The 180,921-nt window shown below is 72.1% G+C and carries 162 protein-coding genes, 8 pseudogenes and 2 riboswitches; of the genes and pseudogenes, 84 read left to right on the top strand and 86 right to left on the bottom strand.

Annotated features, from left to right (window positions below; all coding sequences use genetic code 11):
* Window positions 1–253: 253 nt before the first annotated feature.
* Together ACIQMU_RS23210 and ACIQMU_RS23215 are read right to left on the bottom strand one after the other, a co-directional pair.
* Window positions 254–1,654: a family 43 glycosylhydrolase gene (locus ACIQMU_RS23210; RefSeq protein WP_402689593.1), complete on the bottom strand. Its 1,401-nt coding sequence runs from the start codon at window positions 1,652–1,654 to the stop codon at window positions 254–256.
* A gap of 212 nt (window positions 1,655–1,866) precedes the next feature.
* Entirely contained in the window at window positions 1,867–3,270 is a 1,404-nt protein-coding gene (locus ACIQMU_RS23215; RefSeq protein WP_402689594.1) for an AbfB domain-containing protein, read from the bottom strand.
* Between the two features lie 1,147 nt (window positions 3,271–4,417).
* Here ACIQMU_RS23215 and ACIQMU_RS23220 point away from each other — a divergent pair.
* Together ACIQMU_RS23220 and ACIQMU_RS23225 are read left to right on the top strand one after the other, a co-directional pair.
* Window positions 4,418–5,806 (top strand): family 43 glycosylhydrolase, encoded by a 1,389-nt coding sequence (locus ACIQMU_RS23220; RefSeq protein ID WP_402689644.1) that lies wholly within the window; start codon window positions 4,418–4,420, stop codon window positions 5,804–5,806.
* 163 nt (window positions 5,807–5,969) lie between these two features.
* The gene (locus ACIQMU_RS23225) at window positions 5,970–6,176 is read left to right on the top strand and encodes an orotidine 5'-phosphate decarboxylase / HUMPS family protein (RefSeq protein WP_402689595.1); all 207 of its coding nucleotides are present in this window, start codon (window positions 5,970–5,972) and stop codon (window positions 6,174–6,176) included.
* A 1,037-nt stretch (window positions 6,177–7,213) separates the two neighbouring features.
* Here the strand turns inward: ACIQMU_RS23225 and araA are convergent.
* The 4 genes from araA to ACIQMU_RS23245 all read right to left on the bottom strand — a co-directional run bounded on the left by araA (window position 7,214) and on the right by ACIQMU_RS23245 (window position 12,235).
* A complete protein-coding gene (araA, locus tag ACIQMU_RS23230) occupies window positions 7,214–8,704 on the bottom strand; it encodes an L-arabinose isomerase (RefSeq protein ID WP_402689596.1) in 1,491 nt (496 codons plus the stop codon).
* Between the two features lie 19 nt (window positions 8,705–8,723).
* Window positions 8,724–9,386: an L-ribulose-5-phosphate 4-epimerase gene (locus ACIQMU_RS23235; protein WP_352242312.1), complete on the bottom strand. Its 663-nt coding sequence runs from the start codon at window positions 9,384–9,386 to the stop codon at window positions 8,724–8,726.
* On the bottom strand, window positions 9,386–11,062 hold the full coding sequence (araB, locus tag ACIQMU_RS23240; RefSeq protein ID WP_352242311.1) for a ribulokinase: 1,677 nt from the start codon (window positions 11,060–11,062) through the stop codon (window positions 9,386–9,388). Before araB ends, ACIQMU_RS23235 begins: the two co-directional genes overlap by 1 nt.
* A gap of 141 nt (window positions 11,063–11,203) precedes the next feature.
* Window positions 11,204–12,235, bottom strand: a complete 1,032-nt coding sequence (locus tag ACIQMU_RS23245) for a LacI family DNA-binding transcriptional regulator (protein WP_352242310.1) — start codon at window positions 12,233–12,235, stop codon at window positions 11,204–11,206.
* Window positions 12,236–12,577: 342 nt separating this feature from the next.
* Here ACIQMU_RS23245 and ACIQMU_RS23250 point away from each other — a divergent pair, with 342 nt between their 5' ends.
* From ACIQMU_RS23250 to yjfF, 4 genes are all read left to right on the top strand, one after another.
* Window positions 12,578–13,543: an ABC transporter substrate-binding protein gene (locus tag ACIQMU_RS23250; protein ID WP_402689597.1), complete on the top strand. Its 966-nt coding sequence runs from the start codon at window positions 12,578–12,580 to the stop codon at window positions 13,541–13,543.
* A 76-nt stretch (window positions 13,544–13,619) separates the two neighbouring features.
* The gene (locus ACIQMU_RS23255) at window positions 13,620–15,170 is read left to right on the top strand and encodes a sugar ABC transporter ATP-binding protein (RefSeq protein ID WP_352242309.1); all 1,551 of its coding nucleotides are present in this window, start codon (window positions 13,620–13,622) and stop codon (window positions 15,168–15,170) included.
* A complete protein-coding gene (locus ACIQMU_RS23260) occupies window positions 15,167–16,174 on the top strand; it encodes an ABC transporter permease (protein ID WP_352242308.1) in 1,008 nt (335 codons plus the stop codon). The genes ACIQMU_RS23255 and ACIQMU_RS23260 overlap by 4 nt, the downstream gene beginning before the upstream one ends.
* A complete protein-coding gene (yjfF, locus tag ACIQMU_RS23265) occupies window positions 16,171–17,148 on the top strand; it encodes a galactofuranose ABC transporter, permease protein YjfF (RefSeq protein WP_402689598.1) in 978 nt (325 codons plus the stop codon). Before ACIQMU_RS23260 ends, yjfF begins: the two co-directional genes overlap by 4 nt.
* A 236-nt stretch (window positions 17,149–17,384) precedes the next feature.
* Here the strand turns inward: yjfF and ACIQMU_RS23270 are convergent, their stop codons facing one another.
* The 3 genes from ACIQMU_RS23270 to ACIQMU_RS23280 are packed head-to-tail and all read right to left on the bottom strand — an operon-like array spanning window position 17,385 to window position 21,757.
* The gene (locus ACIQMU_RS23270) at window positions 17,385–18,998 is read right to left on the bottom strand and encodes a nickel transporter (RefSeq protein ID WP_352242306.1); all 1,614 of its coding nucleotides are present in this window, start codon (window positions 18,996–18,998) and stop codon (window positions 17,385–17,387) included.
* 3 nt (window positions 18,999–19,001) lie between these two features.
* Window positions 19,002–20,273 (bottom strand): tetratricopeptide repeat protein, encoded by a 1,272-nt coding sequence (locus ACIQMU_RS23275; protein WP_402689599.1) that lies wholly within the window; start codon window positions 20,271–20,273, stop codon window positions 19,002–19,004.
* A complete protein-coding gene (locus ACIQMU_RS23280; RefSeq protein WP_352242304.1) occupies window positions 20,270–21,757 on the bottom strand; it encodes a DUF4331 domain-containing protein in 1,488 nt (495 codons plus the stop codon). Before ACIQMU_RS23280 ends, ACIQMU_RS23275 begins: the two co-directional genes overlap by 4 nt.
* 299 nt (window positions 21,758–22,056) lie before the next feature.
* On the opposite strand from ACIQMU_RS23280, the gene ACIQMU_RS23285 reads away from it, so the two are divergent.
* Window positions 22,057–22,740 (top strand): hypothetical protein, encoded by a 684-nt coding sequence (locus tag ACIQMU_RS23285; protein ID WP_352242303.1) that lies wholly within the window; start codon window positions 22,057–22,059, stop codon window positions 22,738–22,740.
* Window positions 22,741–23,169: 429 nt separating this feature from the next.
* Here ACIQMU_RS23285 and ACIQMU_RS23290 read toward each other — a convergent pair whose 3' ends face one another.
* Window positions 23,170–24,363 carry a YncE family protein gene (locus ACIQMU_RS23290; protein ID WP_402689645.1) on the bottom strand — a complete coding sequence of 398 codons (1,194 nt, stop codon included), beginning with the start codon at window positions 24,361–24,363 and terminating at the stop codon, window positions 23,170–23,172.
* A 536-nt stretch (window positions 24,364–24,899) separates the two neighbouring features.
* Between ACIQMU_RS23290 and ACIQMU_RS23295 the strand changes: the two are divergent.
* Window positions 24,900–24,980 (top strand): annotated as a pseudogene (locus ACIQMU_RS23295) (IS630 family transposase); the annotation flags it as partial.
* A gap of 81 nt (window positions 24,981–25,061) precedes the next feature.
* Here ACIQMU_RS23295 and ACIQMU_RS23300 read toward each other — a convergent pair.
* Entirely contained in the window at window positions 25,062–25,496 is a 435-nt protein-coding gene (locus ACIQMU_RS23300; protein ID WP_402689600.1) for a MarR family winged helix-turn-helix transcriptional regulator, read from the bottom strand.
* A 105-nt stretch (window positions 25,497–25,601) separates the two neighbouring features.
* On the opposite strand from ACIQMU_RS23300, the gene ACIQMU_RS23305 reads away from it, so the two are divergent.
* The gene (locus ACIQMU_RS23305; RefSeq protein ID WP_402689601.1) at window positions 25,602–26,516 is read left to right on the top strand and encodes an alpha/beta hydrolase; all 915 of its coding nucleotides are present in this window, start codon (window positions 25,602–25,604) and stop codon (window positions 26,514–26,516) included.
* Between the two features lie 35 nt (window positions 26,517–26,551).
* Here the strand turns inward: ACIQMU_RS23305 and ACIQMU_RS23310 are convergent, their stop codons facing one another.
* From ACIQMU_RS23310 to ACIQMU_RS23345, 8 genes are all read right to left on the bottom strand, one after another.
* Complete coding sequence (locus tag ACIQMU_RS23310) at window positions 26,552–27,289, bottom strand: GAF and ANTAR domain-containing protein (protein WP_352242300.1); 738 nt, start codon at window positions 27,287–27,289, stop codon at window positions 26,552–26,554.
* Between the two features lie 16 nt (window positions 27,290–27,305).
* The gene (locus ACIQMU_RS23315) at window positions 27,306–27,914 is read right to left on the bottom strand and encodes an ANTAR domain-containing protein (protein ID WP_402689602.1); all 609 of its coding nucleotides are present in this window, start codon (window positions 27,912–27,914) and stop codon (window positions 27,306–27,308) included.
* Window positions 27,915–28,029: 115 nt separating this feature from the next.
* Window positions 28,030–28,422 carry an STAS domain-containing protein gene (locus ACIQMU_RS23320; RefSeq protein ID WP_402689603.1) on the bottom strand — a complete coding sequence of 131 codons (393 nt, stop codon included), beginning with the start codon at window positions 28,420–28,422 and terminating at the stop codon, window positions 28,030–28,032.
* A gap of 273 nt (window positions 28,423–28,695) precedes the next feature.
* A complete protein-coding gene (locus ACIQMU_RS23325) occupies window positions 28,696–29,118 on the bottom strand; it encodes a hypothetical protein (RefSeq protein WP_402689604.1) in 423 nt (140 codons plus the stop codon).
* A 210-nt stretch (window positions 29,119–29,328) separates the two neighbouring features.
* Window positions 29,329–30,369: an acyl-CoA desaturase gene (locus ACIQMU_RS23330; protein WP_352242296.1), complete on the bottom strand. Its 1,041-nt coding sequence runs from the start codon at window positions 30,367–30,369 to the stop codon at window positions 29,329–29,331.
* Entirely contained in the window at window positions 30,366–30,749 is a 384-nt protein-coding gene (locus ACIQMU_RS23335; protein ID WP_402689605.1) for an ANTAR domain-containing protein, read from the bottom strand. Before ACIQMU_RS23335 ends, ACIQMU_RS23330 begins: the two co-directional genes overlap by 4 nt.
* A gap of 233 nt (window positions 30,750–30,982) precedes the next feature.
* A complete protein-coding gene (locus ACIQMU_RS23340; protein ID WP_352242295.1) occupies window positions 30,983–31,807 on the bottom strand; it encodes a hypothetical protein in 825 nt (274 codons plus the stop codon).
* 183 nt (window positions 31,808–31,990) lie between these two features.
* Window positions 31,991–32,413: a YjbQ family protein gene (locus tag ACIQMU_RS23345; protein WP_352242294.1), complete on the bottom strand. Its 423-nt coding sequence runs from the start codon at window positions 32,411–32,413 to the stop codon at window positions 31,991–31,993.
* 102 nt (window positions 32,414–32,515) lie between these two features.
* Between ACIQMU_RS23345 and ACIQMU_RS23350 the strand changes: the two genes are divergently transcribed.
* Window positions 32,516–33,634 (top strand): NAD(P)-binding domain-containing protein, encoded by a 1,119-nt coding sequence (locus ACIQMU_RS23350; RefSeq protein ID WP_402689606.1) that lies wholly within the window; start codon window positions 32,516–32,518, stop codon window positions 33,632–33,634.
* A 23-nt stretch (window positions 33,635–33,657) separates the two neighbouring features.
* Here the strand turns inward: ACIQMU_RS23350 and mltG are convergent, their stop codons facing one another.
* Together mltG and ACIQMU_RS23360 are read right to left on the bottom strand one after the other, a co-directional pair.
* Window positions 33,658–34,512, bottom strand: a complete 855-nt coding sequence (gene mltG / locus ACIQMU_RS23355) for an endolytic transglycosylase MltG (RefSeq protein ID WP_356727286.1) — start codon at window positions 34,510–34,512, stop codon at window positions 33,658–33,660.
* Between the two features lie 640 nt (window positions 34,513–35,152).
* Complete coding sequence (locus ACIQMU_RS23360) at window positions 35,153–36,970, bottom strand: ABC transporter ATP-binding protein (RefSeq protein WP_402689607.1); 1,818 nt, start codon at window positions 36,968–36,970, stop codon at window positions 35,153–35,155.
* 115 nt (window positions 36,971–37,085) lie between these two features.
* On the opposite strand from ACIQMU_RS23360, the gene ACIQMU_RS23365 reads away from it, so the two are divergent.
* The 4 genes from ACIQMU_RS23365 to ACIQMU_RS23380 all read left to right on the top strand — a co-directional run bounded on the left by ACIQMU_RS23365 (window position 37,086) and on the right by ACIQMU_RS23380 (window position 43,252).
* The gene (locus ACIQMU_RS23365) at window positions 37,086–37,637 is read left to right on the top strand and encodes a MarR family transcriptional regulator (protein ID WP_402689608.1); all 552 of its coding nucleotides are present in this window, start codon (window positions 37,086–37,088) and stop codon (window positions 37,635–37,637) included.
* Between the two features lie 337 nt (window positions 37,638–37,974).
* Window positions 37,975–39,450 carry a Gfo/Idh/MocA family protein gene (locus ACIQMU_RS23370; protein WP_402689609.1) on the top strand — a complete coding sequence of 492 codons (1,476 nt, stop codon included), beginning with the start codon at window positions 37,975–37,977 and terminating at the stop codon, window positions 39,448–39,450.
* A 161-nt stretch (window positions 39,451–39,611) separates the two neighbouring features.
* Window positions 39,612–41,474 (top strand): ABC transporter ATP-binding protein, encoded by a 1,863-nt coding sequence (locus tag ACIQMU_RS23375; RefSeq protein WP_352242288.1) that lies wholly within the window; start codon window positions 39,612–39,614, stop codon window positions 41,472–41,474.
* Complete coding sequence (locus ACIQMU_RS23380) at window positions 41,471–43,252, top strand: ABC transporter ATP-binding protein (RefSeq protein WP_402689610.1); 1,782 nt, start codon at window positions 41,471–41,473, stop codon at window positions 43,250–43,252. The genes ACIQMU_RS23375 and ACIQMU_RS23380 overlap by 4 nt, the downstream gene beginning before the upstream one ends.
* A gap of 24 nt (window positions 43,253–43,276) precedes the next feature.
* Here the strand turns inward: ACIQMU_RS23380 and ACIQMU_RS23385 are convergent, their stop codons facing one another.
* Window positions 43,277–44,833, bottom strand: coding sequence for a fused MFS/spermidine synthase (locus tag ACIQMU_RS23385; RefSeq protein ID WP_402689611.1), 1,557 nt, complete (start codon window positions 44,831–44,833; stop codon window positions 43,277–43,279).
* Window positions 44,834–45,088: 255 nt separating this feature from the next.
* Between ACIQMU_RS23385 and ACIQMU_RS23390 the strand changes: the two genes are divergently transcribed.
* Window positions 45,089–46,450, top strand: coding sequence for an NAD(P)/FAD-dependent oxidoreductase (locus ACIQMU_RS23390; RefSeq protein ID WP_356727300.1), 1,362 nt, complete (start codon window positions 45,089–45,091; stop codon window positions 46,448–46,450).
* 43 nt (window positions 46,451–46,493) lie between these two features.
* Here ACIQMU_RS23390 and ACIQMU_RS23395 read toward each other — a convergent pair whose 3' ends face one another.
* Both ACIQMU_RS23395 and ACIQMU_RS23400 read right to left on the bottom strand, forming a co-directional pair.
* Window positions 46,494–48,029 carry an ATP-dependent DNA ligase gene (locus tag ACIQMU_RS23395; RefSeq protein ID WP_352242284.1) on the bottom strand — a complete coding sequence of 512 codons (1,536 nt, stop codon included), beginning with the start codon at window positions 48,027–48,029 and terminating at the stop codon, window positions 46,494–46,496.
* Window positions 48,030–48,085: 56 nt separating this feature from the next.
* Complete coding sequence (locus ACIQMU_RS23400; RefSeq protein ID WP_352242283.1) at window positions 48,086–48,877, bottom strand: metal-dependent hydrolase; 792 nt, start codon at window positions 48,875–48,877, stop codon at window positions 48,086–48,088.
* Window positions 48,878–49,015: 138 nt separating this feature from the next.
* On the opposite strand from ACIQMU_RS23400, the gene ACIQMU_RS23405 reads away from it, so the two are divergent.
* On the top strand, window positions 49,016–51,529 hold the full coding sequence (locus tag ACIQMU_RS23405; protein WP_352242282.1) for a DUF3516 domain-containing protein: 2,514 nt from the start codon (window positions 49,016–49,018) through the stop codon (window positions 51,527–51,529).
* A gap of 41 nt (window positions 51,530–51,570) precedes the next feature.
* Window positions 51,571–52,443, top strand: a complete 873-nt coding sequence (locus ACIQMU_RS23410) for an acyl-CoA thioesterase II (protein WP_352242281.1) — start codon at window positions 51,571–51,573, stop codon at window positions 52,441–52,443.
* Window positions 52,444–52,455: 12 nt separating this feature from the next.
* On the opposite strand, the gene ACIQMU_RS23415 is transcribed toward ACIQMU_RS23410, so the two are convergent.
* On the bottom strand, window positions 52,456–52,722 hold the full coding sequence (locus tag ACIQMU_RS23415; protein ID WP_352242280.1) for a DUF6011 domain-containing protein: 267 nt from the start codon (window positions 52,720–52,722) through the stop codon (window positions 52,456–52,458).
* Window positions 52,723–52,966: 244 nt separating this feature from the next.
* Here ACIQMU_RS23415 and ACIQMU_RS23420 point away from each other — a divergent pair, with 244 nt between their 5' ends.
* The 3 genes from ACIQMU_RS23420 to ACIQMU_RS23430 all read left to right on the top strand — a co-directional run bounded on the left by ACIQMU_RS23420 (window position 52,967) and on the right by ACIQMU_RS23430 (window position 55,209).
* Window positions 52,967–53,932 carry a DUF389 domain-containing protein gene (locus tag ACIQMU_RS23420; protein ID WP_352242279.1) on the top strand — a complete coding sequence of 322 codons (966 nt, stop codon included), beginning with the start codon at window positions 52,967–52,969 and terminating at the stop codon, window positions 53,930–53,932.
* A gap of 213 nt (window positions 53,933–54,145) precedes the next feature.
* A complete protein-coding gene (locus ACIQMU_RS23425) occupies window positions 54,146–54,670 on the top strand; it encodes a GNAT family N-acetyltransferase (RefSeq protein ID WP_402689612.1) in 525 nt (174 codons plus the stop codon).
* A 50-nt stretch (window positions 54,671–54,720) separates the two neighbouring features.
* Entirely contained in the window at window positions 54,721–55,209 is a 489-nt protein-coding gene (locus ACIQMU_RS23430; RefSeq protein ID WP_352242277.1) for a glutathione peroxidase, read from the top strand.
* Between the two features lie 56 nt (window positions 55,210–55,265).
* Here the strand turns inward: ACIQMU_RS23430 and ACIQMU_RS23435 are convergent, their stop codons facing one another.
* A complete protein-coding gene (locus ACIQMU_RS23435; protein WP_352242276.1) occupies window positions 55,266–56,492 on the bottom strand; it encodes an acyl-CoA dehydrogenase family protein in 1,227 nt (408 codons plus the stop codon).
* A 185-nt stretch (window positions 56,493–56,677) separates the two neighbouring features.
* Here ACIQMU_RS23435 and ACIQMU_RS23440 point away from each other — a divergent pair, with 185 nt between their 5' ends.
* Window positions 56,678–57,334 (top strand): TetR family transcriptional regulator, encoded by a 657-nt coding sequence (locus tag ACIQMU_RS23440; RefSeq protein ID WP_352242275.1) that lies wholly within the window; start codon window positions 56,678–56,680, stop codon window positions 57,332–57,334.
* Window positions 57,335–57,478: 144 nt separating this feature from the next.
* On the opposite strand, the gene def is transcribed toward ACIQMU_RS23440, so the two are convergent.
* Window positions 57,479–58,024: a peptide deformylase gene (gene def, locus ACIQMU_RS23445; protein ID WP_352242274.1), complete on the bottom strand. Its 546-nt coding sequence runs from the start codon at window positions 58,022–58,024 to the stop codon at window positions 57,479–57,481.
* Between the two features lie 113 nt (window positions 58,025–58,137).
* Between def and ACIQMU_RS23450 the strand changes: the two genes are divergently transcribed.
* The 7 genes from ACIQMU_RS23450 (at window position 58,138) to ACIQMU_RS23480 (ending at window position 64,593) form a co-directional block, all read left to right on the top strand.
* The gene (locus tag ACIQMU_RS23450; RefSeq protein WP_352242273.1) at window positions 58,138–59,376 is read left to right on the top strand and encodes a MurT ligase domain-containing protein; all 1,239 of its coding nucleotides are present in this window, start codon (window positions 58,138–58,140) and stop codon (window positions 59,374–59,376) included.
* Between the two features lie 34 nt (window positions 59,377–59,410).
* On the top strand, window positions 59,411–60,139 hold the full coding sequence (locus tag ACIQMU_RS23455) for a glutamine amidotransferase (protein WP_352242272.1): 729 nt from the start codon (window positions 59,411–59,413) through the stop codon (window positions 60,137–60,139).
* A gap of 142 nt (window positions 60,140–60,281) precedes the next feature.
* Complete coding sequence (locus ACIQMU_RS23460; RefSeq protein WP_352242271.1) at window positions 60,282–61,307, top strand: 6-phosphofructokinase; 1,026 nt, start codon at window positions 60,282–60,284, stop codon at window positions 61,305–61,307.
* Window positions 61,308–61,427: 120 nt separating this feature from the next.
* The gene (locus tag ACIQMU_RS23465; protein WP_352242270.1) at window positions 61,428–62,378 is read left to right on the top strand and encodes a cytochrome c oxidase assembly protein; all 951 of its coding nucleotides are present in this window, start codon (window positions 61,428–61,430) and stop codon (window positions 62,376–62,378) included.
* A gap of 66 nt (window positions 62,379–62,444) precedes the next feature.
* On the top strand, window positions 62,445–62,603 hold the full coding sequence (locus ACIQMU_RS23470) for a hypothetical protein (protein WP_033894103.1): 159 nt from the start codon (window positions 62,445–62,447) through the stop codon (window positions 62,601–62,603).
* A gap of 168 nt (window positions 62,604–62,771) precedes the next feature.
* On the top strand, window positions 62,772–63,485 hold the full coding sequence (locus ACIQMU_RS23475; RefSeq protein WP_352242269.1) for a lysophospholipid acyltransferase family protein: 714 nt from the start codon (window positions 62,772–62,774) through the stop codon (window positions 63,483–63,485).
* Window positions 63,486–63,549: 64 nt separating this feature from the next.
* Entirely contained in the window at window positions 63,550–64,593 is a 1,044-nt protein-coding gene (locus ACIQMU_RS23480) for an NAD-dependent epimerase/dehydratase family protein (protein ID WP_402689613.1), read from the top strand.
* Between the two features lie 165 nt (window positions 64,594–64,758).
* Here ACIQMU_RS23480 and ACIQMU_RS23485 read toward each other — a convergent pair whose 3' ends face one another.
* A complete protein-coding gene (locus tag ACIQMU_RS23485) occupies window positions 64,759–65,379 on the bottom strand; it encodes a TetR/AcrR family transcriptional regulator (RefSeq protein WP_352242267.1) in 621 nt (206 codons plus the stop codon).
* A gap of 123 nt (window positions 65,380–65,502) precedes the next feature.
* Between ACIQMU_RS23485 and ACIQMU_RS23490 the strand changes: the two genes are divergently transcribed.
* Window positions 65,503–66,486, top strand: coding sequence for an ABC transporter permease (locus tag ACIQMU_RS23490; protein WP_352242266.1), 984 nt, complete (start codon window positions 65,503–65,505; stop codon window positions 66,484–66,486).
* 87 nt (window positions 66,487–66,573) lie between these two features.
* On the opposite strand, the gene ACIQMU_RS23495 is transcribed toward ACIQMU_RS23490, so the two are convergent.
* Window positions 66,574–66,858 (bottom strand): type II toxin-antitoxin system Phd/YefM family antitoxin, encoded by a 285-nt coding sequence (locus ACIQMU_RS23495; RefSeq protein WP_352242265.1) that lies wholly within the window; start codon window positions 66,856–66,858, stop codon window positions 66,574–66,576.
* 124 nt (window positions 66,859–66,982) lie between these two features.
* Here ACIQMU_RS23495 and ACIQMU_RS23500 point away from each other — a divergent pair, with 124 nt between their 5' ends.
* The 3 genes from ACIQMU_RS23500 to ACIQMU_RS23510 all read left to right on the top strand — a co-directional run bounded on the left by ACIQMU_RS23500 (window position 66,983) and on the right by ACIQMU_RS23510 (window position 68,943).
* The gene (locus ACIQMU_RS23500) at window positions 66,983–67,588 is read left to right on the top strand and encodes an ATP-dependent Clp protease proteolytic subunit (protein WP_352242264.1); all 606 of its coding nucleotides are present in this window, start codon (window positions 66,983–66,985) and stop codon (window positions 67,586–67,588) included.
* Window positions 67,589–67,625: 37 nt separating this feature from the next.
* Entirely contained in the window at window positions 67,626–67,931 is a 306-nt protein-coding gene (locus ACIQMU_RS23505; RefSeq protein WP_402689614.1) for a hypothetical protein, read from the top strand.
* Between the two features lie 375 nt (window positions 67,932–68,306).
* Window positions 68,307–68,469: riboswitch (cyclic di-AMP (ydaO/yuaA leader) on the top strand.
* A 3-nt stretch (window positions 68,470–68,472) separates the two neighbouring features.
* Window positions 68,473–68,943: a C40 family peptidase gene (locus tag ACIQMU_RS23510; protein WP_352242262.1), complete on the top strand. Its 471-nt coding sequence runs from the start codon at window positions 68,473–68,475 to the stop codon at window positions 68,941–68,943.
* A gap of 110 nt (window positions 68,944–69,053) precedes the next feature.
* On the opposite strand, the gene ACIQMU_RS23515 is transcribed toward ACIQMU_RS23510, so the two are convergent.
* Window positions 69,054–69,713 carry a LysE family translocator gene (locus ACIQMU_RS23515; protein WP_352242261.1) on the bottom strand — a complete coding sequence of 220 codons (660 nt, stop codon included), beginning with the start codon at window positions 69,711–69,713 and terminating at the stop codon, window positions 69,054–69,056.
* A 73-nt stretch (window positions 69,714–69,786) separates the two neighbouring features.
* On the opposite strand from ACIQMU_RS23515, the gene ACIQMU_RS23520 reads away from it, so the two are divergent.
* A complete protein-coding gene (locus ACIQMU_RS23520) occupies window positions 69,787–70,728 on the top strand; it encodes a LysR family transcriptional regulator (RefSeq protein ID WP_352242260.1) in 942 nt (313 codons plus the stop codon).
* Between the two features lie 269 nt (window positions 70,729–70,997).
* Here ACIQMU_RS23520 and ACIQMU_RS23525 read toward each other — a convergent pair whose 3' ends face one another.
* Window positions 70,998–71,429: an ATP-binding protein gene (locus ACIQMU_RS23525; RefSeq protein WP_352242259.1), complete on the bottom strand. Its 432-nt coding sequence runs from the start codon at window positions 71,427–71,429 to the stop codon at window positions 70,998–71,000.
* A 234-nt stretch (window positions 71,430–71,663) separates the two neighbouring features.
* On the opposite strand from ACIQMU_RS23525, the pseudogene ACIQMU_RS23530 reads away from it, so the two are divergent.
* Window positions 71,664–72,512 (top strand): annotated as a pseudogene (locus ACIQMU_RS23530) (helix-turn-helix domain-containing protein); the annotation flags it as partial.
* 138 nt (window positions 72,513–72,650) lie between these two features.
* A pseudogene (locus ACIQMU_RS23535) lies at window positions 72,651–72,830 on the top strand (DUF397 domain-containing protein); the annotation flags it as partial.
* Here the strand turns inward: ACIQMU_RS23535 and ACIQMU_RS23540 are convergent.
* Complete coding sequence (locus ACIQMU_RS23540; RefSeq protein ID WP_402689615.1) at window positions 72,823–73,983, bottom strand: 8-amino-7-oxononanoate synthase; 1,161 nt, start codon at window positions 73,981–73,983, stop codon at window positions 72,823–72,825. The pseudogene ACIQMU_RS23535 and the gene ACIQMU_RS23540 sit on opposite strands and share 8 nt — an antisense overlap.
* A gap of 189 nt (window positions 73,984–74,172) precedes the next feature.
* Here ACIQMU_RS23540 and bioB point away from each other — a divergent pair, with 189 nt between their 5' ends.
* The 4 genes from bioB (at window position 74,173) to ACIQMU_RS23560 (ending at window position 78,453) form a co-directional block, all read left to right on the top strand.
* Window positions 74,173–75,453 (top strand): biotin synthase BioB, encoded by a 1,281-nt coding sequence (gene bioB, locus ACIQMU_RS23545; RefSeq protein WP_352242257.1) that lies wholly within the window; start codon window positions 74,173–74,175, stop codon window positions 75,451–75,453.
* Window positions 75,446–76,801: an adenosylmethionine--8-amino-7-oxononanoate transaminase gene (locus ACIQMU_RS23550; RefSeq protein ID WP_352242256.1), complete on the top strand. Its 1,356-nt coding sequence runs from the start codon at window positions 75,446–75,448 to the stop codon at window positions 76,799–76,801. The genes bioB and ACIQMU_RS23550 overlap by 8 nt, the downstream gene beginning before the upstream one ends.
* 6 nt (window positions 76,802–76,807) lie before the next feature.
* The gene (gene bioD / locus ACIQMU_RS23555; RefSeq protein WP_352242255.1) at window positions 76,808–77,500 is read left to right on the top strand and encodes a dethiobiotin synthase; all 693 of its coding nucleotides are present in this window, start codon (window positions 76,808–76,810) and stop codon (window positions 77,498–77,500) included.
* A 266-nt stretch (window positions 77,501–77,766) separates the two neighbouring features.
* On the top strand, window positions 77,767–78,453 hold the full coding sequence (locus ACIQMU_RS23560; protein WP_402689616.1) for a class I SAM-dependent methyltransferase: 687 nt from the start codon (window positions 77,767–77,769) through the stop codon (window positions 78,451–78,453).
* Window positions 78,454–78,531: 78 nt separating this feature from the next.
* On the opposite strand, the gene ACIQMU_RS23565 is transcribed toward ACIQMU_RS23560, so the two are convergent.
* Complete coding sequence (locus ACIQMU_RS23565; protein ID WP_402689617.1) at window positions 78,532–78,903, bottom strand: fic family toxin-antitoxin system, toxin component; 372 nt, start codon at window positions 78,901–78,903, stop codon at window positions 78,532–78,534.
* Window positions 78,900–79,127, bottom strand: a complete 228-nt coding sequence (locus ACIQMU_RS23570; RefSeq protein ID WP_010062312.1) for a hypothetical protein — start codon at window positions 79,125–79,127, stop codon at window positions 78,900–78,902. Before ACIQMU_RS23570 ends, ACIQMU_RS23565 begins: the two co-directional genes overlap by 4 nt.
* Before the next feature lie 289 nt (window positions 79,128–79,416).
* Between ACIQMU_RS23570 and ACIQMU_RS23575 the strand changes: the two genes are divergently transcribed.
* The 6 genes from ACIQMU_RS23575 to mug all read left to right on the top strand — a co-directional run bounded on the left by ACIQMU_RS23575 (window position 79,417) and on the right by mug (window position 85,710).
* Window positions 79,417–79,851 carry a GNAT family N-acetyltransferase gene (locus ACIQMU_RS23575; protein ID WP_352242253.1) on the top strand — a complete coding sequence of 145 codons (435 nt, stop codon included), beginning with the start codon at window positions 79,417–79,419 and terminating at the stop codon, window positions 79,849–79,851.
* Between the two features lie 235 nt (window positions 79,852–80,086).
* Window positions 80,087–81,424 (top strand): hemolysin family protein, encoded by a 1,338-nt coding sequence (locus ACIQMU_RS23580; protein WP_352242252.1) that lies wholly within the window; start codon window positions 80,087–80,089, stop codon window positions 81,422–81,424.
* Window positions 81,421–82,440 carry a hemolysin family protein gene (locus ACIQMU_RS23585; RefSeq protein ID WP_352242251.1) on the top strand — a complete coding sequence of 340 codons (1,020 nt, stop codon included), beginning with the start codon at window positions 81,421–81,423 and terminating at the stop codon, window positions 82,438–82,440. Before ACIQMU_RS23580 ends, ACIQMU_RS23585 begins: the two co-directional genes overlap by 4 nt.
* Before the next feature lie 153 nt (window positions 82,441–82,593).
* A complete protein-coding gene (locus tag ACIQMU_RS23590) occupies window positions 82,594–83,463 on the top strand; it encodes an SGNH/GDSL hydrolase family protein (RefSeq protein ID WP_352242250.1) in 870 nt (289 codons plus the stop codon).
* A 224-nt stretch (window positions 83,464–83,687) separates the two neighbouring features.
* On the top strand, window positions 83,688–85,130 hold the full coding sequence (gene purB, locus ACIQMU_RS23595) for an adenylosuccinate lyase (RefSeq protein ID WP_352242249.1): 1,443 nt from the start codon (window positions 83,688–83,690) through the stop codon (window positions 85,128–85,130).
* Window positions 85,131–85,149: 19 nt separating this feature from the next.
* Complete coding sequence (gene mug / locus ACIQMU_RS23600; protein WP_352242248.1) at window positions 85,150–85,710, top strand: G/U mismatch-specific DNA glycosylase; 561 nt, start codon at window positions 85,150–85,152, stop codon at window positions 85,708–85,710.
* Window positions 85,711–85,882: 172 nt separating this feature from the next.
* On the opposite strand, the gene ACIQMU_RS23605 is transcribed toward mug, so the two are convergent.
* Both ACIQMU_RS23605 and ACIQMU_RS23610 read right to left on the bottom strand, forming a co-directional pair.
* Window positions 85,883–86,620, bottom strand: coding sequence for an ABC transporter permease (locus ACIQMU_RS23605; RefSeq protein ID WP_352242247.1), 738 nt, complete (start codon window positions 86,618–86,620; stop codon window positions 85,883–85,885).
* Window positions 86,621–86,623: 3 nt separating this feature from the next.
* Window positions 86,624–87,556, bottom strand: a complete 933-nt coding sequence (locus ACIQMU_RS23610; protein WP_352242246.1) for an ATP-binding cassette domain-containing protein — start codon at window positions 87,554–87,556, stop codon at window positions 86,624–86,626.
* Window positions 87,557–87,663: 107 nt separating this feature from the next.
* Between ACIQMU_RS23610 and ACIQMU_RS23615 the strand changes: the two genes are divergently transcribed.
* The 3 genes from ACIQMU_RS23615 to ACIQMU_RS23625 all read left to right on the top strand — a co-directional run bounded on the left by ACIQMU_RS23615 (window position 87,664) and on the right by ACIQMU_RS23625 (window position 90,738).
* Entirely contained in the window at window positions 87,664–88,857 is a 1,194-nt protein-coding gene (locus ACIQMU_RS23615; protein ID WP_352242245.1) for a histidine kinase, read from the top strand.
* The gene (locus ACIQMU_RS23620; RefSeq protein ID WP_352242244.1) at window positions 88,829–89,479 is read left to right on the top strand and encodes a response regulator transcription factor; all 651 of its coding nucleotides are present in this window, start codon (window positions 88,829–88,831) and stop codon (window positions 89,477–89,479) included. The genes ACIQMU_RS23615 and ACIQMU_RS23620 overlap by 29 nt, the downstream gene beginning before the upstream one ends.
* A gap of 101 nt (window positions 89,480–89,580) precedes the next feature.
* Window positions 89,581–90,738 (top strand): ROK family protein, encoded by a 1,158-nt coding sequence (locus ACIQMU_RS23625; protein WP_402689618.1) that lies wholly within the window; start codon window positions 89,581–89,583, stop codon window positions 90,736–90,738.
* Between the two features lie 178 nt (window positions 90,739–90,916).
* Here the strand turns inward: ACIQMU_RS23625 and ACIQMU_RS23630 are convergent, their stop codons facing one another.
* On the bottom strand, window positions 90,917–91,687 hold the full coding sequence (locus ACIQMU_RS23630) for a GntR family transcriptional regulator (protein WP_352242242.1): 771 nt from the start codon (window positions 91,685–91,687) through the stop codon (window positions 90,917–90,919).
* Between the two features lie 286 nt (window positions 91,688–91,973).
* The gene (locus tag ACIQMU_RS23635) at window positions 91,974–92,858 is read right to left on the bottom strand and encodes an RNA polymerase sigma-70 factor (protein ID WP_402689619.1); all 885 of its coding nucleotides are present in this window, start codon (window positions 92,856–92,858) and stop codon (window positions 91,974–91,976) included.
* 119 nt (window positions 92,859–92,977) lie between these two features.
* Here ACIQMU_RS23635 and ACIQMU_RS23640 point away from each other — a divergent pair, with 119 nt between their 5' ends.
* Complete coding sequence (locus ACIQMU_RS23640) at window positions 92,978–93,808, top strand: alpha/beta fold hydrolase (RefSeq protein ID WP_402689620.1); 831 nt, start codon at window positions 92,978–92,980, stop codon at window positions 93,806–93,808.
* 144 nt (window positions 93,809–93,952) lie between these two features.
* Here ACIQMU_RS23640 and ACIQMU_RS23645 read toward each other — a convergent pair.
* Window positions 93,953–94,810 (bottom strand): annotated as a pseudogene (locus ACIQMU_RS23645) (DMT family transporter); the annotation flags it as partial.
* 185 nt (window positions 94,811–94,995) lie between these two features.
* Between ACIQMU_RS23645 and ACIQMU_RS23650 the strand changes: the two are divergent.
* The 3 genes from ACIQMU_RS23650 to ACIQMU_RS23660 all read left to right on the top strand — a co-directional run bounded on the left by ACIQMU_RS23650 (window position 94,996) and on the right by ACIQMU_RS23660 (window position 99,658).
* On the top strand, window positions 94,996–96,396 hold the full coding sequence (locus ACIQMU_RS23650; protein WP_402689621.1) for a PLP-dependent aminotransferase family protein: 1,401 nt from the start codon (window positions 94,996–94,998) through the stop codon (window positions 96,394–96,396).
* Between the two features lie 128 nt (window positions 96,397–96,524).
* Window positions 96,525–98,108 carry an alkaline phosphatase D family protein gene (locus ACIQMU_RS23655; protein WP_402689622.1) on the top strand — a complete coding sequence of 528 codons (1,584 nt, stop codon included), beginning with the start codon at window positions 96,525–96,527 and terminating at the stop codon, window positions 98,106–98,108.
* 125 nt (window positions 98,109–98,233) lie between these two features.
* Window positions 98,234–99,658 (top strand): GNAT family N-acetyltransferase, encoded by a 1,425-nt coding sequence (locus tag ACIQMU_RS23660; RefSeq protein WP_402689646.1) that lies wholly within the window; start codon window positions 98,234–98,236, stop codon window positions 99,656–99,658.
* Here the strand turns inward: ACIQMU_RS23660 and ACIQMU_RS23665 are convergent.
* Window positions 99,591–100,805: a trans-sulfuration enzyme family protein gene (locus tag ACIQMU_RS23665; RefSeq protein ID WP_402689623.1), complete on the bottom strand. Its 1,215-nt coding sequence runs from the start codon at window positions 100,803–100,805 to the stop codon at window positions 99,591–99,593. The two genes, ACIQMU_RS23660 and ACIQMU_RS23665, sit on opposite strands and share 68 nt — an antisense overlap.
* A gap of 59 nt (window positions 100,806–100,864) precedes the next feature.
* Here ACIQMU_RS23665 and ACIQMU_RS23670 point away from each other — a divergent pair, with 59 nt between their 5' ends.
* The gene (locus ACIQMU_RS23670) at window positions 100,865–101,344 is read left to right on the top strand and encodes an Lrp/AsnC family transcriptional regulator (protein ID WP_352242236.1); all 480 of its coding nucleotides are present in this window, start codon (window positions 100,865–100,867) and stop codon (window positions 101,342–101,344) included.
* Window positions 101,345–101,434: 90 nt separating this feature from the next.
* Window positions 101,435–103,123, top strand: coding sequence for a DUF885 domain-containing protein (locus ACIQMU_RS23675; protein ID WP_352242235.1), 1,689 nt, complete (start codon window positions 101,435–101,437; stop codon window positions 103,121–103,123).
* 573 nt (window positions 103,124–103,696) lie between these two features.
* Here the strand turns inward: ACIQMU_RS23675 and ACIQMU_RS23680 are convergent.
* Window positions 103,697–104,191, bottom strand: coding sequence for a rhodanese-like domain-containing protein (locus tag ACIQMU_RS23680; protein WP_352242234.1), 495 nt, complete (start codon window positions 104,189–104,191; stop codon window positions 103,697–103,699).
* Between the two features lie 87 nt (window positions 104,192–104,278).
* On the opposite strand from ACIQMU_RS23680, the gene ACIQMU_RS23685 reads away from it, so the two are divergent.
* A complete protein-coding gene (locus ACIQMU_RS23685; protein WP_352242233.1) occupies window positions 104,279–104,725 on the top strand; it encodes an Lrp/AsnC family transcriptional regulator in 447 nt (148 codons plus the stop codon).
* Window positions 104,726–104,756: 31 nt separating this feature from the next.
* On the opposite strand, the gene ACIQMU_RS23690 is transcribed toward ACIQMU_RS23685, so the two are convergent.
* From ACIQMU_RS23690 to ACIQMU_RS23700, 3 genes are all read right to left on the bottom strand, one after another.
* Window positions 104,757–107,855, bottom strand: coding sequence for an AAA family ATPase (locus tag ACIQMU_RS23690; protein WP_402689624.1), 3,099 nt, complete (start codon window positions 107,853–107,855; stop codon window positions 104,757–104,759).
* Entirely contained in the window at window positions 107,852–109,021 is a 1,170-nt protein-coding gene (locus tag ACIQMU_RS23695; protein WP_402689625.1) for an exonuclease SbcCD subunit D, read from the bottom strand. The genes ACIQMU_RS23690 and ACIQMU_RS23695 overlap by 4 nt, the downstream gene beginning before the upstream one ends.
* Window positions 109,022–109,306: 285 nt before the next feature.
* On the bottom strand, window positions 109,307–109,933 hold the full coding sequence (locus tag ACIQMU_RS23700) for a YigZ family protein (protein ID WP_352242230.1): 627 nt from the start codon (window positions 109,931–109,933) through the stop codon (window positions 109,307–109,309).
* A 75-nt stretch (window positions 109,934–110,008) separates the two neighbouring features.
* On the opposite strand from ACIQMU_RS23700, the gene ACIQMU_RS23705 reads away from it, so the two are divergent.
* Window positions 110,009–110,455 (top strand): CoA-binding protein, encoded by a 447-nt coding sequence (locus ACIQMU_RS23705; RefSeq protein WP_352242229.1) that lies wholly within the window; start codon window positions 110,009–110,011, stop codon window positions 110,453–110,455.
* A 46-nt stretch (window positions 110,456–110,501) separates the two neighbouring features.
* A complete protein-coding gene (locus ACIQMU_RS23710) occupies window positions 110,502–111,323 on the top strand; it encodes an aminoglycoside N(3)-acetyltransferase (protein ID WP_402689626.1) in 822 nt (273 codons plus the stop codon).
* Between the two features lie 145 nt (window positions 111,324–111,468).
* Here ACIQMU_RS23710 and ACIQMU_RS23715 read toward each other — a convergent pair whose 3' ends face one another.
* Together ACIQMU_RS23715 and ACIQMU_RS23720 are read right to left on the bottom strand one after the other, a co-directional pair.
* Window positions 111,469–112,041 carry an XRE family transcriptional regulator gene (locus ACIQMU_RS23715; RefSeq protein WP_352242227.1) on the bottom strand — a complete coding sequence of 191 codons (573 nt, stop codon included), beginning with the start codon at window positions 112,039–112,041 and terminating at the stop codon, window positions 111,469–111,471.
* A gap of 167 nt (window positions 112,042–112,208) precedes the next feature.
* Window positions 112,209–112,958: an acyltransferase gene (locus tag ACIQMU_RS23720; RefSeq protein WP_352242226.1), complete on the bottom strand. Its 750-nt coding sequence runs from the start codon at window positions 112,956–112,958 to the stop codon at window positions 112,209–112,211.
* 196 nt (window positions 112,959–113,154) lie between these two features.
* Here ACIQMU_RS23720 and ACIQMU_RS23725 point away from each other — a divergent pair, with 196 nt between their 5' ends.
* Window positions 113,155–113,685 carry a gamma carbonic anhydrase family protein gene (locus ACIQMU_RS23725; RefSeq protein ID WP_352242319.1) on the top strand — a complete coding sequence of 177 codons (531 nt, stop codon included), beginning with the start codon at window positions 113,155–113,157 and terminating at the stop codon, window positions 113,683–113,685.
* 78 nt (window positions 113,686–113,763) lie between these two features.
* On the opposite strand, the gene ACIQMU_RS23730 is transcribed toward ACIQMU_RS23725, so the two are convergent.
* Window positions 113,764–114,216 (bottom strand): DUF4442 domain-containing protein, encoded by a 453-nt coding sequence (locus tag ACIQMU_RS23730; RefSeq protein ID WP_402689627.1) that lies wholly within the window; start codon window positions 114,214–114,216, stop codon window positions 113,764–113,766.
* 106 nt (window positions 114,217–114,322) lie between these two features.
* Here ACIQMU_RS23730 and ACIQMU_RS23735 point away from each other — a divergent pair, with 106 nt between their 5' ends.
* Window positions 114,323–115,414, top strand: coding sequence for a hypothetical protein (locus ACIQMU_RS23735; RefSeq protein ID WP_352242224.1), 1,092 nt, complete (start codon window positions 114,323–114,325; stop codon window positions 115,412–115,414).
* A gap of 42 nt (window positions 115,415–115,456) precedes the next feature.
* Here ACIQMU_RS23735 and ACIQMU_RS23740 read toward each other — a convergent pair whose 3' ends face one another.
* The 4 genes from ACIQMU_RS23740 to ACIQMU_RS23755 form a co-directional block, all read right to left on the bottom strand.
* The gene (locus ACIQMU_RS23740; protein WP_352242223.1) at window positions 115,457–116,302 is read right to left on the bottom strand and encodes a fused MFS/spermidine synthase; all 846 of its coding nucleotides are present in this window, start codon (window positions 116,300–116,302) and stop codon (window positions 115,457–115,459) included.
* Window positions 116,303–116,385: 83 nt separating this feature from the next.
* Window positions 116,386–117,558: an elongation factor Tu gene (gene tuf, locus ACIQMU_RS23745; RefSeq protein WP_352242222.1), complete on the bottom strand. Its 1,173-nt coding sequence runs from the start codon at window positions 117,556–117,558 to the stop codon at window positions 116,386–116,388.
* A gap of 95 nt (window positions 117,559–117,653) precedes the next feature.
* Window positions 117,654–117,815 carry a hypothetical protein gene (locus ACIQMU_RS23750; protein WP_352242221.1) on the bottom strand — a complete coding sequence of 54 codons (162 nt, stop codon included), beginning with the start codon at window positions 117,813–117,815 and terminating at the stop codon, window positions 117,654–117,656.
* A gap of 71 nt (window positions 117,816–117,886) precedes the next feature.
* Complete coding sequence (locus ACIQMU_RS23755; protein WP_402689628.1) at window positions 117,887–118,609, bottom strand: DNA alkylation repair protein; 723 nt, start codon at window positions 118,607–118,609, stop codon at window positions 117,887–117,889.
* Between the two features lie 40 nt (window positions 118,610–118,649).
* On the opposite strand from ACIQMU_RS23755, the gene ACIQMU_RS23760 reads away from it, so the two are divergent.
* Window positions 118,650–119,381 (top strand): VTT domain-containing protein, encoded by a 732-nt coding sequence (locus tag ACIQMU_RS23760; protein WP_352242219.1) that lies wholly within the window; start codon window positions 118,650–118,652, stop codon window positions 119,379–119,381.
* 169 nt (window positions 119,382–119,550) lie between these two features.
* The gene (locus ACIQMU_RS23765) at window positions 119,551–120,432 is read left to right on the top strand and encodes an undecaprenyl-diphosphate phosphatase (RefSeq protein ID WP_352242218.1); all 882 of its coding nucleotides are present in this window, start codon (window positions 119,551–119,553) and stop codon (window positions 120,430–120,432) included.
* A gap of 128 nt (window positions 120,433–120,560) precedes the next feature.
* Here the strand turns inward: ACIQMU_RS23765 and ACIQMU_RS23770 are convergent, their stop codons facing one another.
* Window positions 120,561–121,124, bottom strand: coding sequence for an AAA family ATPase (locus ACIQMU_RS23770; RefSeq protein ID WP_402689629.1), 564 nt, complete (start codon window positions 121,122–121,124; stop codon window positions 120,561–120,563).
* 15 nt (window positions 121,125–121,139) lie between these two features.
* Entirely contained in the window at window positions 121,140–125,390 is a 4,251-nt protein-coding gene (locus tag ACIQMU_RS23775; RefSeq protein ID WP_402689630.1) for a molybdopterin-dependent oxidoreductase, read from the bottom strand.
* 335 nt (window positions 125,391–125,725) lie between these two features.
* Between ACIQMU_RS23775 and ACIQMU_RS23780 the strand changes: the two genes are divergently transcribed.
* The 4 genes from ACIQMU_RS23780 (at window position 125,726) to ACIQMU_RS23795 (ending at window position 130,164) form a co-directional block, all read left to right on the top strand.
* Window positions 125,726–126,466 carry a class I SAM-dependent methyltransferase gene (locus ACIQMU_RS23780; RefSeq protein ID WP_402689631.1) on the top strand — a complete coding sequence of 247 codons (741 nt, stop codon included), beginning with the start codon at window positions 125,726–125,728 and terminating at the stop codon, window positions 126,464–126,466.
* Window positions 126,463–127,623: a pyridoxal-phosphate dependent enzyme gene (locus ACIQMU_RS23785; protein ID WP_402689632.1), complete on the top strand. Its 1,161-nt coding sequence runs from the start codon at window positions 126,463–126,465 to the stop codon at window positions 127,621–127,623. Before ACIQMU_RS23780 ends, ACIQMU_RS23785 begins: the two co-directional genes overlap by 4 nt.
* Window positions 127,620–128,843: an ATP-grasp domain-containing protein gene (locus ACIQMU_RS23790; RefSeq protein ID WP_352242213.1), complete on the top strand. Its 1,224-nt coding sequence runs from the start codon at window positions 127,620–127,622 to the stop codon at window positions 128,841–128,843. Before ACIQMU_RS23785 ends, ACIQMU_RS23790 begins: the two co-directional genes overlap by 4 nt.
* Before the next feature lie 64 nt (window positions 128,844–128,907).
* Window positions 128,908–130,164 carry an MFS transporter gene (locus ACIQMU_RS23795; protein ID WP_352242212.1) on the top strand — a complete coding sequence of 419 codons (1,257 nt, stop codon included), beginning with the start codon at window positions 128,908–128,910 and terminating at the stop codon, window positions 130,162–130,164.
* A 101-nt stretch (window positions 130,165–130,265) separates the two neighbouring features.
* On the opposite strand, the gene ACIQMU_RS23800 is transcribed toward ACIQMU_RS23795, so the two are convergent.
* Together ACIQMU_RS23800 and ACIQMU_RS23805 are read right to left on the bottom strand one after the other, a co-directional pair.
* Window positions 130,266–130,901 (bottom strand): sigma-70 family RNA polymerase sigma factor, encoded by a 636-nt coding sequence (locus tag ACIQMU_RS23800; protein ID WP_352242211.1) that lies wholly within the window; start codon window positions 130,899–130,901, stop codon window positions 130,266–130,268.
* Between the two features lie 317 nt (window positions 130,902–131,218).
* Window positions 131,219–131,893, bottom strand: coding sequence for a hypothetical protein (locus tag ACIQMU_RS23805; protein ID WP_352242210.1), 675 nt, complete (start codon window positions 131,891–131,893; stop codon window positions 131,219–131,221).
* Window positions 131,894–132,128: 235 nt separating this feature from the next.
* On the opposite strand from ACIQMU_RS23805, the gene ACIQMU_RS23810 reads away from it, so the two are divergent.
* The 4 genes from ACIQMU_RS23810 (at window position 132,129) to lnt (ending at window position 136,691) form a co-directional block, all read left to right on the top strand.
* Entirely contained in the window at window positions 132,129–133,205 is a 1,077-nt protein-coding gene (locus tag ACIQMU_RS23810) for a ferric reductase-like transmembrane domain-containing protein (RefSeq protein WP_352242209.1), read from the top strand.
* Between the two features lie 56 nt (window positions 133,206–133,261).
* Window positions 133,262–134,128 (top strand): universal stress protein, encoded by an 867-nt coding sequence (locus tag ACIQMU_RS23815; protein ID WP_352242208.1) that lies wholly within the window; start codon window positions 133,262–133,264, stop codon window positions 134,126–134,128.
* A gap of 160 nt (window positions 134,129–134,288) precedes the next feature.
* Window positions 134,289–134,795: a nuclear transport factor 2 family protein gene (locus tag ACIQMU_RS23820; protein WP_352242207.1), complete on the top strand. Its 507-nt coding sequence runs from the start codon at window positions 134,289–134,291 to the stop codon at window positions 134,793–134,795.
* A gap of 165 nt (window positions 134,796–134,960) precedes the next feature.
* Window positions 134,961–136,691, top strand: coding sequence for an apolipoprotein N-acyltransferase (gene lnt, locus ACIQMU_RS23825; RefSeq protein WP_402689633.1), 1,731 nt, complete (start codon window positions 134,961–134,963; stop codon window positions 136,689–136,691).
* Here lnt and ACIQMU_RS23830 read toward each other — a convergent pair.
* Window positions 136,615–137,520, bottom strand: coding sequence for a Gfo/Idh/MocA family oxidoreductase (locus ACIQMU_RS23830; protein ID WP_352242205.1), 906 nt, complete (start codon window positions 137,518–137,520; stop codon window positions 136,615–136,617). The two genes, lnt and ACIQMU_RS23830, sit on opposite strands and share 77 nt — an antisense overlap.
* Before the next feature lie 140 nt (window positions 137,521–137,660).
* On the opposite strand from ACIQMU_RS23830, the gene ACIQMU_RS23835 reads away from it, so the two are divergent.
* Together ACIQMU_RS23835 and ACIQMU_RS23840 are read left to right on the top strand one after the other, a co-directional pair.
* The gene (locus ACIQMU_RS23835) at window positions 137,661–138,173 is read left to right on the top strand and encodes a DinB family protein (RefSeq protein ID WP_352242204.1); all 513 of its coding nucleotides are present in this window, start codon (window positions 137,661–137,663) and stop codon (window positions 138,171–138,173) included.
* A gap of 118 nt (window positions 138,174–138,291) precedes the next feature.
* Window positions 138,292–138,753, top strand: coding sequence for a hypothetical protein (locus tag ACIQMU_RS23840; RefSeq protein WP_352242203.1), 462 nt, complete (start codon window positions 138,292–138,294; stop codon window positions 138,751–138,753).
* A 63-nt stretch (window positions 138,754–138,816) separates the two neighbouring features.
* Here the strand turns inward: ACIQMU_RS23840 and ACIQMU_RS23845 are convergent, their stop codons facing one another.
* The 8 genes and pseudogenes from ACIQMU_RS23845 to ACIQMU_RS23880 all read right to left on the bottom strand — a co-directional run.
* Window positions 138,817–139,359 (bottom strand): hypothetical protein, encoded by a 543-nt coding sequence (locus ACIQMU_RS23845; protein ID WP_352242202.1) that lies wholly within the window; start codon window positions 139,357–139,359, stop codon window positions 138,817–138,819.
* 95 nt (window positions 139,360–139,454) lie between these two features.
* On the bottom strand, window positions 139,455–140,138 hold the full coding sequence (locus ACIQMU_RS23850) for a uracil-DNA glycosylase (protein ID WP_352242201.1): 684 nt from the start codon (window positions 140,136–140,138) through the stop codon (window positions 139,455–139,457).
* 92 nt (window positions 140,139–140,230) lie between these two features.
* Entirely contained in the window at window positions 140,231–141,811 is a 1,581-nt protein-coding gene (locus ACIQMU_RS23855; RefSeq protein WP_352242200.1) for an ABC transporter substrate-binding protein, read from the bottom strand.
* Window positions 141,812–141,927: 116 nt separating this feature from the next.
* The gene (locus tag ACIQMU_RS23860) at window positions 141,928–142,683 is read right to left on the bottom strand and encodes an SDR family oxidoreductase (protein WP_402689634.1); all 756 of its coding nucleotides are present in this window, start codon (window positions 142,681–142,683) and stop codon (window positions 141,928–141,930) included.
* A gap of 19 nt (window positions 142,684–142,702) precedes the next feature.
* Window positions 142,703–143,464, bottom strand: a complete 762-nt coding sequence (gene fabG, locus ACIQMU_RS23865) for a 3-oxoacyl-ACP reductase FabG (protein ID WP_030582031.1) — start codon at window positions 143,462–143,464, stop codon at window positions 142,703–142,705.
* A 217-nt stretch (window positions 143,465–143,681) separates the two neighbouring features.
* Window positions 143,682–144,065, bottom strand: a complete 384-nt coding sequence (locus tag ACIQMU_RS23870; protein ID WP_352242197.1) for a DUF3037 domain-containing protein — start codon at window positions 144,063–144,065, stop codon at window positions 143,682–143,684.
* Complete coding sequence (locus ACIQMU_RS23875; RefSeq protein WP_356727450.1) at window positions 144,062–144,940, bottom strand: HipA family kinase; 879 nt, start codon at window positions 144,938–144,940, stop codon at window positions 144,062–144,064. Before ACIQMU_RS23875 ends, ACIQMU_RS23870 begins: the two co-directional genes overlap by 4 nt.
* Before the next feature lie 304 nt (window positions 144,941–145,244).
* Window positions 145,245–145,452: pseudogene (locus ACIQMU_RS23880) on the bottom strand (IS5/IS1182 family transposase); the annotation flags it as partial.
* 370 nt (window positions 145,453–145,822) lie between these two features.
* Between ACIQMU_RS23880 and ACIQMU_RS23885 the strand changes: the two are divergent.
* On the top strand, window positions 145,823–147,019 hold the full coding sequence (locus tag ACIQMU_RS23885; RefSeq protein ID WP_402689635.1) for a PP2C family protein-serine/threonine phosphatase: 1,197 nt from the start codon (window positions 145,823–145,825) through the stop codon (window positions 147,017–147,019).
* A 393-nt stretch (window positions 147,020–147,412) separates the two neighbouring features.
* On the opposite strand, the gene ACIQMU_RS23890 is transcribed toward ACIQMU_RS23885, so the two are convergent.
* Both ACIQMU_RS23890 and ACIQMU_RS23895 read right to left on the bottom strand, forming a co-directional pair.
* On the bottom strand, window positions 147,413–147,841 hold the full coding sequence (locus tag ACIQMU_RS23890; protein WP_352242194.1) for a DUF5959 family protein: 429 nt from the start codon (window positions 147,839–147,841) through the stop codon (window positions 147,413–147,415).
* A 398-nt stretch (window positions 147,842–148,239) separates the two neighbouring features.
* The gene (locus ACIQMU_RS23895; protein ID WP_402689636.1) at window positions 148,240–148,542 is read right to left on the bottom strand and encodes a hypothetical protein; all 303 of its coding nucleotides are present in this window, start codon (window positions 148,540–148,542) and stop codon (window positions 148,240–148,242) included.
* A gap of 844 nt (window positions 148,543–149,386) precedes the next feature.
* On the opposite strand from ACIQMU_RS23895, the gene ACIQMU_RS23900 reads away from it, so the two are divergent.
* On the top strand, window positions 149,387–149,848 hold the full coding sequence (locus tag ACIQMU_RS23900) for a Rieske (2Fe-2S) protein (RefSeq protein ID WP_352242191.1): 462 nt from the start codon (window positions 149,387–149,389) through the stop codon (window positions 149,846–149,848).
* Here ACIQMU_RS23900 and ACIQMU_RS23905 read toward each other — a convergent pair.
* On the bottom strand, window positions 149,835–150,479 hold the full coding sequence (locus tag ACIQMU_RS23905) for an isochorismatase family protein (RefSeq protein WP_352242318.1): 645 nt from the start codon (window positions 150,477–150,479) through the stop codon (window positions 149,835–149,837). The genes ACIQMU_RS23900 and ACIQMU_RS23905 overlap by 14 nt on opposite strands.
* Window positions 150,480–150,660: 181 nt before the next feature.
* Here ACIQMU_RS23905 and ACIQMU_RS23910 point away from each other — a divergent pair, with 181 nt between their 5' ends.
* Entirely contained in the window at window positions 150,661–151,131 is a 471-nt protein-coding gene (locus ACIQMU_RS23910) for a pyridoxamine 5'-phosphate oxidase family protein (protein ID WP_352242190.1), read from the top strand.
* Between the two features lie 72 nt (window positions 151,132–151,203).
* On the opposite strand, the gene ACIQMU_RS23915 is transcribed toward ACIQMU_RS23910, so the two are convergent.
* Window positions 151,204–152,118 (bottom strand): LysR family transcriptional regulator, encoded by a 915-nt coding sequence (locus ACIQMU_RS23915; protein ID WP_352242189.1) that lies wholly within the window; start codon window positions 152,116–152,118, stop codon window positions 151,204–151,206.
* A 74-nt stretch (window positions 152,119–152,192) separates the two neighbouring features.
* Here ACIQMU_RS23915 and ACIQMU_RS23920 point away from each other — a divergent pair, with 74 nt between their 5' ends.
* Complete coding sequence (locus tag ACIQMU_RS23920) at window positions 152,193–153,236, top strand: DMT family transporter (RefSeq protein ID WP_402689637.1); 1,044 nt, start codon at window positions 152,193–152,195, stop codon at window positions 153,234–153,236.
* On the opposite strand, the gene ACIQMU_RS23925 is transcribed toward ACIQMU_RS23920, so the two are convergent.
* Window positions 153,223–154,554 carry an aminotransferase class I/II-fold pyridoxal phosphate-dependent enzyme gene (locus ACIQMU_RS23925; RefSeq protein WP_352242187.1) on the bottom strand — a complete coding sequence of 444 codons (1,332 nt, stop codon included), beginning with the start codon at window positions 154,552–154,554 and terminating at the stop codon, window positions 153,223–153,225. The two genes, ACIQMU_RS23920 and ACIQMU_RS23925, sit on opposite strands and share 14 nt — an antisense overlap.
* 35 nt (window positions 154,555–154,589) lie before the next feature.
* On the opposite strand from ACIQMU_RS23925, the gene ACIQMU_RS23930 reads away from it, so the two are divergent.
* The gene (locus tag ACIQMU_RS23930; protein ID WP_352242186.1) at window positions 154,590–155,285 is read left to right on the top strand and encodes a pyridoxamine 5'-phosphate oxidase family protein; all 696 of its coding nucleotides are present in this window, start codon (window positions 154,590–154,592) and stop codon (window positions 155,283–155,285) included.
* Window positions 155,286–155,466: 181 nt separating this feature from the next.
* On the opposite strand, the gene ACIQMU_RS23935 is transcribed toward ACIQMU_RS23930, so the two are convergent.
* From ACIQMU_RS23935 to ACIQMU_RS23945, 3 genes are all read right to left on the bottom strand, one after another.
* Entirely contained in the window at window positions 155,467–156,426 is a 960-nt protein-coding gene (locus ACIQMU_RS23935) for a DMT family transporter (RefSeq protein ID WP_402689638.1), read from the bottom strand.
* A 159-nt stretch (window positions 156,427–156,585) separates the two neighbouring features.
* Window positions 156,586–157,608 (bottom strand): EamA family transporter, encoded by a 1,023-nt coding sequence (locus ACIQMU_RS23940; protein WP_352242184.1) that lies wholly within the window; start codon window positions 157,606–157,608, stop codon window positions 156,586–156,588.
* A gap of 213 nt (window positions 157,609–157,821) precedes the next feature.
* Window positions 157,822–158,364: a Clp protease N-terminal domain-containing protein gene (locus ACIQMU_RS23945; protein WP_352242183.1), complete on the bottom strand. Its 543-nt coding sequence runs from the start codon at window positions 158,362–158,364 to the stop codon at window positions 157,822–157,824.
* A 246-nt stretch (window positions 158,365–158,610) separates the two neighbouring features.
* Between ACIQMU_RS23945 and ACIQMU_RS23950 the strand changes: the two genes are divergently transcribed.
* Together ACIQMU_RS23950 and ACIQMU_RS23955 are read left to right on the top strand one after the other, a co-directional pair.
* Complete coding sequence (locus tag ACIQMU_RS23950; protein ID WP_352242182.1) at window positions 158,611–158,805, top strand: hypothetical protein; 195 nt, start codon at window positions 158,611–158,613, stop codon at window positions 158,803–158,805.
* A gap of 79 nt (window positions 158,806–158,884) precedes the next feature.
* Window positions 158,885–159,315 (top strand): annotated as a pseudogene (locus ACIQMU_RS23955) (SRPBCC family protein).
* A 121-nt stretch (window positions 159,316–159,436) separates the two neighbouring features.
* Here ACIQMU_RS23955 and ACIQMU_RS23960 read toward each other — a convergent pair.
* A pseudogene (locus tag ACIQMU_RS23960) lies at window positions 159,437–159,745 on the bottom strand (DNA-binding transcriptional regulator); the annotation flags it as partial.
* Here ACIQMU_RS23960 and ACIQMU_RS23965 point away from each other — a divergent pair.
* The 3 genes and pseudogenes from ACIQMU_RS23965 to ACIQMU_RS23975 all read left to right on the top strand — a co-directional run.
* Window positions 159,740–159,820: pseudogene (locus tag ACIQMU_RS23965) on the top strand (RidA family protein); the annotation flags it as partial. The pseudogenes ACIQMU_RS23960 and ACIQMU_RS23965 overlap by 6 nt on opposite strands.
* Before the next feature lie 475 nt (window positions 159,821–160,295).
* Window positions 160,296–161,567, top strand: coding sequence for an MFS transporter (locus tag ACIQMU_RS23970; protein ID WP_402689647.1), 1,272 nt, complete (start codon window positions 160,296–160,298; stop codon window positions 161,565–161,567).
* 193 nt (window positions 161,568–161,760) lie between these two features.
* The gene (locus ACIQMU_RS23975; RefSeq protein WP_352242179.1) at window positions 161,761–162,582 is read left to right on the top strand and encodes a PhzF family phenazine biosynthesis protein; all 822 of its coding nucleotides are present in this window, start codon (window positions 161,761–161,763) and stop codon (window positions 162,580–162,582) included.
* A gap of 61 nt (window positions 162,583–162,643) precedes the next feature.
* Here the strand turns inward: ACIQMU_RS23975 and ACIQMU_RS23980 are convergent, their stop codons facing one another.
* Together ACIQMU_RS23980 and ACIQMU_RS23985 are read right to left on the bottom strand one after the other, a co-directional pair.
* Window positions 162,644–163,438, bottom strand: a complete 795-nt coding sequence (locus ACIQMU_RS23980; protein WP_402689639.1) for a CPBP family intramembrane glutamic endopeptidase — start codon at window positions 163,436–163,438, stop codon at window positions 162,644–162,646.
* A gap of 423 nt (window positions 163,439–163,861) precedes the next feature.
* Window positions 163,862–165,367 (bottom strand): glutamate--cysteine ligase, encoded by a 1,506-nt coding sequence (locus ACIQMU_RS23985; RefSeq protein WP_402689640.1) that lies wholly within the window; start codon window positions 165,365–165,367, stop codon window positions 163,862–163,864.
* 485 nt (window positions 165,368–165,852) lie between these two features.
* Here ACIQMU_RS23985 and ACIQMU_RS23990 point away from each other — a divergent pair, with 485 nt between their 5' ends.
* Both ACIQMU_RS23990 and ACIQMU_RS23995 read left to right on the top strand, forming a co-directional pair.
* Entirely contained in the window at window positions 165,853–166,437 is a 585-nt protein-coding gene (locus ACIQMU_RS23990; protein ID WP_352242176.1) for a hypothetical protein, read from the top strand.
* A gap of 321 nt (window positions 166,438–166,758) precedes the next feature.
* A complete protein-coding gene (locus ACIQMU_RS23995; RefSeq protein ID WP_352242175.1) occupies window positions 166,759–166,965 on the top strand; it encodes a DUF5999 family protein in 207 nt (68 codons plus the stop codon).
* A 100-nt stretch (window positions 166,966–167,065) separates the two neighbouring features.
* Here the strand turns inward: ACIQMU_RS23995 and gcvP are convergent, their stop codons facing one another.
* Window positions 167,066–169,951, bottom strand: a complete 2,886-nt coding sequence (gcvP, locus tag ACIQMU_RS24000) for an aminomethyl-transferring glycine dehydrogenase (RefSeq protein WP_352242174.1) — start codon at window positions 169,949–169,951, stop codon at window positions 167,066–167,068.
* Window positions 169,952–170,144: 193 nt separating this feature from the next.
* A riboswitch (glycine riboswitch) is annotated at window positions 170,145–170,242 on the bottom strand.
* A 132-nt stretch (window positions 170,243–170,374) separates the two neighbouring features.
* Between gcvP and ACIQMU_RS24005 the strand changes: the two genes are divergently transcribed.
* Complete coding sequence (locus ACIQMU_RS24005; RefSeq protein ID WP_352242173.1) at window positions 170,375–170,746, top strand: PRC-barrel domain-containing protein; 372 nt, start codon at window positions 170,375–170,377, stop codon at window positions 170,744–170,746.
* Here ACIQMU_RS24005 and ACIQMU_RS24010 read toward each other — a convergent pair.
* The 10 genes from ACIQMU_RS24010 to ACIQMU_RS24055 form a co-directional block, all read right to left on the bottom strand.
* Window positions 170,668–172,122 carry a DNA polymerase IV gene (locus ACIQMU_RS24010; RefSeq protein ID WP_352242172.1) on the bottom strand — a complete coding sequence of 485 codons (1,455 nt, stop codon included), beginning with the start codon at window positions 172,120–172,122 and terminating at the stop codon, window positions 170,668–170,670. The two genes, ACIQMU_RS24005 and ACIQMU_RS24010, sit on opposite strands and share 79 nt — an antisense overlap.
* 127 nt (window positions 172,123–172,249) lie before the next feature.
* The gene (locus tag ACIQMU_RS24015) at window positions 172,250–172,885 is read right to left on the bottom strand and encodes a MerR family transcriptional regulator (RefSeq protein ID WP_402689641.1); all 636 of its coding nucleotides are present in this window, start codon (window positions 172,883–172,885) and stop codon (window positions 172,250–172,252) included.
* A 168-nt stretch (window positions 172,886–173,053) separates the two neighbouring features.
* Entirely contained in the window at window positions 173,054–173,527 is a 474-nt protein-coding gene (locus ACIQMU_RS24020; RefSeq protein ID WP_006123076.1) for a bifunctional nuclease family protein, read from the bottom strand.
* Between the two features lie 53 nt (window positions 173,528–173,580).
* Window positions 173,581–174,324, bottom strand: coding sequence for a MerR family transcriptional regulator (locus tag ACIQMU_RS24025; protein ID WP_352242170.1), 744 nt, complete (start codon window positions 174,322–174,324; stop codon window positions 173,581–173,583).
* Window positions 174,325–174,365: 41 nt separating this feature from the next.
* Window positions 174,366–175,145 (bottom strand): FHA domain-containing protein, encoded by a 780-nt coding sequence (locus tag ACIQMU_RS24030; RefSeq protein ID WP_402689642.1) that lies wholly within the window; start codon window positions 175,143–175,145, stop codon window positions 174,366–174,368.
* 190 nt (window positions 175,146–175,335) lie between these two features.
* Window positions 175,336–176,145: a DUF881 domain-containing protein gene (locus tag ACIQMU_RS24035; RefSeq protein WP_402689643.1), complete on the bottom strand. Its 810-nt coding sequence runs from the start codon at window positions 176,143–176,145 to the stop codon at window positions 175,336–175,338.
* 5 nt (window positions 176,146–176,150) lie between these two features.
* Entirely contained in the window at window positions 176,151–176,483 is a 333-nt protein-coding gene (locus tag ACIQMU_RS24040) for a small basic family protein (protein ID WP_003970459.1), read from the bottom strand.
* Window positions 176,480–177,391: a DUF881 domain-containing protein gene (locus tag ACIQMU_RS24045; RefSeq protein ID WP_352242167.1), complete on the bottom strand. Its 912-nt coding sequence runs from the start codon at window positions 177,389–177,391 to the stop codon at window positions 176,480–176,482. The genes ACIQMU_RS24040 and ACIQMU_RS24045 overlap by 4 nt, the downstream gene beginning before the upstream one ends.
* Before the next feature lie 98 nt (window positions 177,392–177,489).
* A complete protein-coding gene (locus ACIQMU_RS24050; RefSeq protein WP_352242166.1) occupies window positions 177,490–179,985 on the bottom strand; it encodes a mannose-1-phosphate guanyltransferase in 2,496 nt (831 codons plus the stop codon).
* A 113-nt stretch (window positions 179,986–180,098) separates the two neighbouring features.
* Window positions 180,099–180,710, bottom strand: coding sequence for a CDP-alcohol phosphatidyltransferase family protein (locus tag ACIQMU_RS24055; protein WP_352242165.1), 612 nt, complete (start codon window positions 180,708–180,710; stop codon window positions 180,099–180,101).
* Window positions 180,711–180,921: the final 211 nt, after the last annotated feature.

A 180,921-nucleotide genomic window follows, 5' to 3' on the forward strand; every position in this document is an offset into this window, starting at 1 on the left:
CGAAGGCGTCGAGAAATTCGAGGCGTCCTGGAACGACCTGCTCAAGTCGACCGAGGCCGAACTCAAGCGCCTCGCCCCCTCGGAGGACTGACCACGTCAGGGCAGGAGGCGGGGCCCGTCGGCCTTGCTGCGCACCCCGTCCACGACAACCCCCGGTGGCTGCCGGCCGATCGGCAGCCACCGGGGGTTCATGTCGCCGAGGGCAGACGGTCCCGCCGACGGGGTACGGGCGCTGAGCCGGGGAAGCCGGCGATCAGCCGATGCTCCACTGCTGGGCGTTGTTCCCGTTGCAGGTCCACTGCCGGACCTCGGCGCCCGGCGCGGTCCCCCAGTTGTAGTTGTCCAGGCACAGACCACTGTGCCGGTTGCTGAGCGTGGAGAAGCCCTCCCCCACCGCGCTGACGCGCCACTGCTGGGCGTTGTTCCCGTTGCAGGTCCACTGCCGGACCTCGGCCCCCGGCGCGGTGCCCCAGTCGTAGTTGTCCAGGCACAGACCACTGTGCCGGTTGCGGACCTGGTAGTAGCCGCCGCTCACCGGCGTCATGGCCCAGTCCTGTACCGCAGCCCCGTTGCAGGTCCACTGCTGTACGGCCGACCCGGGCGCGGTCGCCCAGTCACGGTCGTCCAGGCACAGGCGGCTGTGCCTGTTGCGGAGTGCGACCGGTGCCGCGGCGGCGCCCGCCTCGCCGGACGGCCCCTGGACGACGGTCGAGGTGGACACCGGAGTACCGAGATCGGGTGTGCCGTCCGCCTTCCAGGAGATCTTCTGCACGCGGGTCGTGCGCGACGTCCCGCAGCCCTGCGCGGCCGAGGAGTTCGCGTGGTAGGCGATCCAGGTCTCGCTGCCGTCGGGAGAGGAGAAGAACGAGTGGTGTCCCGGCCCGAAGACGCCGGCGGAGTCGTCGCGCTGGAATATGGGGTCGGCGTGCTTGGTCCACGACGCGGCGGCGAGAGGGCTGCCGCCCCGGTACTCCAGCATGCCCAGCTTGTAGTTGGGGCCGTTGCAGTGGCTGGCCGAGTACGTGAGGAAGGTACGCCCGTCACGTTGCAGGGCGAACGACCCCTCGTTGACCGCTCCGTCCTGCCGCTCCCAGGCCAGGGTCGGGGCAGAGATCCGCGTCCCGGTCGCCGCGGCGGTCCACGGGTTCGCCATGGGCGCGATGTAGAGCGACTGCAGGTTGTCCTGCGGGGCGAACGCGGAGAACGTCATGTAGAGGCTGCCGTTGAGCTTCAGCAGGCTCGCGTCGATGGCCCAGCCGTTGTCGGGCATGAGGTCGATGATGCCGCGGTCGGTGTACGGCCCCAGCGGGTCACGCCCGGAGCTCTCCAGGACGTGTGTCCTGCGGGGCCCGCCGCTCTGCTCGATCGAGTAGTACAGGTACCAGCGGTCACCGACCATCTCCAGGTGCGGCGCCCACATGGCGGTCCCGCCGGTGCGGAAGACCAGGCGCTCCGGGGCGTCGCGCAGACCGGCCAGCGTCGGCGACCGGCGCATGACGATGTCGGACGACCACGTGGTGGCGACGTAGTAGTAGAAGCCCTCGTGGTACACCAGGGTCGGGTCGGCGCTGTTCGGCGCGCCGACCGCGGGGTTGGTGAAGGAGGGGCCGGGCGCCGCCTCGGCCCGGGGGGATCCGATGAGGTTGATGCTCATGATGGTGACGAGAGCCACCGCGAACAGGAGAAGTCGTCCTGCCGATGTTCGTTGTCGAGCGAATGGCACCGTGCCTCCTGGGGGCGTCGGTCGTGCTGGGTGAGGGGCGGAAGGAGCGGGAGAGCGGTCAGGGGCGGGCATCGGGGCGTTCCTCGCGCACACCGCACGCGAGTTGCGGCCCCGGTGGTGGCTCCTGGCGGATCGGCGACAGGTCAGTACCCGACGCGGAAGGTCGCGTCGGCACGGTCGCCGGCGCTCACCGCCTCATCGATGCGCAGGGCGAAGCCCGCGTGCCGGAGATGGCGTGCGGGGTGGTTGAGGGAACGGAAGGACGACCAGTTCGGGTCCGCCAGACCCGGCCCACGAAGGAATGTGGCGTCCTGCGCGAACTGTGCCGTTCCGTCGTCGCGGAGGAGCTTGACCTCGAACCCCTGGTGCCGCAGGTAGTGGCCGGGGAAACTCACGGACTCGAACGAGACGCCGTCGGCGTCGGCCAGACCCGGCGTCAGGCGCCACACGGAGTCCAGGTGGGGCTCTGACGGCTGTTCGGCGATCCCGGCGTCGAAGTCGACATGCCGGATGAAGTGGCCCGGGAAGTTGTACGATTTCAGCCGCTTTCCCTCCGTGCCGCCGTACGTCCGCAGCAGCCGGTCGTACTCCGCGGCGGTCACGGTCTGGATGGTGTTGTGCTTCGCGTTCAACGGCGCGGTGTACCGCCTGCGGTCGAGCTTCGTCCAGGAAGCGGACGTCAGGTCCCCCTCCCAGACATCGAACCTCGCGTTCGGGCAGAAGGTGTCGCCCCAGACCTGCCACGTGCCGGACGTCAGGGACTTGACGACGGTCGGGGCCTCGGTGCACGGGTTCTCGGCGAGAGTGCCGCCGTAGCGCCTGAAGCTGCCCGGGTCCGACGACGCCGACCGGGCGCCGACGAGGCCGCCGGTCGCGTGGTCCTTGTAGTACAGGTAGTTCATGCCGTTGACGTCGGTCACGACGTGCGAGTCGATGACGCCCGCCGGGCCGCCGTCGAAGAACGTCGTGGGCGCGGTGGTGGTGCGGAAGTCGGTGGTGTACGCGACCGCGATGACCGAGTACCCGTTGCCCTCGGGGACCGTCGAGTAGGTGATTCCGTACGCCTGCCGGTTCCGGTCCCAGTGGACGGCGGGCGCCCAGCTGTAGGAGTTCGGATTGGTCCGGTTGACGTTGAGCAGCCGGTCGGCGGACCAGTTCACCAGGTCCGGGGAGGTCCAGACGTGGATGTTCGGATTGGGCGCGGCGAAATCGCCACCTCTGGGGATGTCCGTCGCCACGGCCACCCAGGTACCGTCGTTGAGCCGGTACAGGAAGGGATCGCGGAGCCCCTTGGTGCCGGCCGTGGGTGTGAGCACCGCCTTGTTGTCGTTGAGCGGCGTCCACTCCAGGCCATCGGTGCTCAGGGCCAGGTGGAGGGCGTTCACGTCGCCCGATCCGTTGAGGGACTCCTTGAAGTAGCCCATGACGTAGCCCGCATCGCCGGCGGCCACCGTGGCGTCACGTGCCGCGTCGGCGGCCGCAGTCGCGTTGCTTGCCGCCTCGATGGGCCGGGATGTGTCGGTGGGCTGGGCAGCGTGTGCGGGCACGGCGACGACGGCGGTGGCGAGCGAAGCCGCGACGAGCCAGCGGGCGAACCGTCTCCGATGAGGTCTTCTCGTGAGGAATCCATTCGCGTGTGGGGGCGGGCGGGGCGGGGAAGCGGGGATACCCGGCCTGCTTTCCGAAGGGAGATCAGGAGCGGTCGGTCGGTTCCTTCTGCGATGCGGTGCATGGGATGAGGCAGGCAGGACAGCCGGGGAGGCAGGGCGAAGAGAGCACCCGCGTGTACGCGGTATGACGCCGTGGAGCAGCGATACCTCCGGGCTCCGCCGACTCGGGCCCTTCGTTCTCGCGACCGCCGGGAAGGCGCTCGGTGTCCGTCGCCCGGCAGCGGCGGTTTCGCTGACCGGCCCGACGCGGTCGACCGCGAACGCTCCTCGTGAGCAGCCGGCCCGCGATGGGTTCGAACGCCGGACCGGCGGCGGTGAGCAGCACGTAACGTAGCTCACACACCCGCCACCGACAACCCCTGCTGTTATCGATAACACTCAAGCGGCGGCTACGAGTTCACTTCCGCCGACGACCGGACAGGCGGACCGCGGAACCGCCCTCCTCCATTTCGCCGCTTCGCCTCGGCGCGGCCGATGCCAGTGTTTCGCGACGCTTGGCGAGTGCGACGACCCACCGGGGGCAGCCCCGGCCAACGGGAGCCGCCCGCCAGGGGGTACGGACGACGCGAGGAGTTGTTTCCGAGGGATTGAGCCGATGAACAAGCACTGTTAACGTTCACACTGATCGGATCCTCCTTCCACCGCTCGTCGGTGATGGGCGGGCCGATCCACCACGCACCCGCCCTACTCGTTTTCGGGAGGAGCCGTGTCGTCAGGAGAGGTCCTTCGTGACCGCACCGTCCTCAAGGAGCCGCTGCCGGGCTGACCGCCGGGCGGGCGGTTGCACGGCTCGCAGACACCACCTTCCCCGGCGCCCTCCACTTTCCCGCGCGCAGACACCACCTTCCCGGCGCCCTCCGCTTTCCCGCGCGCAGACATGGCCGCCCCGTCCGCGCTTCTCCCGCCCGGAGCGAACGCCGGACACCGGTCCGCTGACGTCCGCGCGTCATCGACGAAGGAGATCCACGTGAGGCTCAGAAGTCGCGGCCTGCTCACCGCGTCGGCCGTCCTGGCCGTGCTGTCGATCGGCATACCCACTCCCGCCGCGGCGGCTCCGCCCACCCCGGCGGCGGCGTTCGTGAATCCGATCGCCCAGCAACGCGCCGATCCGCACATCCACAAGCACACGGACGGCTTCTACTACTACACCGCGACCGTTCCCGCCTACGACCGCATCGTCCTGCGCCGCGCCACCACGCTGCAAGGACTCTCGACCGCCCCCGAGACCACGATCTGGACCAAGCACGCCGACGGAGACATGGGCGCGCACATCTGGGCTCCGGAAATCCACTTCATCGACGGCAAGTGGTACGTCTACTTCGCCGCGGCTCCCACCGACGACCCGTGGGCGATCCGCCCGTACGTCCTGGAGTCGAGCGCCGCCAATCCGCTCACCGGCGCCTGGAGCGAGAAGGGGCGGATCAGTCTGCCGCTGAACACGTTCTCCCTGGACGCCACCACCTTCGTGCACAACGGCACCCGCTACCTGAGCTGGGCACAGGCCGATCCCGCCGTCGGCGACGGCACGGGCATCTACATCGCCCGGATGTCCAACCCCTGGACCATCAGCGGCAGCCCCGCCCGCATCGCCTCCCCCACCCACGCCTGGGAGACCAGAGGCCACCGGGTCAATGAAGGGCCGGCCTTCATCAGCAAGGGCGACAAGGTCTTCATGACCTTCTCCGCCAGTGCCACCGACAGCAACTACTGCCTGGGGCTCCTCACGGCCGACCGGACGGCCGATCTGCTGAACCCCGCCTCCTGGGTGAAGAAGCCCACGCCCGTCTTCACCAGCAACACGGCGACGAGCCAGTACGGTCCGGGCCACAACTCCTTCACCGTCTCCGAGGACGGTGCGTCGGACATCATGGTCTACCACTCCCGCACCTACCGGGACATCAACGGCGACCCGTTGAACGACCCCAACCGGCAGACCCGGATGCAGAAGCTGTACTGGAACAGCGACGGCACTCCCAACTTCGGCATACCCGTGGCCGAAGGCCCCACGCCCGTCCGCTTCTCCTCGTTCAACTTCCCCGACCGGTACATCCGCCACTCAGGTCTCCGCGCCCGTGTGGAGGCGAACGTCACCGACCTCGCCGACTCGCAGTTCCGTATCGTCAGCGGACTGGCCGGAAACGGCACGGTCTCCCTGGAGTCGGCGAACTTCCCCGGCCATTACCTGCGCCACAAGGGCTTCGAGGTCTGGCTGGAGAGGAACGACGGATCGTCTCTGTTCTCCGGTGACGCCTCCTTCCACCGCAGGCCGGGTCTGGCCGACGCCTCGGCCGGTCTCTCCTTCGAGTCGTTCAACTACCCGGGCCGCTACCTGCGGCACTACGACAGCCTTCTGCAGTTGCAGCCGGTGAACTCGGCGCTGGACCGGGCCGACGCCACCTACTCCGCCACCTGAGGGCTGTCCCGGGTCGCATCGGGAAGCGGGGTCCGGTGCGTGCGGCTGCGAGGCGGAGGAGTCGGTCACCGCGGAGCGTGGGCGACCGACGACAACGCGGCAGGTGTGCGTGCCGGGCCCCGCGAGCCCGACATGATCCGGACGAAAGACCCTGGGCTTATCCATGCGCGCCCTCCGCAGTGCTCTGACAAAGGAGGTCTTCCTGGACCTGAAGCTCTTCGAGATTCCGAACTCCGTGGCCGGCGCGGTCCGCGCCGCTGGTGCTCTGGGGGTCTCCATGGCGACCGTCCACAGCATGGGCGGCACCGGCATCATGTCCGCCGCTGTCGAGGCGGCCCGCGACTTCCCACGCTTCGCGTGCCGGCCTTGACCGTCGTCACCGGCATGACGAGATCGGATCTCGCCGACATCGGAGTCACCGGCTCGGCCTCGACCGAGGAACAGGTGTCGCGGCCGGCACGCCTGGCGGAAGCCGCCGGTTGCCATGGCGTGACCGCATCGCCGCGGGAGGCCGGGCCACTGCGTGGTGTGTTGGGAGTCCGCACCCTGATCGTCACCCCGGGAGTCGCGCTCCTGCTGAGTCCCCGAGTGAGCACGCCCGGACCGGGACACCGCGTGCTGCCGTTGCCTCAGGTGCGTCACATGTCGTCGTGGGCCGGACCGTCACCCGTGCCGCGGACCCTGCGGCCGCATTCCGACTCGTCCGCGCCAACCTGGAGCCGTGAGCGGCGCTCCAGCGGGCCGGCCGCCGGTCTTCCCGCCGGGGCCGTGGAGAGTCGTCCGGGTAGAGCCAGCCCGGAGCGTACGCGTACGCGTTCCGGTGCGCGGGGTCGACCGTCTCCCCGTGCCTCCTGTCGTCCGACCGGCCCCGGAGCCTCTTGTCCAGCTCCAGGAGGTCGGGGCGCCCGGTCGCCCGCTCCGGCGAGAACGGGCGGTGATCCGGGGGGCGGTGGCCGTCTGGACGATCGGCGGCTCGGACGGTGCGTCGAGGCCATCGGTGACGGTGGCGGGCGAGCGCCTGAAGGCCGCCGTCCTGAGGTGTGCCACCGAGTGGTCGAAGGGGCACCGCGGAATGTGCGGGAGGTCCGCGCCGGACGGGCACGGGAAAGGGCTGCCGCGGGCGTACCGCCGGGTCACGGGCAGGAGGGATGCGGGCCGCCGAACCAGGGACGGCCCGCCCTTTTGGCCCGCTCCCGGGTCCCTAGATCTTCCTTTCGATCCGCTCCCGGGTCCCCAGGTCTTCCAGGGACGCGTTCGGCCGCCTCGGGTCCTGAGAGCCGGATGCCGCCGGGCGGCTGCGGCTCAGACCCCGGACGCCCCCGGGGAGTTGATCCTCAGCGGCGCGCGGCGGCCATGCGGAAGGCGACCCCGACCGCGGATGCGGCCGGGATCACGCCTCGGCCACCGTCACATCCGCTGGGCAAGCCGGTGGTATGCCTGGTTCCAGCGGAGACGGTCCTCGAAGTCATGGGCCGTCGTGGTGTCGTCGATCATCACCAGCTCGGTGCCGGCCATCTGCGCGAAGTCACGCAGCACGTCCGACCCCGCCGTGGTGAGGACCGTGTGGTGCGGGCCTCCGGCCATCAGCCAGCATTCGGCCGAGGTGGACAGCGAGGGCCGCGGCTCCCACACCGCCCGCGCCACCGGCAGGCACGGCAGCGGCTCGTCCGGCAGGACGACATCGATGTCGTTGGCGACGAGCCGGAAACGGTCGCCCATATCGGCCAGGCCGATCACCGTGGCGGGACCGGCGGCGGCGTCGAACACCAGGCGCACCGGGTCCTCACGCCCTCCGATCGACAGGGGGTGGATCTCGCAGGACGGCCGGGCGTCAGCGATCGAGGGGCAGACTTCGAGCATGTGGGCACCGAGAGTCCTGGGTGTGCCGGGCCCGAAGTGGTAGGTGTAGTCCTCCATGAACGAGGCCCTCGGCCCCATGGCCTTCGCGGCGGCGAGCAGTGCGGAGGTCTTCCAGTCGCCCTCGCCGCCGAAGCCGTATCCGTCGGCCATGAGGCGCTGGACGGCCAGGCCGGGAAGCTGGCGCAGTCCACCGAGGTCCTCGAAGTTGGTGGTGAAGGCGCCGAAGCCGCCCTGTTCCAGGAACCGACGCAGACCGGCCTCGATGGCGGCCGCATCGCGCAGCGACGAGTGGCGATCGCCGCCTCGCATCAACTCCGGTGCCAGTCGGTAGAGTTCGGCGTACTCGCCGACGAGCTTGTCGATCTCGTCGGCGGGCACGGCGTCGACGAGCTCGACGAGGTCGTTGACGCCGTAGGTGTTGACGCTGACGCCGAACCGCAGCTCCGCCTCGACCTTGTCGCCCTCGGTCACGGCCACGTCGCGCATGTTGTCACCGAAGCGCACCAGACGGAGGTTGCGCATGCGGTGGAAGCCGATGGCCGCCCGGACCCAGTCGTCGACCCGCCGGACGACCTCCGGATCCGACACATGGCCCACCACGGTCTTGCGGGCCACCCCGATGCGGGTCTGTATGAAGCCGAACTCCCGGTCGCCGTGGGCGGCCTGATTGAGGTTCATGAAGTCCATGTCGATGGACGACCACGGCAGTTCCCGGTTGAGCTGCGTGTGCAGGTGCAGCAGCGGCTTGCGCAACGCGTCGAGCCCGGAGATCCACATCTTCGCGGGAGAGAAGGTGTGCATCCACGCGACCACTCCGACACAGTCCGGGTCGGTGTTGGCGGCCTCCAGGGTCCGCCTGATGGCCGACGCCTCGGTCAGGACCGGCTTTCCCACGATGTCGGCGCCGATCCGTCCGGAGCCGGCCAGCATCTCCTGGATCCTGGACGACTGCTCCGCGACCTGGTTCAGGGTCTCGGCGCCGTAGAGGTGCTGGCTTCCCGTCAGGAACCAGATCTGCGGCTTGGTTGTGGTGTTCATCGGTCTTCCCCTCGTGGGCTCACTGGCCGTAGACGTTCTGGTAGCGCTCGTAGAGCCGGTCCACGGCGGCCGCGTCGATGGCGTCCGGGGTACCGAGCTGGTGGGCGTAATGGACGGTGCGGGCCACGTCCTCGACCATGACGGCCGCCTTCACCGCCGCGCGCGCGTCGCGGCCGACGGTGAAGGGGCCGTGGCTGCGCATGAGGACGGCGGGCGAGCGGCTGTCGCGGAGGGTGTCCACGATGCCGCGCCCGATGGAGTCGTCGCCGATCAGCGCGAAGGGGCCGACCGGGACCTCGCCGCCGAACTCGTCGGCGATCATGGTCAGGACGCAGGGGATGGGTTCGCCGCGCGCGGCCCAGGCGGTGGCGTACGGCGAGTGGGTGTGAACCACGCCGCCGACCTCCGGCATGTGCCGGTAGACGTACGCGTGGGCGGCGGTGTCCGAGGACGGCGCCAGGTCGCCCTCGACCAGGTTGCCGTGGAGATCGGTCACGACCATGGTGTCCGCGCTGAGGTCGTCGTAGGACACGCCGGAGGGCTTGATGACCATGAGATCCTCCCCCGGGACGCGGGCCGAGACGTTTCCGGCGGTCCAGATCACCAGCCCGTATCGCGTCAGTTCGCGGTGCAGGTCGGCGACGGTCTGCCGGAGGTTCTTCACGCTGTCGGCGGCGCTCATCACTTCTCCTTCGATTCGACGGCGGAACGGCGCATGGCGCGCAGTCTGCGCATGACGTCGTTGCCGCCCCGGCCGAAGTGGTCGTGCAGGGTGGTGTACTCGGCGAAGAGCCGGTCGTAGGCGGCGGCTTCCGCGGGGCGCGGCCGGTAGACGGCCCGGTCGACCGAGCCCATGGCGGTGGCGGCGGCCCGGACGTCGCGGTGCGCGCCCGCGGCCACGGCCGCGTGGAGTGCCGACCCGAGGGCCGGCCCCTGGGTGGAGCGGATGATCGACAGCGGCATGCCGAGGACGTCGGAGTAGAGCTGCATCAGGAACGGGTTGCGCACCAGGCCGCCGGCGATGATGACTTCGTCGACGGGTACGCCCGCGGCGGTGAAGGTCTCCACGATCGTGCGCGTGCCGAACGCGGTGGCTTCGAGCAGTGCGCGGTAGACGTCCTCGGGCCGGGTGGAGAGGGTCTGTCCCAGAACCATCCCGGACAGTTCGTGGTCGACGAGGACCGAGCGGTTGCCGCTGTGCCAGTCGAGGGCGATCAGCCCGTGCTCGCCCACCTGCTGGTTCGCGGCCAGTTCGGTGAGCAGTTCATGGACGGACAGGCCGCGCTCCCGGGCCCGCACGTGGTAGCTCTCGGGGACCTGGTGCTCGATGTACCAGGCGAAGATGTCTCCCACGCCGCTCTGTCCGGCCTCGTAACCCCACAGCCCGTCGACGATGCCGCCGTCGACCACGCCGCACATGCCGGGGACCTCGCGCAGGGTGTCGCCGTTGAGGACGTGGCAGGTGGAGGTGCCCATGATCGCGACCAGCTGACCGGGCTCCACGGCGCCGGCCGCCGGTGCGGTGACGTGCGCGTCGACGTTTCCGACGGCGACCGCGATGCCCTGCGGCAGTCCGGTCCAGGCCGCGGCCTCGGCGCTCAGACCGCCGGCCCGGTCGCCGAGCCGGCCGATGGGCTGGTCCAGCTTCTCGGTCACGAAGTCGGCGAAGGCCGGGTTCAGTTCGGCGAGGAAGTCCGGGGCGGGGTACTCGCCGTCCTGGTGGATCCCCTTGTAACCGGCGCTGCACGCGTTGCGTACGTACACCCCGGTGAGTCGCCAGACGATCCAGTCGGCGGCCTCCACCCAGCGCTCCATGGCCGAGTACACCTCGGGCGCCTCTTCCAGCAGTTGCAGCGCCTTGGCGAACTCCCATTCCGAGGAGATCAGCCCTCCGTACCTCGGCAGCCACTTCTCCCCGCGCGCCCGCGCCAGGGCGTTGATCCGGTCGGCCTGCGGCTGGGCGGCGTGGTGGCGCCAGAGCTTGACGTACGCGTGCGGATCCCCGGCGAGCTCGGGCAGGTCGCACAGCGGGGTCCCGTCCCCGGTGGTCGGCACCATCGTGCAGGCGGTGAAGTCGGTCCCGATCCCGATGACACGGGCCGGATCGACCCCGGCGTCCGCGATCGCGGCCGGCACGGCGATCCGCAGGACGTCGAGATAGTCCTCGGGGACCTGTAGCGCCCAGTCCGGCGGGAGGGTCCGCCCCGTCGCGGGCAGGGTCCGGTCGATGACACCGTGGCGGTAGGCATGGACGCCCGTGCCCAGCTCGGCGCCGTCCCGGACCCGCACCACTACGGCGCGTCCGGACAGCGTGCCGTAGTCGACACCGACTACGAGGGAGTCAGGTTCGTCGGCCATGAAGCCACCTTTGATCGTTCGTAGAAGGACACCCGAAGTGTTATCGCTAACAATCTGCGCGTCAAGACATCCGCCGACAGGAATGTCTTGGCATGTGAGCGTGCTCAGGCAGGAATCATGAAGATCGACTGAGGGCTTGGCTCAGTCGCGCGGAGCCGCGACGCTCTCCCGCGGGATGAGCGTGGGGTTGAGTGTGCGCAGCGAGGGCCCCGACTCACCCTCGATCCGGGCCAGCAGAAGGCTGAGGGTCTCGGTGGCCACCCCGTCGAAGTCGGGGCGCACCGTGGTCAGCGGGGGCGAGAAGAACTCGGCCTCGGGTACGTCGTCGAATCCGACGATGCTCACATCGCGAGGGACGCGACGGCCCCGCTCGGCCATGGCGCGGATGGCTCCGAGGGCGAGGTGGTCGTTGGCCGCGAACACAGCGGTCACATCCGGCATACGGGCCAGCATCTGGCCCGCGCGATAGCCGGAGGACGCGCTCCAGTCCGCGGAACTGACGGGCGGGATCTCGGCGCCGGCCTCCTGCAGGGCGCGCCGCCACCCGCGCGCCCGGCCCGCGGCGTCGAACCAGTCGGACGGGCCCGAGATGTGCCACACGGTCTGGTGCCCCGCCTCCAGCAGGTGCCGGGTGGCGGCGAAGGCGCCCGCCTCCTGATCGACCGTGACCAGGGCCCCGCCCCGGCCGGGGTCCCCGTCGACGGCGACCAGGGGAACGTCGGCGGGAATCTCCGCCAGCGCCTCGTCGGCGGAGGCGGTGGGGGCGATGACCACGATGCCGGCGACCCGCTGGTCGCGGTGGTGCTCCACCGCCGCGGCGATGGAGGAGCGGTCGAGGACGCGCACCCGCCGCACGCTCACCGCGAAGCCCTGGGCCGCGGCGGCCAGTTCGAAGGCGGCCAGCATGGAGGTGGGCCCGTACAGGGTCGAGTTCTGCGCCACCACGCCGATCTGCTGGGACCGGCCGGTCACCAGGGTGCGTGCGGCACGGTTGGGCCGGTACCCCAGCTCGGTGATGGCGGCACGCACTCTCAGCCGCGTCTGCTCCCGGACATTGGGATGCCCGTTGAGGACACGGGAGACCGTCTGGTGGGAGACCCCGGCGAGCCGTGCCACATCCGTCATCGCCGGCTCGCGTACCCGGGCAGCCGCCGCGGTGTCCTCCACCTGCATCTCCTGACTCCGCCGTTTCTGCCTGCCCGACACCTGTGAGGGACCACGCAGGGACGCGGCACCTCGAACCTTAACCAGGCTAGGGGGCCGACAGCCAGCGCACCGCCCCCTCCCCGCGTCCGTCGTGATCCGGGCGCGAGGCGCCCCGAGCCTCGTGAACATCCGGGGCCTCTCCATGATGAGCGCTAACATATCCCATCCCCTCCCCCGCCCTCAGACGCGCAAAATCGCCGTAACGAAGGGGTTGACTGGACAGATGTGAGCGTTCACTCTGATGCACCAGTGACTCCGGTCACGCGAAGCTCGCCACCCGAGTGGGCACAGTTGAGCACGGAGGAAGCAGTGTTGAAGAAGATCGCCACGGGTGTCAGCGTTCTGCTGCTCGCCACACTGACGGCGTGTGGTTCGGGCGGCACCTCGGCCAAGGACGGCGACAGCGGCGAGATCACCATGGGCTTCGCCCAGGTCGGCGCCGAGAGCGGTTGGCGTACGGCCAACACCAAGTCCATCCAGCAGTCCGCGAAGACGGCGGGCATCGAGCTGAAGTTCTCCGACGCCCAGCAGAAGCAGGAGAACCAGATCAAGGCCATCCGCTCCTACATCCAGCAGAAGGTCGACGTCATCGCCTTCAGCCCGGTGGTGGAGACCGGCTGGGACGCGGTGCTGCTGGAGGCCAAGCGGGCCCGCATCCCCGTGATCCTGACCGACCGCGCGGTCGACTCCGAGGACGACAGCCTGTACGAGACGTTCCTCGGCTCCGACTTCGTCAAGGAGGGCGAGAAGGCCGGCGCGTGGCTGGTGGAGAACACCGAGGGCCCCGTCAACGTGGTGGAACTGCAGGGCACCACCGGCGCCGCTCCCGCCATCGACCGCAAGAAGGGCTTCGAGGCGAAGATCGCCACGCGCCCCGACATCAAGATCAAGGCTTCCCAGAGCGGCGACTTCACCCGCTCCGGCGGCAAGCAGGTCATGGAGGCGTTCCTGCGCTCCAACCCCGACGTCGACGTGGTCTACGCCCACAACGACGACATGGGACTGGGCGCCATCGAAGCCATCAAGGCCGCCGGCAAGAAGCCCGGCGAGGACATCAAGATCATCACCGTGGACGCCGTCAAGGACGGGATGCAGGCACTGGCCGCCGGGGAGATCAACTACATCGTCGAGTGCAACCCGCTCCTCGGTGACCAGCTCATGGACCTCGCGAAGAAGGTCGTGGACGGCGAGAAGGTCCCCAAGCGGGTGGTCACCGAGGAGACCACCTTCACGCCCGAGCAGGCGAAGAAGGCGCTGCCCGGCCGGCAGTACTGACCCAAGAGCTCCAGTCCCTGCCACCACGCCCGACCTGACGGCGGCAGGGACTGTTCCCACGACGAAAGCACTGGTCATGACCGATTCCTCAGCGCTCACGAGCACCCCGGTGGTCGAGATGCGCGACATCAGCGTCGAGTTTCCCGGCGTCAAGGCTCTCTCAGGCGTCGACTTCCGCCTGCTCCCCGGGGAAGTGCACGCTCTGATGGGCGAGAACGGGGCGGGCAAGTCCACCCTCATCAAGGCACTCACCGGCGTGCACCCTCCGACGACGGGCGCCGTACACCTGCATGGCGAACCGGTCGCCTTCGACGCGCCCGGTCAGGCTCAGGAAGCCGGAATCAGCACCGTCTACCAGGAGGTCAACCTCCTGCCCAACCTCTCGGTGGCGGAGAACATCCTGCTGGGCCGCGAGCCGCGCCGGCTGGGACACATCGACGGGCGGGCCATGCGTGCGCGGGCCAAGGAGCTCCTCGCCCGCGTCGGCCTGTCCATCGACCCCGCCTCACCGCTGAACTCGCACCCGATCGCCGTGCAGCAACTCGTGGCGATCGCGAGGGCACTGGTCGTGGACGCGCGTGTCCTGGTGCTGGACGAGCCCACCTCCAGCCTCGACGCCGACGAGGTCGCCGAACTCTTCCGGATCGTGCGGGTGCTGCGCGACGACGGGGTCGCCATCCTGTTCGTCTCCCACTTCCTCGACCAGGTCTACGAGATCGCCGACCGCATGACCGTCCTGCGCAACGGTTCCCTCGTCGGCGAGTACCTGCCCTCCGAGATGAACCGCATCGAGCTGGTCTCGGCGATGCTCGGGCGTGAACTGGGAGAGCTGGAGGAGGTACAGCGGCGCTCGGAGGCCCGGGCGCCCGGCACCGCGCCGCTGCTCACCGCGGTCGCCCTGGGACGTACGGGCGCCATCGCACCCGTCGACCTGGAGATCCACGCCGGGGAGGTCGTCGGTCTGGCCGGCCTGCTGGGCTCGGGCCGCACCGAACTGGCCCGGATGCTCTTCGGCGCGGACCGCGCGCATACCGGAACGCTCACCGTCAACGGCACCGAACTCCGGCCCCGCGGCCCCCGGACGATGATCGCCCAGGGTGTGGCCTTCTGCTCCGAGGACCGCAAGGCCGAGGGCCTGGTCGCCGATCTCAGCGTCCGCGACAACCTCGTGCTCGCCCTGCAGGCCGCCCGCGGCTGGGCGCGCCCCATCCCGCGGCGCACCTCCGAGGCGCTGGTGCGGGAGTACATCGAAAAACTGGACATCCGTCCCGCCGACCCCGACGCCATCATGAGCACCCTCTCCGGCGGAAACCAGCAGAAGGTGCTGCTCGCACGCTGGCTGGTCACCCGCCCCCGGCTGCTCATCCTCGACGAACCCACCCGGGGCATCGACGTCGGCGCCAAGGCGCACATCCAGAAAGTGGTGGCCGACCTCGCCGCCGAGGGAATGGCCGTGCTGTTCATCTCAGCCGAACTGGAAGAAGTGGTACGCGTGTCCGACCGGGTCGTCGTCCTGCGTGACCGGCACAAGGTGGCCGAACTGACCGGGCAGGACGTCTCGGTGGACACCATCATGTCGGTCATCGCCGCTCCGAGCGGAAACCACACCGCGGCGGTGGCCTCATGACGCGCGGGCGGCTGCTGTGGCCGCTCGTCGCCCTCATCGCGCTGCTCGTCCTCAACATCGCCGTCGAGCCCTCCTTCGTGGAACTCCGGATCCAGGACGGGCACCTCTTCGGCAGCCTCGTCGACATCCTCCGCAACGGAGCGCCGACACTCCTGATCGCCGTCGGCATGACCCTGGTCATCGCCACGCGCGGCATCGACCTGTCCGTGGGGGCCGTCGCCGCCATCGCCGGCGCGATCGCCTGCACCTACATATCCGGCGGCGGGCACGCGGCGACCGCGATCCTGCTGGCGCTGAGCGTCTGCGTCCTGCTCGGACTGTGGAACGGCTTCCTGGTCTCCGTACTCGGAATCCAGCCGATCATCGCCACCCTGGTACTGATGACGGCGGGCCGAGGCGGCGCCATGCTGCTCACCGAGGGCCAGATCATCACCGTCAAGGACCCGCTCTACCGGCAGATCGGCTCGGGGTTCCTCGTCCTGCCGATCGCCATCCTGATCAGCCTCGCCGTCCTGACGGCCGTCGCCCTCATCACCCGCCGAACCGCACTGGGCATGCTCATCGAAGCCGTGGGGATCAACCCCCGAGCGGGTGAGCTGGCGGGCGTACGCTCCCGCACGATCATCTGGACCGTCTACGTCTTCGCCGGTCTGTGCGCGGGTGTCGCGGGCCTGATGATCAGTTCCAACGTGAACGCCGCCGACGCCAACAACGCCGGTCTGTGGATCGAGATGGACGCCATCCTCGCCGTCGTCATCGGCGGCACGTCGCTCGCCGGAGGCCGGTACTCCCTCGCCGGCACCATGCTGGGCGCCCTGGTGATCCAGACGCTGACCACCACCGTCTACACCATCGGCGTCCCGACCAACGTCACCCTGGTCTTCAAGGCCGTCGTGGTGATCGTCGTCTGCCTGCTCCAGTCGCCCCGGACGGCGAAGATGCTCCGCGCACGCCGCAAGACCGCTGCTCCCACGCCCCGCTCCCAGGAGGTGGCCGCCGGATGAGCACCTTGGCTCTTTCCTCCGCGCGCTTTCCCCAGCGTTTCCTGCCCGTGGTCGCCACCTTCGCGGTGTTCGTGGTCACCTTCGGGGCCGGGTCCGTCCGCTACGAGAACTTCGCGTCGGGGCAGGTGGTCGCGAACCTGTTCGTCGACAACTCCTTCCTCATCGTCCTCGCGGTGGGCATGACCTTCGTCATCCTGACCGGCGGCATCGACCTCTCGGTCGGCGCGGTCGCCGCCCTCTCGACCATGATCGCCGCGGCCACCCTGGAAGCGGGCTGGCCTCCGCTGCTCTCGATCGTCGCGGTCCTGGGGTCCGGCGCCACCCTGGGCCTGCTCATGGGCCTGGTCATCCACCACTTCGAAGTCCAGCCGTTCATCGTCACGTTGGCGGGCATGTTCCTGGCACGGGGGCTGTGCTTCCTCATCAGCGTCGAATCGGTCTCCATCACCGACCCCGCCTTCCGTAAATTCGCCGCCGGGGCCATCACACTGCCGGGCGACATCACACTGACCTACAGCGTCGTGATCGCGCTGGCCGTGGTCCTGGCCGCCATGTACGTCCTGCACCTGACGCGCTTCGGCCGGACCGTCTACGCGGTGGGCGGCAGCGAGTCCTCGGCCCGCCTGATGGGCCTGGCCACCAGCCGGACCAAGGTCGGCGTCTACGTGGTGAGCGGCTTCTGCTCCGCGCTGGGCGGCCTGCTGTTCAGCCTCTACATGCTCTCGGGCTACGGTCTGCACGCCGTCGGCATGGAGCTCGACGTCATCGCCGCCGTCGTCATCGGCGGCACGCTGCTCGCCGGCGGGACCGGCTATGTGGCGGGTTCGGTGGTGGGTGTGCTGGTCCTCGGCACCGTACAGTCGCTGATCTCCTTCGAGGGCACGCTCAGTTCCTGGTGGACGAAGATCGTCATCGGCGTGCTCCTGCTCGCCTTCATCGTGCTCCAGCGTCTGATCGTGCGCCGGAAGACCTGAGCGTCACCGACGACGGCCGTCCGCAGGGAGGACGGGCCGACGACAGCACCCGGGCCGGCCGGCGGAACTCCGGCGGACGGACCGGCCGACGACTCGCCGCGGGCCCCTGCCGCGGCGAGTCGCGGACTCGGGATGGCGGTGTGCGGCCGGTGGCCGACCGTCCGTCCGTGCCGCAGCGGCTGTCGTGGACCGGCTTCGGCCTTCGGGGCGCGCTGGACCGTGGCGTGCCCGGAGGATCAGAGGGTGATGAGGCTTCGCAGCGTGAGGCTGATGCCCACGGTGAGAACGGCGAGCGCGGTGAGCACCGTCGCGTAGCGGGTGTAGCGGCGCAGGGAGGGACGGCGGCGTTCGCCCAGAGCGGCAAGCCGGCTTCCGCCGCTGGAGAGCAGCAGGCCGGCGGCGGTGAGGGTGAGAGCCATGCCGAGTCCGTAACTGACGACGAGCAGGACACCGAAGAGCGTCCTGCTCAGCGCGATGGCGCCGAGCAGCACGACGAGCGCCGAGGGGCTGGGCACCAGCCCGGCCGCGAGCCCTGTGCCGAGAAGCGCGGTCAGGCCGGTGCGGCGGGGCCGCTTCCCGTCCGGGTGCACTTCTCGGCTGTGCGAGCGGCCGGCCGGATGCCGGTGCGCGTGAGCGTGGCCGTCCCGGTGCGCGTGAGCGTCGGAGTGGCCGTCCTGGTGCGCGTGGGCGTGTTCCGGTGTCCTGTCGTGCGTATGGCTGTGTCCGTGGCTGTGGCTGTGTCCGTGGTGCCAGTGCGCCGGTGGGCGCCCCGCTCGCAGGGCCCTCACCGCCGTCACCGTGAGCACCGTTCCCAGCACGGCGATCACCGCACCGCTGACCGCCCCCAGCCATCCGAGCAGGCGTTCCCCGACGAATCCGCCGCCCGCCGTCAGGACCAGTCCCACGGCCAGGACTCCGGCCGTGTGGGTGGCCGTGACCGTCGTCCCGACCGCGAGGGCGGCGCGGACTCCGCCTTCGCGGCGGGCGAGGCACGCGGCGACGGCGAGTTTCGCGTGCCCGGGCAGTGCGGCGTGGCCCGCGCCCAGGAGCAGGGTCAGCAGGACGGCGAGGAGACCTACCGGCAGAGTGAGGTCCCTGCCCGCCGTCAGGCCGGTGAGCCGGTCCTCCAGGGCGGGGAAGAGCACGGCGCCGCGATCCACGGCCCGGGCCGCCGGTACGTCGTCCGGTTCCGTCCGCCCCGGAGGCCCGGGCGCGCCGCCGCCCTCCCCGGGCCGTGTACGCAGATCCGCCCTGACCGTGTCCAGGGGCCGGCCGTCCCCGGTCCGCGGGTAGGTGCGCAACAGGTCACTGGGACTGCTGGAGGGGACCGACGACCCGGTCAGCCGTACGCGGCTGCCGGGGACGGCGGTGACCTCCTTCCAGCCGGTGCGCGTCGTGTCCGCTCCCGAGGTGAAGGAGAGGGCGGCCGGCCGGGTGAGATCGGCGTCGGCCCGCAAGGCGCAGGTCAGTCGGGCGACGGGGACTCCCGCGGCCCCCTTCCCGTACGTCAGGCCGGAACGGTCCACCGTCCAGGCGATGCGCTCTCCATCCACCGAGATCCGCGTGCGCCCGGCGAGTTCGGTGCACCTCTCGGCGGCTCGGCTCGCCGCTTCGGCGGGTGAGACGGTGCCGTCGTGGTCGGTGTCCGTCGCCGCTTCGTCCTGCGCGGTGGGGATCTCCGCGCTGTCGACGACGGCGGTGTCCTCGATACGGTCGTGCGACAGACGCAGTCCGTCGTAGTGGTTGACGCTGAAATTCCCCAGCGGGTGGGCATGGGCCGTCGGTGCGGCCAGGGCGAACAGCACCAGCGGGAGTGCCGGGACGAGCGCCGCACGGCAGGGGGACTTCATGGGCTACCGGTCTCCGTCCGGACAGTGCGGGAGCAGGTGGGGGTTCAGGGCGGCGGCCTCGCGCAGGTGCCGGGTCGCCTCGGGCAGGGCGAGGGCCTGTTCGATCGTGCCCCGGTGATAGCGGAACAGAGCGTTCTTCCAGCCGGTCGCGGCTGCCCGGCGCGCGTGGGCGAGGGCCTCGGTGTTCTGCCCCGCCCGGTGCAGGGCCCACCCGAGCGCGTCGGCGACGATGACGCCGCGCGCGTGCTTCCACGCCCGGCGTCCGAGCTCCACCGCGACCTCCGGGTCGCCGTGACCGGCCGCGTAGAGGACGAGATGGGGGTCGACCGGGCCACCGTCCGCGCGGACCATGCGCACCTGCGCCTCCAGAGCTGCCCGCTCGCCTCCCCCGCGGGTGTCGCCGCACGCGTGTCGGAGCTCCAGCGCCTCCAGCAGGAACTGAGGCAGAGGCATCCGTTCGACGAGCCGCGTGTACAGCTCGAGTGCCGCACCGGTGCGTCCGCGCGCGGCGGTCGCCCGGGCGATGCCGGCCCGTCCGTAGGGATGGTCCGGTACGGCGGCCAGGGCGCGACGGTAGTGGCGTTCCGCCTCGTCCGCCCTCCCCCGGGACCAGGCGAGGTCGCCCAGCCGGGCCTCGGTGAAGGCGCGCTCGTCCGGTGTGGCCGCGCTGTCGAGGGCTCGTCGGAGCGCGATGGCGGCGTCGTCGGGCCGGCCGTTGGTCTCCAGGTCGTAGGCGGCCCTGCTGTAGGCGGCCGTGGTCGGGGCGATGTCGAGCATGCGCTGCACGGCCGCCCGGGCCCGCCGGTAGTTCCCGAGCTGGATCTCGGCGTCCGCGAGTACCGCGTACCCGTCCGGCCGGTCGGGCGCCATCCGGGTGGCGCGCAGCCCGTACTCACGCCCTCGCGGGAACTCGTGCCGGGCGTTGGCGAGTAGCCCCTGACCCGTCACGGCCCCGTAGTTGTCCGTTCCGTCGAGGTCGAGGGAGCGGCGCAGGGCCTTCTCCGCGGCATCGAGCCGTCCCGCGTCAAGGGTGATACGGGCCTGTTCGATCTCCGCGCGTGCCAGACCGGCCCAGGCGGCCGGGTCGTCGGGGTGTGCGTCCGTACGCTGCCGGGCGGCGGCGACCGGGCTGAGGGGGGCTCCGTGTCCGCCGTCGGCGGCCGCGGGGGCGGCGGTGGACCGGGGCCGGGAGGCGTCGGGACCGAGGTGGAGCAGTCCCGCCACACAGCCGGCCACGGCCACCGCCGCCGCCGCGGCGGAGATCGTACGCCTCACGGGCCCGCGTGCGGGAGGTTGAGATAGGGGAAGACGCTCCGGGCGTCGGCCGGCTCCAGACCGACGACCGGCTTCGGGAGCAGTCCTGCCGCGGACGGCCCGGCGGGTTCGCCCTCCAGCATCCGGATCAGCGGCCCGTCGATGTTGTCGTTGAGCCGCCGCCCGTTCGGGAAGCCTTGCGGGTCTCCGTCGAGGACACCGTGCGCCTTCGGTCGGGCGGTGACGGGGGTGGTGAGGTTGAGCCGCAGCTGCTCGGCGAGCACGATGCGCCCGGGGTCGGCGTCGGCGTTCATGGTGTGGGTGTTGAGGTCGAAGCCGAACGCGGCTCCGTTGTCCTTGCCGATGCCCTTCATGAACAGGGCCTGGATGTCCTTGCGCGGGGTGGCCGGCGCCTTGCGGCCCTGTGCCCTCTCGATCCGGTGCGGTGGTACGGGGTCGAGGGTGGCGGCCAGGAAGTCGGCGGCCAGGTGGTCGTCCTCGGGCGGGCGGGCCTGGAAGCGGTCCTCGGGCCCACCGGGCTCGGCCAGCCCGACGGTGGAGCCGAACAGCGCGAACGCGAGGTGCGGGGTTCCCTGCCGGGAGACCTGACGGAAGGCCGGGGCCTGCTCCGCCAGGCCGCGTTCGAGGTTCGCGCCCTGCCGGGAGACGGACGCCCACACCCCGACGACGGGGTTGCGCTCCGGGTCGCCGTTCAGGGCGATCTCGCTCTTGGGTACTTGCAGGATCAGGCTGTTCACGTTCAGCGCCGACAGCGGTTGTGCGTCGGGCAGCCAGCCCGGCACCGGTCCACGCGTGCCGGTCGTGTACAGACCGAACACCTGGGTGTCGGCCTTGAAGGACTCCGCCGCCTGTGTGGCCACGGTCTGTCCGCCGCCCGGAAGTTGACGGGTCGCCTGGGTCCGCAGCCTGCCGTAGTCGGGCATCAGGGCCCGGCCCGTGTGGGTGGGCGAGGCGATCGCGTCCCTGAGCAGCGTCCGGACGGTGCCGTCCTCCCCGACCTTCTCCAGGGTGTATTTCTGGCGCACGCCGAGCGACCGGTCGTCGAGCGAGTTCACCGGCAGCGGCCCGACCTTCGGCCCGACGCCGAAGGGCCTGCGGTCCTCGTCGCGGAAGGTCCAGCGGTAGGTGGCGTCGGGATCCCCGTCGCCATCGGCGTCCGCGTGGATCTCGTACCGCGCACCGGTCGCGAACGGGAAGTCGACCAGCGCGTTGGCCGCGGTGCCGGGCACCTGGAAGGGGCGCACGTTCGCGACGAGTGTCACCATGTCGGCGTTGTCCGGGCTGGTGAAGGCGTAGACGTCGGTCAGGTCCGCCGGGGAGTCGAGCACGGCCGACGGGGCGTCGATGTGCCCGCCCGCTTCACCGATGCCCGTGAACTGGCCGGACAGGGCGGCCGCGGTGAGCGCGGCCGTGGCGGCGACGAGGGCAGCGGGGCGTCGACGGGACCGTGCGGTGGACGCGGAGGTTCTGGGGGTTTCCGGCACGCGTGTCTCCAGGGCTGTGGGTGGGGAGTCGCCCTGGCCAACAGCCCGAGTGATCTTGAAGTGACTGCTGCGCCTCGCACACCACTCGCCGCGTGGCTCTTTCCCCTCGAATGGCCTAACGAACGGCCCCGTCGGTCGCGGAGCGATGCGCCGATGGACATACTTCATCGCGAAGTCGATCTTCGACCGCATCCCCGCTCCGGAGCTGAACTCCGGCATTCTCAGGCTCACTTGAGCCCGCAGGGATGGGTCCCGACGCGGTCCCGCACAGCTCACAGACTGGAAAACGCCCTATGCGTATGCGTGCTCTTCACCGTCTTACCGTCCTGGCCGCCGTGGCCGCGCTCTCCCTTCCGCTCGGCCTGACCGCCTCCGGAGCGGCCGCCCAGCAGCCGACCGCCGCGGCAGCCGCCGCACCGCTGCCGGGCGCCTACATCTCGCCCTGGGGCGACGCCCAGGTGGCCATCGGTGACGAGACCCTCGCCTGGATGGAGCGCGAGGGCATCACCCTGGAGGCCGTCAGCCCGTTCGTGATGGACGCCGACGGCCGAGGTTTCAGCATGCCCATCGGTTCGACGGCCGGCGACGGACTCGACGCCGAGGGCCGCATCTTCTACCCCGGCGGCCTCAGGGTCAGGCACCAGGAGTCCGGCAAGACGATCACCCTGAAATCCACGTTCATCCGCGTCATGCCGACACCCGCCTACTCCGCGGGCGTCTCGATCGACGGCAGGCCGCTCCTCGACGAAGTGGTGATCGCCGAGTCCACCTACGCCGAGGTCATGGCCGGCGCCCGCCCGAGTCCCACGGGCTTCCGCATCAAGAAGGCCCCGTTCTACGTCACGCAGGAAGCCGCGAACCTCTTCGCCGAGGCCACCGGAGCCACGGCTCCGCGCGCCGGCAGCCTCTTCGGCACGCTCACGCCGAACTTCGACTACGTGCCGGGTGCGGCCAAGCCGCCGACGTTCCCGGCCTTCCCGTAACGGGCAGCGCCCCGCCCCATGGCCCGGCCGGAACCTCGTACGCCCGGAGCTCCTGACGGCCATGGACCGCGCAAGCTCGCGGATCTCCACCGGGAGACGGTCCGCGCCCGGGCCACGGGGACGGCGCGAGAGGCTCGGCCGGTCGGGCCGTACACCGCCCGGCCCGACCGGCCCCGTGTGCCGGGTCAGCGCCTTCGACGAGGAACAGCCGCCGGAGCGGGGCCTCGGGCCCCGCTCCGGCGGCTCGGCGCTTACACGTCCGGGTGAAGGGAGGTGCGCACCCGCCGGCCCCCGCAGGCACGATCACCGTCCAGCGTGCTTCGCGATCCGGACCGGGAGCGGGCAAAAGAGCCGCTTCCGCCCCAACGACGGTTCCGGTGCGGCGCGTTCCGGGCGGAGCACGGCGGGAGGCTCGGGCTCCGAAGCCTCTCAGCCGGCGGCGGGGCCGGTCCAGTCCGTGGGGACGTGGCCGATGCGGACCCGCTGCGGGTGGTCGCCGACGGGGATGGAGATGACCTTCTCGCCGGTGGCGAAGTCGATGGCCGTCACCTGGTCGGTGCCGCTCTCGGACACGACGCAGTGCTTGCCGTCTCCGCTGACAGTGGCCCAGTACGGCTTGGAGGCGGTGACGAGCGGGCCCTCCTGAAGGGACTCGCGGTTCACGACGGTGACGTAGTCGTCCATGGTCCCGGCGATGCAGAGCTTGTCACCCCGGGGGCTCATGGACATGCCGTGGTGGCGGGAGTCGTTGACGTAGGTGGTGCGTTCGTCGCTGGTGTCCGGGTTCTTCGGCAGCGTCTTCACCCGGGTGATCTCGTCGTTGTGCACGTCGTACTCGACGAAGCCGTTGAAGAAGGAGACCTGGAAGTACATCTTCGACTCGTCGGGCGTGAAGGCCACGGGGCGCAGCGCGTCGGACAGGTCCTTGCGGCCGAAGGCGTCGAGCCGCTCGCGCATGTCGATGATCTTCTTGACCTGGAAGGTCTTCGCGTCGGCGACGGTGATGCGGCGGTCGCCCTTGGTGAAGTCCTGCCAGGGCGCGTCCATGTCGGTGTTGACCTCGCCGATGGACATGTTCCAGAGGTGCTTGCCGCCGTCGGTGTAGACGTTCTCGTGCGGCTTGTCGCCCGTCTTGAACTTGCCGGCCTCCTCGCCCGTCGCCATGTCCAGCACATGCACGGTGTTGGAGGTCGAGGAGGACACGGCGACCTGGGTGCCGTCGGGTGAGACCGCCATATGGTCGGAGCGGAAACCGGACACCGGGAAGCGCCAGTTGATTGCGCCGCTCTCCACGTCGATGGAGACCACGTCGGCGAAACTGGGCCGGGAGGCGATCACGGACTTGCCGTCCTTCGTGGTGTACATGTCGTCGACGTACTGGTCGTGGCCCTCACCCGGGCCGAGCCGGATGCCGAGGAAGAACGCGAGCTTGACGGGGTTGAGGTAGATCTCCCACAGGCGCTCCTTCTTGTCGGGGATCATGTTGATCCGGCCGATCTTGGCGTAGTCGCCACGGGAGTCGATGACGTCGGCGGTGCCCTCCCAGTTGTTGCCGACGAAGAACACCTCCTTGAGCCCTTCCGAGGAGGTTGCCCGTGTCTGTTCGCGTGCCTGCTTCGGCATCTCGCTGGCGCCGGCCGAGCCGGAGATCGCCGGCAACGCACCTGCGGCCAGCCCCACGGCGACCAGGACGGCCACGCCGAAGGGGCGCCGACGGCGAGGAGGACGAGCAGGGGAACGCGTCATGGTGAACTCCAGAGGCCGGGGTGGGGGCGCGCCGCCAGACAGGCTCACGCCTGTTACTGGAGGTAACGTAGCCAGGAGAGGGAAACTTGAACAGAGTGCGATCGAGATTCCTCGACGGGCGCCGTCGCCCCTTCCCGACGGTTCACCACGGGCAGGCTCGTCCGGGCCGCCTCGTCGCAACCACCGCGCATGCCGTCGGCAAAATCCCCCAGCTCCGCGCGCAAGGCAACTGGGCACGCGCACGCTGCTGTTCGTCGTGCCGGCGGCGCACGTCGGGGCGGCCTGGCGCTGGAGCAGGCGCCCCGGCACATGGGTCTTCGCCCTCAGCACCACATGAGGAGCACGGGAGGGCCGGGACCAGGGGCGCTCGGGATGGCCGGAGAGGCCGCCCCCGTCGAGGAGGGCAGCGTGAACGTCACCCCGACGTCCTCGCGGCGCAGCGTCGCGAACGTGCCCGCGTCCGAAGCGAGAAGAGCATTCGCCGGGACGGACGCCCCTTGCCGTCGCAACCTGAACGATCCGACGCATCCATGCGGTCGCGGCCCGAACGTGCAGCAGAGCACCGGACAGACGAATCACTCGCGCATACGGCCCGACGCGGGCGAGGCGAGCATCGCTTTGAGGATGCGTCGCAGCTCAACGCGGTCCTGGGGGGCGACCCTCGCCAGCCTGCGGTCGTACTCCGCCGCGAGGGCCGCAAGTGCTCGATCGCGTGCTCGCGCACCCTCGGCGGTCACCACGAGCCGATGACGCCGCAAGTCCGCCTCGTCGATCTCGCGGCGGACAAAGCCCTTGGCGACGAGGTTGCGAACGTAGACCGTCACGCTCGCCTTGGGCAGCAGCAGCGCAGTCGCGATCTCAGCCGGGTACGGCGATGTCTCCACCTCGGCCAGGACGAAGAACTCCTTCGTCTCCAACCCGAGCTCGGCCAGCTCCCCCGTGCAGGCATCCATCACAACACCCAGCAGCCGCTGGTTCAGCGTCCACAGCTGCGCCCCGTCGACTGACATCGACCCTCCATCCAAGTGATACAGTTTCGTATTAGTTTTAGATCGTACAAGATATTTCTTGTACTGGACTCCTATGGAACAACAATCTCACGAAGGAAGCCAGGCATGCTTCGGCACCTCACGATCCCGCGCGGTCCCATCAACCTCGCCGCGGACCTCCACCTGCCCGACAACGCCGACAGCAGCGCGCCGCTGCGCGCCGTGGTGCTCTCCACCCCGGGCAGCAGCGTGAAGGAGCAGATCGGCGCCAACTACGCCTCCCGTCTCGCCGCCCGCGGCATCGCGGCGCTCGTCCTCGACCCCGCACATCAGGGCCAGAGCGAGGGCGAGCCCCGCGACCTCGAAGACCCCTACCGCCGAGGTGAGGACATCTCCTACGCCATCGACGCGCTCACCACGACCCCCGGCATCGACCCGCAGCGCATCGGCGTCCTCGGCATCTGCGCCGGTGGAGGCTACGCCGTGCACACCGCCCGCACGGACCACCGCATCAACGCGGTCGGCACGGTCGTCCCCGTCAACATCGGCGCCTCATTCCGCAGCTTCCAGCCCGACGGTCCGGCCGCAGCACTCGACGCCCTTGCGGACGCACGCACCGAAGAGGCCCGCTCCGGCGAGACGACCCGCGTGAACTGGCTGCCCGACACCCTCGAGGACGCCACGGCAGCGGGCCTGACCGACATCGACACCACTCAGGCCATCACCTACTACCGCACCGAGCGCGGCGGTAACGAACACTCCACGAACCGGCGCCTCTTGCGCGGCGACTCCCACCTGCTGGGCTACGACGCGTTCCACCTGGCCGATCAGCTCATGACCCAACCACTCCAGGTCATCCTCGCCGGACGCATCGGCAACACCGGCTCCTACGACACCGGCATGCAGCTGTGGAAGCTGGCCCCCAACGCCGTCGACCTCATGGTGATCGACGGCGCCGGCCACTACGAGATGTACGACGAACCCGAATACGTCGACGTTGCCGTCGAACGACTCGTCAGCTTCTATGCGAACAACCTGTAAGGCATACGAACCGGCGAACCTACGCGGTCACAGCACTAGACGTGCGGGATCTCGTCGGTGTCGAGCGTCTGGTCGATGATGTGGCGGGCGCAGTCGGAGATGCGTAGTCGGCGCGCTCGGGCATAGGTGCGCAGAGCGTCGTACGCCGTGTCGGGAGTGACGTTCCAGCGTTCGGCGAGGATCCCCTTGGCCTGCTCGATGACGATGCGGCTGGAGAGGGCGCGTTGCAGTTGTGTCTTCTCCAACTGCTCCTGTCCCAGGTCACGCTGTTGGAGTATGGCGATCGTCGCGACGTCCGCGAGCGCCTGGGCGAGTGAAGCGTCCTGGGGGGTCAGCGACTGCCGACCGGAGTGGAAGAGGTTCATCGCCCCCACGGCGCGGTCACGCAGGCGAAGCGGAAGGACGTGGCTCGTCTGGAAGCCGCTGCGCCGGGCCTGGTCGGCGAACGCGGGCCAGTTCTCGTTGGCCGCGGGATCGTGCAGATCGATGTTGACGCGTGCTTCGCCGTCGCGGTAGCAGTCGAGGCAGGGGCCTTCGTCGTGCTGTATGGCGAAGAGTTCCAGCAGGTGCGTGTTCTGGTCCGACGCGGCGATCGTATGCAGGAGCCCCTTTTCGTTGGCGAGGAGAATGCCGACCGCCGAGACGTCGAGCAGGCTGACGCAGTGGGCGCACAGCTCCTCAAGGAATTCGATGAGGTCGAAGTCATCGATGAGGGAGTCCGCGACCTGCACGAATACCGTTGACACCTGTTGCTCGCGGGACATGGACGTCATCCCCTCGCTCCTTGGATCATTCGGGTTCCGGACGGTCGTCGTCGAGTCGAAGCCGCCGGGAGACGACGTCTTCAGCGGCTTCGATGATGGAACGGTCGTGGCTGTAGGTGTACGCGCGCAGGCGGAGCAGCGCCTCGCCCAGCGGGAGGGCGAGTTGGACACTGAGCATGCCGGTGGCCTGGTGGACGACGGCACGGTGCAGCTCTCCGTCCGGCTGCGCGTCGAACCAGGTCTCGCCTCGCGTTCCCACCCCGCCGAGGAACTGGAGGGTGAGGGCCGCCGCCAGACCGAGGGCGTCATCCGTCTCCTGGCCGCTCATCGGCCCGGGGGACGCGCGGAGCGCGGTGAGGACGCCGACGGAGATGCCGCCGAGGGCCAGCGGGAGGCAGAACATGGCCGCGATCGGCAGATGGGCCATCGCCGGCACGAGGGTGGGCCATCGTGCCGCTCCCGTCGCTGTCACATCGTGCTCCACCGCCGTCCGACTGGTGCGCAGGGCATCCGGGCCCGGGCCCTGGCCCAAGGTGAACTGGAGGTCCTCGAACGAGGCGCCCACGGAGTCGGAGGACCACAACTGTTCGGTGATCTGGCCCTCGACCACCAAGGACACCACGAGATGGTCCATGCCGAGAACCGTTGCACAGCCGGCGTCCAGCCCCGGTCCGACGTCCGTGTGGAGGGCCCGAAGGATGCGGGTCATCTCGGGGCTGAGCACAGGCGGCCACCTTCCGGACTTCCCATCATACCGGCGAGGCAGGGGATCGATCTTCGAAGCGCTTCGCGGCGGTCTCGTCCGGGCCGGAGACGCGGGACCCCGAGCCGAGAAGAATGCCGGCGGTGCCGGTCAGGGTGAACAGGCGAAGGGCTGCCGGGGACGGAGCATACGCCTGCCACGTCCGCCCCTCCGTCCTGCTGTCCCGAGCTGCCGTGAGGAGAGCGGTGAGTCCACTGCAGTCGCAGAACGCGACGGCGCTCAGATCGACGTGAACGGCCGCGGCTCCGGCACGCGAGACCTCGGCCATCGCCGCGGTGAACGCGGGGACGGAGTCTCTGTCCATCACCCCCGCCAGAACGATGACGGTGTGCGTTTCCTTCTGACGCAGGACGACGTTGAGGAGCGGTGGAGTCTGCATCGGGCATCCTCGCTTCGAGCTTGCCGGTCTGGGGGGGCGGCCTGGTGGAGCGGCGCGGGGTGAAGGCGCGGTCGGGCATGCGTGGCGGCGCCGTGGGGAAGAGGCGTGTCACGGCGCCGCCGACTGCGGTTGCCCTCCGCGGCCCCCAGAGGCCGCCACGGTGGGCGACCCGGTGTCGGGGCCGTGCCTCTTACGTCCGGCGGTGGCTGGGTACGCTCGCGGCGTCGTGAAGGCGGGCTCGCCGCACAGCGGCCGAAGAAGCCGGCAGACCGATCAGCGCGGCAGCCTGTGTCCAGGTGTGAGCGCCGAACAGGACCAGCCCGAGCAGCGCTTGGCCCTGGTCGGGCTGGTCCTGTTCGCGGGCCGCACGGTTCCGGTGCGGCCGGAGGTACGAAGCAGGTTCGGTAGCCGCCCGTCGGGAACACGTGCGCACCGGTTCCACAGGTCCGCCGCGAGGTGCTGACGCCGCGCGTCCGGACACGGCTCGGACGGCGTTGCGTCCACCCGGGTCAGTGTGGCGACGACTGCCTCGGCGGCCAGGTCGACGTCCCGGCACAGCAAGAGCGCCAGGGAGAAGAGGGCGTCACCGTGGCAGCCGTAGTCGACCAGCGCCTCTCGCGCTCGCGCCCGCCGGGCCTCCGGCGCTCCGCCGGGAGGACTGCTGCGGGGCAACTGGGCGGGACTGTGACGCACCATGATCTCCACCTGTTTTCGGCCGTGAGGTCAGAAACGGCCGGGGGCAGGGGCACGGCGCCCAGGCTAGGCCCTGTCGCAGCGGAGGGCTACCCCCGTTGGCCGATGACCGGAATCCGCCGGATCCCGCTGGGCAGCCATATGGACGGCACGCGCCCGGGCGCCACTCCGTCGTCCCGCCCGGAGGGTACGGAGGGTACGGAGGACCAGCGCTCAGGAGGCGGCCCGGGGGCGGCGCAACGGGGCGCCCGCCTCGTGGAGGCTGCGGAGCGCCTGTCGGTAGGAGGTGATCAAGCCCGTCTCCAGGTAGGAGACGTTCAGCTCTTCGCAGTAGTGCCGCACGATGGTCTGTGCCCTGCGCAGGTTGGGGCTGGGCATGCTCGGGAAGAGGTGGTGTTCGATCTGGTAGTTCAGTCCCCCCAGCGCGATGTCGGTGAACCAGTTGCCCCGGACGTTGCGTGAGGTGAGGACCTGGCGGCGCAGGAAGTCAGGGCGGTCCTTCCCTGTCAGGATCGGCATGCCCTTGTGGTTGGGGGCGAAGACCGAGCCGAGATACACACCGAAGAGGCACTGCTGAACGGCGAGGAAGGCGATCGCCATGCCGGGCGGCAGCACCAGGAACAGCGCGGTCAGATAGACCGCGAAGTGACCGATGAGCAGCGCCCCCTCCAGCGGCCGGTGCTTGAGCGAGCGGTCTGCCAGCGCCCGTACACCCGCCACGTGCAGGTTGAACGCCTCCAGAGTGAGGAGGGGGAAGAACAGATAAGCCTGCGAGCGGCCGATCAGGCGGGGCAGCCCCCGGGCCGAGCGGGCCTGGCCCTGGGACCAGACGATCAGGTCGGGTTCGATGTCGGGGTCGAGCTCGTCGTTGTTGGGATTGGCGTGGTGGCGGGTGTGCTTGTTCTGCCACCAGCCGTACCCCATGCCGATGCCGATGTTCGCGGCGATCCTTCCCCCCGTCTCGCTGGCCTTGCGCAGCCGGAACACCTGACGGTGGGCTATGTCATGGGCCAGCAGGGCTACCTGGCCGAAGGCCGCGGCCAGGAACGCGGCGACGGCCAGGGTCCACCAGCTGGCGCCGACGAGGACGAAGGCCGTCCAGCCTCCTGCGTAGAGTGCGGTCACCGCCGCGATACGGGCCGCGTAGTAGCCGGGGCGCCGGGTCATCAGACCATGGTCGGCGATCTTCTTCGCCAGCAGGGCGAAATCACTGCCGGTCGTCCGCTCGGAGCGGACGACATCTTGTGCGGTCATGACCGTGAACCTCTCTCGGCCCACACCCGGGCATGCCTCTGACGGGCGGTCACCGCAGTCGAGGGAAGAGCGGAGAGCGAGACCGATGTCGGGCTCGCGGAACCTTCCGTGAGGCGCAGTGCGAGCGTGTGGAGCTTGGTGTTGGTTCGCTGGGAGGAATGCACCATGATCAGCCATGCCTCGTCCAACGAGCATCCCTCGGTCGCCATCACCATGCCGAGCGCCACGTCGATCATGGGACGGGTCCGGAGTGCTCGCCTCAGCTCGTCCACCTCACGGCGGAGATGGAGTACGTCCTGCTCGGCGCCTTGCGGCTCTCGGGAGACGGGGACCACAGCGTCCCGCTCGTGGTCTTCCCCGGTGTTGATGGACGGTCGCACGGGTGTGGCCCCCAAAGATGATCAGGCGGCGCGCACCGGGGGCCGGGGTGCTGACGCGGCTGCGTACGAGGACTCGCACGCGCTGAAGTCTGTTCAACCGACCGTGGGAAGCGGGAAATACCACTGTCCACGGTCCGGCTGCTTCTTTCACCGTCTCACATGACTGCCGTGCCGACCAGGGGCGGCGGTGACCGAGCTGGATTCCCCGCTCTCCCGGACTCCTCCTGAGCCTGTCACCACCGCGACCCGTCCGACTCTCCCGATCGGCCCTTCTTCGCGTCGTGGGAACCACCGGCCCCGTCGTTCTGCTCGTACTGCGTACGGTCGGAGCCCTCGCGTGCTCGATCACCGCTGTCCGAGTCCCTGGCCGGGACCGGCCGACCGCGCGGTGCCGCCGCCTGCTGCTCCGAGGGCCGGACCGTGCGTCGCGGTGGGCCGCCCTCTCCCGATGCGGTCCGGCGGGCGGAACCGGCGTCGGCCACGTCCGGTGTCTCCTGGTCCCGGGCGGCCATGCCGTACGGGCGCTCGGCCTCGACGCCGCGACGGTCCCAGTCCCGGTCCCGGCCCTCGTGGTCCAACGCGTTCCGCTCCCGCTGGTCCTGCTCGTGGCGCGCCTTGCGCACGGCCCTGCGCTCACGGCCTCCCATCACGGCCGCGCCGATCAGCATGAGGAGACCACCGAGCAGGGCGAGCCCCACTCCGCTGCCGAGCCCGTCACTGTCGCCCGAGACCGTCAGACTGCCTTCGGCCTGACCTTGCCGCACCATCCAGAGGATGGCGAACCCGAGCGTGATGATCGCGGCGCTGAGGACCAGCAGTCGTGATCGGAACACCACCCCGAGAACCGCGAGGACCGCGCCGACCAGGAGAGGCAGGAACATGGACGCGAACAGTCCCGCGCCCGAGTCCGTCACGCCGGCCCCGGTGAAGAGCTCCCAGACGCGGAAGTCACGTCCGACCCGCCCGTTGTACCAACTGCGAAAGGGCGCCCAGAGGGCCGCGGCAGCGCCGACGACCGCCAGGACGATTCCTATGGTGTTGCGGATACCCCGTACCATGCCGCTACCTCCCGGCAAGTCGGAATGATGCGTGCGAACTCCCCCATGCAGCATTTCGTCCCACGGTTCACGCTACGCCCGCCCCGCACCCCACGCCATGCGGCTCCCCACGGGACGACGGAACACCCGGCCCGGGGCGACGGCCCGAAGACCGGCGCCGACCGCGCACCTCCCCTGACCGGCCTACCCGAGGAACGACAGCCGCACCCGGCGCTCCGCGTTGTCGACGTTCGTGTCCACCAGGCAGACCGACTGCCAGGTCCCCAGCTCCAGCCGGCCGCCGATCACCGGCAGCGTGGCGTGGGGCGGGACCAGTGCGGGAAGGACGTGGTCGCGGCCGTGGCCGGGGCTGCCGTGGCGGTGCTGCCAGCGGTCGTCGGCCGGGAGCAGGTGGTGGAGGGCGGCCAGGAGGTCGTCGTCGCTGCCCGCGCCGGTCTCCAGTACGGCGATGCCGGCCGTGGCGTGGGGGACGAAGACGTTGAGCAGGCCGTCGCGGCCGGGTGCGGTGCGGGTGAGGAACTCCTCGCAGGCGCGTGTCAGGTCCGTGACCGTCTCGGCCGTACCCGTGGTGATGTTGAGGACCGTGGTGGTGAAGGAATCGGACATGCCTCCATCTTCTCCTCTTCGGGCCGGGCCGCCATGTTCACGCTCCGGTGCGGGAAGATCCCGGAACCCCGAGCGGTTAGTAGAAGCGTGAACATTTCTGGGGTGCGCGAGCTGGATGTGGTCGTGATCGGCGCGGGGCAGGCGGGGCTGTCCGCCGCCCACCACCTGCGCCGCGTCGGCCTGGAGCCGGACGTCGGTTTCGTCGTGCTGGACCACGCGCCCCGGCCGGGCGGCGCGTGGCAGTTCCGCTGGCCCTCGCTGACGTACGGCAAGGTCCACGGGATGCACGCGCTGCCGGGCATGGAGCTGACCGGAGCCGACCCCGACCGGCCCTCGTCCGAGGTGATCGGCGCGTATTTCGCCTCGTACGAGGAGCGCTTCGGTCTGCGGGTCCACCGCCCGGTGGAGGTGAGCGCGGTACGGGAGGGGAGCGGCGGGCGGCTGCTCGTGGAGACGTCCGAGGGGACGTACGCGGCGCGGGCCCTGATCAACGCGACCGGCACCTGGGACCGGCCCTTCTGGCCGCGCTACCCGGGCCAGGAGACGTTCCGGGGGCGGCAGCTGCACACGGCGAACTACCCCGGACCCGAGGAGTTCGCGGGGCAGCGCGTCATCGTGGTCGGGGGTGGGGCCTCCGGTACGCAGCATCTGATGGAGATCGCCGAGCACGCGGCCGACACCTTCTGGGTGACCCGGAGCGAACCGGTCTTCCGCGAGGGGCCGTTCACCGAGGAGTGGGGGCGGGCGGCCGTGGCGATGGTGGAGGAGCGGGTACGCGAGGGGCTGCCTCCGCAGAGCGTGGTCAGCGTGACCGGACTGCCGATGACCGACGCGGTGCGGCGGGCCCGGGAACAGGGGGTGCTGGACCGGCTGCCGATGTTCGACCGGATCACACCGAGCGGCGCGACCTGGGACGACGGTCGGTCCGTCCAGGCCGATGTGATCCTTTGGGCCACCGGTTTCCGGCCCGCCGTGGACCATCTGGCACCGCTGAAACTGCGCGAGCCGGGTGGCGGCATCCGGGTGGAGGACACCAGGGCCGTTCACGACCGGCGTGTGCATCTCGTCGGGTACGGCCCGTCCGCGAGCACCATCGGCGCCAACCGCGCGGGGCGCGCGGCGGTCCGGTCGGTCATGCGGCTGCTGGAGGAGACCGACGCCGGGCGGCCGGACCGGGAGGCCGCGGCGACCGCCGCCGGCGCCCCGGCCCCCGGTGCGTGAACTTTCCCGTCGGGGGAGCCCGGTCAGCCCGTGGTGGCGGAACCGCGGCTGCGGTTGAACTCCTCGACGTTCCTCTTCTGCTCGTCGTAGCTGTCGGTGAACCGGGTGTCTCCGGGGCCCACCGTGACGAAGTAGAGCCAGGGCCCCGGCGTGGGGCTGACAGCCGCGCGCAGCGCCTCGTCCCCCGGGTTCCCGATGGGCGTCGGCGGCAGGCCCTTGATCCGGTAGCTGTTGTACGGGCTGTCGATCCGGGTGTCGTCGGCCGTGGTGTCGAGGGTGGAGCGCTTGAGTGCGTAATTGAGCGTGGAGTCCATCTGCAACGGCATGTCCTTGAGCAGCCGGTTGTAGATGACCCGGGCCACCTTGCCCATGTCCGACGCGGTGTCGGCCTCGGCCTGGACGATGCTGGCGATCGTGACCGTGTCATAGACGGAGACGTTGTTTCGCTGGGCTCCCGCGGTGATGCGGCCCGTGCCGAAGTGTTCGCGGGCGGTGTCGGCCATGTAGCGCAGGAGGGCGGCGGGCTCGGTCGCGGCGTCGATCGGATAGGTGGCCGGGAAGAGGTACCCCTCCGGGTTGCCCTCGGCCTGGGCGGGCAGACCCAGGTCCACCTTCGCCGCGGACTTGCGCGTGCTGCCGGGCTCCAGGCCGAGCGCCCGGTCCACGGCTTCGTACACCTGGGAGGCCCGACGGCCCTCGGGAATCGTCAGGGTGCTCTGCGGGCGCCGCTTCTCCCTCTCGTCCGTTCCGGTCAGGAAAAGCGGGACCAGGACGGCGGCCGACGCGACGACCAGTGCGCCGACGACCAGGACGATCTTTCCGCGGCGGGTCGGGCGGAGTCTGCGACGGGGGCGGGCGTCCGGGGACTCGTTCACCATGCGGGCACGTTAACCCGGGGCGCGGGCCGCAGCCGGTAGCCCGGCCACGGCGTCGGCTCCGACGACAGGAACGCGACACGAACGCCGTATCGCTGTCCGGAGCCCAGGAAGCGCCGCGCACGCGCAGCCCGGAAACGCACGCGGCGGCAGCCCTGCGCACAGGGGCCGCTGAACGCGAGAGCCCCGCATATCCGAAGCCTTGTGCACACGAACAAGGGATCGGATGTTCGGGTGTTCGCTGGAACGCGTGATCGTCAGGGGATTCGTTGCCCTTCACCCGTCCGGGGAGTGATGATTGCGGAGCGCAGTCAACGGGCTGCAGACCGCTACTGCGCAGTCCCACAGATGCACCACGCACAAGGAGAAAGACCAGATGAACTTCCTGACCAACCTGCTTGCCGGCGTCGTCCACTTCGTGGGTTGGCTCGTCTGACCATCGCTCCGCCCGGCGCCGTCGCTCCCCGTCCCACGGGAGCGGCGGCGCCGCCGTGTGTGCCGCGCGGGCCGGCTCGACCGTTCGCCGCCGGCCCGGCACGGGGAGGCAGTGCGGCGAAGGGAGGCGGTGCGGTGCCCGTTCCGTACGCGCGCCGCGACGTGGCATCAAAGGCCCCGGCACCGGAGCCGGCCGAGGCGAGGGCCGTCAGGGGGCCGGCACCGGGGCCGGGTGGGAGTCGCGGCGGATCAGCGCGGCGTAGCGGCCGTCGCGGCCGAGCAGCTCCTCGTGCGTACCGCGCTCGACGGCCCGGCCGTCCTCCAGCACGATGATCTGGTCGGCGTCCCGGACGGTGGAGAGCCGGTGCGCGATGGTGAGCGTGGTCCGTCCGGCGGACAGGGCGTCGATCGCCTCCTGCACGGCCTGTTCCGTACGCGTGTCGAGCGCGCTGGTCGCCTCGTCGAGGATCAGGACCGGCGGGTCGCGCAGGATGGTGCGGGCGATGGCGAGGCGTTGCTTCTCGCCGCCCGAGAAGCGGTAGCCGCGCTCACCGACCAGGGTGTCGTAGCCGTCGGGCAGGGAGGCGATGTGGTCGTGGATCTGCGCGGCGCGGGCCGCGGCCTCGATCTCCCCCTCGGTCGCGTCCGGCTTGGCGAAGCGCAGGTTGTCGGCGACCGAGGCGTGGAAGAGGTAGGTCTCCTGGGAGACGACGCCGACCGCCCGGGCGAGGGTGTCGAAGTCCAGGTCGCGGACGTCGACCCCGTCGAGTGTGACCCGGCCGCCGGTGACGTCGTACAGGCGGGGCACGAGGTAGCTCAAGGTGGACTTGCCGGAACCGGTCGATCCGACGACCGCGAGGCTGCCGCCCGCGGGGACGGTCACATCGATGCCGGTCAGCGTCGGTCCGCTCTTCGCGTCGTAGCTGAAGTCGACGTCCTCGAAGGCGATCTCGCCGCGGATCTTCTCCAGGCGGACCGGGTGTTCCGGCTCGGTGATGTCCACCGTGAGGTCGAGGTACTCGAAGATGCGCTGGAAGAGGGCCAGGGAGGTCTGCATCTGCACACCGGTGGAGAGCAGGCTGACCGCCGGGCGGAACAGCCCCTGCTGGAGCGTGACGAAGGCGACGAGCGTGCCGATGGATACGGCTGCGGCCCCGGAGGCGAAGGTGAGACCGGCCGCCCAGTAGATGACCGCCGGCATGGCGGCCATCACGATGCCGATCGTGGACATCCGCCAGCGGCCGGCCATGTTGGAGCGCACTTCGAGGTCGACCAGGCGCTCGGACTCCTCGGCGAAGCCCCGGGTGAGGGAGTCGGAGCGTCCCATGGTGCGGCCGAGGAGGATGCCGCTGACCGAGAGGGACTCGGTGACCGTGGCGGCCATCGCGGCCATCTGCTTCTGGCGCTGGGTGGTGATCTTCTTGCGCTCCCGGCCGACGCGCCGGCTGATCGCGACGAAGACCGGCAGCAGGAGCAGCGAGACGACGGTGAGCCGCCAGTCGAGGGCGAGCATGGCGACGACGGTCGCGATGACCGCCGTGAGGTTGGAGACCAGCGAGGTCGCCGTGGAGGTCACGGTCGCCTGCATGCCGCCGATGTCGTTGGCGATGCGGGACTGGACCTCGCCCGTGCGGGTGCGGGTGAAGAACGCGAGCGGCATCCGCTGGAGCTGGGTGTAGACGGCGGTGCGGAGATCGTGCATGACGCGCTGGCCCACGGTCGTGGAGATCAAGGTCTGGAGCACGCCGAAGACACCGGTCACCACGGCGGTGAGGATCATGCCGAGCGCGAGCAGGGTCAGCAGGCCCGTGCGTCCCTGCGGAATGGCGGTGTCCAGGATCTCCCGCAGCAGGAACGGGGAGGCGACCGACACGAGGGAGGAGGCGCCGACCAGCAGGCCGACGACGGCCAGACGGCCCCGGTAGGGGTGGAAGAGGCGGAGGATGCGGCGCACCTCGGCGGGCGGCCGGTCGGCGTCGGCCCAGGGATCGGGCAGCGGCGTCCACGTGGGGCGGTCGGGTTTCATGGGCTCCTTCGTCGGGCGTGAGGCGGCGGCCGGGTGGCACCAGCCCTCGCACAGGGAGAGCCTAGCTCACTGTTACCTATACTCACAATGAACAAGGTCCTGATATTGTTCCCGTATGGATGCCCCAGATTCCCCCGGCTCGCCCGGCCCGCTCGGCTCCCCCGGCCCGCTCGGCTCGCCCGGCCCGCTCGGCTCGCCCGGCCCGCTCGGCTCGCCCGGCCCGCTCGGCTCGCCCGACGCCGACGGCATGCTCGCCGAGCAGTTGCTGCGGCTGACCCGCCGGCTGCACCGCATCCAGCGCCGCCAGCTGGAGCCGGTCGACATCACCCCGGCCCAGTTCCGGCTGCTGCGGACGGTCGCGAGTTACGACGCGGCTCCCCGGATGGCGGATCTCGCCCGGCGCCTGGATGTCGTGCCGCGCGCGGTGACGACGCTGGTCGACGCCCTGGAGGCCGGCGGCCGGGTACGCCGCGCCCCGGATCCCGAGAGCCGCCGGGTGGTCCGCGTCGAGATCACGGACGAGGGACGCGCCACCCTGCGCTCCCTGCGCAGCGCGCGCCGGGCCGCCGCGGAGGAGATCCTGGCCCCCCTGACCACCGATCAGCGCGAGGTGCTCGGCGAGCTGCTGTCCGCCCTGGTCGACGGCATGCCGGAGCGCCACTGCTGAGCACCCGCCGAGGAGCTGGCCGACATGCCCCGGCTGAAACCCGATCCGGAAACCCTGCGCCCGGGAACGGCACGGGCAGCCGCTCCCGACCGGACGGCCCTCCGCCCGGTCTGCTCAACTGAGCGTTCCCCAACCCCGATTGGTCGCACCGGTCGGGACTTCGGCGTGCCGCGACGAAAGTCCATGGTTTGACGACGAGAGTCCACCTGCTTCCCTTGCGCACCGTCAGCCTCAGCCTCCAGGGTCCTTACCGAGACCCGGTCCCGCGCGCGTCGTCCGTACGCGGGCCGGACGCGCTCGCGCACCGTCCGCACCCCCGACCGCACCTGGAGGCTCGATGAACGAGGACGCCCGGCCCGCACCGGAACCGCAGGGCACACCCCCGCACAGCGGCGCGGCCGACGACACGACGCGGCAGGACCCGAGCCGCCGTTCGGTGCTGTGGACCACGGCGGGCGTGGCCGGCGCCGGACTCGGCCTCGGCGCTCTGGCCGGGGGCGCCGCGGCGGCGGCCGAGACCTCCGCCCGCTCCGCCGCGGAAGCGGTCGCCACAGCCCCCGCCCGGCGGGGCCGCACGATGGCGGACGTCCGTTTCGAGGGCCGCTCGACGATCCGGGTCGGCATCGTGGGGCTCGGCAACCGGGGCGGCAGCATGATCGACCTCTTCCTCGCCGTCCCGGGCGTTCAGGTGAAGGCGGTCTGCGACCCGGTCCGGGACAAGGCCGAGAGGGCCGCCGCCAAGGTCACGGCCGCAGGCCGGCCGGCCCCCGCCGTCTACGCCAAGGGCGAGGACGACTACGAGAACCTCTGCCGGCGCGGCGACCTCGACTTCGTCTATGTGGCGACGCCCTGGGAGCTGCACTTCCCGATGGCGAAGGCGGCCATGCTGAACGGGAAGCACGTCGGTGTGGAGTGCCCGATCGCCATGCGGCTGGACGAGCTCTGGGAGTTGGTGGACCTCTCCGAGCGCACCCGGCGGCACTGCATGCAGCTGGAGAACTGCTGCTACGGCAAGAACGAGATGCGGGTGCTGCGCATGGCGCACGCGGGCCTCTTCGGCGATCTGCTGCACGGCGCGGGGGCCTACAACCACGATCTGCGCGGGCTGATGTTCGACCCCGACTACTACGAGGGTCCCTGGCGGCGGCTGTGGCACACCCGGCTGCGCGGTGACCTCTACCCCAACCACGGGTTCGGTCCGGTGGCCAACTACATGGACGTCAACCGGGGCGACCGGGCCGTGAGCATCACGAGCGTCGGCACACCGGCCCTGGGGCTCGCCGCGTACCGCGAGGAGCACATGCCGCCCGGCGACCCCAGCTGGAAGGAGTCGTACATCGGGGCCGACCGGACGATCAGCCTCGTGCAGACGGCCAGGGGCCGGGTGATCCGGCTGGAGCACGATGTGTCGAGCCCGCACCCGTACTCGCGGATCAACAGCCTCGGCGGTACGCGGGGCGTGTTCGAGGACTATCCGGAGCGGATCTACCTGGAGCCGGAGAACACCGACCACCGGTGGGCGGACTTCTCGCGGCACGCCGAGTGGGACCACTGGCTGTGGAAGGAGCACGCGAACCCGCCGGGCGGCCACGGCGGCATGGACTACATGATGGTCTTCCGGCTGATGCAGTGCATGCGGCTCGGCCTGGTCCCCGACTTCGACGTGTACGACGCGGCGACCTGGACGGCCCCCGTGCCGCTGAGCCATCTCTCCATCAAGGCCAAGGGCGCTCCGCTGCCGATCCCGGACTTCACCCGGGGCGAGTGGAAGAAGGCCCGGTCCGGCATGGATTCCGAGAAGCCGGCGGAGTGACGCCCCGGGGTCCCGTCCCGGGGCGAGACGGGACGGGGCCCCGCGGGGCCGGGGAGTGGGCGGAAAACCGGTTGCCCCGGCCGGGAGGAACAGGGAACCTTGCACGTCACCCCGTTCTTCGAGGTCCGTCCGGACCTCTGCTTCACAAGCCCTGGGACGTCATGCAGATTCGCGACCTTCCGTATTCGGATCCCGGCGACCCCGATGTCCGTTCGGGCCCACGCTTCCTGTACTGGCTGGGGCGCAACCAGCTCGCGGGGCAGCTGAAGGCCCTCTCCTGGGGGCTGCTGCACCAGTTGGGCATCGCCGGTCTCCCGGTCACCGTGGGTCTCGCCGTCCAGGCCGTCATCGACCGCTCGGGGGAGCGGCTCGCGTTGGCCGGCGGCCTCATCGTGGCCCTCGGCGTCCTGATCGCCGTCGGCGACACCATGCTCCACCGGACCGCCGTGACCAACTGGATCACCGCCGCCGCCCGCGTCCAGCAACTGCTCGCCCGCAAGACCGCCGAGCTGGGCTCGGCGCTGACGCGACGCGTCGCGGCCGGCGAGGTCGTCGCCGTCTCGACCGGCGACGTGGAGAAGATCGGCTGGTTCGTCGAGGCGCTCTCCCGCTTCGCCGCGGCCGCCACCGCCCTCGTGGTGATCTGCGTGGGGCTGGCCTTCTACCTCCCGTCCCTCGGCGTGCTCGTGGCGCTCGCCATGCCGGTGCTCGCCCTGGCCGTGCTGCCGTTGCTGCCGCGCGCCACCCGGCGCGCCGACGAGCAGCGCGACAAGGCCGGCAAGGCCACCGAACTGGCCTCGGACACGGTCGCCGGACTGCGCGTGCTGCGCGGTATCGGCGGCGAGGAGCTGTTCCTCGGCCGCTACCGCCGCGCCTCCCAGGAGGTCCGCACGGCGGCGGTGCGCTCCGCCCGGATGTGGGCGCTGATCTCGGCGGTGCAGGTGCTGCTGCCGGGCATCCTGCTGATCTCCCTGGTCTGGTACGGGGCGACGCTGGCCCGGGACGGCCGCATCGACGTCGGCCAGCTGGTCACCGTCTACAGCGCGGCCACCCTGATGCTGTTCCCCCTCCGTCACTTCGAGGAGATCGCGATGGCCTACTCCTTCTCGCGGCCCTCCGCCCAGCGTGCGGTGCGGGTGCTGTCGCTGCGCCGCAGTTCGCGGGAGGCCACCGTCGAGGGTGTGACGCCCTCGGGCGATCTGTACGACCCGGCGACCGGCCTGATGGCCCCCCGGGGGCAGTTCACCGCCGTCGTCTGCGGCGATCCGGACGAGGCCGGCCTGCTGGCCGAACGGCTCGGCGGGCACGCGGAGACCGGCGAGGAGGACGGGGGCGACGGGAAGACGGCGGCTGCGCAGACGCCGTCGGTCCTGCTCGGCGCGGTCGCCCTGGACGAGATCCCGCTGGACGCCGCACGGGCCGCGGTGCTGGTCCAGGACAAGGACCCGGTGCTGCTGTCCGGCACGCTCCAGGAGCTGCTGGACGTCCCGGCCTCGGGCCTGGTCACCGCCGAGGCGGCGTTGGAGGCGGCCCAGTGCGGTGATGTGCTCAGCGCCCTGGCGCAGGCGTCCCCCGACAACGAGGGCGACCCGATGCGGACCCGGATCACCGAGCGCGGACGGTCCCTGTCCGGCGGCCAGCGCCAGCGCCTCGCGCTGGCCCGGTCCCTGGTCACCGACCCGGAGGCGCTGGTGCTGGACGAGCCGACCTCGGCGGTCGACTCGCACACCGAGGCGCGGGTCGCCGCCGGAATCGCGAAGCTGCGCCGGGGCCGTACGACGGTGGCGTTCGCCTCGTCGCCGTTGCTGCTCGACGCCGCCGACCGGGTGGTCCTCGTCCACGAGGGCACCGTGGTCGCCGTGGGCGCACACCGCGATCTGCTGCGCACCGAACCGCGCTACCGGGCGGTCGTCACCCGGGAGACGGACGAGGAGGCGGCGGCGTCGGCCCCGCACACCATGACGGACATCGAGACCGCCGTCCCGGCCATGAAGAGCATCCAGGAAATCGAGGAGAGGGCATGATCGGCGTCGCACCCCCGGGGTACGACCCCGCGGCCCCGGAGTCGGCGACGACGCTGCCCGTGGGCACGCCGGCGACCGTGCGGAGTTACGTACGGAGTCTGCTGCGCCGGCACCGCAGGGCGTTCGTCGTCCTGGTCGCGGTCAACGCGGTGGCGGTGATCGCCTCGATCACCGGTCCGTATCTGCTGGGCGGGCTGGTGGAGGACCTTTCGAACGGCGTCACCGACCTGCACCTGGAACGCACCGCGGCGATCTTCGCCCTGGCGCTGGTCGTCCAGACCCTCTTCACCCGCAGTATGCGGCTGCGCGGGGCGATGCTGGGCGAGGAGATGCTCGCGGACTTGCGCGAGGACTTCCTCGTACGGTCCGTCGGGCTGCCGCCCGGGGTCCTGGAGCGGGCCGGGACGGGCGATCTGCTGTCCCGGATCACCACGGACATCGACCGGCTGGCGAACGCGATGCGCGAGGCCGTGCCGCAGTTGGCGATCGGCATCGTGTGGGCCGGTCTGCTGCTGGGCGCAATGACGGTGACCGCTCCGCCGCTGGCGCTGGCCGTGCTGGTCGCGCTGCCGGTGCTGATCGTGGGCTGCCGCTGGTACTTCCGCCGCGCCCCCTCGGCGTACCGTTCGGAGGCCGCCGGTTACGCGGCCGTCGCCGCGATGCTCGCGGAGACCGTGGACGCCGGGCGGACCGTGGAGGCGCACCGCCTCGGCGGCCGCCGGGTGGCGCTGTCGGACCGGCGGATCACGGAATGGACGGCCTGGGAGCGGTACACGCTGTTCCTGCGCTCGGTGCTGTTCCCCGTCATCAACGCGACGTACGTGACGATCCTCGGCGCGGTCCTGCTGCTCGGCGGCTGGTTCGTGCTGGAGGGCTGGATCACGGTCGGGCAGCTGACGACGGGTGCGCTGCTGGCCCAGATGATGGTCGACCCGATCGGTCTGATCCTGCGCTGGTACGACGAACTCCAGGTGGCCCAGGTGTCGCTGGCCCGGCTGGTCGGCGTCCGGGAGATCGAGCCGGACGCGGGTGACGCCGGGGTCGGGCCGGACGGCCGGGACGTCCGGGCGGACGACGTCCGCTTCGGGTACCGGGAAGGCGTCGACGTGCTGCACAAGGTGTCGCTCGACGTGGCTCCGGGCACCCGGATCGCCCTCGTCGGCCCTTCCGGCGCGGGCAAGTCCACGCTCGGCCGTCTGCTGGCGGGCATCTACGCGCCGCGCACCGGTGAGGTGACGCTCGGCGGGGCGGAGCTGTCGCGGATGACGGCGGAACGGGTCCGCGAGCATGTGGCCCTGGTCAACCAGGAGCACCACGTCTTCGTCGGTTCGCTCCGGGACAACCTGCTGCTGGCCCGTGACGGGGCGAAGGACGCGGAGCTGTGGGCGTCGCTGGCCGCGGTCGACGCGGACGGCTGGGCGAAGGCCCTGGAGAAGGGGCTGGACACCGAGGTCGGGTCGGGCGGGTTCGCGCTGACTCCGGCACAGGCTCAGCAGATCGCGCTGGCCCGGCTCGTGCTGGCCGATCCGCACACGTTGGTGCTGGACGAGGCGACCTCGCTGCTGGACCCGCGGGCCGCGCGTCACCTGGAGCGTTCCCTGGCCGGGGTGCTGGAGGGCCGCACGGTGGTGGCGATCGCGCACCGGCTGCACACCGCGCACGACGCGGATGTGATCGCGGTCGTGGAGGACGGCCGGATCAGCGAACTGGGCAGCCATGACGAGCTGGTGGCGGCGGACGGCGCGTACGCCTCGCTGTGGCGGTCCTGGCACGGGTGAGCGGCTGCGGTACGTCCCCCGCGGCTAGCGGGCCGTTCGGGTGGGGTCGGGCTGGAGGAGCTGGTCGACGGGCGCGTAGTCGTCGGTGAGCGCCCGGGCGTCCCCGGTCCAGGAGGCGAGGGCGTCGCCGGTGGCGATCTTCCAGCCGACGTCCCGGGCGTCCAGGGCCGCCTGGACCGCCGGGGCGTCGACCGGCCGGCGGGAGGCGGCCACCACCAGGTTGCCGCCCACGGACGACGCGGACGGGTCGAGCCCGATGTCCGCGGGCTTTCCGAGGAGGGCGACGTACGGGAAGGTCTCGGCGAGGGTGGCGACCTCGGCGCGTGCGAAGGCCAGTTCGCCGTGGTCGATGAGGTTGGCGACGTACAGGCCGTCGTCGTCGAGGACCCGGCGTACGTCGCGCAGCGCCTGTGCCGTCGTCAGGTGCCACGGCACGCTGACGCCCCCGAAGGCGTCACCGACGACCAGGTCGTGGCTGCCCGCCTCCAGTCTGCGCAGACCCAGCCGGCCGTCCTCCACGCGTACGTCGATACCGGTCGACCCTCCCAGGCCGAGCCGGTCGCGGTCGATGCGCACGACTCCGCCGTCGATCTCGGAGACCAGGCTGCGGGTCCCGGGGCGTGACGCGGCGAGGTAGCGGGGGAAGGTGAGGCCGCCGCCCCCGATGTGGTGGGCGGTCAGCGGCTCGCCCTCGGGAAAGGCGGTGTCGACCACCGAGGCGATGGCTCGCACGTACGCGAACTTCAGGTGCGAGGGGTCCTCGACGTCGACGTAGGAGTGGCTCAGGCCGTCGAGGACGAGCGTGCGACCGCTGTCCCGGTCGGGGTCCGCGACGACCCGGGCGCAGTGGTAGCGGGTCTCCGCGTCGCAGCCGCCGGGGGCGAACGCGGTGGCGAGGGAGCCGGCGACGACCGCGGCGAGCGCCACGGCCGAGGCGCGCCTCCAGCGCCGGGCCCGCCATCCGGCCAGCGCGGCGCCGGCCACCAGCAGGGCACCGAGGCCGATCAGGATGGAGCTGACGGGCAGCCGCGAGATCAGGACGAATCCGGTGAGGACGGTGCCGACGATGGCGCCGAAGGTGCCCACGCCCGACAGGCGCCCGACGACCGTGCCGGTCTCGGCGAGGCTGGTGAGCCGCAGCTTCGTCACGAACGGCGTCACCGCGGAGAGCAGGGCGCCGGGGATCAGCAGGGTCGCCGAGGCGACCAGCAGGAGCAGCGCCGGGGACCACTGAGCGGTGGTGCGCAGCAGAAGTGGGGTGAGCGCGACGACCACGCCCGACACGCCGAGCGCCGGGGCGATGAGCCGGTGCGGGTCGATCCGGTCCGCGACGCGCCCGCCCAGCCAGGAGCCGAGCGCGATGGCGGTGAGGGCGATGCCGATCACCATCGTGCTGGTTTCCAGGGTGAGGCCGAGGTACGGGGCCAGAAGCCGCAGGGCGACGATCTCGACCACCAGGACCGCGGCCGAGGATCCGAACACGAGGACGCCCGCGGCCCGGGGGCCCAGTCCGTGATCGCCGGGCGGGCAACCGGCTGTGGAAGGGGCGTCGGCCACGGGCGAGGAGGGCGATGTGGTCACCGCAGCATCCTCGCACGGGGCAACGGCCCAGCTCCCGTCGTCCCGGGCGCAGCGGGGGCGGTACACCGGCCCGTCGACGCCCCGGCGGGCGGGTTCCCGGCGCGGGCGCCGACCGCGCTCGCCCCGGCGAGCGGGCCCCCGTTCACCCCTGCCGGGAGGCGGATGCCGGGCCGTCCGGTGAGGATGAGGGTGAATCACCCGGAAAACGGGGCAGGCGAGCGCAGAACCACGCAAGCCCGAGAAGGGACGCAGACCGTGGCACCACCCAGGATTCTCGTTGTCGGCGCCGGCTTCGCAGGCGTCGAGTGCGTACGCCGCCTGGAGCGCAGGCTCGCTCCGGGAGAGGCCCAGATCACGCTCGTCACACCGTTCTCCTACCAGCTGTATCTGCCGCTGCTCCCCCAGGTGGCCTCCGGGGTGCTCACACCCCAGTCGGTGGCGCTGTCGCTGCGCCGCAGCCGCCGTCACCGCACCCGGATCGTGCCGGGCGGGGCGATCGGCGTGGACACCAAGGCCAAGGTCTGCGTGATCCGGAAGATCACGGACGAGATCGTCAACGAGCCGTACGACTACATCGTGCTGGCCGCGGGCAGCGTCACCCGGACCTTCGACATCCCCGGTCTGCTCGACCACGCCCGCGGGATGAAGACGCTGGCCGAGGCCGCGTACATCCGCGACCACGTCATCTCCCAGCTGGATCTGGCCGATGCCAGCCAGGACGAGGCCGAGCGGGCCTCCCGGCTCCAGTTCGTGGTGGTCGGCGGCGGTTACGCGGGCACGGAGACGGCGGCCTGCCTCCAGCGCCTCACCACCAACGCCATCAAGCACTATCCGCGGCTGGACCCGAGGCTGATCAAGTGGCATCTGATCGACATCGCGCCCAAACTCATGCCGGAGCTGGGCGACAAACTGGGGAACGCCGCCCTGGAGGTGCTCCGCAAGCGGAACATCGAGGTCTCGCTCGGCGTCTCGATCGCCGAGGCGGGACCGGAGGAGGTCACGTTCACCGACGGCCGGGTGCTGCCCTGCCGGACCCTCATCTGGACCGCCGGTGTGGCCGCCAGCCCCCTGATCGCCACCCTCGGCGCGGAGACGGTACGCGGTCGGCTCGCGGTGACCCCGCAGCTGAAACTGCCGGGTTCGGAAGGGGTGTTCTCGCTCGGCGACGCGGCCGCGGTGCCCGACCTGGCCAAGGGCGACGGCGCGGTCTGCCCGCCTACCGCGCAGCACGCGATGCGCCAGGGCCGCGTGCTGGCGGACAATCTGATCGCCTCGCTGCGTCATCAGCCGCTCCGGGACTACGAGCACAAGGACCTGGGGCTCGTCGTGGACCTCGGCGGCACGGACGCCGTCTCCAAGCCGCTGGGCATCGAACTGCGCGGGCTGCCCGCGCAGGCGGTGGCGCGGGGCTACCACTGGTCGGCGCTGCGGACGAACGTCGCCAAGACCCGGGTCATGACGAACTGGATGCTGAACGCGGTCGCCGGTGACGACTTCGTACGGACCGGGTTCCAGTCCCGCAAGCCGGCGACGCTGCGGGACTTCGAGTACACGGACGCCTATCTCACGCCCGAGCAGATCAAGGAGCACACGGCGGCGACGGTCATCAAGCACTGAGCGCCGGCGCCGTGTGAGCGCGCCCCGTGTCCGCGGGGCGCGCTCACCGCTGCCGGGACAGGACCGTCTCCACGGTGTCCGCCTCCCGCGCGGTCTTGTCCTCCCGGTAGCGCAGGACGCGGGCGAACCGGAGGGCGACCCCGGCGGGGTAGCGGGTGGAGCGCTGGAGTCCGTCGTAGGCGATCTCCACGACGAGTTCCGGGCGCACGGTGACGACGTGGCCGTCGTCGTCGGTCGCCAGCTCCGCCAACCGCTCGGTCTGCCAGTCCAGCAGGGCGTCCGTGAGCCCCTTGAACGTCTTGCCGAGCATCGCGAACGTGCCGTCGGGCCGGCGGGCGCCCAGGTGCAGGTTGGAGAGCTTGCCGGTGCGCCGGCCGCTGCCCCGCTCGACGGCCAGCACCACCAGGTCCAGGGTGTGCACGGGCTTCACCTTCAGCCAGGACGCGCCCCGGCGGCCCGCGCTGTAGGCGGCGGACAGGTCCTTGACGACGACGCCCTCGTGGCCGCGTTCCAGGGTGTCGGCGAGGAACGCGTCGGCCGCCGCGCGGGCCGTGGGGTCGTCCGGGTCGGCGACGAGGGCGCGCCGGACGCGCAGGTGCTCGGGAAGGAGCCGGGCGAGGGCCTCGTGGCGGTCGGTGAAGGGCAGGTCGAGCAGGTCCACGTCGTCGACGAGAAGCGCGTCGAAGAAGACGGGGACGACGGGCACGTGCGCGGCCGCCCCGGCCACGTCCCGCCGCGAGCCCACCCGGGACGCCGTCTCCTGGAACGGCCGGGGCCTGCCGTCCTCCCCCAGCGCGATCACCTCGCCGTCGAGGACGAAGCGGCCCGCGTCGAGTCCGGCGACCGCCGTGACGAGTTCGGGGAGCCGGTCGGTGATGTCGTCGAGTGTCCGGGTGTAGGCACGGACGTCGTCCCCGTCCCGGTGGACCTGGACGCGGATTCCGTCCAGCTTCTCCTCGACCGCGCAGGGGCCCAGTTCGCCGAGGGCCTCACCGACCGAGGCGGCGCTCCGGGCGAGCATCGGCTGGACGGGCCGCCCGACGGTGAGACGGAAGGCGGCGAGCGCCTCCGGGCCTTCCGCGAGGAGGACGGGGGCGACGTCCTGGAGCGATCCGGCGAGCATCACGGCCCGCCGGACGTCGGCGGGCGGTGCTCCGGCGGCGTGCGCCAGGGCGTCCGCGGCGACGGCGTCCAGGGCGCCTTGGCGTACCTCGCCGGTGAGCAGGGCCCACAGGAAGCGCTGCTCGTCGGCGGTGGCCGCGGCGAACAGATCGCGCAGGCGGCTCCGGCGCCGGGCCTGGGACCCCGGGCCGGAGGTGGCGGCGAGGGCGGTCAGCTCGGCGTCGACGCCGGTGACGGTGAGCGTGGGCCGGGGGGCGGGTTCCACCGGGTCCCCCAGGCTCCGGCGGCCCACGCCGATGCGGCCCTGGGGCAGCCGCCCGGCGAGGTACGGGATGACGACGGGCACGTCCTCGGGTCCGGCGTCCCGGAAGAGGCCGGCGAGGAGCGCCACCTTGCGGGACCGGGCGGAGGTGGCGGCGACCTCCAGGGACACCTGGGCGAGCTCGGCGAGCAGCATGGTGCCATGGTGCTACGGGCGGGGCCGCGATGCCCGCCCACGAGGGGCGCGGGGCGTCATATGTAGTTGAGGGCGGCGGCGCCGCCCACTCCCCCGAGGACCATGAAGGCCGGCATCAGCACCTTCATCTCCACCCAGCTGCCCGCCCGGAACCGCATGAACTTGGGAGGGCCGAGCGGGTACCAGCGCTTGCGGCCGATCGGGATGGGCCACAGGATCGGGCAGCCCGAGACGGTGAGCGCGTCGCCGATGTCGTGGACCAGGGCGCCGAGCACGATCGGCAGACCGAGCCAGAGGTACTCCTGGCCGGGTGCGTCGAACAGCCAGTCGGCCCCCTTGCCGGGCTGGTCCAGGACGCCCGCGAGGATCCAGGCGCTGGTGGCGCCGAGCAGCCAGACGAGGACGTCGCTGGAGACCCGGGCGGCCCGCCACAGCAGGCCCTCGACCGCGAGCACGAGGTGGACGAAGAGGATCGCCAGAACGGCCCAGCGTCCGCCGAAGACCGCCGCGGCGGAAGCGCCGCCGCCGATGAGGACGGCCCAGAGCCAGGTGTGCGTCAGCGTCCGGTGGCCGCCGGTGCGGCGGGGGTCGCCGGCGCCCCTGGTGGCCTTGTAGACGGCGTAGGAGAGCTTGTCGACGACTTCGCAGAGCGTTTTGGAGACGGGTCCGAAGGCACGCGAGATGGTCGCGGACTTGTGGTCGAGGTCGGGGGCGAGCGCGGCGCCCGCGCAGATCAGCGCCCCGACGACGAGGACGGGCCAGGGCATCGCGTGGCCCGCGGCGGCGGCCGCCGCGCCCACCCCCAGCCAGGCCGCTGCCCCTGACAGAGAGTGTGCCGGTCCCATCATGGTCTTTTCCCGCCCCCAGTACGCGCGCGCCCATCACCGGTACGGCGCGGGCAGGTTGAGAGCGCAGCGTATCGTCCGTGATCTTCGTGCCCTCGGCCGGTTCCCTCATCCGGGCGGAAGACAGGCAAGATGGGGGGTGTGACCCTCATCGACCAGCTGCCCAAGACCCCCGACCCGGACGCCCTCTTCGAGGCGTTCTCCTCATGGACCGAGAGCCAGGGCATCACCCTCTATCCGGCTCAGGAGGAAGCACTGATCGAGGTGGTCTCCGGGGCGAACGTGATCCTCTCCACCCCGACCGGCTCCGGAAAGAGCCTGGTGGCGGCCGCCGCCCACTTCACGGCGCTGGCGCAGGACAAGGTCACCTTCTACACCGCGCCGATCAAGGCGCTGGTGTCGGAGAAGTTCTTCGACCTGTGCAAGCTCTTCGGCACCGAGAACGTCGGCATGCTCACCGGCGACGCGTCGGTCAACGCGGACGCCCCGGTGATCTGCTGTACGGCCGAGGTGCTGGCCTCCATCGCGCTGCGCGACGGCAAGTACGCCGACATCGGCCAGGTCGTGATGGACGAGTTCCACTTCTACGCCGAGCCGGACCGGGGCTGGGCCTGGCAGATCCCCTTGCTGGAACTGCCGCAGGCCCAGTTCGTGCTGATGTCCGCGACGCTCGGCGACGTCGCGATGTTCGAGAAGGACCTGACCCGCCGCACCGGCCGCCCCACCTCCGTCGTGCGCTCCGCGACCCGCCCGGTCCCGCTCAGTTACGAATACCGCTTCACGCCGATCACCGAGACGCTGACCGAGCTGCTGGACACCCGGCAGTCGCCGGTCTACATCGTGCACTTCACGCAGGCGGCGGCCGTGGAGCGGGCGCAGTCGCTGATGAGCATCAACATGTGCACGAAGGAGGAGAAGGAGAAGATCGCCGATCTGATCGGCAGCTTCCGCTTCACCACCAAGTTCGGCCAGAACCTCTCCCGTTACGTGCGCCACGGCATCGGGGTGCACCACGCGGGGATGCTGCCCAAGTACCGCCGTCTGGTGGAGAAACTGGCCCAGGCGGGTCTGCTGAAGGTGATCTGCGGCACGGACACGCTCGGCGTCGGTGTCAACGTCCCCATTCGCACGGTGCTGTTCACGGCTCTCACCAAGTACGACGGCACCCGGGTGCGGACCCTCCGCGCGCGGGAGTTCCACCAGATCGCCGGCCGGGCCGGGCGGGCCGGGTTCGACACGGCCGGATTCGTCGTGGCGCAGGCCCCCGAGCACGTCATCGAGAACGAGAAGGCCGTCAAGAAGGCGGGCGACGACCCGAAGAAGAAGCGCAAGGTGGTCCGGAAGAAGGCCCCGGAGGGCTTCGTCTCCTGGTCGGAGACCACGTTCGACAAGCTGATCACCTCGGAACCCGAGCCGCTGAGCTCGCGCTTCCGGGTCACGCACACGATGCTGCTGGCGGTCATCGCCCGGCCGGGCAACGCGTTCGAGGCGATGCGGCATCTGCTGGAGGACAACCACGAGCCGCGCCGGGCGCAGCTGCGGCACATCCGGCGGGCCCTCGCCATCTACCGCTCGCTGCTGGACGGCGGCGTGGTGGAGCGGTTGGAGACGCCGGACGCCGAGGGCCGTATCGTGCGGCTGACGGTCGACCTCCAGCAGGACTTCGCGCTCAACCAGCCGCTGTCGACGTTCGCGCTGGCCGCGTTCGACCTGCTGGACGCCGAGTCCCCCTCGTACGCGCTGGACATGGTCTCGGTCGTCGAGTCGACGCTCGACGATCCCCGGCAGATCCTGGCCGCGCAGCAGAACAAGGCGCGCGGCGAGGCCGTGGGCCAGATGAAGGCGGACGGGGTCGAGTACGAGGAGCGGATGGAACTGCTCCAGGACGTCACGTATCCGAAGCCGCTGAGCGAGCTGCTGTGGCACGCCTACGACGTGTACCGCACGAGCCACCCGTGGGTGAACGACCACCCGGTGTCGCCGAAGTCGGTGATCCGGGACATGTTCGAGCGGGCCATGACCTTCACGGAGTTCACCTCGCACTACGAGCTGGCCCGGACCGAGGGCATCGTGCTGCGGTATCTGGCGAGCGCGTACAAGGCGCTGGAGCACACGATCCCGGACGACGTGAAGTCGGAGGACCTCCAGGACCTGATCTCCTGGCTCGGCGAGATGGTGCGCCAGGTGGACTCCAGTCTGCTGGACGAATGGGAGCAGCTGGCCAACCCCGAGGTGCAGACCGCCGAGCAGGCGCAGGAGCGGGCGGACGAGGTCAAGCCGGTCACCGCCAACACTCGTGCCTTCCGGGTGCTGGTCCGCAACGCGATGTTCCGCCGGGTGGAGCTGGCCGCGCTGGACCGGGTCCGGGACCTGGGCGAGCTGGACGGCGACGCCGGGTGGGACGAGGACGAGTGGGGCGAGGCGCTGGACGCGTACTGGGACGCGCACGAGGAGATCGGCACCGGTCCCGACGCGCGCGGTCCGAAGCTGCTGAAGATCGATGAGGACCCGGCGCACGGGCTGTGGCGGGTCTGGCAGGCGTTCGCCGACCCGGCGGGCGACCACGACTGGGGCATCAAGGCGGAGGTGGACCTCGCCGCGTCGGACGAGGAGGGCCGCGCGGTCGTCCGGGTCACCGAGGTGGGCCAGCTGTGAGCGGACCGGCTGAGCAAGCGGAAGAAGCGGGGAGCGACCGTATGACGAATCCGGCCGAGCTGCTGGTCGACCTGCTCGACCTGGAGCGGATCGAGGTCAACATCTTCCGCGGCCGCAGTCCCGAGGAGTCCCTGCAACGGGTCTTCGGCGGGCAGGTCGCGGGTCAGGCGCTGGTGGCGGCGGGCCGGACCACCGACGGGGAGCGGCCGGTGCACTCGCTGCACGCCTACTTCCTGCGGCCGGGGCGTCCCGGGGTGCCGATCGTCTACCAGGTGGAGCGGGTCCGGGACGGCCGGTCCTTCACCACCCGGCGGGTGACGGCCGTCCAGGAGGGCCGGACGATCTTCAACCTGACGGCGTCCTTCCACCGCCCCGAGGAGGCGGGCTTCGAGCACCAGTTGCCGCCGGCCCGGATCGTCCCGGACCCGGAGGAGCTGCCGACGGTCGCCGAGGAGGTGCGTGAGCACCTGGGGGCGCTGCCCGAGGCGCTGGAGCGGATGGCCCGGCGGCAGCCCTTCGACATCCGCTACGTCGACCGGCTGCGCTGGACGCACGACGAGATCACGGACGCCGATCCGCGCAGCGCGGTGTGGATGCGGGCGGTGGGCCCGCTGGGCGACGACCCCCTGGTGCACACCTGCGCGCTGACGTACGCGAGCGACATGACGCTGCTGGACGCGGTCCGTATCCCGGTGGAGCCGCTGTGGGGTCCGCGCGGGTTCGACATGGCCTCGCTGGACCACGCCATGTGGTTCCACCGGCCGTTCCGCGCGGACGAGTGGTTCCTGTACGACCAGGAGTCCCCGATCGCCACGGGCGGCCGGGGCCTGGCGCGGGGGCGGATCTACGACCGTTCGGGGCAGCTGCTGGTGTCGGTGGTGCAGGAGGGGCTGTTCCGGCGACTGGAGCAGTAGGCCCGCCGCGGTTCAGGTGCCGGGCAGCGGGTCCTGGTCGACCTCGTGGCGGCGGGTGCGGATGTCCGGCGGCGCGGGGTGCAGCTTGGCGTCGCAGGACGGGCCGAGGCCGGCGCGCCGCGAGCCGGCTCCGGTGAGGGGCCGGCCGCAGAGGCGGCAGCGGACGAGAGGGCGGCCCTCGGGCCGGCTGTCGTCGGCCGCCGTGCCCGGCGGGGCGGGGCGCGCCGGGGCGCTGTCGGCCCCGGGCAGCGGTTCGAGGAAGGCGTCGGCGGTGTCCACGCCCCGATCCTCCCAGTACGGCTCCGTGGCCGCCCGCGGGGGCGGTGTCGGCCCGGCTCGTGGCCGCCCGGGCGGCGCCGCGTCACGGGCGCGGGCCTCGGCCTCCGGCGGGACGCGGCTGCGCGGGTCCCGCCGGGCTTCCGGTTTGCCGTACGGGGCCGCGGCCGCGTTACTGGAGTGAGCCCCGGGCCGTCGGCCGGGCGGAGCTCCGTCCGACAGAGCAGGGAGCCGCGGAGGTGCCGGGATGGACATGATCCACATCCGCGCGGTGAGCCCGCCGGACCTGACCGACGAGGTCGTCGCCCTGCTCTCGGACGACCCCTGTGTGCTCGATCTCATCGTCCTGCGCGACGTCGCGCGCAATCCGGACGGCGACTCGATCGCGTGCGACGTGCTGACGGGGGCGGCGAACGACGTGTTGCGCCGCCTGCGCGCCGTCCGGCTCGACCAGCGCGGTTCCCTCGTCATCGAGCCCGTCGACATGGCCTTCTCCGGCAGGGCCGCCGAGGGCGGCCGGCGCGAGCTGGGGCCGCTGAGCCGGGCGCCCGTCTGGGAGCAGGTCGAGGCACGCATCAGGGCCGGCGGGCGCTACCCGCCGAGCTTCTATCTCTACCTGGTCGTCGCCGGGCTGATCGGTTCGGTCGGGATCGTCACCAACTCGCCGATCTTGATCGTGGCGGCGATGGTCGTCGGACCGGAGTACGGAGCCATCGTCAGCGTGGCGCTGGGGATCGACCGGGCCCACCCGGCCATGGTGCGCGGCGGGCTGGCCGCCCTGGGGGCAGGTTTCCTCCTCACCATGGCCGTCACCTTCCTCTTCGCCCTCTTCATCCGGGGCTTCGGGCTCCAGTCGGAGGCGTTCGACCAGGGGCTGCGCCCCGTCTCCCACCTCATCGACACGCCGAACTTCCTCTCGGTCGCCGTCGCCATCCTGGCCGGGATCGTCGGGATCGTGTCGCTCACCGAGGCCCGGACGAGCGCGCTGCTCGGTGTGTTCATCTCCGTGACGACGATCCCGGCCGCCGCGGACGTCGCCGTGTCGACGGCGTTCACCAGTTGGTCCGACGTACGGGGTTCGGCCATCCAGCTCGTGGTGAACATCCTGGTCCTGATCGTCGTGGGCACCGCCACGCTGAAGACCCAGCGGGCGGTGTGGCGGAGAGTCGGCCTCCGGCGGGACCGCGACCGCCGCCTCGCCCGAGGGGACTGACGGACCCGGGACGGGGTACCTCCCGTTCCGGAAGCGGCGGCGGCGCTTCCGCCGTCCCGGAGTCGCACCGCCCGAACGGGTGGACGGCCCGGTGGGGGGGTGGCCGCCACCGGGTTGACGCGCACCGTGCACCCTGGAGACAGTCTCCGCCCCGGGGCCGTACGGTCCCCCCGAATCCCGCTCTGATCCCGCCCTGTGAAAGGACTCCCGCCCATGACCGAGATCGTCCACGTGTCCGCCCCCGAGCTGGTCACGTACGCCGACGACCTGGCCTGCCTCCTGGTCGAGACCGTCGAGGAGGGGGCCTCGGTGGGCTTCCTGGCCCCGCTGGACCGGGAGACGGCCGCCGCCTGGTGGCGTGAGCGCGCCCTCGACGTGGAGGCCGGGCGGGTCGGCATCTGGATCGCCCGGGAGGGCGGCCGGGTCTCCGGGACGATCGCCCTGGTCCGCGCTCCGCTGCCGAACGCCCGGCACCGCGCGGAGGTCGCCAAGTTGATGGTCCGTCCCTCGGCGCGCGGCCAGGGGCTCGGCGGGGCGCTGCTGTCCGCGGTCGAGGCGTACGCGGCGACCGAGGGCATCACGCTGCTGATCCTGGACACCGAGAGCGGCAGCCTGGCCGAGCAGGTCTACTGCAAGGCGGGTTGGACGAAGGTCGGGAGCGTACCGGGATACGCGGCGGATCCGGCGGGCAGCCTCAAGCCGACCACTTTCTACTACAAGGAGCTCGCCGCTCCGTGAGCGGCGGGCCGCACCATGGGCACCACCACGCAATGATCAGGGAGAGCTACATGACGCTGCACGACATTCCGCTGCGCACCCTCGCGGGCGAGCCGACCACGCTGGGCGCGTACGACGGCCGGGCCGTCCTCGTGGTGAACGTGGCCTCCAAGTGCGGTCTCACCCCGCAGTACGAGGGCCTGGAGCGGCTGCAGCAGACCTACGGGGACCGGGGCCTGACAGTGCTCGGCGTCCCGTGCAACCAGTTCGCCGGGCAGGAGCCGGGCAGCGCGGAGGAGATCCAGAGCTTCTGCTCGGCGACGTACGGGGTCACCTTCCCGCTGCTGGAGAAGACCGACGTCAACGGCGCGGACCGGCACCCGCTGTTCGTGGAGCTGACGAAGCTGGCGGACGCGGACGGGGAGGCCGGGGACGTCCAGTGGAACTTCGAGAAGTTCCTCCTCTCGCCGGCCGGCGAGCCGGTGGCCCGCATCCGTCCGCGCTCCGAGCCCGAGTCCGCGGAGGTCGTGGCGGCGATCGAGGCGCAACTGCCCGCCTGAGGGCGCGGAGAGGGGCCCGGGGCCTGACTCGTCCCGGGCCCTCGTCCGGCTCGCCGCTAGCGGATCGGCATGCCCGAGAGCGTGCGGGCGATCACCAGGCGCTGGATCTCGCTGGTGCCCTCGAAGATGGTGTAGATGGCCGCGTCGCGGTGCATGCGCTCGACCGGGTACTCGCGGGTGAAGCCGTTGCCGCCGAGGATCTGGATGGCCTGCGCGGTGACGTCCCGGGCGGTCTCGCTCGCGTACAGCTTGGACATGGAGCCCTCGGCCGAGGTGAACGGTTTTCCGGTGGTGGCCATCCAGGAGGCGCGCCAGACCAGCAGCCGGGCCGCGTCGATCCGGGTGCGCATGTCGGCGAGCTGGAAGGCGATGCCCTGGTTGTCGATGATCGGGCGGCCGAACTGACTGCGGGTCTTCGCGTAGTCGAGGGCCACCTCGTAGGCGGCGCGGGCGGTGCCCACGGCCATCGCGCCGACGGCCGGGCGGGACGCCTCGAAGGTGGCCATCGCCGCGTTCTTGACGCGTTCGCCGCCGGCCCTGGCGCGCTCGTGGGCGCGGGCGAGGCGCTCGTCGAGCTTGTCCTTGCCGCCGAGCAGGCAGTGTCCGGGGACGCGGACGTCCTCCAGGACCACCTCGGCGGTGTGGGAGGCGCGGATGCCGTGCTTCTTGAACTTCTGGCCCTGGGAGAGGCCGGGCGTGTTCGGCGGCACGATGAAGGAGGCGTGCCCCTTGGAGCCGATGTCGGGGTCGACGACGGCGACGACCACGTGGACGCCTGCGATGCCCCCGTTGGTGGCCCAGGTCTTGGTCCCGTTGAGGACCCACTCGTCCTTGGCCCCGTCGTAGACGGCCCGGGTCCGCATCGAGGCGACGTCCGACCCGGCGTCGGGCTCGGAGGAGCAGAAGGCGGCGACCTTCACGTCGTCGGGGTCGCCGTACATCTGCGGGATCCAGGTGCCGATCTGCTCCTCGGTGCCGTTGGCGAGGACGCCGACGGCCGCCAGGCCGGTACCGACGATCGACAGGGCGATGCCCGCGTCGCCCCAGAAGAGCTCTTCCATGGCCATGGGGATGCCGAGCCCCGTAGGGTCGAAGAACTGCTGGGCGTAGAAGTCCAGGGAGTAGATGCCGACCTTGGCCGCTTCCTGGATGACGGGCCAGGGAGTCTCCTCACGCTCGTCCCACTCCGCGGCGGCGGGGCGGATGACATCCGCCGCGAAACCGTGGAGCCAGTCCCTGACCTGCTTCTGGTCATCGTTGAGCTCAAGCGTGAACTCGGCCATGTTTCCCCTCCAGGGACTGCGACGAAAACCATGCGTTACTTGCGGTAACCACAGTCTGTTACCGGCAAGTAGGTACTGTCAACCGCCTGGCGCCCGATCAAACGCCCTCGCTGTGGAGTGTTACGTTGCGCGGGCGTGCAGAGGCGGTGCGACGGCATCGCGTGGCCAGGGGTGGGAGAGACGACATGGAGACCGCACGAAGCGCCGAGCGACAGCGGACCGCGGCCGAGCGCCGTCGCCGCGAGTTGCTGGAAGCGGCGGACCGGGTGGTGCTCAGAGACGGGCCGCAGGCATCGATGAACGCCATCGCCGCCGAGGCCGGGATCACCAAACCCATCCTCTACCGCCACTTCGGCGACAAGGGCGGCCTCTACCGCGCCCTCGCCAAGCGCCACACCGACGCGCTGCTCAGCGCCCTGCGAGCCGCCCTGGACGCTCCCGCCGACCGACGGGAGCGGGTGGAGTCCACGCTCGACACCTACCTCGCCGCGATCGAGGCCCGCCCGCAGGTCTACCGCTTCCTGATGCACCCGTCCGACAGCGCCGACGCCGCCCCCTCCCCCGAGCAGGGCTTCGACGTCGGCCGGCACTCCGCCCCGCTGCTGCGCCGCCTCGGCGAGGAGCTGGGCCAGGTGATCGCCGAGCGGGTCGACCTGGGCCCGGACAGCGAGCAGATGGCACGCATCTGGGGACACGGGATCGTCGGCATGATGCACGCGGCGGGCGACTGGTGGCTCGGCGACCGGCCCTGCTCGCGCGAGCGGCTGGTGAGCAGCCTGGCCGATCTGCTGTGGGGCAGGCTCTCGGAGACGGGCGACCGCCGGGGCGGGCCGGGCTTCTGACCCGCCCGGGCTCCCGGCCCGGCGCTCGGCCCCTTCCGCGGCCAGGACTTCCGGAGTCCGTCCGGCTCCGCCCCGTGGCCTGGCCCGGAGCGAGAGCAGGAGGCTCGCCGGCTCCTGGCCGGGCCCGATTCCGCGAGCGGGCACTCAGCCCCGACGCGCCCAGGGCGCACGCCGCGCGGCGCGCAGCGCGCGGGTGCGCCGCAACCCGGTCAGCCGGTCGGTGTAGACGGTGCCCTCCAGGTGGTCGCACTCGTGCTGGAGGCACCGGGCGAACCACCCAGTCCCGGCGATCCGCACCGGCTCGCCGGTCATCGTGAGGCCCTCGACGACCGCGTGGTCGAAGCGTTCCGTGCCCGCTTCCAGGCCGGGAAGTGACAGACAGCCCTCCGGTCCGCGTACGGTGAGTCCGTCCGCCTCGACCAGTTCGGGATTGACCACGTGTCCCAGATGGCGGACGTCGTCGTCGTCCGGGCAGTCGTAGACGAACACCCTGAGCGGGACGCCGACCTGATTGGCGGCGAGCCCGACACCCTGTGCGGCGTACATCGTGGCGAACATGTCCTCGACCAGTCTCGCCAGCGACGGGCCGAAATCCGTGACGTCCTCGCAGGCGCGGTGGAGCAACGGGTCGCCGAGCAGGCTCATCTCACGGACGAGTCCGGAACTGCCGGGGATCGGGCGGTTTCGCATGGCGACCAGCCTACGTTCCGCCGGGGCCGGGGAGTTCCGTGGTGCCGCGGTGCGGTCGCCGCGCCGGACATCGATAGGCTGGGCGCGGACCGATGCAAGGAGGATCTAGGACGATGGCAGGCAACACGGAGCCGTTGTCGCCGCGGGCCAAACTGGCCGTGACGGCGGGCAAGGCCGCGGCGGCGGTGTCACGCGCCGCGGGGCGGGGCAGCGGATCGGTGATCGGCGGCCGGGTGGCGCTCAAGCTCGACCCCGACCTGCTGGGGCGGCTGGCGCAGCACCTGGACGTGATCCTCGTGTCGGCGACGAACGGCAAGACGACGACCACCCGGCTGATCGCCGAGGCGCTGGGGGCCGCCGGGCCCGTCGTGTCGAACGCACTAGGCGCGAACATGCCCGCGGGCATCACCTCGGCGCTGGCCGGCGGCTCGGACGCGAAGTTCGGCGTGATCGAGGTCGACGAGAAGTATCTGGCGGGGGTCGCCCGCGACACCACGCCCAAGGCGATCGCCCTGCTCAACCTCTCCCGCGACCAGCTGGACCGCGCGGCGGAGACCCGGATGATGGCCGAGCACTGGCGTGAGGGCCTGTCGGGCTCGAAGGCCGTGATCATCGCGAACGCGGACGACCCGCTGGTCGTCTGGGCGGCCTCCTCCTCGGCCAACGTGGTGTGGGTCGCGGCCGGCCAGGCGTGGAAGGACGACGCCTGGTCCTGCCCGTCCTGCGGCGGTGTGATGCAGCGGCCGGGCGACGACTGGTTCTGCGGGCAGTGCGGCTTCCGCCGCCCCGCCCCGAGCTGGGCGCTGAACGGCGACTACGTCCTGGACCCGCACGGCTCGGCCTGGCCGATCCACCTCCAGCTGCCGGGCCGCGCGAACAAGGCGAACGCCACGAGCTCGGCGGCCGTGGCCGCCGTCTTCGGGGTGCCGCCGCAGGTCGCGCTGGAGCGGATGTACCAGGTGCAGGCGGTGGCCGGACGCTATGACGTCGTCACCTTCCAGAACCGTGAGCTGCGTCTGCTGCTGGCGAAGAACCCGGCCGGCTGGCTGGAGACGTTCTCACTGATCGACCCGCCGCCGACGCCGGTGATCCTCTCGGTGAACGCCCGCGGCGCGGACGGCACGGACACCTCCTGGCTGTGGGACGTGGACTACACCCAGCTGGCCGACCACCCGATCTTCGTGCTCGGCGACCGGAAGCTGGACCTCGCGGTCCGCCTCGAAGTGGCCGGCCTCGACTTCCGGGTCTGCGAGACGCTCGACGAGGCCGTGCAGCACGCCCCGCCCGGCCGTATCGAGGTCATCGCCAACTACACCGCCTTCCAGGATCTGCGCCGTCGTGTCGGCAACTGACCCCGGCCCCGGCCACCTCCGGAGAGGACGAAGCATGAGCAACAACGGTCTGCGTCTGGTCTGGGTCTACCCCGACCTGCTCAGCACCTACGGCGACCAGGGCAACGCCCTGGTCGTGGAGCGGCGGGCCCGTCAGCGCGGTCTGGACGTGCAGCGCGTCGACGTGCGCAGCGACCAGCCGGTGCCGACGTCCGGCGACGTCTACCTGATCGGCGGCGGTGAGGACCGGCCGCAGCGCCTCGCGGCCGAGCGGCTGCGCCGCGACGGCGGGCTGAGCCGGGCCGCTTCCAACGGTGCGATCATCTTCTCGGTCTGCGCGGGGTACCAGATCCTCGGGCACGAGTTCGTCAACGACCTCGGCGAGCGCGAGGCCGGTCTCGGTCTGCTCGACGTTGTCTCCACGCGCGGCGAGGGAGCGCGGTGCGTCGGCGACGTACTGGCGGACATCGACCCGCACCTCGGCCTGCCGCAGCTGACCGGGTTCGAGAACCACCAGGGCGTCACCCATCTCGGCCCGACGGCACGGCCGTTGGCCCGGGTGCAGTTCGGCCGGGGGAACGGCACCGGGGACGGCACGGAGGGCGCGTACAACGACACGGTCTTCGGGACGTACATGCACGGTCCGGTGCTGGCCCGCAATCCGCAGATCGCCGATCTCCTGCTGAAGCTCGCCCTCGACGTGAACGCGCTGCCGCCGACCGACGACCGCTGGTACGACGCCCTGCGCGCCGAGCGGATCGCGTCGGCGACACAGCCCGTCTGATGAGGGGTTTTCCGCTCGGTTGAGCGGAGTCCAGCAGGCGGACGGCCGGTTCGGTCCCGCCACCCTGCGCCGGTAGGGTGGCGGGGATCCAACCGGACGACGTGGTCCGGTCGTCAACCCACGTTGCAAAGGTTCTCGGGCCATGCGCATTGGCGTACTCACCTCCGGTGGCGACTGCCCCGGCCTCAACGCCGTCATCCGTTCCGTCGTGCACCGTGCGGTGGTGGACCACGGCGACGAGGTCATCGGCTTCCACGACGGCTGGAAGGGCCTGCTGGAGTGCGACTACCGCAAGCTCGACCTTGACGCGGTGGGCGGCATCCTGGCCCGCGGCGGCACGATCCTCGGCTCCTCCCGGGTCCAGCCCGCACATCTGCGCGACGGCGTGGAGCGCGCCCGCGGCCATGTCGCGGACCTCGGCCTGGACGCCATCATCCCGATCGGCGGTGAGGGCACGCTCAAGGCCGCGAACCTGCTCTCCGAGGCCGGTCTCCCGATCGTCGGCGTCCCCAAGACCATCGACAACGACATCGCCTCCACCGACGTCACCTTCGGTTTCGACACCGCCGTCGGCGTCGCCACCGAGGCGCTGGACCGGCTGAAGACCACCGCCGAGTCGCACCAGCGGGTGCTGATCGTCGAGGTGATGGGCCGTCACACCGGCTGGATCGCCCTGCACTCCGGCATGGCCGCCGGAGCCCACGCCATCGTGGTGCCCGAGCGCCCCTTCGACATCGACGAGCTGAGCGAGCTGGTCGGCAGGCGCTTCTCGGCGGGCAAGAAGTTCGCCATCGTGGTGGTCGCCGAGGGTGCGAAGCCGCGCGCCGGCTCCATGCAGTTCGAGCAGGGCGTCAAGGACGTCTACGGCCACGAGCGGTTCGCCGGGGTGGCCACGCAGCTCTCCGGGGAGCTGGAGCAGCGGCTCGGCAAGGAGGCCCGCCCGGTCATCCTCGGCCACGTGCAGCGCGGTGGGACGCCGACCGCCTACGACCGGGTCCTGGCGACCCGGTTCGGCTGGCACGCGGTGGAGGCGGCGCACCGGAGCGAGTTCGGGATGCTGACCGCCCTGCGCGGCACCGACATCGTGATGGTCCCGCTGGCGGAGGCGGTCGAGACGCTGAAGACGGTCCCGGCCGAGCGTTACGCCGAGGCGGAGTGCGTGCTGTAGAGCGCCCGCGACACCAGATCCCCGGAACTGCCCCCGGCCGCGAACGCGGCCGGGGGCAGTTCTACTCTGGACCGGACAACCGGCACGAAACGGGGACGTGTCCCCATCGGGAGTGAACAGATGGATCACAGCGGGCACGGCATGAACATGGACCTGCCGCCGTTCACGCTGGGGCGGGGGCTGGAGCTGTCCGTCGACCCGTTCTTCCTGACCGGCTGCGTCCTGGCGCTCGCCCTGTACGGGTACGGCGTGGTGCGGCTGCGTCGGCGCGGGGACGGCTGGCCGGTGAACCGGACCGTGTTCTTCACCGTGGGCGTGCTGAGCATCGCGCTGGTGATGTGCACCAAGCTCAACGACTACGGCATGGTCATGTTCAGCGTGCACATGGTGCAGCACATGGTGATCAGCATGCTGTCGCCGATCCTGCTGCTCCTGGGCGCTCCGGTGACGCTGGCGCTGCGCGCGCTGCCCCCGGCCGGCCGGGGGCGGACCGGACCGCGGGAGCTGCTGCTGAAGCTGCTGCACAGCCGGTACATGAAGATCATCACGCACCCTGTGTTCACGATCCCGCTGTTCATCGCGAGCCTGTACGCGCTGTACTTCACGCCGATCTTCGACTTCCTGATGGGCTCCAAGCCCGGCCACATCGGGATGATGGTGCACTTCCTCGCCGTCGGTCTGGTCTTCTTCTGGCCGATCATGGGCGTGGACCCGGGTCCGCACCGCCCCGGGTACCTGATGCGGATGCTGGAGCTGTTCGCCGGGATGCCCTTCCACGCGTTCTTCGGGATCGCGCTGATGATGGCGTCGACGCCGATGGTGGAGACGTACCGCAACCCGCCCGCCTCGCTGGGCATCGACGCCCTGAGCGACCAGAACTGGGCGGGCGGCATCGCGTGGGCGTTCAGCGAGATCCCCTCCGTGCTGGTGCTGATCGCGCTGGTCTTCCAGTGGTACCGCTCCGAGCAGCGCACCGCCCGGCGCTCGGACCGGGCGGCAGACCGCGACGGTGACAAGGAGCTGGTGGCGTACAACGCCTATCTCGCGTCTTTGCAGGCGCGCGGACAGTAGCGCGGAGGGCGCGTACGGGGTGACCATGGGGACAACGGCCGCGCGGCCGACGAGGAGCGTGCGCGCATGTCCGGATCGACGAAGACCATGGGATACACGACCGTCGGGGCGCTGGTCGCGGTGACCGCTTACACCGTGGCGCTGGGAAGCAGCGGCTGGCTGTGGTTCGGCTGGGTGGTGCTGGGCCTGTGCACCCTCGGCATGCTGGCCACGCAGGACACCTGATCTCCGCGTCGGGTGACCACGCCTGAGGAGCCCGCAGGAGGGTACGAGCCCGGGAGACCGGTGGGTGATGTCTCTCCCGGGGCGCCGGGGCCCGGCCTGTGGGCCCCATCGTGACCTGGTAGTACGCAGCCCTTACGCCGACCCGGCAGAGCGAGGTGCACCCGCAAGGTGTTCTATTACGTGCTGAAATATGTCCTGCTGGGGCCCGTGCTACGGCTGCTGTTCCGGCCCCGCACCGAGGGCCTGGACAACATCCCGGAGGACGGCGCGGCGATCGTCGCGGGCAACCACCTCTCCTTCTCCGACCACTTCCTGATGCCGTCCATCATCAGGCGCCGCATCACCTTCCTGGCGAAGGCCGAGTACTTCACGGGCCCCGGGATCAAGGGCCGGCTCACGGCCGCCTTCTTCCGCAGCGCGGGACAGATCCCCGTGGACCGGTCGGGCAAGGACGCCGGGCAGGCGGCCATCCGCGAGGGGCTCGGCGTGCTGAGCAGGGGCGAACTGCTGGGGATCTACCCCGAGGGCACCCGGTCGCACGACGGCCGGCTCTACAAGGGGAAGGTCGGGGTCGCGGTGATGGCGATCACCGCGCAGGTGCCGGTGATTCCCTGCGCCATGGTCGGCACCTTCGAGATCCAGCCGCCCGGCCAGGTCGTACCGAAGATCAAGCGGGTCGCGATCCGCTTCGGCGAACCGCTGGACTTCTCCCGCTACGCGGGGATGGAGAACCAGAAGGCGGCGATCCGGGCCGTGACGGACGAGATCATGTACGCGATCCTCGGACTCTCCGGTCAGGAGTACGTGGACGCGTACGCGGCCGAGGTGAAGGCGGCCGAGGAGAAGGCGGCGCCGAGGAAGTTCCCGAAGCTGCGACGCTGACGGCGCATTCGCCACCAGCAGAGCGGCCTCGTCCCGGCACGGCCGCACCCCTAGCGTCGGGTTCATGAGCAAGGGACACGCATGGGTGCTGGGAGCGACGGGCCAGATCGGGCGGGCCGCGGTGCGGACGCTGACCGAGGACGGATGGGAGGTCACCGCCGCCTCGCGCGGCGGCGGCCGGGACGGACGGTGGGACGCCGGCGTCCGGGCGGTGGCGCTCGACCGGGACGAGGAGGGGGCCCTCGGCCGGGCGCTGGGCGACGGCTGTGACGTGCTGGTCGACATGGTGGCGTTCGGCGGCGCGCACGCCCGGCAGCTGACCGGGCTGGCCGGCCGGATCGGCTCGGCCGTGGTGATCTCCAGCGGGGCGGTGTACGAGGACGAGCGGGGCCGCAGCTTCGACACGCAGGCGGAGCCGGACGGCTTCCCCCGCTACCCGGTGCCGCTGCCGGAGACCCAGCGCACGGTGGCGCCGGGGAACGCCACGTACGGGACGCGGAAGGTGCTGCTGGAGCGGGAACTGCTGGCGGCGGGCGAGGCACTGCCGGTGACACTGCTGCGCGCGGGCGCGGTCCACGGCCGCACACCGCGCGAGCTGTACGTGGTCAAGCGCCTGGTCGACGGGCGCCGGCGCCGGGTGCTGGCGTACGGCGGGGAGAGCCGCTTCCACCCGCTGCACGTGTCCAACGCGGCGGAGCTGATCCGGCTGGCCGCGCGGCGGCCGGCGTCCCGGGTGCTCAACGCGGCCGATCCCGAGGCCCCCGCGGTCGCGGAGATCGCGTCGGCCATCGACGACGTGCTCGGGCGGGAGACGGAGACGGTGCTGATCGACGGCGCTTCCCCGGAGGGGCGTGTCGGGGTGACCCCGTGGAGCGGCGCCCACCCCGTGGTCTACGACATGACGGCCGCCGAGGAGCAGCTCGGGTACCGCCCGGTGACCGGGTACGTGGAGTCGCTGCCGGAAACGGTCGAGTGGCTCGCCGGGCAGCTGGCGGAGCGCGACTGGCGGGAGGCGTTCCCGAAGATGCTCGCCAACTACGGCGCCTGGCTCTTCGACTACGCGGCGGAGGACGCCTGGCTGGCGGCGCACGACCGGGGGCGGCGTTGAACGGCCCACCGCCCGGCCGGGCGGTGGGCGGCACGCGCCTTCGGTGACGGCTGGGACGCACGTGACACCGCCCCGCTCGCCTTCCCTGCGAGCGGGTACCTCGCGCACCGGACGGCCCCACCTGTGCGCGGGCGGGCGTCCATCCGGCCGGGTCCTTCCGTTGCGTCAGTCGGTCCTTCGCGGGTTCATGGACATCAGCCCCCGCAGGCCGTTCTCCAGCACTTCGGGGGACACGTCCCCGAAGAGCGCCTCCTGCACGATGAAGCCCTGCGCCGTCGCGATCATCGTGCGCGCCACATGGTCGCCGGGCACGTCGCTCCCCAGAATTCCGGCGGAACGGTAGGCGTCGACGAGCTTCGACCAGACGACGCGCATGGTGGCGTAGCCGTCGTCGAGCAGTGCGGCAAGCCGTTCGTCGCGCAGCGTCTCCGACCAGAGCTGGACGACGAGCGCGGCGAAGGCCCGCCGCTCCAGCCCGTGCACCTCCCCCGCGAGCACCCCGCCGAGCACCCGGCCGAGCAGCGCGTCCGGGGTGGGGGGCGGCGTCATGCGCGAGGCGTCCTCGAAGGCGCCGCGAATGGCGGCGAAGGTCTCCTCGGTGATCGCCGCGATGATGTCCTCCTTGCCGGGAAAGTAGCGGTAGACCGCTCCGGCGGACAGGCCGGCCTCCCGCAGGACGTCCTGCATGGACGTGCCGTGGAACCCGTTGCGGGCGAAGCAGCGCGCCGCGCCGTCGAGGATCTGACGGCGGCGGGCGTCGAGGTGTTCCTGGGATACGCGAGCCATGGGCCAATCTAAAACGAACATTCCTTCTTGACAATCGAGCACGGCGTGCCGGCAGTGGAACCAGGTCGTAAAACGAACGATCCTTCTCTATAGAGCCATCGCCGCACGAATCGAGGCCCCGCCATGCCCACCGCACCCGACCGCCGCGCGGTGGCGGTCATCCTGTTGGTTCCCCTGCTGGTGACGCTCGCCCTCTGGGCCTTCGCCTGGCCCGCCGCCCGGGTCGCCCCGCGCGACCTTCCGGTCGGGGTGGCGGGGGCGGCACCGGCCGCTCAGCGGCTGGAGCAGCTGTTCGACAAGCGCGACGGGGCTTTCGAGGTACACCGCTTCGACGACGAGGCCGCCGCCCACGCCGCGATCGAGAAACGGGTCGTCTACGGAGCCGTCGTCGCCACCGAGCAGGGCCCCCGGCTGCTCACCGCTTCGGCCGCGAGCCCCGTCGTCGCACAGCTGCTGCGCGAGGCCGTGGCGGCGTCCGCCCCCGAGGGCACGCCGGTCCGGGTCACCGATGTGGTCGCCGCGCCGCCCGGGGACCCCCGGGGCAGCGCACTCGGTGCGAGCGTCCTGCCGCCGGCCCTGGCGGGGATGGCGTCCGGAGCCGTCGTCACCCTGACGGGACTGCGCGGGGCACGGGCCGCGGTGACCCTCCTCGGATCGGCGGCACTGGCGGGCCTCGCCGCCACGGCCGTCGCGCACAGCCGGCTCGGCGTGCTCGCGGGCGACTGGTGGGCGGAGGCGGGAGTGCTCGCGCTCACCGTGCTGGCCATCGGTTCGGCCGTGGCGGGGCTCGCCGCGCTGTTCGGGCCGCGCGGCATCGGGCTCGGCGCGCTGCTGATGGTCCTGCTGGGCAATCCCTTCTCCGGCGTCACCAGCGCACCGGAGCTGCTGCCCGAGCCCGTGGGCACGATCGGCCAGTGGCTCCCGCCGGGCGCGGGCGGTTCACTGCTCCGCTCGGTCGCCTTCTTCGACGGCAACGCGGCGGGCGGCGCCCTGCTGACGCTGTCCCTTTGGTCGGCGTCCGGCCTCGCGGCAGTGCTGCTCGCCCGCCGCGCACCGGCGTCGGCCGGGCCGGCCGAGCCCGTCCGGTCGCCCGCCCTGGCCGGCTGAGCGCCGGGCCCGCACGCGCACCGAGCCGGGCGCCTCTCGCACCGGAGGGGCACCCGGCTTCGCACTACGACGGGGGCAGTCTGGAGGTCAGCTGTCCCGGCCGTCGTGGGGGCGGTGCTCGGCGGCGATACCGAACCTGCGCCGTTCGCCCTGAGCGGAGGGCGCCGAGCCGATCGAGGAGACGGAGCTGATCACCCGCTCCTCGGCCGCAGACTCCTCCGCTTCGAGTTGTTGCAGGTCAGCGGCGGAAACCAGCGCGACGAGCGGCTTGCCGTGCCGCGTCACCACGACGCGTTCACCGCCGTAGACGACGCGGTTGATCAGTTCGGCTAGCTCCGCCCGTGCTTGCGTCACCGGAATCTCGTAGGACATAGTCCCCATCATAACCTTCCGTACGTCCTGTACATTTTTTACAGGCCGTGGGGCCGTGGGCCCACGGCCCCCGGGACCGATGGACGGACAGACGGATGGTCGGCTTCAGGAGAAAGGCACCGCCATGATCCGCCCCACCGCGCGCTACGTACTGCCGGAGATCACCGAGCGCACCGCGACCGGAACCCGGACGCTGGACCCGTACTCCAAGCTGCTGTCGGAGCGGATCGTCTTCCTCGGAACCCCGATCGACGACATCGCGGCGAGCGACCTCATCGCCCAGTTCATGTATCTGGAACACGCCGATCCGGACCGGCCCCTGTCGCTCTACATCAACTCTCCCGGCGGCTCGTTCCAGGCGATGGCGGCGGTCTACGACACCGTGCGGTTCCTGACCTGCGAGGTGGAGACCTTCTGCCTGGGGCAGGCGGGTTCCTACGCGGCGGCCCTGCTCGCGGCCGGGGCGAAGGGACGCCGACATGCGCTGCCCGGCGCGCGGGTAGTCATCCAGCAGCCCGCGATGGAGGAGCCGATGCGGGGCCAGCCGTCCGACCTGGAGATCCATGCGCGCGAACTGGTGCGCACCCGCGAGATGTTCGCGGCCATGCTGGTCCGGGACACCGGCCGGACCGCCGAGCAGATCGCCGCCGACATCGAGCGCGACACCATCCTCGACGCACACGCCGCCCTCGCCTACGGGCTGATCGACCACGTCGTGGAAAACCGCTGACTCTCCGGGCCGCCGTACGACGCGAGGTGAAACGCCGATGGAGCTGACCGAACTCCCGCCCCTGCCCGCACTGACCCGCGCCGAAGGCGAGTTCGTCGACTGCTATCTGGCCGTGCTCGACCAGGTGGGCCGGATCAACCCGGCCCGCGGCAGCGACACCTACAGCGCGCTGCGGGCGGCCCAGGCCCTGGCCTCCGGGGCGGCGGCCCTGCGCGACGCCCTGGCCCTGATGCACGAGCGGGGCGAGTCGCGGGTCCACGCCGCCACCCTGGCGCGGGCCCTGCGCGTCCTGGACGGGGAGCGCAGGGCGGGCCGGGTAGCGATGCCGCCGCCCGGGAACTGACCGGCTCCGCGGGAGGGACGCGCCATACGCGAGTGTGCGCGTCGCCCCCGCCCACGACACGCCCGGCCCCGTGCCCGATTTCGCTCGCTCGTTCGGCGTAGGCGATCACTCGCGCGAGCGACGGCTCAACTTGCGTTCAGCACGCGGGCCGTACTCGAAATGCGCCCTTTCTTCGCTGGTGCGAGCGGGTGCGTCCGGCTCGTCTCCGAGCACGAATCCGGCCTGTCCACCTGAATGGGTCAGTGGTGAGGAGACTCACAAACCCCTGTTTCGGCTCGGAAATCCGGCTCGGAGTGAGTCAAGATCCGTGGGACGACAAGCCCCCGCCACCGCGGCGGGGCGGTCCGGGCGGACGCCGAGTCCTGCCGCCGCCCGGATGACTGGTCGACAGAAGTGGATCGGCAGGAGTGGAGGACCCGAGCACAACGGGCCGACCGGGAGACCGGGAAGCCCTCGGGGTGAAGCCGCGACGCGGCCGGGCAACTTCGCCAGCCCGAACCCGACAGGTCATCCTTCACAGGCGGCTGACGAAGGGTTGCGCATGTCTGCGCAGGTTCATGTCCCGTCTCTGTTCGCCCGGGTCGGCACGGCCTCGGCACTCACCCTGGCCCTGACGTCCACGATGCTGGCACCCGGCCTGGTGAACGACGCCGAGGCCGCCACCCACTCGGCCAAGGCCCTGAAGATCGCCGCGTCGAAGAAGGGCGCTCCCTACAAGTACGGGGCGGCCGGCCCCAGCCGCTTCGACTGTTCGGGGCTGACGCTCTACTCGTTCAAGAGAGCGGGGAAGAAGCTTCCCCGCACGGCGCAGCAGCAATACAACAAGACCCGTCATATCGCGAAGTCACAGCGCAAACGCGGCGATCTCGTCTTCTTCCATTCGGGGCGCGGCGTCTACCACGTGGGCATCTACGCCGGTGCCGGGAAGATCTGGCACTCCCCCAAGTCGGGGGACGTGGTGCGACTGGCGAAAATCTGGTCCAAGAGCGTCCGGTACGGGCGGGTCCGCTGACCCACCGGCCGGACGCTCTTTCGTGCGGGCGGCCCGGGCCCTTTCCGGGCCGCCGTGGACGACCGGGCCCGCCGTGCACGCCCCGGCCTCCGGGGGCGCCCGCAGCGTCCTCAGCGCAGCAGCGGGCCGGTGACCAGTGCGAGTCCCAGACCGGTGAGCGCCACGCCGCTGCCGCCCTCGATGGCCCGGGCGGTACGCGGCCGGCGCAGCCACCGGCCCAGCCGGTCCACGAGCAGCACGACGGCCGGGAACCAGATCAGCGCCAGCGCCACCACCAGGGCGGCGAGCAGCAGGGTCCGGGGCAGTGGCGGCTGCCCGTGTGGCACGAACTGCGGCAACAGGCTGAGGAAGAGGACCGGGGCCTTCGGATTGAGCGCGTTCGTCAGGAATCCCTGGCGCAGGGCACGTCCGAACTCCCCGGGTGCGGGCCGCTCCGGTACGCCCTCCTCCGTGGCGGAGGTCGTACCCGGACCGCCCGCCGACGGGCGGCGGCGGATGGCGTACAGCGCGCTGATCCCGAGGTACAACACGTACGCGCCGCCGAGCAGCTGGACGCCGCGGAAGAGCACCGGCATCGTCACCAGCACCGCGGCGAGCCCGGCGACCGCGAGCCCTGTGTGCACCAGCAGCCCTCCGGCGACGCCGAGCGCGCTGGCCAGGCCGGCGGTACGGGAGGCCAGGGCGTTGCGTACGACGACGGTGAAATCGGCGCCGGGCAGCGCGACCATGCCAGCGGCGACCCCCGTGAAGGCGATCAGTTGTGCGTCCATGAGGTCCACCTTGGACCGGCGGAGCCTTTAGCGTGTACTTGCAATCTTCTGGGTCTGCCTAAAGGAACGCTTCATGTACGACCCGACACGCCTCGCGGCCCTCGTGGCGGTCGCTGAGGCCGGATCGATCACCCGGGCCGCCGCCCGACTGGGCTACACCGCGCCCGCCCTCTCCCAGCAGCTGGCGAAACTGGAGCGGGAGGCGGGAGCGGCGCTGCTCGTGCGCCACCATCGCGGTGCGCGGCTGACGGCTGCGGGCGAACTGCTGGCGGGCCGGGCCCGACGGGTCCTGGACGAACTCGACCAGGCACGGCACGAGCTGGCGCGCCTGGCGGGGCTCTCGGGCGGCCGGCTGCGGGTGGGCACGTTCACGACGGCCGGGATCCATCTGCTGCCACCGGTCCTGAGCGCGTTCCGGCGGGCTCATCCGGAAGTGGAACTGGCCGTCGCCGACTACGAACCGCCCGGCGGGGTCGCCGCGGTGGCCGCGGGCGATGTGGACCTCGCCCTGACCCACGCCTACGAGCCGGCGACGGCCGGCCCGCCGCCCGTGGGTGTTCTCGTGGAACCCCTGCTGGTCGAGGAGCTGGTGCTGGTCACCTCGGTGGGCCATCGGCTCGCCGAGGGCACCGGGCGGCTGGCGGTCAGCGAACTGGCGGGGCGGCCGCTGATCAGCAGCGCCCCCACGCATCCGCCCCGGCGCGGGGTCGAGAAGGCGCTCGCCGACGCCGGGGCGACCCCCGCGGTGGTCTGCGAGTCGCCCGGGTACGCGCTGGTGTGCGCGCTGGTCAGCGCGGGCCTGGGCGTGGCCGTGGTGCCGGAGATGGTCGCCTCGATGGCGGCGGCCCCGCTGTCGGTACGGCGGCTGGAGCCCGCGTCGTTCCGCCGGACCATCTCGGTCGTACACCGGGGCGAGCGGTCGACCGCCGCCGCGGCGACGCTGCTCGCGCTGCTGCGCGGCGGATTCGGCCGCGGAGGCACGGCCCCGGCGGCGAACCGGCTCCCGGCGGGGTGATCCGCCCGGCGGGGCCGCCCCGAAGCCTGCGGGGCGGCCCGGAGCCTACGGCCGACCGGCGGGCCCGCGGCAGGCCCCGGGCCTGCGGCCACCGCTGGCCTCCGGGGCGACCCCCGGGCAGGGAGGGCCGGCCCCGACCTGGGCGGCCCTCCCTGCCCGGGGTCCCCGGACCTGTGACGTCTTCCGGCGTTTGCGCTGCGCACGCGCGATTCGGCGCGAGAGGGACGGCGGAGACGATCTCGCCTCCGTCCGCGCTGCGCACGCGCTCTTCAGCCCTGGAGCGGGAGCGCCCACGGAAGCGCGATCCAGACCGTCTTACCGCCCTCCGCCGTCGGGGTGACCTGGAGCCGTCCGCCGCGCTCCTTGGCCAGCGCCCGGATGATGACCATGCCCCGGCCGTTGTCCTGCCGCACGGCCGCGGGCAGCCTCTGGGGCCATCGGGGGTGACTGTCCGTGACGCCGATGTACAGTTCCTCGTCGCGTTCGAGGCGCAGGTCCACGGTGAAGGTGGGCGACTGGCCGAACGTGTGTTGGACGGCGTTGGTCGCCAGCTCCGAGATGATCAGCCGGACGGTGTCCGCGAACTCGGTGTCATCCGGCAGGCCCCACTGGGACAGGGCCCTGGCCACATATCTGCGGGCCGAGGAGACCGAGACCGGATCGCTCGGCAGAGTGACGGTTGCTTCCTGATGGTCTGCCATGGCGACGCCGTCCCTTTCGAGCCCCGGCCGACGGGCGTTCGGCCAGGATGGTGCTTCGCGCCAGATTGCCATTGATGCAGCTCCCTGTAACGGCGTTCGGCCAAGATATGCATATATCTGTCGCTCGAAGCGGTGAATTCGGGGCTCGTACGGCGTGGACAGACGGCACACTGACCCCTCCGCGGGCCGGTCCGATGACGGACCGGCCCTTCCCGACAGCAGAAGGAGACCGGCATGCCGAACGGCCCTGTCGTCCGGCGGCGCAAGCTCGGTGAGGAGCTGCGGAGCCTGCGCCAGTCCTCCGGGCTGACCAGCCGGGAAGCAGCGCGGCTGCTCGGCTGGCACCAGTCGAAGGTGAGCCGCATCGAGACGGGCGCGAGCGGGGTGACACCCGCCGATGTGTCACGGCTGCTGGATGCCTACGCGGTGCGCGACACCCAGTTGCGTTCCTTGTTCGAGGTGCTCGCCGGGTCGGCCGGCGGCGGCGGTTCGGGCTGGTGGCACGCCTACCGCGGGTTGATCCCACCGCAGTACCGCGACTTCATCAGTCTGGAGTCCCAGGCCAGTACGGTCCGGACGCTGGAGACCTCGGTGGTGCCGGGACTGCTCCAGACCGCCGGATACGCGCGGGCCGTGACCCGGGCCTCGCTGGACGGCTTGCCGGCCGGCCGGCTCGACTCCCTCGTCGAGGTGCGGCTGACCCGCCAGCGGGTGCTGCGCACGAGTCCGCCGCTTCGGTTCACCGCCGTGCTGGACGAGGCGGTGCTCCATCGTGAGGTGGGCGGGCCGGAGGTGATGCGGGATCAGTTGCAGCACTTGCGCCAGGTGTCCCAACTCCCGCACGTGCAGCTTCAGTTACTGCCGTTCTCGGTCGGCGGCTACGTCGGGCTCACTGGACCTTTCGTTATTTTCTCCTTTCCGAACATTTCTGATCTGGACGTGGTCGTTCTTGACCACTTGACGAGTAGCCTCTATCTGGAGCGGAAAGAAGACCTTGAGGCGTACAGCTCGGCCTTCCGTACCTTGCAGGCGCACGCGCTGTCGCCCGAGCGCTCGCTGGACCTCATCACCGCTATCAGCCGCGGCCAGGGGAAACCGGCCCGTCCGACTGCCCGAGGGGGCACCATGCCCGACCGTCCCGCACCGACCGTCACATCGTCCGACACGCCGACCGTCGCACCGACCTCGGTGCCGCCGCCGTCCGGTCCGCGGTGGAAGCGCAGCAGCCACTCGACCGGGATGAACAACTGCGTGGAGACCGCGCGGTTCGGCGGCACGCTCCTCGCCGTACGCGATGCGAAGGACGTGGACCGGCCGCCACTGCGCTTCTCCCTGGCGGCCTGGAGCACATTCGTGGCCGGGCTCGGTCCGCACGGGGCCGGTCCGCGCCCCGTCAGCTGACCGGTGCGTCCGCCTGCCGGGGAGCGGTGGCGAGGACCGTGGCCACCGCGGCCGTGATCTGCTCCTCGGTCAGGTCGGCCCGGGCGGTCAGGCGCAGCCGGGAGACGCCGTCCGGTACCGACGGCGGGCGGAAGCAGCCCACCGCCATTCCGGCCGCGCGGCAGTCGGCCGCCCAGCGCACCGCCGCGTCCGCCGAGGGCGCCCGGACGGAGACGACGGCCGCGTCGGGCCGGACCGCCCTCAGCCCGGCCGCGGTGAGCCGCGTGTACAGCGCGGTGGCCACGTTCCGGGCGCGGGCCGCCCGTTCGGGTTCCCGGCGCAGGACTCCGAGGGCGCCGAGCGCGCCGCCGGCCGCCGCCGGGGCGAGTCCGGTGTCGAAGATGAACGTACGGGCCGTGTTGACCAGGTGGTCGATGACCCGGGCGGATCCCAGGACCGCTCCGCCCTGGCTGCCCAGGGACTTGGACAGGGTGAGCGTGGCCACGATCCCGTCGCCGCCCGCCAGCCGGGCCCCGGCGAGTGCGCCGCGGCCGCCGTCGCCCAGGACTCCGAGGCCATGGGCGTCGTCGACCAGCAGGGCCGCGTTCGCGGCACGGCATACCTCCGCCAGAGCGGGAAGCGGGGCGGCGTCCCCGTCGACGGAGAAGACCGAGTCGGTGACCGCCAGGGCCCGCCCGTCGTGCGCCCCCAGCGCCTTGGCGACCGCCTCCGGGTCGGCGTGCGGCACGACGGCGGTCCCGGCGCGGGAGAGCCGGCAGCCGTCCACGATCGAGGCGTGGTTGCCGGCGTCGGAGACGATGAGAGAGCCGCGCCCGGACAGCGCGGTCAGCGCGGCGAGATTGGCCGCGTACCCGGAGGAGAGCACGAGGGCCGCCTCGAACCCGCAGAACGCGGCCAGTTCCCGTTCGAGTTCGGCGTGCAGGACGGTGGAGCCGGTGACCAGCCGGGACCCCGTCGCCCCGGCCCCCCAGCGATGGGCGGCGGCGGCCGCGGCGGCGATCACCTCCGGGTGCCGCGTGAGACCCAGGTAGTCGTTGCTCGCGAGGTCCAGCAGCTCCGGCTCGGCACCGCGCGGACGCAGGGTGCGTACGAGTCCGGCGGCGGCCCGGCCGCGGGCCTCGGCGTCGATCCAGTCGAACGGGGCGAAGGACATGGGGCGGTCCCTTGAGTAGGCGGGCGGCTCGCGGACGGTCCGGTGCGAACGGTCCCTTTTGTAGGCAGCCAACAGACCCTAGCGGGGCGCGCAGCAGGTCAGGGTGTGGCAATACACACACCCTCGCCCGGGTCTCCTGTCTGGTTCCTCCTTGGCTGGAGGCGGTGCCGTACGCCAGGATCATCTTTCATGGACCTGCTGAACACGCTGGTGGACAAGGGGCTGCGGCGCGAACTGCCGACCCGCGAAGAAGCGCTCGCCGTACTGGCGACCTCCGACGACGAGCTGCTCGACGTGGTGGCGGCCGCCGGGAAGGTGCGCCGTCAGTGGTTCGGGCGGCGCGTCAAGCTCAACTATCTGGTCAACCTGAAGTCGGGGCTCTGTCCCGAGGACTGCTCCTACTGCTCGCAGCGGCTCGGTTCGAAGGCCGGGATCCTCAAGTACACCTGGCTGAAGCCCGACGAGGCTTCCAAGGCCGCCGCCGCCGGGGTGGCCGGCGGCGCCAAGCGGGTCTGCCTGGTGGCGAGCGGGCGCGGCCCGACGGACCGTGACGTGGACCGGGTCTCGAAGACCATCGAGGCGATCAAGGAGGAGAACGAGGGCGTCGAGGTCTGCGCCTGCCTCGGTCTGCTCTCCGACGGGCAGGCCGACCGGCTGCGTTCGGCGGGCGCCGACGCGTACAACCACAACCTCAACACCTCCGAGGAGACGTACGGGGCGATCACCACCACGCACACCTACGCGGACCGGGTGGAGACCGTGCAGCAGGCCCAGGCCGCCGGTCTCTCGGCGTGTTCCGGGCTGATCGCCGGCATGGGCGAGAGCGACAAGGACCTCGTCGACGTCGTGTTCGCGCTGCGGGACCTGGACCCGGACTCGGTGCCGGTGAACTTCCTGATCCCGTTCGAGGGAACGCCGCTCGCCAAGGAGTGGAACCTCACCCCCCAGCGCTGCCTGCGCATTCTGGCGATGGTCCGCTTCGTCTGCCCCGACGTCGAGGTGCGGCTGGCGGGGGGCCGCGAGGTGCACCTGCGCTCGATGCAGCCGCTGGCGCTCCACCTGGTCAACTCCATCTTCCTGGGCGACTATCTGACGAGCGAGGGCCAGGCGGGCCAGACCGACCTGGACATGATCGCGGACGCCGGTTTCGAGGTGGAGGGCGCGGGCACCACCACACTGCCGCGCCACCGGGCCGACGCGCTGGGCGGCGGCTGCGGCACACAGGAGCCCGCGGCGGAGGGGTCCTGCGGATCGCACGGGACGGCCGGAGCCCCGGGCCGCGGTTCCCATGAAGGGGGCGGGGGCTGCGGGCCGTGCGGCGGCCACGGGGAACAGGAGCCGGGGGCCGCGGCGGGCGCCGGGAAGAGTGTGGGCGCCGCCTCGCGTACGGAGAGCGACGGCGCGGCCCGTACGGACCTGGTGGCGGTCCGCCGCCGCGGCGCCGGAACGGACCTCGCGCCCAATGCCTGAACCGCACACCACCGGTTCCGCCGACGGCTTCGGCGGCCCCGCGGCGCCGAGGCCGTACGCCCCCGAGGTGCTGCGGGCGCTCGACCGCGCCCATGTGTGGCACCCCTACGGTCCGATGCCGGGCCGCCAGGAGCCGCTGATCGTGGAGTCGGCCTCCGGCGTACGGCTCCGGCTCGCCGAACCCGTCGAGGGACAGCACGAGTTGGTGGACGGCATGTCCTCCTGGTGGTCGGCGGTGCACGGTTACAACCACCCGGTGCTCAACGAGGCCGCACGCGGCCAGCTGGACCGGATGAGCCATGTGATGTTCGGCGGGCTCACCCACGAGCCGGCCGTCCGGCTGGCGACCCGGCTGGTGGAGATCACCCCCGAGCCGCTCCAGCACGTCTTCCTCGCCGACTCGGGGTCGGTCTCCGTGGAGGTCGCGGTCAAGATGTGCCTCCAGTACTGGCGTTCGGCCGGACGTCCGGCCAAGCGGCGCCTGCTGACCTGGCGCGGGGGCTACCACGGGGACACCTGGCAGCCGATGTCCGTGTGCGACCCGGACGGCGGGATGCACGAGCTGTGGTCGGGGTCCCTGCCCCGGCAGGTCTTCGCCGACGCCCCGCCGGACGGCTTCGACGCGGAGCCGGACCCCGGCTACGCGACGCACCTGCGGGAGCTGATCGCCGCACACGCCGACGAACTCGCGGCGGTCATCGTGGAGCCGGTGGTGCAGGGGGCCGGCGGGATGCGGTTCCACTCCCCCGCCTATCTGCGGGTGCTGCGGGAGGCGTGCGACGAGCACGACGTCCTGCTGGTCCTCGACGAGATCGCGACCGGTTTCGGGCGTACGGGCAAGCTGTTCGCCTCCGGCCATGCCGGGATCGCGCCGGACGTCATGTGCCTCGGCAAGGCGCTGACCGGCGGCTATCTCACGATGGCGGCGACACTGTGCACCACGCGGGTGGCCGAGGGCATCTCCAGCGGCGAGGTGCCGGTGCTGGCGCACGGGCCGACGTTCATGGGCAATCCGCTGGCCGCCTCGGTGGCCTCGGCCTCCGTGGACCTGCTGCTCGGACAGGACTGGGAGGGCGAGGTGGCACGGATCGGCGCGGGCCTGCGTGCCGGGCTCGCTCCCGCCTCCGACATCGCCCAAGTGGTGGACGTACGCGTCCTGGGCGCGATCGGGGTCGTCCAGCTCGACCACGAGGTGGACATGGCGGCGGCGACGCGCGCGGCCGTGCGTGAGGGCGTGTGGCTGCGGCCGTTCCGCGACCTCGTCTACACGATGCCGCCGTACGTCACGGGTGACGGGGACGTGGCACGGATCTGCCGGGCCGTGTGCGCCGCGGCACGGGAGGGCTGAGTCGGCATGTCGACGATTCTGGTGGTGTCCGGTACGGGCACGGAGATCGGCAAGACCGTGGTGACCGCCGCTGTGGCGGCCGCCGCGCGGGGCCGCCGGGTCGCGGTGCTCAAGCCCGCGCAGACCGGGCTCGCGCCCGGGGAGCCGGGTGACGCGGCCGAGGTCGCGCGCCTGGCGGGAAGCCATGTCACCGCCGTCGAACTGGCCCGGTTCCCCGAGCCGTTGGCCCCGGCCACGGCCGCCCGGCGGGCGGGGCTCGCGCCGGTGCGGCCCTTCGAGGTCGCCGAGGCGGCGGAGAAGCTGGCCACCGAGCACGATCTCGTGCTGGTGGAGGGGGCGGGCGGGCTGCTCGTGCGGTTCGACGACGAGGGCGGCACCCTGGCGGACGCGGCCCGGCTGCTGTCCGCGCCGGTGCTGGTGGTGGCCCCCGCGGGCCTGGGCACGCTGAACGCCACGACGCTGACGGCCGAGGCGCTGCGGAACCGGGGGCTGAGCTGCCGGGGCGTCGTGATCGGCAGCATGCCCGCGGAGCCGGACCTCGCGGCCCGCTGCAACATCGAGGACCTGCCGGTCGCGGCCGATGCCCCGCTGCTGGGCGCGGTGTCGGCCGGTGCGGGTTCCCTGTCGGGCGCCGACTTCGCGGCGCGCGCGCCGGGCTGGCTGGCTCCGGAGCTCGGAGGGACCTGGACCTCGCGCTGACCGAGGCGTTGCTGGGGCCCTTCGAAGGAACGGACCCCGCCCGCCTGGACGACGAGACCCGTCACCGCCTCGCGTCCGCCACCGTCTGTCCGCACCGGTGCGGGCTGTCCGCACCGGTGCGGGCCGAGAAGTCGTCCGGATCGATACAGCTCGGCGCGCGACGGGGCCGGACGGCACGGCCCGTCCGAGCGGGAGCGGGGAGAGCCGGGCCGATCCGGGGGAGAATCGTGGAGGAGCGTTACGTCCACTCCTCATGGAGGTCCGTCATGCCACCCCGCAGCAGAAAAGCCCCGAAAGTCCCCCGGGACGCCGTGCACCACCCGGTCTTCGCCCGTTTCTACGCACGAGTGAGCGCGACCGCCGACCGGAAAGGCGGCATCGCCGCGTACCGCGAGGAGCTGCTGGCAGGGCTCTCGGGTCGGATCATCGAGATCGGCGCCGGGAACGGGCTGAACTTCGCCCACTACCCCGCCGCCGTCTCGGAAGTCGTGGCGCTGGAGCCGGAACGCTCGCTGCGGCAGCTCGCCGTCCGCTCCGCCCTGCGCGCCGAGGTGCCGGTGGACGTCGTTCCGGGGGCCGCCGAAGCGCTGCCGGTCAAGAGCGAGGCTTTCGACGGGGCGGTGGTGTCCCTGGTCCTGTGCACCGTACGGGATCTGCCCCGGTCACTCGCCGAAATCAGGCGGGTCCTGCGTCCGGGCGGTGAACTGCGGTTCTTCGAGCACGGGCTGGCACCGGGCCGGGCGCTGGCCACGGTTCAGCGGGCGGCCGACCGAACCCTGTGGCCGCGGCTCTTCGGCGGCTGTCACACAGCCCGGGAGCCACTGGCCGCGATCGAGGCGGCGGGCTTCGCGCTGGGCACGTACCGCAGGCTGCGGATTCCGGACACGGGTCTCCAGCTGCCTTCGTCCCCCTGTTTCCTGGGCGTGGCACGCAAGCCGTTCACCGGGGGCTGAGCCGGCGGGCGGGTGCGCACGCGAGCCGTTCGTCGAAGCCCGCGCGTCCGGGGCCGGGCCCGGACACTCGGCCCCGACTCACACGCTCCACTGCCGCAGCTCGTCGGCGATGGCCCGCACGTCCGCCTTGCCCTGCTTCACCAGCAACGCCAGATCGCGGACCCGTTCGGGCGAGGTGATGACCTTGAGCCCGGAGGCGACGAGGTAGCCGTACGCGACGGCCGAGGCGAACATCGCGTTGGAGTGTTCGAGTGCGGGCACATGCAGCAGCAGCTGCAACAGGGCGGCCGCGCGCGCGTGCGGGTCGCTGTAGACGGCGCTGCCGAAGATCTCCGCGTCGTGCCGGGCGACGGCGGCGACGAGCGCACCCCAGTCGACGACCTGCGGGTCTCCGGGCGTCTTGTGTTCGGCGACCATCAGCAGCCAGGAAAGGTCGATCCGCAGGTTCAACGGGTACCTTCGCGCTCCGGGCCGAACTCCTCGGCGAACACCGATTCGTACTGCTTCATGAAATCGGCTGCGGCCTCGACGAAGGTGTGTCCCACCTCGCCCGCGTCCTGCTGGACGAGTTCCTCTATGTAGCGGTTCACGCTCATCCCCCTCTGCAGCGCGCGCTGTCGCGCGGCCTCGGCGGTGGCCTCGTCCACTCGGACGTTCAGCTGAGTCTTGGGCACCCGACCACGCTAGCGCGGCCGTGCTAGCACCGGCAAGAGGAGCATGCGGTGCTCCCTACACCCATGTGCCGGGGGACGGAGCGGGACACGGGCACGGAGCGCGGGCTTCGAGGGAGGAGGGAGGGAGTGCGGGCTGGGGGTGCAGAGCTCGGCCTTTGGCGTGCGGGGTTCTCGACGCGCGGGGTGCGGGGCGCGGGGCGCGGGGCGCGGGGCGCGGCAGTTCCCGTACGGGACGGCGTGCGCCCGCACTGTGGAATGCGATCGACGCCCCCGCAGGGCGGATGGTGGGATGGCGGTCATGGATGATCTTTCGATACGGTCCGCGACCCCGGCTGACCTGGACCATGTCCTCGCCTTCTGGAAGGTGGCCGCCGAGGGCGCCAGCATCAGTGACGACGGGGACGGGGTCGCCCGTCTGGTCGAACGGGACCCGGAGGCGCTGGTCCTCGCGGAGCGGAGGGGGTCGCTGGTGGGTACCGTCATCGTGGGCTTCGACGGCTGGCGCTGCCATCTCTACCGGCTCGCGGTCCACCCGGACCAGCGGCGCCTAGGTGTGGGCAGCGCCCTCCTCGCGGCGGCGGAGGAACGGTTCACCGCCCTGGGCGGGCGACGCGCGGACGCCATGGTCCTCGACCGCAACACGGCCGCCCACCACGCCTGGCGCGCGGCCGGCTACGAGCCGCAGCCGCAGTGGAGCCGCTGGGTGAAGCACCTGACGGACTAAGGCGAACAGCGGAACGCCGCCGCGGGAGTGACGGGCCGCTGACGCAGGAAGAGCCGAGCGCTGACACGGTAGGGCGGAGCGCTGCTGGGCAGACGCCCTACGATGACATGCCCCTCCGTCACTGCCCTGCCGAAAGGTGTGAGCGTCCGCCCATGGGCGAGCCTCCCAGTAGCCGACTCCGCCGACACCGTGCGGTCCCCCCGCCCCTGCCTGATCCTGGGACGGAGGTGAACCGATGATCGAAGTGCTTCTCCTGCTCGTCGCCCTGTTGCTCTGTGTCGCCTGCGGCGCGTTCGTCGCGGCGGAGTTCTCCCTGACCACGGTGGAACGCGGCGAGCTCGAACGGGCTGTCGAGCGTGGCGATCGGGGGGCCGCGAGCGCGCTGAAGGCCGTCCGGAGCCTCACCTTCCAGCTCTCGGGGGCCCAGCTCGGCATCACGGTCACCAACCTGGTGATCGGCATGCTCTCCGAACCGTCCATCGCCCGGCTGATCCGGGGCCCCGTCGAGGCGGCGGGGCTGCCTCCCGCCGCGGCTTCCACGCTGGCGCTCGTCATCGGTACGGCACTGTCCACGGTGGCGCTGATGGTGATCGGCGAACTGGTCCCGAAGAACTGGGCGATCTCCTCCCCGCTGGCCGTGGCCAAGGCGGTGGCCACACCGCAGCGGGTGTTCACCGCGCTGTTCCGGCCGTTCATCAGCCACCTCAACAACACGGCCAACCGGATCGTGCGCCGCTTCGGTCTGGAACCGACCGAGGAGCTGGCCTCCGCACGCAGCCCGCAGGAGTTGGTGGCGCTGGCCCGGCACTCCGCGAAGGCGGGTGCGCTGGAGGCGGACACGGCCGAGTTGTTCGTCCGCACCCTGAACCTCTCGGAGCTGACCGCGGAGAACGTGATGACGCCCCGGGTGCAGGTGACCGCACTGGACGTGCACGCGACGGCCGAGGACGTCGCCAACGCCACGCGGGCGACGGGCCTGTCCCGCTTCCCCGTCTACCGGGGCAGCCTGGACACCGTGGTCGGCGTGGCCCACATCAAGGACGTGCTGGCTATCCCCGCCGACCGGCGGCCCCGCACCCGCGTCTCGGAACTGCTGCGCGAGCCCCTTCTCGTACCGGAGACACTCACCGTCGACCGGCTGCTGGACCGGCTGTCCGGGAGGCTCGCCATGGCCGTGGTGATCGACGAGTACGGCGGGACGGCCGGGGTGGCGACGCTGGAGGACATCGTGGAGGAAGTCGTGGGCGAGGTCCGGGACGAGCACGACCCGCACGAGACGCCCGACCTCGCCGGTGCCGGGGAGGACGCCGACGGGCGCACCCTGTGGTCGGCCGACGGGGCGGCACGCACCGACCAGCTCCGCAGGATCGGCCTTCGGGTGCCGGACGGGCCCTACGAGACCCTCGCGGGGCTGATCGCCGCCGAGATCGGACGCATTCCGACGGTGGACGACAGCGTTGAGCTGGCGGGGTGGCGGATCGACGTGGTGGACGCCTCGGGCCGCCGGGCCGCCCGGGCCCTGCTGCACGCCCCGCTGCCAGGGACCGAGAACCGGACGGAGGACGAACGGTGATCGTTCTCCAGCTCTTCATCGGTCTGCTGACCCTTGTGGCCAACGCCTTCTTCGTGGGCGCGGAATTCGCCCTGATCTCCGTACGCCGCAGCCAGATCGAACCGGAGGCCGAGGCCGGGGACCGGCGGGCCCGCAGCGTGATCTGGGGCCTCGAACACGTCTCCGCGCTGCTCGCCGCCGCCCAGCTCGGCATCACGCTCTGCACCCTGGTGCTGGGCATCGTCGCCGAACCGGCCATCGCGCATCTGCTGGAGCCGGTCTTCGACGCGGCGGGGGTGCCGCACGGGCTGGTACACCCGCTGTCGTTCGTCATCGCGCTGGGTGTGGCGACCTATCTGCACATGCTGCTCGGCGAGATGGTCCCGAAGAACATCGCGCTGGCCGAACCGGCGCGGAGCGCCCTGGTTCTGGGTCCGCCGCTGGTCGCGATGGCCCGTGCCCTGCGGCCGGTGATCTTCGCGATCAACGCGTTCGCCAACGCCCTGCTCAAACTGTTGCGGGTGGAGACGAAGGACGAGGTCTCCGCGACCTTCTCGGACGATGAACTGGCCCGGCTGGTGCAGGACGCCGGGGAAGCCGGGCTGGTCGACGACCGCTCCGCGCAACGGCTGCACCACGCTCTGGAGCTGGGCCGTCGGCCCGTACGGGATGTGGTCATGCCGGTCGACCGGGTGCTGTACGCCAGGATCGGCACCACTCCGGAGGAGCTGGAACGGCTCTCGTCCGAATCCGGATTCTCCCGCTTCCCGGTCATGGACAGCGAGCAGCGCATCCTCGGCTACCTCCATGTGAAGGACGCGCTGGACGCGACGCCCCGTGACGTCCCCTTCCCGGTGACGGCGATGCGGCCGATAGCCCGCGTCCGGGCGAAGACTCCGTTGGACGACGTGCTCACCGCGCTGCGACGCAGCCGGACCCATCTGGCGGCCGTCCTCGACGAGGACGGGCGGCTGGCCGGCATGGTCACGATGGAGGATGTGCTCCGCGAACTCGTCGGGCGGCCGCAGTCCCGCTGAGCTGCTGGCCTGCGGCCCGTCGCCTGTCGCCCCGGCTCGCTCCGGCTCCGCCCGGGGCGGCGGGGCAGCGGGATGACGGGGTGACGGAGCAGCGAGGTGTCATGGGCCGACGGCCGACAGGGATCACGGGCGTCACGGTAGGATCACCGGGCCATGGAATTGAATGCCTCCTACACCAGTCTCGTCGCGGTCGGCGACTCGTTCACCGAGGGCATGTCGGACCTGCTCCCCGACGGCACATACCGGGGCTGGGCCGATGTCCTCGCCTCCCGGTTGGCGGCGCGGTCTCCCGGTTTCCGGTACGCCAACCTCGCCGTACGGGGAAAGCTGATCGGCCAGATCGTCGACGAGCAGGTGGGGGCGGCCGCCTCGCTTCGGGCCGATGTGGTCACGCTCGTCGGCGGGCTCAACGACACGCTGCGCCCCAAGTGCGACATGGGGCTGGTGAAGGGCCGGCTGGAGGAAGCCGTGGAACGCCTGGCTCCATCCTGCGGGCGCCTCGTCCTGATGCGCAGCCCCGGGCGCAACGGGCCGGTGATGGAGCGGTTCCGCCCTCGCATGGAGGAGCTGTTCACCCTGATCGATGACCTGGCCGGCCGGCACGGCGCCTCTGTGGTCGATCTCTATGGGGCCCCGTCGCTCGCCGACCCCCGCATGTGGGATGTCGACCGGTTGCACCTCACCGCTGACGGGCACCGGCGCGTCGCCGAGGCCGTCTGGCAGGCTCTGGGCCTTCCGGCCGAGCAGGACTGGCGGGCGCCGGTCCCCGCGACCGCTCCGCCGCGCTGGGCGGCCAGGCGGTCCGAGGACATCCGCTTCGCCCGTCGGCACCTGGCCCCGTGGATCGGCAGACGGCTCACCGGCCGCTCCTCCGGAGACGGACGCTCGGGCGCGCAGTTCGACGCCGCGACAGGCAGGGCCTTCTGGATCACCCCCGCGGACACCGAGACCCCCGGCCCGGTGACGGGTTGGCGTCGCGCGGTCTCACCTGATGCCCCCGTGAACACCTCCCAGGCCGACTGAACCATCTGAACCACCCGGACCGTCCGCCCCGATCGCACAGGCCCGGCCCCTCTCCTCATTCTTTGACCTTCCCCTTCCCTCTTCTCCCCTTCTCCCCTCTCCTCCGTCCCCCGGCTCCTCCGTCCCCCGGCTCCTCGGCCCCTTCGCTCCTCCTCCCCTTCGTAGAAACCCACGCATCAGGGCGCGTCGCTGGCCTGCATGAATCGCCAGTAGAATCCCTTCACGTGACTGCTGTGTCTGCGAAGCCTCGCATCCCCAATGTCCTGGCCGGCCGCTACGCCTCTGCGGAGCTGGCCGTCCTCTGGTCCCCCGAGCAGAAGGTGAAGCTGGAGCGTCAGCTGTGGCTGGCGGTGCTGCGCGCTCAGAAGGACCTCGGGATCGAGGTGCCCGATGCGGCGCTGGCCGATTACGAGCGTGTGCTGGACCAGGTGGATCTGGCCTCGATCGCCGAGCGCGAAAAGGTCACCCGGCACGACGTGAAGGCCCGGATCGAGGAGTTCAACGCTCTCGCCGGTCATGAGCAGGTTCACAAGGGCATGACCTCCCGGGATCTGACGGAGAACGTCGAGCAGCTGCAGATCCGCCTGTCGCTGGAGCTGATGCGCGACCGCACCGTGGCCGTACTGGCCCGGCTCGGCAAGCTCGCGGCGGAGTACCGCGAGCTCGTCCTCGCCGGACGCTCGCACAACGTCGCCGCGCAGGCGACGACGCTGGGCAAGCGCTTCGCCACCGCGGCCGACGAGCTCCTGGTCGCCCACGGCCGCCTGGAGGACCTTCTCTCCCGCTACCCGCTACGGGGGATCAAGGGCCCGGTCGGCACTGCGCAGGACATGCTGGACCTGCTCGGCGGCGACGCCGGCAAGCTCGCCGACCTGGAACAGCGCATCGCCGGGCATCTCGGCTTCGCCGAGGCTTTCACCTCGGTCGGTCAGGTCTACCCCCGATCGCTCGACTACGACGTGGTCACCGCTCTGGTCCAGCTCGCGGCGGCGCCCTCCTCGGTGGCGAAGACCATCCGGCTGATGGCCGGCCACGAGCTGGTGACCGAGGGCTTCAAGCCCGGCCAGGTCGGTTCTTCCGCGATGCCGCACAAGATGAACACACGCTCCTGCGAGCGGGTGAACGGTCTGATGGTGATCCTGCGCGGCTACGCCTCGATGACCGGCGAACTGGCGGGCGACCAGTGGAACGAGGGCGACGTGTCCTGTTCCGTGGTCCGCCGAGTGGCACTCCCGGACGCGTTCTTCGCGTTCGACGGCCTCCTGGAGACCTTCCTGACCGTGCTGGACGAGTTCGGCGCGTTCCCGGCGGTCGTGGCGCGGGAGTTGGACCGCTACCTCCCGTTCCTTGCCACCACCAAGGTCCTGATGGGCGCCGTACGGGCCGGGGTCGGCCGGGAGGTGGCGCACGAGGCGATCAAGGAGCACGCGGTCGCCTCCGCTCTCGCGATGCGCGAACAAGGCGCCGAGCGCAACGAGCTGCTCGACAAGCTCGCTGCGGACGACCGGATCCCGCTGAACCGCGCGCAGTTGGACGAGCTGATGGCCGACAAGCTCTCGTTCACCGGGGCCGCCGGCGACCAGGTGTCGTCGCTGGTCGCCCGGATCGAGGAGATCACCAAGCAGCACCCCGAGGCCGCTCGGTACACCCCCGGTTCGATCCTCTGACCAGCATCGTCCTCACCGCATGACCCCCGAAGAGCTGAGCGCCGCCCGCGACCGCACCGTCCCCGATGTGGCCACGGGCGGACTGCGCGTACTCTTCTGCGGCATCAACCCAAGCCTGAAGAGCGCGGCGACGGGCCACCATTTCGCCCACCCCGGAAACCGGTTCTGGCCGGTCCTGCACCGCTCGGGTTTCACACCCCGGCAACTGCGTCCCTCGGAACAGGCGGAGTTGCTCAACCTCGGGCTCGGAGTCACCAACGTGGTGGCGCGGGCCACGGCACGAGCCGACGAGCTGGACGCGGACGAGTTCCGGGAGGGAGCGGCCGCCCTGACGGCGAAGGTCGAACGGCTCGCGCCACAATGGCTCGCGGTGGTCGGCATCACCGCCTACCGAACGGCCTTCGGGGACCCCCGGGCCCGGATCGGACCCCAGGACCGCACGGTTGGCGGCGCACGTGTGTGGGCTCTCCCCAACCCCAGTGGCCTCAACGCCCACTGGACAGTCCAGACCATGGCCGAGGAGTACGCCCGTCTCCGGAACGCTGCGCTCTCCCGGCCGACCGGTCGACCCGCCCCCTGACCTCGCCCCCGCCCCCGCCGACCGGCCCACCGTCGGCCCCTCCCCTAGCGACCGAGCCCGTCCCGCCCCCCTCATTCGCGCCGCCTCCGCCTCTGCCTCTGCCTCTGCCTCTGCCTCTGCCTCTGCCTCTGCCCATTGTCGGAGGCTTCCCTCCTGGCTGCCCTCGCGGTTCTCACGCGTCCCGGTTGCGTACCGCCCACCAGCCCGCCAGGAGCGCTGCCACAGCCCACACGGTGGCCACCGCCAGGCCCGTCCACGGCCCCAGGCCGTCTCCCGGATTCTGGTGCAGCACCGCCTGCCCGGCGCGGTCGGGCAGATACCGCACTACTGCGGTGGCGACGTCCACGAGCACGAAGGGGACGATGAGCAGAAGCGGTATGAGCAGGGCGAGAACCGCGACCGCGCTGCGCAGGAGCGCCGTGAGTCCGGCCGCCAAGAGGCTCATCAGCGCGAGATAGACTCCCCCGCCGAAGGCGGCGCGCAGCGCACCGGGGTGCCCCAGCCCGATCGCGTGCTCCCCCAGGAAGAGCTGTCCCAGCAGGAACGCCGTGAAGCTGGTCACGAGCCCGACCAGGAGCGCCGACCCACCGATCGCCGTCATCTTCGCCGCGTAGAACAGGGAGCGGCGCGGAACCGCGGCAAGCGATATGCGCAGAGCTCCGTTGAGGTACTCCGAGGACACCGCGGTCGCACCGAACGCGATGGCCGCGATCTGCCCGAAGTTCAGGGCGAAGAAGGCGTCGAAAAGCACATCTGATCCCGCCTGCTCCGCCTGCTTCTGACCAGTGGTCCCGAGGACGAGCACGGTGACCGTGAGCGTGATGGCGAGAATTGCCATCAGGGAGCCGGGGACCGACCGTATCGACCTGATCTTGATCCATTCGGAGTGGAGTACTGCCGTCAGGGTCATGGGTCACGCCTCCTGGCGGTCGCGGACGGTCGATGCGGCGAAGGGGGAGTCATCCGCCGTGAGGTCGAGGTACGCCTGCTCCAATGTGGCGCGGTCGTCGCCCAGTTCGAGCAGGGGAATGCTCTCCTCGGCTGCGATCGCGCCGATCCTCTCCGCCGTGACGCCGTCGATCGTCCAGCACCCGCCCTCGGCCTGTCCGCAGGTCAGACCCTTGGCGGTCAGCACGGAGTGGAGCCTGTCAGGTTCGGTCGTTCGCAGACGTACGCGGGGGCGGCTGCGGGAGTCGATGAACTCCTCCATCGGCGTATCGGCGAGCAGGCGGCCTCTGCCGAGCACCACCAGGTGGTCGGCGAAGGAGGCGGTCTCGTTCATGAGGTGGCTGGAGACCAGCACCGTCCGGCCCTCGCGGGCGAGCCGCTTCATGAGTTCGCGAATCCAGATGATGCCTTCGGGATCCAGCCCGTTCGACGGCTCGTCGAGCATGACGACCCGCGGGTCGCCGAGCAGGGCTGCCGCGATGCCCAGACGCTGGCGCATCCCGAGGGAGAAGGACTTGATCCGCCGTGAACCCACGTCGCCGAGCCCGGTCTCCGCCAGCACGGCCGCCACCCGCGACATGGGTATCCCGTTACTCACCGCGAGTGCTGCCAAGTGGCTGCGCGGTGTGCGTGAGCCGTGGGCGGCCTGGGCGTCGAGCAGAGCGCCGACGGTGCGCAGCGGCTCGTCGAGCCGGGCATAGGGTCGTCCGCCGATCGTGACCGAACCGGCGGTCGGCCGGTCCAGCCCGAGAACGAGACGCATGGTCGTGGACTTGCCGGCGCCGTTGGGTCCCAGAAATCCGGTGACCCTGCCTGATCGCACGCTGAAGCTGAGGCGGTCCACCGCACGGGTGGTTCCGTACTCCTTGGTGAGCTCGTGGATGTCGATGCTGGTCATGTCCCAAGCCTGGCCGGGGCGCCGGGGCCGTCGCCTCCCCCGTCAGCGGGGATCGTCTCCCTCTCGTGGGGGAGCCGGTGTACTGGGACCGCTGGGACGATGAGGGTATGCACCGCATCCTCGCCCCACTCACCAGCGGGGTCACGTACAGCCGCTGGTTGCACATGGTTCTTCCGGCCGCCGCTGCCAGCGTGTGGTTCTTCATCTCCGAAACGCTCTGGATGCCGCTGCTCTTCGCCGTGCCGGTGGGCCTCATCCCCGCAGTGCGGCTGGAGGAGGGCGTGCAGGCGCAATTGCTGCTGACCCCGTCCGAGCGTGGGCGGCCCGACGCCTCCATCGCGGTGGCTTCCTCGGCGAGCTGGGCCGATCGGTGGCGAACGGTGCTCTGGCTGGAGTTGCGGCTCCTGATCTCCGCTGGGGCGATCATGGCCCTCTGGTTGCCCGTGGCCTCGATCGAGCTGGTGCTGTCGGCGGCGGGGAGACCCCCGGGCGGGCTGGTCGAGGGGTTGAGCCCACACTGGTGGAACGCACTGCTCGCGCCGCTGCCGATCATTCCTCTGCTCGTTCTGGTGGTGCTCGGGGGCCGGCTCACCACGGCGGCCGCCCGGTGGCTGCTGGGCCCGTCAGCGACCGATCGGTTGAGCGTGCTGGAGGAGCTGACCGAGCAGTTGTTGGAGCGCAATCGCATGGCCCGGGAACTGCACGACTCCATCGGTCACGCGCTGACGGTGGCGGTGGTGCAGGCCGGAGCGGCGCGGACCGCGAATGATCCGGTGTTCACGGCGCGGGCGCTGGCCGCCATCGAGGAGACGGGGCGTGACGCGCTGGAAGACCTGGAGCGGGTGCTTCGGGTACTGCGTGAATCCGGCACCCCCGTCGGCCGACGGCCGACTCTGAAGGAGATGGAGCGGCTTCTGGACTCCGCGAGGAATTCCGGGGCGACGGTGGCTGTGCGGGTGTCCGGAGACCTCGGTCTGGTCCCGGCGCCGGTTTCACGGGAGGGGTATCGGATCCTTCAGGAGAGCCTCACCAATGTGCTCCGTCACGCGGGGCCGGTCCCCGTCCGGGTGAGCGTCACGGTGGCCGACGGGCGGCTGGAGATGGAGGTGGTCAATCCGCTTCCCGGGGAGGCCGGGCCGCAGGGGAGCGGCAGTGGGCTGCGCGGTATGCGGGAGCGGGCCGCGCTGCTGGGCGGGAAGGCGCGAATGGAGTCGCGGGAGGGCGAGTGGTGGGTGTGCGTCGGCCTTCCCCTGGACGGCATACGCTGGTCGGATGCCCTTCACCGTTCTTCTGGTCGATGACGAGCCCCTGGTACGCGCCGGCCTGCGTGCGGTGCTGGAGGCTCAGCCCGATATCGAGGTGGTGGGTGAGGCGGCGGATGGTGCGGCGGTGATCCCTCTGGTGAATCAACTGCGGCCCGATGTGGTGGCGATGGATGTGCGCATGCCTCTGATGGACGGCATCGAAGCGACCCGGCTGGTCCTGCGTACGGTGCCAAATCCCCCGAAGATCCTGGTGGTGACGACGTTCGAGAATGACGAGTACGTGTACCAGGCGTTGCGGGCCGGCGCGGACGGCTTTCTGCTCAAGCGGGCCAGGCCCGCGGAGATCGTGCACGCCGTACGCCTGGTGGCCGAGGGAGAGTCGCTGTTGTTCCCCGCGGCGGTGCGGCAGCTTGCCGCCGAGTACGGGACGGACAAGGCCCGGGCCGCCCTCGACCGGGCGTCACTCACCGATCGGGAGGCGGCGGTGCTCCGGTTGATGGCCCAGGGATTGTCGAACGCGGAGATCGCGGCCACCCTCGTCGTCGGGACGGAGACGGTGAAGACCCATGTCAGCTCGGTCCTGGCGAAGTTGGGGGCCCGGGACCGAACGCAGGCGGTCATCGCCGCCTACGAGTCCGGATTCGTCGTTCCGGGGTGACCCAGGTTGCGGCTCGATACCGGCTTTCCTTGCTGGTCGCAGGGGCTCCTGGTCAACGAGTACGATCCGGCAGACATGCGCACGAGCTGGGAGGACATACCGTGGGCCGGCTGACCGGTGGGGACCCGTCGCTGCTGCGGCGGATCAATTCCGCGGTGGTTCTGCACGCACTGAGAGGGGCCGGGGCGCCGACGCTGACGGACCTGACACGGATCACGGGGCTGTCCCGGCCCACGGTCGAAGGGGTCGTCGAGGGTCTGTTCGAAGCGGGCCTCGTGGTCGAGGCCCTGCCCGACGAGAGCGAGGCACGCCGCCAGGGGCGCCCCGCCCGGAGGTTCCGCTTCCGGGCGGAGGCGGGGCACCTCCTCGGGGTGGAGATCGGTCCGCATCGGGTGTCGGCGCTCATCTCGGGGCTCGACGGACGGATCGTCGGAGCGGGCTCCCGCGCGGTGTCGGAGACGGCCGGCGCGGACGACCGGCTCGACCAGGTGCGGGCCGTCATCGCGGACGTGCTGCGTCGCACCGGGGTGGCCCGGAGCAGTCTGCGCGCGGTCGGCGTGGGCAGCCCCGGCATCGTGGAGGCCGACGGCACTGTGCGGCTGGGGACGGCGTTGCCGGACTGGACCGGCCTCGCGCTCGGGGAACGGCTCCGCCGTTCGTTCCGCTGCCCCGTGCTCGTCGAGAACGACGCCAACGCCGCCGCGGTGGCCGAGCACTGGAAGGGCGCTGCCACCGAGTCCGATGACGTGGTCTTCGTGCTGGCGGGTCTGAGCCCCGGAGCGGGATCCCTGATCGGCGGGCGTCTGCACCGGGGGTTCGGCGGCGCCGCCGGGGAGATCGGCGCTCTGCACCTGCTGGGCAGGGACGTGACGCCGGAGCATCTGCTGTCGACGACGGACACGCCGCTGCACCCGCTGGACGAGCGCGCGGTGGCGGCGGTGTTCGCCGAGGCCCGGGAGGGCGATGCGGGGGCCTTGGCGGCGGTCGAGCGGTTCCTTCAGCGGCTGGTGCACGATGTGGCGGCGCTGGTGCTGGCGCTCGACCCGGAGTTGGTCGTGGTCGGTGGCTGGGCCGCCGGACTGGACGGGGTGCTGGAACCCCTTCGCAGGGAATTGGCCCGCTACTGTCTGCGTCCGCCCCGGGTGACCCTGTCGCTGCTCGGCGAGGCCGCCGTCGCGACGGGGGCGCTGCGGCTCGCCCTGGACCATGTCGAGGAGCAGTTGTTCGCCGTCGAGGGAGCGGTGACGGCCCGCCGCTGACCGGCGGCGAGGGCTGGGGCTCGGCCGACGTGTCCCTGGGCTCGCCCGACGGGTCCCCGGGTCCGCTCACCCGCGCTGCCCGAGCGACCCGGACCGGACCGAGCGGGCATGCGCGTGCCCGCCGCCTCCCGGGCCGGAGTCCTCGGAAAGCGGCGGGCGTGGAGCACGGGGCCCGGCGTCAGGATGCCTGGCGCTCCGGCTGTTCCCCGTGGCTGATCTCCAGCGCGCCGGAGTCCCCGAAGGTGAGCCGGCAGGTGTCCGCACGGTAGGTGGCGACGGACACGGCCGCCGTTCCGTCCTCGGTGAGGTAGCGGGTGGTGACGACGAGGACCGGGGCGCCGGGGAGCCGGTCCAGTTCCTTGGCGTCGTCCGCCCGTGCGGATCCGAGTTCCACGGAACGGTCCTGGCCCCGCAGGCCGAGCCGGTGCAGTTCGCGCAGCACGCTGCGGGCGCGGACGGCGCCGGACGGGGCCTCGATGGCGGAGAGGTCGGGTACCGAAGAGGCGGGGATGTAGAGGAGTTCGGCCGCTACCGCCTGCCCCTGGGTCGCACGGATGCGGCGCACCACGTGCACCGGTTCGGCGGGGTCCGTCGCGAGCATGACGGCCACCGCCGCCGGGGCCTTGCCCATGGTGCTGTCGACCGGCTGCCATGCCTCGCCGCTGACGCCGCCCGTCCATTCGTGCTGGGCGGTGGAGACGGCGACGCCCACGCGCGGCGGGGCGACGGTCGTCCCCACGCCGCGGCGGCGCTGCAGTCTTCCTTCGAGTTCGAGCTGTTCCAGGGCCTGCCGGAGCGTGGCCCGCGCGACACCGAACCGCGCCGCGAGGTCCCGCTCGTTGGGCAGGATCTCCCCCACCGCAAAGTCCGAGTCGAGTGCCTCACTGAGCACGGTCTTGAGGTGCCAGTACTTCGGCTCCTGAACCGATTCCAGCTGCGTGGTCCCCACCCTGTCCTCCGCAATCGCCCGGCGTCTTTTTCCGCGACGTTATTTATTAAAGGTTCCTGTCTTAAGTGGAGACCCTAGGACGGCATACCCCCTTGGTCAAGACCAATCATCATTCCGTAACGGAACGAAACGGGACTCTGGCGCAGAGCGTTCACATGACGTTCTCGGTGCCGTGAGGCGGGCGCAGCACGAAGCCCCGCCATCGGAAGCGGATGGCGGGGCTTCGACCAGGTCAGTGACGAGCCGGCAGGGCGGAAGGGGTCGCGGTGACGAGTGGCGCCCGGGGCTATTCGACGGGCAGTCCGGAGAGCTTGTCCGGATTACGAATGATATAGGCGCATTGAATGACACCTTGGCTGATTTCGATTTGAAAGACGGCGTCGGGCTTTCCGTCGACGAAGAAGACTGCGGCGGGACCGCCGTTGAGCTCCACGATGCGGATCTCGTCGTCCGGGTCCAGGCCGTGCGCCACCGCGAAGAGGAAGCGGCCGACCTTGTCGGCGGTCTCGATGATCCGACGCGGGGCTTTCGCCTTGCCGCCGCTGTCGCTGACGAGGCGGACGTCCGGCGCCAGCAGCGCGAGCAGTTGCTCGATGCCGCCTCCCGAGGCGGCGGCCAGGAAGCGTTCGGTGAGGTCGCGGCGTTCGGCCGGGTCCACGTCGTAGCGCGGTCTGCGCTCGTCCACGTGCCGGCGGGCACGGCCGGCGAGCTGCCGGACGGCCGCCTCCGTGCGGTCCAGGGCGGTGGCGATCTCGGCGTACGGGAAGCCGAACGCCTCCCGGAGCACGAACACCGCACGCTCCAGCGGCGAGAGGGATTCGAGGACGACCAGCACGGCGAGCGATACGGAGTCGGCGAGGACCGCCCGTTCCGCGGTGTCGGGCACCGCGGGTCCGAAGTCCGTGACCACCGGCTCCGGCAGCCAGGGCCCGGTGTACGACTCCCGGCGCGACCGCAGGTGCCGGAGCCGGTCGATGGCCAGCCGGGTGGTGATCCGCACCAGGAAGGCCCTCGGCTCCCGGACGTCCTCACGGGCCGCCGCCGACCATCTCAGCCATGCCTCCTGGACCACGTCCTCGGCATCGGCGACGCGGCCGAGCATGCGATAGGCGACACCGGTGAGAACGGGCCGGTGTTCCTCGAAGAGTTCGGTCGCGGCGTCGGCGGTCATCGGTCCATCCCAACCCACGGGTCACGTGCTGTCCAGCGGGAATCGCCGGGCCCCTTGAACTACAAGCTACCCGCAGGTAATTGTTGTTGACGAGATGTCTACCCATTCCAGGGAGCAGCATGACCACCACGGCCTCCTTCACCGTCGCAACGGCCGCCGGGCCCCGTCCGGTCTCGGTCGCGTACGAACGGACGGGCTCGGGCGCACCGTTGCTGCTCCTGCACGGCATCGGGCACCACTTGAGGGCCTGGGACCCGGTGACACGGATCCTGGCCGCCGAGCGCGAGGTGATCGCCGTGGACCTGCCCGGCTTCGGCACCTCGCCCGCACTGCCGGACGGGGTTCCGTACGGTCACGTCTCGCTCGGCCGGGTGCTGGGAGCCCTGTGTGACGAACTCGGCCTGGACCGCCCCCATGTGGCCGGGAACTCACTGGGGGGCCTGTTCGCCCTCGAACTCGGCCGCACCGGACGGGCCCGATCGGTGACCGCGCTGTCCCCGGCCGGCTTCTGGACCGAGGCGGAGCGGCGCTACGCCTTCGGCATCCTTCGGGCGATGTGGCGAGGCGCGCTGGCCCTGCCGGTTCCGCTGATCGAACGCCTGTCGCGGAGCACGGCCGGGCGGGCGGCCCTCACCGGCACCATCTACGCCCGGCCCGGACGGCGTTCACCGGAGGCCGTCGTCGCCGAGACACTCGCTCTGCGCGGTGCGACCGGTTTCGACCGGACGCTGGAGGCCGGCCGGGGCGCTGACTTCCGCGAGGACGTGAAGGGCCTCCCCGTCACCGTCGCCTGGGGCATGCGCGACCGGCTCCTGTTGCGCGGGCAGGGGCCCCGCGCCAAGCGGGCGATCCCCGACGCCCGGCTGGTGCGGCTGCCCGGCTGTGGGCACGTCCCGATGAACGACGACCCGGCGCTCGTGGCCCGCGTCATCCTGGACACCAGTCGCTGAGCCGTCCGGCCGGGCCGTCGGCGCACGGGCGGGCAGCCGCGCTCCGGCGGCCGCCCCTCGCCGCCCGATGGCGCCGGAGCCGTAGGCCACGCCGACGCCGACCAGAAGGCTTCCCACGCCCTGCGCCACGCCGTACGTCCCGGCCCCGACCAGCGGTGCGGTCAGGGCGGCCGAGACCGGAATCAGGCCGGAGAAGAGCGTGGCGTGCTCGGCCCCGATGCGCTGCATCCCGCTGTACCAGCAGACGAATCCGATCACGGTGACGACAACGGCCTGCCACAGCAGGGCTGTCGCCTCGCCGCCCGTGGGGACCCGCAGGAACGAGCCGCCGTCCATCAGCAGCCCCAGCAGCGCCGACTCGACGGCCGCGAGCCCGCAGGCCGTCGCGGAGAGCAGTTTGGGACCGAGCGGCCGCAACACCGGAACGGCGAGGACCGCGAAGCCGACCTCGCCCGCGAGCGCCCCCACCGAGAACAGCACGCCCGCCAGGTCCGTGCGCCCCCAGCCCTGAACGGTGAAGGCCCCCACGGCGACGAATCCGGCCGCGTACAACGTGACGGCGGTCGGCCGGCGGCCGTCCAGCATCGGGACGAGTACACCGACCACGATCGGCGCGCAGCCCACGAAGACGCCCGGAACAGCTGGTTCCGCCGACTGTTCGGCCGCCAGGACCGCCAGGTTGAACCCGACCATGCCCACGGCGGCGAGCAGCGCGATCCGCCCCCACTGGCCGCGGGTGAGGCGCCGGATCCGGGCCGTCGCAAAGTCGCCCTTCGCCCCGCCTCGCAGGAACGGGACGAGCAGCAGAGCGGCGAGACCGTAGCGCAGGGCCTGGCCTCCCGCGTACGGGTAGTCGCCGAGGACGCTGTTGGCCGTGAAGGATGCCCCCACCAGCACGCACGCGAGAGCCGCGAGGAGGACCCCGCGCAGAGATGTTGCGTTCATGGGGCCGACGCTAGGGTCCGTGACGGACCGGTTTAAGGTCCATTTCCATGACGTCATCGGGGACCAATGCGGATCGCTCGCCGAGGGGTACGGGAGGTGACGGCGAGGGCCGGAGCGACGGCTCGGCAGACCGGGACGCGGCGGTCGACGGCGGTGGCGACAGCCGCGGCGGCAAAGGCGCCGGCTCGGGAAGAGACGGATCCGGAAGCGGTCGCGCCGCTGCGCTGTCCCCGGCTTGGGAGTTGCTGCTGCCCGCCGCGTCCGCGCCGGCGCGCGGGCGGGGGCGCGCACTCCGGTCCGCGCTGCGGGAGGCGGTTCGCTCCGGCCGACTGACGGCCGGCACGCGGCTGCCCTCCAGCCGTGAGCTCGCGGCCGACCTGGGGGTGTCGCGCGGGCTGGTCACCGAGGCGTACGAGCAGCTGACGGCTGAGAGCTACCTGCGCAGCGGGCAGGGCGCGGGCACCTGGGTGAACGAGGGGGTGCGTGCGGCCGAGCGTCCCGTACGCGACCGCGCGCCCCGCGCGGCGGGTGCGCGGGTGGACTTCCGCCCCGGCACCCCCGATCTGTCCCTCTTCCCGCGCGGCGCGTGGAGTGCCGCCCAGCGGACGGTGTTCGGCCGGCTGTCGCACGGCGCGCTGGGCTACCCCGATCCGCGCGGGCTGCCGGAGCTGCGCGAGGCCCTGGCCGGGCTGCTCGCCCGGCGTCGGGGCGTGGTGGCCGACCCGGAGCGCCTGGTGGTCTGCTCGGGGGTGGCCCAGGCGGCGACCCTGCTCGGATTCGTGCTCCGGGACGAAGGCGTGGCCTCGGTCGGAGTGGAGGATCCGGGCAGCCCGGAGCACGCGTCGCTGTTCGCGGCCACCGGTCTCGGTACGGTCCCCCTGCCCCTCGACGACGACGGCCTCGCCCTCGCGCCCCTCCAGCGCTCCGGCGTGCGCGCGGTGGTGACCACGCCCGCCCATCAGTTCCCCACCGGAATCGGGTACTCCGCGCAGCGCCGCGGCGAGTTGCTCGGCTGGGCGCGGGACGCGGGCGCCGTGATCATGGAGGACGACTACGACGGGGACTTCCGGTACGACCGGGCTCCGGTGGGGGCCCTGCAGGGGCTGGATCCGGAACGGGTCGTGTACACCGGGTCCGTGAGCAAGTCGCTGGCCCCCGGCCTGCGGCTCGGATGGCTGATCGCCCCCGCCGCGCTCACCGAGCAGCTCGTCGCCCGCAAACGGACCATGGACCTGGGCAACCCGGTGATCGACCAGGCCGTCCTGGCCGATTTCATCGTGCGGGGCGGCTACGACCGGCAGTTGCGGCGCTGCCAACGTGCCTACCGCGAACGCCGGGACGCCCTGGTCACGGCGCTCGGCGAGCACTTCCCCGGCACGGCGGTCAGCGGTATCGCGGCGGGCCTGCACATCATCGCCCGGCTGCCCGCGCGGTACGGTCCCGAGGAGGTCTTCCTGAGCCGGGCGGCCGGGGCGGGCATCGCGCTGCGTCCGCTGCGCGACTGCGGAACGTCCGGCTCCGAGGACGGCACCCTGCCCCTGGTCCTGGGCTACGCCCATCTCGCCCCCGGAGACATCGTCCGGGGCGTCGCCGCGCTGGCGGCCGCGTGGCGTTTCGGCCGGGCCGGTCCCGGCCGACGCTGACGGGCGCCGTTCACCCGGGGTTGGGGCGCCGGCCGCCGCAGGGCGCTAGGCATGGGCGGAGACCGGCGCCGGTCGATGTCCTTCCCGCGAACGGCGCCCCGCCCGCCCACCTTCCTGGAGGCGCTTCGATGCCCTACCGTCCGCGTGTTCCCTCGCCCGGCCGCCGTGCCGTCCTGCGCGGTTCGCTGATCGCCCCGGCCGCCGTCGCCCTCTCCCCCGCCACCGCCTCGGCGGCGCCCTCGCTGCGCCTGGCGGGGCGGCCCGAAGCGTCCTGGGGGGTGCAGGTGGGCAGCGTCACCTCCTCCTCGGCGCTGCTGTGGGTGCGCTCGGACCGGCCGGCCCGGATGCTGGTGGAGACCTCGGCGACGGAGTCGTTCCGACGGGTGCGCAGGTGGTACGGGCCGTTGACCGGCCCCGGCACGGACCTCACCGGCACGACCCCGCTGTACGGCCTGCCCGCGGGCGAACAGGTGCACTACCGCGTGACGCTCGCCGATCCGGGCGACATGCGCCGCACCGGCAGGCCGGTGTACGGAACGTTCCGTACCGCTCCCGCCCGGCGCCGGTCGGGAGTGCGGTTCCTGTGGTCGGGCGACATCGCGGGCCAAGGCTGGGGCATCAACCCGGACATCGGCGGCTACCGGGTGTACGAGGAGATGCGCCGCCTGGACCCGGACTTCTTCCTGTGCAGCGGCGACAGCATCTACGCGGACGGTCCGCTGGAGGCGCGCGTGACCCTGCCCGATGGCCGGACCTGGCGCAATGTCATGACGGAGGAGAAGGCGAAGGTCGCCGAGACGCTGGACGAGTACCGGGGCAACTTCCGCTACAGCCTGCTCGACCGGAACGTCCGCCGCTTCAACGCGCAGGTGCCCTCCGTCATCCAGTGGGACGACCACGAGGTGCGCAACAACTGGTATCCCGGCCAGATCCTCGACGACGCCCGCTACACCGAGAAGAACGTGGACATCCTCGCGGCGCGCTCCGTGCGTGCCTTCCACGAGTACGTTCCGCTCGCGCCCTCGCACGGTCCGGGACGCCGGTCGCGCATGTACCGGGTCGTCCACCACGGGCCGCTGCTCGACCTGTTCGTGCTCGACATGCGTACGTACCGCAACGCCAACTCCCCCGGGCGGCAGACCGACGACACGACGGGCATCCTCGGCGCCGAGCAGGCACGGTGGCTGAAGCGCTCGCTGGCCGCCTCCCGGGCGGAGTGGAAGGTGATCGCCGCCGACATGCCGCTCGGCCTCGTGGTCCCGGACGGTGCGACGGACTTCGAGGCGGTGGCGCAGGGCGATCCCGGGGCCCCGCTCGGTCGGGAGCTCCAGATCGCCGAACTGCTCCGGTTCATCAAGCACCACCGGATCACCGGCACCGTGTGGCTGACGGCCGACGTGCACTACACCTCGGCGCAGCACTACGCGCCGGAGCGGGCGGCGTTCAAGGACTTCGCCCCGTTCTGGGAGTTCGTTTCGGGCCCGCTGGCGGCGGGCGGCTTCCCGGCCAACGCGCTGGACGGCACCTTCGGACCCGACCGGGTCTTCGTACGGGCTCCCGAGCGCGCCAATGTCTCGCCGATGGAGTCCCCGCAGTATTTCGGTGAGGTGGAGATCGACGGCGACAGTGCGGAGCTGACGGTGCGTCTGCGGGCCGAGGGCGGGACCGTGCTGTTCACCAAGGTGCTGGCCCCCGGCCGCACCGGGCAGTGAAAGCAGGGCCGGCCGCAAAAGCTGTCCGAAAACGACGTAGGCGACCAGATCCACACTTAACCCATCAGTCACAAGGCGTTCGTGATCAGGCAACACCGCTCGATCACAGTGAGGATATGACTGATGTGACCTCCTCGAAGAGCGCCCGCCGCCCGCACCACTGGCGGCGGGACCTGATCGAACTGGCCGCCCTCTTCACCGCCGTGGCCGTGGCCGACGCCATCGCCAACCTGATCGGACACCAGCCGGACGGACCCTACCTGCTCGTGGCGTCGGCGGTGGCGCTGATCGCCACCGCCGGGTTCCACACCTGGTGGGCACGGCGGCACAGCCACGCTCCCCCGCCCGGGGGGACGGGCCCCGCGCCCGGCGGGGACGGCGGCCCGGCGGCGTACGGGGCAGAGGACGGGGCCGCTGCCGACGACGACGGTGCGGGGGGAGTCACCGGTGCCGAGGAAACAACCCTGTGGCGGATGCGGACGACGGTGCGCGACGCCCCGGGGAGCCTGGCCACGCTGTGCCTGGCCCTCTCCCGGCTGCGGGTGGACATCCTGACCCTGGGGACCCACCCGCTCGCGCGGGGGACCGTCGACGAGTTCCTGCTGCGGGCCCCGGCCTCACTCCAGGCTCGGGAGCTGTCGCGGGAGATCGCGGCGGCCGGCGGAGCGGACACGTGGATCGAGCGGGCGGACGCCCACGACCTGGTCGACATCCCGACCCGGGTGCTGTCGCTGGCCACCCGGACGGCGCTCGACGCGGCCGAGCTGCCGCTCGCGCTGCGGCAGTTGCTCGGCCGGTGCACCATTCACTCGCTGCCGGCCGTCTCCGTCACCGGCCGGGCGACCGGGGAGAGCGCACCGGTCGAGGGCGTGCTGGAGGAGACGGTGATGCGGCTGCGGGACCCGTCCGGCGGGGTGATCTCCGTCGAGCGGCCCTACCTGCCCTTCACCCCGACGGAGTTCGCGCGGACCCGTGCCCTGGTGGAGCTCGACGCCCGGCTCGGGCCGCGGGTGCCGCGGAGCGCCGACGTCCTCACGCTGCCCGAGGGCAACGAGATCACCGTGCGCCGCGCGGACCGCGACGATCTCGCCGCCGCCCGCGCCATGCACGACCGCTGCTCCCGGCGCACCCTGGGGCTGCGCTACCACGGCCCCGTCAAGGACGCCGACCGCTACCTCGACCATCTGCTGAGCCCGCGGTTCGGCCGCACCCTGGCGGTGCAGACGGCGTCCGGCAAGCTGGTGGCGCTGGGCCACCTCCTCTGGGACGGCGACGAGACCGAGGTCGCCCTCCTCGTCGAGGACGACTGGCAGCGCCGGGGCATCGGCTCCGAGCTGCTCGGCCGCCTGGTGGCCCTCGCCTCGGAAGCGGGCTGCGCCAGCGTGTACGCGGTGACGCAGTCCCACAACACCGGCATGGTGGCGGCGATGCGCGCTCTGGAGCTGCCCCTCGACTACCAGATCGAGGAGGGCACGCTCGTCATCACCGCCCGGCTGACGACTGAAGGGGCCGCTCGGCCTGCCGCGCCGGTGGAACGGGCCCGTCGCTGAGCGCCTGGCACAGATCCGCCCACAGGTCCTCGACATCCTCCAGGCCGACCGACATCCGCAGCAGCCGGTCGCCGACGCCGGCCGCATGCCGGTCTCCCTCGTCCACGATGCGGTGGCTGATGGAGGCCGGGTGCTGGATCAGCGAGTCCACACTGCCGAGGCTGACGGCGGGCGTGATGAGCCGCACCCCGGAGATCACCCGGTGCGGGTCCCCGTACACCTCGAAGGAGATCATCGCGCCGCCGACGCGCGGGTAGTGCACCCGGGCGATGCGCGGGTCCGCGGTGAGCCTGCGGGCGAGTTCGGCGGCGCTCGTCGAGGCCGCCCGTACGCGTACCGGAAGCGTGGACAGGCCGCGCAGCAGCAGGTAGCCGGCCAGTGGGTGCAGCACTCCACCGGTGGCGAACCGCACCTGGCGCAGTGTGGCGGCGAACTCCTCGTCGCAGGCCACGACGCCGCCCATGACGTCCCCGTGGCCGCCGAGGTACTTGGTGGCGCTGTGCAGGACGATCCGCGCGCCGTGTTCGACGGGGCGCTGCAGGACCGGGGTGGCGAAGGTGTTGTCGACCAGCAGCGGTACGGATCCGCAGGCGTGGGCGACCGCCCGGATGTCGATCTCGGCCAGCGTCGGGTTGGCCGGCGTCTCGACCATCACGAGCCCGGTGTCCGGGCGGATGGCGTCGGCGATGCCCGCCGGGTCGGTCCAGGTCACCTCGGTGCCCAGCAGCCCGGCACCGAGCAGGTGGTCGCTACAGCCGTAGAGCGGGCGCACCGCGACGACGTGGCGCAGTCCCTGGCTCGCGCGGGCCAGCAGCACCGCGGTGAGCGCGGCCATCCCGCTGGCGAAGGCGACCGCGCTCTCGGCACCCTCCAGCCGGGCGAGCGCCGTCTCGAAGCGGCCCACGGTGGGGTTGTCCAGCCGGGCGTAGACGGGCGGCCCGTCGGGGCGGGCCCCGGTGGTGGCGAAGGCGTCGATGCGCATCGCCTCGCCGCGCGAATCGTAGGAGGGGTAGGTGGTGGACAGGTCGATCGGCGGGGCGTGCACACCGAGGGAGGCGAGGTCGTCGCGTCCGGCGTGCACGGCTTCGGTGGCGAGAGCCCTGGACGGAGTGGGAGCAGGGGGCGTCATCGAGACTTCGTTGTCCATACCGTCACTCTGAACAGTTACCGGTTCGTAGCGGTGGTACCCCGTGCTACGTTCGCCATATGGCTGATTCCATCGCTCTTGATCCGGTGGATCTGCAGATTCTGCGGTTGTTGCAGAACGATGCGCGGACCACGTACCGCGAACTCGCGGCCGAGGTCGGCGTGGCCGCTTCGACGTGTCTGGACCGGGTGGCCCGGCTGCGCCGTTCCGGGGTGATCCTCGGGGACCGGCTGCGCCTCGATCCGGCGAAGCTCGGCCGGGGGCTGCAGGCGCTGCTCCTGGTGCAGGTCCGGCCGCACCGCCGGGAGCTCATCGGGCCGTTCGTCGACCGCGTCAGGTCCCTGCCGGAGTCGCGCGCGCTGTTCCACCTCACCGGCCCCGACGACTACCTCGTGCAGGTCGCGGTGGCCGACGCGGCGGATCTGCAGCGGCTGGTGCTGGACGAGTTCACCTCGCGCCGGGAGGTGGCCCGGGTGGACACCCGGTTGATCTTCCAGCAGTGGGACTGCGGGCCGCTGCTGCCTCCCGCCGGGATCTGACCCTTCCCGGCGTCCCGCAAGTGATCGCCTTTCGGACGTCCCACCTCCCCGGTGATGACGAGGAGGCCACCGCCGTACGAGGATGTCCGCATGTCAGACACTTCGAGCAGCGCGCTGCCCCGTCAGGTCGCCGACGCCTACGTCGACGCCATCATCGAACTCGACCCCATCACCGGCACCTATCTGGGGGTGCCCGAAAGCTCGCGGCGGCTGCCCGACTTCTCACCGGCCGGCCAGGCCGCGGCCGCCGGCCTCATCCGCGCGACGCTGCGGGACCTGGACGCGGCGGAGCGGCTTCCCGGTGCGGACAGCGACGCCGAGCGGCGCTGCGGACGGCTCCTGCGGGAACGTCTGACGGCGGAGCTGGCCGTGCACGAGGCGCAGGAGGGGCTGCGGACCGTCTCCAACCTGCAGTCGCCCGCCCACAGCATCACCGAGGTCTTCACTCTCACGCCGACCGCGACGGACGAGGACTGGGCGGCGGTCGTCGAACGGCTGCGCGCGGTGCCCGACGCGCACGAGGGGTACCGCGCCTCGCTCGCGCTCGGTCTGGAGCGCAAGCTGTACGGCGGTCCCCGCGCGACGGCCACGTTCATCGGGCAGCTCACGGAGTGGGGCGGGGAGGGCGAGGGCACGGCGTTCTTCGCGGAGTTCGTCGCCCCCGGCCCGGCGTCCCTGCGGGCCGAGCTGGACGAGGCCGCCAAGCTGGCGACGGCCTCGGTGCTCGCGCTGCGGGACTGGATGCGCGACGTCTACGCCCCGGGGATCGAGGGCGCCCCGGACCCGGTCGGCCGGGAGCGCTACGCCCGCTGGTCGCGGCTGTACAACGGCACCGACCTGGATCTCGACGAGGCGTACGCGTACGGCTGGTCGGAATACCACCGGCTGCTCGCCGAGATGAAGAACGAGGCCGAGAAGATCCTCCCCGGGGCCGGCCCCTGGGAGGCGCTCGCCCACCTCGATGTCCACGGCAAGCACATCGAGGGCGTGGACGAGGTCCGCGAGTGGCTGCAGGGCCTGATGGACGAGGCGATCGAGGCGCTGGACGGCACGCACTTCGACCTCGCCGAGCGGGTGCGGAAGGTGGAGTCCCGCATCGCACCGCCCGGCGGAGCCGCCGCGCCGTACTACACCGGCCCCTCCGAGGACTTCTCCCGGCCCGGACGCACCTGGCTGCCCACCATGGGCGAGACCCGTTTCCCGGTGTACGACCTGGTCTCCACCTGGTACCACGAGGGCGTCCCCGGCCACCACCTGCAGATCGCGCAGTGGACGCACGTCGCCGACAGCCTCTCCCGCTACCAGGCATCGGTGGGCATGGTCAGCGCCAACGCCGAAGGCTGGGCACTGTACGCGGAGCGGCTGATGGACGAGCTGGGCTTCCTGCCCGACGCGGAACGGCGGCTCGGCTACCTCGACGCCCAGATGATGCGCGCCTGCCGGGTGATCGTCGACATCGGCATGCATCTGGAGCTGGAGATCCCGGCGGACTCCCCCTTCCACCCGGGTGAGCGCTGGACGCCCGGTCTGGCCCAGGAGTTCTTCGGCAACCACAGCGGCCGTCCCGCCGACTTCGTGGAGAGCGAGCTGACCCGCTATCTGTCGATGCCGGGCCAGGCCATCGGCTACAAGCTCGGGGAGCGCGCCTGGCTGCTCGGCCGGGAGAACGCGCGCGCCGCGCACGGCGACGCGTTCGATCTGAAAGCCTGGCACATGGCGGCCCTCTCCCAGGGGTCGCTGGGCCTGGACGATCTGGTGGACGAGCTGTCCCGGCTCTGATCCGGACAGTGGTGCGTACGGTTCGCAGCCCCCGGCCGTGGACGTGAGGCGGACTGGCATGGGCGAGCGGAACGGATTCCTGTTCCGTGCCGCCCCGTCGCGTTTCTCCCGGTCCGATCCGCAGTTCACCGGCGAGGTCGCGGCCGCGCGTGCGGCCGTCGGGCGGATCGCTCCGCTCGACCATGGCGCGCGCTCGCGGGGGACGCGGCCGGGGCGGTGGCCCAGGTCGCGCGGGACTCCGGACGTACGGGTACCGCGGCTGGATGATACGGCGAGGCGCGAGGCGCGAGGCGCGAGGCGCGAGGCGCGGGTGGGCGGGGGGGGCGGTGCTCGTCCCCGCCCACCCGGACACCCCCGGCTCGGCACCCGTACCGGAGCCCCCTTCCCGCGGGAGGCGGTGGACCACCACCGGTCCGGCATTGCGCGAGGACGGGGTGCGGCCGGTGGTGGAGGTCGGCGACGGCCAGGTCAGCGGGCTGCCCGAAGAGGCGGAGGCCGGAGAGCCTCCACTGCGCCGGCCTCTGCCCGGTCCTGCCGGCGGGGCACGCCGGCCCCCGGCCCGGGCCCGCGCCCTCAGCAGCCGCAGTCGGCGGCGTCGACCGGTGCGGTGAGCGGGTCGACTCCGCGTCGGCCGGGGCCCTGCCAGGTCTCGAAGGCGAATCCCTCGCGGGCCCAGTACTCGAATCCGCCGAGCATCTCCTTGACCCGGTAGCCCAGTCGGGCGAGGGCCAGGGCCGCGCGGGTCGCGCCGTCGCAGCCCGGCCCCCAGCAGTACGTGACCACGGGGACGGCCGGGTCCAGCAGCGCCGCCGCCTGCTCGGGGATCAGCGCGGTGGGCAGGTGCACGGCGCCGGGGATGTGCCCCTGGTCCCAGGAGGCGGTGGAGCGGCTGTCCAGGACGACGAACCCGGGGTCGCCATCGGCGGTGAGCGCGGAGGCGACGTCGGAGACGTCCGCGTGGAAGGCGAGCGAAGCGCCGAAGTAGGCCGCCGCGACGGCGGGAGCGGCGGGCGCGACACGCAGGACGGGGTGGTCGGCCGTGGCCGTGGGGTGGGAGGTCATGACCATGAATCTATGACGGCGGAACGGGGCCGAGAAGTAACGTTCCCCGGCGGTCCCCTTGATTCGCCGGGGTTTTCCCTGTTGTCTCGTGAGGTGACCGACTATTCCCCGGACGCCACCGACTGGCGCATCCTCGACGTCCTCCAGCGCGACGGCCGCGCCACCTTCGCCGAGCTCGCGCGGGCCGTCGCCATGTCCCCGAGCGCCGTGACGGAGCGGGTGCGGCGGCTGGAGGAACTGGGCGTGATCAGCGGGTACGCGGCGGTGGTGGACGCCGAGCGACTCGGGCTGCCCCTCCTCGCCCTCGTGCGCCTGCGCTACCCGAACGGGAACTACAAGCCCTTCCACGACCTCCTGGAGACCACGCCGGAGATCATCGAGGCCCACCACGTCACCGGCGACGACTGCTTCGTCCTCAAGGTCACGGCCCGTTCGATGAAGCATCTGGAGGAGACCACCGGCCGGATCGGCGCACTGGGCTCCGTCACCACCAGCATCGTGTACTCCTCACCGCTCCCCCGCCGCGCGATCGGCCGCTGAACCGGCGGGGCTGCCGCGCGGCCGGGCCGGGTCACAGACGGTGGCGGACGGACGATCCCTGGCGCTCCTTCACCACTTCGAGCCGGACCGGAATCCGGCGGCGCAGGTCGGCGACATGGCTGACGATGCCCACGCTGCGGTCCCGCTCGCGCAGGGAGTCCAGCACGTCGAGCACCTCGTCCAGGGTCTGGTCGTCCAGGCTGCCGAACCCCTCGTCGATGAAGAGGGTGTCCAGGCGTACGCCGCCGGCCTCCTCGGTCACGACGTCGGCGAGGCCGAGTGCGAGGGCCAGCGAGGCGAAGAACGTCTCGCCCCCGGACAGCGTCGCGGTGTCCCGCTCGCTGCCGGTCCAGGCGTCGACCACATGCAGCCCGAGCCCGGCCCTGCGCCCGCCGGTCCGGGCGTCGGAGTGGACCAGGGTGTAGCGGCCGGAGGACATCCGCCGCAGCCGTGCGGTGGCCGCGGCGGCCACCTGTTCGAGGCGGGCGGCCAGGACGTACGCCTCCAGCCGCATCTTGCGCTCGTTGTCGGCCGAGGTCCCGGCGGCCAGGCCCGCGAGCCGGGCGATCCGTTCGTAGTCCTGGCGCACCGGCCCCAGGGCCCGCACCTCGTCGGCGGCCCGCTCGGAGAGGCGGGTCAGCTCGACGCGGCGGTCCTCGGCGGCGGCGTGCGCGGAGGACGCCTCGCGCAGCAGCCGCTCCGCCGCCTCGAAATCGGCCCGGGCGGCGGACGGCTGGGCGGGGGGCTGCTCGGCGGCCTCGCGGGCGTCGCGTTCGGCACGGCGGTCGGCGACCGCGGCGGCCTCGGCCTGCCAGGCGTCGACGCGGTGCTGGAGGTCGCGTTGCGCGGCGGCGTCGAGGAGGTTCGCGGCGGCGGCCTCCGGGGTGTCGAACCCGGCCCGGAACGCCGCGTCGGAGAGCCGGCCGTCGGCCTCCTTGCGCCGCCGGTCCGCGTCCTGTTCGGCACGTACGGCCTCGGCGGCCTCCGCGAGCAGTGCCACCCGGTGGGTGAGACGTTCCGCGTAGGCGGCGACGGACCCCAACTCACCCCGGGCGGCAGCCAGTTCATCGGCCAGAACGGCCTGCTCGCGGTCGAGTGCCTCTCGCCGGGACGTGCGGGCGGCGGCCCGGCGTTCGGCCTCCTGCCGGAGTTCGAGGCGTCCTAGGTGCTCGCGCTCGGCGGCGTCGAGAGCCTCCCGGGCCGCGTGCGTGCCGGCGGCCAGGCGGTGCTCCTCGGCGTGCTCGGCGGTCAACCGGTCGACGGCCTCGCGGAGTTCGTCGACGGACGGGCCGGTGTCCGTCCTCGCCGCTGCCTCGGCGCCGGGGCCGCCGGGCACGGCCGCGGTGCCGGCGTTGACTTCGCCGGTCTCCGCCCCGGCGTCCGCCGCCGGATCAGCGTCGAGGGCCTCCGCGTGTGCGGCGGCGTGGCGTTCGCGGACGAGCCCGAGGGCCTGCTCCGCGCGGGTACGGACCTGCTCGGCGCTGCGGTGGGCGGCGAGCGCGGCCTCCTCGGTGGCCCGGTCGACGTGGCCGTCGCCCTCGGTGGCGGGGGCCGGGTGTTCGGCGGAGCCGCAGACGGTGCAGGGCGCGCCGTCGACGAGTCGGGCGGCCAGCTCCGCCGCGATGTCCCGCAGCCGCCGCTCGCGCAGTCCGAGCCAGGTCTCATGGGCGTCGAGGGCGCGTTCGCGGGCCTCGGCGAGCACCTGCCGGGCGGTCTCGGCCTCGGCGGCCAGCGCGTCGCGGCGGCGGGCGGCCTCCAGCCTGCGGCGGGCCGGGGCGAGAAGTCCGGCGAGCTGTTCGGCGCGGGTCGCCGCCTCCTGCGCCGTCGCGATGCGCTCCCTGAGTCCGGCGTGGACGGCGTCCCAGCCGGCCAGCCAGGCGTCCGCGTCCCGGACGGTCGTGTCGTCGGCCCGGGACTCGCGCTCCAGCCGGTCCCGTTCCTCGTCGATCGCGGCGCTGCGCGCCTCGGCCCGGCGAGCCGACTCCAGGCCGCCCACCTCCTGCCGGAACCGGCGCTCCAGCTCGGCGAGCCGGTCGGGGCCCGCGTCGGCGAGGTCGGGCGGCAGCTGTGCCCTGGCCCGGTCCAGGGCGTCGCCCGCCCGGCGGTGGGCACGCTCCGCCTCCTCGCGCAGGTCGAGTGCGGGGGCGACCCGGTCCGCCCTGCGGGCGCGTTCCAGCCTCTCCTGGCAGCGGTCGTGTTCGAGCCGTCGCTCCTCCAGGGCGGCGGCGCGCCGCACGGTCTCCTCGTACCGCTGCTGGAGGCGGGCGCGCTCGCGCTCGGTGTCCAGGGCGTGCCGGGCCACGCCCTGCCGGCCCTCGGCCTCGGTCAGGACGCAGTGGGCGATGTCGCGCCGCTCGCGGGCCGTGGACCGGGCGATGGCGGCCCATTCCAGAACGGCCTCGGCCAGGCCCGGTTCGCCCGGCCGGGCGGCGATCGGCGTGGCCTCGGCCCCGGCGGGTCCGGCCGCCTGGGCGATGCGCTGGGCGAGGGCGAGGATCCGTTCGTCGGCGGCGGTGACCTTGGCCTCGGCACTCCGGCGCAGTTCGCCCAGGCGTTCCTCGACGGCGGCGAAACGGCGGGTGTCGAAGAGCCGGCCGAGGAGCTTGCCGCGGGCCTCGGCGTCCGAGCGCAGGAAGCGGGCGAAGTCGCCCTGAGGCAGCAGCACCACCTGGCAGAACTGGTCCCGGCTCATGCCGATGAGCTGGGTCAGCTCCTCGCCGATCTCCTGGTGCGACGTGCTGAGGGCCTGCCAGCCGCGGTCGGGGTCGTAGCCGCGCAGCCGGCTCTGCGCCTTCTCCTGCGTGAAGCCGGCGCCCCGCTTCTTGGGGCGGGGCTGGGCGGGGCTGCGGGTGACTTCGAGGCGCCGGCCGCCCACGGTCAGTTCCAGTTGGACTTCGGTGGGCAGGTCCGCGGGCGCGTGGTCGCTGCGCAGCGAGGCCCCGGGGCTCTGCCGGGCGCCGGGCACGGCTCCGTACAGGGCGAAGCAGACGGCGTCCAGGACGGAGGTCTTCCCGGCGCCGGTGGGCCCGTGGAGCAGGAAGAGACCGGCGGAGGAGAGGGCGTCGAAGTCGACTTCCTGGGTGGCGCCGAACGGGCCGAAGGCGGTGAGGCGGAGGCGGTGCAGTCTCACCGGGACACCTCGCGCACGGTCTCGTCCACGCGGACGTCGTCGAACGCCGCGCGCAGCACGGTGCGCTCCAGGTCGCTCGGGCCGCTGCCGCCGCGGACATGGGCGACGAAGTCCTCGGCGACCTGGTGGTCGTCGCGGCCCCGGAGGCGCTGGGCGTAGGACGCCTCCGGGTCGTCGGGCGGCCGCTCGGGGTCGAAGACGAGGCTGAGGGTGTGCGGGAAGCGCCGGGTGAGGCGGGCCATCGGCTCGGCGGGGCGCACCGGGTCGGTGAGGGTGGCCTCGACCCAGGCGGGTTCGTGACGGTCCAGGGAGGGGTCCTCCAGGAGGGCGTCGAGCCGGCCGCGGAGCCGGGCGAGGGGCCGTTCGACGGGGCAGTCGACGCGTTCCTCGGCCGCGATGGCCCCGCCGCCGTCGAGGTCGATGAGCCACATGGTCTTGCGGTGGCCGGCCTCGGAGAAGGAGTAGGCGAGCGGGGAGCCGGAGTAGCGGACGCGGCTCGTGACCCGCTGGGAGCCGTGGAGATGGCCGAGGGCCACGTAGTCGACGCCGTCGAAGACCCCGGCCGGGACGGCGGCGATCCCGCCGACGGTGATGTCGCGTTCGCTGTCGCTGGGCTCCCCGCCCGCGACGAAGGCGTGCGCGAGGACGACGGAACGGGTACCCGCGGGGCGGGTGGCCAGGTCGGTGCGGACGGCGTCCATGGCGGCGGTGAGCACCGCCTCGTGGCCCGCCCCGGCGGCCCGGAGCGTGTCCTTGACCAGGGCCGGCTCCAGGTAGGGCAGCCCGTAGAACGCCACGTCGCCGTGGGCGTCGGCGAGCACGACTGGGGTGGCGCAGCCTTCCGGGTCGGTACGCAGATGGATCCCCGACCGTTCGAAGAGTCCTGCGCCGACGCCGAGCCGGCGGGCCGAGTCGTGGTTGCCGGAGATCATGACGGTGGGGACGCCGACGGCGGCGAGCCGGTGCAGCGCGCGGTCGAACAGCTCGACGGCGGTGAGCGGCGGGACGGCCCGGTCGTAGACGTCGCCCGCGACGAGGACGACGTCCACCTCGCGTTCCCGGACGGTCGCCACGAGACGGTCGAGGTAGGCGGCCTGGGCGTCGAGGAGCGATACGCGGTGGAAGGACCGGCCCAGGTGCCAGTCCGAGGTGTGCAGGATCCTCACGCCGTCACTCCGGCGGTCCCGGCCGACGCCGTCACTCCGGCGGCCCCGGCCGACCGCACCACGCCACCGGTTCCCGCCGACGGCGCCACTGTGCCGTTTTCGGCCAGCATCGTCTCTCCCCCGCTTCCGGCCTGCATCGTCGTCGTCCTCCACCCCGTGGGCCGCGCACCGGCGGCCCGTGATCCCGCTCGGCATCGACCACGCTAACGCCGCCGGGCCGCCGAACCCGCATCGATCATGATTCCGGGGTCCGTGGCATTGCCCTCACGCCGCCCCGGCGCCCGGTCACACGTCGCCGTACGCCTCGCCGCCCAGCTCCAGCACGGCGGTGCCCGCGGTCGCGTCGGCCAGCCAGGCCGTGAACGCCTCGACGTCGCCGTCCGGCAGCCCGATGTCGATCGTGACGGCCTCGGCGTAGCTCACCGCGCGGACGTCCCGCCCGGTGGCCCGCAAGTCGTTCTCCAGCTTTCCGGCCCGCTGGTGGTCGACCACGACGGTGGCGAGCCGGAAGCGCCGGCGGGTGAGGGTGCCGAGGGCGTCGAGGGCTTCGCCGACCACTCCGCCGTACGCCCGGATCAGTCCGCCCGCCCCGAGTTTGACCCCGCCGTAGTAGCGGGTGACGACCGCGGCCGCGTAGCGCACCTCCCGCCGCATGAGCATCTGGAGCATCGGGACGCCCGCGGTGCCGCCGGGTTCGCCGTCGTCGCTCGCCTTCTGCACGGAGGCGTCGGCGCCGACCACGTACGCGAAGCAGTTGTGGGAGGCGGTCGGATGCTCCTTGCGGACGCGGGCGACGAAGTCCTGGGCTTCCTGTTCGGTGGCGGCGGGGGCGAGGGAGCAGAGGAAACGGGATCGGTTGATCTCGCTCTCGTGCACACCCGCGCGGGCGACGGTCCGGTACTGCTCCTGCATCCGCCCACCCTATGCGCCGCCGGGAGGACGGGTCCCGGCGGGAATGGGGAGGTGGGGGCCGTCGGTTGTCCCGGCATGAACGCAGACGGCAGCAGCGCGGCGGACTCGTACGCGGACCCCGCGACGATCAGGCGGGTTCTCCAGGACTCGGGCGACACCTGGGCGGTGGTGGGCCTGTCCGGCAACCGCTCCCGGGCGGCCTTCGGTGTGGCGGAGGTCCTCCAGCGGTTCGGCAAGCGGGTGGTGCCGGTGCACCCGAAGGCCGAGACGGTGCACGGGGAGCAGGGGTACGCCTCGCTCGCGGACATCCCCTTCCCGGTCGACGTGGTGGACGTGTTCGTCAACAGCGAGCTGGCGGGCGGGGTCGCGGACGAGGCGGCGGCGGTGGGCGCGAAGGCGGTGTGGTTCCAGCTCGGCGTCGTGGACCCGGACGCCTTCGAGCGGACGCGCGCGGCGGGGCTGGACATGGTCATGGACCGGTGCCCGGCGATCGAGATCCCGCGGCTGGGCGGGCCCGCCTGAGCGGACCGGGTGTGCGGGACGCCCCGGGACGGGAAGAATCACCGCCGTGGACGACGTACGCGACGCAGACGTGCTCGACGGGGCCCGGACGACGGCCGCTCTGACCGCGCTGGGCGTACGGCCCGGCGACGTGCTGCTGGTGCACGCCTCGCTGCGGTCGCTGGGACCGGTGGCGGACGGCGCGCGGGGCGTGCTGGCCGGGCTGCGCCGGGCCGTGGGGCCGAAGGGGACCCTGGTGGTCCCCGCCTTCACCCCGGAGAACTCCGACACCTCGCCGCACTACCGCGACCGGGTACGGGGTCTGGACGCCCGGGCCGTCGACGCGGTTCGCGCCTCGATGCCGCCGTACGACCCGTCGCTGACCCCCGCGCCGTCCATGGGCGCACTGGCGGAGTCGGTGCGGACGGCGGCGGGGGCCGGTCGCAGCGCGCACCCGCAGACCTCGTTCGCGGCGCTCGGGCCCGGGGCGGGGCGGCTGCTCGCCGGGCACCGGGCCGACTGCCACCTCGGGGAGGACTCGCCGCTGGCCCGGCTGTACGACGCGGACGCCCGGATCCTGCTGCTCGGCACCGGCTACGCCACCTGTACGGCCTTCCACCTGGGCGAGTACCGGGTGCCCGGTCCGCCGCGCCGGAGCTACCGCTGTGTCGTGGCGCGGCGGGGGGTGCGCCGGTGGTGGGAGTACGAGGACGTCGCCCTGGACGACGGTGACTTCGCCGCCCTGGGCGCGGCCTTCGAGGGGGCGGCCGCCGACGGTGACGTAACGGCGGGCCGGGTGGGCTCGGCCGTCTGCAGGCTGATCCGGCTGCGTGCCGCCGTCGACTTCGCCACGGCCTGGCTCACGGAGCACCGGCCGGCGGAGCGCTGACCCGGCGGTCCGCAGGGCAGCCCGGGCGGCGGGGCGAGCGGCTCGCGGTGACGCCCCGCCGTGCGCGTACCGCTCTCGCCGGCCGCCGTGTCCGTCGGCGCGGACGGTGCGTGCCGGGCGACGGCCCGCGGCGGGCCGCCGCGTCTCAGCGAACGGGCGGGACGGCGACGGCCATGGTGAACACGGCCGGCTCGCCGCCGTCGTTGCGGTAGCCGTGCGGCAGGTGTGCGTCGAAGGTGGCGGAGGACCCGGCGGGGACGGGGTGGGCGCGGCCGTCGACGACGAGGGTCAGCTCGCCCTCCGTCACGTGGAGGAGTTCGACGGTGCCCTCGGGGTGCGGGTCGGAGTCGCTGCCCTCTCCGGGCATCAGCCGCCAGGTCCACAGTTCGAGCGGACCCCGGGCCTCGGCGCCGACGACCAGGGTGGTCGAGCTGCCCGCCTCGGTGGACCACATGCGGACGGCCTGGCTCTCCGGGACCAGCCGGACCTGGGTGCCCTGCTCGTGGTCGAGGAGGGTGGTGATGCTGACACCGAGCGCGTCGGCCAGCTTGACCGTGGTGCCGACGCTCGGGTTGGTCCGCGCCTGCTCGATCTGGATGATCATTCCGCGGCTGACGCCGGCGCGGGCCGCGAGGACGTCGAGGGTGAAGCCCCGCTCCCCCCGCCAGCGCTTGAGGTTGCGGGCCAGCGACTGGGTGAGCTGGTCGAGATCGGACACGTACCGTCCCTGCGGTGGATGGCGGAGTGCGGGTGGCTGAGTCGCGTACGGCGCATGCCGGGGTCAAGAATATTGCACTGCCGTACGGTGCCCTCCCGCTCTCCCGCGTCCGCCGAGCTGCGCCGGCGCCGCCGGCGTGGGTCCGCACGGTGCGGCAGCACGGCCCGCTACGGCGTGTTCCGCGCCTTCTCCGGTTCGGCGAAGGCCAGCAGCTGCTCGGGCGTGACGCCCTCGGGGATCGGCACGGGCGCGGGCGTGCGCAGCGGCGGCTGCCAGCCGTTCTCGGGGTCCCAGCTGCGCACCACGCGGGCGGGCGCTCCCGCGACCACCGCGTGGTCGGGGACCTCGCCCCGGACGACGGCGCCCGCCGCGACCACCACGTTCCGGCCGAGCCGCGCGCCGGGCAGGATCACCGCGCCGGTGCCGATCCAGCAGCCGGGGCCGATCGTCACCGGTTCCGTCCGGGGCCACTGCTTGCCCACGGGCTCGTGCGGGTCGTCGTAGCTGTGGTTCGTGGAGGTGATGTAGACGTACGGGCCGCAGTACGTGTCGGACCCGACCGTCACCGTCGTGTCCGCGATCACATGGCTGCCGCGGCCCAGCACCACGCCGTCGCCCAGGGTGAGGACGGTGTCGGGTCCCAGGTCGAGGTCCGGCATCATTCCGGCCGTGAGCGTGACCTGCTCGCCGATGACGCAGTGCGCGCCCAGCTCGATCCAGGGCTCCCCGAACACGGTCCCCTGCGGGAAGGCGAGCCGGGTCCCCGCGCCGATCGCGCCGAACCGCAGCCGCCCGGGGTGCTCGGCGGTGACCGCGCCCGCCCGCTGCGCCCATGCCCAGCCGCGGTGGACCGCGCGGGAGGCGGCGCGACGCGGCCAGCGGGCGAGGAAGGAGAACGCGTTTCGGTTCTTCGGCACGCGCTCACGGTAGTCGGCGGCGCGGCGGGCGATCGGCGCCGTCACCTGTGATGTTCACCCCAGTGCGCGGTGTGCGCGGGGAGCCGTCGCCTACCGTGTGAGTCGGCCCGGTCCCGCCGGTCCGACCGATCCGGCCGGCAGGACCGACCCGGCGGAGCGGGCCCAGGAGCACCACACCGGCGCGAAGGAGCAGGCGATGGCGGAGCAGGCGTTGATCACGGGCATGGGGGGCAGGGAGCCGGACATCGCCGGGGACGCGTTCGTGGCGCCGACCTCCGTGGTGATCGGCGAGGTGACGCTCGCCCCGGGCTCCAGCGTCTGGTACCAGGCCGTGCTGCGCGCCGACTGCGGTCCCATCACGCTCGGCCCCGACAGCAACGTCCAGGACAACTGCAGCGTGCACACCGACCCCGGGTTCCCGCTCACCGTCGGCGCACGGGTCTCCGTCGGCCACAACGCGGTGCTGCACGGCTGTGTGATCGAGGACGACGTGCTGGTGGGGATGGGCGCCACGGTGCTCAACGGCGCGCACATCGGCGCGGGCTCGCTGGTCGCGGCCCAGGCCCTCGTGCCGCAGGGGATGCGGGTGCCGCCCGGTTCGCTCGTCGCGGGCGTGCCCGCCGAGGTCAAGCGCCCGCTGACCGCCGAGGAGCTGGAGGGCATCCGCTTCAACGCGGCCGGGTACGTGGAGCTGGCCAAGGCCCACCGCGAGGCGCACCGGGCCTGACACCCGGCGCGCAGCGCGTCCGGGCCGCCGCCCCTCCCGTTCGGGGCGGGGCCGACGCCCGGACGCGTACGGCGGTGGTCAGTCGTTGAGGCGCAGGGTCCATACGACGGTCATCTCGCCGGTGACCGCGCCGTCCGCGCGCCGGATCTCTATGGCCACGGGGAATTCCGGCCGCTGTCCTGCGTCCAGCTCGGCGACGACGTCGGCTACGGGGCGGCCGAGGGTCGCGGTAGCCGTGACCTCGCCCATGGCGAGTTTCCGGTAGCCGATCTCGGCCTTCACCGCGAGCGGCACGGCGCGCGACAGCTGGTCGCCGAAGGCGGCGATGACGATCGCGCCGCTGGCGGACTCGGCAAGCGTGAACATCGCTCCGGCGTGGGGTCCGCCGACGTGGTTGTGGTAGTCCGCCTGGTCGGGCAGCCGGACGACGGCGAGCTCCGGGGTCGTCTCCAGGAATTCGAGGTTGAGGGTCCGGGCCATCGGGACCGTGGCGACGAGCATCTCGCCCACGGTCGTCTGTTCAGCGCTCATACCCGAAGGTTACTCACCAGTAGCACTGTTTGGCCATCCCCTTGTGACCGCTCTGGGACAGGGCGGCCGTAGCAGTGGGGACACGGCCCCTCTATGGTTACTGGCCATGTGGCCAGGAACGCAGCCGCCCGGGGGCGAGCAGAACCCGCAGGACCAGAACCAGAACCCGTACCAGCAGCCGGGGTACCAGCAGCCGAATCCCTATCAGCAACCGGGATATCCGCCGCAAGGAGGGCCGGAGCAGCCCGCGGAGCCGGGCTACGGCTACCCGCAGGGTGCGCCCGGCGGGCAGCCGGGCTATCAGCAGCCCAACCCCTACCAGCAGCCGACGGTGCCGCAGTACGCCGTCCCGGGTCCGCCCGGCGGGCCGAAGCCCGGTGACGACAAGAAGAAGACGACCATCGTGGCGATCGTCGCGGCGACCGCTGTCGTCGTCACCGCCGCGGTCACGGGTGTCGTCGTCCTGGGCAAGGACGACGAGGACGGCAAGAGCGTCGCCGACGGCAAGAAGTCCGCGTCGCCGAGCGCGAAGCCCAGCGAATCGGCCACCGGCTCCGCGCCGGTGGAGAACCCGCGGGGCTCCGACAGCGACCCCAAGCCGACCATTGCGGGCTGGAAGGTCGTCACCAACCCCAAGTGGGGCACGCAGTTCGACGTTCCCGGTGACTGGGAGGTCGCGAGCTCGGGGATGTTCTCGGGCTTCGAGAACGCCAAGGATCCCACCGGTAAGCCGGCCGCCGGCTTCTCCGCGCCCGCGTACTACAAGAGCAAGTGGTGCGTCGACGACTCCGACGGGGACGGCAGCAAGGAGGACACCGGGCTCGCCGGCGTCGGGACGAAGGGCGCACGCGGCGCCAAGAGCACCGACGAGGCCGCGACGATCGAGGCCGGCAACTGGGTGTGGGCCGCCTACGCCCAGCTCGACCCCAAGTCCAAGGTCAAGGTCGGCAAGCCCAAGCCCTTCACCACCAAGTCGGGTCTCTCCGGCAGCGTCGTCCAGGCCACCGCCCTGGAGCTGGCCAACAAGGAGAAGTGCGACACCGACGGGAAGTCGATCGCCTTCTCCTTCAAGAACGCGAAGGGCGATTACTCGACCTGGGCCCTCTACGCCGCCACCGGCGTCAAGGACGAGCTTCCGGACACGACCATCCAGCAGATCCTGAGCACGGTCCGCCTCGCCGGCCAGCCCACCGGCTGATCCCCGCCGCGCGCCGCCCGGCCCGCCCCGGCCGCGGGGACCTCAGCCGACGCTGAAGGCCCCCTCGGGCGGTTCGGGCGAGGCGACCGCGTCCACGTCCGCCACCGGGCGGACCCCGCCGAGGAACCGGGTCAGCGCGGCGCCGTGGGTGACCCGCGCGGGGAAGGCGTCCGCGGCGCAACGGCGGACGAGCGGCGCCACGTCGAGGGGCGCGTACGAGGCGAGGAGGACGACGTTGCCGAAGCGCCGCCCGCGCAGCACAGCCGGTTCCCCGATCAGCGCGATCTCCGGGAAGACCTCGGCGAAGTTCGCCAACTGGGAGCGGAGGAACGCGAACGGCGCGCTGTCGGCCAGGTTGGCCGCGTAGAGCCCCTCCCCGCGCAGCACCCGGCCGGCGGCCCGCGCGTACTCCACGGAGGTCAGGTGCGCCGGAACCCGGGAACCGCCGAAGACGTCCGCGATCAGCAGGTCGGCGGACGCGGGGGCGGTCGCTTCCAGCCGCTCCCGGGCGTCGGCCGCGTGCAGGGAGATGCCGCTGCCGTCGGGCAGCGGCAGTTGCTCACGGACCAGCCGCAGCAGCTCGCGGTCCGCGTCGACGACGTCCTGCCGGGAGCCGGGGCGGGCCGCGGCCACGTAGCGGGGCAGGGTCAGCGCCCCGCCGCCGAGATGCAGTACGTCCAGGGGCACACCCGGTCCGGCCGCGCCGTCCACCACGTGGGCGAGCCGCCGTACGTACTCGAACTCCAGGTGGGACGGATCGTCGAGGTCGACGTAGGACTGGGGCGCGTCGTCGACCGTGAGCAGCCAGGCCCGGTCGCGGTCCACATCGGGCAGCAGCCGGGCGGTGCCGCAGTCGACCTCGCGGATGACGGGTATCGGCTCGTTCACGTCTCCATTGTCACCGGTGCGGACGGGTCCTTCCGCGGCACTGCCCGCCACCCCCGGCTCAGGGGTGGCGGGCAGGCGGGCCGTCAGAGCAGCGCGGTGACCGTGCCGGCGCCGACCGTGCGGCCGCCCTCGCGGATCGCGAAGCCCAGACCGGACTCCAACGGCACGTCGCGGCCCAGCTCCACGGTCATCGTGACCGTGTCACCGGGGCGCGCGACCGCCGCCTCACCGAGGTCGACGTCGCCGACGACGTCCGCCGTACGGATGTAGAACTGCGGCCGGTAGCCGGTGGCGACCGGGGTCGACCGGCCGCCCTCCTTCGCCGACAGCACGTACACCCGCGCGGTGAACCGGCGGCTGGGCACCACGCTGCCCGGCGCGGCCACGACATGGCCGCGGCGGACCCGGTCGCGCTCCACCCCGCGCAGCAGCAGCGCCACGTTGTCCCCGGCCTCGGCGGACTCCATCGGCTTGCCGAAGGTCTCCAGACCGGTGACGACCGTCTCGACGTCCGCGCCCAGCACCGCGACCCGGTCGCCGACGCGGACGGTGCCGCGCTCGACCGCGCCGGTGACGACGGTGCCCCGGCCGGTGATGGTCAGGACGTTCTCGACGGACAGCAGGAACGGCGCGTCGGTGTAGCGCACCGGCATCGGTACGTAGGTGTCGACGGCGTCCAGCAGCCCTTCGACCGCCGCCGTCCAGCGGGGGTCGCCCTCCAGCGCCTTGAGCCCGGAGACCCGGACCACGGGGACACTGTCGCCGCCGTACCCGTGCGCGGAGAGCAGCTCGCGGACCTCCAGCTCGACCAGGTCGGTCAGCTCGGGGTCGCCCGCGTCGGCCTTGTTGAGGGCGACGACGATGTGGTCGACGCCGACCTGACGGGCCAGCAGGACGTGCTCGGCGGTCTGCGGCATGATCCCGTCGAGCGCGGAGACGACGAGGATCGCCCCGTCGAGCTGCGCCGCTCCGGTGACCATGTTCTTGATGTAGTCGGCGTGGCCCGGCATGTCGACGTGCGCGTAGTGGCGGGTGTCGGTCTCGTACTCGACGTGCGCGATGTTGATGGTGATGCCGCGCTGGGCCTCCTCGGGAGCCCGGTCGATCCGGTCGAAGGACACGTAGGAGGTGTTGCCGCCGCGCTCGCTGAGGACCTTGGTGATGGCGGCGGTGAGAGTGGTCTTGCCGTGGTCGACGTGGCCCATGGTGCCGATGTTGAGGTGCGGCTTGGTGCGCACGTAAGCCGTCTTGGACATGGCTCGTTCCTTTGAGAACTCGAAGCTGAGAAGAGAAGACCCCAGGGCCCCGCCGACCCTCCCCTCACGGGGTCCGCCGGACTGTCGGGGGAGGGTCAGCTTCGGGCGCCGCCGATGGGCGCTGCGGCGGCGGAGAACGCTGCCGCGAAGGCTGCTGCCGCGGCCGGGGCGACTGCCCCGGCGACCGCGTCGTTCACGGCAGCCTTCGGCGCGTCCGCGACTGCGGACGGCGCTGCGAGGAAGGCGTACCGGAACATGCCCCCGATCATGGCCGGGCCGGAGCGGCGCGTCGAATGGTTTTCGGCGGGTGGGGCGCCGCTCGCGGGCCTCAGAGGTTCTTGAGCGCCTCGCGCACGGACAGCGGCGACAGGCGGGGCCTGGCTCCCTCGACGAAGTCGCGTACGGCGGTGGGGTCGGTCTTGGCGTACTCCCGCAGAGCCCAGCCGATCGCCTTGCGGATGAAGAAGTCGGGGTGGTCCGCGCTGCGCAGGCAGTAGCCGAAGAGCCGGTCGGCGTCGGTGGCTTCCCGGTAGCGCAGCTGGTGCAGCAGGGCGGTCCGGGCAGCCCAGAGACAGGGGTCGTCGATCCAGCGGTCCATCTCCCGGGCGAGCGCCGGATCGGCGGCGACCAGCGGCCCCGCGACGTGCGCGGCGAGCACGTCGACCGTGTCCCACCAGGGGACGGTGGTCACGAGGTGGTGCAGGATGGGCAGGAAGCCCGAGGAGCAGCGGCCCACGTACCGGCGCAGGTAGTCGGCGGCGAAGTACTGGTACTCCCGCTCCGGCAGCCGCCAGCAGCGCAGCGCGATCGCCGTGCAGTCCGCCTCGTCCGGCCGCCCGGTGCCCGCCGGCACGGTCCGCGACAGAGCCCGGCGCTCGGGGGCGGGGATTCCGAGGAAGGGGGCGACGTGCTTCATGTACGCGGCGGCGGTCTCGGCCCGTACGGGGTCGGCGGCCGGGGCGTAGGCGTCGACCAGCCGCTCGAGAACGGTGTCGGCGAGGGTGCTGTCCGGCGGGGCGGGGGCGTCGGCGGCGGCGTTCACGCGACGCACATTACGGCGATCACACAGCGTTTTCGGTTACTCTCCCCGAATGTTCGACCCCGTCCCCGCCGTCCGGCCCGCCACCGGTCCGGGCCCGGCCCTGCGCCTCTCCAGGGCCCTGCTGTCGCCGTGGTCCCGGTTCTCGCTGCTCGTCGTCGTCCTGCTCGGGGCGGCGTCGACGATGCTGCTGTTCGAACCACAGCGGCTGCTGGCGTCGGGCTGGCCGCCCCAGTTGGCCGGGGGCACGGCCGCGGTGCTGTTCGGGCTGGCGTACGGGGTGCTGACGGTGGCCTTCGTGCCGCGCCCGTTGCTCAACATCGCCGCGGGCGCGTTGTTCGGCGCGCACACGGGTCTGGCGGCGGCGCTGGCGGGCACGGTGCTGGGCGCGGGACTGGCGTTCACGCTGGGCCGGGTGCTGGGCCAGGACGCGCTGCGGACCCTGCTGCGCGGGAGGCTTCTCACCGCGGCCGACGGGGTGCTGAGCCGGCACGGCTTCCGGTCCGTCCTGGCGCTGCGGCTCTTCCCCGGGGTCCCGTTCGCCGCCGCCAACTACTGCGCGGCGACCTCCCGGATGGGCGCTCCGCCGTTCCTCCTGGCCACCGGGCTGGGCTCGGTCCCGAACACGGCGGCGTACGTCATAGCCGGCAGCGAGGCCGCTTCGCCGACCTCGCCCGTGTTCCTGGCCGCCATGGGCTTCATCGTGCTCTCCGCTCTCGGCGGGGCGCTGGTCGCCTGGCGCAAACGCCACCGGCTGGGCCGGGGAGACACACCGAAGGACTGAGCGCATCGCGGCACGTGGATGACCGGTGCGGTCAGCCTGGCGTTTACTTTCAGGCGATACGCTGCCCGCGACCTCGATGTCCTTGACCGCACTCCGCACTCCGCACGCAGCCGACGGGCCCAGTCGTCCGTGGCCGATGCACGATCACCTCCGGGATGGCCTAAGCCCCATGAGCTGGTTCGAATCATTCGTCCTGGGACTCGTTCAGGGACTGACCGAGTTTCTGCCGATCTCCTCCAGCGCGCATCTGCGGCTCACGGCCGCCTTCGCCGGCTGGCACGACCCGGGAGCGGCGTTCACCGCGATCTCCCAGATCGGCACGGAGACGGCGGTGCTCATCTACTTCCGGAAGGACATCGCGCGAATCCTCTCGGCCTGGTTCCGCTCGCTGACGGACCGTTCGATGCGGGGGGACCACGACGCCCAGATGGGCTGGCTGGTCATCGTCGGCTCGATCCCCATCGGAGTCCTGGGCATCACGCTGAAGGACCAGATCGAGGGCCCGTTCCGCGATCTGCGGCTGATCGCGACGACGCTGATCGGCATGGGCATCGTGCTGGGCATCGCCGACCGGCTGGCCGCGCGCGACGAGTCCGGCGGCAGGCACCGCGTCGTGAAGGAACGCAAGACGCTCAAGGATCTGGGGGTCAGGGACGGTCTGATCTTCGGGTTCTGCCAGGCCATGGCCCTGGTCCCCGGGGTCTCCCGGTCGGGCGCGACGATCAGCGGCGGTCTGCTCATGGGCTACACCCGCGAGTCGGCCGCCCGCTACTCCTTCCTCCTGGCGATCCCCGCGGTGCTCGCCTCGGGTGCGTACGAGCTGAAGGACGCGGGCGAGGGGCATGTCGCCTGGGGCCCGACGATCTTCGCGACGATCGTGGCGTTCGTCGTCGGATACGCCGTCATCGCGTGGTTCATGCGCTTCATCACCACCAAGAGCTTCATGCCGTTCGTCATCTACCGCATCGTGCTCGGCGTCGTCCTGTTCGTCCTCGTGGGTGCGGGTGTGCTGAGCCCGCACGCGGGTGAGTCCGCGGGCCTCACCCCGTAGACCGGCGGGCGCCCCGCCCGAGAGCAGCCGGGCGGGGCGATCCAGCGGCGCGGCAGCCGGCAGCGCGGACAGATGTCCTCACCGTACGGCGGGGGTCCGACAACGCCGCGGGGGCGGGCCCGCCGGCGTCAGGCCGGCCGGGGTGACAGACCGGTGGCGGCCAGGACCGCGTCGACCGTCTCCTCCACGGTCAGCTCCGCGCTGTCGATCCAGATCTTCTCGTCGGCCAGTTCGGTGCGCATCACCTCTGCCAGGGGGGACCAGTCCGTGGTCAGCGTCTTGTCCCGGGCGAGGTTGCGCTCCATGGCCTTCGCCGCGCCGGGGGCCAGGACCACGCGGTGCAGCGGTCCGCCGGTGAAGGCGGCACGGTAGAAGTCGAGGTGAGCGCGGCGTACGACGACGTCGTCGATGACCGGGAGGAAGCCGGCGGCCACGAAACTGCCCGCGAGCAGGCAGGCGTTGCGGGCCCGGAGGAAGATCTGCCGGTCCGCCTCCTCGTCCCGTTCGGGTGAGGGCCACCGGCCGCCGGAGACGATGAGCTCCTGGAGGGCGTCCACCTCGATGTGGGCGGAGGCGGCGAAGCGGGCGGCGAGCGCCGCGGCCACCGTGCTCTTGCCGCTGCCGGGGATGCCGGTCAGCAGGACCGCGCCCACCGCGGGTTCGGTGTCCACCGGTACTTCCGTCCAGCCCATGGCCCTGCTCCCCGTTCAGTACACATCACGCACGTATCTGCGGTCCGAGGCTAGCTGTTTCACCTGGGCCGCCGCGGCGTCGGGGTCGAGCCCCCCGTGGGCGACGGCGATGTCGCGCAGGGCCCGGTCGACGTCCTTGGCCATGCGGGAGGCGTCGCCGCAGACATAGAGGTGGGCGCCGTCGCGGAGCCAGGACCAGAGCTGGGCGCCGTGCTCACGCATCCGGTCCTGGACGTAGACCTTGGCCCGCTGGTCGCGGGAGAAGGCGGTGTCCAGCCGGGTGAGGGTGCCCGAGCGGCTCAGCGCGTCGAGCTCGTCGCGGTAGTAGAAGTCCGTGGCGCGGTGCTGCTCGCCGAAGAACAGCCAGTTGGCGCCGGGGTGCCCGAGCGCCCGGCGTTCCTCCAGGAAGCCCAGGAACGGCGCGACTCCCGTGCCGGGCCCGATCATGATCATCGGGGTGGCCGGGTCGGCGGGCGGGCGGAAACGGTCGTTGCGCCGGACGAACACGGAAACGGGGCTGTCCGGCTCGGCGTCGGCGAGGAAGGTCGACGCGACGCCCTTGCGCATCCGGCCGCGGTGGCTCTCGTAGCGGATCACGGAGACGGTCAGCCGCATGCGGCGGGGGTCGACGAGCGGGCTGGAGGCGATGGAGTAGAGGCGCGGCCGCAGCGGTCCCAGCACGTCGGCCCAGGCGGCGGCCGTGGCCCGCACCGGGTGTTCGGCGAGGACGTCGACGGCCTGCCTCCCCCACGCCCACCGGTCCCGTTCGCCCTTGTTGTCGGGGCGCAGCAGCTTCTTCAGCGACCGGTCCCCGGTGTGGTCGGCCACCAGGCGCAGCAGGCCGGGGGTGATGCGGGTGAGGTCGAGGTGGCGGTGCAGGGCCGTCCCGAGCGCGACCGGGCCGTGCCCGGGGACCTCCACCTCGGCGGCCGGGTCGAGTCCGGTGACGGCGAGCCACTCCTCCACCAGGTCCGGGGAGTTGAGGGGCTGTACGCCGAGGGCGTCCCCGGTCGTGTACGTCAGGGGAGTGTCGGCGCGGCGCGTGTCGATCGTGAAGGCGCGGACCTCCTTCGTCGCGCCGGGCAGGCTCAGGAGGCGGTTCCCGGTGAGGAGGGCGGTGACGGGCGTGTCCCGGGAGGGGAGGGGGTGCGCCGCCCCGCCCGACGAAACCGCCGCTGTCTCCGTCGCCGCTGTGGCTCCCGCCCGCGTCGCCGTTCCCTCCGGTGCCGTGGACTCCGGTGCCGCCGTCCCTTCCGGTGTCGTCGGCTCCAGTGCCGTCCGGACCTCCTTGAGCCACTGGTCGAGTGGCTGGTGGTACTCCGGTTCGCAGTCGGTGCGGGGAACCAGCCGCTCCGCGCCCAGTTCGGCGAACCGTTCGTCCAGCCGGCGGCCGTGGCCGCAGAAGTCGTCGTACGAGGAGTCGCCGAGTGCGAGGACGGCGTAGCGGACGCCGTCCAGGCGCGGGGCGCCGGAGCCGTTCAGCGATTCCCAGAAGCCGGAGCCGTTGTCGGGGGCGTCGCCGTCGCCGAAGGTGCTGGTGACGATGAGGAGGTCGGCCGGACTCGGCAGGGTGCCCGGCGTCCCGGCGTCCATGCCGAGGAGCGTGGTGCGGTACCCCTCGGCGGCCAGGGTGCGGGTGGCGGTCGCGGCGGCCTCCTCGGCGTTGCCGGTCTGCGAGGCCCACAGCACGACGACCGGACGGCCCTGTTCCTCCGGGACGCTCGCCGGGGGCGCGGTCGCGGGCTCCGGCGCCTCCGGGAGCCGGGAGTAGGTGCCGGCCAGTATTCCGTCGACCCACAGGGCGTGCTCCGGGGTGAACGGAGCGCCGGCCGGCAGCACCGGCGTGCCCTCCGGCCGGGTGCCGAGACCCGCGAGGAAGCCGGCCAGATAGCGGCGTTCGACGTCGGTGAGGACGGGCGGGGTGATGTCGGCGAGCCCCAGGGCGTGCGTCAGGTCAAGAGTGTGCGGGAGGTCCGCGGCGCGGGCGGGGCCGGTGGCGCCCGCGGGGCCGGGTACGCCGGGGGGCGCGGGGCTCGCCCCGGCGGGGGCGGGGTACGCCGTGGGGGCGGCCACCTTCGCCAGCCGGACCGCGCAGACCTTGAACTCGGGCTGGAACGAGATCGGGTCGACGGCGTCGTTGGTCACGGAGTTCACGCCGAGGTACTCGCCGAACAGGTCGTTCCAGTGGAAGGGGGCGAAGCACTCCCCCGCCCGCACCCGGTCGGTGATCCGGGCCGGGAGCACCGCACGGCCGCGCCGCGAGGCGACCTCGACGCCGTCGTCCTCGGTGAGGCCCAGGGCCGCCGCGTCGTCGGGGTGGATCTCCACGAACGGGCCGGGGTCGAGCCGGTTCAGCCGGTCGATCTTCGCCGTCTTGGTGAGGGTGTGCCACTGGTGCTGGAGCCGCCCGGTGTTGAGGAGATGCGGGAAGTCCCCGTCGGGCATCTCGGCCGGCGGGAGGTGCGGGCGCGCGTGGAAGACGGCCCGGCCGCTCGGTGTGGGGAAGGCGAGCCTCGGCACGCTCCCGTCGGGCCGTACGGTCAGTTCCTGGCTCACGCCGTCGTTGACGTAGCGCACGGGGTTGCGGGCCGGGCCGTCGGCGTCCGCACTCGGCCACTGCACGGGGGTCTCGCGCAGCCGCTCGTACGTCACCCCGCGCAGGTCGTAGCCGGTGCGCGGGTTCCAGGCCCGGGTGATCTCCGCGAAGACCTCCTCGGCGCTCGTGTAGCCGAAGGCGTCCTCGTAGCCCATGGCGCGGGCGACCTCCGCGATGATCCGCCAGTCCGGCCACGCCTCTCCCGGCGGGTCGGTGGCCCGGCGGGAGAGGGTCAGGGTGCGCTCCGAGTTGACCATGACGCCCTCGGACTCGGCCCAGAGGGCGGCGGGCAGGACGATATCGGCGTACGCGTTGGTCTCGGTGTCGGCGAACACGTCCTGGGTGATGACGAGTTCGGCGGCCTCCAGGCCCTCGATGACGGTGCGGCGGTTGGCGACCGAGGCGACCGGGTTGGTGCAGATGATCCAGCAAGCCTTGATCTCCCCCTCGGCCATGCGCCGGAACATGTCGACCGTGCCGCTGCCCGAGCCGTCCGCGCGCAGGGTGCCGGGCGGGAGGTCCCACAGCTCCTCGGTGAAGGCGCGGTCCTCGTCGACGAGGACCGATCGCTGGCCGGGCAGCCCGGGGCCCATGTAGCCCATCTCGCGTCCGCCCATGGCGTTGGGCTGGCCGGTGAGCGAGAAGGGGCCGCTGCCGGGGCGGCAGATCGCGCCGGTCGCCAGGTGCAGGTTGACGATCGCGTTGGTGTTCCAGGAGCCGTGGGTGGACTGGTTGAGACCCATCGTCCAGCAGCTCATCCACGCGCCCGCCTCGCCGATCCAGCGGGCCGCCTGCCGGATGTCGGCCTCGGGGATGCCGGTGATCCCCGCCACGACGGCGGGCGGGTAGTCGCGGAGGAAGGCGGGCATCTGCTCCCAGCCCTCGGTGTGCTCGGCGATGAACCCGGGGTCGGTGTGCCCGTTCTCCACGAGGAGGTGCAGCAGCCCGTTGAGGAGGGCCAGGTCGGTGCCGGGCCGGATGCGGAGGTACAGGTCGGCCTTGGCGGCGGTGGCGTTGCGCCGGGGGTCGACGACGATCAGCTTCGCACCGGCCTTGACGCGCTCCATCATCCGCAGGAAGAGGATCGGGTGGCAGTCGGCCATGTTGGCGCCGGTGACGAGGAAGACGTCGGCGTGGGCGAAGTCCTCGTAGGAGCCGGGCGGCCCGTCCGCGCCGAGGGACAGCTTGTAGCCGCTGCCCGCACTGGCCATGCAGAGCCGGGAGTTGGACTCGATGGTGTTGGTCCCGATGAAGCCCTTGGCCAGCTTGTTGGCGAGGTACTGCGCCTCCAGCGTCATCTGGCCGGACACGTAGAGGGCCACCGCGTCGGGGCCGTGGGCGTCGAGCACGGACCGCAGTCGGCGCGCCGTCTCCGCGATGGCGGCGTCCCGGGCCAGCGGGGCGGGCTGTTCGCTGCGGTCGGCGCGGGCCAGGCCGGTGGTGAGCCGTCCGGGGGCGGCGAGGAGGTCCGCGCCGGTCGCGCCCTTGGTGCACAGCCGGCCGGCGTTCGACGGGTGCTCCTTGTCCCCCGCGGCCTTCACCACGGTGCGGCGGCCGTCGGTGCCGGTGGCGATGTCGAGGACGATCCCGCAGCCGACCCCGCAGTACGAGCAGACGGTGCGCACCCGGTCGGTGGCGGGGGCGTCCGGCGGCGGGGTCGGCACGGTCATGGGGGCCCTTCGGGGCGGGCGTTCCCGGAGGGACGCGGGGGCGGGCGGTGGTCACTCCCGAATCTAGGAAGGGCCCGTTACCCGGGGATGACACCGGGCGAACGACGTCGGTTACGTCGGCTGCACACCGCCCGGGGACGGTCGGTGAGGCCGCCGGGCCCCTGCCCGGGAGCGCGCGGGAACTTCCCCGGCGGGGCCGCCGACTACTGGAGAGACGCCGGGTGCGCGGGCCCTGCCCGGTGACGGAAGCGGCGGCCGGTGACACGACACGGCCGCCGGGGCGACGGCAGCAGGACACCCATCGGGCCCCCGGGCCCGCGAGGAGGCCGCGAGACATGCACTGGTACGAGGACGACACGCTCTGGTCCGACTTCGCCCCGACGATGTTCCCGCCGGCGCGGGCCGGGTCCGCCGCCGCCCTGGTCGCCTCCTCGCCCCTGCTGGACTTCCCACCGGGCGCGAGAGTCCTGGACCTGTGCTGCGGGCCGGGCCTCTTCGTGGTGCCGCTGGCCCGCCGCGGGTACGAGGTGACGGGGGTGGATCTGTCGCCCTCGATGCTGGAGCGCGCCCGTGCCGCCTGTGACGCTGCGGGCGCCGGGGTCCGGCTGGAGCGCGCCGACATGCTCACGTACCGGAAGCCGGCCGCCTTCGACGCGGTGCTGAACGTCTTCACGTCGTTCGGCTACTTCGCCGAGGCCGACGACAACCTCCGGGTGCTGCGCAACGCGTACGAGAGCCTCGCACCCGGCGGCCGGCTCCTGGTGGACGTGATGGGCAAGGAGGTGCTGGCGGGCTGGATCGGGCGGCCGAAGGCGGTCGATCTGCCGGACGGCGGTTACGTCGTCCAGCGGGACACCGTCCTGGACAGCTGGCGGCGGCTGCGCACGGACTGGACGCTGGTGCGCGGCACGTCGGCGCGGACGGCGTCCATCACGTCCTGGCTGTACTCGGCGGCCGAGCTGCACGCCCTCTTCGAGAGCGCGGGCTTCACCGACGTCGAGTGCTTCGGCGGCTTCGACGCCTCCGGGTACGACCAGCACTCGGACCGGCTCATCGTCCGCGGGCGGCGCACGTGAGGGCCGGCTGGGACGCCCGTCCGCGCGGGGCCGCACCGCACCCCGGTCCCCGCGCGCCCACCGGGGCCGAGGCGGGTCCGCCCCGGGCCGCCGCGACGGTCCACGAGCACATCACCGACGCGGTGAAGACCCCGCACCTGATCCGGCTGACCGGCGACGTCGTCCTCGCCCGCTTCGAGACGATGAAGGTGTACGCGGCACTCGGCGCGGTCCGCTCGCTGCTGCGCCGGGGCCGGGTGGTCCCCGGGCAGACCCTGGTCGACAGCTCCAGCGGGATCTACGCGCTCGCACTCGCCATGGCCTGCCACCGCTACGGGCTGCGTTGCCGCATCGTCGCCTCCACCACCGTGGACGCCACCATGCGGGCCCAGTTGGAGGTCCTCGGCGCGACGGTCGACGCGATGCCGCCCTCGCGGAGCCTGCGCCTGGACCAGGAGCTGCGGGTGCGCCATGTGCGCCGGCTGCTGGCCGAGCGGCCGGACTTCCACTGGATGCGGCAGTACCACGACGGGATCCACCACGAGGGCTACCGGGAGTTCGCGGAGCTGCTCACCGGGGCGCTGCCCCGGGGCCCGCTGACCGTGGTCGGCGCGGTGGGCACGGGTGCGTCGACCGGTGGACTGGCCCGTGCGCTGCGGGAGTCGGGGCGGGAGGTGCGGCTGGTGGGCATCCAGCCGTTCGGCAGCGTGACCTTCGGGAGCGAGCGGTTCGAGGACCCGGAGGCGATCATCGCGGGCATCGGCAGCTCGATTCCGTTCGGGAACGTCCGCCACGAGCTGTACGACACCGTCCACTGGCTGGATTTCCGTCACGCGATGGCCGGGGCGGTCGGACTGCTGCGGGAGCACGCGGTGTTCGCGGGCCTGTCCACCGGGGCGGCCCATCTGACGGCGGCCTGGGAGGCGGCCCGTGATCCCGGCCGGCTGCATCTGGTGCTGGGCGCCGACACCGGGCACCGGTACGCGGAGCGCGTGTTCGCCCGGCACGCCGAGGCGCTGGACCCGGCCGGCCTGCGGCCTCGGACCATCGCCTCGCCGGCCGACCTGCGTCCGCCGTGGTCGGTGATGGAGTGGGCCGGGCGCGCCGCTCCGGAGGCCGCCCGGACCGTCGAGGGCGACACCCCCTCCCCCGTACCGACCGTGGAGCCGCTGCCATGACGATCGCCGCACTGGAGTCCCTGTCCTTCGGCCTGGGCCGGATGGCGGAGGCCGCCGCCGGATCGGGGCACCGGCTGTGCCTGCTGACCGGCGACCGTTCGGTCTACCGGCACGAGCTGGCGGTCCTGCCTCCGGACGCGCTGGATGTCGTGGACGTCGACACGATGGACGCCGGGGCCACCCGGCGGGCGCTGGCCGCCGTGCCCGGTCTGGCCGGGCTGATCAACACCACGGACACCTGGAGCCTGCCGGCCGCCGAACTGGCCGCCGAACTGGGACTCCCGGGCGCGGATCCCGGAGCCGTACGGCTGTTGCGGGACAAGCGCCGGGTCCGTCAGACGCTGCACGCGCACGGGCTGAGCCGGAGTACGGCCGTACCCGTCCCGCCGGGTCCCGAAGGTGCCGGGGTCGTGCTGCGGGCCGTGGGGCTGCCCGCGGTCCTGAAGGACTCGGCCGGCACCTCCTCGCGTTGCGTGTGGATCGTGCACGACGAGGAGGCCCTGCGCCGGGCGCTGGCGGAGGCGGGGCGACAGCGTCTGATCGGCGGCCTGTTCGCCGAGGCGTTCCTCGCCGGTCCGCTGTACAGCGCGGAGACGCTCAGCTGGGACGGGGCCACCCGGCTGCTCGGGGTGCTGAGCCGTCAGACGTCCCGGGCGGCGGTGGTGCGGGAGGAGGCGGCGGCGTTCCCGGTGGCGCTTCCGGAGGAGGAGCGGGCCGGGATCGAGGCGTGGGCGGGCCGGGTCCTGGCGGCGGCGGGGCACGCCCGGGGATTCGCCCATGTGGAGTTCGTCCTGACGGCCGACGGGCCCGAACTGGTGGAGATCAACCGCAGGATCGGCGGCGCGCTGGTCGGCGAGGTGCTGTGCCGGACGCTGCGGACCAACGTCTACACGGCCATGATGGACGAGGCGCTCGGCCGCCGTCCGGCATTGCTGGACGCCCCGCTCGACGCGGGAGGGCCCGCGTACGGCTTCGTCCTGGTGTACGCGGAGCGGCCGGGGGTGCTGGAGGGCTGGCTCGGCCTCGACGAACTCGTGGCGTTCCCCGGGGCGGTGGAGTGGTTCCCGGTCCGCGAGCCCGGTGAGAGCGTGGCGCACGTGGGCGACCAACGGGGCTGTACGGGCATGGTGCTGGCCGAGGCACGGACGGCGGAGCTGGCCCAGCACCGGGCGTGGAGCGCCGCCGTCCGGGTCCGCCCGGTCGTCACCGGTCCGGCGTGAGCCGGGGCCGCCGCCGGTGCGGTGGGAGCCGGCATCGCCGCCGGTGCTCCGGGAGAGCGGGGAGATGAGCCGCCGGCGGCCGGGCCGGGCGACGGAGGCCGGGGCGTTCTCCGGGGACACGGGGCGCGCGCCGCTCACCGGCGCCCAGCGGTTCCTGCTGGCGGGCTCGTTCCTGATCACGCTGGGCAGCTTCGCCGTGCTGCCCTACATGTCGGTGCTGCTGCACCAGCGGCTCGGCCTCGGACTCGGCGCGGTCGGCTTCGTGCTGGCCGTCGCCTCGCTGATCCAGTTCGCCGGGGGCGCGGTCGCGGGTCCGGTGACCGGGCGGATCGGGCTGCGGCGCGCGATGCTGCTGGCGCTGGGACTGCGCACGGCGGGCTTCGCCGCGTTCGCCCCCGGGCTGACCAGCCCGGTCCTGGCGATCGGCGCGTTGCTGCTGGTGTCGGCGGGCGCGGCACTGTATCTCCCGGCGAACAAGGCGTACCTGGTGAACGGTGGACCCGCGGCGCGGCGGCCCCGGCTGCTGGCGGCGAGCGGTTCGGCCTTCAACGCGGGGATGGCGCTGGGCCCTCCGGCCGCCGCGCCGCTCGTCATGGGCTCCCCCGGGGTGCTGTTCTCCTGCGTCACCGTGCTGTTCGCGCTGGTGGGGGCCGGGCACGCGCTGCTGCCGCCGGAAGCGGCGGACCGGCCCCCCGGCGGCTCCTCGGCCCCGCCCGCCGTCGGCGTGACCCGGGGTTGTGACCCCTCCCGCCCCGGGCCTTCGCCGTTCGTGGCGACCGTGCTGAGCGTGTACGCGTTCATGTTCTTCCAGCACTACCTGGCGCTGTACGCGGTCCCCCGGACGTCGGCGGGCTTCTACGGGGCCGTCCTGACCGGGTACGCCGCCCTCCTCGTCGTCGCACAGCCGCTGCTGGCCGAGCGGATCGCCGTGCTGAGCCATCCGGCCGCGCTGCGGTGGGGCTTCGGCGCGATGGCGGCGGGCATGGCGGCGATCGGAGCCGGGGGGCGCCCGGGGATCGCGGTGGGCGGAGCCCTGCTGTGTCTCGGGGAGGTCGTGCTCTTCCTCAAGAACGACCTGGCGGCGCTGGCCCGGTCGGCCGCTCCCCCGGCGAGCGTGTTCGGGCGTCAGCGACTGGCGGCGGGCATCGGCGCGTTCGCCAGTGGGGTGGTGGGCGGGCAGCTGTACGCGGCGGCGGAGTCGGCGGGCTCGGCGCGGGTGTTCTGGGCGGCGGTCTGCCTCCAGTGCCTGCTGCTGCCGGTGTTCCTGCTCCGCCGCCGTACCGCCCGGGACCCCGGAGGACCCCGGGCGGAGACCGCGTAGCGCCTCCGGTCCGGAACGTGCGCACCGCATCGGGCGTCCGGGCCGACCGGGCCGGGCGGACCGGGCGGACCGGGCGGACCGGGCGGACCGGGCGGACCGGGTCAGACGGGCCGGGTCACTGATCCGGCGAGCGGACCCCGGTGGGCGTCGGCCGGTTCCGCACGCCACTGCCCGGCGAGTTCGCGGCGGGCGCGCGCCACGCGGGAGCGCACCGTACCGACCGGGCAGCCGGCGGCGGAAGCGGCCTCCTCGTAGGAGACGCCCAGCAGTTGGGTGAGGACGAACGCCTGGCGGCGCGCCGGTTCCAGTCGGCGCAGGGCGTCCAGCACCGCGGCGGACTCCTCGAATCCGGGCAGGTGGCGGGGCTGGGCCCGTTCCGCGGCGGTCTGCCAGTCCGCGGTGTCGGCGGTCCGGGGGCGTACGGCGGCGGCGCGGTGGCGGTCGATGACGACGCGCCGCGCGATCGACATCAGCCAGGTCCGGGCGCAGGACCGCCCCGCGAAGCGGGCCAGTCCGCTCAGCGCCCGGAGGTAGGTCTCCTGCGCCAGGTCGTCGGCCCCCGGGACGTCGGAGCTGAGGTAGGCGACGAATCTCCGGACGTCCTCGTAGGTAGCCCGGACGAAGCGGTCGGCCGCCTCGCGGTCGCCGCCGCCCGCGGCCAGTGCCCAGCCGGTGATCTCCCCGTCGTTCCGCCGGGCGGCCGGGGCCCGGGGGCGGGGCGGACGGGGGGCGGCCACCCCGATGACGGGGGGCCGGGGAGCGGATGCCCGGACGACCGGCGCGGCGACCGGTGGTGCGACGCCGGCGCCGGACGGTCGTACGGCGGCCGACGGCACGGTGGATCGTGGTGCGGCGGCGGGTGGTGGTGCGGGAGCGGGAGGTTTCACGGCAGTCCTTCGTCCTTGCGGAACCGCGGCGTTGGCCGCGCGGCTCCGGTGACCGGTCCCGGGGCGCCGCTGGGGCCGGCCCGGAGAAACCGGCATGCCTGTCACGGGTGTGCGCGGAGCGCACACCCGTACCGCCTCCAGCGCGCGGGCCGGAGGGCGGATGGGGGTCAGCGGAAGCGGAGGACGAACGGTGGGCCCCGCCGGGAGATGGCGTGCAGGGCGAGCAGGTCCTGGGGGCGACGGCCGGGGCGGCGGCGGGTGCGCCGCCGGGCGGCTCGCGGCGGGGCGGGCGGCGTCGCGGACCACAGGAGCAGCGCCGTCCGCAGCGGGCCCCGGACGAACAGCACCAGGCAACGGCCCAGCCGGGCGAGGGCGACCTCGCCGCGCCACAGCCACCAGCCGCAGACCAGCCCGGCCACCGCGTGGGCGGCGGCCATGCCGAGGGTGAACACCGTGCCGTCGAAAGCGGCCGGAAGTCCCATCAGGTCCGAAGGGCCGTCGATCGGGACCGGGACCGCAGAGTGGTGCGTCGTGCCCGGGGCACGGTGCCCGCCGCCCGAGTGGCGCGCGCCGGAGCCGGACGGCAGCCGGGACCCGACGACGGCGAAGAAGGCGTGCAGCCCCGACTGGCCCAGGGCATGGGCCGCGACGGTCACCGAAGCGCTCCGCTCGCGCACGGCGAGCCACCACCCCGCCCCGCACACCGGAAGCAGAGCGGCAGCCTGGACGGGAAGAGGCAGGGGCGCGCCGGACATCAGCGCGTGGCCGAGTCCGGACACCGTGACGCACACCACCGCGAACAGCGCGGTGCGCCCGAGTCGGAGTGCGGTTCCGGACCCCATGGCAGCCATCGTGCCAGCCGTACCCGCCCCGGAGAGAAGGGCATCAGATGCCGAAACAACGGGACTTCGGCGCGTTTGCCCCACCAGCACTGTCAAGTGATCCACGTCACACCCACCCGGGGGGAACTTATCCCTCTCCGTGTCCGACTGCTCCAACAACACGCCCGCGTACGCCTCGTGGCCCGGGGCCGCCGCATCCGCCCCGCCAGCCGATCCCCCCACCCGAAGAGGCCGCATGACGAATCCGCCCCCCGCCCCCGAACCGGCAGCGGCCGCCGAGACGCCCGGACGTGCCGCACCGGCCGCGCCCGGGACCGGACATGAAGCCGCGACCACGGCCGCGGCCACCGGCGGCGCCGAGCCCGACGACAGCCGGATCCCCGGCCCCCGGCCGCCCGGAGGGCCGCAACGGCCGACGCTCCGCTCCGATCTGCGGGCCTCGTGGCCCGACGGCCTGGTGGCGCTCCTCATCACCGCCGCGATCTTCGTCCTGCTCTACCTGCGCATCCGCGCCAAGACCTCCTCCACACTCACCGTGATGCCGTTCATGGCCGACGCGGGCGGCTTCTGGATGTACTTCCTCAGCCAGGCGTTCGGCTGGTCCGCCCTGCTCTGGGCCTGGGGGACCGTCGTCCTCGGCCTGATGCTGTCCGGGTCGCGGCCGGGCCGCCTCCCGCTGTCGGGCCCCCGGCTGGAACGCCTGCACCGCACCACCAGCCTCAACACCATCGCCCTGATCGCGGCCCACGCCCTGCTGTTCGGGGCCGAACTGGTCCGGCACGACACGGCGTCCTGGAACTCCGCGCTCGCCACCGCCTTCGTGGAGTCCCTCGTCCCCGGCGGCTACGACTCGGGGACCGGGCGGATCGCCCTGCCCATCGGCCAGGCGGCCCTGTACCTCGCGATCCCGCTCGGTCTGCTCTTCTACGTACGCCACCGCATCGGTCACAGGACCTGGCGGGTGCTGCACCGCTGCGTGATCGTCGTCTACGTGCTCAGCGTCTGGCACACGCTGCTGTACGGGACCAACGTCTGGTACGACGGCTGGTTCCGCACCAGTGTCTGGCTGCTCCAGCTCCCGATCGCCGCGCTGTTGCTCCTGCGTCTGGCGCGGCCCGCCCGCCGCTCCGAGAAGCTGCCCGGCAGCCCCCCGGCGACCGCCGGGGGGCGCACCCGGTGGGCCCTGCGGCTCGGCGGCCGGCTCGCGGTGGTGGCGGTCCTGGTGGCCCTGGTCGCCGTCGTGGCCGGCGGCCACGACGGCGGGCGCGGCGCACCTCCGGAGGACACCTCCTCCACCCACAACCACGACTGAGAGACCGTCCGCGACCCCGGCGGGGGCGACCCGCCCGGCGACGTAGGCTCGGAGGCATGACCACCAACGATCTTCCCGTGATCGCCGCCGTAGACGGCTCCACCCACAGCCGGCAAGCGCTCGACTGGGCCACCCAGGAGGCCGTGCGGCGCGGACTGCCTCTGCTGATCGTCCACGTCCGCCCGCTCACCCGACAGGTCGACGAGGAGACCGGGCGGCGTGAGGCGGAGGCGCTCCTGGGCGATGCCGTACGCCGCAGCGCGCTCATCGCGCCGGAGCTGCGGCCCTCGACGCTGGCCCCGCTGGACTTCCCGTCAGCGGCCCTCGTCTCACTGAGCCGGGACGCGTCGATGGTCGTGGTCGGATCACGCGGACTCGGGGGCTTCCGCTCGCTGATGATCGGTTCGAACAGCCTCGCCACCGCGTCGATGGCGAGCTGTCCCGTCGTCGTCGTGCAGGACGACCGCCCGGAGGAGGACGACCGGTCCAGGGAGGCGGAGGCGTTCACCGACATCGTCGCCGGGGTGGCCGCCGACGAGAGCAGCGAGGCGGTCCTGGAGTTCGCCTTCGCCACCGCGGCCTCCCGGCCGGGCGCCCGGCTGCGGATCGTGCACGGCTGGACGATGTTCTCCTCGATGCTGTCGGGCGGTCCGTTCCTGGACCGGGAGGAGGCGGCGGGCTCGGCCGCCCGGACCCTGGCCGAGCTGACCTCGGGCTGGCACGCGAAGTACCCGCAGGTGGAGGTCGTCCGGGAGCCGGTGAACGGGTCCGCCGCGCGCACCCTGGTGACCGCGTCGGCGACGGCGGCCCTGACGGTGATCGGCCGCCGCAGGGGCGGGGAGTCGCTCGGACTCGGGCTGTCCCCGGTGGCGCAGACGGCCCTCACGCACGCGCTGGGGCCGGTCGCCGTCGTCCCGTGCTGAGCCGCCGCCCCGCACGTGGCTGAGCCCGCCTCCCCGGGTCCCGCCGAGCCGGGCAGTTCCGGTTTCCGCCGGGCCGCCCGCCGGGGTACCGCCGAGCGGGCCCGCGTCCCGTCGGCGCGGGCCCCTTGGCCTGACGGACGGCGTGACCGAGACTGGGCCGATGACACAGCGTGTGGCGCTCGCGACCGTAATGGACCGGATGGCCATCGATGCGGTGATCACCGAGTACGCGGTGGCCGTCGACGACGGGGCGTGGTCGGACTACGGAGCCCTGTTCGCTCCGGACGGCCGCGCGGACTACCGGAGCGCGGGCGGTGTGGAGGGCCCGGCCGACGAGATCGCCCGGTGGCTCGAAGAGACGATGCGCCTCTTCCCCGTGCGCCAGCATCTGATCGTCAACCGCCGGATCGACCTGGAGGATCTCGGGGGCTACCCGGGCGACCGGGCCGAGGTCCGGGCCGACTATCTCAATCCGATGTGTCTGGACCGGAAAGCGGCAGGCGGCGCGGAAGCGCCGGACGAGGCGGACCCCGGGCGGGCCCGTGGCCCCGCACCCGACTTCGTGACCGGCGGCCGATACGCCTTCGAGCTGCACCGCGCCGAACCGCGCTGGCTGATCCGTACGGTCACCGTCCACGAGAAGTGGCGTCGGACGCCCGACGCGTAGGCCGTCCCCCTCGCCCGGGGGCGCCCGGGCGGCGCGCCGTGCCCCGCTCGGCCGCGTCCTGTGTCCCACGCGGATCGCCTCCCCCACACTGGGTGTCCAGGGGTTTCCAGGGGCGGACGCGGTGACGGCGACTGCCCGCCCGCGCACGACCGAGGAGGGCACGGTATGCGATTTCGGGGCGGGCGCCTCCCGGTCGGCCGCAGCAGCGCCGACGCCTCCGGTGACGGCGCCTCCAGCGGCGGCGGTGACCGTGCCGCCGAGGAGCAGGACAGCTCTCCCGGCGGCGTCCGCGGTGGCGGACCGGAGTCCGGACGGCGAGACTCCGGCCCCCTTTCGTCCCCCTGGCCCCGTGGCGCGGCGGCGCTGTTCGCCGGGGCGCTGCCCGCGCTCGCCTTTCCCGCGCCCGGCCTCTGGTGGTTCGCCTACGTGGCGCTGGTCCCCTGGCTGTCCCTGATCCGTACGGCGCACTCGCCCCGCCGGGCGGCCCTGGACGGGTGGATCGGCGGGAGCGGGTTCGTCATCGCCGTGCACCACTGGCTGATGCCGAACCTCCATGTCTTCATCCTGCTGCTGGCCGCTCTGCTCGGGCTGCTCTGGGCTCCCTGGGGCCTGCTGGTCTCCCGGCTGCTCGGCGGGGCGCCGTCGGGGCGCCGGGCCGCGGCCGCTGTGGTCCTCGTCCCCTCCGGGTGGCTGGTGATCGAGTTGATCCGGTCCTGGGAGGGGCTCGGCGGGCCCTGGGGGCTGCTCGGCGCGAGCCAGTGGGAGGTGGCCCCCGCTCTGCGGGTGGCGTCGGTGGGCGGGGTGTGGCTGGTGAGCCTGCTGGTGCTCGCGGTGAACACGGGCGTGACCCTGCTGATCGCCGGCCGCTCGGCCCGGACGGCCGCCGGGGCCCTACTGGTGGTGTGCGCGCTGTCCGTCACGGCGATCTGGGCCTGGGCGCCCCGGCCGGAGGGCGTCGGCACGGTCAGGATCGCCGTCGTGCAGCCGGGCCTCGTGGAGGGGCCGGGGAGTGTCGCGCGCCGTTTCGAGCGGGGCGCGGAGCTGACGCGTTCGCTGGAGGGCCGGGGGGTGGACCTGGTCGTGTGGGGCGAGAGCAGCATCGGAGCCGAGACGTGGCAGCGACCGGAGACCCCTCGGCGGCTGGCGGAGCTGTCCCGCCGGGTCGGGGCGGACCTGCTGGTCAACGTGGACGCCCGGCGGACGGACGGCTCGGGGCGGCCGGGGATCTTCAAGTCGGCCGTGCTCGTGGGCCCCGGCGGGCCGACCGGGGACCGCTACGACAAGATGCGCCTGGTCCCGTTCGGCGAGTACGTCCCGGCCCGCTCCCTGCTGGGGTGGGCGACCTCCGTGGGCAGGGCGGCGGGCGAGGACCGGCTGCGCGGCGACCGCCAGGTGGTGATGACCCTGCCGGACGGGGCGCGCGGGCTGCGGATCGGTCCGCTGGTCTGCTTCGAGTCGGCGTTCCCCGACATGAGCCGGGGGCTGGTCCGCGACGGGGCTCAGGTGCTCGTCGCCCAGTCCGCGACCTCGACGTTCCAGGACAGCTGGGCCCCGGCCCAGCACGCGTCGCTGGGGGCGCTGCGGGCCGCCGAGAACGGCCGCCCGTCGGTCCACGCGACGCTGACCGGGATGAGTGCGGCGTACGGGCCCCGGGGGGAGCGGGTGGGCCGCCCGCTCGGCACGGACGCGAGCGCCGCGGAGGTGTTCGATCTGCCGCTGGGGCGCGGCACCACGCTGTACGGCCGGTTCGGCGACTGGCCGGTGTACGGGGCGCTGGCGGCGCTGGCCGTGCTGTGCGCCGTCGAGGGGCTTCGGGCTCTCAGGCGGCCTGCTCCAGGGCCTCCCGGACCACCCGCTCGCACAGCTCATGGGTCGCCAGAGCGTCCCGGGCACTGAGCGTCTCGCCCCGGCGCACGGCGTCGAGGAAAGCGTGCACGCAGCCCTCGATGCCGCGCTGCCGGGCCACCGGGACCCAGTCGCCGCGCCGCCGCACCCGGGGACGGCCTTCGTGGTCGACGACGTCCGCGAGGTTGAGGACCTGTCGCTTGGCGTCCTGGCCGGAGACTTCGAGGATCTCCTCGGTCGACCCGTTCAGCCGGTTCATCATGCCGATCGCGGTGAACCCGTCGCCGGACAGCTGGAGGACCACGTGGTGCATCAGGCCGTCCACGATCCGGGCCCGCACGGTGGTGTGGTCGACGGCGCCCGGAACCAGGAAGCGCAGCGTGTCGACGACGTGGATGAAGTCGTCGAGGACCATCGACCGGGGCTCCTCGGGAAGCCCGACCCGGTTCTTCTGCATGAGGATCAGCTCGCGCGGGTGGTCCGCGCACTCCGCGTAGCCCGGGGCGAAGCGGCGGTTGAAGCCGACGGCGAGGCTGACGCCGCGTTCCTCGGCGAGGTTCACCAGCCGCTCGGAGTCGGCGAGGTCATAGGCGATCGGTTTGTCGACATAGGTGGCGACGCCGGCTTCGAGGAGGCGTTCCACGATCTGGGGGTGCACGGCGGTGGGGGCGTGCACGAAGGCCGCGTCCAGCCCCTCGGCGAGGAGGGAATCGAGGGTCGTGTGGCGGGCGCCGGCCGGAATGCGATGGGCGTCACCGACCGCGTGGAGCGTGGCGGGCGTGCGGGTCTGCACGTGCGGTTCGACGCCCGGTGCGGTGGTGAGTACCGGCAGATACGCCTTCTGCGCGATGTCGCCGAGCCCGATGCAACCGATCTTCACGAGGTCTCCCTGTCGCCGTGCCGCGCCGCCGTGCGCGGCTGTCCGCGCCCCGGCAGCATACGTCGCCGCTGTCGCGCCTCCTGCCTGTCCGCACACGAACTCCCTGGCCAGGCCCATGATCGTGAGTCACTATGGCCCCCATGAATTTCACGGAACGCTCCGAACCCGCCCCCGACGCCGCCGAACGTCCCATGCTGGAGGGCTGGCTCGACTACCACCGCGAGACCATGGCGATGAAATGCGCGGGACTGACGGACGCCCAGACGCGCGAGGCGTCGGTGCCGCCCTCCGCTCTCACGTTGCTCGGTCTCCTGCGGCACATGGCCGAGGTGGAGCGCGGCTGGTTCCGCGAGGTGCTCGCGGGTGAGGAACTGTCGGACCTCTACTGCACCGAGGAGGACCCGGACGGCGAATTCCAGGTGACCGGGTCGGACACCTGGGCCGAGGCGGAGTCGACCTGGCGGGCGGAGATCGCGGCGGCCCGGAAGAACGCCGCCGCGTTCGGTCTGGACGACTTCTCCAAGGGCGTCGGCTCGTCCGGGAAGCCCTTCAGCCTGCGCTGGATCTATACGCACATGATCGAGGAGTACGCCCGGCACAACGGCCACGCCGACCTGGTGCGCGAGCGGGTGGACGGCGCCACCGGCGACTGACGGTCGCGCCCCCGCGGCGAGGGCGGGCCCGGGCGCCGTGCTGACCGGGTCACTCGTGCGGGCCATTCGCCCGCCCACCGGGCCCCCGGGAGCCGGGCCGCACCGCAGAGTTGCCCGGGTGCAGAGAAACAGAATCACCGCGACCCTCCTGGTCGGTCTGGCGGTCACCTCCGTATCCGGCTGCGTCTCGGTGGAGCCGCGGGCCGTTCCCTCCCCGCGTCCGGGTGCGACCGGGCCGGTCCAGGACGTGGCTCCGCAGATCGTGCAGCCGCCCGCCCGTGAGGCGCTGGAGGCGGTGCCGGACCCGAGCCCGTCGGCCGCCCGGCCGCCCTCGCCCGTGTCCCCGGACACCCGGTCCCCTGCGGAGACCCGGCGCGCCGGACCGGCGGGGGCCGCCCGGCCGCGGGAGCGCGCGGACCCGCCGCCCCGGACGCCGCCCCGGCCCCCGGGCGTCACCGTGCCCGCGCTGCCGCGTGTCCCCGATGGCGGGGCGGGCGTCTGCGCGCTCGGCCGTGGGTACGGTGGCTGGCCCGCGGGCAGCCCGGCGGCCCGCAGCTGCTCGGAGACGTACGGCCGCTGACGCTCCTGCCCGCGGGACCCCGCCCCCGCGGGCGCACGGGCCACGGCGCCCGCGGGCTCCTGGTCACTGCTCCCGCATGCGGAGCTCCAGCCGGTCGATGGCGGCCCGCACCCCGCCGCCGTACCCGTCGTGCGCGAGCGATTCGGCCGCGGCGCGGGCCCGCTGGAGGTGGATGCGGGCCGAGTCGGGGCGCTGGAGCTTGAGGTAGTCCGCCGCGAGGTTCAGGTGCAGCGAGGGGTAGAACGCCCGCACGGCAGGGGTGTCCCGGGGTTCCGCCGCCCGCACGCCGCCCGCCCGCTCACCGGCACTCGGTCCCCCACCGCACGCCTCCTCACCGGCGCCCGGCCCCTCGGCGGCCTCCAGGCCCTCGGCGGCCGTCAGGGCGCGCAGGTCCCAGGCGAGCTCGTCGCCGGGGTCGTCCTGGGTGTCCGCCATGTAGTGCGCGAGGGTGCAGCGGTGCAGGGGGTCGCCGTCCGCTCCGAGCTCCGACCAGAGTGCGCCGAACCGGTTGCGGGCCTCCTCCCGGTCACCCCCGTGGAGAAGCATGATCGCCTGGCCCATCCTGGTCATGACGGCGTCGTCGGACGCCTCCTGCTGCTCCACCACTGCGGTCTCCTCGTCGCCGGTCCAGCCGGTTGCCGTCCTTCCGACGCTAGCGCCGGACCTCCGCGCAACCGGTCAGACACGGGCTTCGCGGCCCGTCAGCCGAGGTCGGGGATCCTCCAGTCGATCGGCTGGTGCCCCTGGGCGGCCACGGCCTCGTTGATCTGGGTGAAGGGGCGGGAGCCGAAGAACTTCTTGGCGGACAGCGGCGAGGGGTGCGCGCCCTTCACCACGATGTGGCGTTCCTCGTCGATCAGGGGCAGCTTCTTCTGCGCGTAGTTGCCCCAGAGCACGAAGACCGCCGGATCGGGCCGTTCGGCTACGGCGCGGATCACCGCGTCGGTGATCTTCTCCCAGCCTTTGCCCTTGTGGGAGTTGGCCTCGCCGCCCCGGACCGTGAGCACGGCGTTGAGCAGGAGGACTCCCTGCTCGGCCCAGGGCATCAGATAGCCGTTGTCCGGCACGGGCAGGCCCAGCTCCTGCTGCATCTCCTTGTAGATGTTGCGCAGGGACGGCGGCGTCCTGACGCCGGGCCGCACGGAGAAGCAGAGCCCGTGCCCCTGGCCCTCGCCGTGATACGGATCCTGGCCGAGGACCAGGACCTTGACCCGGTCGTACGGGGTGGCGTCCAGGGCGGCGAAGACCTGCTCGCGCGGCGGATACACCGGGCCCCTGGCCCGCTCCTCCTCGACGAAGTCCGCCAGTTCCTTGACGTACGGCTTCTGGAGTTCTTCGCCGAGGACGGCGCGCCAGGACTCGGGGAGCAGGTCGATATCGGTCACGTTCACAACCTCCGGTGAGCAACAGGTTCTTGATCCCCGAACCTACCGGGCCCCACTGACAACAGGGCCCGGGAGCCCTTTCCGTACAGCGCCTACCAACTGGCCTTGCGGTACAGCTCCCACAGCTGCATGACGGTCTGCGGGTCCAGCGCGCGCTCGCCGCCTCCGATGTCCTCGCCCGCGGCGACGTACAGCTTGCCCTGCCACAGCGGCAGCAGGCGGACGTCGTCGACGAGGATCTCCTGGGCCCGCTCGAAGTGCTTGCTGACCGCGCCCCGGTCGCTCTCCTGCCGCGAGGCGGGGATCAGCTGCTGGGTGATCTCCTTGTTGATGTACGGGGTGCCGGTGACGCTCTCCTTGCCAACGAAGGGGGCGACGAAGTTGTCGGGGTCGGGGAAGTCCGGGAACCAGCCACGGCCGAAGACCGGGTACTCGCCCTTGTTGAAGCCGTCCTGGAAGACCTTCCAGGGCTCGCCCCGCAGCGTGATCTCGAACAGTCCGGACGCCTCCAGCTGCCGCTTGAGCTCCTCGAACTCGGGCTCGGTCGAGGAGCCGTACCGGTCGGTGGTGTACCAGAACGTCATCTTCACGGGCTCGGTGACGCCGGCCTCGGTGAGGATGTTCTTCGCCTTCTTCACGTCCGGGTCGCCGAAGACGTCGAAGAAGCTCGTGGCGTGTCCGGCGATACCCTTGGGGATCATGGAGTAGAGGGGCTCGGCGGTTCCCCGGTAGACCTTGGCGACCAGGGCGTCGCGGTCCACGACGTGCGCGATGGCCTTGCGGACGGCGGGGTTCGCGGCGGCCGGGTCCTTCGGGTTGAACACCAGGAAGCGGATGTCCGCACCGGTGCTCTCGACGATCTGCAGGCCGGCGTTGTCGTCCTTGTCGTCCTCCAGGCTGACGACCTCCTCGGCGGTCAGACCCCGGTAGGTGGCGTCGATCTCCTTCGCCTTGAGCGCCCTCACCATCTCGGCGGACTTCTCGAAGTAGCGGATCGTGACCGCGTCGTTCTTGCGGTTGGCGAAGCCCTTGTAGTCCGGGTTCTTCTTCAGCTCGGCGGTGTCCCGGTCCTTGTAGGACTCCAGGAGGTACGGGCCGGACCCGGTGACCTCGCCGTCGTCGCGGAGCTTGTCCTTGCGGTAGTCACCGGGGGCGACGAGCGACATGGCGGGGGTGGCGAGGATGAACGGGAACGTGGCGTCGGACTTGTTCAGGTGGAATACGACCGTGTCCTCGCCCTTGGTCTCGATCCGGTCCAGGGAGCCGAGCATCCCGGCGGGGCCGCCCTTGAAGTGGATGTCCACGATGCGGTCGATGGAGTACTTCACGGCGTGGGCGTCGAGCTTCTCGCCGTTGGAGAACTTCAGGTTCCTCTTGAGCGTGCACCGGTAGGCCATGCTCGTGGCATCGGTGAACTCGCAGGACTCCGCCGCGTCCGGCTCCGGGCTCGTGCTGCCGGAGGGGAAGCTCACCAGCGTCTGGTAGACGTTCCGCATCAGCTCCCACGATCCGTCCCAGGCTGCCGCGGGATCGAGTGTGGACGGGGAGCTGGTCGTCCCGACGGTTATCGCCTGGTTCGTTTCCGACCCGCTGTCGGTAAGGAGACCGCAGCCGGCCAGCAGAGAAAGGGAAGCTAGGGCTGCAGCAGCCTGCAGACTGGCCCGGTAGAACACGCGCACGCTCCTCGATCAGCCATGGGTCGGCAGACCATACCGCAGCGCCCTGCCGGGTCAACCTGCTGACCCGACAGGGCACTTGACTCAATCGGGGCCAAACCGGGCCACGCCGCTCAGCCCACGCCCGCGTTCAGGAAGATTCCTCCGTCCACCACGAGGGTCTGCCCGGTGATCCAGTCGGACTGCGCGGAGGTGAGGAAGGCCGCCGCACCCCCGATGTCCTGGGGAACGCCGAGCCGGCCCAGCGGATAGGCGGCCGCCGCCTCCGCTTCGCGTCCCTCGTAGAGGGCCTCGGCGAACCTGGTCTTGACCACGGCCGGGGCGATCGCGTTGACCCGGACGACCGGGGCGAACTCGTGCGCCAGCTGGAGGGTCAGGTTGACCATCGCCGCCTTGCTCATGCCGTACGCGCCGATGAACGGCGAGGCGGAGACCCCGGCGATGGAGGCGATGTTGACGATCGCCCCGCCGTTCTCCTTCTGCCACGCCTTCCACGTCTGCTGGGCGAAGCCCAGCGCCGAGATCACGTTGGTCTCGTAGACCTTGCGGGCGACGTTCAGGTCGAGCTCCGCGATGGGGCCGAAGACCGGATTCGTCCCGGCGTTGTTCACCAGGTGGTCGACCCGGCCGAACGCCTCCATCGTGCGCTCGACCGCCGCGGCCTGGTGCGCCTCGTCGTGCGCCTTGCCCGCGATGCCGATCACCCGGTCGGAGCCGAGCCGCTCGACGGCTTCCTTGAGGGCGTCCTCACCCCGCCCGGTGATGGCGACCCGGTCGCCGCGGGCGACGAACGCCTCGGCGATCCCGTAGCCGATGCCCCGGCTCGCGCCCGTGATGAGGGCGACCTTCCCGCTGTCCTGCACCGTCATGTCTGCGCTGCCCTTCGGATCAGTTGAGGGGTCCGCCGGCCACGTACATGACCTGGCCGGAGACGAAGCCCGCGTCGTCGCCCGCGAAGAAGGCGATGGCGTTCGCGACGTCCTCGGGACGGCCGACGCGCTGGACCGGGATCTGGGTGGCGGCCGCCGCCTGGAACTCCTCGAAGCCCATGCCGACGCGGGCGGCCGTCTGCGCGGTCATCTCGGTGACGATGAAGCCCGGCGCGACGGCGTTGGCGGTGACGCCGAACTTGCCGAGTTCCTTGGCGAGCGTCTTGGTGAGGCCCTGGAGCCCCGCCTTGACCGCGGAGTAGTTGGCCTGGCCCCGGTTGCCGAGGGCGGAGGAGGAGGAGAGCGAGACGATCCGGCCGAACTTGGCCTCCACCATGTGCGCCTGGACGGCCTTCGCCATCAGGAACGCACCCTTGAGGTGCACGTTCATCACGAGGTCCCAGTCGGACTCGCTCATCTTGAACAGCAGGTTGTCGCGGAGCACGCCCGCGTTGTTCACGAGGATCGTCGGGGCGCCCAGTTCGGCGGCGACCCGCGCGACGGCGGCTTCCACCTGACCGGCGTCGGACACGTCGCAGCCGACGGCGAGCGCGGTGCCCCCGGCGGCGGTGATCTTCTCGACCGTGTCCTTGCAGGCCGCCTCGTCGAGATCGAGTACGGCGACGGAGCGGCCCTCGGCCGCGAGGCGTACGGCGGTGGCGGCGCCGATGCCCCGCGCCGCTCCCGTCACGATGGCGACGCGCTGCTCGGTGGTGGACATGCTTGGTTCTCCTCGCCCTTGGATGCGGCTCAGTGGGCGTCGGGGCGCTTCCCGGACGAAAAGACCCCCGATCACTGAGCAACCGCTTAGTACCTTCAGCAGACGAGACGCTAGAAGCCCCGGCACCCGGTGTCAACGGCGCACGCCCCGGCGGGCCGCACGTCACACCGGGCGGGGCTCCCGCCGCTGTGCCGTCGCGGTCCCGCCGGGGCGCGGATCAGCGCACGAGGAGGTCGAGCAGCCGTTCCACCTCGGCGGCCGGATCGGCGGTCAGGCCGCTGTGCACGGCACCGGGCTGGAGCACCGTGGAGCGCGGGGCGATCAGCCAGCGGAACCGGCGTCCGGCGTCGTCGCCCGCCGCCTGCCCGGCGCCCTCGCCGCCGCCGCAGACCCCCTCGACGGCGCGCAGGGCGGCTCGCACCCCGACGACATCGGCCCGCGGGTCCAACGCCCTCAGCTTCGCCTCGTCGAGATGCGTACGGGCGGCGACGAACGAATGGGCCCGGCAGTACACGAGCACCCCCGCGTTGAAACACTCCCCCCGCTCGACCCGGGGGACGACGCGCAGGAGGGCGTACTCGAAGACATCGCGCCGCGTCATCGGCCACCCTCCTCGCCGGCCGGAGCGGCCGCGGCGGCGCGGTCGTCGCCGGCCGGCTTCGGCCTGGGAGGCAGGCGCTCGGTGAGCCATCCCGGGGCCTGGGACGGCCGGGTCGCGGTCGGCGCGTCCAGCGTGATCCGCTCGTGAATCGTGGCCGCCCGCGCGAGCAGCGGTGCGATGTAGGCCCGGCGCACCTCGTCGGCGGAGTCGAAGCCGGGCTCGTCGGCCAGCCAGACGTCCGGCACGTCGGCGGCGACCTCGGTGAGCAGTTCCTCGGTGACCAGCGGAGCGAGCTCGGCCGCGGCGGCCGCGATATCCGGTGCGAAGGGGGCCAGAACATGGTCCGAGGCGTTGTACGGCTTGGCGGCGGACGCCTGGGCGCCGGGCCAGTTGTGGTGCCAGATCATGGTCGCGCCGTGGTCGATGAGCCAGAGGTCGCCGTGCCACACGAGCAGGTTGGGGTTGCGCCAGGAGCGGTCCACGTTGTTGATCAGCGCGTCGAACCAGACGATCCGCCCGGCCTCGGCCGCCCCGACCCGGTAGGCGAGCGGGTCGAACCCGAACGAGCCCGGCAGATAGTCCATCCCGAGATTCAGTCCGCCGCTCGCGCGGAGCAGCTCCTGCACCTCCTCGTCGGGCTCCGCGAGCCCGATGACGGGGTCGAGCTCGATGGTCACCAGCTCGGGCACCCGCAGTCCCAGCCGACGGCCGAGCTCTCCGCAGATGATCTCGGCGACGAGCGTCTTGCGCCCCTGTCCCGCCCCGGTGAATTTCATGACGTAGGTGCCCAGGTCGTCGGCCTCGACGATCCCTGGGAGCGATCCACCCTCCCGCAGGGGTGTGACATAGCGGGTCGCTACGACCTCTTCCAACACTTTCCCAGGCCACCCATCTCATTGGCTTTTACCGTCCACGGACGGTTTCTCCGAGGCGTAGAGGCGGGAATCACCGGTCAACGGCGCTGGGGAGAATCTGGGGAGTTTCGGCCAGTGAGCCTATGCCCCGCCCTTCCCAAGCAGCCCGTCGATGGTGCCGCGCCCCTTGCTGCCAGCCTCCGGCACGAAGCCAGCATAGTGACCGAGAGTGATCGCCGGCGAGGAATTTCCGAGCCACCGGGCCGAAGTCACGACGGGCGCTCCAGCTTCCCCCCTGGCAGCTCCACCTCTACCGACTGGCGATGCACCGTTCGACGGTGTTGCGTTGTTTCAGATCTCTCGATCGAAGGCCGGGGGGCCGCCGCCCCGGCTGCCGCGACGCAGCCGGCGACCTTGCCGGCCGGGATGGGGATCACTGCCCGGATGCCGCGCCTTCGTAGATGCTCGCGCATAGCACGGGAGGAGTACGAGGACACCGCCGCACTCGTCCTGCACGAACACCTCCGCGGGCGGCGGCATTGGATCCTGGTTGGTGATCGGGCCGGACCGCGTGCCCAGGAGCGTGTGGAACTCACGCACAGCACAGCCGGCGGGGAGCAGCCGAGCGTCGCCTAACTTGATCTTTAACCTGTGCGGCGTGCCGTCGTCCTCGGTCAACGGCTCGTCCCGAGCGGCGGCGCAGCCGCGGAGGAAGGCCCACGCGTGCTCCCAACTTCCAGTCCTGCCTACGAGGCCAAACCCGGACGTCCGGTCTCTCACGGCGGCATACCGGGGAGGGCTCCTCGCCATGGGTGATTTGATGCCGTATATGCCGTGTTGTTCATGCAAGATGTTTGCTGCGAGTTTCGGGGCGAAGTGGCAAGCTGAAAGGAGGCCGCAGCTGTGGGCACCGGGCAGTCCGCTCTGGAGCGTCGACGTCAAGGCGATGAACATCCGTGGCCGCCGCGCTGGATGCGTTGGCTTCCCCCCGCGTTGATCGTGGTGTCGATCGTGCTTGATCAGGCGACACCGCCCCATTACTTTTTCGGGCCGCTGATCACGGCCTCGGTCGTGCTGGCAATTTTCGCCTACCCTCCGCTCGGCGTTGCCTTTACCGGTGCGGCCGGACGTGTCCTGTTGGCGTTCGCCGAAGGGCTCGGGGACGACGTCGGTCCGCAGACCGTCACCACGCTGATCGTGCTGGGCCTCGTCACCGTGCTTTCCGTTGCGCTATGCACAGTGCGCTTCCGGGCAGAGAAGCGCTTCCGCCGGGTGCAAACAGTTGCTGAAGTGGTGCAACTGGCCCTACTGCGACCACTTCCCGCCCAAGTCGGCCCGGTGCGGGTGGCCGGCTTCTACCGCGCAGCCGATGACGAGGCGCTCATCGGCGGAGACCTCTACAGCGTCCGCCGGACCCCTTTCGGTATTCGCGTGATTGTCGGAGACGTCAGAGGCAAGGGTATCGAAACCACCCAGACCGTGACCACAGTTCTTTCGGCCTTCCGGGAAGCGGCCCTGCTTCAGCCAACACTTCCTCAACTCGCCGACCGGATCGACACAGCACTGCAACTCGACCGCGAAAACTCCGAGCTGGACCCAGCCGTCAGCGACGCCTTTCCGGCTCTTGTGTCACCGAAGGGCCCGGAAGATGCGGTAACGCCTGTGGATGAGCTCTTCGTTACAGCGGTTCTTCTCGAATTCTCCTCAGACGGTCGCGAAGTACGGACTTTGGACCGAGGCCACCAGCCTCTACTTCTCGTCAACTCATGTGGCACGACTGTCATGAAGACCGAGCACAGCCTGCCTCTGGGTATGGGAGACCTTCTCGTCGAACAGCCGCAGACCGCCACCCACGCGGTGAATTCCGGCGACATCCTGATCGCCTACTCCGACGGTGTCACCGAAGCACGCGACCGAGCCGGCACTTTCTACCCCCTTCGCGCGCGTCTCCAGACTCATTGCGGCAGCAGTCCTCAGCCACCCTCCCCCGCCGACATCATCGACTTCCTCCAGCACGACCTCGTCCGATGGGCCCCCGCTCTCGCCGACGATGTCGTGGCCATCGCACTCCAGCCCGCCCCACCCGTCCGAGATGCGTGATGACCCCACTGGCGGCGCCCGGGCCAAGACCTCCCGCATTCTGTTCGTCCCGCACACCGGGCTCGCCCGGGAGCACCTGCCACGGGACCTCGGCTTCGGGTCGGGCATGACCTGCTGGCGGTGCCTGGCCGAGTGGACCGAGGCCGGAAGTACGGCCCCGGCTGCACGAGGTCCTCCTCGCCAAGCTCCGCAGCGCGAACGCCCTGAACTTCTCCCTGGCAGCCGTCGACGGCTGCCAGGTCCGCGCGTCAAAGGGGGCTCCAGGACGGGACGAAGCCTTGTGGACCGCGGTTACGCCGGCTGCGGATTCGCCTGGAGATCCGCGACGACATCCACGAAGCCTTCCTGACCCCCGGATGCGCCCTCATCTGCCGGCGGCGGCGACTTCTCTCCCTACCCTGACAGCATCGGCACCCAGTGATCCATCACCTGGCCCAGACGCCGGCGATGATCAGCGATCCAGTCGTCCGGAGGGACGAGCGGGACGCGCACGGTCACCATGGACCCGGACTCGTCCTCCACGACCACCTCAGGGCAGTCACGCTCACCCGTGAGCTGGATGAAGATGGACGGCCCACTGCTCATCTCCATCCAGGCCACGTCTTCGCCGGCGCCAAGCCGGTCCAGTGCGTCGGCCCAGCTCTCCAACCTCGCGACATACAGCGCCAGGTCGACACGGCCGGAAACGAAGGGTGTCTTGACGACGATCTCCGCGTCGAGCCCGGCGGTCCATCCGGGGCTACGTCCCAGAACGTTGACCGAGACGCTGTTGCCCTCATCATCAGCGAGCGAGATGAGCTCCCTCTGAGGACTGTCTCCCATAGCTGCCCTTTCGTCGGCGCGTACCAAGCGATCCTCGCCCGACCTGAGGCCATCCTTCATCTCGTTTTGCCGGCAGTTCTCATTGCCCGACGCTACGCAGGACGGCGTAACCCGCCGCCCACAGGTCGCCGCCGAAGGGGATGCCGTAGCCCGATCCATGGCCTCCGCGCCGATCCGCCGAGCAGACCGTGCTGCGCACCGGCGAGTACGCCGAAGCCCCGTGGGCCGAATTGTTGGCGGGCCTGGCCCACCTGCTGGGCGGCTCAGCCCACCTGCTGGGCGGCTCACGCTCGAACAGGAACGGCAGCGGAGAATCGCAGCCCTCGGTGGGCGGTCACCCAACGCGACGCGGTCCCAGCACGACAGCCCCTCAGGCCCCCGACGGCGGGGGGCGGGCCTCAGCTGGAAGCCGCGGCGGCGATCGCGGCCGCGGCGATCTTCTCGGCGTCCGCCTCACAGCGTGCGGGTGGGTGCTCGTCGCCGCCGAGATCGACCCGCACCCTGAGGTTTCCGTCGAGGACGCTCAGCGAGCAGTTGGTGTCGGGGGGCTCGCTGGGGTCGTCGAGGCTGCGCCAGTGGGCGGAGTCGCCGAAACCGAGAGCCGGTTCGGGCCTGCCCTCCTTCGCCCTCTCCTCGAAGATCTGCCGCTGGAAGAGCGTTCCGTTGTCGGAGGTCTCGTTGGATTCGGACCGGGACCTCAAGAGGAACCACTCGACGAAGGCGTTCGACGCCTCGTCGCGGTAGCGGGCGCCGCCCTCTTCGTGACTTCCTTACCACGCGCAGCTGTTCGTCGCCCGGTCCCGGGACTCCTGGTGGCGGTCCGACGCCTCGTTACGGTCCGGCAGCGGAAGACTCCCGGCCGCCTCCGAACAGAGCGGCACCTTCGTGTACTTGTCCGGTGGTGGCGCGGCGCCCTTTGAGGGCCCACCGCCGGTCTCCGGGCCGTCGGCCGGGGAGTCGGCGCCGCCGGCGTCCACGGCGGCGCCGGGCGAAGCCCCGCCCCGTTGAGCGGTGGTCTCGTCGCCCCCGGACGTGAGTGCGTACACGCCGACGCCGGCACCGGCCAGGGCGAGCCCTCCCGCCGTCGCGAGCGCCGCGAGGACCCTGGGCGCCCCTTCCGACCGGCCGACTGTCCGGGAGGAGCGGGCCGTGCGGCGGTCTGCGTGGGTGCCGAGGCCAGGGCGTCCGCCGGACGACCGGCCGGGCCGGCTGTCCGGGTGGGGCGGCCGGTGCGGCCGTCCGGGTGGGAGCCGAGGCCAGGGCCGCCGGGAGCGACGGAGCGGACACGACCGTGCGCTCGTGGCCGTCCAGCAGCCGCGCGATGCCGGTCCGCTGGGAGTCGATCACCCGGTGCACGGCGGGAGGCCACGGCCGGACGGAGTGGCGGTTCTTCGCCGCCCGCCTCAGGGACGGCACCCTCCCCCGCCCCGTCCGACCACGAAAGTCCAGCGGCGCTCCGGCTCCCGGCGTGAACCCCACGACGCCGGGGCACGTACCCCTGACCGGAGTCACCGGTGCCGGGGGACCGACGAAGGGAACGCCGCGATGAGCGCAACGCAGGACCGCCGGAGCCACCTCGCACGCCGCACGGCCCTCACGGCGGCGGGGGCCGCCGGAGCGGCTGCCGCCCTCGCCGCGTGCGGCGGATCGGGGGGCCCGGACGGCCCGGACGGCTCGGACGCCGTCGAGCAGCCCGGCAGCGGGGACGGCGGCAAGGGCGGTGAGGTGATCGCCGCGACCGCCGACATCCCGGAGGGCGGCGGGGTGGTCTTCGCCGCACGGAAGATCGTGGTGACCCAGCCGCGGCCGGGCGAGTTCACGGCGTTCTCGTCGACGTGCACGCATCAGGGCTGTGCGGTCACCGACGTCTCGGGCGGCGCGATCGTATGCCCCTGCCACAACTCCACCTTCGACGCCGCCACGGGACGCCCGACCGGCGGGCCCGCCACCCGGCCGCTGCCCGCCCGTGAGATCACCGTCGAGGGCGACTCGATCAGGCTGGCGTAGCCGGTCCCGGCCCTGCTCCCTGCCCGGGCGGCCCGTTCCAGCTTCTGGGGACGGCGTCCGTGGTGGTGACGGTGGCGACCAGGGCGAGCGTGTTGCGGACCACGGCGGAGGTGTACGCGGCGGGGACCCCCGCGATGGCGTCGGACGGGACGACGGCCGTGTAGCCGAGGTTGTCCGCGTCGAAGACCGCGTTGGGGACGGCGACGTTGGCCGATACGCCGGTGACGACGAGCGTGCGGCAGCCGAGGTTGCACAGCAGCGGGCCGACGTCGGTTCCGGCCAGGGGCGAGAGGCCGTGCAGCCGGCGGACGACGAGGTCCTCGTCGACCACCTCGATCGGGGGCGCGACCCGGACGGCCGTGGTGCCCGTGTGCTGTTGGACGGGCAGCCGGGCGGCGGCGCGGAAGATCCGGGCGTTGCGGTTGCCGCCGCGCCCGTCTGGCCGGCTCTCGGCGACGGCGTGCATCACCTGCACGCCGCTCCCCCGGGCGGCGGCGACGAGCCGGGCGATGTTGGCCAGTGCGCCCGACGCGTGGGCGACCTCGGCGAGTTCGGGCAGGGCGCTGTCCGGCCCCACGACGCCCTGCTGGCACTCGACGGTGAGCAGGACGGTGGTGGCGGGGTCGAGCAGCTCGCTGAGCCGCTCGTGTGACGCGCGCTCGACGGCACGGGCGCTCCTCCCTCTCCTGTGCCCGCCACCCGGGGGCGGGCTTCCGCGGACCGGCCGGGCGCGCGAGGGTAGCGGCCATTGCGCCACGAAGGAAGAGCGGCCATACGTTCTGACGAACCGTCAGCAGCAAGGGGAGGCCACCATGACGGACACCCAGCGACGAGGCCGCCGGATCATGATGACGCCCGAGGAGCGGGACGCCTATCTCGGCGAACAGCGCACCTGCCGGGTGGCGACGCTCGGCCGCGACGGGGCTCCGCACGTCGGAGCGCTGTGGTTCGTCTGGGACGGCGGCTCGCTCTGGCTGTACTCCATCACCCGCAGCCTGCGCTGGTCCCAGCTGCGCGGGGATTCCAGGGTCGCCGTGGTCGGGGACGACGGCGAGGGATACGGGGAGCTGCGGGGCGTGGAGCTCACCGGCCGCGCGGAGCGCGTCGGGGAGGCGCCCCGCACGGGCCGGCCCTGCCCCGAACCGGAAGAGCCGGAGCGGCTGTTCCCCGCGAAGTACTTCGGCATGGCGGAGATGCCCCACGACGGACGGCACGCCTGGCTGCGGCTCACCCCGGAGACGGTCACCTCCTGGGACTTCCGCAAGCTGGCCGGTCCCGCCTGACCCGGCATCCAGGCCGGGGGCCGTCGGCGGCCACCGCACCGCACACGGGGGCCGGCCGCCCCACGCCTGGGTTCACGCCCCGCCGGCCGCCACGCCCGCGCCCGCCGCGCGCAGGGCCTTCACCGCGGCGCGGACCGACGGGCGCCGGTCCGCGTCCGTGCGCCAGACCGCGTGGACGTGCCGCCGCATGGTCTGCCGCACCGGCACCAGGCGCACCCCTTCGGGGACCGGCCCCCGCCCCAGCCGGGGGGCCACACAGACGCCGAACCCGGCTGCGATCAAGGCGAGTTGCGTATGGTGCTCACCGGCCAGGTGGGCGATGCGCGGCTCGATCCCCCGGGAGCGCAGGGTGAACATCAGCCATTCGTAACAGAATTCCCCCTCGGGCCAGGACACCCACGGGTCGTCCGCGAAGTCCTCCAGCTCCACCTCGCCGCGGTCCGCCAGCGGATGTCCGGCCGGCATGGCGATGTCGGGGGCGTCGTCGAGGAGTTCGGCCTTGGTCAGCCCTCCGGGAACGGGCAGCCGCTTGTTGCTCCAGTCCAGCACGACGGCCAGGTCGACATCCCCCCGGAGCACCGCGCGCAGCCCCTGCTCGGGTTCCAGCTCCCGGGTACGGACGGTGAGGTCGGGGTGGTCCGCGCGCAGGGAGGTGAGCGTCGCGGGGAACAGCCCCCGGGCCGCGGTCGGGAAGGCGCAGATCCTCACCTCGCCGACGACCTCGCCCCGTTGGGCCTCGATGTCGGACTGGGCGAGTTCCACCTGGGACAGGATCCGCGCGGCATGGTCCGCGAGCAGCCGGCCCGCGTCGGTGAGACGGACGCCGCGGCCGTTCCTGGCGAGCAGTCGCTGCCCCACCTCGCGCTCCAGCTTGGCCATCTGCTGCGAGACCGCCGACGTCGTGACGTGCAGCCCGTCGGCCGCGCCGCTCACCGAGCCGTGCCGGGCGAGGGCGTCCAGCGTGCGCAGTCGCTCCAGATTCAACATGTAAGCAATGCTACGCGATTACCCGCATAAAGATTCGCTTGTTCTACGGTGTTGTCCTCGTCAGGGTGGACCTCATGAGCGCTCCCCGCGAGCCGGAGGCCACGGCCCCGGCATCAGCACCTCCCCCGCCCGCCCCGTCCTCGCCCACCCTCCCTGCTGCCCGGCGCCCCGCTCTCGACTGGCGGCTCCGGTTCGCGGGACTCTCGCTCATCTGGGGGTTCAGCTTTCTGCTGATCAAGGTCGGGACCGAGGGATTCGCTCCGTTCCAGGTCACCTTCGGCCGGCTGCTGGCAGGTACGGCGGTGCTGGCCGTCGCCATGGCGATGCGCCGGGAACGGCTGCCGCGTTCGACCCGGACCTGGGGGCACCTCACGGTCGCGGCGTTCCTCCTCAACGCGCTGCCGTTCTCGCTGTTCTCCTACGCCGAGCTGACGATCCCCTCGACGCTGGCCGGCGTCTGCAACGCGACCTCCCCGCTGTGGGGCATGGCGCTCTCGGTGGTCGCCCTGTCGGAGGACCGCCCGACCCGCCGCCGGGTGGCCGGCCTCGGCGTCGGCTTCCTCGGGGTTCTCACCGTGCTGGGCGCCTGGCAGGGCTTCTCCGGCCTGGACCTGCCGGGTACGGGCATGGCCCTGCTCGCCTCGTTCTGCTATCCGGTCGGCTGGATCTACGTACGCCGCACCCTGGCCGGGACGGGAGCCTCGACGCTGGCGCTGACGGGCAGCCAGCTCTTCCTCGGTACGCTTCAACTGGCGGTGGTCACGCCGTTGTTCACCTCCACCCCCACCGCCTTCCCGCTGCTCCCGACGCTCTGCGTCCTCGCTCTGGGCGCACTGGGCACCGGCCTGGCGGTGCTGCTCCAGTACGGCCTGGTCCAGGAGGTCGGTCCGACCGCGGCCCAGATGGTCACGTACTTCATCCCGGTGATCGCGACGGCGGCGGGCGTCGCCCTGCTCGGTGAACGGCTGAGCTGGAACACCCCGGTCGGAGCCCTGATCGTCCTCGTCGGGGCGGCCCTCACCCAGCACCGCCCCCGCCCGGCCGCCGCCGTTCCGGCAGCCGCGGCCCTCGCCACCGCCCCGCCGGACGCGGACACCGCCCGCCTCACCCGTAGCTGACCGGCCGCGCGGGCCCCGCCGCGGCGGCCACCGCGTCCGCCAGGGGCCCGACGTCCGCCGCGGTCAACGGGGAGACGGTGAGCCGCACCGCCTGCGGTGTGTCCATCCGGAAGCGGGCGCCCGGAGCCGCCGCCCAGCCCGCGTGGAGCAGGCGGGCGACGGCCCCGGTCTCGTCGCTCACGGGCACCCACACGTTCATCCCGGTGCGACCGCGGGCCACCACTCCGCGCTCCGCGAGGGCGCGGATGAGCGCGTCGCGGCGGTCACCGTAGGAGCGGGCCACCGTGCCGGTGTCGACGGCGCCCGAGGTCCACAGGTGGAGCAAGGCGCGCTGGAGCAGCCGGCTGACCCAGCCCGGCCCCAGCCGTTGCCGCCCCGCCACCCGGTCGACCGTGACGGCGTCCCCGGTGAGCGTGGCGATCCGCAGATCCGGCCCGTACGCCTTGGCCGCCGAGCGGATGAACGCCCAGTGGGCGGTCACCCCGGCCAGCGGGTGCAGCGGCAGGTCGACGATGGCGTGTCCGTGGTCGTCCTCGATCAGCAGCACGTCCGGGTACCGGGCGAGGACCGCGCGCAGCTCCCGGGCGCGCGGTGCGTCCAGCGACGCACCGGTCGGGTTCTGCGCCCGGTCGGTGACGACGAGGGCCCGCGCCCCGGCCCGCAGAGCCCGCTCCACGTCCTCGGCCAGTGGGCCGAAGTCGTCCACGCCGACCGGCACGGCACGCAGCCCGAGCGCCGGCACGAGGTCCAGCACACTGCCCCAGCCGGGGTCCTCCACCGCGACCGCGTCGCCGGGCCTCAGGTGCGCCGCGAGGACCCGTTCGATCGCGTCCAGGGCGCCGGACGTCACGGCGACCGGCCCGGCCGGAACCCCGTCGGCGTCCAGCGCGGCGCGGGCGTACGCGGCGAACTCCACGACCACCGCGTGCTGCCCGTACAGACCGCGGCTCCGCGCGTCGGCGGCGGCAGCGGCGGCGAGCGCGGGCCCGAGGTCGGGCAGCAGCGCCGGGTCGGGATTGCCCTTGCCGAGGTCCCGGACACCGGGGGGCGCCTCGATCCGCAGGGACCCGCGCGAGGTGCTGGCCGGGGCGGACCGCACCCGGCTCCCGCGGCGGCCCGCCGTCTCGATCACCCCGCGCTCCCGCAGAGTCCGGTAAGCGGCCGCCACGGTGTTGGGGTTGACCTCCAGACGCGCCGCCAACTCCCGCATGGGGGGCAGCACATGACCCGGCGGAAGGTCTCCGGAACCGACCCCGCGCTCCACACTGGCGGCGATCTCGGATGCACGCCGCCCACTGATCCGATACTCTCCTAGCACAAACAACATTATGCACTAGTGCAATGGAGTAAGCAATGCAGCACACCGCATCGCCCGACGACACGGGCTCCGGCGTCGCCGCCGCCTACCTTCCCACCGACCGTACGGTCCCCTCCCGGGCCAAGGGACGTGCCTCCTACGACCGCGAGCTGGTCCACTCGATCCTCGACGAGACCTGCCTCTGCCACCTGGGCTTCGTACGGGACGGCGCCCCGGTCGTCCTGCCGACCCTGTTCGGCCGGATCGGGGAGCGGCTGTACGTCCACGGCTCGACGGGTTCGCGCCCGCTGCGGTCGGCGCGCAGCGCCGAGCCCGGGCTGCCGGTCTGCCTGACGGTCACCCATGTCGACGCCCTGGTGCTGGCCAGGTCCGCCTTCCACCACTCGATCAACTACCGCTCGGTGGTGGTGCACGGCACGGCCGTGTCGGTGACCGACCCCGAGGAGCGGCGGCTCGCCCTGGACGCGATCGTGGAACAGGCCGTGCCCGGCCGCTCCCGCGACTCCCGGCCGGCCGACGCCAAGGAGCTCGCCGCGACGGCGGTGATCCGGCTGGACCTGAACGAGGTGTCCGCGAAGGTCCGCACGGGCGGACCCAACGACGAGCCCGAGGACCTCGGCCTCCCCCACTGGACCGGCATCGTGCCGCTCACCCGGGGATACGCGGCGCCGGTACCGGCGGACGACCTGGACCCCGCCATCGGCGTACCGGACTACCTGTCGGCGCTCTGACGGTCACCGCGACCGCGCCCTGACAGCCGCCGGGCGTGCTCCGGCCGCCGGCGCGCCCCGGCAGTGGTCCCGTCCGCCTCTGACGGCGGCCCCCTGTCCGTGCTCCGGCAGTCGCACCGTCCACGCCCCGGCCGTGGCCGCCGCGGCCACGGCCGGGGCGGCCGCCACCGGGCCGGAGCCGTCAGACCGCGACGGCCTCCTTCCGACGGGCGACCGCCGCGCCGCGCGCCTCCGCCAGAGCCAGTCCCGCCACGGCTGTCAGCAGAAGCAGGGTGCCGAGGACCGTGGCCGCCGTCAGCCGCTCCCGCAGGACGGTCACCGCGATGACGGCCGCGCTCACCGGTTCCAGGAGCATGATCACGGAGACGGTGGCCGCGCGGACGGCGGCCGCTCCGGCGAAGTACAACGCGTAGGCGAGCGCCGTGGGGACCGCCGCCACGTAGACCAGCAGCCACAGCACCTGCCCGGTCTCGGCCGTGTGCGGCACGAGCCCCTCGGCGATGGCCATGGGCAGCAGGCCCACCGCTCCGATGCCGAACGCCCAGGCGCTCGTCGTCAGCGCGTCACCGCCCCCGCCGTCCCGCCCGAGCCACCGGGTGAGCAGCGTGATCGCCGCGTATCCGGCGGCGGACAGGAGCGCGAGCAGCACCCCGGCCGGCACGACGTCGCCGCCCTCGCCGCCCAGGACCAGCACGCCGAGCCCGGCCAGCGCGCCGGTCACGGCCGCCAGGCCGCCCCGGCCGAGGCGTTCGCCCAGCAGCAGGCGCGCCCCGACCGCGATCAGGACGGGCCCGGCGCCGAGTGTGACGACGGTGCCGACGGCGAGGCCGGTGACCTCGACCGCCGCGAAGTACGCGCTCTGGAAGACGGTGAGACCGATGCCCGTGCCGAGGACGCGGAGCAGCCGTCGACGCCGGGGCCCGGGCTCCCGGGGCGCGCGGCGGGGGCGCAGCGCGAGCGCACCGGCGAGCAGGACGAGGCCGCCCGCGCAGCGCCAGAAGGACAGGGCGAGGGGGCCGAGATCGCTGACCCGGAAGATCAGGGACGCGGCCGCGCCGGCCGTGCCCCAGGCGACTCCGGCGACGACGAGATACAGCATGCTCCGCCCGACGGGCAGCGCGGAAGCAACAGGAAGGGACATGTGACTTCTCCTGAGGAGGACAGGGTGATGGGTCGCTCGGCTCCGCACGCGGGCAGCGACGAACCGCTCGGGGACTGCCCGAGCCCGGTCTTCGTCAGGAGTGGCCGCCCGCGCTAGGCGGCGGGCGGCGGCAGCACAGTCAGATGCATGGCCGGAACACTAATGCGGGGCCCGGTCCCGGGACAACTCGCCCTCGGCGGCCGCCGCCGACCCGGCGCCGGCGGCGACGGGACCCGACGGAGGCTTCGGCGCGGTGGACTGGGCGATGAACGCGCCGGTCAGAACGGTGAGCCCGCCGATGAGCTGCGGCGCGGAGAGGTGCTCGCCGAGGAGCACCCAGGCCAGCCCGGTCGCGATGACCGCTTCGAGGCAGGCGACGACCCCGGCCACCTGGGGCGAGAGCAGCCGGACCGAGACGACCCCGGTGGCGTACGCGAGCACGGTGGCGAGCAGCACGATCCAGCCGAGCAGCAGCCAGGCGGGGACCTCGCCGCCGTTCATGTCCGCGCTGCCGCCGAGGAGCGACCAGTCCATGCCCCAGGGGCGGGCGACGACGGTGAGGACGCCCGCGCCGACGAGCAGTCCGTACGCGATGACGCCGACGGGGTGCGGAGGCTCGGCGTGCTCGCCCTCGCCGTCCCGGCCGTCCTGCCCGCCGTGGTCGGAGAGGACGAAGTAGCCCACCTGGCAGCAGGCGGCGCCCAGAGCGAGGAGCAGGCCGATCAGATCGAAGCTCAGCCCGGCCCAGACCTCGACGACGCACGCGAGGCCGCCGACCGCCAGCACCACGCCGAGCGCGGCGGCCCGGGTGACGGGCCTGCGCTGCACGAAGCGGACCCAGCCGAGCACCAGCGCGGGCGCCAGGTATTCCACCAGGAGCGCCACGCCGACCGGGATGCGGGAGATCGAGGCGAAGTAGAAAGCCTGGACCCCGGCCACCGCGAACAGGCCGAACCCGGCGAGCAGCGCGGGGCGTTCCCGTACGAGGTTCCGGTGGCGCCAGGCGACGGGGAGCATGATGACGGCGGCGCCCGCGACGCGCAGCCACACCACGTGCAGGGGGTCGAGCCCCGCCTCGATCAGCGGCTTGGCCGCCACTCCCGAACCGCCGAACGCGAAGGCCGAGACCAGGGCGAGCCCCAGCCCGGCGCTTCTGCCCTGAAACCCCGTAGACGCGTGCATCGGCACATCATGGCAGCAGTCGACAGCACCGTCACCCCGGTGACACCTGTCGAGACACCGCGCCGCGCCGTGCCGGAGGAAGGAGCCCGCGCGCCGCCGCCCCGGGACGGCCACAGGCCGTCGCCGCCGGCACGGAAGCCCTCACACCGTCGCCGTCGAGCAGGACCTCATGCCGCGGCGGAAGACCTCACGCCGTCCCCGTAGCGCCGCGGCTCACGCGTGCCGTGCCGCGTCGGCCGTGAGCACGGCCACCCGGCCGGCCAGCCACCGCACGTCCACGCCCGCGCGGGAGAGCACCTCCACCGCACGGCACTCGGGATCGGCGGCCAGCGCGGCGAGCAGATCGAGACCGGCGGCCCGCGCTTCGCCGTGCGAGGCCGCGCGGTGGCGTGCGCCCTCCAACGCGGCCAGGGCCGAGGGCGACCAGCCGTCGTCGGCCGGGGCGCGTATCACCGGGACCGCGCCGGAGCCCTCGACGGAACCCCGCCAGCGGAGCCCGTAGCCGATGCTGCGCTGCGCGAGGTAGCCCAGTACCCGGGCAGGCCGCGGCCCTCCGTGGAAGACCTCGCGGACCTCGGGGTCCGCCTCGATCAGCGAGTGCAGGAGGTGGGCGGTGTCGATCTGCCGGTCCCCGTCACGCAGCGCCCGCCTGCGCGCACCCGTCAGCGCCGATGCCAGTTCCACGGTGAAGCGGGCATCGAGTTCGGCGCGGTTCGGTGCGGGCCGTTCAGGCATGCGCGGCGTCCGGTTGTGCACACCTCCACCCCATCAGGACGGCGGCCGGAACGCATCGCCGGAGGGACCCATGGGACATCCCACCGAAGTTGGGGACAGCGGAGCGATCCGTCATCCTTGCGGATGAGATCGTGCCAAGAGGCACAATCTTGACGCCCCCGGGGAGCGCGCCGCCTTGCCTTGCACGCCCCCGCGGCAACCGTCGGCCCCCACGCGCACGTCCCTCACGCCACAGCGCACAGACGGGGAAGGGGAGGGGAGGAACGGGTGTTCTGGATGGTCGCCCTGCTCGCGCAGGACGGGTTGCAGTACGTCTACCGGGTCCACGCGCCCGACGACGCCCTGCCCGCCGATCTGTTCTGGACGGCCTTCCACTGCCACGACGAGGGCCCCCACCCGCGCGCTTCGGACCGCTTCGACGCCGCGGTGATCTGGCGGAACCGGCAGCCCCAACAAATCTGACGAGTCATCAGTATTGAAGGTCGACGCGGCTCGCGCTACGTTCCGCGACACCTGAACCCGACGAACCAGGGGTGGTCGCATGACCGAAGTCAGCGCCGAGGCACGCATCGAGGCGCCCGCCGAGAAGGTCTGGGACCGCCTGACCGACTTCGCGTCGTACGGGGAGTGGAACGCCACCCACACCGGCTTCCCCCGGGGCGGGCCGGCCGAACTGGAGCCGGCGGCCACCTACGAGAAGAACATGAAACTCATGGGCTTCCCGGCCGAGGTCACCTGGACGGTCGACGAACTCCGGGAGGGCCGCCTGCTGGCCACCCGGGGCAAGGGCCCGATGGGGGGCAGTCTGGCCATGCGGTACTCCCTGACCCCGGAGGGCGACGCCACGACGATGCGCATCGACGGCCGGTTCACCGGTGCGGCGGTCTCGCTGATGGGCGGCAAGCTCCAGGACTCCGCGACGGCGGCGCTGGAGGAGTCGTTGCGCAGCTCGGCGGACTCGTAGCACCCTGAACCACGCCCGCCGGGTACGGGCACGGCCGCGCGGCCTCCGTCCCGCGAGCCATGGCCGCGCGGGCACGGCCGGTCACGGGCACTCACCCCCGCGCGCCCCCTCCGCCCCGGCCGGAGAGGCCCCGGACGCGTCGGCGCAGCGGATTTCGATCATGACCGTGCCGGGCACCTCGTCGGTGACCGCGCGGCGTGAGAGCAGGTCCGTCTCCGGCTCGACGAGGAACCGCTGGGCCGCGTCGCCCGCGGTGGCCTGATGGCTTTCCGGCAGGGCGTCGACCACCTTCCGCATCGCCGAGGCGAGCGCGGAGCCGAGGCCGAACACCTGATCCCGCGACCCGGCCCGGCGGCCGGCAGGGCGAGTGCCTCTTCGCGGTTCAGCCCGGTGAGCTCGGTCCGGAAACCTGGCAGCAGCGAACCCGCCGTGCCGGCCGGCACCCTGCTCGGGGTGACGCGACTGGCCGTACCCGGCCGGCTGGTCGAGATCGAGGGCACCGCCGTCGCGTGAGACGGGCGCACCGTCCGGGTCGTGTAGGCCGAACCGGTCGACACGAGCCGGACAGGCGGACGGCGCCCTCCGACGCTGCGGGCCACGGGTTCCTCGCCGGTGGCCCGGGCCCCGCCCGTATTCGCCTTTCGCCCTCGCCCGCCGAGCGCTAACGTGCCCGGGAACGCTCAGAGCCGTCCCGTACTCCCCGGCGGGCGCACGACGACAGCATTCGGACCCACGAGGAGCGAGAGACATGCCCGGTCGCCCGAGCGCGCGCTGACGTCGTAGGCCGAAACCGGCCCGTCATCGCGTGCTGCCCCTGAGGTCGCGGCACAGCGAGCCCTTGTCCCGCCCGATGCCCGGGCGCGCTCTCGCGCGCGCCGGGCGGCGATTCCCGGCGAACCCCGAGGTTTCTGTGCCGTCCCCTCCGCCTCCCTCCTCCCCTCCGCCTTTCCGCGGCGGTCCGGAGCCCACTCGGTCCGTGCCGCCCCGCCTGTGGCGGGACAGTGACTTCCGCGGGCTCTGGGTGGGCCAGACCGCCTCCCAGCTCGGGGAGCACACGACACTCGTCGTGCTGCCGCTCCTCGCCGTCCTGACGCTCGACGCCGACGCGAGCCGGTTGGGGGCCCTCCGCGCCGTGGGGCAGGCGCCGATCCTGCTGCTCTCGCTCCTCGCGGGTGCGTGGGTGGACCGGTGGCGGGCCCGCACCGTGATGGTGCTCAGCGACGCCGCCCGTGCCGTCGCGCTGGGCGCTACAGCCGTCGCCGGTCTCCTCGGGCTCCTCGGCCTGCCCGCGCTGTTCGTGGTGGCGTTCACCGTCGGAGCGCTGTCCGTCCTCTTCGACGTGGCGTACCAGGCGTCCCTCGTACGGATGGTGCGACGCGATCAGCTCGTGGAGGGCAACAGTGCTCTGGAGGGCAGCCGGTCCGCGGCGCAGATCGGCGGCCCCGCGCTCGGTGGTGCGCTGGTGTCCCTGCTGTCGGCGCCGGTCGCCGCGGCGTCCGGCGCGCTGTTCTTCGCGGTGTCGTTCGTGTCCCTGCGGCGGATCCGCCGACCTGAAGCCGCGCCCGGGCGCCCGGCGGCGGTTCCCGGGCGCCCGGAGCGCGCCCCCGGGGTCCGGTGCCGAATCCTGGAGGGCCTTCGCTTCGTCGCCGGAAACCCCTGGCTGCGGACCGTGTGCCTCGCCTCGGCGGCCTTCCAGTTCTCCTTCGCGGCCACGATGACCGTCTACCTGCTCTTCCTCCCGCGCGCCTTGGGCCTGGCGGGCGTCACCGTCGGCCTCGCCCTCGCGGCGACCGGGCCGGGCGCGCTCTTGGGCTCGGTCCTGGCCGCACGGCTGCCGGGGCGGTTCGGTCACGGCGCGGTGCTCGTGTCCGCAGCGGTACTCGGCAACGGGGCGCTGCTGTGCGTGCCGGCGCTGCACGGCTCCTCGACCACGACGATCCTCGCTCTCCTGGCCGTCAACTTCGTGTTCGGGGCCTTCAGCCAGCTGGTGAACGTCACGGTCATGTCGGTGCGGCAGGCCGTCACACCGGACCGGATGCAGGGCCGGGCGGCCGCGACGATCACGTTCGTCGGCATGGGGTGCGCCCCGCTCGGCTCGCTGCTCGGCGGCTTCCTCGCACAGGACTGGGGGCTGCGCGGCGGTCTCCTGGTGTCGGCCGCGGGGATGATGCTGTCCCCGGTCGTGATGGCCGCGTCCCCGCTCGTCCGACTGGGACGTGTGCTTCCGGCCCCGCGGGCGGGCAAGGAGCCCGCGGAATGACACGAACCGGGGGTGCGGGGAGGGGAGTGACGGCCCGCGTGAACGTGACACGGACCGGCCGACGTCAGCGCGGCTACGGGACCGGGCCTGGCGTGAACCGGAGTGCCGCTTGCCGGCGGCGTACGCCCGGCAGGGGCCAGACACCCGGAATTGGCCTTGGCCCGTCTGACCGCCGTCCCTCTACGGTCGCCCCATGAGGATTCGCATCGTCGACGCGTTCACCGACCGCCCCTTCTCCGGAAACCCCGCCGGCGTGCTCCTGCTGGAGGGCGGCGCGTTCCCGGCCGCCGAACGCCTCCAGGAGATCGCTGCCGAGGTCAACCTCTCCGAGACGGCCTTCGCCCACCCGCTCCCGCCGGGCGGCCCGGCCGACTGGGCCCTGCGCTGGTTCACCCCGGCCACCGAGGTGGACATGTGCGGGCACGCCACCCTCGCCGCCGCCCACGTCCTGCACACCACCGGCCTGGCCACGGGCCCGGTGCGCTTCGCCGCACGCTGCGGGATCCTGAGCGCGACCGCCGGGCGGGACGGCAGTCTCACCCTCGACTTCCCCACCTCCCCGCTGACCGAGGAACCGGTGCCGCAGGGCCTCGCCGACGCTCTCGGCGCGGACCCCGTATCGGTGCGCGCCACCGGCGAGCACATCGGTGACCTGCTCGTCGAACTCCGCGACGAGGCGGCCGTGCGGGCGCTCACCCCCGACTTCGCGGCCCTGGTGGCCCACTCCCGGCGCGGCGTCATCGCCACCGCCGCCGCCGAGGACCCCGCCCGGGGCTACGACTACGTCTCGCGCGGCTTCTTCCCGGGCGTCGGCATCGACGAGGACCCGGTCACCGGCAGCGCCCACACCGCGCTGGCCCCCTTCTGGTCGGCCCGTCTCGGCCGCGACGACCTCACCGGCCTCCAGGCGTCCGCCCGCTCGGGCCTGGTCCGCACCGCTCTGCGCGGCGCGCGCACCCTGCTGACCGGTACGGCGGTCACGGTGATCGACGGCGAGCTGCTCACCACGCTCTGACGGCCCGTCGGGGTGCGCCGGGCCTCCGGCGCACCCCCTCGCCGCCCCGACGGCACCGCGCTCAGGGTGTCGGCAGCCAGTCGACCCGGCCCGCGAGCAGGGCGTAACCGACGAACGCCCCGATGTCCAGGAGCGCGTGTGCGACGACCAGCGGACCCACCCGGCCCCAGCGCCGGTAGAGCAGGACGAAGACGACGCCCATCACCACGTTGCCGATGAAGCCGCCGATCCCCTGATACAGGTGGTACGACCCGCGCAGCACGGAGCTCGCCACCAGGGCGGCCATCGGCGTCCAGCCCAGCTGTCCGAGTCTGCGCAACAGGTACCCGACGACGATGACCTCCTCCACCACGGAGTTCTGGATCGCCGAGAGGATCAGTACGGGGAACTTCCACCACACCTCGGGCAGGGACTCGGGAACGACGGTCAGGTTGAACCCGGTGGCTCGGGCCACCAGGTAGAAGGCGAGGCCGGCGCTGCCGATGCCGGCCGCGACCAGGGTTCCGCGGCCGAGATCGAACCAGGGGCGGGCGCGGTCGAACCCGATGGCCCGCAGGCCCGCCCCCTCCCGGATCAGCAGATGCGCCACCAGCGCGACCGGCACCAGGGCCGTCGCGATTCCGAACATCTGCCATGCCAGGTCCAGCCATGGACGGCCCGGAGCGTACGAGCCGTTGAGCGTCGCCGCCTGGTCCTTCAACCCTCCCGGTTTCGTCAGGGACCCGACGAAGCTGATGAGGGCGGACACTCCGCTGGCGCCCAGGGAAAGCGCCAGGACCAACACCGTCTCGGACCGCAAGGTCCTTCGTGACACGGCCTCCTGGGAAAAAGGATCAGCCACGCGCCCGGCTTCCACCTGTGCTCCTGCCTCTTGTTCCGCGATCGCGTCTCATCCCGCCGGCCACTTCGCCGGATTCTCGGATACCGGTGCGAAAGTCATGCGCGACCGGCCGACGGGACCACCGACGTGGGACGTCATAGCTTGCCCGACAGCCATGCGGCGCGAGAAGGCAGGGACCGTCCGAGCCTCAGCGGCAGCTCCGTACGGCAGCCGGTCGCCGTTCTCCGGGGCGCTCGGGACGGGCCCGGGGGCGCCTCGCCGCCCCCGCGAAGCCGGGGCTCGGTGGGCGCGACCGGGGCCGCCCGCGCCCACACCGGCGCCGCCGTGCGGTCCGGCGCGCAGGGCGGCTGACGGCACGGCGGGGACGGCGCCGCCGGGCCCGCACGGGCTCCGTCCCCGGCACGGGCGCCGCGACGGCCGTAGGGCGCTGCCGCGCCCTCAGGGGGCCGGGAAGCCCACCGGCCAGGTGTGCACCGGCTCCCCGGCGTGCATCAGCTCGGCGTAGCGGCGGGTCGTTGCCGCGAGTGCCGCTTCCCGCCCCAGTCCGGCGTCCAGGGCCCGGTGGTACGTGGCCACCTGCCAGGAGGCCCCGTTGACGCGCCGCTTGCAGCGCTCCTCGATCACTGAGAGATAGCGGTCCCGGTCGGCCGGCTCGATGTGCCAGGCGTCCAGGCCCGCGGCGGCCAACGGCAGCAGCTCCTCCAGCACCAGCTGTACGGCGGGAATCCTGGCCGGCTGGCCGGAGCGGCCCGGCCGGGGCCAGTGCAGCCGGGCGTCGATGCCGTGGCGGCACGCCTCGGTGAAGTTCTCCTCGGCGGCCTCGAACGGCAGCCTGCTCCACACCGGCCGGGGTTCCTCGGCGAGGGCCCGCACGAGCCCGTAGTAGAACGCGGCGTTGGCGATCACATCGGTGACCGTGGGCCCGGCCGGCAGCACCCGGTTCTCCACCCGCAGGTGGGGAAGGCCGTCGGCGATCCCGTACACGGGGCGGTTCCAGCGGTAGACGGTGCCGTTGTGCAGCACCAGCTCGGCCAGCTCGGGCACTCCCCCCTCGTCCAGCACCTTCAGGGGGTGCTCGTCGTCGCAGATGGGCAGCAGCGGCGGGAAGTAGCGCAGATTCTCCTCGAAGAGCTCGTGGGCCGAGCCGATCCAGCGCTCCCCGAACCAGGTCCTGGGGCGCACGCCCTGGTTCGCCAGCTCCGGCGGCCGTACGTCGGTGGCCTGCTGGAACAAGGGGGGCCGGGACTCCCGCCACAGCTCCTTGCCGAAGAGGAAGGGGGCGTTGGCGCCCAGCGCGATCTGGACGCCGGCGATCGCCTGGGCCGCGTTCCACACGTCGGCGAACCGGGCCGGCGTCACCTGGAGGTGCAACTGAACCGAAGTGCAGGCCGATTCCGGGGCGATCGAGGGAGAGGTGCAGACCAATCGCTCGACGCCTTCGATATCCAGGGCGAAATCCTCACCCCGGGCGGCGGCCATTTGGTCGTTGAGCAGGGTGTAGCGGGCGACGTCGGAGAGATTCGCGGACACCACGTCGTGCTCCCCCAGGGTGGGCAGGATTCCGATCATCACGATCCCCGCGTCCACCTCCCCCGCCTTGCGGTGAGCATAGGCGAGGCCGGTCCGCAACTCCTCCGCGAGCTGATCGAAAATCCGGCCGCCGAGGCGGTGCGGGACGATATTCACTTCCAGGTTGAACATCCCCAGTTCGGTCTGGAAATCCCGGCTGGCGATGCGCTGGAGCACTTGCTGATTCATCATCCGGGGCATCCCGTCGGAACCCGCGAGATTCAGCTCTATCTCCAGCCCCATCAGGTTCCGCGGGCGGTCGAACCTCCGCTCCGCCAGGAGCCTGCCCAGCCCTTCCAGGCACTGGTTGAGCTTGGCGCGGTACTCCTGTCGATCGGACAGGTCAACGGCTTCCGCCACGACCTTCTCCCCCATCGAGGGGTCCCTCCTCCAGTGGGCGGCCCGCGACCCAGGCCGCTCGCATCACGATCGATAATGCCCAGCGGGAGTGATCCGTAACGCCCCCATCGGCTTCCGATACCCGATAGTCTGGTGGAAGGAGACCGGAGGCACATTCCGGGGGCATGTGTCTTCCCGCGTTTTCGGCCTGATCACGCGTACGGGAACGCCGACGAGTTTCGGCCGACCGCTCCGCCGGAAGGGTGCCAGGTCGAGGCCGTCAACAGGGCACTCAAATCGCCAGGAATACCACGATTCGAAGGCCGGATGACGCCTTGTGCGACATATCCACGACTGCTAGCGGAAACACCGTGTGAACACGCGTCATATAAACTCCGCTCAACGAGGCAGAAAAGTCGATACGACTCGCCCGTCACCGGCCGTCTCCGGCCCGCATGCCGACAGCGCCGTCTGCACCCGCCCAAGCGCCACCGTGTCTCCGAAGTGAGAGGCAACCCACCATGCCGCTGCATGTTCCCCCGGCCCCCGCGCCCGCCCTGCGCAGCGTTCTCGCGGCCCTCGGTTCTCCCACCGCCGTCCGCGAGGCCCGCACGTCCGCTCTCCGGTCCGTCCAGGGACCGCTGAGCCCCGAACTGCCGCTTCCCGTCCATGTGCTGGACCGGATCACTCCCGCCCGGCCGGCGCCCGTGACGCGCCTCGCGGCCTGGCGCTTCCTGATCCGGAGCGAGGGCCGCGCGGTCGCCGCGGCGGACACCGTGCTCACCCCCGACGGCTGGACGTTCTCGCACTTCTTCGAGGGCCCCTATCTCGCCTCGACCGAGCTGGCCGTCCGACAGGCCGACGCCTCGGCCACCGCCCGCCAGGCACGGCTGCTGTCCATCCCGGAGCTGTACATGCTCACCCTCTGGCTGCACGGCGACACCGGGGCCGATCCCGCCGGCGGGGTGCTCGCGCCGACGGACGTCCTGGTGCCCCTGGCGCCGGCCCCGCCGGGCATCGCCGCCCATCGCCCGCACCGGGCCGCCGATCTGCTGCCCGTCATCTCGCTGCGCGTGGCGCCGGGGCCGCTCCTCAGATCGGCGTGACCGCCGCCCCGGCTCGACGCCGGCGACGCCCGTCCCACGCCCCGCGCACCCGGGGCAGGGAGCGGGCGCCGCGGGGCGTTGCGCGGCCCACTCGGACTAGCCCCATCCGGCCACCCCGAACCACCCAAAGGGACAGTGCAGTTGCGGTGAACCGTCCGCGCGGGTGATGCGTCATGGGAGGAGTACGGGTGCTGCGGCGAAATACCTGCGGAATCTGCCCCGTAGAGCAACACTGGGACCGGACCGACTGATACGGGGGCGGCCATGAACCTCTCATCCAGCCGCAGGACACTCGACTCGACGCAGCGAAAGAACCCATCCATGTGCCAGCACCAGCCACCCTGCCCCACCGCCGATTCACCCGACCGGGAGGCCGCCCGCCTGACGGCCCACCACCCCGAACAGGGGTGGAGCCTCCTGTGCAACGGCGTCCTGCTCTTCGAGGACACCGGCGAGCTGCTGCCGGACGGGCAGATCATCGCACCGCACCGGCCGCCGGCAGCCGGCCGCGTGGTGAAGGCCGCCTGAGGGCGGTCGTACGAAGAGGGGCCGGCCCGGAGAGATCTCCGAACCGGCCCCGACATCTGTCCGGCGCACACCGCTCACGGCGCCCGCCGAACAGGACGCCTCACTCGTCGTACGCGTCCAGCGGGGGGCAGGAGCAGACCAGGTTCCGGTCACCGAACGCCCCGTCGATGCGGCGCACCGGCGGCCAGTACTTGTCCGCCGCGGACACTCCGGCCGGGAAGACGGCCTCCTCGCGGCTGTAGCCGTGCTCCCAGTCGCCGCCCAGCGCGGCCGCGGTGTGCGGGGCGTTGCTCAGCGGGCTGTCGTCCTTGCTCCACTCCCCCGAGGCGACCTTCTCGATCTCGGCCCGGATCGCGATCATGGTGTCGCAGAACCGGTCGAGCTCCGCGAGGTCCTCGCTCTCCGTCGGCTCGATCATCAGCGTGCCGGCCACCGGGAACGACATGGTCGGCGAGTGGAAGCCGTAGTCGATCAGGCGCTTGGCCACGTCGTCGATGGAGACGCCGGTCGCCTTGGAGATCGGGCGCAGGTCCACGATGCACTCGTGCGCGACCAGACCGGCCGGGCCGTTGTAGAGGATCGGGAAGTGCGGCTCCAGGCGCTTGGCGATGTAGTTCGCGGCCAGCACCGCGACCTGCGTGGCCCGCTTGAGGCCCTCGCCGCCCATCAGGCGGACGTACGCCCACGAGATCGGCAGAATGCCCGCCGAGCCCCACGGGGCGGCCGAGATCGGGCCCACGCCGGTCTCCGGGCCCGCGGCGGGCTGGAGGGGGTGGTTGGGGAGGTACGGGGCGAGGTGCGCGCGGACGCCGACCGGGCCCACGCCGGGGCCGCCGCCGCCGTGCGGGATGCAGAAGGTCTTGTGCAGGTTCAGGTGCGAGACGTCGCCGCCGAACTTGCCCGGCTTGGCGAGCCCGACCAGCGCGTTGAGGTTGGCGCCGTCCACGTAGACCTGACCGCCCGCGTCGTGCACCTCGCCGCAGATGTCGGCGACGTGCTCCTCGAACACCCCGTGCGTGGACGGGTAGGTGATCATCAGCACGGCCAGCTCGTCGCGGTGCTGCTCGATCTTGGCGCGCAGGTCCGCGATGTCGACCTCGCCGTCGTCGGCGGTCTTCACCACGACGACCTTCATGCCCGCCATGACGGCGCTGGCGGCGTTGGTGCCGTGCGCGGAGGACGGGATGAGGCAGACGGTGCGCTGGTCGTCGCCGTTGGCCCGGTGGTACGCGCGGACGGCCAGCAGACCCGCGAACTCACCCTGGGAGCCGGCGTTGGGCTGGATGGACACCGCGTCGTAGCCGGTGACCTCGGCGAGGCGCTCCTCCAGCTCACGGATGAGGGTGAGGAAGCCCTGCGCCTGCTCGGCGGGGGCGAAGGGGTGCAGCGCGCCGAACTCGGGCCAGGTGATCGACTCCATCTCGGCGGTCGCGTTCAGCTTCATGGTGCAGGAGCCGAGCGGGATCATGCCGCGGTCCAGCGCGTAGTCCCGGTCGGCGAGCTTGCGCAGGTAGCGCAGCATCGCGGTCTCGGAGCGGTACTGGTGGAAGACCGGGTGGGTCAGGATGTCGTCGGAGCGCAGCAGCCCCTCGGGGAGCGCGTCGGCCACCGCGGCGTCCAGCGCCTCGATGTCGCCCTCGGCGCCGAAGGCGGCCCAGACGGCGGAGATCTGCGCACGGGTGGTGGTCTCGTCGCAGGCGGCGGAGACGTGGTCCGCGTCGACCAGCCGGAGGTTGACCCCGCGCTCCCGGGCGTCCGCGACGACGGCCGCGGCCTTGCCGGGCACCCGGACGGTCACGGTGTCGAAGAACGAGCCGTGCACGACGTCGGCCCCGGCGCTTCGCAGGCCGTCGGCCAGGATCGCGGCGAAGCGGTGGGTACGCCGGGCGATCGTCCGCAGCCCGTCGGGGCCGTGGTAGACCGCGTACATCCCGGCCATGACGGCGAGCAGGACCTGCGCGGTGCAGATGTTGCTGGTGGCCTTCTCCCGGCGGATGTGCTGCTCGCGGGTCTGGAGGGCCAGTCGGTACGCCTTGTTGCCGTCGGCGTCGACGGAGACGCCGACGAGGCGGCCGGGCAGGCTGCGCGCGAACTTCTCGCGGACCGCCATGAAGCCGGCGTGCGGGCCGCCGAAGCCCATCGGGACGCCGAAGCGCTGGGTGGTGCCGACCGCGATGTCGGCGCCGAGCGCGCCGGGCGAGGTCAGCAGCGTGAGGGCCAGCAGGTCGGCGGCGACAGTGACGATCGCGCCGAGTTCGTGGGCCTGCTCGATGACGGGCTCGATGGCGCGCACGGCTCCGGAGGCGCCCGGGTACTGGAGCAGCACGCCGAAGACGCCGCGCTCGGCGATCCCGGCCGGGATGCCGTCGCTCAGGTCGGCGACGACGACCTCGACGCCGGTGGGCTCGGCGCGGGTCTCGATCACCGCGACCGTCTGCGGCAGGGTGTCGGCGTCGACCAGGAAGACGCCCTTCTTGACCTTGCCGACACGCCGGGCGAGGGCCATCGCCTCGGCGGCCGCGGTGCCCTCGTCGAGCAGGGAGGCGCCGGAGGTGGGCAGCCCGGTCAGCTCGGCGACCATCGTCTGGAAGTTCAGCAGGGCCTCCAGGCGGCCCTGGGAGATCTCCGGCTGGTACGGCGTGTAGGCCGTGTACCACGCGGGGTTCTCCATGACGTTGCGCAGGATGACGGGCGGCGTGAAGGTGCCGTAGTAGCCGAGGCCGATCATCGGGGCCAGCACCTTGTTGCGGTCGGACAGCGACCGCAGCTCGGCCAGGACCTCCGCCTCGGTGCGCGCCGAGGGAAGGTTCAGGGCCTCCGCGCTCTTGATCACGTCGGGCACCGCGGCGGCGGTCAGCTCGTCGAGGGAGCCGTATCCGACCTGGGCGAGCATCTTGGCCTGGGCTCCGGCGTCCGGCCCTATGTGGCGCTGCTCGAACGGAATTCCCTGCTCCAGCTGGGAGAGCGGAGTGCGACGGGGGGTCATGGTGGAGGCCTCCTGGTCTGTCACGACCTGCGAGGGGCACCACGGCGCGGGTGCCCGAACGGCCTCCCCCTCTGTCATCTCAACCTGAGAGCTTCACCGGCCCGCCCGGGGGCGTGCCGACTTTCACCGTCGGTGAGGGTCGATTCCGCCTGGACTCGCGCCCGCACGGAACCGCCCTGCTTTCCAGAGTGACCTCGTCCGTGCGGTACGGGAGCCTGAGAGATTCCGGGGAGGAGTTGCTCCTTCGGCGCCTCCGGATTCCGCACCGGAGGACTCTCCCGCACGGGGTCAGCAGCCACGGCCAGCCTACCAGCGGCCACTGCGCCGAGGCTCTCGAGTGGCCGACACCGCGGATCTGCACTTGTGTGGTGCTGGTGGAGCGACCGGGCCCACCCTGAGCAGTTGCGACCAGTGGGAGGCACCGTGCAGACCGATATCGATCCGCGCCGCCTGATCGGCCGCAAGGCGTTCGATCGCAAGGGCACCAAGATCGGAACGGTGGATGAGGTCTATCTCGACGACGCGACGGGCGTGCCCGAGTGGGCGGCCATCCGCACGGGCCTGTTCAGCAGGGATGCCTTCGTGCCCCTGGAACCGAGCGAATTCGTCGAGGACACGCTGCGCGTCCCCTTCGACCGGGCCTTGATCAAGGGCGCGCCGGACTTCGGCGTCGGCCGGCACCTCTCGCCCGAGCAGGAACTGCAGCTCTACCGGCACTACGGGCTGGACTCCCCGCCCTCGAAGGAGTCGGCGCCCGACCGGGACTTCGGCAGGCTGGCGGGCCAGGAGGAGTAGTCGGCCGCATCGCGGACGAGGGGCAACGGGTCGGCGGGCCGCAGCAGCGGGTCGTCGACGCGGAACGTGAGGACCCGGCCGGGCGCGCTCCACGGTTCCTCGAACCGGACGGTGACCCGGCCGACGCCGCTCCCCTGCACCCAGCCGTGCCCGTGCTCCTCGTGGCACACGTCGTGCCCGGCGGGCCAGCGCCGGGCGGCGAGCAGCTCGGCGCTGTCCGGCTCGGGCTCCGGGACGGTCTCCTGGCCGCCCTCCGCGGCCGGGGCCAGGATCTCCCGGGCCCGCTGCGCCCGTTCCCTGGCGTCGGCGGCCTGGGCGAACAGGTCCTCCTGGGTGTAGTCGGCCAGTCCGGTGACCCCGACCCCCAGGAGCCGTACGCCCCCCGTGGTGTCGACGGACTCCAGGAGCCGCCCGGCCGCCTCACGGACCACCGTGGGGTCGTCCGTGGGGCCCCTGAGCGTCTCGGAGCGGGTCAGCGTGGAGAAGTCGTAGCGTCGGACCTTCAGCACCACCGTGCGGCCCGACCGGTCGGCGGCGCGCAGCCGCTCCACGCACCGGACGGCCAGCCGCTCCACCTCGGCCCGCACCCGCACCCGGTCGTGCAGGTCCACGTCGAAGGTGTCCTCGACCGATACGGACTTGGTGTCCCGCTCGGCGACCACCGGCCGGTCGTCGAGCCCCAGTGCCATCCGGTAGAGCCCGTGGCCGTGGGCCTTTCCGACCAGCCGGACGAGCTCCGCCTCACCCGCCTCGGCCAGGTCGTGGACGGTGGTCATCCCCGCGCGTCTGAGATGGTCGCCGGTGGCGGGACCGACCCCCGGCAGGATGCGGACGGAGAGGGGGGCGAGCAGCTCACGCTCGGTGCCCGGCTCGATGAGCATCAGTCCGTCGGGCTTGGCCTCCTCGGAGGCGATCTTGGCGAGCATCTTGGAACCCGCCAGTCCGACCGATCCGCTGAGGCCGGTCACCGCACGGATGGCTGCCCGCAGCCCCTCGCCCGTCGCGCGGGCCGACGCCGAGTCGTCCGCCGCCCCGCCGGCCTCCAGGTCCACGAACGCCTCGTCCAGGCTGAGCGGCTCCACCAGGGGCGACAACCGCCCGAGCAGCTCCATCACCTGGTCGCTCACCGTGCGGTACAGGGTGAAGCGCGGCACCAGGTAGGCCGCGTTCGGTGCGAGCCGCCGGGCCTGCGCGGTCGGCATCGCCGAGTGCACCCCCAGGCGCCGGGCCTCGTACGAGGCGGTGGCGACCACGCCCCGGGGGCCGAGGCCGCCCACCACGACCGCCTTGCCGCGCAGACTCGGCTTGGCCGCCTGCTCCGCCGACGCGTAGAAGGCGTCCATGTCCAGGTGAAGGATGGTGGGCGCGGGTCTCACACCGTCGATGCTGCCCTATGCCACTGACAACGGGCCCCTCCGGCGCCCGCGGGGGTGCCGGACCGGGTCGCGGTACCGCTCGTCGGGCTCCCGCCGCGCGGTTCGTCCGGGGTGTCCGGCCGGGTGCTCAGCCCGCACGGTTGCGGCGCCGTGCCAGCTCGTCCGCGGGGTTGTGGCCGATGAGGGTCTCTCCGGTGTCGACCCGCTCGCCGTGCAGCTGCGAGAGCGCCGCGTCCACGTCCCGCCAGACGACGCCCACGGCGATGCCGAAGACCCCCTGCCCGCCCTGGAGGAGGCTGACGACCTCGTCGGGCGAGGAGCACTCGTAGACCGTGGCCCCGTCGCTCATCAGCGTCATCCGCCCGAGATCCTGGAATCCGCGGGCCCGCAGGTGCTGGACCGTGGTGCGGATGTTCTGCAGTGCGACCCCGGTGTCCAGGAACCGTTTGACGATCTTGAGGAGGACCACGTCCCGGAAACTGTAGAGACGCTGGGTCCCCGACCCGTAGGCCGGCCGCACGCTGGGCTCCACCAGTCCCGTACGCGCCCAGTAGTCCAGCTGGCGGTAGGTGATCCCCGCCGCCGCGCACGCCGTCGGTCCGCGATAGCCGATGTCGCCGGCATCGCTCGCCGCTGCCACGCCGCCCGCTGCCACCGGCGCCGGCTGAACCGGCTGAACCGGCTGCCTGATGGCGTGGTCGGCTCCACTGCCGTGCTGCGGATACGGCCCACCCGCCGCCGTACCGTCGCCGCTGCTTCTCACGCCGACCTCCGTCCTTGACCTGCCCACTCGAAGGTAGGCAGTCACTCGGGGTGCGTCAACGATCGCCACACTCGGCACGCCGAGTGATAATCACCCTGAGGGTGGTTTCCCGTGTCTCACTTCCGGGAAAGGCTTGTCGGATGCGCTGACGGCACCCCTGCGGGACGGTCACTGGCTGTTCGTACCGAAGTCCTCCGGAGAGATCTGGTCGAGGAATTCGCGGAACTTCTCCACCTCGTCCTCCTGCTCGTCGGGGATCGCGATGCCCGCATCGTCCAGCACGCCGTCACTGCCGTAGATCGGCGTGCCGGTGCGCAGGGCCAGCGCTATGGCGTCGGAGGGCCGTGCGCTCACCTCCACGCCGCTGGCGAAGACGAGTTCCGCGTAGAAGACCCCTTCGCGGAGGTCCGTGATGCGGACCTCGGTGAGCTCCTGGCCCACGGCCTCGAGCACATCCTTGAACAGGTCATGGGTAAGCGGCCTGGCGGGAGCCATGCCCTGCTGGGCGAAGGCAATCGCGGTCGCCTCCCCCGGACCGATCCAAATGGGGAGGTACCGGTCGCCTCCCACTTCACGCAGGAGGACGATCGGTTGGTTGGAGGGCATTTCCACCCGGACACCGACAACGTCAAGCTCGTTCACACAGCAACCCTAGGACGTGCTCGCCATGTTTGGGTAGTCGGGCTCCGCCGAGGTCAGCGCAGACGGCTGCGCAGAGCGCTCTGCACGAGGGCCGCGTGGAGCCGTACGGACAGCTCGGCGAGCTCGTTCGCGGTGGCCTCGGCGTGTGCTCTGGTCTGCGGATTACGGTGCCGCCGCAGGGGGGCGACCAGCTGCTCCACCAGCCCGGCCTCCCGGTCGGCGGAGGCCCGCATGGCGCGAAGATGACGCGGTTCCAGACCGAAGCGCCCCAGCTCCGCCACCAGCTTGGCGACGGTCACCATCTCGGCGTCGTAGCCGCCCTCGGGGGCCGGGACGATGAGCCCGTAGGACTCCCATTCGGTCAGCCGCTCCTCGTCGACCTCGGCCGCCGCGAGCAGCTCGGCGCGCCCGACCCGGGCGGCGGTCGCCGCACCGGAGCCCGCCTCCCACACGCCCTCGGCCAGGTCCCGTCGCTCGCCGGGCGAGGGCAGGACGGGCTGCTCCCCCCGGGCCAGCGCGTCCAGGTGCTCCCGGATGACCTTCAGCGGCAGGTAGTGGTCCCGCTGCATACGGAGCACCTGCGCCAGTCGCTCCACATCACGCGGGGCGAACTTCCGGTATCCGGAAGGAGTGCGCTGGGGCTCGACGAGCCCCTCCGCCTCCAGGAACCGGATCTTGGAGATGGTGACTTCGGGAAACTCGTCGCGCAGCTGGATGAGCACCGTTCCGATGCTCATCGGTCGCGCTTCCGCGGAGGCGGTGCCGTGGCCGGCACCGCCTGTCGGTGTTCGCAGCATGGGCCTTCCTGGGGATCCCCCCGGACGCAGTCCGAGGCTGGTCACACGCCCCGCGGGCTCGCATAGAAGACCAGCCGGTACTTTCCGATCTGGACTTCGTCGCCGTTGGACAGCTGGACCGAATCGATGCGCTCGCGGTTGACGTAGGTGCCGTTGAGACTGCCGACATCCCCCACGGTGAAGCTACCGTCCGGACTCCTGCGGAACTCCACATGACGCCGCGACACGGTTACGTCATCGAGAAAGATGTCGCTCTGCGGGTGACGGCCGGCCGTGGTCAGGTCGCTGTCGAGCAGGAAACGGCTCCCGGAGTTCGGGCCCCGCCGCACGACCAGCAGCGCCGAACCGCCGGGCAGCGCGTCGACCGCGGCCTGGGCCTCCGGGGAGAGCGAGGGCAGAGAGGTCTGGCCCGTCGCCTCCGCCTCGTACGCCTCGAGACCGGAGATGGAGATCGTGGACGTCGTCTCCGAAGGGCGCTCCGGAACGCCTCCCCGCAGCGGCGTGCCGCAGTTGGAACAGAACCTGCTGGCCTCCGCGTTGCGGTGGCCGCACCTCGTGCAGACGGGCATCGACGAGCCCCCCGGGGTGGCCCCACCGCCCGCGCCGGAGGCCGACGGTTCGCCGAAACCTATGCGTCCGGCACCGGCGGGGTCGGCGGACGACACACCGTCACCACCAGGCGCACCGGGCACCTCGTCACGGAAGAGCGGACGCCCCGCCTCCTGCTCGTCGCCCTGACCGTGGCGCGGCGCGCGATGGCGGGCAGCACTGTTGCTGTCCTCGCGTGCACTCTTCCCGAACAACTTCGCAAACAACTTCACGGGCGATTCCCCTTGACCGACATAGACCCGCCCGTGGGGCAGGACGAACCCTGATTGAACACACCTGCCGACCCGGACATCTTCACAACGTCCGTATCCACCCGACAGTTTCCACCACGCACCACCAATCCGGTGCGCCGACCCCCCGCAACCGTCCGACCCGGTCCACCGGCCCTCACGCTCGCCCGCCTCACGGGGATGACGACCGAGCGTAGTCAGGCCGCTGCGCCGGTCGCAAGGCGTCCACCACGATGTCCTCGGACCGCTCCACGAGCACCGTGGCCTGCTCCTTCTCCAGCGTCTGGACGACACCGCCGGGGATGTTGAGGGCGGGCTCCAGATCCTGCGGTTTGCCGATCACCGTGAACTCGTAGGGCGCTTCGATCTTCCGGCCGTCCACCTCGACGTCCCCGCCGCTCCCGGAGAAGTAGCTGCCGGCCACCACCCGCACCCCGTTGACCTGGATCGCCTCGGCTCCCGCCGCCCGCAGTTCCTGGACGGCGTCGAGCAGCATGTCGGGAGCGACCGCCCCCGAGGGGTCGGTGATCGTCAACGTGATGCCGGGACCCTGGGCCGCCACGGTGCCCGCGAGGATGCCGAGCTGGCGCTCCTTCTCCAGCGTCTGCTTCCGGGCCTCCTCGGCCTGGTCGGAGCTGTTCTCCAGTTCGGTGCGCTGATCGTCCAGGCGCTGCTTCTCGTCCTCCAGGCGCTGGGTCCGGTCGTCGACCTCGTCGAGGATGCGGACCAGGTCCTCCTGCCGGGCGCCGCGCAGCGCGCTGTCGTCGTTGGTGGACCGCACCTGGATGGCGAGCCCCAGTCCGAGCCCGAACAGCAGCAGGGCGACGATCAGTTGGGCCCGGCTCAGCCGCGGTGGCCACAGGCCCGCCAGCAGCCTCTGCCGGCCGGACACCTCCGGGGCAGACGGCGGCGCGGGAGCGTCCGGGATGGCGGACTCGCCGCCCTCGGGCCGTTCGCTGCGGGGGTTCTCTTCGTTGTTCATCGGCCTCAAGCCCGGAAGACGTGCCGGCGGATCGCGGCGGCGTTGGAGAAGATCCGGATGCCCAGTACGACCACCACACCGGTGGAGAGCTGAGCGCCTACACCCAGTTTGTCGCCGAGGAAGACGATCAGCGCGGCCACCACGACGTTGGAGAGGAAGGAGACCACGAAGACCTTGTCGACGAAGATGCCGTCGAGCATGGCCCGCAGGCCGCCGAAGACGGCGTCGAGCGCGGCGACGACCGCGATCGGCAGGTAGGGCTCGACCACCGCCGGAACCTCGGGCCGGACCAACAGTCCGACCACGACTCCCACGACGAGGCCCAGTACGGCGATCACGATGTGCCCTTCCCTGTGTCTGCCGCATCACTGCCGGCGGCCTTCGGCTCTGCTGTACGGACGATCAGGCTCGGTGCGGCCGGAAGCCGCACCGTCGCCTCATCGGAGATGCTGGTGCGGATGTCGAAGCTCTCCTTGAGCGCGTTGAGGTACTGCCCGTCGGCACTGTCCCGGAACTCGGTCGCGAGCTTCTTGCCGTCCCCCACCGCGAGCACCGTGTACGGCGGTACGAGCGGTCTGTTGTCGACCAGTATGGCGTCGCCGGCGGCCCGGATGGCGGACAGCGCGGTCAGCCTTTGCCCATTGATGGAGACGGCCTCGGCCCCGGATTCCCACAGACCGTTGACGACACGCTGCATGTCCCGGTCGCGCACCCGCCCGGTGTCGGCGAAGCCGGTCGACTCGCGCGGCCCGCCGCCGCCCTGGTCGGTGTTCTTCGCGTCGTCGACGACCAGCTTCACTCCGGGGCCCTCGACGGGGGTTGCTCCGGCCAGCAGGGCCACCAGCTCCCCCTGGTCCCCGCCGTGCCGCTCCAGGGCCTTGCGCTGACGTTCACTCACATCGGAGCGGAGGCTGTCGACCTCGGACTCCAGCGTGTCGGCGGCCCGTGTCTCCGCGTCGATGCGGTCGATCAGCTCTTCGCGTTCCTTGGCGACGACCGGCGCCGAGATCCGGGCTTCGGCGGCGCCGAGGGTGACCACCAGGGCGGCCACCACCAGTCCGGCGGCCAGGCCGAGCTTCGACTTGAGCGTACGGGGCAGCCCCGCGCTCCCGTCGGCCTCACGCCGCGCCGAGGCTTCCGCGTACCCGTCGTCGAGGCTGTGGTCCATCACGTTGTTCAGCAGCGACATGGAGGCGTCGGGGCGTGCGGGCGGGGCGGTGCTCCGATCGGGGGACTGCTGCGACATGCCGCACATCGTCGCACGTCATCACGACTGCCGCCGAATGGCCCCACCGGTGCGCCGCGCCCCCCTGCCCGGGGTGTCGCGGCGCACCGGTCGTCACATCAGTCTCCCGCGCTGTCCACCACGGCGGCCCACTCGTCGAGCAGCGCCTGGGCGGAGGCGTCGTCGGGGCCTTCCGCCCACAGGTGGGTGACGGCTTCCGCCCGGTCGGGCAGGACCATGACCCATCGCCCGTCCGCCTCGACCACCCGGACTCCGTCCGTGGTGTCGACGCTGCGGTCACCGGCCGCTTCGACGACGCGGCGCATGACCAGTCCCTTGACGGCCCAGGGCGTCGCCAGGTCGCGGCGCAGGACATGCGCCCGGGGGATGCGGGCGTCGATCTGGCTCAGGGTTAGCTGGGTGCGCGCCACGAGCCCGATGAGCCGGACGAAGGCGGCGGTTCCGTCGAAGACGCTGCTGAATTCGGGAACGATGAACCCTCCGCGCCCGTCTCCTCCGAAGATGGTGTCCTCTTCACGGCCCACCCGGGTCAGGTCGTCGGGTGAGGTGGTCGTCCACTCCACCTGGGTGCCGTGGTAGGCCGCCACCTGCTCGGCGACGCGTGTGGTCGTCACGGGCAGGGCGACACGGCCGCTGCGCCGCTCGGCGGCGACGAGATCGAGGAGGACCAGCAGGGCCCGGTCGTCCTCGATGATCCGGCCCAGTTCGTCGACGAGGGAGAGCCGCTCGCCCACCGGGTCGAACCGCACACCGAAGGCCGCCCGTGCCGAGGAGACGATCTCCCCGAGCCGCACGAGGCCGGCCCGCCGGGTGTCTACGGACTCGGTGGGCCGCGACTCGTCGAGTCCGGGGTTGATCGTCAGCGCGTCCACGCCGAGCCGCCCGAGCAGGCTGGGCAGTACGAGCCCGGCGCTGCCGTTCGAGGCGTCGACGACGACCTTGAGCCCGGAGTCCGCGATGCCCTCGACGTCAACGTTCCGCAGGAGGGACCCGGTGTACGAGTCGAACACGCTGGACGGGAAGTGCAGGTCCCCGATCTCGCCGGGGAAGGCCCTGCGGTACTCCTGGCGCGCGTAGACGCGGTCGAGCTTGCGCTGCTGGGCCTGCGACAGGTCGGCTCCGCGCTCGTCGATGAACATGATGTCCACCGAGTCGGGCACCCCGGGCGACGTACGGATCATGATGCCGCCGGCGCTGCCCCGGGCGGTCTGCTGGCGCGCCACGGGCAGGGGTACGTTCTCCAGGTCCCGGACGTCGATGGCGCTGGCCTGGAGGGCCGAGATGACGGCTCGCTTGAGAGCGCGGGCGCCTCGGGAGTGGTCACGTGCGGTCGTGACCGTCGATCCCTTCTTGAGGGTCGTGGCGTAGGCGCCGGCCAGCCGTACGGCCAGTTCGGGAGTGATCTCGACGTTCAGGATTCCGGAGACACCGCGCGCTCCGAAGAGATGCGCCTGCCCCCGGGACTCCCAGATCACCGAGGTGTTGACGAAGGCCCCGGCCTCGATGGTCTTGAACGGGTACACCCGCACGTTGCCCTGGATGATCGACTCCTCGCCGACCAGGCATTCGTCCCCGATGACGGCGCCGTCCTCGATCCGGGCCGCACGCATGATGTCGGTGTTCTTGCCGACCACACAGCCCCGCAGGTTGCTGTGCTGTCCGATGTAGACGTTGTCGTGCACCACGGCCTTGTGGAGGAAGGCGCCCGTCTTGACGACGACGTTCGACCCCACCACCGTGTGCTCGCGGATCTCGGCGTCCGCCTCCACCTTGGCGTAGTCGCCGATGTAGAGCGGCCCCCGCAGTACGGCGTCGGGGTGGACCTCCGCGCCTTCGGCGACCCACACGCCGGGCGAGATCTCGAAGCCGTCGAGCTCCACGTCGACCTTGCGCTCCAGAACGTCCGCCTGGGCCTTGACGTAGCTCTCGTGTGTGCCGACGTCCTCCCAGTAGCCCTCGGCGATGTAGCCGTAGATGGGCTTGCCTTCCTTCATCAGCTGCGGGAAGACGTCACCGGACCAGTCGACGGAGGTGTCGGCCTGGACGTAGTCGAAGACCTCGGGCTCCATGACGTAGATGCCCGTGTTCACGGTGTCCGAGAAGACCTGTCCCCAGGTCGGCTTCTCCAGGAACCGTTCGACCTGGCCGTTCTCGTCCACGATGGTGATCCCGAATTCCAGTGGATTGGGAACGCGGGTCAGGCAGACCGTGACGAGTCCGCCCTTTTCCTTGTGGAAGGCGATGAGGTCGGTGAGGTCGAAGTCGGTGAGCGCGTCACCGGAAATCACGAGGAACGTGTCGTCCTTCAACGCCTCCTCGGCGTTCTTCACGCTGCCCGCGGTGCCGAGTGGCTTCTCCTCGTTGGCATAGGTGAGCTCCATTCCGAGCTCCTCGCCGTCGCCGAAGTAGTTCTTGACGAGGGAGGCGAGGAACTGGACGGTGACTACGGTTTCGCTGAGCCCATGCCGCTTGAGCAGCCTCAGGACGTGCTCCATGATCGGCCTGTTGGCCACGGGCAGGAGCGGCTTGGGCATGCTCGAGGTCATGGGGCGAAGACGTGTGCCTTCGCCGCCAGCCATCACGACGGCCTTCATGTCGGAAACGTCCTCCTAGAAGAGACGACGGTCAGCCGATTTCGCCCGTCGGGGCATCCATTCACAGCATCTGCCGCGGACCGGCCACACTGCGCGGTCCCGCATCAACGAGCTCAATCGGCCACTGCTGGGTCCGCCTTCACGAGCCGGCGGACTTGTATCACATAGAGGATTCCTGCCCACCAGTAGAGCGTTGTACCCCATCCTGCGAACGCCCATCCGAAAACGGCGGCCAGTGTGGCCAGCCAACCACTCCCGTCGCTGAGCAGCAACAAGGGGAAGGCGTACATCAGGTTGAACGTTGCAGCTTTCCCGAGGAAGTTGACCTGCGGAGGCGGATAGCCGTGGCGTCGCAGGATGGCCACCATCACGAGAAGCATCAGTTCCCGGGCGAGAAGGGCGGCGGTGACCCAGAGGGGCAAGATCTCACGCCAGGTGAGGCCAATCAGGGTGGAAAGGATGTAGAGGCGGTCCGCCGCCGGGTCCAGGAGCCGGCCGAGGTTGCTGATCTGGTTCCACTTGCGGGCGAGCTTCCCGTCGAGGTAGTCGCTGATGCCGCTGAGCATCAGCACCAGCAGCGCCCAGTTGTCGCTGTTGGGCCCTCCGAACACGGGGCGAAGGATCAGCCACAGGAAGAGCGGTACCCCGACAAGGCGAGCCATGCTGAGGATGTTGGGGATGGTGAGGACCCGGTCCGTCTGGACCCGAGTCTCCTGGACCTCCACCCGGGGGCCTCCTGTGAAGAACGTGCCAATGATGCCCCCTGACCCTACCCTCAGCTTCCCCTGCCCGGTGCACGGGGGTGGAGCGAGAACAGTGCGAATAGGACATAGTACGCAGGAAAGCCCCGTGCCAATGGCACGGGGCTTTCCCGGAAAAATTGTTCGGCGGCGTCCTACTCTCCCACAGGGTCCCCCCTGCAGTACCATCGGCGCT

The sequence above is a fragment of the Streptomyces sp. NPDC091649 genome (assembly GCF_044756785.1).
GTDB lineage: Bacteria > Actinomycetota > Actinomycetes > Streptomycetales > Streptomycetaceae > Streptomyces.

Bases quoted from the DNA above. Each gene is read 5' to 3' on its own strand.
- ACIQMU_RS23725 (WP_352242319.1), top strand. From the start codon at position 113,155: ATGGCGGAGCAGGCGTTGATCACGGGCATGGGGGGCAGGGAGCCGGAC.
- ACIQMU_RS23300 (WP_402689600.1), bottom strand. From the start codon at position 25,496: ATGTCAGTCGACGGGGCGCAGCTGTGGACGCTGAACCAGCGGCTGCTG.
- ACIQMU_RS23260 (WP_352242308.1), top strand. From the start codon at position 15,167: ATGACGCGCGGGCGGCTGCTGTGGCCGCTCGTCGCCCTCATCGCGCTG.
- ACIQMU_RS23610 (WP_352242246.1), bottom strand. From the start codon at position 87,556: ATGACCAGCATCGACATCCACGAGCTCACCAAGGAGTACGGAACCACC.
- ACIQMU_RS23375 (WP_352242288.1), top strand. From the start codon at position 39,612: ATGCAGATTCGCGACCTTCCGTATTCGGATCCCGGCGACCCCGATGTC.
- ACIQMU_RS23450 (WP_352242273.1), top strand. From the start codon at position 58,138: ATGGCAGGCAACACGGAGCCGTTGTCGCCGCGGGCCAAACTGGCCGTG.
- ACIQMU_RS23665 (WP_402689623.1), bottom strand. From the start codon at position 100,805: ATGGACAACGAAGTCTCGATGACGCCCCCTGCTCCCACTCCGTCCAGG.
- ACIQMU_RS23320 (WP_402689603.1), bottom strand. From the start codon at position 28,422: ATGCAGACTCCACCGCTCCTCAACGTCGTCCTGCGTCAGAAGGAAACG.
- ACIQMU_RS23225 (WP_402689595.1), top strand. From the start codon at position 5,970: ATGCGCGCCCTCCGCAGTGCTCTGACAAAGGAGGTCTTCCTGGACCTG.
- ACIQMU_RS23770 (WP_402689629.1), bottom strand. From the start codon at position 121,124: ATGGGCTGGACGGAAGTACCGGTGGACACCGAACCCGCGGTGGGCGCG.
- ACIQMU_RS23995 (WP_352242175.1), top strand. From the start codon at position 166,759: ATGTGCCAGCACCAGCCACCCTGCCCCACCGCCGATTCACCCGACCGG.
- fabG (WP_030582031.1), bottom strand. From the start codon at position 143,464: ATGTCCACCACCGAGCAGCGCGTCGCCATCGTGACGGGAGCGGCGCGG.
- ACIQMU_RS23810 (WP_352242209.1), top strand. From the start codon at position 132,129: ATGACGAATCCGCCCCCCGCCCCCGAACCGGCAGCGGCCGCCGAGACG.
- ACIQMU_RS23805 (WP_352242210.1), bottom strand. From the start codon at position 131,893: ATGGGGTCCGGAACCGCACTCCGACTCGGGCGCACCGCGCTGTTCGCG.
- ACIQMU_RS23515 (WP_352242261.1), bottom strand. From the start codon at position 69,713: ATGGACGCACAACTGATCGCCTTCACGGGGGTCGCCGCTGGCATGGTC.
- ACIQMU_RS23560 (WP_402689616.1), top strand. From the start codon at position 77,767: ATGCCACCCCGCAGCAGAAAAGCCCCGAAAGTCCCCCGGGACGCCGTG.
- ACIQMU_RS23670 (WP_352242236.1), top strand. From the start codon at position 100,865: ATGGCTGATTCCATCGCTCTTGATCCGGTGGATCTGCAGATTCTGCGG.
- ACIQMU_RS23700 (WP_352242230.1), bottom strand. From the start codon at position 109,933: ATGCAGGAGCAGTACCGGACCGTCGCCCGCGCGGGTGTGCACGAGAGC.
- ACIQMU_RS23580 (WP_352242252.1), top strand. From the start codon at position 80,087: ATGATCGAAGTGCTTCTCCTGCTCGTCGCCCTGTTGCTCTGTGTCGCC.
- ACIQMU_RS23315 (WP_402689602.1), bottom strand. From the start codon at position 27,914: ATGGACCATCTCGTGGTGTCCTTGGTGGTCGAGGGCCAGATCACCGAA.
- ACIQMU_RS23435 (WP_352242276.1), bottom strand. From the start codon at position 56,492: ATGGCCGAGTTCACGCTTGAGCTCAACGATGACCAGAAGCAGGTCAGG.
- ACIQMU_RS23750 (WP_352242221.1), bottom strand. From the start codon at position 117,815: ATGTTCCGGTACGCCTTCCTCGCAGCGCCGTCCGCAGTCGCGGACGCG.
- ACIQMU_RS23255 (WP_352242309.1), top strand. From the start codon at position 13,620: ATGACCGATTCCTCAGCGCTCACGAGCACCCCGGTGGTCGAGATGCGC.
- ACIQMU_RS23430 (WP_352242277.1), top strand. From the start codon at position 54,721: ATGACGCTGCACGACATTCCGCTGCGCACCCTCGCGGGCGAGCCGACC.
- yjfF (WP_402689598.1), top strand. From the start codon at position 16,171: ATGAGCACCTTGGCTCTTTCCTCCGCGCGCTTTCCCCAGCGTTTCCTG.
- ACIQMU_RS23975 (WP_352242179.1), top strand. From the start codon at position 161,761: ATGAGGATTCGCATCGTCGACGCGTTCACCGACCGCCCCTTCTCCGGA.
- ACIQMU_RS23655 (WP_402689622.1), top strand. From the start codon at position 96,525: ATGCCCTACCGTCCGCGTGTTCCCTCGCCCGGCCGCCGTGCCGTCCTG.
- ACIQMU_RS23465 (WP_352242270.1), top strand. From the start codon at position 61,428: ATGGATCACAGCGGGCACGGCATGAACATGGACCTGCCGCCGTTCACG.
- ACIQMU_RS23330 (WP_352242296.1), bottom strand. From the start codon at position 30,369: ATGACCGCACAAGATGTCGTCCGCTCCGAGCGGACGACCGGCAGTGAT.
- ACIQMU_RS23640 (WP_402689620.1), top strand. From the start codon at position 92,978: ATGACCACCACGGCCTCCTTCACCGTCGCAACGGCCGCCGGGCCCCGT.
- ACIQMU_RS23440 (WP_352242275.1), top strand. From the start codon at position 56,678: ATGGAGACCGCACGAAGCGCCGAGCGACAGCGGACCGCGGCCGAGCGC.
- ACIQMU_RS23285 (WP_352242303.1), top strand. From the start codon at position 22,057: ATGCGTGCTCTTCACCGTCTTACCGTCCTGGCCGCCGTGGCCGCGCTC.
- ACIQMU_RS23360 (WP_402689607.1), bottom strand. From the start codon at position 36,970: ATGAAACCCGACCGCCCCACGTGGACGCCGCTGCCCGATCCCTGGGCC.
- ACIQMU_RS23760 (WP_352242219.1), top strand. From the start codon at position 118,650: ATGTTCGACCCCGTCCCCGCCGTCCGGCCCGCCACCGGTCCGGGCCCG.
- ACIQMU_RS23680 (WP_352242234.1), bottom strand. From the start codon at position 104,191: ATGGTCATGACCTCCCACCCCACGGCCACGGCCGACCACCCCGTCCTG.
- ACIQMU_RS23890 (WP_352242194.1), bottom strand. From the start codon at position 147,841: ATGGGAGACAGTCCTCAGAGGGAGCTCATCTCGCTCGCTGATGATGAG.
- ACIQMU_RS24045 (WP_352242167.1), bottom strand. From the start codon at position 177,391: ATGTCGCAGCAGTCCCCCGATCGGAGCACCGCCCCGCCCGCACGCCCC.
- bioB (WP_352242257.1), top strand. From the start codon at position 74,173: ATGGACCTGCTGAACACGCTGGTGGACAAGGGGCTGCGGCGCGAACTG.
- ACIQMU_RS23590 (WP_352242250.1), top strand. From the start codon at position 82,594: ATGGAATTGAATGCCTCCTACACCAGTCTCGTCGCGGTCGGCGACTCG.
- ACIQMU_RS23495 (WP_352242265.1), bottom strand. From the start codon at position 66,858: ATGTCCTACGAGATTCCGGTGACGCAAGCACGGGCGGAGCTAGCCGAA.
- ACIQMU_RS23815 (WP_352242208.1), top strand. From the start codon at position 133,262: ATGACCACCAACGATCTTCCCGTGATCGCCGCCGTAGACGGCTCCACC.
- ACIQMU_RS23985 (WP_402689640.1), bottom strand. From the start codon at position 165,367: ATGGGGGAGAAGGTCGTGGCGGAAGCCGTTGACCTGTCCGATCGACAG.
- ACIQMU_RS23550 (WP_352242256.1), top strand. From the start codon at position 75,446: ATGCCTGAACCGCACACCACCGGTTCCGCCGACGGCTTCGGCGGCCCC.
- ACIQMU_RS24025 (WP_352242170.1), bottom strand. From the start codon at position 174,324: ATGCTGCGAACACCGACAGGCGGTGCCGGCCACGGCACCGCCTCCGCG.
- ACIQMU_RS23990 (WP_352242176.1), top strand. From the start codon at position 165,853: ATGCCGCTGCATGTTCCCCCGGCCCCCGCGCCCGCCCTGCGCAGCGTT.
- ACIQMU_RS23835 (WP_352242204.1), top strand. From the start codon at position 137,661: ATGAATTTCACGGAACGCTCCGAACCCGCCCCCGACGCCGCCGAACGT.
- ACIQMU_RS23310 (WP_352242300.1), bottom strand. From the start codon at position 27,289: ATGACGTCCATGTCCCGCGAGCAACAGGTGTCAACGGTATTCGTGCAG.
- ACIQMU_RS23780 (WP_402689631.1), top strand. From the start codon at position 125,726: ATGCACTGGTACGAGGACGACACGCTCTGGTCCGACTTCGCCCCGACG.
- ACIQMU_RS23290 (WP_402689645.1), bottom strand. From the start codon at position 24,363: ATGCCGAAGCAGGCACGCGAACAGACACGGGCAACCTCCTCGGAAGGG.
- ACIQMU_RS23860 (WP_402689634.1), bottom strand. From the start codon at position 142,683: ATGACGGTGCAGGACAGCGGGAAGGTCGCCCTCATCACGGGCGCGAGC.
- ACIQMU_RS23480 (WP_402689613.1), top strand. From the start codon at position 63,550: ATGAGCAAGGGACACGCATGGGTGCTGGGAGCGACGGGCCAGATCGGG.
- mltG (WP_356727286.1), bottom strand. From the start codon at position 34,512: ATGGTGAACGAGTCCCCGGACGCCCGCCCCCGTCGCAGACTCCGCCCG.
- ACIQMU_RS23425 (WP_402689612.1), top strand. From the start codon at position 54,146: ATGACCGAGATCGTCCACGTGTCCGCCCCCGAGCTGGTCACGTACGCC.
- ACIQMU_RS23340 (WP_352242295.1), bottom strand. From the start codon at position 31,807: ATGGTACGGGGTATCCGCAACACCATAGGAATCGTCCTGGCGGTCGTC.
- ACIQMU_RS23730 (WP_402689627.1), bottom strand. From the start codon at position 114,216: ATGAGCGCTGAACAGACGACCGTGGGCGAGATGCTCGTCGCCACGGTC.
- ACIQMU_RS23510 (WP_352242262.1), top strand. From the start codon at position 68,473: ATGTCTGCGCAGGTTCATGTCCCGTCTCTGTTCGCCCGGGTCGGCACG.
- ACIQMU_RS23460 (WP_352242271.1), top strand. From the start codon at position 60,282: ATGCGCATTGGCGTACTCACCTCCGGTGGCGACTGCCCCGGCCTCAAC.
- ACIQMU_RS23620 (WP_352242244.1), top strand. From the start codon at position 88,829: ATGCCCTTCACCGTTCTTCTGGTCGATGACGAGCCCCTGGTACGCGCC.
- ACIQMU_RS23820 (WP_352242207.1), top strand. From the start codon at position 134,289: ATGACACAGCGTGTGGCGCTCGCGACCGTAATGGACCGGATGGCCATC.
- ACIQMU_RS24050 (WP_352242166.1), bottom strand. From the start codon at position 179,985: ATGAAGGCCGTCGTGATGGCTGGCGGCGAAGGCACACGTCTTCGCCCC.
- ACIQMU_RS23365 (WP_402689608.1), top strand. From the start codon at position 37,086: ATGGATGCCCCAGATTCCCCCGGCTCGCCCGGCCCGCTCGGCTCCCCC.
- ACIQMU_RS23345 (WP_352242294.1), bottom strand. From the start codon at position 32,413: ATGTCCGATTCCTTCACCACCACGGTCCTCAACATCACCACGGGTACG.
- ACIQMU_RS23935 (WP_402689638.1), bottom strand. From the start codon at position 156,426: ATGTCCCTTCCTGTTGCTTCCGCGCTGCCCGTCGGGCGGAGCATGCTG.
- ACIQMU_RS23775 (WP_402689630.1), bottom strand. From the start codon at position 125,390: ATGACCGTGCCGACCCCGCCGCCGGACGCCCCCGCCACCGACCGGGTG.
- ACIQMU_RS23370 (WP_402689609.1), top strand. From the start codon at position 37,975: ATGAACGAGGACGCCCGGCCCGCACCGGAACCGCAGGGCACACCCCCG.
- ACIQMU_RS23235 (WP_352242312.1), bottom strand. From the start codon at position 9,386: ATGAGCGCCGCCGACAGCGTGAAGAACCTCCGGCAGACCGTCGCCGAC.
- ACIQMU_RS23915 (WP_352242189.1), bottom strand. From the start codon at position 152,118: ATGTTGAATCTGGAGCGACTGCGCACGCTGGACGCCCTCGCCCGGCAC.
- araA (WP_402689596.1), bottom strand. From the start codon at position 8,704: ATGAACACCACAACCAAGCCGCAGATCTGGTTCCTGACGGGAAGCCAG.
- ACIQMU_RS23400 (WP_352242283.1), bottom strand. From the start codon at position 48,877: ATGATGGGACCGGCACACTCTCTGTCAGGGGCAGCGGCCTGGCTGGGG.
- ACIQMU_RS23500 (WP_352242264.1), top strand. From the start codon at position 66,983: ATGATCCGCCCCACCGCGCGCTACGTACTGCCGGAGATCACCGAGCGC.
- ACIQMU_RS23470 (WP_033894103.1), top strand. From the start codon at position 62,445: ATGTCCGGATCGACGAAGACCATGGGATACACGACCGTCGGGGCGCTG.
- ACIQMU_RS23520 (WP_352242260.1), top strand. From the start codon at position 69,787: ATGTACGACCCGACACGCCTCGCGGCCCTCGTGGCGGTCGCTGAGGCC.
- ACIQMU_RS23410 (WP_352242281.1), top strand. From the start codon at position 51,571: ATGACGAATCCGGCCGAGCTGCTGGTCGACCTGCTCGACCTGGAGCGG.
- gcvP (WP_352242174.1), bottom strand. From the start codon at position 169,951: ATGACCCCCCGTCGCACTCCGCTCTCCCAGCTGGAGCAGGGAATTCCG.
- araB (WP_352242311.1), bottom strand. From the start codon at position 11,062: ATGGCCGACGAACCTGACTCCCTCGTAGTCGGTGTCGACTACGGCACG.
- ACIQMU_RS23420 (WP_352242279.1), top strand. From the start codon at position 52,967: ATGGACATGATCCACATCCGCGCGGTGAGCCCGCCGGACCTGACCGAC.
- ACIQMU_RS23490 (WP_352242266.1), top strand. From the start codon at position 65,503: ATGCCCACCGCACCCGACCGCCGCGCGGTGGCGGTCATCCTGTTGGTT.
- ACIQMU_RS23455 (WP_352242272.1), top strand. From the start codon at position 59,411: ATGAGCAACAACGGTCTGCGTCTGGTCTGGGTCTACCCCGACCTGCTC.
- ACIQMU_RS23210 (WP_402689593.1), bottom strand. From the start codon at position 1,654: ATGAGCATCAACCTCATCGGATCCCCCCGGGCCGAGGCGGCGCCCGGC.
- ACIQMU_RS23485 (WP_352242267.1), bottom strand. From the start codon at position 65,379: ATGGCTCGCGTATCCCAGGAACACCTCGACGCCCGCCGCCGTCAGATC.
- ACIQMU_RS23705 (WP_352242229.1), top strand. From the start codon at position 110,009: ATGAACGCAGACGGCAGCAGCGCGGCGGACTCGTACGCGGACCCCGCG.
- ACIQMU_RS23505 (WP_402689614.1), top strand. From the start codon at position 67,626: ATGGAGCTGACCGAACTCCCGCCCCTGCCCGCACTGACCCGCGCCGAA.
- ACIQMU_RS23795 (WP_352242212.1), top strand. From the start codon at position 128,908: ATGAGCCGCCGGCGGCCGGGCCGGGCGACGGAGGCCGGGGCGTTCTCC.
- ACIQMU_RS23910 (WP_352242190.1), top strand. From the start codon at position 150,661: ATGACGGACACCCAGCGACGAGGCCGCCGGATCATGATGACGCCCGAG.
- ACIQMU_RS23870 (WP_352242197.1), bottom strand. From the start codon at position 144,065: ATGACGCGGCGCGATGTCTTCGAGTACGCCCTCCTGCGCGTCGTCCCC.
- ACIQMU_RS23380 (WP_402689610.1), top strand. From the start codon at position 41,471: ATGATCGGCGTCGCACCCCCGGGGTACGACCCCGCGGCCCCGGAGTCG.
- mug (WP_352242248.1), top strand. From the start codon at position 85,150: ATGACCCCCGAAGAGCTGAGCGCCGCCCGCGACCGCACCGTCCCCGAT.
- ACIQMU_RS23940 (WP_352242184.1), bottom strand. From the start codon at position 157,608: ATGCACGCGTCTACGGGGTTTCAGGGCAGAAGCGCCGGGCTGGGGCTC.
- ACIQMU_RS23900 (WP_352242191.1), top strand. From the start codon at position 149,387: ATGAGCGCAACGCAGGACCGCCGGAGCCACCTCGCACGCCGCACGGCC.
- ACIQMU_RS23920 (WP_402689637.1), top strand. From the start codon at position 152,193: ATGAGCGCTCCCCGCGAGCCGGAGGCCACGGCCCCGGCATCAGCACCT.
- ACIQMU_RS23325 (WP_402689604.1), bottom strand. From the start codon at position 29,118: ATGGTGCGTCACAGTCCCGCCCAGTTGCCCCGCAGCAGTCCTCCCGGC.
- ACIQMU_RS23575 (WP_352242253.1), top strand. From the start codon at position 79,417: ATGGCGGTCATGGATGATCTTTCGATACGGTCCGCGACCCCGGCTGAC.
- ACIQMU_RS23930 (WP_352242186.1), top strand. From the start codon at position 154,590: ATGCAGCACACCGCATCGCCCGACGACACGGGCTCCGGCGTCGCCGCC.
- ACIQMU_RS23635 (WP_402689619.1), bottom strand. From the start codon at position 92,858: ATGACCGCCGACGCCGCGACCGAACTCTTCGAGGAACACCGGCCCGTT.
- ACIQMU_RS23615 (WP_352242245.1), top strand. From the start codon at position 87,664: ATGCACCGCATCCTCGCCCCACTCACCAGCGGGGTCACGTACAGCCGC.
- ACIQMU_RS23790 (WP_352242213.1), top strand. From the start codon at position 127,620: ATGACGATCGCCGCACTGGAGTCCCTGTCCTTCGGCCTGGGCCGGATG.
- ACIQMU_RS23395 (WP_352242284.1), bottom strand. From the start codon at position 48,029: ATGCTGCTCGCCGAGCTCGCCCAGGTGTCCCTGGAGGTCGCCGCCACC.
- ACIQMU_RS23270 (WP_352242306.1), bottom strand. From the start codon at position 18,998: ATGAAGTCCCCCTGCCGTGCGGCGCTCGTCCCGGCACTCCCGCTGGTG.
- ACIQMU_RS23525 (WP_352242259.1), bottom strand. From the start codon at position 71,429: ATGGCAGACCATCAGGAAGCAACCGTCACTCTGCCGAGCGATCCGGTC.
- ACIQMU_RS23305 (WP_402689601.1), top strand. From the start codon at position 25,602: ATGCTTCGGCACCTCACGATCCCGCGCGGTCCCATCAACCTCGCCGCG.
- ACIQMU_RS23605 (WP_352242247.1), bottom strand. From the start codon at position 86,620: ATGACCCTGACGGCAGTACTCCACTCCGAATGGATCAAGATCAGGTCG.
- ACIQMU_RS23735 (WP_352242224.1), top strand. From the start codon at position 114,323: ATGTGGCCAGGAACGCAGCCGCCCGGGGGCGAGCAGAACCCGCAGGAC.
- def (WP_352242274.1), bottom strand. From the start codon at position 58,024: ATGCGAAACCGCCCGATCCCCGGCAGTTCCGGACTCGTCCGTGAGATG.
- ACIQMU_RS23765 (WP_352242218.1), top strand. From the start codon at position 119,551: ATGAGCTGGTTCGAATCATTCGTCCTGGGACTCGTTCAGGGACTGACC.
- lnt (WP_402689633.1), top strand. From the start codon at position 134,961: ATGCGATTTCGGGGCGGGCGCCTCCCGGTCGGCCGCAGCAGCGCCGAC.
- ACIQMU_RS23540 (WP_402689615.1), bottom strand. From the start codon at position 73,983: ATGTCCTTCGCCCCGTTCGACTGGATCGACGCCGAGGCCCGCGGCCGG.
- ACIQMU_RS23245 (WP_352242310.1), bottom strand. From the start codon at position 12,235: ATGCAGGTGGAGGACACCGCGGCGGCTGCCCGGGTACGCGAGCCGGCG.
- ACIQMU_RS23675 (WP_352242235.1), top strand. From the start codon at position 101,435: ATGTCAGACACTTCGAGCAGCGCGCTGCCCCGTCAGGTCGCCGACGCC.
- tuf (WP_352242222.1), bottom strand. From the start codon at position 117,558: ATGTCCAAGACGGCTTACGTGCGCACCAAGCCGCACCTCAACATCGGC.
- bioD (WP_352242255.1), top strand. From the start codon at position 76,808: ATGTCGACGATTCTGGTGGTGTCCGGTACGGGCACGGAGATCGGCAAG.
- ACIQMU_RS24035 (WP_402689643.1), bottom strand. From the start codon at position 176,145: ATGAACAACGAAGAGAACCCCCGCAGCGAACGGCCCGAGGGCGGCGAG.